251 protein-coding genes, 1 tRNA gene, 1 other RNA gene, 2 pseudogenes, 2 riboswitches and 2 other annotated features (1 of these 259 running past the window's edge) are annotated in these 230,686 nt (G+C 40.2%); of the genes and pseudogenes, 214 read left to right on the top strand and 41 right to left on the bottom strand.

Annotated elements, in window-relative coordinates; all coding sequences use genetic code 11:
* The 11 genes from minD to pheA all read left to right on the top strand — a co-directional run.
* Positions 1–566 carry the 3' portion of a septum site-determining protein MinD gene (minD, locus tag K8L98_RS18495; protein ID WP_223436976.1) on the top strand. 241 nt of this gene lie to the left of the window's left edge, so only the last 566 of its 807 coding nucleotides appear in the window; its start codon lies off the left edge, out of view; it ends in the stop codon at positions 564–566.
* 160 nt (positions 567–726) lie between these two features.
* On the top strand, positions 727–1,503 hold the full coding sequence (locus K8L98_RS18490) for a M23 family metallopeptidase (protein WP_223436974.1): 777 nt from the start codon (positions 727–729) through the stop codon (positions 1,501–1,503).
* Complete coding sequence (locus K8L98_RS18485; protein ID WP_223436973.1) at positions 1,496–2,362, top strand: M50 family metallopeptidase; 867 nt, start codon at positions 1,496–1,498, stop codon at positions 2,360–2,362. Before K8L98_RS18490 ends, K8L98_RS18485 begins: the two co-directional genes overlap by 8 nt.
* Before the next feature lie 60 nt (positions 2,363–2,422).
* Positions 2,423–3,856, top strand: a complete 1,434-nt coding sequence (locus tag K8L98_RS18480; RefSeq protein ID WP_223436971.1) for an Rne/Rng family ribonuclease — start codon at positions 2,423–2,425, stop codon at positions 3,854–3,856.
* A 52-nt stretch (positions 3,857–3,908) separates the two neighbouring features.
* Positions 3,909–3,993, top strand: a sequence feature (ribosomal protein L21 leader region).
* A gap of 15 nt (positions 3,994–4,008) precedes the next feature.
* Positions 4,009–4,317: a 50S ribosomal protein L21 gene (gene rplU, locus K8L98_RS18475; protein ID WP_070879462.1), complete on the top strand. Its 309-nt coding sequence runs from the start codon at positions 4,009–4,011 to the stop codon at positions 4,315–4,317.
* Between the two features lie 11 nt (positions 4,318–4,328).
* A complete protein-coding gene (locus K8L98_RS18470) occupies positions 4,329–4,682 on the top strand; it encodes a ribosomal-processing cysteine protease Prp (RefSeq protein WP_223436969.1) in 354 nt (117 codons plus the stop codon).
* A 1-nt stretch (position 4,683) separates the two neighbouring features.
* Positions 4,684–4,977, top strand: coding sequence for a 50S ribosomal protein L27 (gene rpmA / locus K8L98_RS18465; protein ID WP_223436968.1), 294 nt, complete (start codon positions 4,684–4,686; stop codon positions 4,975–4,977).
* Positions 4,978–5,288: 311 nt separating this feature from the next.
* A complete protein-coding gene (locus tag K8L98_RS18460; protein WP_223436966.1) occupies positions 5,289–5,837 on the top strand; it encodes a sporulation initiation phosphotransferase B in 549 nt (182 codons plus the stop codon).
* Positions 5,838–5,860: 23 nt separating this feature from the next.
* Complete coding sequence (gene obgE, locus K8L98_RS18455; protein ID WP_223436964.1) at positions 5,861–7,147, top strand: GTPase ObgE; 1,287 nt, start codon at positions 5,861–5,863, stop codon at positions 7,145–7,147.
* Between the two features lie 66 nt (positions 7,148–7,213).
* The gene (locus tag K8L98_RS18450; RefSeq protein WP_223436963.1) at positions 7,214–7,657 is read left to right on the top strand and encodes an ACT domain-containing protein; all 444 of its coding nucleotides are present in this window, start codon (positions 7,214–7,216) and stop codon (positions 7,655–7,657) included.
* Positions 7,658–7,672: 15 nt separating this feature from the next.
* Positions 7,673–8,530: a prephenate dehydratase gene (gene pheA / locus K8L98_RS18445; RefSeq protein WP_223436961.1), complete on the top strand. Its 858-nt coding sequence runs from the start codon at positions 7,673–7,675 to the stop codon at positions 8,528–8,530.
* Positions 8,531–8,570: 40 nt separating this feature from the next.
* Here pheA and K8L98_RS18440 read toward each other — a convergent pair whose 3' ends face one another.
* Positions 8,571–9,116, bottom strand: a complete 546-nt coding sequence (locus tag K8L98_RS18440; RefSeq protein ID WP_223436960.1) for a transcription repressor NadR — start codon at positions 9,114–9,116, stop codon at positions 8,571–8,573.
* Positions 9,103–10,269 carry an IscS subfamily cysteine desulfurase gene (locus tag K8L98_RS18435; RefSeq protein WP_223436958.1) on the bottom strand — a complete coding sequence of 389 codons (1,167 nt, stop codon included), beginning with the start codon at positions 10,267–10,269 and terminating at the stop codon, positions 9,103–9,105. Before K8L98_RS18435 ends, K8L98_RS18440 begins: the two co-directional genes overlap by 14 nt.
* 100 nt (positions 10,270–10,369) lie before the next feature.
* Between K8L98_RS18435 and nadB the strand changes: the two genes are divergently transcribed.
* The 14 genes and pseudogenes from nadB to yajC all read left to right on the top strand — a co-directional run bounded on the left by nadB (position 10,370) and on the right by yajC (position 23,495).
* The gene (gene nadB / locus K8L98_RS18430; RefSeq protein WP_223436956.1) at positions 10,370–11,953 is read left to right on the top strand and encodes an L-aspartate oxidase; all 1,584 of its coding nucleotides are present in this window, start codon (positions 10,370–10,372) and stop codon (positions 11,951–11,953) included.
* On the top strand, positions 11,940–12,770 hold the full coding sequence (nadC, locus tag K8L98_RS18425; protein WP_223436954.1) for a carboxylating nicotinate-nucleotide diphosphorylase: 831 nt from the start codon (positions 11,940–11,942) through the stop codon (positions 12,768–12,770). The genes nadB and nadC overlap by 14 nt, the downstream gene beginning before the upstream one ends.
* A gap of 13 nt (positions 12,771–12,783) precedes the next feature.
* Complete coding sequence (gene nadA, locus K8L98_RS18420; protein WP_223436953.1) at positions 12,784–13,893, top strand: quinolinate synthase NadA; 1,110 nt, start codon at positions 12,784–12,786, stop codon at positions 13,891–13,893.
* A gap of 186 nt (positions 13,894–14,079) precedes the next feature.
* Complete coding sequence (safA, locus tag K8L98_RS26715; protein WP_338036987.1) at positions 14,080–15,843, top strand: SafA/ExsA family spore coat assembly protein; 1,764 nt, start codon at positions 14,080–14,082, stop codon at positions 15,841–15,843.
* 156 nt (positions 15,844–15,999) lie between these two features.
* Positions 16,000–16,953: pseudogene (locus tag K8L98_RS18410) on the top strand (IS1595 family transposase).
* Between the two features lie 65 nt (positions 16,954–17,018).
* Positions 17,019–17,183, top strand: a complete 165-nt coding sequence (locus tag K8L98_RS18405; protein ID WP_223436951.1) for a hypothetical protein — start codon at positions 17,019–17,021, stop codon at positions 17,181–17,183.
* Between the two features lie 392 nt (positions 17,184–17,575).
* A complete protein-coding gene (locus K8L98_RS18400) occupies positions 17,576–18,304 on the top strand; it encodes a YhcN/YlaJ family sporulation lipoprotein (RefSeq protein ID WP_223436950.1) in 729 nt (242 codons plus the stop codon).
* A 167-nt stretch (positions 18,305–18,471) separates the two neighbouring features.
* Complete coding sequence (locus K8L98_RS18395) at positions 18,472–19,035, top strand: intercompartmental signaling factor BofC (protein ID WP_223436948.1); 564 nt, start codon at positions 18,472–18,474, stop codon at positions 19,033–19,035.
* A gap of 112 nt (positions 19,036–19,147) precedes the next feature.
* Positions 19,148–19,756 (top strand): Holliday junction branch migration protein RuvA, encoded by a 609-nt coding sequence (gene ruvA, locus K8L98_RS18390; protein WP_223436946.1) that lies wholly within the window; start codon positions 19,148–19,150, stop codon positions 19,754–19,756.
* 11 nt (positions 19,757–19,767) lie between these two features.
* On the top strand, positions 19,768–20,769 hold the full coding sequence (gene ruvB / locus K8L98_RS18385; protein WP_223436944.1) for a Holliday junction branch migration DNA helicase RuvB: 1,002 nt from the start codon (positions 19,768–19,770) through the stop codon (positions 20,767–20,769).
* The gene (locus K8L98_RS18380; protein ID WP_223436943.1) at positions 20,766–20,966 is read left to right on the top strand and encodes a DUF2905 domain-containing protein; all 201 of its coding nucleotides are present in this window, start codon (positions 20,766–20,768) and stop codon (positions 20,964–20,966) included. The genes ruvB and K8L98_RS18380 overlap by 4 nt, the downstream gene beginning before the upstream one ends.
* An 18-nt stretch (positions 20,967–20,984) precedes the next feature.
* On the top strand, positions 20,985–22,013 hold the full coding sequence (gene queA / locus K8L98_RS18375) for a tRNA preQ1(34) S-adenosylmethionine ribosyltransferase-isomerase QueA (RefSeq protein ID WP_223436941.1): 1,029 nt from the start codon (positions 20,985–20,987) through the stop codon (positions 22,011–22,013).
* A 30-nt stretch (positions 22,014–22,043) separates the two neighbouring features.
* Positions 22,044–23,189, top strand: a complete 1,146-nt coding sequence (gene tgt / locus K8L98_RS18370) for a tRNA guanosine(34) transglycosylase Tgt (RefSeq protein WP_223436939.1) — start codon at positions 22,044–22,046, stop codon at positions 23,187–23,189.
* Between the two features lie 21 nt (positions 23,190–23,210).
* Positions 23,211–23,495 carry a preprotein translocase subunit YajC gene (gene yajC, locus K8L98_RS18365; RefSeq protein WP_223436937.1) on the top strand — a complete coding sequence of 95 codons (285 nt, stop codon included), beginning with the start codon at positions 23,211–23,213 and terminating at the stop codon, positions 23,493–23,495.
* 83 nt (positions 23,496–23,578) lie between these two features.
* Here the strand turns inward: yajC and K8L98_RS18360 are convergent, their stop codons facing one another.
* The gene (locus K8L98_RS18360; RefSeq protein ID WP_223443580.1) at positions 23,579–23,959 is read right to left on the bottom strand and encodes a TIGR04086 family membrane protein; all 381 of its coding nucleotides are present in this window, start codon (positions 23,957–23,959) and stop codon (positions 23,579–23,581) included.
* A 151-nt stretch (positions 23,960–24,110) separates the two neighbouring features.
* Here K8L98_RS18360 and K8L98_RS18355 point away from each other — a divergent pair, with 151 nt between their 5' ends.
* Positions 24,111–24,767, top strand: a complete 657-nt coding sequence (locus K8L98_RS18355; protein ID WP_223436935.1) for a DUF421 domain-containing protein — start codon at positions 24,111–24,113, stop codon at positions 24,765–24,767.
* A 3-nt stretch (positions 24,768–24,770) separates the two neighbouring features.
* Here K8L98_RS18355 and spoVB read toward each other — a convergent pair whose 3' ends face one another.
* The gene (gene spoVB, locus K8L98_RS18350; protein WP_223436932.1) at positions 24,771–26,336 is read right to left on the bottom strand and encodes a stage V sporulation protein B; all 1,566 of its coding nucleotides are present in this window, start codon (positions 26,334–26,336) and stop codon (positions 24,771–24,773) included.
* Positions 26,337–26,482: 146 nt separating this feature from the next.
* Between spoVB and K8L98_RS18345 the strand changes: the two genes are divergently transcribed.
* From K8L98_RS18345 to K8L98_RS18310, 8 genes are all read left to right on the top strand, one after another.
* The gene (locus K8L98_RS18345) at positions 26,483–26,776 is read left to right on the top strand and encodes a post-transcriptional regulator (RefSeq protein ID WP_223436930.1); all 294 of its coding nucleotides are present in this window, start codon (positions 26,483–26,485) and stop codon (positions 26,774–26,776) included.
* A gap of 40 nt (positions 26,777–26,816) precedes the next feature.
* Positions 26,817–29,063, top strand: coding sequence for a protein translocase subunit SecDF (gene secDF / locus K8L98_RS18340; RefSeq protein ID WP_223443576.1), 2,247 nt, complete (start codon positions 26,817–26,819; stop codon positions 29,061–29,063).
* Between the two features lie 152 nt (positions 29,064–29,215).
* On the top strand, positions 29,216–29,560 hold the full coding sequence (locus tag K8L98_RS18335) for a LapA family protein (protein WP_223436929.1): 345 nt from the start codon (positions 29,216–29,218) through the stop codon (positions 29,558–29,560).
* Positions 29,561–29,620: 60 nt separating this feature from the next.
* Positions 29,621–31,969 (top strand): single-stranded-DNA-specific exonuclease RecJ, encoded by a 2,349-nt coding sequence (gene recJ / locus K8L98_RS18330; protein WP_223436927.1) that lies wholly within the window; start codon positions 29,621–29,623, stop codon positions 31,967–31,969.
* A 16-nt stretch (positions 31,970–31,985) separates the two neighbouring features.
* Positions 31,986–32,498, top strand: coding sequence for an adenine phosphoribosyltransferase (locus K8L98_RS18325; RefSeq protein WP_223436925.1), 513 nt, complete (start codon positions 31,986–31,988; stop codon positions 32,496–32,498).
* Between the two features lie 156 nt (positions 32,499–32,654).
* Positions 32,655–34,847 (top strand): RelA/SpoT family protein, encoded by a 2,193-nt coding sequence (locus tag K8L98_RS18320; protein ID WP_223436923.1) that lies wholly within the window; start codon positions 32,655–32,657, stop codon positions 34,845–34,847.
* A 16-nt stretch (positions 34,848–34,863) separates the two neighbouring features.
* The gene (gene dtd / locus K8L98_RS18315; protein WP_223436921.1) at positions 34,864–35,310 is read left to right on the top strand and encodes a D-aminoacyl-tRNA deacylase; all 447 of its coding nucleotides are present in this window, start codon (positions 34,864–34,866) and stop codon (positions 35,308–35,310) included.
* Positions 35,311–35,567: 257 nt separating this feature from the next.
* Positions 35,568–35,903, top strand: a complete 336-nt coding sequence (locus K8L98_RS18310) for a hypothetical protein (protein WP_223436919.1) — start codon at positions 35,568–35,570, stop codon at positions 35,901–35,903.
* Here K8L98_RS18310 and K8L98_RS18305 read toward each other — a convergent pair.
* Entirely contained in the window at positions 35,896–37,641 is a 1,746-nt protein-coding gene (locus tag K8L98_RS18305) for an N-acetylmuramoyl-L-alanine amidase family protein (RefSeq protein WP_223436917.1), read from the bottom strand. The genes K8L98_RS18310 and K8L98_RS18305 overlap by 8 nt on opposite strands.
* A 135-nt stretch (positions 37,642–37,776) precedes the next feature.
* On the opposite strand from K8L98_RS18305, the gene K8L98_RS18300 reads away from it, so the two are divergent.
* The 5 genes from K8L98_RS18300 (at position 37,777) to K8L98_RS18280 (ending at position 42,555) form a co-directional block, all read left to right on the top strand.
* On the top strand, positions 37,777–37,953 hold the full coding sequence (locus K8L98_RS18300) for a hypothetical protein (RefSeq protein WP_223436915.1): 177 nt from the start codon (positions 37,777–37,779) through the stop codon (positions 37,951–37,953).
* A 57-nt stretch (positions 37,954–38,010) separates the two neighbouring features.
* Positions 38,011–38,244: a binding site (T-box leader), on the top strand.
* Positions 38,245–38,316: 72 nt separating this feature from the next.
* Positions 38,317–39,579: a histidine--tRNA ligase gene (gene hisS / locus K8L98_RS18295; RefSeq protein WP_223436913.1), complete on the top strand. Its 1,263-nt coding sequence runs from the start codon at positions 38,317–38,319 to the stop codon at positions 39,577–39,579.
* A 20-nt stretch (positions 39,580–39,599) separates the two neighbouring features.
* The gene (gene aspS / locus K8L98_RS18290) at positions 39,600–41,378 is read left to right on the top strand and encodes an aspartate--tRNA ligase (RefSeq protein WP_223436911.1); all 1,779 of its coding nucleotides are present in this window, start codon (positions 39,600–39,602) and stop codon (positions 41,376–41,378) included.
* 62 nt (positions 41,379–41,440) lie between these two features.
* Positions 41,441–41,629: non-coding RNA, 6S RNA (gene ssrS / locus K8L98_RS18285), on the top strand.
* 164 nt (positions 41,630–41,793) lie between these two features.
* The gene (locus tag K8L98_RS18280; RefSeq protein WP_223436909.1) at positions 41,794–42,555 is read left to right on the top strand and encodes a tRNA threonylcarbamoyladenosine dehydratase; all 762 of its coding nucleotides are present in this window, start codon (positions 41,794–41,796) and stop codon (positions 42,553–42,555) included.
* A 407-nt stretch (positions 42,556–42,962) separates the two neighbouring features.
* Here K8L98_RS18280 and K8L98_RS18275 read toward each other — a convergent pair whose 3' ends face one another.
* The gene (locus tag K8L98_RS18275) at positions 42,963–44,228 is read right to left on the bottom strand and encodes a replication-associated recombination protein A (RefSeq protein WP_223436907.1); all 1,266 of its coding nucleotides are present in this window, start codon (positions 44,226–44,228) and stop codon (positions 42,963–42,965) included.
* A 235-nt stretch (positions 44,229–44,463) separates the two neighbouring features.
* On the opposite strand from K8L98_RS18275, the gene K8L98_RS18270 reads away from it, so the two are divergent.
* The 21 genes from K8L98_RS18270 to K8L98_RS18170 all read left to right on the top strand — a co-directional run bounded on the left by K8L98_RS18270 (position 44,464) and on the right by K8L98_RS18170 (position 65,846).
* On the top strand, positions 44,464–45,135 hold the full coding sequence (locus tag K8L98_RS18270) for a YczE/YyaS/YitT family protein (protein ID WP_223436905.1): 672 nt from the start codon (positions 44,464–44,466) through the stop codon (positions 45,133–45,135).
* Positions 45,136–45,153: 18 nt separating this feature from the next.
* A complete protein-coding gene (cymR, locus tag K8L98_RS18265; RefSeq protein ID WP_223436903.1) occupies positions 45,154–45,570 on the top strand; it encodes a cysteine metabolism transcriptional regulator CymR in 417 nt (138 codons plus the stop codon).
* Between the two features lie 15 nt (positions 45,571–45,585).
* Positions 45,586–46,728: a cysteine desulfurase family protein gene (locus K8L98_RS18260; protein WP_223436902.1), complete on the top strand. Its 1,143-nt coding sequence runs from the start codon at positions 45,586–45,588 to the stop codon at positions 46,726–46,728.
* 26 nt (positions 46,729–46,754) lie between these two features.
* Positions 46,755–47,870, top strand: coding sequence for a tRNA 2-thiouridine(34) synthase MnmA (mnmA, locus tag K8L98_RS18255; RefSeq protein ID WP_223436900.1), 1,116 nt, complete (start codon positions 46,755–46,757; stop codon positions 47,868–47,870).
* A gap of 78 nt (positions 47,871–47,948) precedes the next feature.
* Positions 47,949–48,602 (top strand): tetratricopeptide repeat protein, encoded by a 654-nt coding sequence (locus K8L98_RS18250; RefSeq protein WP_223436897.1) that lies wholly within the window; start codon positions 47,949–47,951, stop codon positions 48,600–48,602.
* Positions 48,603–48,631: 29 nt separating this feature from the next.
* The gene (recD2, locus tag K8L98_RS18245) at positions 48,632–51,007 is read left to right on the top strand and encodes an SF1B family DNA helicase RecD2 (RefSeq protein ID WP_223436895.1); all 2,376 of its coding nucleotides are present in this window, start codon (positions 48,632–48,634) and stop codon (positions 51,005–51,007) included.
* Between the two features lie 2 nt (positions 51,008–51,009).
* Positions 51,010–51,510 carry a PRC-barrel domain-containing protein gene (locus K8L98_RS18240; RefSeq protein WP_223436893.1) on the top strand — a complete coding sequence of 167 codons (501 nt, stop codon included), beginning with the start codon at positions 51,010–51,012 and terminating at the stop codon, positions 51,508–51,510.
* A 14-nt stretch (positions 51,511–51,524) separates the two neighbouring features.
* A complete protein-coding gene (locus K8L98_RS18235) occupies positions 51,525–51,716 on the top strand; it encodes a hypothetical protein (RefSeq protein WP_070879785.1) in 192 nt (63 codons plus the stop codon).
* A gap of 521 nt (positions 51,717–52,237) precedes the next feature.
* Complete coding sequence (locus K8L98_RS18230) at positions 52,238–53,299, top strand: AI-2E family transporter (RefSeq protein WP_223436891.1); 1,062 nt, start codon at positions 52,238–52,240, stop codon at positions 53,297–53,299.
* Between the two features lie 383 nt (positions 53,300–53,682).
* Positions 53,683–56,316, top strand: coding sequence for an alanine--tRNA ligase (gene alaS, locus K8L98_RS18225; protein WP_223436889.1), 2,634 nt, complete (start codon positions 53,683–53,685; stop codon positions 56,314–56,316).
* Between the two features lie 156 nt (positions 56,317–56,472).
* Positions 56,473–56,739: an IreB family regulatory phosphoprotein gene (locus K8L98_RS18220; protein WP_029279472.1), complete on the top strand. Its 267-nt coding sequence runs from the start codon at positions 56,473–56,475 to the stop codon at positions 56,737–56,739.
* A 1-nt stretch (position 56,740) separates the two neighbouring features.
* On the top strand, positions 56,741–57,157 hold the full coding sequence (gene ruvX, locus K8L98_RS18215) for a Holliday junction resolvase RuvX (protein WP_223436887.1): 417 nt from the start codon (positions 56,741–56,743) through the stop codon (positions 57,155–57,157).
* A gap of 32 nt (positions 57,158–57,189) precedes the next feature.
* On the top strand, positions 57,190–57,477 hold the full coding sequence (locus tag K8L98_RS18210) for a DUF1292 domain-containing protein (protein ID WP_223436885.1): 288 nt from the start codon (positions 57,190–57,192) through the stop codon (positions 57,475–57,477).
* A 212-nt stretch (positions 57,478–57,689) separates the two neighbouring features.
* A complete protein-coding gene (mltG, locus tag K8L98_RS18205; RefSeq protein WP_223436883.1) occupies positions 57,690–58,817 on the top strand; it encodes an endolytic transglycosylase MltG in 1,128 nt (375 codons plus the stop codon).
* 182 nt (positions 58,818–58,999) lie between these two features.
* Entirely contained in the window at positions 59,000–59,662 is a 663-nt protein-coding gene (locus K8L98_RS18200; RefSeq protein ID WP_223436881.1) for an O-methyltransferase, read from the top strand.
* Positions 59,655–60,584 (top strand): peptidase U32 family protein, encoded by a 930-nt coding sequence (locus tag K8L98_RS18195; RefSeq protein WP_223436879.1) that lies wholly within the window; start codon positions 59,655–59,657, stop codon positions 60,582–60,584. The genes K8L98_RS18200 and K8L98_RS18195 overlap by 8 nt, the downstream gene beginning before the upstream one ends.
* A 27-nt stretch (positions 60,585–60,611) precedes the next feature.
* Positions 60,612–61,880 (top strand): peptidase U32 family protein, encoded by a 1,269-nt coding sequence (locus K8L98_RS18190; protein ID WP_223436877.1) that lies wholly within the window; start codon positions 60,612–60,614, stop codon positions 61,878–61,880.
* Between the two features lie 2 nt (positions 61,881–61,882).
* The gene (gene udk, locus K8L98_RS18185) at positions 61,883–62,518 is read left to right on the top strand and encodes a uridine kinase (protein WP_223436875.1); all 636 of its coding nucleotides are present in this window, start codon (positions 61,883–61,885) and stop codon (positions 62,516–62,518) included.
* Between the two features lie 311 nt (positions 62,519–62,829).
* A complete protein-coding gene (gene greA / locus K8L98_RS18180; protein WP_070879795.1) occupies positions 62,830–63,303 on the top strand; it encodes a transcription elongation factor GreA in 474 nt (157 codons plus the stop codon).
* 57 nt (positions 63,304–63,360) lie between these two features.
* Positions 63,361–65,103 (top strand): peptidoglycan D,D-transpeptidase FtsI family protein, encoded by a 1,743-nt coding sequence (locus K8L98_RS18175; protein ID WP_223436873.1) that lies wholly within the window; start codon positions 63,361–63,363, stop codon positions 65,101–65,103.
* Positions 65,104–65,156: 53 nt separating this feature from the next.
* Entirely contained in the window at positions 65,157–65,846 is a 690-nt protein-coding gene (locus tag K8L98_RS18170) for a YrrS family protein (protein ID WP_223436871.1), read from the top strand.
* 176 nt (positions 65,847–66,022) lie between these two features.
* Here the strand turns inward: K8L98_RS18170 and K8L98_RS18165 are convergent, their stop codons facing one another.
* Entirely contained in the window at positions 66,023–66,223 is a 201-nt protein-coding gene (locus K8L98_RS18165; protein WP_223436869.1) for a DUF2536 family protein, read from the bottom strand.
* Between the two features lie 171 nt (positions 66,224–66,394).
* Between K8L98_RS18165 and K8L98_RS18160 the strand changes: the two genes are divergently transcribed.
* The 5 genes from K8L98_RS18160 to K8L98_RS18140 all read left to right on the top strand — a co-directional run bounded on the left by K8L98_RS18160 (position 66,395) and on the right by K8L98_RS18140 (position 70,199).
* Positions 66,395–67,036: a class I SAM-dependent methyltransferase gene (locus K8L98_RS18160; protein WP_223436866.1), complete on the top strand. Its 642-nt coding sequence runs from the start codon at positions 66,395–66,397 to the stop codon at positions 67,034–67,036.
* Positions 67,037–67,066: 30 nt separating this feature from the next.
* Entirely contained in the window at positions 67,067–67,765 is a 699-nt protein-coding gene (gene mtnN, locus K8L98_RS18155; protein WP_223443574.1) for a 5'-methylthioadenosine/S-adenosylhomocysteine nucleosidase, read from the top strand.
* Positions 67,766–67,808: 43 nt separating this feature from the next.
* Positions 67,809–68,732, top strand: coding sequence for a PLP-dependent cysteine synthase family protein (locus tag K8L98_RS18150; RefSeq protein WP_223436864.1), 924 nt, complete (start codon positions 67,809–67,811; stop codon positions 68,730–68,732).
* Position 68,733: 1 nt separating this feature from the next.
* Complete coding sequence (locus K8L98_RS18145; RefSeq protein WP_223436861.1) at positions 68,734–69,867, top strand: bifunctional cystathionine gamma-lyase/homocysteine desulfhydrase; 1,134 nt, start codon at positions 68,734–68,736, stop codon at positions 69,865–69,867.
* A gap of 92 nt (positions 69,868–69,959) precedes the next feature.
* Positions 69,960–70,199: a YrhC family protein gene (locus K8L98_RS18140; RefSeq protein ID WP_223436860.1), complete on the top strand. Its 240-nt coding sequence runs from the start codon at positions 69,960–69,962 to the stop codon at positions 70,197–70,199.
* 75 nt (positions 70,200–70,274) lie between these two features.
* Here the strand turns inward: K8L98_RS18140 and K8L98_RS18135 are convergent, their stop codons facing one another.
* Entirely contained in the window at positions 70,275–71,021 is a 747-nt protein-coding gene (locus tag K8L98_RS18135) for an SGNH/GDSL hydrolase family protein (RefSeq protein WP_223436858.1), read from the bottom strand.
* Positions 71,022–71,234: 213 nt separating this feature from the next.
* On the opposite strand from K8L98_RS18135, the gene sigK reads away from it, so the two are divergent.
* Positions 71,235–71,963, top strand: a complete 729-nt coding sequence (sigK, locus tag K8L98_RS18130) for an RNA polymerase sporulation sigma factor SigK (protein WP_070874405.1) — start codon at positions 71,235–71,237, stop codon at positions 71,961–71,963.
* 185 nt (positions 71,964–72,148) lie between these two features.
* On the opposite strand, the gene K8L98_RS18125 is transcribed toward sigK, so the two are convergent.
* Entirely contained in the window at positions 72,149–72,289 is a 141-nt protein-coding gene (locus tag K8L98_RS18125; RefSeq protein ID WP_223436856.1) for a YrzI family small protein, read from the bottom strand.
* Between the two features lie 418 nt (positions 72,290–72,707).
* On the opposite strand from K8L98_RS18125, the gene K8L98_RS18120 reads away from it, so the two are divergent.
* Positions 72,708–72,872: a hypothetical protein gene (locus K8L98_RS18120; RefSeq protein WP_223436854.1), complete on the top strand. Its 165-nt coding sequence runs from the start codon at positions 72,708–72,710 to the stop codon at positions 72,870–72,872.
* A 32-nt stretch (positions 72,873–72,904) separates the two neighbouring features.
* Here K8L98_RS18120 and pssA read toward each other — a convergent pair whose 3' ends face one another.
* The gene (gene pssA / locus K8L98_RS18115; RefSeq protein ID WP_223436852.1) at positions 72,905–73,444 is read right to left on the bottom strand and encodes a CDP-diacylglycerol--serine O-phosphatidyltransferase; all 540 of its coding nucleotides are present in this window, start codon (positions 73,442–73,444) and stop codon (positions 72,905–72,907) included.
* Between the two features lie 100 nt (positions 73,445–73,544).
* Between pssA and K8L98_RS18110 the strand changes: the two genes are divergently transcribed.
* Positions 73,545–74,327: a phosphatidylserine decarboxylase gene (locus K8L98_RS18110; RefSeq protein WP_223436850.1), complete on the top strand. Its 783-nt coding sequence runs from the start codon at positions 73,545–73,547 to the stop codon at positions 74,325–74,327.
* A 26-nt stretch (positions 74,328–74,353) separates the two neighbouring features.
* On the opposite strand, the gene sda is transcribed toward K8L98_RS18110, so the two are convergent.
* Positions 74,354–74,494: a sporulation histidine kinase inhibitor Sda gene (sda, locus tag K8L98_RS18105; RefSeq protein WP_223436849.1), complete on the bottom strand. Its 141-nt coding sequence runs from the start codon at positions 74,492–74,494 to the stop codon at positions 74,354–74,356.
* Positions 74,495–74,880: 386 nt separating this feature from the next.
* Here sda and K8L98_RS18100 point away from each other — a divergent pair, with 386 nt between their 5' ends.
* From K8L98_RS18100 to K8L98_RS18055, 10 genes are all read left to right on the top strand, one after another.
* On the top strand, positions 74,881–75,399 hold the full coding sequence (locus K8L98_RS18100; protein WP_223443571.1) for a YqeG family HAD IIIA-type phosphatase: 519 nt from the start codon (positions 74,881–74,883) through the stop codon (positions 75,397–75,399).
* Between the two features lie 7 nt (positions 75,400–75,406).
* Positions 75,407–76,510 (top strand): ribosome biogenesis GTPase YqeH, encoded by a 1,104-nt coding sequence (gene yqeH, locus K8L98_RS18095; RefSeq protein WP_420828880.1) that lies wholly within the window; start codon positions 75,407–75,409, stop codon positions 76,508–76,510.
* Positions 76,511–76,524: 14 nt separating this feature from the next.
* Positions 76,525–77,367 (top strand): shikimate dehydrogenase, encoded by an 843-nt coding sequence (gene aroE / locus K8L98_RS18090; protein WP_223436845.1) that lies wholly within the window; start codon positions 76,525–76,527, stop codon positions 77,365–77,367.
* On the top strand, positions 77,361–77,654 hold the full coding sequence (yhbY, locus tag K8L98_RS18085) for a ribosome assembly RNA-binding protein YhbY (RefSeq protein ID WP_223436843.1): 294 nt from the start codon (positions 77,361–77,363) through the stop codon (positions 77,652–77,654). Before aroE ends, yhbY begins: the two co-directional genes overlap by 7 nt.
* Positions 77,655–77,671: 17 nt before the next feature.
* Positions 77,672–78,241 (top strand): nicotinate-nucleotide adenylyltransferase, encoded by a 570-nt coding sequence (locus K8L98_RS18080; RefSeq protein ID WP_223436841.1) that lies wholly within the window; start codon positions 77,672–77,674, stop codon positions 78,239–78,241.
* The gene (gene yqeK, locus K8L98_RS18075) at positions 78,231–78,809 is read left to right on the top strand and encodes a bis(5'-nucleosyl)-tetraphosphatase (symmetrical) YqeK (RefSeq protein WP_223436839.1); all 579 of its coding nucleotides are present in this window, start codon (positions 78,231–78,233) and stop codon (positions 78,807–78,809) included. The genes K8L98_RS18080 and yqeK overlap by 11 nt, the downstream gene beginning before the upstream one ends.
* The gene (gene rsfS, locus K8L98_RS18070; protein WP_223436837.1) at positions 78,806–79,162 is read left to right on the top strand and encodes a ribosome silencing factor; all 357 of its coding nucleotides are present in this window, start codon (positions 78,806–78,808) and stop codon (positions 79,160–79,162) included. Before yqeK ends, rsfS begins: the two co-directional genes overlap by 4 nt.
* Positions 79,159–79,902, top strand: a complete 744-nt coding sequence (locus K8L98_RS18065) for a class I SAM-dependent DNA methyltransferase (RefSeq protein ID WP_223436836.1) — start codon at positions 79,159–79,161, stop codon at positions 79,900–79,902. The genes rsfS and K8L98_RS18065 overlap by 4 nt, the downstream gene beginning before the upstream one ends.
* A gap of 403 nt (positions 79,903–80,305) precedes the next feature.
* On the top strand, positions 80,306–80,788 hold the full coding sequence (locus K8L98_RS18060; RefSeq protein ID WP_223436834.1) for a DUF2975 domain-containing protein: 483 nt from the start codon (positions 80,306–80,308) through the stop codon (positions 80,786–80,788).
* A gap of 10 nt (positions 80,789–80,798) precedes the next feature.
* A complete protein-coding gene (locus tag K8L98_RS18055) occupies positions 80,799–81,023 on the top strand; it encodes a helix-turn-helix domain-containing protein (protein ID WP_223436832.1) in 225 nt (74 codons plus the stop codon).
* A gap of 220 nt (positions 81,024–81,243) precedes the next feature.
* Here the strand turns inward: K8L98_RS18055 and comER are convergent, their stop codons facing one another.
* Positions 81,244–82,068, bottom strand: a complete 825-nt coding sequence (gene comER / locus K8L98_RS18050; protein WP_223436830.1) for a late competence protein ComER — start codon at positions 82,066–82,068, stop codon at positions 81,244–81,246.
* Between the two features lie 84 nt (positions 82,069–82,152).
* Here comER and K8L98_RS18045 point away from each other — a divergent pair, with 84 nt between their 5' ends.
* The 3 genes from K8L98_RS18045 to K8L98_RS18035 all read left to right on the top strand — a co-directional run bounded on the left by K8L98_RS18045 (position 82,153) and on the right by K8L98_RS18035 (position 85,743).
* Positions 82,153–82,782 carry a helix-hairpin-helix domain-containing protein gene (locus K8L98_RS18045; protein ID WP_223436829.1) on the top strand — a complete coding sequence of 210 codons (630 nt, stop codon included), beginning with the start codon at positions 82,153–82,155 and terminating at the stop codon, positions 82,780–82,782.
* A 71-nt stretch (positions 82,783–82,853) separates the two neighbouring features.
* On the top strand, positions 82,854–83,402 hold the full coding sequence (locus K8L98_RS18040; protein WP_223436827.1) for a ComE operon protein 2: 549 nt from the start codon (positions 82,854–82,856) through the stop codon (positions 83,400–83,402).
* Between the two features lie 7 nt (positions 83,403–83,409).
* Positions 83,410–85,743: a DNA internalization-related competence protein ComEC/Rec2 gene (locus K8L98_RS18035; protein WP_223436825.1), complete on the top strand. Its 2,334-nt coding sequence runs from the start codon at positions 83,410–83,412 to the stop codon at positions 85,741–85,743.
* Between the two features lie 115 nt (positions 85,744–85,858).
* Here K8L98_RS18035 and K8L98_RS18030 read toward each other — a convergent pair whose 3' ends face one another.
* A complete protein-coding gene (locus tag K8L98_RS18030; protein WP_223436824.1) occupies positions 85,859–85,993 on the bottom strand; it encodes a YqzM family protein in 135 nt (44 codons plus the stop codon).
* 300 nt (positions 85,994–86,293) lie between these two features.
* On the opposite strand from K8L98_RS18030, the gene holA reads away from it, so the two are divergent.
* Positions 86,294–87,310, top strand: coding sequence for a DNA polymerase III subunit delta (holA, locus tag K8L98_RS18025; RefSeq protein ID WP_223436822.1), 1,017 nt, complete (start codon positions 86,294–86,296; stop codon positions 87,308–87,310).
* Positions 87,311–87,353: 43 nt separating this feature from the next.
* Here the strand turns inward: holA and rpsT are convergent, their stop codons facing one another.
* On the bottom strand, positions 87,354–87,620 hold the full coding sequence (gene rpsT, locus K8L98_RS18020; protein WP_070874389.1) for a 30S ribosomal protein S20: 267 nt from the start codon (positions 87,618–87,620) through the stop codon (positions 87,354–87,356).
* 209 nt (positions 87,621–87,829) lie between these two features.
* Here rpsT and gpr point away from each other — a divergent pair, with 209 nt between their 5' ends.
* The 3 genes from gpr (at position 87,830) to K8L98_RS18005 (ending at position 90,581) form a co-directional block, all read left to right on the top strand.
* Positions 87,830–88,948, top strand: coding sequence for a GPR endopeptidase (gene gpr, locus K8L98_RS18015; protein ID WP_223436820.1), 1,119 nt, complete (start codon positions 87,830–87,832; stop codon positions 88,946–88,948).
* Positions 88,949–89,014: 66 nt separating this feature from the next.
* Positions 89,015–90,214: a stage II sporulation protein P gene (spoIIP, locus tag K8L98_RS18010; RefSeq protein ID WP_223436819.1), complete on the top strand. Its 1,200-nt coding sequence runs from the start codon at positions 89,015–89,017 to the stop codon at positions 90,212–90,214.
* 25 nt (positions 90,215–90,239) lie between these two features.
* Complete coding sequence (locus tag K8L98_RS18005) at positions 90,240–90,581, top strand: YqxA family protein (protein ID WP_223436817.1); 342 nt, start codon at positions 90,240–90,242, stop codon at positions 90,579–90,581.
* A 151-nt stretch (positions 90,582–90,732) separates the two neighbouring features.
* On the opposite strand, the gene K8L98_RS18000 is transcribed toward K8L98_RS18005, so the two are convergent.
* Positions 90,733–90,921, bottom strand: a complete 189-nt coding sequence (locus tag K8L98_RS18000) for a hypothetical protein (RefSeq protein WP_243550977.1) — start codon at positions 90,919–90,921, stop codon at positions 90,733–90,735.
* 176 nt (positions 90,922–91,097) lie between these two features.
* On the opposite strand from K8L98_RS18000, the gene lepA reads away from it, so the two are divergent.
* From lepA to deoC, 10 genes are all read left to right on the top strand, one after another.
* Positions 91,098–92,924, top strand: coding sequence for a translation elongation factor 4 (lepA, locus tag K8L98_RS17995; RefSeq protein ID WP_223436815.1), 1,827 nt, complete (start codon positions 91,098–91,100; stop codon positions 92,922–92,924).
* A gap of 99 nt (positions 92,925–93,023) precedes the next feature.
* Positions 93,024–94,175, top strand: a complete 1,152-nt coding sequence (hemW, locus tag K8L98_RS17990) for a radical SAM family heme chaperone HemW (protein WP_223436814.1) — start codon at positions 93,024–93,026, stop codon at positions 94,173–94,175.
* A gap of 176 nt (positions 94,176–94,351) precedes the next feature.
* Positions 94,352–95,380 carry a heat-inducible transcriptional repressor HrcA gene (gene hrcA, locus K8L98_RS17985; protein ID WP_223436812.1) on the top strand — a complete coding sequence of 343 codons (1,029 nt, stop codon included), beginning with the start codon at positions 94,352–94,354 and terminating at the stop codon, positions 95,378–95,380.
* Positions 95,381–95,464: 84 nt separating this feature from the next.
* A complete protein-coding gene (gene grpE / locus K8L98_RS17980) occupies positions 95,465–96,058 on the top strand; it encodes a nucleotide exchange factor GrpE (RefSeq protein ID WP_223436810.1) in 594 nt (197 codons plus the stop codon).
* Between the two features lie 24 nt (positions 96,059–96,082).
* Positions 96,083–97,909, top strand: coding sequence for a molecular chaperone DnaK (gene dnaK, locus K8L98_RS17975; protein WP_223436809.1), 1,827 nt, complete (start codon positions 96,083–96,085; stop codon positions 97,907–97,909).
* 218 nt (positions 97,910–98,127) lie between these two features.
* Positions 98,128–99,240 carry a molecular chaperone DnaJ gene (gene dnaJ, locus K8L98_RS17970; RefSeq protein WP_223436807.1) on the top strand — a complete coding sequence of 371 codons (1,113 nt, stop codon included), beginning with the start codon at positions 98,128–98,130 and terminating at the stop codon, positions 99,238–99,240.
* A 20-nt stretch (positions 99,241–99,260) separates the two neighbouring features.
* Positions 99,261–100,199 carry a 50S ribosomal protein L11 methyltransferase gene (gene prmA, locus K8L98_RS17965; RefSeq protein WP_223436806.1) on the top strand — a complete coding sequence of 313 codons (939 nt, stop codon included), beginning with the start codon at positions 99,261–99,263 and terminating at the stop codon, positions 100,197–100,199.
* Positions 100,200–100,212: 13 nt separating this feature from the next.
* Positions 100,213–100,968, top strand: a complete 756-nt coding sequence (locus tag K8L98_RS17960) for a 16S rRNA (uracil(1498)-N(3))-methyltransferase (protein ID WP_223436804.1) — start codon at positions 100,213–100,215, stop codon at positions 100,966–100,968.
* A 5-nt stretch (positions 100,969–100,973) separates the two neighbouring features.
* Positions 100,974–102,332: a tRNA (N(6)-L-threonylcarbamoyladenosine(37)-C(2))-methylthiotransferase MtaB gene (gene mtaB, locus K8L98_RS17955; RefSeq protein WP_223436802.1), complete on the top strand. Its 1,359-nt coding sequence runs from the start codon at positions 100,974–100,976 to the stop codon at positions 102,330–102,332.
* Positions 102,333–102,514: 182 nt separating this feature from the next.
* On the top strand, positions 102,515–103,186 hold the full coding sequence (gene deoC, locus K8L98_RS17950; protein ID WP_223436800.1) for a deoxyribose-phosphate aldolase: 672 nt from the start codon (positions 102,515–102,517) through the stop codon (positions 103,184–103,186).
* Positions 103,187–103,231: 45 nt separating this feature from the next.
* Here deoC and K8L98_RS17945 read toward each other — a convergent pair whose 3' ends face one another.
* The gene (locus K8L98_RS17945; protein ID WP_223436798.1) at positions 103,232–104,176 is read right to left on the bottom strand and encodes a Na/Pi symporter; all 945 of its coding nucleotides are present in this window, start codon (positions 104,174–104,176) and stop codon (positions 103,232–103,234) included.
* Positions 104,177–104,384: 208 nt separating this feature from the next.
* Here K8L98_RS17945 and rpsU point away from each other — a divergent pair, with 208 nt between their 5' ends.
* Positions 104,385–104,558: a 30S ribosomal protein S21 gene (rpsU, locus tag K8L98_RS17940; protein ID WP_015595024.1), complete on the top strand. Its 174-nt coding sequence runs from the start codon at positions 104,385–104,387 to the stop codon at positions 104,556–104,558.
* A gap of 13 nt (positions 104,559–104,571) precedes the next feature.
* Positions 104,572–105,018: a GatB/YqeY domain-containing protein gene (locus tag K8L98_RS17935; protein ID WP_070875428.1), complete on the top strand. Its 447-nt coding sequence runs from the start codon at positions 104,572–104,574 to the stop codon at positions 105,016–105,018.
* Here the strand turns inward: K8L98_RS17935 and K8L98_RS17930 are convergent.
* Entirely contained in the window at positions 105,013–105,315 is a 303-nt protein-coding gene (locus tag K8L98_RS17930) for a hypothetical protein (RefSeq protein WP_223436796.1), read from the bottom strand. The genes K8L98_RS17935 and K8L98_RS17930 overlap by 6 nt on opposite strands.
* Before the next feature lie 166 nt (positions 105,316–105,481).
* Here K8L98_RS17930 and K8L98_RS17925 point away from each other — a divergent pair, with 166 nt between their 5' ends.
* The 24 genes from K8L98_RS17925 (at position 105,482) to K8L98_RS17810 (ending at position 129,244) form a co-directional block, all read left to right on the top strand.
* Complete coding sequence (locus K8L98_RS17925) at positions 105,482–106,780, top strand: NfeD family protein (RefSeq protein WP_420828879.1); 1,299 nt, start codon at positions 105,482–105,484, stop codon at positions 106,778–106,780.
* A gap of 16 nt (positions 106,781–106,796) precedes the next feature.
* The gene (gene floA, locus K8L98_RS17920) at positions 106,797–107,789 is read left to right on the top strand and encodes a flotillin-like protein FloA (RefSeq protein WP_223436794.1); all 993 of its coding nucleotides are present in this window, start codon (positions 106,797–106,799) and stop codon (positions 107,787–107,789) included.
* A gap of 29 nt (positions 107,790–107,818) precedes the next feature.
* Positions 107,819–108,271 carry a hypothetical protein gene (locus K8L98_RS17915; RefSeq protein ID WP_223436792.1) on the top strand — a complete coding sequence of 151 codons (453 nt, stop codon included), beginning with the start codon at positions 107,819–107,821 and terminating at the stop codon, positions 108,269–108,271.
* Positions 108,272–108,332: 61 nt separating this feature from the next.
* Complete coding sequence (gene yqfC / locus K8L98_RS17910; RefSeq protein WP_223436791.1) at positions 108,333–108,620, top strand: sporulation protein YqfC; 288 nt, start codon at positions 108,333–108,335, stop codon at positions 108,618–108,620.
* 16 nt (positions 108,621–108,636) lie between these two features.
* Positions 108,637–109,821: a sporulation protein YqfD gene (yqfD, locus tag K8L98_RS17905; protein WP_223436789.1), complete on the top strand. Its 1,185-nt coding sequence runs from the start codon at positions 108,637–108,639 to the stop codon at positions 109,819–109,821.
* Between the two features lie 3 nt (positions 109,822–109,824).
* Positions 109,825–110,784 carry a PhoH family protein gene (locus K8L98_RS17900; protein WP_223436786.1) on the top strand — a complete coding sequence of 320 codons (960 nt, stop codon included), beginning with the start codon at positions 109,825–109,827 and terminating at the stop codon, positions 110,782–110,784.
* A 62-nt stretch (positions 110,785–110,846) separates the two neighbouring features.
* The gene (locus K8L98_RS17895) at positions 110,847–113,024 is read left to right on the top strand and encodes an HD family phosphohydrolase (RefSeq protein WP_223436784.1); all 2,178 of its coding nucleotides are present in this window, start codon (positions 110,847–110,849) and stop codon (positions 113,022–113,024) included.
* Positions 113,025–113,083: 59 nt separating this feature from the next.
* Positions 113,084–113,500 carry an rRNA maturation RNase YbeY gene (gene ybeY / locus K8L98_RS17890; protein WP_420828878.1) on the top strand — a complete coding sequence of 139 codons (417 nt, stop codon included), beginning with the start codon at positions 113,084–113,086 and terminating at the stop codon, positions 113,498–113,500.
* Complete coding sequence (locus K8L98_RS17885) at positions 113,472–113,849, top strand: diacylglycerol kinase family protein (RefSeq protein ID WP_420828877.1); 378 nt, start codon at positions 113,472–113,474, stop codon at positions 113,847–113,849. Before ybeY ends, K8L98_RS17885 begins: the two co-directional genes overlap by 29 nt.
* A 115-nt stretch (positions 113,850–113,964) precedes the next feature.
* Positions 113,965–114,363, top strand: coding sequence for a cytidine deaminase (locus K8L98_RS17880; protein ID WP_223436782.1), 399 nt, complete (start codon positions 113,965–113,967; stop codon positions 114,361–114,363).
* On the top strand, positions 114,356–115,270 hold the full coding sequence (gene era, locus K8L98_RS17875) for a GTPase Era (protein ID WP_223436780.1): 915 nt from the start codon (positions 114,356–114,358) through the stop codon (positions 115,268–115,270). Before K8L98_RS17880 ends, era begins: the two co-directional genes overlap by 8 nt.
* Before the next feature lie 111 nt (positions 115,271–115,381).
* A complete protein-coding gene (locus K8L98_RS17870; RefSeq protein WP_070875439.1) occupies positions 115,382–115,525 on the top strand; it encodes a YqzL family protein in 144 nt (47 codons plus the stop codon).
* Positions 115,526–115,557: 32 nt separating this feature from the next.
* On the top strand, positions 115,558–116,313 hold the full coding sequence (recO, locus tag K8L98_RS17865; protein ID WP_223436778.1) for a DNA repair protein RecO: 756 nt from the start codon (positions 115,558–115,560) through the stop codon (positions 116,311–116,313).
* Positions 116,314–116,612: 299 nt separating this feature from the next.
* Complete coding sequence (gene glyQ / locus K8L98_RS17860) at positions 116,613–117,503, top strand: glycine--tRNA ligase subunit alpha (RefSeq protein WP_223436776.1); 891 nt, start codon at positions 116,613–116,615, stop codon at positions 117,501–117,503.
* Positions 117,496–119,559, top strand: a complete 2,064-nt coding sequence (glyS, locus tag K8L98_RS17855; protein ID WP_223436774.1) for a glycine--tRNA ligase subunit beta — start codon at positions 117,496–117,498, stop codon at positions 119,557–119,559. The genes glyQ and glyS overlap by 8 nt, the downstream gene beginning before the upstream one ends.
* Positions 119,560–119,914: 355 nt before the next feature.
* Positions 119,915–120,553, top strand: a complete 639-nt coding sequence (gene ccpN / locus K8L98_RS17850; protein WP_223436773.1) for a transcriptional regulator CcpN — start codon at positions 119,915–119,917, stop codon at positions 120,551–120,553.
* A gap of 18 nt (positions 120,554–120,571) precedes the next feature.
* Positions 120,572–121,384 (top strand): pyruvate, water dikinase regulatory protein, encoded by an 813-nt coding sequence (locus tag K8L98_RS17845; protein ID WP_223436771.1) that lies wholly within the window; start codon positions 120,572–120,574, stop codon positions 121,382–121,384.
* A gap of 316 nt (positions 121,385–121,700) precedes the next feature.
* On the top strand, positions 121,701–122,153 hold the full coding sequence (locus K8L98_RS17840) for a YaiI/YqxD family protein (protein WP_223443558.1): 453 nt from the start codon (positions 121,701–121,703) through the stop codon (positions 122,151–122,153).
* Positions 122,154–122,185: 32 nt separating this feature from the next.
* Entirely contained in the window at positions 122,186–123,991 is a 1,806-nt protein-coding gene (gene dnaG / locus K8L98_RS17835; protein ID WP_223436769.1) for a DNA primase, read from the top strand.
* A gap of 116 nt (positions 123,992–124,107) precedes the next feature.
* Positions 124,108–125,220: an RNA polymerase sigma factor RpoD gene (rpoD, locus tag K8L98_RS17830; RefSeq protein ID WP_070875446.1), complete on the top strand. Its 1,113-nt coding sequence runs from the start codon at positions 124,108–124,110 to the stop codon at positions 125,218–125,220.
* A 384-nt stretch (positions 125,221–125,604) separates the two neighbouring features.
* Positions 125,605–126,744, top strand: coding sequence for an acyl-CoA dehydrogenase family protein (locus K8L98_RS17825; RefSeq protein ID WP_223436767.1), 1,140 nt, complete (start codon positions 125,605–125,607; stop codon positions 126,742–126,744).
* Positions 126,745–126,918: 174 nt separating this feature from the next.
* A complete protein-coding gene (gene cccA, locus K8L98_RS17820; RefSeq protein WP_223436765.1) occupies positions 126,919–127,281 on the top strand; it encodes a cytochrome c550 in 363 nt (120 codons plus the stop codon).
* Positions 127,282–127,412: 131 nt separating this feature from the next.
* A complete protein-coding gene (locus K8L98_RS17815; protein ID WP_223436763.1) occupies positions 127,413–128,126 on the top strand; it encodes a tRNA (adenine(22)-N(1))-methyltransferase in 714 nt (237 codons plus the stop codon).
* Positions 128,123–129,244: a Nif3-like dinuclear metal center hexameric protein gene (locus K8L98_RS17810; RefSeq protein WP_223436762.1), complete on the top strand. Its 1,122-nt coding sequence runs from the start codon at positions 128,123–128,125 to the stop codon at positions 129,242–129,244. Before K8L98_RS17815 ends, K8L98_RS17810 begins: the two co-directional genes overlap by 4 nt.
* A 43-nt stretch (positions 129,245–129,287) precedes the next feature.
* Here the strand turns inward: K8L98_RS17810 and K8L98_RS17805 are convergent, their stop codons facing one another.
* Entirely contained in the window at positions 129,288–130,232 is a 945-nt protein-coding gene (locus K8L98_RS17805; protein WP_223436760.1) for a 4-hydroxy-3-methylbut-2-enyl diphosphate reductase, read from the bottom strand.
* Positions 130,233–130,353: 121 nt separating this feature from the next.
* On the bottom strand, positions 130,354–131,010 hold the full coding sequence (locus K8L98_RS17800; RefSeq protein WP_223436758.1) for a YqfQ family protein: 657 nt from the start codon (positions 131,008–131,010) through the stop codon (positions 130,354–130,356).
* Between the two features lie 310 nt (positions 131,011–131,320).
* On the opposite strand from K8L98_RS17800, the gene K8L98_RS17795 reads away from it, so the two are divergent.
* Entirely contained in the window at positions 131,321–132,637 is a 1,317-nt protein-coding gene (locus tag K8L98_RS17795) for a DEAD/DEAH box helicase (protein ID WP_223436755.1), read from the top strand.
* An 11-nt stretch (positions 132,638–132,648) separates the two neighbouring features.
* Entirely contained in the window at positions 132,649–133,545 is an 897-nt protein-coding gene (locus K8L98_RS17790; protein ID WP_223436753.1) for a deoxyribonuclease IV, read from the top strand.
* Positions 133,546–133,577: 32 nt separating this feature from the next.
* Here the strand turns inward: K8L98_RS17790 and K8L98_RS17785 are convergent, their stop codons facing one another.
* On the bottom strand, positions 133,578–133,838 hold the full coding sequence (locus tag K8L98_RS17785; protein WP_420828796.1) for a DUF2624 domain-containing protein: 261 nt from the start codon (positions 133,836–133,838) through the stop codon (positions 133,578–133,580).
* 269 nt (positions 133,839–134,107) lie between these two features.
* Here K8L98_RS17785 and K8L98_RS17780 point away from each other — a divergent pair, with 269 nt between their 5' ends.
* The 4 genes from K8L98_RS17780 (at position 134,108) to zur (ending at position 137,165) form a co-directional block, all read left to right on the top strand.
* Positions 134,108–134,989, top strand: coding sequence for a YitT family protein (locus K8L98_RS17780; protein ID WP_223436750.1), 882 nt, complete (start codon positions 134,108–134,110; stop codon positions 134,987–134,989).
* Between the two features lie 140 nt (positions 134,990–135,129).
* A complete protein-coding gene (locus K8L98_RS17775) occupies positions 135,130–135,903 on the top strand; it encodes a metal ABC transporter ATP-binding protein (protein ID WP_223436748.1) in 774 nt (257 codons plus the stop codon).
* Between the two features lies 1 nt (position 135,904).
* Complete coding sequence (locus tag K8L98_RS17770) at positions 135,905–136,741, top strand: metal ABC transporter permease (RefSeq protein WP_223436746.1); 837 nt, start codon at positions 135,905–135,907, stop codon at positions 136,739–136,741.
* 1 nt (position 136,742) lies between these two features.
* Complete coding sequence (gene zur / locus K8L98_RS17765; protein ID WP_223436744.1) at positions 136,743–137,165, top strand: zinc uptake transcriptional repressor Zur; 423 nt, start codon at positions 136,743–136,745, stop codon at positions 137,163–137,165.
* A 49-nt stretch (positions 137,166–137,214) separates the two neighbouring features.
* Here zur and K8L98_RS17760 read toward each other — a convergent pair whose 3' ends face one another.
* On the bottom strand, positions 137,215–137,790 hold the full coding sequence (locus K8L98_RS17760) for a hypothetical protein (RefSeq protein ID WP_223443554.1): 576 nt from the start codon (positions 137,788–137,790) through the stop codon (positions 137,215–137,217).
* Positions 137,791–137,939: 149 nt separating this feature from the next.
* On the opposite strand from K8L98_RS17760, the gene K8L98_RS17755 reads away from it, so the two are divergent.
* Positions 137,940–138,332, top strand: coding sequence for a DUF308 domain-containing protein (locus K8L98_RS17755; protein ID WP_223436742.1), 393 nt, complete (start codon positions 137,940–137,942; stop codon positions 138,330–138,332).
* Positions 138,333–138,374: 42 nt separating this feature from the next.
* Here the strand turns inward: K8L98_RS17755 and ispG are convergent, their stop codons facing one another.
* Both ispG and K8L98_RS17745 read right to left on the bottom strand, forming a co-directional pair.
* Complete coding sequence (ispG, locus tag K8L98_RS17750; RefSeq protein ID WP_223436741.1) at positions 138,375–139,520, bottom strand: flavodoxin-dependent (E)-4-hydroxy-3-methylbut-2-enyl-diphosphate synthase; 1,146 nt, start codon at positions 139,518–139,520, stop codon at positions 138,375–138,377.
* 98 nt (positions 139,521–139,618) lie between these two features.
* A complete protein-coding gene (locus K8L98_RS17745; protein ID WP_223436739.1) occupies positions 139,619–139,957 on the bottom strand; it encodes a hypothetical protein in 339 nt (112 codons plus the stop codon).
* Positions 139,958–140,160: 203 nt separating this feature from the next.
* Between K8L98_RS17745 and K8L98_RS17740 the strand changes: the two genes are divergently transcribed.
* Positions 140,161–141,867, top strand: a complete 1,707-nt coding sequence (locus tag K8L98_RS17740) for a methyl-accepting chemotaxis protein (protein WP_223436738.1) — start codon at positions 140,161–140,163, stop codon at positions 141,865–141,867.
* 42 nt (positions 141,868–141,909) lie between these two features.
* Here the strand turns inward: K8L98_RS17740 and K8L98_RS17735 are convergent, their stop codons facing one another.
* On the bottom strand, positions 141,910–142,680 hold the full coding sequence (locus K8L98_RS17735) for a DUF1189 domain-containing protein (RefSeq protein ID WP_223436736.1): 771 nt from the start codon (positions 142,678–142,680) through the stop codon (positions 141,910–141,912).
* A 241-nt stretch (positions 142,681–142,921) separates the two neighbouring features.
* On the opposite strand from K8L98_RS17735, the gene K8L98_RS17730 reads away from it, so the two are divergent.
* The 10 genes from K8L98_RS17730 (at position 142,922) to phoU (ending at position 154,273) form a co-directional block, all read left to right on the top strand.
* Positions 142,922–144,532: a Na/Pi cotransporter family protein gene (locus K8L98_RS17730; protein ID WP_420828876.1), complete on the top strand. Its 1,611-nt coding sequence runs from the start codon at positions 142,922–142,924 to the stop codon at positions 144,530–144,532.
* A 96-nt stretch (positions 144,533–144,628) separates the two neighbouring features.
* Positions 144,629–145,117 carry a DUF456 domain-containing protein gene (locus K8L98_RS17725; RefSeq protein WP_420828875.1) on the top strand — a complete coding sequence of 163 codons (489 nt, stop codon included), beginning with the start codon at positions 144,629–144,631 and terminating at the stop codon, positions 145,115–145,117.
* Positions 145,118–145,254: 137 nt separating this feature from the next.
* Positions 145,255–145,863, top strand: a complete 609-nt coding sequence (gene sodA, locus K8L98_RS17720) for a superoxide dismutase SodA (protein ID WP_223436732.1) — start codon at positions 145,255–145,257, stop codon at positions 145,861–145,863.
* 127 nt (positions 145,864–145,990) lie between these two features.
* Entirely contained in the window at positions 145,991–147,277 is a 1,287-nt protein-coding gene (locus tag K8L98_RS17715) for an MFS transporter (RefSeq protein ID WP_223436731.1), read from the top strand.
* A 131-nt stretch (positions 147,278–147,408) separates the two neighbouring features.
* Positions 147,409–149,577, top strand: a complete 2,169-nt coding sequence (locus tag K8L98_RS17710; protein WP_223436729.1) for a peptidoglycan D,D-transpeptidase FtsI family protein — start codon at positions 147,409–147,411, stop codon at positions 149,575–149,577.
* 197 nt (positions 149,578–149,774) lie between these two features.
* On the top strand, positions 149,775–150,749 hold the full coding sequence (locus K8L98_RS17705) for a PstS family phosphate ABC transporter substrate-binding protein (RefSeq protein WP_223436727.1): 975 nt from the start codon (positions 149,775–149,777) through the stop codon (positions 150,747–150,749).
* A gap of 72 nt (positions 150,750–150,821) precedes the next feature.
* Positions 150,822–151,763, top strand: a complete 942-nt coding sequence (pstC, locus tag K8L98_RS17700) for a phosphate ABC transporter permease subunit PstC (RefSeq protein ID WP_223436726.1) — start codon at positions 150,822–150,824, stop codon at positions 151,761–151,763.
* Between the two features lies 1 nt (position 151,764).
* On the top strand, positions 151,765–152,643 hold the full coding sequence (gene pstA / locus K8L98_RS17695; RefSeq protein WP_223436724.1) for a phosphate ABC transporter permease PstA: 879 nt from the start codon (positions 151,765–151,767) through the stop codon (positions 152,641–152,643).
* A 34-nt stretch (positions 152,644–152,677) separates the two neighbouring features.
* On the top strand, positions 152,678–153,505 hold the full coding sequence (gene pstB / locus K8L98_RS17690; protein ID WP_275976717.1) for a phosphate ABC transporter ATP-binding protein PstB: 828 nt from the start codon (positions 152,678–152,680) through the stop codon (positions 153,503–153,505).
* A gap of 108 nt (positions 153,506–153,613) precedes the next feature.
* Positions 153,614–154,273 carry a phosphate signaling complex protein PhoU gene (gene phoU, locus K8L98_RS17685; RefSeq protein WP_223436722.1) on the top strand — a complete coding sequence of 220 codons (660 nt, stop codon included), beginning with the start codon at positions 153,614–153,616 and terminating at the stop codon, positions 154,271–154,273.
* A gap of 79 nt (positions 154,274–154,352) precedes the next feature.
* Here the strand turns inward: phoU and K8L98_RS17680 are convergent, their stop codons facing one another.
* Together K8L98_RS17680 and K8L98_RS17675 are read right to left on the bottom strand one after the other, a co-directional pair.
* Entirely contained in the window at positions 154,353–154,829 is a 477-nt protein-coding gene (locus K8L98_RS17680) for an MltG/YceG/YrrL family protein (protein ID WP_223436720.1), read from the bottom strand.
* Positions 154,826–155,173, bottom strand: a complete 348-nt coding sequence (locus K8L98_RS17675; RefSeq protein WP_223436718.1) for a hypothetical protein — start codon at positions 155,171–155,173, stop codon at positions 154,826–154,828. The genes K8L98_RS17680 and K8L98_RS17675 overlap by 4 nt, the downstream gene beginning before the upstream one ends.
* Before the next feature lie 171 nt (positions 155,174–155,344).
* On the opposite strand from K8L98_RS17675, the gene K8L98_RS17670 reads away from it, so the two are divergent.
* From K8L98_RS17670 to K8L98_RS17605, 14 genes are all read left to right on the top strand, one after another.
* Positions 155,345–155,791, top strand: a complete 447-nt coding sequence (locus tag K8L98_RS17670; protein ID WP_223436717.1) for a DUF4912 domain-containing protein — start codon at positions 155,345–155,347, stop codon at positions 155,789–155,791.
* Between the two features lie 15 nt (positions 155,792–155,806).
* The gene (locus tag K8L98_RS17665; protein ID WP_223436715.1) at positions 155,807–158,449 is read left to right on the top strand and encodes a 1,4-alpha-glucan branching protein domain-containing protein; all 2,643 of its coding nucleotides are present in this window, start codon (positions 155,807–155,809) and stop codon (positions 158,447–158,449) included.
* A gap of 13 nt (positions 158,450–158,462) precedes the next feature.
* On the top strand, positions 158,463–159,512 hold the full coding sequence (locus K8L98_RS17660; RefSeq protein ID WP_223436714.1) for a nucleotidyltransferase family protein: 1,050 nt from the start codon (positions 158,463–158,465) through the stop codon (positions 159,510–159,512).
* Positions 159,513–159,630: 118 nt separating this feature from the next.
* Positions 159,631–159,780: a 50S ribosomal protein L33 gene (gene rpmG, locus K8L98_RS17655; RefSeq protein WP_070875478.1), complete on the top strand. Its 150-nt coding sequence runs from the start codon at positions 159,631–159,633 to the stop codon at positions 159,778–159,780.
* Between the two features lie 70 nt (positions 159,781–159,850).
* Positions 159,851–160,417: a 5-formyltetrahydrofolate cyclo-ligase gene (locus K8L98_RS17650; RefSeq protein ID WP_223436712.1), complete on the top strand. Its 567-nt coding sequence runs from the start codon at positions 159,851–159,853 to the stop codon at positions 160,415–160,417.
* The gene (locus tag K8L98_RS17645) at positions 160,410–161,180 is read left to right on the top strand and encodes a DUF92 domain-containing protein (RefSeq protein ID WP_223436710.1); all 771 of its coding nucleotides are present in this window, start codon (positions 160,410–160,412) and stop codon (positions 161,178–161,180) included. The genes K8L98_RS17650 and K8L98_RS17645 overlap by 8 nt, the downstream gene beginning before the upstream one ends.
* A gap of 58 nt (positions 161,181–161,238) precedes the next feature.
* Positions 161,239–161,415: a hypothetical protein gene (locus K8L98_RS17640; protein ID WP_223436708.1), complete on the top strand. Its 177-nt coding sequence runs from the start codon at positions 161,239–161,241 to the stop codon at positions 161,413–161,415.
* 107 nt (positions 161,416–161,522) lie between these two features.
* Positions 161,523–162,689: a rhomboid family intramembrane serine protease gene (locus tag K8L98_RS17635; RefSeq protein WP_223436706.1), complete on the top strand. Its 1,167-nt coding sequence runs from the start codon at positions 161,523–161,525 to the stop codon at positions 162,687–162,689.
* A gap of 167 nt (positions 162,690–162,856) precedes the next feature.
* Positions 162,857–163,057 (top strand): YqgQ family protein, encoded by a 201-nt coding sequence (locus K8L98_RS17630; protein WP_223436705.1) that lies wholly within the window; start codon positions 162,857–162,859, stop codon positions 163,055–163,057.
* Positions 163,058–163,124: 67 nt separating this feature from the next.
* Positions 163,125–164,093, top strand: coding sequence for an ROK family glucokinase (locus K8L98_RS17625; RefSeq protein ID WP_223436703.1), 969 nt, complete (start codon positions 163,125–163,127; stop codon positions 164,091–164,093).
* A gap of 332 nt (positions 164,094–164,425) precedes the next feature.
* On the top strand, positions 164,426–166,330 hold the full coding sequence (locus K8L98_RS17620; RefSeq protein ID WP_223436701.1) for an LTA synthase family protein: 1,905 nt from the start codon (positions 164,426–164,428) through the stop codon (positions 166,328–166,330).
* A 130-nt stretch (positions 166,331–166,460) separates the two neighbouring features.
* Positions 166,461–167,600, top strand: a complete 1,140-nt coding sequence (locus K8L98_RS17615) for a M14 family metallopeptidase (protein WP_223436699.1) — start codon at positions 166,461–166,463, stop codon at positions 167,598–167,600.
* A gap of 64 nt (positions 167,601–167,664) precedes the next feature.
* A complete protein-coding gene (locus tag K8L98_RS17610; RefSeq protein WP_338037047.1) occupies positions 167,665–168,771 on the top strand; it encodes a YqgU-like beta propeller domain-containing protein in 1,107 nt (368 codons plus the stop codon).
* 27 nt (positions 168,772–168,798) lie between these two features.
* Complete coding sequence (locus K8L98_RS17605) at positions 168,799–169,110, top strand: MTH1187 family thiamine-binding protein (RefSeq protein ID WP_223436695.1); 312 nt, start codon at positions 168,799–168,801, stop codon at positions 169,108–169,110.
* 232 nt (positions 169,111–169,342) lie between these two features.
* Here the strand turns inward: K8L98_RS17605 and K8L98_RS17600 are convergent, their stop codons facing one another.
* Together K8L98_RS17600 and K8L98_RS17595 are read right to left on the bottom strand one after the other, a co-directional pair.
* Positions 169,343–169,516 (bottom strand): DUF2759 domain-containing protein, encoded by a 174-nt coding sequence (locus K8L98_RS17600; protein ID WP_223436693.1) that lies wholly within the window; start codon positions 169,514–169,516, stop codon positions 169,343–169,345.
* An 84-nt stretch (positions 169,517–169,600) separates the two neighbouring features.
* Positions 169,601–170,065 (bottom strand): hypothetical protein, encoded by a 465-nt coding sequence (locus K8L98_RS17595; protein ID WP_223436691.1) that lies wholly within the window; start codon positions 170,063–170,065, stop codon positions 169,601–169,603.
* A gap of 83 nt (positions 170,066–170,148) precedes the next feature.
* Between K8L98_RS17595 and K8L98_RS17590 the strand changes: the two genes are divergently transcribed.
* Complete coding sequence (locus K8L98_RS17590) at positions 170,149–170,781, top strand: MBL fold metallo-hydrolase (protein ID WP_223436689.1); 633 nt, start codon at positions 170,149–170,151, stop codon at positions 170,779–170,781.
* A complete protein-coding gene (locus K8L98_RS17585) occupies positions 170,771–171,862 on the top strand; it encodes a class I SAM-dependent methyltransferase (protein ID WP_223436688.1) in 1,092 nt (363 codons plus the stop codon). The genes K8L98_RS17590 and K8L98_RS17585 overlap by 11 nt, the downstream gene beginning before the upstream one ends.
* 42 nt (positions 171,863–171,904) lie before the next feature.
* Here the strand turns inward: K8L98_RS17585 and K8L98_RS17580 are convergent, their stop codons facing one another.
* Positions 171,905–172,150 carry a DUF2626 domain-containing protein gene (locus tag K8L98_RS17580; protein WP_070876617.1) on the bottom strand — a complete coding sequence of 82 codons (246 nt, stop codon included), beginning with the start codon at positions 172,148–172,150 and terminating at the stop codon, positions 171,905–171,907.
* Between the two features lie 270 nt (positions 172,151–172,420).
* Here K8L98_RS17580 and K8L98_RS17575 point away from each other — a divergent pair, with 270 nt between their 5' ends.
* Together K8L98_RS17575 and K8L98_RS17570 are read left to right on the top strand one after the other, a co-directional pair.
* Positions 172,421–172,801: a Spx/MgsR family RNA polymerase-binding regulatory protein gene (locus K8L98_RS17575; protein ID WP_223436686.1), complete on the top strand. Its 381-nt coding sequence runs from the start codon at positions 172,421–172,423 to the stop codon at positions 172,799–172,801.
* 187 nt (positions 172,802–172,988) lie between these two features.
* Complete coding sequence (locus K8L98_RS17570; RefSeq protein WP_223436684.1) at positions 172,989–173,237, top strand: hypothetical protein; 249 nt, start codon at positions 172,989–172,991, stop codon at positions 173,235–173,237.
* A 42-nt stretch (positions 173,238–173,279) separates the two neighbouring features.
* Here the strand turns inward: K8L98_RS17570 and K8L98_RS17565 are convergent.
* Positions 173,280–173,351 (bottom strand) — tRNA-Gln (locus K8L98_RS17565).
* 197 nt (positions 173,352–173,548) lie between these two features.
* Here K8L98_RS17565 and comGA point away from each other — a divergent pair.
* From comGA to K8L98_RS17515, 10 genes and pseudogenes are all read left to right on the top strand, one after another.
* A complete protein-coding gene (gene comGA / locus K8L98_RS17560) occupies positions 173,549–174,616 on the top strand; it encodes a competence type IV pilus ATPase ComGA (RefSeq protein ID WP_223436682.1) in 1,068 nt (355 codons plus the stop codon).
* Positions 174,606–175,640 (top strand): competence type IV pilus assembly protein ComGB, encoded by a 1,035-nt coding sequence (gene comGB, locus K8L98_RS17555; RefSeq protein ID WP_223436680.1) that lies wholly within the window; start codon positions 174,606–174,608, stop codon positions 175,638–175,640. The genes comGA and comGB overlap by 11 nt, the downstream gene beginning before the upstream one ends.
* A 25-nt stretch (positions 175,641–175,665) precedes the next feature.
* Positions 175,666–175,974 (top strand): competence type IV pilus major pilin ComGC, encoded by a 309-nt coding sequence (gene comGC, locus K8L98_RS17550; protein ID WP_223436678.1) that lies wholly within the window; start codon positions 175,666–175,668, stop codon positions 175,972–175,974.
* Entirely contained in the window at positions 175,952–176,404 is a 453-nt protein-coding gene (gene comGD, locus K8L98_RS17545; protein ID WP_223436676.1) for a competence type IV pilus minor pilin ComGD, read from the top strand. The genes comGC and comGD overlap by 23 nt, the downstream gene beginning before the upstream one ends.
* Positions 176,391–176,720: a competence type IV pilus minor pilin ComGE gene (gene comGE / locus K8L98_RS17540; protein ID WP_223436674.1), complete on the top strand. Its 330-nt coding sequence runs from the start codon at positions 176,391–176,393 to the stop codon at positions 176,718–176,720. The genes comGD and comGE overlap by 14 nt, the downstream gene beginning before the upstream one ends.
* Positions 176,647–177,144 (top strand): competence type IV pilus minor pilin ComGF, encoded by a 498-nt coding sequence (gene comGF, locus K8L98_RS17535; protein ID WP_223436673.1) that lies wholly within the window; start codon positions 176,647–176,649, stop codon positions 177,142–177,144. The genes comGE and comGF overlap by 74 nt, the downstream gene beginning before the upstream one ends.
* The gene (comGG, locus tag K8L98_RS17530; protein ID WP_223436671.1) at positions 177,141–177,515 is read left to right on the top strand and encodes a competence type IV pilus minor pilin ComGG; all 375 of its coding nucleotides are present in this window, start codon (positions 177,141–177,143) and stop codon (positions 177,513–177,515) included. The genes comGF and comGG overlap by 4 nt, the downstream gene beginning before the upstream one ends.
* A gap of 75 nt (positions 177,516–177,590) precedes the next feature.
* Positions 177,591–178,109 carry a shikimate kinase gene (locus K8L98_RS17525; protein WP_223436670.1) on the top strand — a complete coding sequence of 173 codons (519 nt, stop codon included), beginning with the start codon at positions 177,591–177,593 and terminating at the stop codon, positions 178,107–178,109.
* Between the two features lie 24 nt (positions 178,110–178,133).
* Positions 178,134–178,313, top strand: coding sequence for a YqzE family protein (locus K8L98_RS17520; protein WP_223436668.1), 180 nt, complete (start codon positions 178,134–178,136; stop codon positions 178,311–178,313).
* 189 nt (positions 178,314–178,502) lie between these two features.
* Positions 178,503–178,811, top strand: a pseudogene (locus K8L98_RS17515) (tyrosine-protein phosphatase); the annotation flags it as partial.
* Positions 178,812–178,902: 91 nt separating this feature from the next.
* On the opposite strand, the gene K8L98_RS17510 reads toward K8L98_RS17515, so the two are convergent.
* Positions 178,903–179,169 (bottom strand): DUF3889 domain-containing protein, encoded by a 267-nt coding sequence (locus tag K8L98_RS17510; protein WP_420828874.1) that lies wholly within the window; start codon positions 179,167–179,169, stop codon positions 178,903–178,905.
* Positions 179,170–179,310: 141 nt separating this feature from the next.
* On the opposite strand from K8L98_RS17510, the gene K8L98_RS17505 reads away from it, so the two are divergent.
* From K8L98_RS17505 to K8L98_RS17495, 3 genes are all read left to right on the top strand, one after another.
* Positions 179,311–179,532: a hypothetical protein gene (locus K8L98_RS17505; RefSeq protein WP_223436664.1), complete on the top strand. Its 222-nt coding sequence runs from the start codon at positions 179,311–179,313 to the stop codon at positions 179,530–179,532.
* Between the two features lie 327 nt (positions 179,533–179,859).
* Positions 179,860–180,072 carry a DUF5658 family protein gene (locus K8L98_RS17500; protein WP_223436662.1) on the top strand — a complete coding sequence of 71 codons (213 nt, stop codon included), beginning with the start codon at positions 179,860–179,862 and terminating at the stop codon, positions 180,070–180,072.
* A 99-nt stretch (positions 180,073–180,171) separates the two neighbouring features.
* On the top strand, positions 180,172–180,372 hold the full coding sequence (locus K8L98_RS17495; protein WP_223436660.1) for a hypothetical protein: 201 nt from the start codon (positions 180,172–180,174) through the stop codon (positions 180,370–180,372).
* 99 nt (positions 180,373–180,471) lie between these two features.
* Here K8L98_RS17495 and K8L98_RS17490 read toward each other — a convergent pair whose 3' ends face one another.
* The 4 genes from K8L98_RS17490 to K8L98_RS17475 form a co-directional block, all read right to left on the bottom strand.
* Complete coding sequence (locus K8L98_RS17490) at positions 180,472–180,807, bottom strand: helix-turn-helix domain-containing protein (RefSeq protein ID WP_223436659.1); 336 nt, start codon at positions 180,805–180,807, stop codon at positions 180,472–180,474.
* 95 nt (positions 180,808–180,902) lie between these two features.
* Positions 180,903–181,034 (bottom strand): anti-repressor SinI family protein, encoded by a 132-nt coding sequence (locus K8L98_RS17485; RefSeq protein WP_223436657.1) that lies wholly within the window; start codon positions 181,032–181,034, stop codon positions 180,903–180,905.
* A 31-nt stretch (positions 181,035–181,065) separates the two neighbouring features.
* Positions 181,066–181,153: riboswitch (cyclic di-GMP riboswitch) on the bottom strand.
* Positions 181,154–181,449: 296 nt separating this feature from the next.
* Entirely contained in the window at positions 181,450–182,244 is a 795-nt protein-coding gene (locus K8L98_RS17480) for a YqhG family protein (RefSeq protein ID WP_223436655.1), read from the bottom strand.
* A gap of 25 nt (positions 182,245–182,269) precedes the next feature.
* A complete protein-coding gene (locus K8L98_RS17475; protein ID WP_223436654.1) occupies positions 182,270–183,952 on the bottom strand; it encodes a DEAD/DEAH box helicase in 1,683 nt (560 codons plus the stop codon).
* Between the two features lie 305 nt (positions 183,953–184,257).
* Positions 184,258–184,368, top strand: a riboswitch (glycine riboswitch).
* A gap of 163 nt (positions 184,369–184,531) precedes the next feature.
* Here K8L98_RS17475 and gcvT point away from each other — a divergent pair.
* From gcvT to gcvPB, 3 genes are read left to right on the top strand one after another with little or no spacing between them, the layout of a single operon-like run.
* Complete coding sequence (gcvT, locus tag K8L98_RS17470; RefSeq protein ID WP_223436651.1) at positions 184,532–185,635, top strand: glycine cleavage system aminomethyltransferase GcvT; 1,104 nt, start codon at positions 184,532–184,534, stop codon at positions 185,633–185,635.
* Between the two features lie 25 nt (positions 185,636–185,660).
* The gene (gene gcvPA, locus K8L98_RS17465; RefSeq protein WP_223436649.1) at positions 185,661–187,007 is read left to right on the top strand and encodes an aminomethyl-transferring glycine dehydrogenase subunit GcvPA; all 1,347 of its coding nucleotides are present in this window, start codon (positions 185,661–185,663) and stop codon (positions 187,005–187,007) included.
* The gene (gene gcvPB, locus K8L98_RS17460; protein ID WP_223436647.1) at positions 187,000–188,460 is read left to right on the top strand and encodes an aminomethyl-transferring glycine dehydrogenase subunit GcvPB; all 1,461 of its coding nucleotides are present in this window, start codon (positions 187,000–187,002) and stop codon (positions 188,458–188,460) included. Before gcvPA ends, gcvPB begins: the two co-directional genes overlap by 8 nt.
* 89 nt (positions 188,461–188,549) lie before the next feature.
* Here gcvPB and K8L98_RS17455 read toward each other — a convergent pair whose 3' ends face one another.
* Positions 188,550–188,921, bottom strand: a complete 372-nt coding sequence (locus K8L98_RS17455) for a rhodanese-like domain-containing protein (RefSeq protein WP_223443545.1) — start codon at positions 188,919–188,921, stop codon at positions 188,550–188,552.
* 220 nt (positions 188,922–189,141) lie between these two features.
* Here K8L98_RS17455 and K8L98_RS17450 point away from each other — a divergent pair, with 220 nt between their 5' ends.
* The 4 genes from K8L98_RS17450 to K8L98_RS17435 all read left to right on the top strand — a co-directional run bounded on the left by K8L98_RS17450 (position 189,142) and on the right by K8L98_RS17435 (position 194,487).
* The gene (locus K8L98_RS17450) at positions 189,142–189,978 is read left to right on the top strand and encodes a lipoate--protein ligase family protein (RefSeq protein WP_223436645.1); all 837 of its coding nucleotides are present in this window, start codon (positions 189,142–189,144) and stop codon (positions 189,976–189,978) included.
* Between the two features lie 325 nt (positions 189,979–190,303).
* Positions 190,304–192,862 (top strand): vitamin B12-dependent ribonucleotide reductase, encoded by a 2,559-nt coding sequence (locus K8L98_RS17445; RefSeq protein WP_223436643.1) that lies wholly within the window; start codon positions 190,304–190,306, stop codon positions 192,860–192,862.
* Positions 192,863–192,991: 129 nt separating this feature from the next.
* Positions 192,992–193,423 carry a transcriptional regulator MntR gene (gene mntR / locus K8L98_RS17440; protein WP_223436641.1) on the top strand — a complete coding sequence of 144 codons (432 nt, stop codon included), beginning with the start codon at positions 192,992–192,994 and terminating at the stop codon, positions 193,421–193,423.
* 179 nt (positions 193,424–193,602) lie between these two features.
* The gene (locus tag K8L98_RS17435) at positions 193,603–194,487 is read left to right on the top strand and encodes a patatin-like phospholipase family protein (protein ID WP_223436640.1); all 885 of its coding nucleotides are present in this window, start codon (positions 193,603–193,605) and stop codon (positions 194,485–194,487) included.
* A gap of 7 nt (positions 194,488–194,494) precedes the next feature.
* Here K8L98_RS17435 and K8L98_RS17430 read toward each other — a convergent pair whose 3' ends face one another.
* Both K8L98_RS17430 and K8L98_RS17425 read right to left on the bottom strand, forming a co-directional pair.
* Positions 194,495–194,872, bottom strand: a complete 378-nt coding sequence (locus K8L98_RS17430) for an SA1362 family protein (protein ID WP_223436638.1) — start codon at positions 194,870–194,872, stop codon at positions 194,495–194,497.
* 42 nt (positions 194,873–194,914) lie between these two features.
* Positions 194,915–195,862 carry a DUF1385 domain-containing protein gene (locus K8L98_RS17425; protein ID WP_223436636.1) on the bottom strand — a complete coding sequence of 316 codons (948 nt, stop codon included), beginning with the start codon at positions 195,860–195,862 and terminating at the stop codon, positions 194,915–194,917.
* Between the two features lie 298 nt (positions 195,863–196,160).
* Here K8L98_RS17425 and K8L98_RS17420 point away from each other — a divergent pair, with 298 nt between their 5' ends.
* The 4 genes from K8L98_RS17420 to efp all read left to right on the top strand — a co-directional run bounded on the left by K8L98_RS17420 (position 196,161) and on the right by efp (position 198,902).
* A complete protein-coding gene (locus tag K8L98_RS17420; RefSeq protein ID WP_223436634.1) occupies positions 196,161–196,706 on the top strand; it encodes a YqhR family membrane protein in 546 nt (181 codons plus the stop codon).
* 84 nt (positions 196,707–196,790) lie between these two features.
* The gene (gene aroQ, locus K8L98_RS17415; protein ID WP_223436632.1) at positions 196,791–197,243 is read left to right on the top strand and encodes a type II 3-dehydroquinate dehydratase; all 453 of its coding nucleotides are present in this window, start codon (positions 196,791–196,793) and stop codon (positions 197,241–197,243) included.
* Positions 197,233–198,294: a M24 family metallopeptidase gene (locus K8L98_RS17410; RefSeq protein ID WP_223436630.1), complete on the top strand. Its 1,062-nt coding sequence runs from the start codon at positions 197,233–197,235 to the stop codon at positions 198,292–198,294. Before aroQ ends, K8L98_RS17410 begins: the two co-directional genes overlap by 11 nt.
* A 50-nt stretch (positions 198,295–198,344) precedes the next feature.
* Positions 198,345–198,902, top strand: coding sequence for an elongation factor P (gene efp, locus K8L98_RS17405; RefSeq protein WP_223436628.1), 558 nt, complete (start codon positions 198,345–198,347; stop codon positions 198,900–198,902).
* Positions 198,903–198,922: 20 nt separating this feature from the next.
* Here efp and K8L98_RS17400 read toward each other — a convergent pair whose 3' ends face one another.
* Complete coding sequence (locus tag K8L98_RS17400) at positions 198,923–199,099, bottom strand: hypothetical protein (protein ID WP_223436626.1); 177 nt, start codon at positions 199,097–199,099, stop codon at positions 198,923–198,925.
* A gap of 116 nt (positions 199,100–199,215) precedes the next feature.
* Between K8L98_RS17400 and K8L98_RS17395 the strand changes: the two genes are divergently transcribed.
* The 26 genes from K8L98_RS17395 (at position 199,216) to K8L98_RS17275 (ending at position 220,825) form a co-directional block, all read left to right on the top strand.
* Positions 199,216–199,497: a YqhV family protein gene (locus tag K8L98_RS17395; RefSeq protein ID WP_223436624.1), complete on the top strand. Its 282-nt coding sequence runs from the start codon at positions 199,216–199,218 to the stop codon at positions 199,495–199,497.
* A gap of 72 nt (positions 199,498–199,569) precedes the next feature.
* Complete coding sequence (spoIIIAA, locus tag K8L98_RS17390) at positions 199,570–200,493, top strand: stage III sporulation protein AA (protein WP_223436622.1); 924 nt, start codon at positions 199,570–199,572, stop codon at positions 200,491–200,493.
* On the top strand, positions 200,486–201,001 hold the full coding sequence (spoIIIAB, locus tag K8L98_RS17385; protein ID WP_223436620.1) for a stage III sporulation protein SpoIIIAB: 516 nt from the start codon (positions 200,486–200,488) through the stop codon (positions 200,999–201,001). The genes spoIIIAA and spoIIIAB overlap by 8 nt, the downstream gene beginning before the upstream one ends.
* A gap of 21 nt (positions 201,002–201,022) precedes the next feature.
* A complete protein-coding gene (gene spoIIIAC, locus K8L98_RS17380; protein ID WP_029279768.1) occupies positions 201,023–201,229 on the top strand; it encodes a stage III sporulation protein AC in 207 nt (68 codons plus the stop codon).
* A 12-nt stretch (positions 201,230–201,241) separates the two neighbouring features.
* Positions 201,242–201,631: a stage III sporulation protein AD gene (spoIIIAD, locus tag K8L98_RS17375; RefSeq protein ID WP_223443542.1), complete on the top strand. Its 390-nt coding sequence runs from the start codon at positions 201,242–201,244 to the stop codon at positions 201,629–201,631.
* 26 nt (positions 201,632–201,657) lie between these two features.
* Positions 201,658–202,827 (top strand): stage III sporulation protein AE, encoded by a 1,170-nt coding sequence (gene spoIIIAE / locus K8L98_RS17370; RefSeq protein WP_223436618.1) that lies wholly within the window; start codon positions 201,658–201,660, stop codon positions 202,825–202,827.
* 12 nt (positions 202,828–202,839) lie between these two features.
* Positions 202,840–203,472, top strand: coding sequence for a stage III sporulation protein AF (gene spoIIIAF / locus K8L98_RS17365; protein ID WP_223436617.1), 633 nt, complete (start codon positions 202,840–202,842; stop codon positions 203,470–203,472).
* On the top strand, positions 203,465–204,118 hold the full coding sequence (gene spoIIIAG, locus K8L98_RS17360; RefSeq protein WP_223436615.1) for a stage III sporulation protein AG: 654 nt from the start codon (positions 203,465–203,467) through the stop codon (positions 204,116–204,118). The genes spoIIIAF and spoIIIAG overlap by 8 nt, the downstream gene beginning before the upstream one ends.
* 17 nt (positions 204,119–204,135) lie before the next feature.
* Entirely contained in the window at positions 204,136–204,720 is a 585-nt protein-coding gene (locus tag K8L98_RS17355; RefSeq protein ID WP_223443539.1) for a SpoIIIAH-like family protein, read from the top strand.
* A gap of 253 nt (positions 204,721–204,973) precedes the next feature.
* On the top strand, positions 204,974–205,471 hold the full coding sequence (accB, locus tag K8L98_RS17350) for an acetyl-CoA carboxylase biotin carboxyl carrier protein (protein ID WP_223436613.1): 498 nt from the start codon (positions 204,974–204,976) through the stop codon (positions 205,469–205,471).
* Between the two features lie 11 nt (positions 205,472–205,482).
* The gene (accC, locus tag K8L98_RS17345; RefSeq protein WP_223436611.1) at positions 205,483–206,835 is read left to right on the top strand and encodes an acetyl-CoA carboxylase biotin carboxylase subunit; all 1,353 of its coding nucleotides are present in this window, start codon (positions 205,483–205,485) and stop codon (positions 206,833–206,835) included.
* Positions 206,836–206,858: 23 nt separating this feature from the next.
* Complete coding sequence (locus K8L98_RS17340; protein WP_223436610.1) at positions 206,859–207,266, top strand: Asp23/Gls24 family envelope stress response protein; 408 nt, start codon at positions 206,859–206,861, stop codon at positions 207,264–207,266.
* 201 nt (positions 207,267–207,467) lie between these two features.
* Positions 207,468–207,860 carry a transcription antitermination factor NusB gene (nusB, locus tag K8L98_RS17335; protein ID WP_223436607.1) on the top strand — a complete coding sequence of 131 codons (393 nt, stop codon included), beginning with the start codon at positions 207,468–207,470 and terminating at the stop codon, positions 207,858–207,860.
* A 31-nt stretch (positions 207,861–207,891) separates the two neighbouring features.
* The gene (gene folD, locus K8L98_RS17330) at positions 207,892–208,767 is read left to right on the top strand and encodes a bifunctional methylenetetrahydrofolate dehydrogenase/methenyltetrahydrofolate cyclohydrolase FolD (protein WP_223436604.1); all 876 of its coding nucleotides are present in this window, start codon (positions 207,892–207,894) and stop codon (positions 208,765–208,767) included.
* Between the two features lie 14 nt (positions 208,768–208,781).
* The gene (gene xseA, locus K8L98_RS17325; protein ID WP_223436603.1) at positions 208,782–210,134 is read left to right on the top strand and encodes an exodeoxyribonuclease VII large subunit; all 1,353 of its coding nucleotides are present in this window, start codon (positions 208,782–208,784) and stop codon (positions 210,132–210,134) included.
* A complete protein-coding gene (locus tag K8L98_RS17320; protein WP_070876663.1) occupies positions 210,127–210,360 on the top strand; it encodes an exodeoxyribonuclease VII small subunit in 234 nt (77 codons plus the stop codon). Before xseA ends, K8L98_RS17320 begins: the two co-directional genes overlap by 8 nt.
* Positions 210,360–211,244, top strand: a complete 885-nt coding sequence (locus K8L98_RS17315) for a polyprenyl synthetase family protein (RefSeq protein WP_223436601.1) — start codon at positions 210,360–210,362, stop codon at positions 211,242–211,244. The genes K8L98_RS17320 and K8L98_RS17315 overlap by 1 nt, the downstream gene beginning before the upstream one ends.
* A 305-nt stretch (positions 211,245–211,549) precedes the next feature.
* Positions 211,550–213,442, top strand: coding sequence for a 1-deoxy-D-xylulose-5-phosphate synthase (gene dxs / locus K8L98_RS17310; RefSeq protein WP_223436599.1), 1,893 nt, complete (start codon positions 211,550–211,552; stop codon positions 213,440–213,442).
* A gap of 3 nt (positions 213,443–213,445) precedes the next feature.
* A complete protein-coding gene (locus tag K8L98_RS17305; protein WP_223436597.1) occupies positions 213,446–214,288 on the top strand; it encodes a TlyA family RNA methyltransferase in 843 nt (280 codons plus the stop codon).
* A 127-nt stretch (positions 214,289–214,415) separates the two neighbouring features.
* Complete coding sequence (gene ahrC, locus K8L98_RS17300; protein ID WP_223436595.1) at positions 214,416–214,865, top strand: transcriptional regulator AhrC/ArgR; 450 nt, start codon at positions 214,416–214,418, stop codon at positions 214,863–214,865.
* A gap of 31 nt (positions 214,866–214,896) precedes the next feature.
* Entirely contained in the window at positions 214,897–216,621 is a 1,725-nt protein-coding gene (recN, locus tag K8L98_RS17295; RefSeq protein ID WP_223436593.1) for a DNA repair protein RecN, read from the top strand.
* 225 nt (positions 216,622–216,846) lie between these two features.
* Positions 216,847–218,136 (top strand): SpoIVB peptidase, encoded by a 1,290-nt coding sequence (spoIVB, locus tag K8L98_RS17290; protein ID WP_223436591.1) that lies wholly within the window; start codon positions 216,847–216,849, stop codon positions 218,134–218,136.
* 302 nt (positions 218,137–218,438) lie between these two features.
* The gene (spo0A, locus tag K8L98_RS17285; RefSeq protein ID WP_223436589.1) at positions 218,439–219,230 is read left to right on the top strand and encodes a sporulation transcription factor Spo0A; all 792 of its coding nucleotides are present in this window, start codon (positions 218,439–218,441) and stop codon (positions 219,228–219,230) included.
* A gap of 103 nt (positions 219,231–219,333) precedes the next feature.
* Positions 219,334–219,453, top strand: coding sequence for a multicopper oxidase domain-containing protein (locus K8L98_RS26915; protein WP_223436587.1), 120 nt, complete (start codon positions 219,334–219,336; stop codon positions 219,451–219,453).
* Between the two features lie 303 nt (positions 219,454–219,756).
* Entirely contained in the window at positions 219,757–219,915 is a 159-nt protein-coding gene (locus tag K8L98_RS17280) for a YjcZ family sporulation protein (RefSeq protein WP_223436586.1), read from the top strand.
* Positions 219,916–220,384: 469 nt separating this feature from the next.
* Positions 220,385–220,825, top strand: coding sequence for a cell wall hydrolase (locus K8L98_RS17275; RefSeq protein ID WP_223436584.1), 441 nt, complete (start codon positions 220,385–220,387; stop codon positions 220,823–220,825).
* Between the two features lie 600 nt (positions 220,826–221,425).
* Here K8L98_RS17275 and K8L98_RS17270 read toward each other — a convergent pair.
* Positions 221,426–221,572, bottom strand: a complete 147-nt coding sequence (locus tag K8L98_RS17270) for a YycC family protein (RefSeq protein WP_223436582.1) — start codon at positions 221,570–221,572, stop codon at positions 221,426–221,428.
* 46 nt (positions 221,573–221,618) lie between these two features.
* On the opposite strand from K8L98_RS17270, the gene K8L98_RS17265 reads away from it, so the two are divergent.
* The gene (locus tag K8L98_RS17265) at positions 221,619–222,341 is read left to right on the top strand and encodes a glycerophosphodiester phosphodiesterase (RefSeq protein ID WP_223436580.1); all 723 of its coding nucleotides are present in this window, start codon (positions 221,619–221,621) and stop codon (positions 222,339–222,341) included.
* Positions 222,342–222,357: 16 nt separating this feature from the next.
* Here the strand turns inward: K8L98_RS17265 and K8L98_RS17260 are convergent, their stop codons facing one another.
* A complete protein-coding gene (locus tag K8L98_RS17260) occupies positions 222,358–222,612 on the bottom strand; it encodes a DUF2627 domain-containing protein (protein ID WP_223436578.1) in 255 nt (84 codons plus the stop codon).
* A 151-nt stretch (positions 222,613–222,763) separates the two neighbouring features.
* On the opposite strand from K8L98_RS17260, the gene K8L98_RS17255 reads away from it, so the two are divergent.
* The 6 genes from K8L98_RS17255 (at position 222,764) to K8L98_RS17230 (ending at position 230,681) form a co-directional block, all read left to right on the top strand.
* Complete coding sequence (locus K8L98_RS17255) at positions 222,764–224,824, top strand: sigma 54-interacting transcriptional regulator (RefSeq protein WP_223436576.1); 2,061 nt, start codon at positions 222,764–222,766, stop codon at positions 224,822–224,824.
* A 146-nt stretch (positions 224,825–224,970) separates the two neighbouring features.
* Positions 224,971–225,861, top strand: a complete 891-nt coding sequence (gene yqiS / locus K8L98_RS17250; protein WP_223436574.1) for a phosphate butyryltransferase — start codon at positions 224,971–224,973, stop codon at positions 225,859–225,861.
* A 51-nt stretch (positions 225,862–225,912) separates the two neighbouring features.
* Positions 225,913–227,007 carry a branched-chain amino acid dehydrogenase gene (bcd, locus tag K8L98_RS17245; protein WP_223436572.1) on the top strand — a complete coding sequence of 365 codons (1,095 nt, stop codon included), beginning with the start codon at positions 225,913–225,915 and terminating at the stop codon, positions 227,005–227,007.
* An 81-nt stretch (positions 227,008–227,088) separates the two neighbouring features.
* A complete protein-coding gene (gene buk / locus K8L98_RS17240) occupies positions 227,089–228,204 on the top strand; it encodes a butyrate kinase (RefSeq protein ID WP_223436570.1) in 1,116 nt (371 codons plus the stop codon).
* 17 nt (positions 228,205–228,221) lie between these two features.
* Positions 228,222–229,643 (top strand): dihydrolipoyl dehydrogenase, encoded by a 1,422-nt coding sequence (gene lpdA, locus K8L98_RS17235; RefSeq protein WP_223436568.1) that lies wholly within the window; start codon positions 228,222–228,224, stop codon positions 229,641–229,643.
* Between the two features lie 45 nt (positions 229,644–229,688).
* The gene (locus K8L98_RS17230) at positions 229,689–230,681 is read left to right on the top strand and encodes a thiamine pyrophosphate-dependent dehydrogenase E1 component subunit alpha (RefSeq protein WP_223436567.1); all 993 of its coding nucleotides are present in this window, start codon (positions 229,689–229,691) and stop codon (positions 230,679–230,681) included.
* The last annotated feature ends 5 nt before the right edge of the window (positions 230,682–230,686 follow it).

Genomic DNA, 230,686 nt, shown 5'->3' with positions numbered 1-230,686 from the left:
AAGACAGGCTTTATTTGCTCCCTGCTGCGCAGACGAGCGATAAATCAGCTGTTAATCCTGAGCAGATGAAAAAGCTGGTGGAGGAGCTGAAACAGGACTATGACTATATTGTAATTGATTGTCCTGCCGGCATCGAGCAAGGCTTTAAAAACGCTATTGCAGGAGCTGACAAGGCCATCGTCGTGACGACTCCTGAAATATCAGCCGTACGCGATGCAGACCGCATTATCGGCCTGCTTGAAAAAGAAGAGGCCATTGAGCCTCCGAAGCTAGTTATCAATCGAATCCGCAATCATTTAGTGAAAAATGGGGATATGCTGGATGTGGATGAAATTGTTACGCACCTATCAATTGATTTAATCGGAATTGTAGCAGATGATGACGATGTCATTAAAGCTTCAAATAACGGTGAGCCGATCGCCATGGATTCAAACAACCGCGCATCCATTGCATACCGGAACATTGCCCGCCGCATCCTTGGCGAATCGATTCCTCTGCAATCATTAGAAGATGCTAATCCAGGTGTTATTACAAAAATTAAACGCTTTTTCGGCGTTAGAGTATAAGTATTAAAGCAGCCTTTGAATATTCAGAGGCTGTTTTTTTGTTTTGAGATTTTTCTGCTGCTCATTTAAACGCAATGATCCTGTTCTTTTAGGCTTGTCATATTCCTTGAGGACAAGGCATAAAATTGAGTAAATGTGATCCGAGGGGATGGGTGTGGCAATGGGGAATCGAGCGGATGATTTGCGCAGGAGAATGGCAAAAAGAAAACGGGACCGCAGTTTAGGAGCTGAGAGGATGGAACCTCAAAAACAGCTGCCCAATCTGTCATTCACAGATGATGAAGAAAAATATGGAGGCTCCGCTTATCACACATATGATCCGGGGGGAGAAGGAGGCGGCTCCCATCCATTATTTAAACCGGATGTGTTTATGTTTAAACTGCTGATTGGAGCATGTTTAGTTCTCGCGGCCGCGATTGTTTTTAAGAATGATTCGCCGCCTTTTGAAAAGGTTCAGAGTGTGGTCACTAGCACATTTGAAGAGGATTTTCAGTTTGCGATGATTTCAAAGTGGTACGGAGATCAGTTTGGAGACCCGCTGGCCCTGATAAAAACTTCCGATCAGGCTCCTAAGCCTGAAGATACCGAATTTACGGCTCCGGCTTCAGGAAAAGTGCTTGAGACGTTTAAAGATAATGGCCAGGGTGTAATGGTTGAGACGAGCAGCAATCTTGTTGAAGCAATGAATGAAGGAATTGTGGTTGAGATTGGGAAGAAAGAGGGATCTGGCTTGACGGTGGTTGTACAGCACGATGATTCAACTGAGAGCTGGTACGGCAACCTTGAAGAAGTGAAGGTGTCACTTTATGATTTTGTAGAAAGCGGAAAAGAAATCGGCAAAATCAAAGCGGCAGAAGATCAAAAAGGGACGTATTATTTCGCTATTAAAAAGGGTGATCAATTTATCGACCCAATTCAGGTGATATCCTTTGACTAAATATTTATCTGTTTTACTGCACATTCATATTCACCCTATTCTGTGGTTAATCATGGGGATTTCGATTATGACGGCTCATTTTCAGTCACTGCTGATCCTGCTGTCGATTATTCTCATTCATGAACTGGGCCATGCCATGACAGCCAGACATTTCAACTGGCGCCTGAAATCCATTGTTCTCCTGCCTTTTGGGGGTGTGGCTGAAGTGGAGGAGCACGGCAATAGACCATTGAAGGAAGAGCTGCTGACGATTGCTGCCGGTCCCCTGCAGCATATTCCTCTTCAGGGAGCAGCTTATCTTTTACAGGCTTCAGGATTATTTAGTTATGAGACGTATCAGCTCTTCACCTTTTATAATGTCATGATTCTCTTGTTCAATCTGTTGCCTATCTGGCCGCTTGACGGAGGGAAATTGCTGTTTTTGCTTGTGTCCATGAAACGGTCTTATCAGGATGCACACCAGACAATGCTTTTGGTTTCTGCTATGTGCTTAGGTCTGTATCTGCTCATTTTTCTTGTTTTTTACCCGCAGCAGCTTAACGTGTGGGTAATCGGGGGTTTCCTTATTTATTCCATATATATGGAATATAAACACCGCAGTTTTGTGAGCATGAGGTTTTTGCTCGAGAGGTATTATGGAAACCAGCAGGATCCAGGGACCTTAAAGCCGATTATTGTAGATGAAGGAGAGTCCATCTATCAAACGCTGCTGAAATTCAGAAGAGGGTGCAAGCACCCTATTATTGTTGAACGAAATGGAAAAAAGCTGTTTGAGCTGGATGAAAATGAGCTTCTTCATGCCTTTTTTGCTGATAAGCGAACACAGTCGACTGTCGGCGAGCTGAATTATGATTATTGACGGGGGTCTGATAAAATGAGTAAATATGAGAAAGCACATCTATAGAAAAGAGGATGATCATTGCGTACGTTAGTTTTAAATGCAAAAGGCAGTCAAAATCGCTGCGTGCTGCTTGAAGGAAATCTTGTTCAAGAAATTCACATCCACCATATAAATGAAACGGCCGGCAGCATTTATGCGGGCCGTGTTTTGAATGTTCTTCAGGGAATGCAGGCTGCATTCATCGATATCGGGGAGGAAAAGAACGGATATCTTTCAGTAAATGATCTCCCTCCTGAATTAAAGTCAGCCAAGCTTAGAGAAGGACAGCAGATTTTGGTTCAGGTTGCAAAAGAAGCAACTGAACATAAGGGGCCAAAACTGACAGCAAACCTTGAATTTGGCGGACAATATCTCGTATATATGCCGACTTCCGGCTATACCGCTGTTTCAAAAAAAATAGAGGATCCATCTGAAAGGGAGCGGCTCCAATTCATTGGATCTCATTTTTGCGAAGAAAATGAAGGACTTGTTTTCAGGACTGCTGCAAGCGGACAGACAGAAGAAACCCTGCATAAAGAATTTTGTTATTTGAAGAAAAAATATGCGGCTTTGCTTCATGCAAATACGAAGGCTCCTGCTCTTTTAACAGAAGGCACGCCTTTCTTTGACCGGATAATACGGGAAATCAATCCTGATACGCTTCATCAGATCGTTTGTGATGACAGCGATCTTGCGCGGGATTTGAAAAGCAGGTATGAGACCCTGGAAGTGCTTTTTCATCAATCAAAACAGCCTGTTTTTGATGCGTACAAAATTGAACAGGAAATAGAAAAAGCGCTGAAACGGATTGTCTGGCTGAAAAATGGCGCCTACTTGGTTATTGATCAGACAGAAGCATTAACAGCTATTGATGTGAATACAGGAAAATTTTCTGGGAAGTCCTCCCTGCAGGATACGGTGATAAAGACGAATTTAGAAGCGGCTAGAGAAGCAGCAAGACAGATCAGACTGCGCAATTTGAGCGGAATGATTATCATTGATTTCATTGATATGCCCCGGCAGGAGGACAGGCAGGCCATCTTGCATGAAATGCTCAGGGAATCAAAGAGTGACAGAGTTCAAACTAGAATGCTCGGTTTTTCCCAAATGAACATTTTTCAAATGACCCGAAAACGCGTGCGTCCCGATTTGGCATCGCTTATCACGTGTCATTGTCCGTTCTGCAGCGGGACAGGACACGTGCTGTCGCCTGAAACAATCGCTTTTAAAATTGAACGGGAGTTATGGGAACTGCAGTACATGGAGCAAGAGGCTGCTTTAATAGAACTTCCTTCTGATGCTGCAGTAGCATTCAGAGGCAAAAATGATGAGCATCTTAAACGGTTAGAAAAGGCCCTGCACTTTGAGATCTTTTTGACAGAGAAGACAGAATGGAGCGATCAATATCAAATTGTGCAGCTTGGAGACCGCGAAATGATTCAACGCCTAATAAAAAATAAAGATAAAATATAATTGACATTCATAACCCTATTTTGATAGTATTGTTATGTTATTGATTGTAGCACCCGTGCTACAACCGCACAGATGCAGGTATAAAGTTTTTCGGATTGCTCCGGATCACCTGTTTGCTGGCGAGTCTGAGTCTAATTAGGAGGTGCATAGGAATGTACGCAATTATTGAAACTGGTGGAAAACAAATCAAAGTAGAAGCTGGTCAAGCGATCTACGTTGAAAAGCTTGCTGGTGAACAAGGCGACACTGTTACTTTTGACAGAGTTTTATTCATTGGCGGAGATGACGTGAAAGTTGGTAGCCCGATCGTTGATGGTGCGACTGTTACAGCGAAAGTTGAAAAACAAGGCCGCGCTAAAAAGATCACTGTATTCAAATACAAAGCTAAGAAAAACTACCGCAAAAAACAAGGTCATCGTCAACCATACACGAAACTTGTTATTGACGCAATCAACGCTTAAGGCCTTTTAAGATGATAAAAGCAGTCATTAACCGCAACAGCAGCGGTTTAATTGAATCCTTTACATTATCTGGACATGCCGATTTCGATGTACATGGAAAGGATATTGTCTGTGCCGGAGCATCTGCTGTCACATTTGGCGCTGTTAATGCGATACATAAGTTAACAGGAATAACGCCGATTATCGAGCAGGGAGGAGACGGAGGATTTCTTTCGTTTCAGCTGCCTCATGAACCCGGGCATAAAGCGGGCGAACAGGCTCAGCTGCTGCTTGAAGGCATGCTCGTATCGCTGCAGTCAATTGAATTGAACTATGGACATTTCATAAAAATAACGATAAATAACAATCAGCAGGAGGTGGACTAGAATGTTTTTAAATTTAGATCTTCAGTTCTTCGCTTCTAAAAAAGGAGTAGGTTCTACCAAGAACGGTCGTGATTCAATCTCAAAGCGCCTTGGTGCTAAAAGTGCGGATGGCGAATTCGTAAGCGGTGGTTCTATCCTTTTCCGTCAACGCGGAACGAAAATTTACCCAGGTGAAAACGTTGGCCGCGGCGGTGACGACACTCTTTTCGCGAAAGTGGACGGAGTTGTACGTTTCGAGCGTTTCGGACGTGACCGTAAAAAAGTTAGCGTATATCCTGTAGCACAAGAAGCATAATTTCTTTTAGGAAAACTCTAGCCTCTGGTTAGAGTTTTTCTTTATTTTAGAACGCTGTTTTTAGCCCCCTTTTTTTAAGCGGGGATGATAACGAAATAATGCGGACTGATTCACATACGCAAAGCGGCAACCCTAGTGAAAACAGTCATTATTATCAGGAAAACCTCCCCATATCATTGATTTCCTCTTGCTTTTTTCAAATTGCACTTATTTTCCCCCGGATAGTTTGTTATAATTTAGTACGACATTCAGTTTCCAAGTCTTGAAGCTCCTAGAGAAAAGAATAGAGAAAAGGGAGTAGGAGTGCCGACATGAAAAAAACAAATGAAGAGTGGAATATTGTCGATGTGTTAAGTCATTCACGTCACGATTGGATGAATAAACTGCAATTAATCAAAGGAAACTTATCATTAAATAGACACGATCGCGTACAGCAGATTATTGAAGAAATCGTCATCGAAACACAAAGCGAATCGAAGCTTTGCAATTTAAAAATGCTGTCATTTGCAAGCCTCTTAATGACGTTCAACTGGAAAAGGCATCACTATTCTCTGGAGTATGAAGTCCTTGGGGCCATTAGTGACTTGTCGGAATACGATCTGAAGGTTACCGAGTGGTGTAAGCAGTTCTTTCAGATTCTTGATGATTCCGTTGACAGGTGTACAGAGAATCATTTGAGCATCACAATAGAAACAGAAGCCAATCAGGGACAAGTTCGATTCTTTTTTGATTTTAATGGCATAATAACAGAGAAAGCTTTGTTATTAAATTGGTTAAAATCAAATGAAAAAAATCAAGTGTCAGTAATGCATTATGAACTTTCCCCGGATGAACTGACCGTTGCGGTCGGTGTCGCATAATTGGCTTGGAGCGGAGGATTACCATGTTTATAGATCAGGTGAAAATATATGTAAAAGGCGGCGACGGAGGAAACGGGCTTGTTGCGTTCCGCCGCGAGAAATATGTACCAAAGGGCGGTCCTGCAGGAGGCGATGGCGGTAAAGGCGCTGACGTTATTTTTGAAGTTGAAGAAGGCCTGCGCACATTAATGGATTTCCGCTATCAGCGTCATTTCAAAGCAGACCGCGGACAGCACGGCATGTCGAAAAATCAGCATGGCAGAAATGCAACGCCGATGGTTGTTAAAGTTCCGCCGGGCACAGTGGTTATGGAAGAAGAAACAAGAACGGTTATTGCTGACCTGACTGAGCATGGACAGCAGGCTGTTATTGCAAAAGGCGGACGCGGAGGACGCGGAAACAGCCGTTTTGCAACACCTTCAAACCCTGCTCCTGAGCTTTCTGAGAATGGAGAACCGGGACAGGAACGAAACATTATCATGGAGCTTAAGCTTCTTGCAGATGTTGGCTTAGTCGGATTCCCCAGTGTTGGAAAATCAACGCTGCTGTCTGTAGTAAGCTCGGCAAAACCGAAAATTGCCGAATACCATTTTACAACGCTTGTACCGAACCTTGGTGTTGTTGAAACCGGAGATGGCCGCAGCTTCGTTATGGCGGATCTGCCTGGATTAATTGAAGGTGCACATGAAGGAGTGGGTCTTGGTCATCAATTCCTGCGCCATATTGAAAGAACACGCGTCATCGTTCATGTGATTGATATGTCAAGCGGCGAGGGCCGTGATCCTTATGAAGATTATCTGACTATCAATGCTGAGCTTAAAGAATACAATCTCCGTCTCACAGAAAGACCGCAAATCATTGTTGCAAATAAAATGGACATGCCGGAATCAGAAGAAAACCTTGCAGCTTTTAAAGAAAAGCTTGAAGATGATCTTCCAATTTTCCCTGTCTCTGCTATTACCCGTGAGGGCGTTCGCGAACTTTTATTTGAAATCATGAACACAATTGAAAAGACACCTGAATTCCCGCTTTATGAGGAAGAGGATCTTTCCGATCACCGTGTTCTTTATAAATTCGATAAAGAAGCAGCAGAATTTGAAATTACCCGTGACAGTGACGGAACATTTGTCGTATCAGGAGAGAAAGTGGAGTATCTCTTTAAGATGACAAACTTCCTGCGCGAAGAGTCAATCAGACGCTTCTCAAGACAGCTGCGCGGAATGGGTGTCGACGAAGCGCTTCGTCAAAGAGGAGCAAAAGACGGCGATATTGTACGATTGCTTGAATTCGAATTTGAATTTGTTGAGTAGCCAAAAGAAGAAGAGCCTTAATCCGCTCTTCTTTTTTCACAGGCAGATGGAGAAAAGGAGAAGGTCATGAAGGAAGAAACCTTTTTTTTAGTGCGGGAAGACGTTCTGCCTGAGGCAATGAGAAAAACGCTTGAGGTTAAAAAACTGATTGAACGGAAAAAAGCAGATTCTGTTGCTGATGCTGTTCAGCGGGTAGATATGAGCAGAAGCGCTTATTATAAATACCGTGATGCCGTTTTTCCATTTCACACAATGGTAAACGAACGCATTATCACGCTCTTTTTTCACCTTGAAGACAGATCAGGCACATTATCACAGCTGCTTGCTGTTGTTGCAACAGCTGGCTGCAATGTACTGACCATTCATCAGACGATTCCGCTGCAGGGTCGGGCAAATGTAACGCTTTCATTAAATACTAATGGAATGAAAGAAGATATTAACAGCGTCATGGCCAAGCTGAAACGACTTGAATTTGTAGAGAAAGTAGAGATATTAGGATCTGGAGCTTAGGGGAGAGGATTTCTTATGACATATAAAATTGGTTATTTAGGTCCAGCAGCAACATTTACACATCTTGCTGTTACAAAGTTTTTCGAAGATCATGCTGAGCATGTTCCATTTCTGAACATCCCGCAGTGCATGGATGCAGTAGCTGAGGGAAAAATTGACGTAGCTGTTGTCCCGCTCGAAAATGCGTTAGAGGGATCTGTTAACTTAACCATTGATTACCTCGTTCATGAACAGCCGCTTTCCATCATTGGGGAAATTGTGGCGCCTATTCAGCAGCACTTGATGGTTCATCCATCCAGGGAAGACTCGTGGGGAGATGCAGAGAGGGTCTACTCTCATTCCCATGCGATTGCACAATGTCATAAATTTCTTCATCATCATCTGCCTAAAGCAAAGTACGAGTACGCGACATCTACAGGTGCAGCTGCAAAATACATCCAGGAGCATCCAGAGGAAAATATGGCGGCTGTTGCAAATGAATTAGCAGCACAAGAATATAATCTCAAAATTGTCCGCAAAAATATTCATGATTATACCCATAATCATACACGGTTTGCGGTGCTGCATCCGAACCAGCATACATATATCAAGACCAAAACAAATAAGATAACTGACAGGACAACTCTGATGATTACACTGCCTTCAGATCGGTCTGGGGCTCTTCACCAGGTTCTATCTGCTTTTTCGTGGAGAAAACTGAATTTATCAAAAATTGAATCAAGACCAATGAAAACGGGTCTTGGAAACTACTTTTTCATCATTGACATTGATATGAAAATGGATGATGTCCTTATTCCCGGGGCAATGGCAGAGCTTGAAGCTTTGGGCTGCGGTGTTCGGACTCTCGGAACGTACAGCGCATATTTGATCTGAAAAATAACCGGCTCGCAAATGCGAGCCGGTTTTAATCTTTTTAATCTTCTTCACTAACAAGATATCCTGCTGCTTTTAAAGCAGTACACACTTCTGCTAATTTTTCCTCACGGTCCGCTACTAATGTATGCAAGTGCAAACCTTCTGTAAGCTGTGATAAATAGGCTGCCTTTGTTTCCTCAATTTTTTCGATAAAATCCCGCACTTCCTTGCGATTGCTCACCATGATGGATGCTGTCAATTCCCCGTAGACAGGATGTTCAATAATGACATCTTTGACGGTTACCCCGTAATCGACAATGATATTCAGTTCTTCAGCCGTTGCTTCCGGGTTATGGCTGCTGGCGATGATGCGCTTAAATGCAGGCATTTCATCATTTTCCTGTTTCATATACACATAGCCCTGGCTTGTTGCAAGAATCGGTTCGTTTTGTGCTTTTAACAAAGAAATATCCTGAACAATCACTTGCCTGCTGACATTTGTTTTTTTTGCCATTTCGCTCCCTTTCATAGGCGCGTTCGTTTCTTTCAGCCAATTCAGGATTAATTCTCTTCTTTTCGTTCCAGGAATTTTACCTTCGTTCATAATGACCCTCCGTCATGTCCCTATATTTCTCGCTGATTGCTTTTCCAATGATGCCAGCCATTTTATCAAGATCTTCTGCTTTTGTATGTTTTCCGGTTGAAATGCGGATGTACTGCAGGGCTTCATCATTAGTCAGCCCAACAGCAGTCAGTGCCTTTGAGGGAATCTGCATGCCAATTTGACAGGCTGTACCTGTGGAAATGGCTACACCTCTGCGATTACTCTCCAGCAGCATATATTGCCCCTCAATTCCCCTAATAATAAGGCCGATAATGGTCGGAAGCTGATCATCTAAATCTTTATTAATAATGTGAACATGATCACTGTAGTGGGTGAGCATTGCAAAAAAACTTTTTTTCAATGATTCAAGTCTATTGAATTCAGTGTTCATGACAGAACATGCTGCTGCGGCGGCAGATGTAAATGCGGCAATTCCCGGCACATTCACCGTTCCTGCTCTATAGCCGTTTTCATGTGTGCCTCCGGGTATAACAGGATTAAAATGTTCGCGCGGATTCAAATAGAGACAGCCGACACCTTTTGGTCCATACACCTTATGGCTGGAAAGTGAAATGGCATCCGCTTTCCATTCATCCGCTTTGATGGGGATCTTTCCAAACGACTGAACACAGTCGCTGTGAAAATAAACCAGCTTATCATGTAAAAAATGACCGATTTTCTCTAAATTTTGAATGCAGCCTATTTCAGAATTTGCGTGTTGAATGGAAACAAGCGCGGTTTTATCTCTGACGGCATCTCTTATTTCTTCTACATGTAGTTTACCATGTTTGTCCGGCAATAAAAATGTTACCTCAAATCCTGTTTGCTCAAGGGTTTTTAAATAATTATAGATAGAAGAATGCTCTAGTGCAGAGGCAATAATATGATTTTTATGTTTTCCTGCATTTTTAAGGAGTGTTTCAATGGCAAGCACATTGGATTCACTGCCTCCACTTGTAAAGCAAATCCCTGAAGCAGTACCGCCAATCAGCAATGCAATCTTCCTGCGGCAAGCTTCTAAGATCGTTCTGGCGGCATCCCCTTCATCATGCAGGCTATTGCTGTTTGCGAACGCTTTTCTTGAAGCCTCGGCGAATACAAGAAGTGCTTCATCGCTTATAGGTGCTGTAGCTGCATAATCTAAATAGATCAAAATTCAGGTCTCCTCTCTGGGTAAAAAAATCTCTTGTCATTATTTTAGTTTTGTGTAAATATAAGTGTCAAGACACTTGTAAAGAATAGGGGGTTATTTTGTGCCTCAAACGGATGTATTAATTATTGGAAGCGGAATTGCAGCGCTGTCTGCAGCCTTTCAGCTTCAATCTTCTAAAAAAGTAACCATTCTGACAAAATCAACTAAATACGAGAGCAATTCTATGCTGGCCCAAGGAGGAATCGCAGCAGCTGTGGATAAATATGACAGCTGGCAGGGTCATTTCGAAGATACAATGACGGCGGGATCCCATCATAATGATCCTCTTGCTGCTGAACTGCTTGTTAGACAAGGGACGAAGGAAGTCCTCACCCTTATAAATGATGGATTTCAATTTGACAAGGATTCAAACGGGAAATTATTGCTTGGCCAGGAGGGTGCACACAGATTCAGCAGAATCCTCCATGCAGGCGGAGATGCCACAGGAAAAGCAGTTGTACATTTTTTATTATCACAGCTTGGTAAAAACATAGAAATTATAGAAGATGAAATGGCGCTTGATCTTATCATCAGCAGGGGAGTTTGCAGGGGGGTATTTACTCGGAATGCAAAAGGCGACATTCAGCAGCATTTTGCCGGACATACCATTCTCGCTACCGGCGGCTGCGGCAGCCTCTACAAACATACTTCCAATTCAAGCGTTATAACAGGTGACGGACTTGCAATGGCATTTCGGGCAGGTGCTGTCCTCACCGATATGGAATTTACTCAATTTCATCCGACGATGCTACTGATTAATGGTCAATGTGTAGGGCTTATATCTGAAGCAGTAAGAGGAGAGGGAGCCTTTCTTCAAAATGAGAATGGAATCCGGTTCATGGAAGGTGTTCATGCATTTGGAGATCTTGCTCCAAGAGATATCGTGGCAAGAACTATTTTTTCACAGATAAAAAAAGGACATCGCATTTTCCTTAACATCTCGTCCATTACAGCCTTTGAAAGCCGCTTTCCAACGATTTCAGCTATGTGCAAAAAATATGGTGTCAGTATAGATGAAGGCTTAATCCCTGTAGCCCCGGGAATGCATTTTCTAATGGGCGGCATAAAAACTGATGTAGATGGAAAAACCTCGGTCAGCCAGTTATATGCTGTAGGAGAGGCTGCTTGTACAGGAGTTCACGGTGCAAACAGGCTGGCGAGCAATTCGCTTCTTGAAGGCCTTGTGTTTGGCAGCCGTTTAGGTGTGCATATCTTGAATTTTTCTCAAAATGCAATTGAAAAAACTGAAAAAGTGAAAATCAGGACCAGCAGGAAAAGGGATGTTATGTTACCTTCCAAAGAGGAAATAAAATGGATGATGACAAACCATGCTGCCATTGAGCGTTCTGAAGAAGGACTTTTAATTGCGAAATGCTGGTTTGAAAAATTCTTATGGCCAATCTCTTTTTGGGATATCAATGTGAATAACTTCACAAATAATGAATATGAAAAAATGAATATGCTGACAGCCGGCTGGCTTATAGTGACTTCCGCCCTGCAGAGAACAGAAAGCAGGGGAGGTCACTTTAGAACAGATCATCCCTATAAAGATGACCGATTATGGCTAAAAAAACAAATTCTACTTTCTAAATATGATACAGAATTAAAGAATGATTCAGAGGTGATGGAAATTGAATTTACTTAAACTGAAAAAACAATTAGATGCTTTCTTTATTGAAGATATTGGTGATCATGACGCTACGAGCTCGTATATTTTTACAAAAGCTCAGCGGGGAAAAGCCACTATTACAGCTAAGGAAAATGGAATTTTTGCGGGTGCCGATGTAATCAAAACCGGATATGAAATTTTGGATCAAAGCGTAGCAGTTAAATTGCTGAAACGTGATGGCGAACAGATAAATAAAGGCGAACATGCAGCTGTTATTGAAGGTCCAATCGCTTCCCTGCTTACTGGAGAAAGAGTCATTTTAAACTTGCTTCAGAGAATGAGCGGAATAGCTACATTGACAAATCAGGCAGTAAAAGGCCTGAATTCTGCTCATACAAAGATTTGTGATACAAGGAAAACGACACCTGGTTTGAGAATGATCGAAAAATATGCCGTCCGGTGCGGCGGCGGATATAATCACAGATTTGGCTTGTATGATGGAATCATGCTTAAAGATAACCATATTGCAAGCACCGGTTCTATTTTTGAAGCTGTAAAAAAGGTCAGGGCTCATGCAGGGCACATGATTAAAGTTGAAGTTGAAATTGAATCTGAAGAGCAGCTGCTGGAGGCAATAGAAGCAAAGGCGGACATCATCATGTTTGATAACAGGACCCCTGAAGAAGTTAAAGCTTTTGCAAGTCTTACACCGCCGTCAATTATTACAGAAGCTTCGGGAGGAATTACCCTTCAAAATCTGGCTGAATACGGTGACACCGGAGTGGACTTTATTTCACTTGGAATGCTTACTCATTCCGCCAAATCTCTTGATCTCAGCATGAATGCAGAATAAGGAGGAAATTACAATGAACGTATTGGATATGCTTCAATTTGAAACAAATGAAAAAATGCCGCCTCATTATAAAGAACTTTCAGAAGAGGAAATGATTGAAAGGGTAATACGGATTAAAGAAAAGCTCGGCCGCCGTTTGCTGATACCAGGCCATCATTATCAAAAAGATGAGGTTATTCAGTTTGCTGATATAACTGGGGATTCCCTGCAGCTTGCACAGGCAGCTGCTGAAAATAACGAGGCAGAATACATTGTTTTTTGCGGAGTGCATTTTATGGCCGAAACTGCAGACATGCTCACGAGTGAAGGTCAAAATGTGCTGCTGCCGGATATGAGAGCAGGGTGCTCAATGGCTGATATGGCGGATATCGAGCAGACTGAACGGGCTTGGACAAAGCTTCAGGCAATGTATGGAGATACAATTCTGCCTTTGACTTATGTAAATTCTACAGCGGCCATTAAAGCATTTGTCGGGAAAAATGGGGGTGCAACCGTCACTTCCTCAAATGCAGAGAAAATGCTGCGCTGGTCCTTTGAACAGAAACAGCGAATCTTATTTTTGCCTGATCAGCATTTAGGCAGAAATACGGCTTTTAACTTAGGTGTTCCGCTTGATAAAATGGCGATTTGGAATCCAATGACAAACGAGATTGAATATGATGGAAATCCAGAGGATGTAATTGTGATCTTATGGAAAGGCCATTGTTCTGTTCATGAAAAATTCACAGTGAAAAATATAGATGATTTACGCGATGCCAAGCCTGATATGAAAATCATCGTCCATCCGGAATGCAGCAGAGAAGTTGTAGCTGCAAGTGATCTGGCAGGATCTACGAAATATATTATCGATACGATTGAATCCGCTCCTGCAGGAAGCAAATGGGCCATCGGAACAGAAATGAACCTTGTAAAACGGATCATTGACCAGCATCCGGACAAAGAAATTGTATCGCTAAATCCATTTATGTGTCCATGTTTAACGATGAACAGAATTGATCTCCCGCATTTATTATGGTCACTCGAAGGACTTGAAGAAGGAAAGATTATCAATCAAATAAAAGTTGACCCAAAAACAACAGAGCATGCTGTCCTCGCTTTAGAGCGCATGCTTGCACACGTATAAATTTGAACTGACAAAATAAGATGTAATAAGTGCAGTCTCAAGCTGCCTTCATCTTAAGTTTGTCAGTTTTTTTATTGTGCGTGAAACATATATTTGTCTTCTAAAGCATAAGTTGTGATGAAGAAGAATGGCATAATTGCCTGCTGATCATATGCGATAAAGTTTCAAGCATAGGAGGGGGAAAGGTTGAAAATCCACATTGTTCAAAAAGGCGATACGCTTTGGAAAATTGCCAAAAAATATGGGGTAGATTTTGAAGAATTGAAAAAAATGAACTCTCAGCTAAGCAACCCTGACTTAATCATGCCTGGTATGAAAATAAAAGTTCCAAGCAGCGGAGTTCCTGTTAAAAATGAAACAAAGGTTAGCTTTTCAGGGAAAAAGGAAATGCCGAAATCTGAGCATCCTTTTGCAAAAGAAAAACCTAAACAAGTGATGGATGTAACAGATACCAAACCGAAGGAAGTGCCGAAAGAAAAGCCATCGGTGCCATATGTTCCGCCTGTGCCTGACATTAAACAGCCAGCATATCCAGAACTTGATATTAATAACTACTATATGCTGAATATGGCGATGATGCCTCAGGCTCCACAGCCGCAGCTTCCGCCAAAGCCATCTAATGTTCTGCCGGAGATGATGAAGCCGGCTGAAAAGCCAGCTCAAAAACCGGCTGAAAAGCCAAAATCAGTTTCACCTGCTAAGAAAGAGGAGGCTACAAAGGATATGGAAAACAAGCCGAGCATGCCGCAGCAAGGGGTGATGGGGGCTTATGAAGGCGGTCCCGGACCACAAGGTTTTCCAGGTGGCCAGGGCGGGGCTCCTTATCAGAACCAGGGTGCTGTAGCCGGAGCGCAGGATCAGGCACCTGAAGGTTTCGGTCTCGGTCCTGTCGGAGATGATTGTTACCCTGTTTCACCAGTCATGCCAGGTGCTGGATTCGGACCAGGGTTCGGAGGCCCGGGATTTGGGGGTCCAGGATTCGGAGGCCCGCAAATGCAGCCATATGGCATGCCGTATCAGCAGGCTCCATTTGGAGGAATGCCGCAGCAGCCTAATCAGCAAATGCCTTTTGATTATGACGATGACGACGACGACGACGACGTAATGGGAGCATATATGCCTCAACAGCAAATGCATATGCCATATGGGCAGCAAGGATATGGCGGTCCAGGATATGGCGGTCCAGGATTTGGCAGCCCAGGATTTTGGGGTCCAGGGTTTGGAGGCCCAGGAGGATATCCGCCGGGCTGTTACCCAGTGTCTCCGCCGATGCCGGGTTACGGCTTTCCTCCGATGCCGGGTTATGGCTTTCCGCCGCAAGTGCAGGGAGCATTTAGCGGAGGCCCAAACATGCCGCATGGTGTAGCTGGTGCATGGGATCAGGGAATGAATAATCAGCCGCCGGCAATCAGCCCGGCTATGGATAAAGAAGATTGCGGATGCGGAGGTCCAGCCAAAGGACTCGGCGGACACCAAGGCTATGGAGGAATGCCTGGTCAGTTTGGTCAGGGAGGCCAATTTGGAGGAATGCCTGGTCAGTTTGGTCAGGGAGGCCAATTTGGAGGAATGCCTGGTCAGTTTGGTCAGGGAGGCCAATTTGGAGGAATGCCTGGTCAGTTTGGTCAGGGAGGCCAATTTGGAGGAATGCCTGGTCAGTTTGATCAGGGAGGCCAATTTGGAGGAATGCCTGGTCAGTTTGGTCAGGGAGGCCAATTTGGAGGAATGCCTGGTCAGTTTGATCAGGGAGGCCAATTTGGAGGAATGCCTGGTCAGTTTGATCAGGGAGGCCAATTTGGAGGAATGCCTGGACAGTCTGGTCAGGGAGGCCAGTTTGGGGGAATGCCTGAACAGTCTGGCCAGGGCGGCCAGTTCGGAGGAATGCCTGGTCAATATGGTCAGGACAGCCAATTTGGGATGCCGAGATTTGATGATGAAGACGACGACGATTAATATAGATGTAAGAGACGAGACATATAGTTCGTCTCTTTTTTTAGTTTAGGCTATGTTATTTCCTGATATTGATAATTGAATATTCTGAACAATTAAGTGCGCAATAGAAGATATAATGATGTGATTCGGAGATGATTTAACGTCTAGTTAAAGGAAATAAAGAAGCTCGCTGACGCATTAGATGAAGGTGGTAAACAGGAACTTGTATATTTCTTACAGTCTCGAATGAAACCCCTGTCGGCTCCTATTCGTGCAATTGATGAAATCCAAGAACAAAAGCATATAGGTGGTCTTGTCTTGTCCACTTCCGAAAGTCATTCTGTTGTACGATTTGGAAAATACGTTATTAAGACGCGTGCTGGAGAGGTGAAACGGCAGCGTTACCGCTGTAAATTCTGCCGTCAAACTTTTAACGACCTCACAAACACGCCGCTTCAGCGCACCAGAAGACCTCATCTTTGGGTTCGATTCATCGAATGCATGATTGAAGGTTTTTCGCTGAGAAAATGTGCCGAGAAATTGGGTGAAGAAGTGACATATGTAACCTTGTTTTACTGGCGGCATAAAATTCTTTCCGCTCTGAAGCAAATCCCAACCGAAGCGTTCCAAGGCATCGTCGAAATGGACGAGACCTATTTCTTGTACTCTGAGAAAGGCAAAAGAAACATTTCTGAACGCAAATCCCGTAAACGCGGCGGCAAAGCTAAATTTCGTGGTATCAGCAACGACCAAATATGCGTATTAGTTGCTCGACCGTCAGAAAATGACTTTCTCTGGCGTTCTTGGTCGTGGGCGTATTCGGACAACGAAATTGGGTGAAGCGATTGGCGGTCAGTTATCCGATTCAAACGTGCTTTGTACCGTTTCATGGCAGGCATTCAGTTCCTATGTCAATTCAAAAGGTTTAGACCATAGCCGACTCAAACGCTGGATTGACCGCTTCAACGGTGTAGCAACCAAGTATCTTCAAAATTACTTGGCTTGGTTTCGCTGCTTAGACAGCAAGGAATATGAGAACACAACGTCGAATAAGAAAAATATGATGGTCGCCTCTTGTCTGTTTACATAAATGAAACAAACAGTAAACTTCAACGAACGGCTTCTTATTGATGGACTAATCGGTAAAATTATGAAATTTTATATATGATGTAATGAGTTCTGGAGGGAGGTGTATCATGCAAAAGGCAATCGTAGTTTATTATCTAACCGATAAGAAGAATAACTTAAGTGATTTAAATCAACTTTTGCAAGAGGGATGGAAGGTTGTCTCTCAGAGTGCTATGTCAGGTGCAGGTGGTGGTGGAGCAGTTTATTCACTTGTTACATTAGAGAAAAATTAGGAAACAATGCTTCGGGATTCATTGCCGCTAACGGGAAACGATAGTTTAATTAACCGCCTTTTCAAAGGGCGGTTTTCTTTTGGGGTAAAACAACATTAAGATTTAACATAGCCTTAGTTTAAAAAAGGAATAATAATTTACCCATTGATGTAAGGGATGCGCCAAAATCCTCTTTGGCCAGCTGTTAAAAAGTGGACTTTAAAATCCCTGATTTATTTTGCCCCGATATAGAAGGAATTAAATGAACGATTAAAACGAGTCAGCTCAAATACAAAACCTCCTCCATTATTTTAAGAACTTACCGTTAACTAACAGATTAATGCTTCTTTGAACGAGCAACCTATACAAGAGCGGGATTTGCTCGCGATAGAAAAATCAGGGGGGTTTTAATATTGAGGCATAAAGTTACTGCAATTGCTGCAATTGCTATAGCTGCAACTGGACTTGCAGGGTGCAACAATAATGAAGGCGCACTTGACACAAGATATGATGATTCCACAAGACCGATCGGTTATTATTCAGATGAGCACCGAAACGATAATAATGATGTGGATAACGTGGATAACGATGGACCATTGACAGAAATGATGGAAGGCGACATGAATGATAATTACTTCACAAAAGTAAATAATCGCGATGATGCTTTTCATAATGGAAGAATGGATAATCCAACAGCCCCGCTATCTAATGAAGACGGCACGCTTGAAAAAGATAACCGTTTCAGCAGAACAGATGAGAACTACCATGGCCAAGTGAAGCAAGTAAATTATTACAGCGATAAAGAAGAAGCCATTGCTAAAAATGTTTCTGAAAAAGCTTCAGATGTCAAAGAAGTGGATGATGTCCGCACTGTTGTAAATGGAGATCAGGTGCTTGTGGCGATTGACACAGATGATAAAAACGACAAAAATGTTAAAGATGCTGTTTTAAATGCTGTGCGTCCAGCTGCAAAGGGTAAAGAAGTTCAGGTTGTCACAGATGAAGGAACCTTTTCTCGCGTGAGAACAATTAATGACAATATTGAGAACGGACAGCCGAAAAAAACAATTGATACCGATATCAGAGACCTTTTCGATGATATGGGCAATGTGATGAGAGAACCATTTCAACAGGCCAGATAAATAATGAAGGGGGTTATCTGTAAAGATGCCCCTTTTTATGTTTTTCCCAATTACTGCATAATCAAAAGAAAAAAATCATCAAAGGTTAAAATTTCTATTTTTGGTCAAACTAGAAATGACGAATAATTACCTATATGGTAAATAGCTCATGATATGGGGTGTATGTGATGATGTCGTCTCATCGTTTACTGATTGGTGCCTTTGCCTGCGTCATAGTCACATTGTTTTTCATCATTCCTTCTTTCCATAAGGATGAATCCAGTGCATCGGAGAATGCGGCGGAAAAGAAAAATGAAGTCTATGAGGTAAGCGGTCCGCTGACCGTTACAGTGGTGCTCGAACGAATCTATTTGGATGGGGAAATCAGTGAAGAAGTGAAAACAGAAACCATCTTGGCAATGGAAGATTTCTGGGCAAAATATGAAGGTTGGCAATTAATTGATCAGGACGATAATCAGATTATTTTTCAAAAAGAAATGGATGATATCTCCCCTTTACTAAAAGCAAACGGGTATTTCGGCATATCATCGGAAGGTGTCTTTTCTATTTTTAATGGAAGGCCGGACGATGCTTCGGAAATTATTCAGTCATTCTTTCAGATTGATGTCAGAAAACTTGAAACACGAAAGCATGATGAATTAAGGCAAGGAATCCGCATACAATCAAAAGATCAATACTTAGAGGTCATTCAGTCATATAAAGCATATTCTTCACCCGCAGATGTGAAATAAAGAAAGCTAGTGCAAAAGCGCTGGCTTTTTCTGTTTTTTAATGATTATTACTACAGGCAAAAGAAAAAATTATGATACAATGAGATACAGTTATAAAGAGGTGAATATCGTTTTGATTGAATTTATTAAAGGCTATATTGATTTTGTTACCCCAGAATATATTGTCATTGACCATGGTGGAATCGGTTATCAGGTGCACACTCCAAATCCATTCAGCTATCAGCGCAATCGCTCTTCAGAAGTGACGATTTTTACATATCAGCATGTCAGAGAAGATATCCTCGCCTTATATGGTTTTCATACAAGAGAAGAAAAAGCTTTATTTATGAAGCTCCTGAACGTTACAGGAATCGGGCCAAAAGGAGCTCTCGCCATACTTGCTTCAGGAAACCCTTCGCAAGTAGTCGGTGCGATTGAAAATGAGGACGAGAAGTTCCTTATTAAGTTTCCCGGTGTAGGAAAGAAGACTGCCAGACAGATAATTCTTGATTTAAAAGGGAAACTTGCCGATGTAGCAGGGGAGCTTGCTCCGGACTTGTTTACCCATGAAGAGCACGAACAAAAAGAAACAGCCTCAAAAGCGCTGAACGAAGCGCTTGAAGCTCTGAAGGTGCTCGGCTATGCTGAACGAGAAATAAATAAGGTCGTTCCATCCCTGATGGAAGAAGATTTATCGACAGATCAGTATGTGAAAAAAGCTTTGCAAAAGCTATTAAAGTAAGGTGAAAAGACATGGATGAACGTCTTGTATCAAGTGAAGCGGACTTAGATGAAGGTGCAATCGAGCTAAGCTTAAGACCTCAGACTTTATCTCAATATATCGGCCAGGATAAAGTAAAAGAAAACCTGAAAGTCTTTATTGAAGCGGCAAAACTTAGAAGCGAAACACTGGATCACGTCCTTTTATATGGTCCTCCGGGCCTTGGGAAAACAACGCTTGCAACAATTATTGCAAATGAAATGGGCGTAAATATCCGCACAACATCTGGACCAGCTATTGAAAGGCCGGGTGACCTCGCTGCGATTTTAACAGCGCTTGAGCCTGGTGATGTGTTATTTATTGATGAGATACATCGTCTTCAGCGCTCTATTGAAGAAGTGCTGTATCCTGCAATGGAAGATTTTTGTCTTGATATTGTGATTGGAAAGGGTCCATCGGCCCGGTCTGTCCGTCTGGATTTGCCCCCGTTTACACTTATTGGAGCCACAACTCGTGTCGGCTTGCTCACGGCTCCGCTGAGAGATCGGTTTGGAGTTCTCAGCAGACTTGAATATTATAATGAACAGCAGCTGTCTCTTATTGTTGAACGGACCGGAGATATTTTAGGAATTGGCATGGAAAAAGAAGCTTCGCTCGAGCTTGCAAGAAGATCGAGGGGGACTCCGCGAATTGCCAACAGATTACTAAGACGGGTGAGGGACTTTGCCCAGGTGCTTGGAGAGTCAACTGTATCGGGAAAGCTTGCTAAGGATGCACTGGAAAAACTTCAGGTCGACAGACTGGGCCTCGATCATATTGATCATAAGTTTTTAATGGGAATAATTGAGAAATATAAGGGCGGACCAGTTGGAATTGATACGATTTCAGCTACAATTGGAGAAGAATCCCATACAATTGAAGACGTATATGAACCATATCTTTTACAAATCGGTTTTATACAACGCACTCCAAGGGGTAGAATGGTAACGGAAGCAGTTTACCATCACTTTCAAATGGAGGCCCCTGAAAAATGACCCAATTTCCTAAAATCCTGATGATGATAGGTGCCGTTCTTTTTTTCGCAGGATTATTTATGCAGCTCATTGGAAGGCTGCCTGGAGATTTTGTATTCAAAAAAGGAAATACGACTTTTTATTTTCCGATTGTTACATCAATTGTGATCAGTATCTTACTGACAATCTTGTTTAATGTTTTCGGACGGTTCAAATAATAGAAAAGGTGAAAAACAATGAAAGTAGATTTATTTGATTTTAACTTGCCTGAGGAACTAATTGCACAAGTGCCGCTTATTGAACGCGATGCTTCTAAACTCATGGTCCTTGATAAAGAAACAGGTTCGATTCACCATGAACAATTCAGAACAATCATTGATTATTTCCATAAGGGAGACTGTCTTGTTCTTAATAATACCCGCGTGCTGCCTGCCCGTTTAATTGGGGAGAAAAAAGATACGGGGGCAAAAATTGAACTGCTTTTGCTGAAGCAAGAGCAAGGAGATGTCTGGGAAGTTCTGGCGAAGCCGGCAAAACGTGTGAAAATTGGCACGGAACTAGTATTTGGAGACGGCGTTCTGCATGCAGTATGCACTGGCGAGTCTGAACACGGCGGGAGATTGCTTGAGTTCAAATATGATGGGATTTTTTATGAGGCTTTAGATGCTTTGGGTAAAATGCCGCTGCCTCCGTATATCAAAGAACAGCTGGATGACCAGGAGCGGTACCAGACAGTTTTCTCAAGAGAGAGAGGATCAGCTGCAGCCCCAACGGCAGGACTTCATTTTACGGAGCAGATCTTAGATCAATTGAAAGATAAAGGGGTTCATATTGCGTTTATCACTCTTCACGTTGGTTTGGGAACATTCCGGCCTGTAAACGCTGAAGTAGTAGAAGAACATGAAATGCATGCTGAATTTTATCAAATGAGTGCAGGAACAGCTCAGCTGCTCAATCAAGTGCGCTCTGAAGGCGGACGGATTATCTCGGTTGGGACAACTTCAACACGCACTCTTGAGACAATAGCTTCGAAAAATGAAGGAAAATTCATTGAAGACAGCGGATGGACAAATATTTTTATCTATCCCGGCTATGAATTCCGTGCTATTGACGGTATGGTTACAAACTTCCACTTGCCAAAATCATCTTTGATTATGCTTGTAAGTGCGTTAGCAACAAGAGAGCATGTAATGAATGCCTATGAAACGGCAGTCAAGGAAAAATACCGATTTTTCAGCTTTGGCGATGCCATGCTTATCATCTAAAGAAAAAACAGCCTTGAAGGAGGAAAAAAGGTGTCATCATCACCAATACGTTATGAATTGATTAAAACTTGTAAACAAACCGGTGCAAGACTCGGCATTGTTCATACCCCTCACGGGTCGTTTGAAACGCCAGTATTTATGCCGGTTGGAACACTTGCTACTGTAAAGACAATGTCGCCGGAAGAGCTAGTGCAGATGGGTGCTGGAATCATCTTGAGCAATACGTATCATTTATGGCTGCGCCCTGGCCATGAAATTGTAAAGGAAGCTGGCGGTCTTCATAAATTTATGAACTGGGACCGTGCCATTTTAACGGATTCCGGCGGCTTCCAGGTCTTCAGTTTAAGTGAATTCCGGAAAATAGAAGAAGAAGGCGTTCATTTCAGAAATCATCTGAACGGCGACAAACTGTTTCTTTCGCCGGAAAAGGCGATGCAAATTCAAAATGCGCTCGGTTCTGATATTATGATGGCATTTGATGAATGCCCTCCGTTCCCGGCTGAATATGACTACATGAAAAAATCTGTAGAGCGGACAAGCAGATGGGCAGAGCGCTGCTTGAATGCGCATGAGCGTCCGCACGATCAGGGATTATTCGGGATTGTACAGGGCGGAGAATATGAGGAATTAAGAAAGCAAAGTGCAAGAGATTTAGTTTCACTCGATTTCCCGGGCTATGCTGTCGGGGGCCTTTCCGTTGGAGAACCAAAAGACATAATGAACCGTGTGCTTGAATCGACAACGCCTTTGCTTCCGGCCGATAAACCCCGGTACCTGATGGGTGTTGGCTCTCCTGATTCATTGATTGACGGGGCGGTTAGAGGAATTGATATGTTTGACTGCGTCCTCCCAACGAGAATTGCGAGAAATGGCACATTAATGACAAGCAGCGGCCGTTTAGTAGTGAAAAATGCTAAATATGCCCGTGACTTCGGTCCGATTGATGAAAATTGCGACTGCTACACTTGCCGCAATTACAGCCGCGCTTATATCCGTCATTTAATGAAGTGTGACGAGACATTCGGCATTCGATTAACTTCTTACCATAACCTTCATTTTCTGTTAAAATTAATGGAGCAAGTAAGACAGGCAATCCGTGAAGACCGATTAGGCGATTTCAGAGATGAATTCTTTGAACAATATGGTTTTAACAAGCCGAATGCTAAAAACTTTTAAGATTTGAAAGGGGTGAAAAAAATGGAATTATTGACTACGGTTGGACCGTTAATCTTAATGTTTGCGATCTTTTACTTTTTATTGATCCGTCCTCAGCAGAAACAGCAGAAGAAAGTGCGTGAAATGCAGGAGAGTCTGTCAAAAGGCGACAAAGTCGTAACGATTGGCGGTATGCATGGCATCGTTGATTCAATCGATGAAGAAAAAGTAATCATCAAAGCTGGTGATGGCTCGCGCCTGACATTTGACCGCCGCGCTGTTCGCGACGTTGTTGAGCAAAAAGGCATCACAATGGAAAAGGCCTAAATACATAGGGCATAACCAAAAAGAAGCGCTATTTAATGCGCTTCTTTTTAGTTTCCATTTATAGAACGAACGCATCAAGATGTCTATTTAGACGAGCCGGACAAGTTTACTCCCATTACCCCGCCCAGCATAGCAATCGCAAGGAAGCCCCCATGATACATGGTCTGCTCCATTGTAAATGTTTTCCCGTAGCCTAAAAATTGAAATAAAAAAATAATTAATGTATAGAGGATTGCGGTTGTGCCTCCGATCAGCCATCCGCGCTCTTTTCCTTTTCCTCCGGCAATAAATCCGCCAATGAAAACGGCTAAAAATGAGAGTCCCAGTATAAACCATTTAATAGAATCTTCCGTCAAAGCCGTAAATTTAAGCAGCAATGAAAAAAGTAAGCTTGTTGCAAGTGCTGCCATTAAAATACTGGATAATCCGTAAAGAATGGCTTTACTCCATCTTCGCGTTTCGATTGCAATCTCCCCCTTAGTCCAGTCAGCTTGTTTTTGCTCGTCTTATTACCATCCTATTCACATCAAATGAAAATAGAATCAATTTGCTTTACATGAAAATGATTTATCCGCTCAAAATAAACGTAACTGTGTAAGCAAAGGGGGCAATTTGGTGGAAGAGGCTATAATCATAATGGCACGGACGATTTTTTTATATGTAATGATCGTTATTATCTTCAGACTGATGGGAAAACGGGAAATTGGCGAATTAAGCATTCTGGATCTTGTTGTCTTTTTAATGATCGCAGAAATGGGAGTTATGGCCATCGAAAATACGGAGGATCCATTGATACATACCGTCATTCCCATGTTTCTGCTGCTTGGCATCCAGATTGGCCTTGCCTATCTGTCGCTAAAAAATCAGAAAGTAAGAAAACTGCTGGACGGAAAGCCGACAATCATCATAGATAGAGGCAAAATCAATGAACATGCCATGAAAACGCAGCGCTATAATTTTGATGATCTCCTCATCCAGCTCAGGGAGAAGGAGATTAACGATATCAGCGAAGTGGATTTTGCCATCCTTGAACCATCAGGAAAGCTATCTGTTATAAAAAAAGAACATGAACATGAACATGAACATCAGGAACTGCAGCTGCCATTGATTATTGACGGATTGATTCAAGAAGAAAATTTATTCAGGATCGGCAAGACTAACTTGTGGCTAAGGCAGCAGCTTAGAGATCTTGGCTACATCGATTTAAAGAATATTTCCTTGTGTACACATAATAAGGGGGCTTTTTTTATCGACCTGACAGATGAAAAATAAATATTAACGCCGCGGTACCAGCTTAGAAAGTGTGTTTCCTACATATGGAATTCTTTGCAATTCTTCCTTAAGAACTAAGCGTAATGCGATCAGAAGGATGCAATAAATCGTGAAAGTAAAGGTGACAGAAATGATTAAATTAATACTCATGCTTAGTGAGAGCATTTGATAGAAATAATAACCCGCTATTCCTGAGAGAATCATGGTCAAAAAGCACTTGGCATATTCCCCAATCCGAATGGTCAGGGAGACCACCTTCAGGACTGTTGCTAAATGAAGCAGCGTGACAAGCATGATTCCTGCTACAATGGCAAGGGCAGCTCCCATAATACCGAGTGATGGGCGGGTTGCTAATAGGAAAATCAAGGCTGTTTTAATGGCTGAACCGACAAAACTGTTGATCATTGCCGCTTTTGCCAGGTTAAGCGCCTGCAGAACTGCCTGAAGAGGACCCTGGAAATAGTAAAAGATGAAAAAGGGAGCCATGACCTGAACAAAGATCGCAGCGTGGCTGCTTCCGTACATGACCGTCATCATTGGATTAGCATAGATATATAAAATAACGACGGCGAAACCGCCTGTCACTAAAGATAGTCTGAATGCCTGCTGAAGTCTGTGCTGAACAAGGTGCAGCTTTTTTTGAGCCATGGCTTCGCTGATTGCCGGGACAAGTGCGGTAGATAAGGAGTATGTAATAAATGACGGCAGCATAAGGAGCGGAAGGGCGTACCCTGTCAATTCACCGTACTGTTTTGTTGCCATGGCTGCTGTAAATCCTGCAATGGCCAAGCTTTGTGCAACAACAATCGGTTCAAAAAACCAGGCAATGGAACCGATCATGCGGCTTCCTGTTGTTGGGAGTGCAATGCTCATTAAGTTTTGAAACGTATCCTTACCGTCCTGCAATGATTTGAAGAACTTTCTTCTGATTTTGAATTTCTTTTTCATCTTAAACATCGAGAATAAGTAAAGCAGAGAAATCAGTTCTCCGATGACGGCTGACGCCATGGCCCCTGCTGCAGCATATTCAATCCCGTACGGAAGGAACGTTTTTGTAAAAACAGCAATTAAAGATATCCGGACAATTTGTTCAAGCACCTGTGATAACGCAGCTGGCCTCATGTTTTGCTTTCCTTGAAAATAACCCCTGAGAACAGATGAAATCGCAATAATGGGAACGACTGGAGTAATCGCAAGCAGCGGATACAGCGTTCTTGGGTCTGTCAGCAATGAGTTTGACAAGTAGGGAGCAAGAAGAATGATGGCCGGAGTGAATAAAAGACTAAGTGACCCTGTAATCGCAAGAGAGACGATCAGGATTTTTTTGATTTTCCGCTGATTTCCTTCGGCTTCAGCTTCTGCAACTAATTTTGATATTGCAACAGGCAGCCCGAACTGGGTAATCGTAATAATTAGGACAAGCGTGGGCATCGCCATCATGTATAATCCAACGCCTTCTTCCCCTATAAAGCGCGCCACAACAATTCGGTTTATAAACCCCAGAACCCTGGTAATCAGACCGGCAGCTATCAATATTAATGTTCCCTGTAAAAATGTTTGCTTGGACATTGGCTTTCCCTGCCTTCTCAAATAGCTTGTAATCATATACAATTACTATATGCGCTATGATTGGCCAAGCATGACAAGTATGTTCAAGCAAAGGCTTATTCAAGATAAATTATCCCGCAAATGATCAGGTGAAGGAGCGTGTCATGATGGAAAAAGACGAAATTGAAAAATATCGCCATCACGTAAAGCCGGCGCTAGTCAGCAAAGCAGAGGAATTTAAAATCCTCGATTATGGCGAGGTCACAGAAGCAGAGCTTTGGAATTTCCTAAGAAATAAAAAATGGAAGAAAAAAAATGAGCTCATGGTGTATGAAATGGTAGCTGATATTATGGCCATCAAACCAAATGAATTCATGACATTCGCAACGATTGAATCTTATAAGGCGGGCAGCTGGTTTGAAAGTGAAGAAGGCAAAAAACTCGGCATCAATGAAAGTTAATACATATTGAATGGTTTTTTTCTAAGGAGGAAACAACATGGTGAAAAAAGGACGCATTATCGGTTTTTTCTTACTCGTCCTTTGCGTAGGCAGTTTGATTGGAGTTTTTGGAAACAAAGCTGCAGATAATATCTTGCTTGGACTTGATCTTCAGGGCGGCTTTGAAATCCTATATGATGTAGAGCCTGCAAATAAAGGCGATAAGATCGACCGCAATGCACTGGTAAGTACAGTGAATGCTCTTCAAAAGAGAGCGAATGTGCTTGGTGTCAGTGAACCTAACATCCAAATCGAAGGAGAAAACAGAATCAGAGTTCAGCTTGCAGGAGTAAAGGACCAAAGCCAGGCAAGGGAAATTCTCTCCACTCAGGCAGAGCTCACATTTCGGGATGTAAATGATAAAGTCATGATGAATGGCTCGGATCTTGTGGAAGGCGCATCAAAACAGACCTTTGATCCAGATACACAAGAACCGATCGTGGCAGTTAAACTTAAGGATGCCGCGAAGTTTAAAAACGTAACAGAGCAAATCGTGGCGATGCAGCCTGAAAATCAGCTTGTTATTTGGCTTGATTACGAAGAAGGCGACTCATATAAAGAAGAAGTCACAAAAGAATCACCGAAATTTTTATCAAATCCAAACGTCGGAGAAGTTTTTAATACAACCGATGTGACGATTACAGGCCAGTTCACAGTTGAAGAAGCTAAAGATCTTGCCAATCTTCTAAATGCTGGATCACTTCCTGTTAAACTCGATGAAACCTATTCTACTTCAGTAGGAGCGCAGTTTGGTGAAGAAGCGCTGCAGAAAACGGTTCTAGCGGGAGTTATCGGGATCAGCTTTATTTTCTTATTTATGCTCTACTTCTATCGATTGCCGGGGATCATTGCAATCGTAACTATAAGTGCATACCTTTATCTTGTCCTTCAAGTTTTTGATTGGATGAATGCTGTTTTAACACTCCCGGGTATAGCAGCCCTGATTTTGGGAGTCGGGATGGCAGTTGATGCCAATATCATTACATACGAGAGAATTAAAGAGGAAATCAAGCTTGGCAAGTCCATAAGATCAGCGTACAGAGCTGGAAACCGCCGTTCCTTTGCCACTATTTTCGATGCGAATATCACAACGATGCTTGCAGGCGGAGTTCTGTTTTTCTTCGGGACCAGTGCGGTCAAAGGATTTGCAACGAGTCTTGTATTAAGTATACTTGTGAGCTTTTTAACATCTGTTTTCTTAAGCAGAATCCTGCTTGGATTATTGGTGGAAAGCAAGTGGCTTGATAAAAAGCCAGGGTATTTTGGAGTGAATAAGAAAGACATTATAGATTTGAGCAAATCAACAGAAGATGTTGATGCTCCTACAAAGTTTGATAAGGTAGACTTTGTTAAGCACCGGAAAAAATTCTTTGCCGCATCAGGAATATTGCTTGCTGCCGGAGTGATTCTCATTCTTGTGTTCAGATTGAATCTTGGGATTGATTTTTCAAGCGGAACCCGGATAGAGATTGGAGCGGAAAAGACCTTAACAGCTGAAGAAGTTGAAGATGAGCTTGCGAATCTTGACCTTGAGGCGAAGGATATCGTTTTATCCGGCAACCAAAATCAAACCGCGGTAGCCAGATTTATCGGAGTACTTGATAAAGATGAGATCGCTGAAGTAAAAGAGTATTTCAATGAAAAATATGGAAAGGAACCAAGTGTCAGCACGGTTTCGCCTACAGTTGGGAAAGAGTTGGCGAGAAATGCGATGTATGGTGTTTTAATCGCTTCACTTGGGATCATCATCTATGTTTCCTTGCGATTTGAATATAAAATGGCAATCGCTTCTGTTATTGCCCTGCTCTATGACGCATTTTTCATTATCGCCGTTTTCAGTATTACCCGCCTGGAAGTGGATGTTACGTTCATAGCAGCGGTTCTGACTATCGTGGGCTATTCTATTAATGACACGATCGTAACCTTTGACAGGATTCGGGAGCTATATAAAAAGACAAAAGTCAAAACGTATGATGATCTAAAAAGTATTGTAAACAGAAGCTTGCAGCAGACATTCACACGATCAGTAAATACGGTATTGACAGTCGTATTCTGTGTTATTGCTTTGTTGATATTAGGAAGCGAATCGATTCGGAATTTCTCAATAGCCCTGCTTATCGGATTAATTTCCGGCACTTACTCCTCATTATTTATAGCAGCACAGCTATGGATGATCTGGAAATGGAAAGAGATTAAGAAAAAAAGCACGATAAAAAAAGTTCAGGAAAATGACGAACCAGTCATTTAAAAAGAGAAACCGCGAGCAACCGCGGTTTTTTAATTTTAACTGTATCTGGATAAGATATTATTAGGCCAAAGAACATCCCTTTACTCGTAATTGTTTGAATGAATTTAAGAAAAGGGTATAAAGAAGAGAGATTTTCAGAAGGGGGAAAGAAAATGAAGAGACAATGGAGTTTTATTTTTGCGATTCTTTTTGCACTTATTGTTGCGGTTTTTGCTGTCATAAATGTGGATCCTGTTGAAGTTGACTATTTATTCGGTCAAGCAAAATGGCCGCTTATTCTGATTGTTCTGGGTTCCGTTCTGCTTGGAGGGCTTATGATTGCTTCTGCAGGACTGACAAGAATTTACGCTCTTCAGCGCAAAGTGAAAGTTCTGGAAAAGGAAAAGGCAGAGCTTATAAATGAAAACGAAGCGCTTAAAAAAGATCCGTTTGTTCATGAAACAACAAGCAGTGCGCACGGAGCTAAGCAAATCGGCCAGACATCAGACGAATTATAATTTCCAGTTTGTCACCCCTTACCCACTCTAGTATAATAGTGAGGTTAAGGGGTGATTTTTTTGCTGAAAGCGAAGACTAGATGGGATGTTTCTAACCACCATCCGGATAAGGCTGATGAATTGATAAATACGATGAAAGTTACGCCTCTGGTAGCTTCCCTGTTAATAAATCGCGGAATTGAAACTGCTGAGCAGGCCGACCAATTCCTGAATATTGAAAAGCATGGTTTTTTGGATCCATTCATGCTCCTTGGAATGGACAAAACTGTTAAGCGTATTAACGATGCGATTACTAATCAAGAAAAGATTTTGATTTTTGGAGATTATGATGCAGATGGAGTGAGCTCTACGACTGTTTTGCTCGAAACGCTTACCTCACTCGGAGCTAATGCTGATTTTTATATACCTAATCGTTTTACTGAAGGATATGGTCCAAATGAGATGGCTTTCCGCCATGCTCATGATGAAGGTTTTTCTTTAATCATTACGGTTGATACAGGGATCTCGGCTGTGAATGAAGCAGCTCTTGCAAAAGAGCTGGGCGTTGATCTGATCATAACCGATCATCATGAACCAGGACCGGTTCTTCCTGATGCTTATGCGATTATCCATCCAAAGCAGCCTGATTGCCAATATCCTTTCAAAGAGTTAGCCGGTGTGGGCGTAGCTTTTAAGCTTGCCCATGCACTGCTTGGCAAAGCACCAGAGCATTTGCTTGAAATTGCCGCAATAGGAACCATCGCGGACCTTGTTCCGCTTCACGGCGAGAATCGGCTGATTGCACGCCTTGGCATTCAGCAATTAAAACGTACAGAACGAAAAGGGTTAAAAGCGCTGCTTAAAGCAGCAGGAGCTGATGGAAAAGATGTAAATGAAGAGACGATTGGATTTGCCATCGGTCCGCGGATCAATGCCGTAGGGAGGCTGGAATCTGCTGATCCGGCCGTTCATCTCCTTATGTCAGAAGATGATGATGAGGCACAAAGTCTTGCAAAAGACATTGACTTGCTCAATAAAGAAAGACAGAAAATCGTCTCGCAAATTACGGAAGAGGCAATCGAACAAGTAGAATCCATGTATCCGATTGAAGAAAATCCGGTTCTTGTTCTAGCAAAAGAAGATTGGAACCCCGGCGTTGTCGGAATTGTAGCTTCGAGAATGGTAGAGAAATATTATAGACCTACGATTATCTTAAGCATTGACCACGGCAAGAAAATGGCTAAAGGATCTGCAAGAAGCATTGCGGGTTTTGATTTATTTGCTAATTTGTCAACATGCCGGGACATTCTGCCGCATTTCGGAGGACATCCAATGGCAGCTGGAATGACACTTGATATTGATGATGTTGACCAATTGAGACAGCGATTGAATGCCCTTGCGGCTGAGAGGCTGACTGACAAAGATTTCATACCCATCAAAACGATTGATGCGGAATGTACTCTTGCTGAAATCACTACGGACTCCATCGAAGAAATTGGGCTGCTCGCTCCGTTTGGCATGAGCAACCCGAAGCCTCTCTTCCTGCTTGACTCCGTTCAATTAGGGTCAATGAGGAAGATAGGGTCAGATCAAACACATTTGAAACTGGCGGTTGAACAAAATCATCAGCAGCTCGATTGTATCGGATTCGGATTTGGGCATCTTCATGATCATATGGCTCCTCTTGCAAAAGTGTCAATGGTTGGTGAATTATCTATTAATGAATGGAATAACTTCCGGAAGCCGCAATTCATGATCCAGGATCTCGCTGTCAATGAGTGGCAGCTGTTTGATGCAAGAGGAACCCGCAATCTTCAAAAAGCGATTGAAAAAATAAATGATGAAAAAAATGTCCATATCGTTTTCCAAAAAGAAACGCTCTCTATGCTTGAAGGCTCGGATCTCAATATTCTATTTTTGGAAAGCGGCCATGCTTCGGGCGACTTGGATTTAAAAGATAAATATGTCACATTCATTGACACGCCATCTTCTATAGAACATCTGAATGCCCTTTTTGCAGGAGCGCGCCCGGACCGGATCTATGCAATTTTTCATCAGCATACGGAACATTTTTTTGCCACAATACCAACGAGGGAACACTTCAAATGGTATTATGGATTTTTGAAACAAAAAGGGTCATTTGACTTAAAAAAACATGCAGAAGCGCTTGCCCGGCATAAAGGCTGGTCAAAAGAAACAATAGATTTCATGTCACAGGTGTTTTTTGACCTGGAATTTGCTACAATAGAGAATGGCATTATTTCTGTCAATCATCATCCGCCAAAAAGAGATCTAGCCGAATCTACTGCGTATGCTTCTAAGCTTCAGCAATTAGAGCTTGAAAATACGCTACTATATTCGTCATACCAGGATTTAAAAATATGGTTTGATGAAAGAATGAAAATATCGTCAACGCTTGTCAATGCATGAGGAGGACAAACTTAATATGGATTTAAAGAAGTATGTAACAGTGGTTCCAGATTATCCGAAGCCGGGTATTCAGTTTAAAGATATTACAACACTAATGGACAACGGTGAAGCTTACCGCTATGCAACAGATCAAATTGTTGAATATGCGCGTAAACAAAACGTTGATATAATTGTAGGACCGGAAGCCCGCGGATTTATCATCGGCTGTCCTGTAGCTTATTCACTTGGAGTAGGCTTTGCGCCAGTCCGCAAAGAAGGCAAGCTTCCTCGCGAGGTTGTACGCGTAGAGTATGGACTTGAGTATGGCAAAGATGTGCTAACAATGCATAAAGATGCCATCAAACCAGGTCAGCGCGTGTTAATCACAGATGATTTGCTTGCTACAGGCGGAACGATTGAAGCATCAATCAAATTGGTAGAAGAGCTTGGCGGAGTTGTAGCCGGCATCGCTTTCTTAATCGAATTAAGCTACCTTGACGGCCGCAGCAAATTGGATGATTACGATATTTTGACACTGATGAAGTTTTAATCACATAGCGAAAAGCACTCGGGAATGGGTGCTTTTTCTATATTAAGGCAGGTACCAGCCATTAATTGGACATAGAAAAGACTGTATATCTCTTTACATCTTCTGTGTTTTTAATGATAATAGGTACAATAAAGTTTTCATTGTAAAGGTGATTCCATGGCTAATGAACAAGTACTGACTGCTGAGCAGGTCATAGAGAAGGCAAAACAATATTTAACGGATGAAGACTTGCTTTTCATTCAGAAAGCCTATGATTTTGCAGAAGAGGCGCATCGTGAACAATACCGAAAATCGGGTGAACCATATATTATTCATCCTATACAGGTCGCAGGGATTTTAGTTGATTTGGACATGGATCCGTCGACTATCGCGGGTGGATTTTTACATGACGTCGTAGAAGATACGGACGTGACACTTGATGACTTGAAACAAACATTTAATGATGAAGTCGCCATGCTAGTGGACGGAGTTACAAAGCTAGGAAAAATTAAATATAAATCTCACGAAGAACAACAGGCTGAAAATCATCGTAAAATGTTTGTCGCAATGGCACAGGACATTCGTGTGATATTAATTAAACTTGCTGACCGTCTTCACAATATGCGCACACTTAAGCACTTGCCGCAAGAAAAGCAGCGGAGAATCTCTAATGAAACCCTTGAAATTTTTGCGCCGCTTGCACACCGGTTGGGGATTTCAAAGATAAAGTGGGAGCTTGAAGACACAGCTCTGCGCTATTTGAATCCGCAGCAGTATTACCGCATTGTAAATTTAATGAAGAAAAAGCGTGCAGAACGCGAGCTTTATTTAGAAGAAGTCATTGATGAAGTGAAAAACCGTGTTCATGAAGTAAATATAAAAGCCGATTTCTCAGGCCGCCCAAAACATATTTACAGCATCTACCGGAAAATGGCACTTCAGAACAAGCAGTTTAATGAAATCTATGATTTATTGGCCGTTCGGATTATCGTAAACAGCATTAAAGACTGCTATGCCGTTCTCGGCATTATTCACACATGCTGGAAGCCGATGCCGGGAAGATTCAAAGATTATATAGCCATGCCAAAACCTAATATGTATCAATCCCTGCATACAACAGTGATCGGCCCAAAAGGCGATCCTCTGGAAGTTCAGATCCGCACAAATGACATGCACACGATTGCAGAATACGGGATTGCTGCTCACTGGGCATACAAAGAAGGCAAAGAGGCCGAAGAGCAATCAACTCTTGAACAAAAATTAACATGGTTCCGGGAAATTCTGGAGTTCCAGAATGATACAACCAATGCAGAAGAGTTTATGGAATCATTAAAAATCGACCTATTTTCAGATATGGTATTTATTTTCACGCCTAAAGGCGATGTGATCGAAATGCCTTCAGGCTCTGTTCCGATTGACTTTGCATACCGCATCCATTCAGAGATCGGCAACAAGACGATCGGTGCAAAAGTAAACGGCAAAATCGTCACCCTGGACTATAAATTAAAAACAGGCGACATCATTGAAATCATGACTTCCAAACATTCCTATGGACCTAGTCAGGATTGGCTAAAGCTTGCCCAAACGTCTCAGGCGAAAAATAAAATCCGCCAATTCTTCAAAAAGCAGCGCCGTGAGGAAAATGTTGACAAAGGCAAAGAAATGGTTGAGAAAGAAATTAAAAATCTCGACTTTGAATTAAAAGAGGTCTTAACGAGCGATAATTTAAAGCGTGTCTCTGAAAAATTCAATTTCTCAAACGATGAGGACATGTATGCTGCTGTAGGTTATAACGGCATCACAGCAGCCCAGGTTGCAAATCGGTTAACTGAAAAATGGCGCAAAAAACGTGATATGGAACAAGAGAAAGATATTTCAGAAGTGATTTCTGAGGTTCGTCCTTATTCCTCAAAAAAACGTGACAGCGGGGTCCGTGTTAAAGGAATTGACAATCTGCTGATCCGTTTATCAAAATGCTGCAATCCTGTACCAGGTGATGAAATTGTCGGTTTTATCACAAAAGGACGCGGGGTTTCTGTTCATCGGGACGATTGCCCTAATGTGCATACCGACGAGGCACAGGCCCGTCTTATACCTGTTGAATGGGAAACACAGCTTGATGGCCGCAAAGAGTACAACGTTGAAATCGAGATTCTCGGCTATGACCGCAGAGGGCTCCTTAACGAAGTCCTTCAGGCTGTCAACGAAACAAAGACAAACATTTCATCTGTTGCAGGCAAATCTGACCGGAACAAAGTAGCTACGATAAACATGGCGATTGCTATTTCCAACATAAGTCATCTTCACAAAGTAGTGGAGCGGATTAAGCAAATTTCTGATATTTATTCTGTAAGAAGAATCATGAATTAGAAAGGGTTTTTCTGTCTTGAAAATAGTTGTACAGCGTGCCAGACATGCAGAAGTAAAAGTAAATAACGAAACTGTCGGCAAAATTTCTGAAGGATTCATGCTTTTAGTGGGGGTCACCCATGAGGATTCTGAACAGGATGCTGATTATCTTGCAGATAAAATTGCCAATCTGAGAGTTTTTGAAGACGAAGAGCAAAAAATGAACCTTTCCCTGATGGATGTGGGGGGACAAGTCTTATCTATTTCGCAGTTTACTCTCTACGGAGATTGCAGAAAAGGAAGAAGACCAAATTTTATGGCAGCTGCTAAACCTGATCAAGCACAGCCTTTATATGATTACTTCAATGCAAAGCTTCGTGAAAAAGGAATTACAGTACAAACAGGTGAGTTTGGCGCAATGATGGATGTATCGTTCACAAATGTCGGTCCTGTTACCCTGATTCTCGAATCACAAGCGAATTAAGAAGACCGCCGGGCACTGTGCCTGGCGGTTTTTCTTTTTGTTTGGGAAAATATAAAATAATTGTTTTGTGGAAAAATATGGATGTAAAAAAGCGGTATTAGAAATTAATTACTTAAAGACCATATCGATAGGTATTGGGTGTTCCACTGATTAAGTTGATATTATTCAATCGCTATGCCCGGATAAAGTGCGTCAAAGCGAGTATATGAAACAGAAAAAACATCTCCATCCAGAAAAAAGTGCGTCAAAGCGAGTGTATGGAGCAGAAAAAACGCCTCCATCCAGAAAAAAGTGCGTCAAAGCGGGTATATGAAACAGAAAAAACATCTCCATCCAGAAAAAAGTGCGTCAAAGCGGGTATATGGAACAGAAAAAACATCTCCATCCAGAAAAAAGTGCGTCAAGGCGGGTATATGAAACAGAAAAAACATCTCCATCCAGAAGAAAGTGCGTCAAAGCGAGTGTATGGAACAGAAAAACATCCCCATCCAGAAAAAAGTGCGTCAACATCCTTACCGTATAAGATCACAACCAAACCCGCATTAAAAAAAACACTCAGGCCAGAGCCCGAGTGTTTTCGCATACTTATTTAAAATACTGTGCCAGTCCATAATAAACCCCTTGTGCAACTCTTTCCTGATAAGTGCTTGAACGGACAGTCAATTCTTCGGTGCTGTTGCTGACATACCCCAGTTCCAGGAGAATGGCAGGCTGATTATTTTCACGGATAACATGATAATCTCCAAATTTCGTTCCGCGGTCTTTTAACTTTGTTTGTCTCATTAATTCAGAATGTACAGGTGATGCCAGCGGCTTATCTTTAGATCCGCTGTAATAATAAGTCGTCATTCCATTGACGCTCCTATTATCAATGCTGTCAAAATGGAAACTTATAAAAGCATCTGCATTTCTGTAGTGGGATGTGCTTACCCGTGAGCTTAAGCTGATGTAGCTGTCAGAGCTGCGCGTCAAATGCACGTCTGCCCCAGAAGCTTTCAGTTTATCAAAGACGAGTTTGGCAGTAGACATCGTCAGGTTCTTCTCAAGGGTTCCTCGGGTGCCGATTGCTCCGCCATCACGTCCGCCATGGCCAGGATCTAAAACAACGGTTTTATTTTTTAAGTATGAGGTAACATCTCCGCCAGGCCTTGTAACAGAACTTCCTTCACCTGATTGTGATACCACCCATCCTGCCACATATCCGGAGGTATTGCCGGAGAGCTGGATTTTAAACCAATCTCCTTCTTTGCTGATAACAGAAAATTGCTCACCTGCATTAGCACGTCTCAGAATACTTTGATTTGTAGCTGGACCTTTTCGAATATTAGTGCCATCTTGCAAAATACTGACTTTAGATTGACTTGGTTTTTCATTGCCAGTATTTCCTTGCCCGTTAACAATTGAAATAAAGGAACTGGAAACCCAGCCTTTTTTATTTCCAGAGTATTGAATATGATGCCAGCTGTTTTTAGATTCAAGAATCATGACTTCTGCATTTTTTAAGATGGAACCGACTACAGAGCCGTTTAAGCTGCCGACGCTGCGGACGTTAAGTGAGCTTGCTGTTACTTTTCCTTTTTTGGAGCTTCCCACAGGCGATTGAACGGAACCAGTGGAAATAAAATCACTATGTACCCAGCCCTTTTGGCCTTTAAATTGAATTTCGTGCCATTTATCCTGTGTCTTTGTGATTGAAACAGAAGCATTCTTTTTCAAGCTTCCAATGGTGTCGGCTGATGTTGAAGGCTTGTTGCGTACATTCAGTGAAGTGGCAATAACCTTGCCGCTCGTTGCACCGGATGAAGCAGGTGCTTTGGATTGTTCCTTCTTTAGAAAAATAACAAACTGACTGGAAACCCAGCCCCTTTTTCCTTTATAAGAGATCTCAACCCAATTTGAGTTTTGCTGGACAAATGATGCCGTTTGTCCCTTGTCAAATGTGCCTGTTACCTGAAAGCTTGTTCCAGGACCGCTGCGTATTCTCAAGTCTTCAGCAGTTGATTTGACCTTGTCCGAAGTGCTGCCTGAGCTTGTTTTGGGGGCTTCGGAAGATTGCTGAAGGGTTACTAGCCATGAGGCTACCCAGCCCTTGTTATTACCAGATAATTGAATTTGATACCAATCATTTTTCTGGTCTGTGATGCTGTATACAGCCCCTTTTTTTACACTGGCGATGACGGAATAGCTTAATCCAGGGCCGCTTCTGATGTTTAATCCGTCCGCTGCGATAACTGCTTTTTTTGTTTCAGCTGATGCAGGCTTTGGCATCATTTGAAGCTGGCTTATTATAAGCAGTGTGCAAATGATGGAAAAGAGTAATTTTCGAAACAATGACCGATCCTCCTTTTTCATAGATAACTTATAGTACATTCGCTTTTTATATCGGCTATCCCTTGTGACATTTGATATATTTTTTCAGGAAAAAGGAAATGCTAAAGGATAGACAGCTAAAAAGGAGCAATGACGATGAGGCACAGTGATAAAGGCGAGACAACTCATTATAACAATAATGATGTATTTGGAGTTAATTTTCATGAATTTGCGGAAAAAGAACAGAATTCTAATTTGTTTGAGCTTGCAAGTGAATATGGTTTAAGTTTGAGAGAAGTGAAGAAATTAAAAAAACAATTAAATCGCTCTTGACACAAAGCCTGAATCATTCGTATGATAGTATATAAATCTTAGCAAGAACTACATAATTTTGAACCATTGATGGAGAAGAGTAGTCAAGATGACACATGATAAGAGAGGAAAAGCCGTGGCTGAAAGCTTTTCGCATGATGACTTGATGAAGAGAACACTCCTTAGGTTTCCCTCTGAACGATACTGGCTGTATTTAATAGGAGGAGGACGTGACAGGCGTTAACTGTCTGAGTGGGAGCATTTTTTGCTTCAACTAGGGTGGCACCACGGGATCTAACTCTCGTCCCTACATTTTTATGTAGGGACGGGAGTTTTTTTATTTTCAAAAATTATGATGGTTAATGTAAATTGGAGGAGTAAAATATGTCATTTCAAATTCCGAGAGGCACACAGGATATCCTTCCTGGAGATGTTGAACGCTGGCAATATATTGAAAACACAGCACGTGAAATCTGCAGATTATATCAATATAAAGAAATCCGCACACCAATCTTTGAACACACTGAGCTTTTTCAAAGAGGAGTAGGTGAATCAACAGATATCGTTCAAAAAGAAATGTATACCTTCCAGGACCGCAAAGGAAGAAGCTTGACCCTTCGCCCTGAAGGAACGGCTTCAACGGTTCGTGCATTTGTTGAAAAGAAATTGTACGCTCAGCCGGCACAGCCGACAAAGCTTTACTATATCGGACCAATGTTCCGTTATGAGCGTCCGCAGACGGGACGCTTCCGCCAATTCGTTCAGTTTGGGGTTGAGGCGCTTGGAAGCAACAGTCCTGCAATCGATGCAGAAGTCATATCTCTTGCAATGGAACTTTATAGCGCTGTTGGATTGAAGAAGCTGAAGCTGATTATCAATAGTCTTGGCGATGCAGACAGCAGGAAAGCTCACAGGGAAGCATTAATTGCTCATTTTGAACCAAGAATCGGTGAATTTTGTTCGGATTGCCAGAAACGATTACAGCAAAATCCGCTTCGAATCCTGGATTGCAAAGTAGACCGGAATCATGAGCTTATGGGAACAGCCCCTTCGATCATGGATTACCTAAACGACGAGTCAAAAGCTTATTTCAATAAAGTTCAGCAATACTTAACGGATTTGAATATTGAGTTTACTGTAGATCCTAATCTAGTACGAGGATTAGATTACTACAATCACACGGCATTTGAGATCATGAGCGACGCAGAAGGATTTGGAGCGATCACAACACTTTGCGGCGGCGGAAGATACAACGGCCTTGTGGAAGACGTTGGCGGCCCTGAAACACCAGGGATCGGATTTGGTCTCAGCATCGAACGATTTCTTGCTGCCCTCGATGCAGAAAACGTGGAGCTTCCAATTGAACAATCGATCGATTGCTTCGTCGTAGCGCTTGGGGATAAAGCGAAAGACCGCTCTGTATCACTCGTATATGAACTCAGAAAAGCAGGATTGACTGCAGAAAAAGATTATGAGGACAAAAAAATGAAAGCTCAATTTAAGGCAGCGGATCGCTTTAAGGCTAAATTTGTTGCTGTATTGGGTGACGATGAGATTGAAAAGAACATCATATCTGTAAAAAACATGGAAACAGGCAGCCAAGTAGAAGTGGCATTAGATGAACTTACAGCCTATATAAAAGGATAGTCAAAAGGAGAGAGACAAACATGTTTGGACGAACATATTATTGCGGTGAAGTCACAGAAGCAGCAATTGGAGAAAAAGTAGTATTAAAAGGGTGGGTGCAAAAACGCCGCGATCTTGGCGGGCTCATTTTCATCGATCTAAGAGACAGAACAGGAATTGTTCAAGTTGTGATCAATCCTGAGGTTTCTGAGGATGCGCTCAAAATTGCAGAAAAAATCCGCAGCGAATATGTATTGGATATTGAAGGCACAGTAGTCGGACGTACAGAAGGAACAGTAAACCCTATTCTTGCGACTGGGAAAATCGAAGTGAAGGCAGAAAATGTAACAATTATCAATGCTGCCAAGAATCCGCCTTTCCTGATTGAAGATCGATCTGAAGAAGTTTCAGAAGATGTGCGTTTAAAATACCGTTATTTAGACTTAAGAAGACCCGCTTTGCTTGAAACATTCAAAATGCGGCACAATGTTTCAAAATCCATCCGCAATTTCCTTGATGAAAAAGGATTTTTAGATGTAGAAACACCTATTTTAACGAAAAGCACTCCGGAGGGAGCACGTGACTATTTGGTGCCGAGCCGTGTGCATGAAGGTGAATTCTATGCGCTTCCTCAATCTCCGCAAATTTTCAAACAGCTGCTTATGGTATCGGGTTTTGACCGTTATTACCAAATTGCACGCTGCTTTAGAGACGAGGATCTGCGTGCTGATCGTCAGCCTGAATTTACCCAGGTGGATATTGAAATGTCATTTATGAGCCAAGATGAGATCATGTCATTAATGGAAGAAATGATGACGCGCATTATGAAAGAAACAAAAGGTGTGGATTTAACTCTTCCTCTTCCACGCATGACCTTTGACGAAGCAATGAGCCGCTATGGTTCTGATAAGCCTGATACACGATTCGGACTAGAGCTCATCAATGTTTCCGAACTCGTGAAAGTCAGCGGCTTTAAAGTGTTCAGCGGTGCTGTGCAAAACGGCGGAGAAGTAAAAGTGATTAACGTTAAAGGAGCAGCTGCTTCTTATTCAAGAAAAGATATTGATGCATTAACCGAGTTTGTTTCTCAATATGGAGCAAAAGGTCTTGCATGGCTGAAAGTAGAGGAGCAGGAGCTTAAAGGCCCTATTTCTAAGTTTTTCCCTTCTGAAGAACAGTCAAGCTTAAAAACAGTGACTGAAGCAGAACCAGGCGACTTATTACTGTTTGTTGCAGACAAAAAGCAAGTAGTGGCGGATGCACTTGGTGCTTTACGTCTAAAACTTGGAAAAGAATTAGGGTTAATTGACGAAAGCAAATTCAATTTCCTTTGGGTAGTTGACTGGCCTCTAGTTGAATATGACGAAGAAGCGGGACGCTACTTTGCAGCGCATCATCCATTTACAATGCCTGCACGCGAGGATCTTGAGCTGTTTGAAACAAACCCAGGCGGAATGAAAGCTCAGGCCTATGACCTTGTTTTAAATGGATACGAGCTTGGCGGGGGATCCATTCGTATTTTCGAAAAAGAGATACAGCATAAAATGTTTAAGCTGCTTGGTTTCTCTGAGGAAGAAGCGGTGGAACAGTTTGGCTTCCTGTTAGAAGCTTTCGAATACGGCACCCCTCCACATGGCGGAATTGCTCTTGGACTTGACCGTTTAGTCATGCTTTTGGCAGGAAGAACGAACTTGCGGGATACGATTGCATTCCCTAAAACGGCGAGTGCAAGCGACCTTCTGACACATGCTCCAAGTGAGGTCAGCACAGCACAATTAACGGATCTTCATCTTGCATTAAACCTGAAAAAGAGTGAATAATACCCAGTATGATTTACTTGAAAACCGCACCTTGTTGTGGTAATCTTTTTACAAGATAAAAAGAAGTCCTGATGTGTACGTCGTACACTTAGTTTTGATCCAACATTACTTGATCCGGGAGTTCACGTTTTCATCGTTATGTAAATGCCTCATCATACGATCAGAGGACTTGTCATACATGAAACAGGACACCCACCTGCTGTGAGCGGGTTCAAAACCAAGATAGCAGCGACGGCACAATTGGGACTACTTGACGAACGAGAATTCAGCCTGCATAAGCTTTCTGCTTATGCAGGTTTTTATATGAATGAAATTCTGATTAAATAGGGAGCAGCACTTGTTTTTCATGAAAAGTATGATATATTCATTTTCAGGTAAAATACAGACATGAATTAACTAAATGGAGTTGAGAGTTTTGCTGAATCAATTTTCCCGCAATGAACTTGCGATAGGCAAAGAAGGCATTGAAATTTTGAAAAACAGCACAGTTGCAGTCCTTGGAATTGGCGGAGTAGGTTCTTTCTCTGCGGAAGCACTTGCTCGTTCAGGTGTAGGACGAATTTTGCTTGTAGATAAAGATGATGTGGATATCACAAATGTAAACCGCCAAATTCATGCACTCGTATCAACTGTAGGCAAGCCAAAAGCTGATTTGATGAGAGACCGCATTAAAGAGATTAACCCGGATTGCGATGTCATTGCACTGAAAATGTTTTACACGGAAGAAACATATGAGGAATTTTTCAGCTACGGCCTTGATTATGTTATTGATGCATCTGATACGATCTCATATAAAATCCATCTTATGAAAGAATGCTTAAATAGAGGCATTCCGATTATTTCAAGCATGGGTGCAGCGAATAAGACAGATCCGACAAGATTTCAAATTGCGGATATTTCCAAAACACATACAGATCCGATTGCCAAAGTGGTCAGGACCCGTCTTCGCAAAGAAGGAATCAGAAAAGGCATTCAGGTTGTTTTCTCTGATGAAAGCCCGATTGTCATTCGCGAAGATGTACGTATGAAGGTAGGCAATGATGCTGCGCAGATCCGCAAAGCGAAAATGCCGCCATCATCTAATGCGTGGGTACCTTCTGTAGCAGGTTTGATTATGGGCGGACATGTTATTATGGAGCTTTTAAAAGATATTAAAATTACACGTGTAAACGACTGAATAATAAGAAAAGCGGCATGATTTCACATCATGCCGCTTTTCTTATTGTCAGCTCAACAATTCTAGTCACTTTGCCTGAACAAATTCCAGCATAAAGTTGAACCCGGACTTTTTGCTGGAATTTTCATCTGTCTGCCGGGTTGAACAGGTATTTCTTCTTAACACATTGTCCAGCTCCATCACCCAGCTCCTCGGCCAGAACGTCTCAGCCTGAAAAGTCAAAACCGGACTTTCCAGTCTGAGCCTTATCTGTCTGTCGGAGCTAAACGGGTGATTCCGCATTTCGATTGTCCAGCTCCATCACCCAGCTCCTCGGCCAGAACGGATCCGTCAATAAAGGCAAAAAGCGCCTTTTCTGCCGGATCCTTATCTGTCTGTCAGAGCTAAACGGGTGATTCCGCTTTTCGTTATTGCTGCTTCATCAGCTTTTCATAAATTTGTGAAAGGGAAAGTTCGAATTTCCCTGTTTGTTTAGGGTCATAGTACTTTTTCTTTTTTAGTGAATTCGGCAAATATTGCTGCTTTACCCAGCCATTCTCGAAGTCATGGGGATATTGATAGTCAATGCCTCTCCCGAGCTTTTCTGCTCCCTTGTAATGTGCATCTTTCAGGTGTGCAGGAATTTCACCGCTTTTCCCGGAACGAATATCTGCTATCGCAGCATCCAGTGCTTTGTATGCGCTATTGGATTTTGGTGATAAACAAAGCTCAATAACTGCATTTGCAAGCGGGATTCGCGCTTCCGGCAATCCTAGTCTTTCGGTCGCTTCAATGGCGGCCAATGTTCTTGCTCCAGCCTGAGGACTTGCAAGACCTATGTCTTCATATGCGATAACTAACAGCCTGCGGTTGATGCTTATTAGATCTCCAGCTTCTATCAATCTGCCAAGATAATGAAGAGCTGCATTCACGTCAGAACCCCGTATTGATTTTTGAAACGCAGAAAGGACGTCATAGTGGGCATCGCCGTCTTTATCATGGACAAAGCTCTTTTTTTGCAGACATTCTTCTGCTGTATCAAGTGTTACGTGTATTTCGCCATTTTCACCCGGATCTGTTGAGATGACCGCAAGCTCCAGAGCATTCAGAGCAGACCGGACGTCACCTGCACAGCTTGAAGCAAAGTGCATGAGAGCTTCCTTGGAAATTACGGTCCGGTATTTGCCAAGTCCTTTCTTTTCATCCTTTAAAGCTCTTTCAAGTGCTGTTTTTATATCATCAGCTTCAAGCGGCTTTAATTCAAAAATCTGGCATCTGCTTCTGATTGCAGGATTGATGGCATGATAGGGGTTGCTTGTTGTTGCTCCTATTAAAATGATTTTTCCATCCTCCAAATAAGGAAGAAGAAAATCCTGTTTTGCTTTATCCAGACGATGGACTTCATCAAGAATTAAAATGACCTTGCCGGACATTTTCGCTTCTTCTGCAACAATCTCCATATCTTTTTTATTATTCACAACCGCATTAAGCTTTCGGAAAGCTGTTTTTGTGCTTCCTGCAATCGCTGTTGCGATGGATGTTTTTCCTATTCCGGGAGGGCCGTACAAAATCATGGAGCTCAAATGTTTTGCTTTTACCATACGCTCAATCATTTTTCCTTTGCCGACTAAATGTTCCTGCCCGATGATTTCATCAATATTTTCTGGTCTCATTCGAAATGCCAGAGGTTTCATGTTCTCCCTCCTTAGGGCAAAGCACTAATCTTATTTTAACTAAGCTTATCATGACTTTCCCGCTTAGTCATAAGAATTGATATATACCTTATAGGAAAACGATAAGTCAATTTGAATGCTCTGATGCAGGATAATATGCTATAATGGCATAGGTTCATTTATGAAATAGCAATTATTAACAGCGAAACAATAATTGTTTCAGATTTTTAAACGATGAAAGGCGGAGTGAAGAAAGATGGGCGCTTTCCGCAGTAAAAAGAATCAAGAGCTAGGTATTAGGTGGAGCATTTATTTCATAGGCCTGCTCATCATGTCTTTAGGCATCGTCCTTACAATAAAAGCAGAACTTGGCACATCTCCGTGGGATGTGCTTCATATAGGTTTATATTACCAGTTTGGTTTAACGATTGGATCTTGGGCAATTATTGTAGGAGGAACTATTCTTCTTTTGTCATCAATTTTCACAAAAAAGCTGCCTCAGGCAGGTGCGTTTGTCAATATGCTGACTGTAGGTTTGTTTATAGATTTATACTTGCTTTTGCCTTTTATACAGACCCCATCCGGCTATGCCGGAAAAGCACTGATGCTTTTGCTTGGAATTATTGTGATGGGATATGGAATTGGCTTGTATATTTCTGCAGGATGCGGTGCTGGTCCCCGGGATACTTTAATGCTAGCTTTGGTTGAAAAGACCGGCATAAAGGTGTCAAGGATACGCGGAGCCATTGAATTGATTGTTCTTTTTTTCGGATGGATCCTTGGCGGCCCGGTCTTTATCGGAACAATCGTCTGCACACTATCTATTGGGTACATCATTGGATTTACCCTTCCTCAATGTCAGAAGACAACGAATGCAATGCTTGAAAAGACAGTCAGAAAAGAACCGCATGTTCACCAAGTTAGCTAGAATTATAGGGGTGTTAATATGAAAATTTCAACTAAAGGCCGTTATGGTCTTACAATTATGATAGAGCTTGCAAAGAAACACGGGGAAGGGCCAACCTCCTTAAAAAGCATCGCTCAGACGCATGATTTATCTGAACACTATTTAGAGCAATTAATTGCACCGCTCCGTAATGCCGGTTTAGTCAAGAGTATTCGCGGAGCATACGGGGGATATGTTCTCGGAAATGAACCTGATGCCATTACTGCAGGTGATATTATCAGAGTTCTTGAAGGACCGATCAGCCCTGTAGAAGTACTTGAAGATGAAGAGCCTGCTAAGCGCCATTTATGGATTCGCATACGCGATGCAGTGAAAGATGTACTGGATAATACAACTCTTGAAGATTTAGCGAACTACACAGATGGCGAGCAGGAATCTTATATGTTTTATATTTAAAAAGGAGGGTGTAAAATGGAGCGAATTTATTTGGACCATGCCGCTACATCCCCCATGCATCCGGAAGTGATTAACCAAATGCTTCCTCACATGCAGGATGTATTCGGAAATCCCTCAAGCATTCATTCGTTCGGAAGAGAAAGCAGAAGACTGCTGGATGAGGCGAGAGCGGTTATTTCCAGGAGTCTTCATGCAAAACCGAAGGAAATTATTTTTACGAGCGGAGGAACAGAGGCTGATAATTTAGCCATAATCGGCTCTGCACATGCAAATCAGCATAAAGGCAGGCATATCATTACGACGCAGATTGAGCATCATGCTGTTTTAAATACATGCAAGCATCTGGAGAAACAGGGATTTCAGGTCACCTATTTGCCGGTTGATCAAAATGGAACTGTTTCAATTAAAGATCTGAAAAGAGAATTAACGTCTGAAACAATATTGGTCACAATCATGTACGGGAACAATGAAACTGGTTCGATTCAGCCGATTAAGGAGATCGGCAAGGCTCTGAAGGATCATCAGGCTCTCTTCCATACAGATGCTGTACAGGCTTTCGGAATACTTGATTTGAATGTTAAAGAGAGCTATATAGATATGCTCTCTGCTTCTGGCCACAAGATTAATGGACCAAAAGGAACCGGTTTTCTATATGTTAAAGAAGGAATCTCGCTTAAACAGCATTCTCACGGCGGAGAACAAGAGCTGAAACGGCGTGCAGGAACGGAAAATGTACCCGGCATTGCCGGGCTGAAATCCGCAGTCCAGCTTGCACTTGAAACCAGAGAGCAAAAAACTGTACTTTACAAAGGGTTTAAAGATAAAATAATTGATATTTTAAAGACTGAAGATGTTTCCTTTGAAATTAATGGAGAAATGGAAAGCAGCCTTCCGCATGTTTTGAATCTTTATTTTCCTGGTACAAATGTGGAGTCAATGCTTGTGAACATGGATATAGCAGGGATTGCTGTATCGAGCGGATCAGCATGCACGGCAGGGTCAATTGAGCCTTCACATGTTCTGACTGCCATGTACGGAAAGGGTGCTGAACGGACAAAAGCTTCCATTCGCTTTAGTTTTGGTCTTGGAAATACGATGGATCAAGTTGAGAAAACGGCTTTGGAAACCGCACGAATTGTAAAACGTTTAACAGCTTAGATAGATGGACACTGGAGGTGGAAAAGATGCAAAAAGCACCTAAAGACACACGCGTTGTTGTTGGAATGTCAGGAGGGGTAGATTCCTCTGTTGCGGCACTACTTTTAAAACAGCAGGGCTATGATGTGATCGGCATCTTTATGAAAAACTGGGATGATACGGATGAGAACGGAGTCTGTACAGCTACTGAAGACTATGATGATGTGATTCAGGTCTGCAATCAAATCGGAATCCCCTATTATGCAGTAAACTTTGAAAAACAATATTGGGACAAAGTGTTCACTTATTTTTTAGATGAATATAAAGCAGGGAGAACCCCGAATCCTGATGTAATGTGCAATAAAGAAATTAAATTTAAAGCATTTTTAGAGCATGCAATATCTCTTGGCGCAGATTACCTGGCTACAGGGCACTATGCACAAGTTGAGTACCGTGACGGAGAATACAAAATGCTCAGAGGCGCTGATGAAAATAAAGATCAAACGTATTTCCTAAATCAGCTGACCCAAGAACAATTATCAAAAGTCATGTTCCCAATCGGAAATATTCCGAAGTCAAAAGTACGCGAGATTGCAAAAGAAGCAAATCTTGCGACCGCAGCGAAAAAAGACAGTACAGGCATATGCTTTATAGGAGAACGGAATTTCAAAGAATTTTTAAGCGGCTACCTTCCTGCACAGCCTGGTATAATGCAGACTCTATCAGGAGAAGTAAAAGGCAAGCACGACGGCCTGATGTATTACACCATCGGACAGCGTCATGGACTGGGGATTGGCGGCAGCGGCGATCCTTGGTTTGTGGTAGGGAAGGACCTTGAAAAGAATGTGTTATACGTGGATCAGGGCTTTGACAATGATCTGCTCTATTCGGATTCGATTACAGCTACAAACATCAGCTGGGTTTCGGACAAACTCCCTGAAGGAGAAGTTGTCTGCACGGCAAAATTCAGATATCGTCAGGAAGATCATGCAATCACAGTGAAAATGGTGGATGAAACGACTGCCCAAGTGATTTTTGACAAACCGATCCGCGCCATTACACCTGGACAGGCTGTTGTTTTCTACAAAGATGACGAATGTCTTGGCGGCGGAACTATCGATGAAGTATTTAAAAAGAACGATAAAATCTGGTATGTTGGTTAATGATGCAGCCTTTGTTAAAACCTCAACGTCGGTTGAGGTTTTTTCTTTAAATATATGTTACCGGGAGTGTTACTGATTATGAGTGATAAAAGTACATTAGGAATAGAAGCCATGCAAAAAGGCGATTTTGAAAAAGCGGCAGGATATTTTTCAGAGGCTATTGAAGAAAATCCAAAGGATGCTGTTTGCTATGTGAATTTCGGAAATTTACTGGCAGCAGTAGGAGAATTTGAAAAAGCCATTACGTTTTTTGAAAAAGCGCTGGAACTTGATGCTAACACGACAACTGCCTACTACGGAGCAGGAAATGTGTATTACAATAGCGAGCAATTTCAATCAGCCCAAAAAATGTTTTTAAAAGCGATTCAAAAAGGGATGGATCATTCAGATGTCTTTTTCATGCTTGGAATGAGCTATGTTCAAATGGAACAGCCGCTGCCTGCCCTTCCATATCTTCAAAGAGCTGTAGAATTAAATGAAGAGGACACGGAAGCGCGCTTTCAATATGGATTATGTTTAGCTCAGCAGGAATCGCTGAATGAAGCCATTCGCCAATTTCAAATTGTAGTGGAGCAGGACCCAAATCATGCGGACGCATACTATAATTTAGGTGTAGGCTACGCATTTAAAGAGGATGCAAAAAAAGCGATGGACATGCTGGATCAAGCTTTGAGCATTCAGCCGGACCATGATATGGCGGCTAATTTGAAGCAGCTGATGCAAACGCTGTAAGAATCAGGCAATAAAGGGGAGGAGATCTTGTGCAGCAAAAGGCGGACCTGTTTCAAGAGCAGGAACGGTTTTTAAAAGGAAAGATCATCACGGTTATTTATCAGAATGACCAAAACCATTATACCGTCTTAAAGACGGAGGTTCTTGAAACGAGCGAAAATTATGATCAAAAAGAAATAACCGTGACAGGCTATTTTCCTCTTCTGCATGAAGATGAAACATATACATTCTTTGGGATGCTGACACAGCATCCCAAATTTGGCCAGCAATTTCAGGCTGAGCATTACCGGAAAGAAATTCCCAAAACGCGCGACGGTGTAATACAATACCTTTCAAGCGACCTGTTTAAAGGGATAGGCAGGAAAACAGCTGAAGCGATAGTGGATGTACTTGGAGAAGGCGCAATTTCGAAAATGATGGAAGATCCTTCTGTGCTTGATAAAGTGCCGAAGCTCGGCAAAGACAAAGCAAAACAGCTGCTTGATCAGCTGAAGGAGCATCAGGGTCTAGAGCAGGCCATGATTAGTTTAAATCAGCTTGGCTTCGGCCCTCAGCTTTCTATGAAAATTTACCAGGCCTATCAGGAAAGAACGATCCAAGTGATTCAGGAAAATCCTTTTCAGCTAGTTAAAGATATCGAGGGAATTGGCTTCGTGCGCGCTGATGAGCTTGGAGGACAAATGGGCCTCGGCGGAAACCATCCTGAGAGGATTAAAGCGGCTTGCTTTTATACAATTGAACATCTTTGCCTGCAAGAAGGCCATACATATGTTTCACTGGAGCAGTTAATTATAAAATCAATGGAATTGCTGAATTCATCGAAGAGTTCAGGAATCATTGAAACAGATATCTCAGAGCAAGTGATCAAACTTGCAGAAGATAAAGGAATTATTATTGAAGAAGACAGAGCTTATCTGCCGTCTCTGTTTTTTGCTGAACAGGGACTTGTGAAAAGTATCCAGCGTGTCCTTTTGCAGACAGAATATGAGAGCATTTTTCCTGAATCAGAGTTTTTGCTTTCACTCGGGAAACTGGAAGAGAGAATGAAAGTGCAGTACGCCCCGACTCAAAAAGAAGCCATCCAAACGGCTCTGATGTCTCCTATGCTTCTGCTTACGGGAGGACCTGGTACAGGCAAGACGACCGTTATAAAAGGGATTGTTGAGCTTTACGCAGATTTGCATGGCTGTTCTCTTGAGCAAAAAGACTATAAAAAAGAAGAGCCTTTTCCAATCTCATTAGTTGCTCCGACAGGACGGGCAGCAAAAAGAATGACAGAAGCAACAGGCCTGCCGGCTGTAACGATTCACCGGCTGTTAAAGTGGAACGGTGCAGAAGGATTTGACCACGGTGAGGATAACCCGATCGGTGCAAAACTGCTGATTGTTGATGAAATGTCGATGGTGGACACTTGGATTGCAAATCAGCTGTTTAAAGCTCTGCCTGAACATATTCAGGTCATAATGGTTGGAGATGAAGATCAGCTGCCCTCTGTAGGACCTGGTCAAGTACTGCGTGATTTGCTTGAGTCTGAGGCAGTTCCCGTCGTAAGACTTACGGATATTTATAGACAGGCAGAGGGTTCATCCATAATAGAGCTTGCACATGATATTAAAAAAGGAAGGCTGCCTGATAATCTGGCTGCACCTACTAAAGACAGATCCTTTATCCGGTGCAGCGGTGCACAAGTAAAAGAAGTGGTTGAGAAAGTCATATCAAACGCCATCAAAAAAGGATATACAGCCCGAGATGTTCAGGTGCTTGCTCCCATGTACCGCGGGCCTGCTGGCATAGATCAGCTTAATATTATGCTGCAGCAGCTGTTTAATCCTAAAGCTGAAAACAAAAGGGAAATGAAGTTCGGCGAGACTGTATACAGATCGGGTGACAAAGTTCTTCAGCTCGTTAATCAGCCTGAGAGCAATGTTTATAATGGCGATATTGGCGAGATTGTGTCCATTTTTTATGCAAAGGAAAACACTGAAAAAGAAGATATGATTGTCATCTCTTTTGATGGCAATGAGGTCACATATACAAAATCAGATTTCAATCAATTTACGCATGCTTTTTGCTGCTCGATCCACAAATCTCAGGGCAGCGAATTTCCGATTGTTGTTGTGCCTGTCGTCAAAAGCTATTACAGAATGCTTAGAAGAAACTTAATTTATACGGCCATTACAAGAAGCAAGCAGTTTTTAATCCTTTGCGGGGAACAAGATGCCCTTTTGCGGGGTATTGAAAACAGAGATCATTTAAGCCGGCAGACCTCTTTAAAAATGAAGCTTTCAGAAAAACAGCATATGATTGAAGAGCTTACAGAGGAGCTTCCTTTTGATCTTGCTGATGCCATGATCGGAATGGAAGGCATTACCCCGTATGACTTTATGGAAGACAACAAAATCTAAGAATGTTCGGAAAGGGGGAGTTTCTCCTGCGGACATTTACAGAGCTCAGAGGAATGCCGGTAGTAGATGTTGAAGACGGATCAATTGCTGGGTTTGTATCTGATGCTTGTTTTGATGCAAATGGCTCTTTTATAGGGCTGTTAATAAATGAAAAAGGGATATTCAGAAAAGGGCGCATCGTTCCGGCAGAGACGATTTGTACAATTGGCAAGGACGGGATTATGGTTAACGGCAGAAGCAGCCTGAAATCGATGTCTGAATTTAGAAAGGCTTATTTCCTGCAATCACACCGGAGGATCCAGTACAAAGCGGTCTATTCTACAGAAGGCGAGAAGCTTGGGCTTCTTGCTGATGTATACTTTTCTGAACAAGTGGGCACCATTGTAGCATATGAACTGACGGACGGATTCTTTGCAGATATGATGGAGGGAAAACGAAAGCTTGATCCTCCTGGGTCTTTAACCATTAGCAAAGATGCAATCGTCATGGATTTTATTCATTAGCGAGGTGCACCGCATTGTTAAAATGCCCGAATTGTAAAAGTAAGGATATTGGGAAGATTGGCGTGAATCAGTATTATTGCTGGGGCTGCTTTATTGAGCTGTCCATATCAAAGGGCCAAATCTTTACCCATCAAGTGGAAGAGGACGGTTCTTTAAGTTCTCTAGATGATCTTTTTACAGATGATGATCGGACAATCAGCATGTAGACATAATGAAGGAGGAACCAGCGATGAACCGCAAAATGTCCTCAATGCTTTCAGATCTGATTGGACGCATTCCGATGTCCAAACGTTCCATGAAAAAAATGCGAAAACGAATGATGAAAAGGTTTTAATGCCGTATCCCCTGCTGTGAATAAAGCAGGGGATTTTTCATTGTTTAAAAATAAAAATAAGCGTTTAGCGGCCCTTATCAATTCGCATTGTCCTGGAAAAAGCGCGTACAAGGCAGGTGAATGCAGCAAAAAAATCGTCTTCATCCATGAAAAAAGTGCATGATTGAATATCAACATAACTAGTAAATTCTCCATCCCCTACATTAAGGAATTTTTTGAATAGGTCTTTTATTTTTCATCTTGCCACACGAACCGACGCCGAAAAAGTCAAACCTGGACTTTTCCGCCGGTTTCTTATCTTCCTCAGGAGCAGAACTAGGCGATTTCGATATTAAAATTTCAATGCATATTTCGCCCTCTCCTCCCCAAACTAAAGATGAGGAGTGATGCATTTTGAAGGAACGCTATTTTAAATGGCTGATGCGAATCGGTATTTTTCTTTTATGTTTGTTATCTGTTTATCTATTTTTGAAGCTCCGTGTCCTTTGGGATCCTTTTTTTATTATCATCAAAGCTATCCTTCTTCCATTTTTGATCGCCGGGTTTATTACCTATTTGCTGCACCCGGTTATTGAGAAACTGCATTCCACCGGAGTTCCGCGCACACTCTCGATCTTAATTATCTACACTCTTTTCTTTGGCGGGATCGGATATGGCTTTTACAAGGGGATTCCAGTCATGATTGAACAGCTTAAGGATCTTTCTGAAAGCTTTCCGGTATTTGAGAAAAAATATCAGGGATGGCTGTCCACGATCCATAATCAGACTGACCGGTTTCCTGAAGAGGTTCACGCTAGAATTGAATCTGCTTTTCAAAATATAGAAGCCTGGTTTTCCTATTGGATTGACAGAATCTTAAATAGCATAGGAAGGGTTTTCGATTACGTATTAATTATCGCTCTCATTCCTTTTCTGGTATTCTATATGCTGAAGGATTATGAGCAAATTAAAAAAGCAGCCTGGTATTTAACTCCCAAGCGATGGAGACCTGAGGCAGTCATTTTTGTCCGGGATGTCGATCAGTCATTGGGAAGTTACATAAGAGGGCAGCTTCTTGTTTGTTTCATAATTGGTTTTCTGGCATTTATATCACTTTGGTTTTTCGATATTAAATATCCTTTAGTCATTGGCATTTTAATTGGAGTAACGAATGTCATTCCATACTTCGGACCGATTATTGGAGCCGTTCCGGCTGTCATTATAGCAGCATCCATGTCTCTTGATACTGTCCTGATTGTGATCATTATTATCTTTTCCCTGCAATTTATCGAGGGGAATATCCTTGGTCCTTTAATCGTTGGAAGAAGTCTTCACATGCATCCCATTGTCATTATGCTGGCCCTTCTGGCAGGAGGAGAAATTGCAGGGATTATCGGGATGATTTTAGCAGTTCCTGTATTAGCTGTTTTAAAAGTGACTTTGATGCATCTCGTACAATTGAGAAGACAGCATTGACATCGTCATATCCTATGAACTATAATTCTGCGTATACACTGCATATATTTTATAAAATCGATGAAGGAACGAGTACGTTTCAGACCATCTGAAAAGAGAGGAATTTCCAAGGCTGAGAGGAATTCCGGGATGAAGGGAAACAGAAGGCTATTCCAGAGTGCAGGCAAACCCTGCCGTCTTAACCCCGTTACGGTTGAATGAAGCTGATGGACATTAAGTCCATAATCAGGGTGGTACCGCGAGCAATCTCTCGTCCCTGTGAAAATCTCAATGATTTTCACAGGGACGGGAGTTTTTTATTTTGTTAAAAGGCTTTTTTAAGAAAGGTGTATGCAAGATACAGCTATCTTTATGTAAACAGCCGCAATAAAGGAGGAAAAAAGATGAAAAACCTAACTTCAGCACAAGTTCGTCAAATGTTTTTAGATTTCTTCAAGGAAAAAGGCCATGCAGTGGAACCAAGTGCTTCTCTGGTTCCTCATGAAGATCCGTCCCTGCTTTGGATCAACAGCGGCGTTGCGACATTGAAAAAATATTTCGATGGCCGTGTCATCCCGGCAAATCCAAGAATTTGCAATGCACAAAAATCAATCCGGACAAATGATATTGAAAATGTCGGCAAAACAGCCCGTCATCATACATTTTTTGAGATGCTTGGAAACTTTTCAATCGGTGATTATTTTAAAGTAGAAGCAATCGATTGGGCATGGGAATTCTTAACGAGTAAAGAGTGGATTGGCTTTGATCCAGAAAAACTGTCCGTTACCATTCATCCGGAAGATGATGAAGCTTTCTTAATCTGGAAAGATAAAATTGGTGTGCCTGAAGAGCGGATTATCCGTCTGGAAGGAAACTTCTGGGATATCGGCGAGGGACCAAGCGGACCGAATACAGAAATTTTCTATGACCGCGGCGAAGTTTATGGAAACGACCCTAAAGACCCTGAGTTATACCCAGGCGGAGAAAATGAGCGATACCTGGAAGTATGGAACCTCGTCTTCTCAGAGTTCAATCATAATTCAGACGGTACATATACCCCGCTGCCAAAGAAAAACATTGATACAGGAATGGGACTTGAGCGGATGGTATCTGTCATTCAGGATGTTCCGACCAACTTCGATACAGATTTGTTTATGCCGATCATCGAATCAACTGAAACGATTTCAGGCGAGAAATACGGCACTGATCATGAAAAAGATGAAGCCTTCAAGGTTGTAGCTGATCATATTCGCACGGTTACATTTGCTGTTGGAGATGGTGCCCTTCCATCAAACGAAGGACGCGGATACGTGTTGCGCCGTCTATTGCGCAGAGCAGTAAGATATGCAAAGAAACTCAATATCAACCGCCCGTTTATGTATGAGCTTGTACCGGTTGTAGGGGAAATTATGGTTGACTTCTACCCTGAGGTAAAAGCAAAAACAGAGTTTATTCAAAAAGTCATAAAAAATGAAGAAGAGCGCTTCCACGAAACCTTAAATGACGGATTGTCCATTTTGGCTGAAGTTGTAAACATGCAAAAAGCTAAAGGAAGCAGCATCATTCCTGGAACGGACGTTTTCCGTCTTTATGATACATACGGATTCCCTGTTGAACTTACAGAAGAGTATGCACAGGAAGAGCAAATGGAAATCGACCATGAAGGCTTCAAAAAAGAGATGGAAGGCCAGCGGGAGCGTGCACGTGCTGCTAGGCAGGATGTTGATTCTATGCAGGTGCAGGGCGGAGTACTTGGCGAAATTAAAGCCGACAGCACGTTCGTCGGATACACTCAGCTTACAGCGAAAGCTTCAGTGTCTGTTCTTCTGAAAGACGGGGAGCTGACAGACAATGCAATTGCTGGAGATGAAGTGCAGCTTATTTTAAATGAAACTCCTTTTTATGCTGAGAGCGGCGGTCAAATTGCGGATGAAGGCACAATTGAAAATGATGCAGTGAAATTGCAAGTAAAGCATGTACAAAAGGCTCCAAATGGACAAAACCTTCACACTGCAGTTGTGATCAGCGGCACAGTAAAAACAAATGATGAAGTAACTGCAGCTGTTAATGAAACAACTAGAAGTGCGGTCATTAAAAACCATACTGCGACACATCTCTTGCATCAGGCTCTTAAAGATGTTCTTGGTGGACATGTCAATCAGGCAGGGTCACTTGTAACATCTGAAAGACTCCGATTTGACTTTTCACATTTTGGTCAAGTGCAGCCAGAAGAGCTTGAACAGATTGAGCAAATTGTAAACGAGCAAATCTGGAAGAGCATCGGAGTCAATATCGAGCTTAAACCAATTGCTGAAGCGAAGGAAATGGGAGCTATGGCTCTTTTCGGCGAAAAATACGGAGATATTGTCAGAGTTGTTCAAGTAGGAGATTACAGCCTTGAACTGTGCGGAGGCTGCCATGTTGACAATACCGCTTCAATCGGCCTGTTTAAGATTGTAGCTGAAACAGGAATCGGTGCAGGCACACGCAGAATTGAAGCAGTTACCGGACAAGGCGCTTATCAGCTGATAAAAGACCAGCTATCCATTCTATCTGAGGTTTCATCAAAACTGAAATCAAATCCTAAAGATGCAGCAAGCCGTGTAGAAGCGCTACTCAGTGATGTTCGCTCTCTTCAAAGGGAAAATGAATCATTAACAGCTAAATTGGGTAATGTAGAAGCTGGAAGCTTATTGGGCAGCGCTGTACAAATTGATGGTGTAACCCTTCTTTCAAGCAAAGTAAATGCAAAAGACATGAATAGTCTGAGAACAATGGTCGATGAATTAAAGCAAAAATTAGGATCAGCCATTGTCATTCTTGGAGCAGCTCATGACGAAAAAGTAAGTCTTGCAGCAGGAATTACAAGCGATTTAGTCGAAAAGGGTTATCACTCAGGGAAATTAATTAAAGAGGTAGCTGTAAGATGCGGAGGAAGCGGAGGCGGCCGTCCTGATATGGCACAGGCTGGCGGCAAGGATCCTGAAAAACTTGAAGAAGCTTTGAAGTATGCATTAGAATGGGTTAAAACTATCTAATATAAGGATCAATGAATTTGTTGCTTTCTGGCGGAATTTCTCTAAAGATTTCACCAGAAAGTGAAATCCGTTTTATAATTTCAATAGTTAGTGTAGAATGGTAGTATGAATGGACAAGCAGATTCCACAGGTGAATCTGGGAAAGAGGTGCGAGTGATGAGTTCCTTTGATAAAACGATGAAGTTTAACTTTTCTGAGGAAGCAGTGGAAACAAATGTGAATGAAGTTCTGTTCACTGTATACGATGCTTTGAAAGAAAAAGGCTATAATCCGATTAACCAAATCGTTGGATACCTGCTCTCTGGAGATCCTGCATATATCCCCCGTCATCGCGATGCAAGAAATTTAATCCGCAAGCTTGAACGGGATGAACTCATTGAGGAATTGGTAAAATCGTACTTACACCATCATAGAGAGGATTAATATGCGAATTATTGGTTTGGATTTTGGCTCCAAAACCCTTGGAGTTGCTGTCAGCGATGAATTTGGCTGGACAGCACAGGGGCTTGAGACGATTAAAATTGATGAAGCCGGCGGTAACTTCGGGCTGGTGCGTCTCACGCAGATTGTGAATGAGCATCAAGCAGAAAAAATCGTTCTCGGATTCCCAAAGAACATGAATGGAACGGTTGGACCAAGAGGTGAAGCAAGCCAGTCATTTGCTTTAAAGCTTGAGAAAAAATTTGGGATTCCGGTTATACTATGGGATGAAAGATTGTCTACCATGGCGGCTGAACGAGTATTGATTTCAGCAGATGTCAGCAGAAAGAAAAGAAAAAAAGTAATTGATAAAATGGCTGCAGTGATGATTTTGCAAGGATACCTGGATAGCCTGAATTAAACTGACAGCAAACTATAGATGAGGTGACTGCAATGGAACACGGAGAAAAACAAATTACAGTAGTAGACGAAAATGGAAATGAACAGCTTTGTGAAATTCTTTTCACATTTGCATCTGAAGAATTTGGAAAATCATATGTGCTTTACTACCCTCTTGGCGAGCAGGATGATGAAGAGGAAATTGAAATTCATGCATCAAGCTTCGAACCGACAGCAGACGGGATAGACGGAGAATTAGCACCGATTGAAACAGAAGAAGAGTGGGATCTTGTAGAAGAGATGCTGAATACATTCCTTGATAACGAAGAGGAAGAAAAGTAAGAAACCGTCTTATGACGGTTTTTTTTTTTGCCTGAATAAGAAAATGTCAATCATCCGGAGATAATAGTTCTATGGTAGGATTGCCAAACATAGATCGATAATGTGAATTTTCTTTCTTAAAGTGACCTTTCCTTAAAAATATGCTGGAATTTGGCGAAAAAACAATGATTATGTAGTATAATCATTTTGATGAAAGGGGGACACATTTTATAATGTCAGAAGCTGATTCGAACAAACATTCCATCCAAAATAAACTCCTTGAAAAACAGCAGGAAGCTAAAGTCATCCGAAAAATCGTCCTTGTGATTTTTGTTGTTATAGTCATTTTAATGACAGGATTAATCGGTGGCGGCTATTTATATATAAAGTCTGCGCTGCAGCCTGTAGATGAAAAGGACAAAAATGCAATTAATGTAAACATTCCAATAGGATCATCCGTTTCCACAATTGCAGCAATTTTAGAAGAAAAGAAAATCATTAAGGATAAAAGAGTATTTAAATACTATGTGAAATTTAAAAATGAGTCAGGTTTTCAGGCGGGAAACTACAAATTAACACCCTCAATGGAAATCGAAGATATTGTGGCAAGTCTTAAATCCGGTAAAGTGATTACGGATGTTGTATTCCAAATTTCAGTTCCCGAGGGAATCCAAATAAGGGACATTGCTAAATCGATAGCCAAACATTCAGGGTTTACCGAAAAAGAAGTTCTCAGCAGGATGAATAATAAAGAGTTCATAGCTATGATGCAAAAGAAATATCCGGAAACCATAACGAAAGATATATATGGACAGCATATTAAATATCCTCTTGAAGGCTATTTTTATCCTGCGACATATCCTTTTTATGAAAAAAAGCCTTCCCTTGATTTTATTTTAGAAGAGATGATTAAAAAGACGCATACTGTTGTATTCCCTTATCTTCCTCAGCTTGAAGAGAAGAAATTATCGGTCCATCAATTTCTTACAATGGCATCTCTGATTGAAGAAGAAGCTACAAAATCAGTTGACCGGAATAAAATATCAAGTGTATTTTACAACCGGATTGAAAAGGAAATGCCCCTTCAGACAGATCCTACTGTGCTGTATGCACTTGGGGAACATAAGGACAGAGTGTATTATAAAGATCTTGAAGTGAAATCACCCTATAATACGTATAAGGTGAAAGGACTGCCTCCCGGACCAATTGCAAATCCCGGAGATCAATCCATGAAAGCGGCATTGGAGCCTGAAAAAACAGATTTTCTTTATTTCCTGGCAACAAAAAAAGGTGAAGTCATTTTCACAAAAACACTTGAAGAGCACAACAAAGCTAAAGCAGAGCATATTACCAATAAATAAAGAACAGAGGGGAACGTGAAAATATTCGCATTCCCTTTTCTGTTGTGGTAAAATATATCGAGTTGTGTAGAGAAAGATAAACAAAATAACAAATAATGACAAGAGTTCTCCGAAAGAACTCTTATTTTCATGACTTAAGACACACTTTAACGGTGAATACGCACCGTTTGAAGGAGAAGACAATGGAAAATGACACGATTTTATCATATATAGAGAGCCTTCTTCCTGATCAAGACGAAGCAGTCAGACAGATGGAGCAATACGCGCTTGAACACGCCGTTCCCATTATGGAAAAGACAGGAATAGAAGTTCTCATTAGTCTGCTTGTGCTGAAACAGCCAAAAAAGATTTTAGAAATCGGCACCGCAATCGGCTATTCTGCGATACGGATGTGCAAAGCGCTCCCTGAAACAGAAATCGTAACGGCTGAAAGAAATGCAGAGCGATTTAAGCAAGCAGCCATAAATATTGAAGCAAATGCGTTAGCAGACCGAATTACGGTTCTGCAGGGAGATGCATTGGAGCTTAAAGAACAAATAGAAGAAAAAGGTCCTTATGACGTGATTTTTATTGATGCAGCAAAGGGTCAGTATATGCGGTTCTTTGAAATGTACGAACCAATGCTTTCAGATAACGGCTGCATAATTACAGACAACGTTTTATTCAAAGGATTAGTTGCATCTGAAGAAGAAGATATGTCCTTTCATCGGAGACGGCGCGCGCTTTTAAGAAAAATAAGGACATACAATGAATGGCTGATGTCAAACAAAGCCTATCACACAGCGATTTTCCCGGTTGGTGATGGAATGGCTGTAAGTATAAAACGAGGTGAAAAAGATGAATAAACCAGAATTAATTGTTACACCGACAAAAGTTGAAGATATTCTCCCTCTTGCTGAAGCAGGAGCTACTGCGGTAGTTATTGGAGAACAGCATTACGGCCTGCGTCTTGCAGGAGAATTTAACCGAGATCAAATGAAAGAAGCTACAGCTCTTGCTCATACAAAAAACATTAAAGTATATGCTGCAATGAATGCTATTTTTCATAATGAGAAAATTGAAGAATTGTATGATTACCTTCGGTTCTTAAGCGAGATTAAAGTCGATGCGGTCGTCTTTGGTGATCCGGCTGTTTTAATGGCTGCAAGAGAAGCAGCTCCTGAAATGAAGCTTCATTGGAATACAGAAACGACAGCAACCAACTGGTATACGTGCAATTACTGGGGCAGAAAAGGCGCTAAACGCGCTGTTTTAGCACGGGAATTAAGCATGGAATCGATTATTGAAACAAAAGAAAATGCAGAAGTGGAGATTGAAGTGCAGGTTCATGGCATGACATGCATGTTCCAATCAAAACGCTCCCTGATCGGAAACTACTATGAATACCAAGGAAAAGCTATGAAAATTGAGAGCATCCAAGATGAAAAAACGATGTTCCTCCATGATAAAGAGCGCAGCAATAAGTACCCGATTTATGAAGATGCAAACGGCACCCACATCATGAGTCCAAACGATATGTGCATTATTGATGAGCTTTCAGATATGATTGATGGCGGAATTGACTCGTTTAAAATCGATGGTGTCCTGCAGACATCTGAGTATTTGATTGAGGTTACAAAAAAATACCGCCAAGCTATTGATTTATGTATTGAGGACCGTGAACAGTATGAAGATGTAAAAGATCAGCTGCTTGCGGACATAGAAGAAATTCAGCCTGAAAACCGGCCTTTAGATACAGGGTTTTTCTTTAAGGAAACAGTTTACTGAAAAATATGAAATGAAGGAGGAAATAGGATGGTAACTGTTAAAGATAACATCTCACAAATTATTGACGGCAAACGCGTCATTACGAAAAAACCTGAATTGCTGGCCCCAGCCGGAAATTTAGAAAAGCTTAAAATTGCCGTTCATTACGGGGCTGACGCTGTTTTTATCGGCGGAAAAGAATTTGGCCTGCGCTCAAATGCAGACAACTTTTCACAAGAAGAAATGGCTGAAGGTGTTCAATTTGCAAACAAGTATGGCGCAAGAATTTATGTAACGACAAACATTTTTGCACATAATGAAAACATGGACGGTCTTGAAGAATATTTAATGGGTCTGCAGGATGCAGGAGTAGCAGGCATCATTGTAGCCGATCCGATGATTATTGAGACATGCCGCAAAGTAGCGCCAAAGCTTGAGGTTCACCTAAGCACCCAGCAATCTCTTTCAAACTGGAAAGCTGTTCAGTTCTGGAAAGAGGAAGGTCTCGAGCGCGTGGTGCTTGCCCGCGAAACGAGCGCTGAAGAAATTAAAGAAATGAAAGAAAAAGTGGATATCGAAATTGAAACGTTCATCCATGGTGCAATGTGCATTGCCTATTCCGGACGCTGTGTACTCAGCAACCATATGACTGCAAGGGATTCAAACCGCGGAGGCTGCTGTCAGTCATGCCGCTGGGATTATGATCTTTATAAACTTGCTGATAACGGTGAAGAAGCTTTGTTTGGCGCGGATGATGCGGCATTTGCGATGAGCCCGAAAGATTTAAATTTAATTCAATCCATTCCAAAAATGATTGAGCTTGGCATCGACAGCCTGAAAATTGAAGGGCGCATGAAATCCATTCACTACGTAGCAACAGTTGTCAGTGTGTATCGCAAGGTCATTGACGCATACTGTGCGGATCCTGAGAACTTCGTCATTCAAAAAGAGTGGCTTGAAGAGCTTGATAAATGTGCCAATCGTGACACTGCGCCAGCATTCTTTGAAGGTGTTCCAGGTACGGAGGAGCAAATGTTTGGAGTTCATGGAAAGAAAACGACTTTTGACTTTGCAGGACTTGTCCTTGATTACAACGAGGAAACAGGTATGGTTACCCTTCAGCAGCGCAATTTCTTCAAACCAGGGGATGAAGTCGAATTCTTTGGTCCTGAAATTTCGAACTTTACGCAAACCATTGATAAACTATGGGACGAAGAAGGCAATGAGCTTGATGCAGCCCGTCATCCACTGCAAATTGTGAAGTTTAAAGCGAATCAAAAAGTCTTCCCAAATAACATGATGCGAAAGGGGAAGTGATTATGGGGGAAAAGCCCATAGTAATCGGAGTTGCCGGCGGCTCCGGCTCAGGTAAAACAAGCGTTACAAAATCCATTTACGAGCATTTCAAAGGACATTCCATTCTGATGCTTGAACAGGATTTCTATTATAAGGATCAAAGTCACTTACCCTACGAAGAGAGACTGAATACAAATTATGATCATCCGCTTGCTTTTGATAACACGCTTTTAATTGAGCACATTAAACAGCTTCTGAATTACGAAGCTATTGAGAAGCCTGTATATGATTATAAGCTTCATACTCGTTCAGAGGATGTTATCTTAGTAGAACCTAAAGATGTGATTATTCTTGAAGGCATCTTGGTCCTAGAAGACGAGAGACTCCGCAACTTGATGGATATGAAGCTTTATGTAGATACAGATGCAGACATCCGCATTATCAGAAGAATGCTCCGTGATATTAAAGAACGCGGAAGAACAATTGATTCAGTGATTGAGCAGTATGTTTCGGTTGTAAGGCCGATGCACAATCAGTTCATTGAGCCTACTAAGCGTTATGCGGATATCATCATACCAGAAGGCGGTCAAAATCACGTAGCGATTGACCTTATGGTTACAAAAATTCAAACAATTCTTGAACTAAATGCAATTTTGTAATAACATAGCATAGATAAAGATTACTGTGACCATATTATGTATAGGCTGTTAAAGTTTCTCAGGGTTCATCATTGACTGAGTAAAAATTCTCATTTAAAGTAAACTTGAGCATTGTATGCTCTATGAGGAAAGCAAGCCGCAGGCTTGCTTTTAAGCTACATTAAAGGCTATTCCTCACAAGATCACCTGAAAAGTTCAGCATATGCATATTGCAGTGTGAGGGCATAAAGTTTTGCCCTCCCCATTATCACAGTGCATTTTTTACATACCTAATTTTTTTGGGGGACAGTTATACTAGAAGGAGTGAGATCATGGCACAAGAAAAAGTATTTCCTATGACAACTGAAGGTAAAGAAAAGCTTGAGCAGGAATTGGAATATTTAAAATCCGTTAAGCGTAAAGAAGTAGTTGAAAGAATCAAGATTGCCCGCAGCTTTGGGGATCTTTCAGAAAACTCCGAATATGATTCAGCGAAAGAAGAGCAGGCTTTTGTTGAAGGACGAGTGACTACGCTTGAGAACATGATCCGCAATGCGAAGATCATTGTAGAAGATGCCGATACAAATGTTGTAACACTTGGAAAAACCATTTCATTTGTTGAACTTCCAAATGGCGATGAAGAAACATATACAATCGTAGGAAGCGCTGAAGCAGATCCATTTGAAGGAAAAATCTCAAATGATTCTCCGATTGCAAAGAGCCTGATGGGCCGTCAAGTTGGAGATGAAGTCAATGTGCAGACTCCTGGCGGAGAAATGCATGTGAAAATTACAAACGTTAAATAATATAGGTTTAATAAAAAAACACCTCGTCGACACTAATTACAGACGAGGTGTTTTTCTATGAAAACAAGAAAAAGAATGAAAATAATTGCGATTTGCATTTTTTTATCTATGCTTGCTTTAATTTTGAGACTTGCAGATATCCAGATGATTCACACAGAATCTTTTACAGACAGAAACATAAATTTGATTGAGGAAAGCGTCGGTCAGCGGACACAGGAAGTCATGATTGATGATGGACGAGGTCGTTTTGCAGATAGAAATGGAAGCCCTCTTGGACACGAACAGGAGGCCAAGCTTGTATTGTTTCCGTTTCTGAATAAGATTGACTGGCCAATCAGTAAACTATCAGCAATTGTCAATGTTCCAGGTTTCAAAGTGGAGAGATTATTAGAAGAAGCGGATAAACCGCTGCTCTTAGGATCAAAAGAAGGGTTCGAGCTGAATGAATCCGCCATAAAAGAAATCAATGATTTGGAGATCCCAGGTGTATTTGCCATTTATCAGCAAACAAAAAAGAAAGGGCAGGCAGCAGATCATTATATCGGTATAACTGGGGAAAATGCTGAAGTGCTTAGAGAAAAATATCCCGAAAAGAAAAATTTATCTTCGAAAACTCAGATTGGGATTACAGGACTCGAAAAAGCATTTGATGAATTTCTGCTTCCAGACGCCGAAACGAAACTAATGTACCACGTTGACGGGGACGGAAATCCGCTGTTTGGCATTAATGTTAAATATATTGCTGATGCTAATCCCTTTTATCCTGTAAGTGTTAAAACAACGATAGACAGTTCTATGCAGGATATGACGAATCATGTTATGAACCGGTATAACGTGAAAAAAGGGGGAATCGTGCTGCTGGATGCAGAGACAAGCGAAGTACTTGCCATGGTCAGCAAACCTGAAATGAACCGATCTGAGCATGAAACCTATGCGAATCTGATGCTCACTCCAATTGCACCCGGTTCAGTGTTTAAAACAGTCATTGCTGCAGCTGGGATTGAAAACGGAATTGATAAGAACAGAATATATGACTGCAGTCTGAATATGTACGGTGAACCTGATGAAGAAAACGATAAAGGCAATTTAAATTTAGAAAGAAGTTTTGCTCAAAGCTGCAACTATACATTTACATCAATAGCTAACGAGTTAATGGAAAAAGACCCAGATACAATAGATGAATATGCCGGAAAACTGGGATTAACCGAAAAAGCAGGCTGGAGCGGCCCGGTTTATCATTATGAAGATTTTAAGCAATTTCCTGAAGAGAAAAGTCCGCATTTATGGGGAGATAAGACGGACAAAACTGCAGAACGGGCAATTGCTCAAACAGCAATCGGACAAAAAAATGTCCGGGTCACACCGCTGTCAGTGGCTAACATGATGGCTGCAATTGCTCGGGGCGGCGAAAAAAAACAGGTGAAAATTGCAGATAGTATCTTATATAAAAATGGCACTACCATGTTTAAGTTTCCGGATAAAGAACCGGAAAGCGACAATATTTCACCCTATACAGCTGCAAAGCTTCAGCACCTGCTTCGATTAGTCGTAACTGATCAAGAAGGGACCGGCAGAAGGTTTCAAAGCTTGCCATTTGAGGTATCAGGTAAATCCGGGACTGCAGAAACAGGAAAGGGTACAGTACATAAATGGTTCGCAGGATTTTTCCCTTCACATCAGCCTAAATATGCCTTGGTTGTAGTAGAACTTGATACACATAGTGCCCAATCTTCAGCAAATAGTATTTTTTATGACATGGCAAATGAATTGGCCCGGCTAGAAAATGCTGCTACTAGATAGAAATTCATTCTAATGATAGAATAAAACAGAATGTAAAGGGATAAAGGAGTGTAATGCACTTGAGCAAACTAAGTAAAGGATCACGTTTTGAAAATCGTGATAAGCGCCGAAAAGCAAATGTTGTCCTGAACATTTTAATTGGCATCGTCGTCATCCTTATTCTTGTTATTGGATCGCAGCTGATGCTTGGCGGAGATGACAGTGAACAGGCGTCAAAAGATACGGAAGAAGAAACGGGTTCAAATCAAATCGAAAACGAAAAAAATAAAGAAGAAAAAGATAAAGAACAAACAGCGAAAGAAGACGCTGAAGCAGATCAAGACGGCAGCGAAGAAGAGGATGCCGCAAAAGAAGAAGAGAATGCTGAAGAACAGCCTGAAGAATCAGAAGCCGGGGAAGAAGTGGTCACAGAAGGAGATCCAAACTCCAATGTTGATCAGATTATAGAAAATCCGGGCTGGAAACCAGTAGGCACTTCACAATCTGGAACTCATACTGCTCAGTATGACAAGAATTCACAGGACTGGGCTGAAATGATTAAAGCGATGAGCTATGCTACCGGCTTAAGTGAATCAGATATGACAATCTGGTTTATCGGCAATAACGGAAGTCCAAATGATGCCAAAGGAACCATTTCATCCAAGGATAAAACACAGAACTACAAAGTAGAAATTACCTGGGTGGAAAATGAGGGCTGGAAGCCAGTTAAAGTGGAAAAATTAAAGCAAACAGAAACAAGGTAATGTAAAAAGGTGATACCCGGTTTATACGGATATCACCTTTTTTTGCGTTTTAATGTCTAGCTCCATAGCCCAGCTCCCCAGCCAGATCAAATCGGGCAAAAAAGACAAACCCGGACTTTTCTGCGGGATCATTATCTTCCCTGCCTGAGCTATACAGGCGCTTGCACTTGTCTCATTTATTTAGCTTTAAAATGCACAGCAGCACTATAGAACCTTCTGCCTTCCTCTGTCACATGCATTTGATGCGCAACAGAATGAAGCTCAAGCAAAATAGCTTTATTAACCTCAATTTGCTCATTGATCTTTCTTTCTAAATCTGTAATTTTCTCTGCCTCAAAAAATTCTACTTTATCTTTTATAAACTCCAATTTAAACATTAGGCAATCCTCCATTCTTATGCCCTATTATTTTACCAAAGTAACCGATGGAAAGTCTTTTCATTGCTTTAATGAAAAGGATTATGGTAAATTAAGAACAGTTCAATTTTTAATTCATAGTATACAGATAGGAATTATTAAATTTACAGCATATAATGGAGTGTGGCATAAATGGGCAGAGAATTTGTAGAGTTATTTGAGGATTGGGCACATTCGTATGATTCAACTGTCGGTGGACATGATGAAGAATATAAAGAAGTTTTTGCAGGCTATGATCAAATTCTAAAAGCTGTCACACAGCTATCTGGAAAAACGATTCTTGAATTTGGTGTAGGTACCGGTAATTTAACGAATGAGCTTTTGAATACAGGGAAAATAGTATATGGAATTGAACCATCGAAAACAATGCGTGAAAAGGCTGCAGAAAAGCTTGGCAGCGCAGTGCAAATCAGCGACGGAGATTTTTTGACATTTCCGGTTCCTGAGAAACAGATTGAAACGATTGTGAGCACATATGCTTTTCATCATTTAACAGATGAAGAAAAGGAGAAAGCTGTCCGAATCTATGGCAGTCTTCTTGGAAAAGGTGGTAAAATAGTTTTTGCTGACACTGTTTTTACCGATCAGAAGGCGCATCAAGCCATGATCGAAAAATCGAAAAAGCAGCATTTCTTAAACTTGGCAAAGGACCTTGAAACAGAATATTACCCAACACATTCTGTCATGCGCCGTATTTTTGAAAGCAACTCTTTTGAAGTTACCTTTACACAAATGAATGAATTTGTCTGGTTAATGGAAGCAGTGAAACAATAATTCGCCTTTTGGAAAGGATTTGACTAAATGATGAAAGCAGCAATTATCGGAGCAATGGAAGAGGAAGTATCTATATTAAGAGAACAGCTTGAAAATCCTTCTTCAGAAACAATTGCAGGCAGTGAATTTACAACAGGAACATACAAAGGAATTGATGTGATTTTATTAAAATCAGGGATCGGAAAGGTAAACGCGGCAGTGAGCACAACCCTTTTACTTGACCGATATAAGCCTGATTATGTAATCAATACAGGATCAGCAGGAGGTTTTCATCAATCATTGAATGTAGGGGATGTAGTCATTTCTTCTGAAGTGAGACACCATGATGTTGATGTTACAGCATTCAATTACGAATACGGGCAGGTGCCGGGAATGCCGCCAGCCTTTTTGCCGGATCCAAGGCTGGTTGAAATTGCAGCCCAACAGGCAGAAGGGCAAACAGGCATTCAAGTTGTAAAAGGACTGATTGCAACGGGTGACTCATTTATGAATGATCCGGAAAAAGTGGCATATATCCGCACTAAATTTGACAGCCTTTATGCAGTAGAAATGGAAGCAGCAGCTATTGCTCAAGTATCGCATCAATTTGGTGTACCTTTTGTCATTATTAGATCATTATCCGATATTGCCGGCAAAGAATCGGATGTTTCATTTGAGCAGTATCTTGATACAGCTGCAAAGAACTCTGCACAGCTGGTTTTAAGTATTGTGAGTGCTTTAAAAAGCTAATAGACGGGGTGATCCCTCTTTTTAATTCTTGGGAGTGAATAAAATGAAAGTTGTAAAGGGCATTGAAGAACTTATTGGGCATACACCGCTGATGGAGATTACACAATTTGAACTGCCTGCAGGAGTGCGCCTTTTTGCAAAACTTGAGTTTTTTAACCCTGGCGGCAGCATTAAAGACCGTCTTGGAGTTGAATTGATAGATGAAGCGATTAAAACCGGCAAAATAAGAGAGGGCGGAACCATTATCGAGCCTACAGCAGGCAATACCGGAATCGGTCTTGCCCTTGCTGCGATTCACCGCAAAGTCAATGTGGTCGTGTGCGTTCCTGAGAAATTCAGCATGGAAAAGCAGGATATTATGCGGGCACTTGGAGCAAAGGTGGTCAATACTCCAACCGGTGAAGGAATTAAGGGAGCTATTAAAAAAGCACAGGAACTTCTTGAAGAGATCCCTGGTTCTTATTGTCCGCAGCAATTTGCCAATCCTGTGAATCCCCTTACTTATTACAAAACGCTCGGTCCCGAGCTTTGGGAGCAGCTGGGCGGCCGCATTGATATTTTTGTGGCCGGTGCGGGCACAGGCGGTACCTTCATGGGCACAGCCCAATATTTAAAAGAAAAGAACGAAAATATCAGGACTGCCATCGTTGAGCCAGAAGGCTCCATCTTAAATGGCGGTGAACCCGGCCCGCATAAAACAGAAGGAATAGGCATGGAATTTCTGCCTGGTTATATGGACGAGTCATATTTTAATAGCATTCATACCGTTTTAGATATAGATGCGTTTAACCGTGTAAAGGAGCTTGCTATAAAAGAAGGTCTTTTAGTCGGGAGCTCATCAGGAGCAGCCCTTCACGCAGCACTGATAGAGGCAGAAAAAGCTAAACCGGGAACAAACATTGTAACCATTTTCGCTGACAGCAGTGAACGTTACTTAAGCAAAAAAATTTATGAAGGAGGAATATAGGATGAAACGCAAAACAAAGATGATTCATGGTGGTATTGTCGGAGATCCTCATACAGGAGCCGTATCAACGCCAATCTATCAAGTCAGCACATACAAACAGGATGGAGTCGGCAATCATAAAGGATTTGAGTACTCACGTACCGGTAATCCAACAAGACACGCATTGGAAGAGCTGATTAAGGATCTTGAAGAAGGACACGCCGGCTTTGCTTTTGGTTCAGGTATGGCTGCGATAACAGGAGTTATGATGCTTTTTAACAGCGGAGATCATGTTATTTTAACAGATGACGTTTACGGCGGAACATACCGCGTTATGACTAAAGTGTTAAACCGTCTTGGCATTGATTCTACATTTGTTGATACAAGCGATCTATCAAACATTGAAGGGGCGGTTAAAGAAAATACAAGAGCGCTATTTATCGAAACACCTACAAATCCGCTGCTTAAAATTACAGATGTAGAAGCCGCAGCCTCTCTTGCTAAAAAACATGGGCTGCTTACGATTGTAGATAATACATTCAGCACACCGTACTGGCAGACTCCTCTTTTAATGGGAGCAGATATTGTCCTTCATAGTGCAACAAAATACATCGGCGGCCACAGTGACGTTGTAGGAGGGCTTGTTGTCGTTAACTCTGAGGAGCTGGCTGAACAGCTTCACTTTGTCCAAAACTCCACTGGAGGAGTTCTGGGGCCTCAAGATTCATGGCTGCTCATTCGCGGCATTAAGACTCTTGCGCTGCGTATGGAGGCACATGAAAGAAATACTGCTGCAATCGTCCAGTTTCTTGATCATCATCCAGCTGTTAACAAGGTGTTTTATCCAGGTCTTGCTGATCATCCAAACCATGAAATTGCCAAAAAACAGGCATCAGGCTTCGGCGGAATGGTTTCATTTGATGTAGGAAGCGAAAAGAAAGCAGAAGAAGTCTTGTCAAAAGTTAAGTATTTTACATTGGCTGAAAGCTTAGGTGCTGTTGAGAGCTTAATTTCCATGCCTGCTAAAATGACGCATGCTTCGATTCCTGCAGAACGCCGCATGGAGCTTGGCATAACAGATGGTTTACTAAGAATTTCTGTAGGTATAGAAGATTCAGAGGATTTAATTGAAGACTTAAAAAATGCTTTAAAGTAAATTCCTCTTTTGCCGGAATTTACATGCATAAATCACCGCTGTTATATGTTATCGTTTTATTAGAGACACATTTATGGCAGGTGAAAAGGAAAATGAATAAAAAACATGTTCAGCACCTAATGACTGATTACAAGAGATACGCATTTGTGCTGCTTGCAGTCAGTGTCTTTTTATATATAGGCATGCTGATTCCCGCACAGGGCCAAGAACCCAGCGCAATAAAAGAATATGTGATGATGGGGACGACTTCAGTCTTCTTGGCAGCAGCCTTTTTCTGTTTTAAACGTTCCATCACATATAAGAAGCGTTTAGATGAGCAGGAAGATGCTTAAAGAAGGAACATGCAGGCTTTCTGCCTGTAATTTTCATATAAAAAAGAACCCATTCCAGTCTGAGAATGGGTTCTTTTATTTAGAATTGAGCACTTTGCTCTCAAGGATGGATAAATAAATCAGTTCTGCTCCCTGTGGCGTCATATGATTGCCTGATGGATCGATGATACCTGAATTTAATAAAGCTTCATCCGAATCTCCGCCGGCAAACTTCACCATATTTGTCCAGTTATCTATCAGAGTGACATCATTTTTATATGCGACTTCGCGGGTAATATCGTTGTATGAGTTATGCCAGTTCCTGGCTCCATCAGTATGAGCATAAAGCTTCTTCGGATAGCGGGTGTAGTATAGTTTGTCATTGCCGTTTCCTTCTACAATCGGCAAACAGGTCATAAGGACGGGGGTGCCGCCGGCATGCCTTACTTCTCGCACGTAATAGAGAAGATTTTCTTTAAAACGTGCACGGTCTACTTTTGGTTTCCCATTCGGCAAAATGACTGCATCATTTGTTCCAAACATGATGAAAACCAAATCCGGATCCATTTTCAGCACATCACGCTTAAAGCGTTTCCTTGCATCCTCAGTGGTTTCACCGCCAACCCCGGCATTATGGATCAAAGCCTGCCCGTTATTCACAGGCAAAGTGGATTTCATTAAATTTACCCATTTATCTGTATCCTGATAATTGCGGATGGTCCAGTTGGCGCCGCGTGTATTGCTGTCGCCAAAGGCCACAATCGTATATCTTTCTGAGCGGTTTCCGCAGCTCATTAATAGTAAAATCACAAGAAAAGCGGCAAGAGACAAATACTTTTTCAAAAAAGCACCTCCAAATCACTAAAATCCATTATTGATCAAATAAATGGAAGAATCAATAGGGTTCTCAAAAGTGTCACAATGTATGCGCTTTAATTCTAAATAAATACAGGATAATTCCGTACAATCTTTCTTAGTACAGACACAAACAGGCCCCGCTTTACATACAAATGTTTTATAGGCTAAAGCCTACATTCTGTACGTGGAGGTGGGTCAATGTCAGGGGTTTTAGCAGCTTTAGGATACTTATTAAAGGAATTAGTCTTTCTAGTATCATATGTCAAAAACAATGCCTTCCCTCAGCCTTTGTCAGCAAATGATGAAAAGAAGTATCTCAGGCTTATGGCGACTGGGGATGAACATGCCCGCAACATGCTGATTGAACATAATCTGCGGCTTGTAGCACATATTGTCAAGAAATTTGAAAACACCGGCGAGGACTCAGAGGATCTTATTTCTATCGGGACAATCGGCCTGATAAAAGCCATTGAAAGCTACTCAGAAGGAAAAGGAACAAAACTTGCCACCTATGCTGCAAGGTGTATTGAAAATGAAATCCTCATGCACCTGAGAGCACTTAAGAAAACAAAGAAAGATGTTTCCCTGCATGATCCTATCGGACAGGATAAAGAAGGAAACGAGATAAGCCTGATAGATGTCTTAAAGTCAGAATCAGAGGATGTCATTGATACCATTCAGCTGAATATGGAGCTTGAAAAAGTGAAAGAATTCATTGATATTCTGGATGAACGGGAGAAAGAAGTAATTGTCGGAAGGTTCGGGCTAGATCTTCAGAAGGAAAAAACACAGCGGGAAATTGCGAAGGAGCTTGGGATCTCAAGGAGTTATGTTTCAAGAATCGAGAAAAGGGCCTTAATGAAGATGTTTCATGAATTTTACCGGGCAGAAAAAGAAAAGAAAAACCAGCAAAAAAGCAAAGGATAAAAAAGCGAAGAACCTGTGAGGTTTCTTCGCTTTTTTTTGATAATAAATGAAATGATGGATGCAGCGGATGTATGGATGGTACGCCTATGCAGTATCCTTCTCCACATTGAGGTGCATTCTTAAAACCATTTGAATCATCATTTTAACTCTCTCCTTTCTATTTATGGTTGTGGTGAAAATATAGATTAGTTGCCGTTGTACATTTGAAAGCATTTGTTCATCATTGCTTCATATGACTTGAAAACTTGTTCTTCATGCTGCACTTGATCAATTGATTTATGCTTTCGTTTAATTGTTAAAGTAACAAATAATAAGTGGATGGTCATACCTATCACCTCCTTTAAATATTTTCCTTAAAATGTAAAACGCCACAGGACATACCTGTGGCGTGATACGTTTATATGAAAATAAGCATAAAAACGCCACAGGCAGATACTACTCAACCTGTGGCGGTAAGGACAATACTAAATTAGGATTATGCACCAGTTCGGTCGAATAGAGAGATATTTAATTGGTTCATTTCTAATTGACTGATCAACATTGGATTCGACCTCCCTTTTCATAAATTTGATTACATTGGTAATTATATCCACGATAGAAGATATTGTAAACCCTTTTTTCACAAAATAGGCACAATTTTTTTGAAAACCAGGTGAAAACGCTGTAATGGATGGCAGCTGCCTATACAAAGCAGATGCATGTCACATATTTTATCAGTAAAGTCAGATAAAGGAGGTCATTCTAATGCGCTCGTGTTCACCCTTTTATGGACCGCCAGCTTTATATCCGTACCCATATCCTTATGCACCATACACCGGTTTTGGCTACTGGTATGCCTTTATTGTGGTTCTGCTGATTCTCCTCCTTGTTCTTGGAGGAGGCTATTACTACAATAACTACTGCAAATAGCCAAAAAAAACACCTCATCGAATGAGGTGTTTCTACATTTTTTTGACTTTGAATGAAGCAATCATACAAAATGATAAAATCATAAGCAAAAAGATGTAATTGGAAGCCGGCATGAAATCCTTCCATAGATAGCTTAACGTCAGTATACACCCTGCTGCTGTAATTGGAAGCCCATTGAAGAAGCCGCAGTTGTCTGATATGTTAAACCTTGCCAGTCTGAAAGCGCCGCATCCAATGTATAAGACGATAAAAAATGCGCCTGGTGCACCCAACTCAAAAAGAATTCCTTTATAAAGAAGTAGTGCGGGGGCTACACCAAATGATATAATATCACTCATTGAATCCAATTGCTTACCGAGTTCGGATTCAATATTAAACTTTCTGGCAACCATCCCATCAAACCGGTCTGCAAGTGCTGCGAGAAAAATAAGCAATAGACTTAAGTTTAAGACATCATTTATTGTATACAGAATCGCAAAACCGCCAAGGCCGAGATTTACGAGGGTAAGCAGATTAGCAGTATTTGCTTTTATTTTTTTTACTGTTGCGTCTACATAACTTATAAAAAACATAATTGCACTTCCTTATAATTGCATAAATGACCAATAAATCCTACTTTTATTCTATGCATCAAAATCAATGTAGTAAAGTAATTTTTTTTGGAGGACTAAATTGAAAAGAAAACTGTACCAATATCTAATTGAATTAACAAACTCTCTTCCGGTTTCAAAGTTTATCATGAAATTTGCTGAATCATCCCGCAGCCGTTTTATTATTCCGTCTTATGCAAAGATTTATCAAGTCAACGTAAATGAAGCTAAAAAGCAGATGGATGCCTATCCGTCTCTGCATGATTTTTTTATTCGGGAATTAAAAGAAAATGCAAGAACATTTGATAATAACCAAAATCATATCATAAGTCCTGTTGATGCCGTCATTGAACAATTTGGCACTATTTCTTCACATGATGCCATTATTGTCAAAGATCAGCCTTATTCTATTCATGATATGCTTGAAGATCCTGCTTTAGCAGAAAAATATATAAATGGTTCGTTTATTGTTCTGTATTTGAGTCCGAGCCATTATCACCGCATACATAGTCCGGCTTCGGGAACGGTTGTTAAACAGTATGAGCTGGGGAATAAATCTTATCCCGTTAACAGCTGGGGTTTAATGTACGGAAAATCACCACTGTCAAAGAATTTCCGGACTATAACAGAAATTAAAGAAGAAGATCATAATCATCTTGCGGTTGTAAAAGTAGGTGCGATGTTTATAAATACGATTCAATTAACTCATGCTAATGAAAAGGTGCAAAAAGGAGAAGAACTGGCTTATTTTTCTTTTGGATCTACAGTTGTTCTGCTGTTTGAAAAACACAAAACTGATTTTGCAGATTCAGTTGCACTGAAGAAGGAAGTAAAAGCAGGAGAGGTATTGGCTGTGAAAAAATGAAAAGAGGGGACTTCACGCTTTAAAAGCTAGCTGGACGCTTTTAAAACGTGAGTCAGAGAGCGGCGTTTAATTTCAATTTTAATCAATTCAATAAAATCTTCGCTTAAATTCATCTCTGTTGCTTTAAAATACGATTCAATCAATAGTTCATCAGATAGTTTACGCATCACTTTTCGCCGAATTTCCGGCTTGCACCTCCAATTATGGATAAGGTAAGGGTTCTATATATCAACACCATGCATATACTAATATGTTATTTTCTGCTAGTAAATTAAATCTAACATGAATTAAAAAATAGAACAATCGTTCTCTTATCCACAGAAGATGGTGGATAAGCTGTTAATATCTTGTTTATAATTTCTTAAGTAGAGGATTTTATATGAGTGTATAATGTGCATAATCTTATCCACAGGTGTTGATTTTTTACAAATTTTGTCGAAAAATTTATTGAATACTACCAATTGATTTCCTCGGATGTCAAGTTTCTTTTGAAAGAACGTGTAAAATCAGATATGATGTAATTTGGCCAAAAAATGTTCGATGAGGTGTTTATATAATGTTAAAACTATTCCTGCCCGGTGAATATGTAAAAAATATCTTTGAAATATCGCCAACTGCTCTAAAAGAGCGCGGAGTGAAAGGGATTATTACAGACTTGGATAATACCCTTGTGGAGTGGGACCGTCCTAGCGCTACACCAAAGCTGATTGAATGGTTTAAAGATGTGAAAGATCATGGAATCGCTGTAACCATTGTCTCTAATAATGTAGAAAAACGGGTGAAATCATTTTCAGACCCGCTAAACATTCCATTTATATATAAAGCGAGAAAGCCTATGGGCAAAGCATTCAGACGAGCTGTGAAGAATATGAATTTGGAAAAAAAAGATGTGGTTGTCATTGGTGACCAGCTTTTAACAGACGTTCTCGGAGGAAACCGCAATGGTTTTCATACCATTTTAGTTGTGCCAGTTGCTTCTACGGATGGTCTTGTAACAAGGTTTAACCGTAAAATTGAACGCAGAATTTTAGCTGCTCTTAAAAGAAAAGGCTTAATTCAATGGGAGGATTAAACTAGTGATAGAAGAACAATTTGTTTGCATTGGCTGCGGTGTAAAGATTCAAACGGGAAATCAAGACGAGCTTGGATATGCGCCTGAGAGTGCCCTGCAAAAGGAAGTTATTATTTGCCAAAGATGCTTTCGTCTGAAAAATTACAATGAAATACAAGATGTTTCATTAACTGATGAAGATTTCCTGAAGATTCTGCACGGTATAGGAGATACAAATGCTCTTGTCGTGAAAATCGTGGATATTTTTGATTTCAACGGAAGCTGGCTGAATGGTCTTCAGCGTTTCGTTGGAGGAAATCCAATTTTGCTTGTTGGAAATAAAGCGGATATCTTGCCAAAATCCGTTAAGAAGCAAAAATTAATCAGCTGGATGAAGCGTGAAGCGAAGGAATTTGGATTAAATCCTGTTGATGTTTTTCTGATCAGTTCTGCGAGAGGACAGGGCATTCCGGAAGTAACCGATGCGATTGAGCAATACCGCGAAGGTCAGGATGTATATGTAGTGGGCTGTACGAATGTTGGAAAATCTACTTTTATTAACCGGATTATTAAAGAGGTATCGGGAGAAAAAGACGTTATTACGACCTCTCACTTCCCAGGTACTACTCTCGATTTAATTGAGATTCCGCTTGATGACGGGTCATCATTATATGATACACCTGGAATCATTAATCATCATCAAATGGCTCATTTCGTGGATAAAAACGACCTCAGGCTTTTGTCTCCCAAGAAGGAAGTCAAGCCAAAGGTTTTTCAATTAAATGAAATGCAGACTTTATTCTTCGGCGGACTTGCACGCCTGGATTATATAAGCGGCGGAAGAACTTCTTTGACATGCTATGTCCCTTCCGAACTGAATATACATCGGACGAAACAGGAAAATGCAGATGATCTGTACAAAAGGCACGCAGGCGATATGCTTACGCCTCCAAGAATGGAGCAGCTGGAAGAATTCCCTGAACTTACTGCACATGAATTTACAATCAAGGAAGATAAAACAGATATTGTTTTCTCCGGACTTGGCTGGGTGACGGTAAACGAAGGGAACAAGAAAGTAACGGCGTATGCCCCTAAAGGTGTAAATGTTACATTAAGACCATCATTAATCTGATTGGGTGTGACTTTATGAATAGAGTATATGGACTGATTGGATGTCCTGTCGGGCATTCCATGTCACCGCTTATACACAATGATGCTTTTTTGCAAAAAAAGATAAAAGCTTCCTATCATGCTTTTCATGTTGAGAAAGATGATTTACAGGCTGCGATAGCAGGAATGAAGGCTTTAGGAATAGCAGGTTTTAATGTGACAATTCCGCATAAGGTTTCTATTATCCCATTTTTAGATAAGCTTGATAAGAGTGCTGAACTCCTCGGAGCGGTTAATACCGTTCTGAATAAAGATGGCTGTTTAGTTGGGTATAATACAGATGGTCAGGGATATTTACAGTCTTTAAAACCTCTTATGAACAAACCTCTGCACGAGCAGAGGTATTTAATTATTGGCGCAGGCGGAGCGGCAAGAGCGATTTACTTCACTCTGGCTGCTGAGGGCTGCGGGAACATTGATCTTGCCAACAGAACCCTTACAAAAGCAGAGCAGCTTATGGAGGAGTGTCCTGCTGGAAGTGCCGGAAGTGTTCTTTCGCTCAGCGAGTCAGAGAAAAGACTTTCAAACTTTGATGTCATCATTCAGACAACTTCGATCGGGATGCACCCGAATACTTCGCAGAAGCCGTTTGAGGTGACAAACCTTAAAAAAGGTTCTATTGTGAGTGACATCGTCTATAATCCTGTGAAGACAGCCCTTTTAAAGGAAGCAGAAGTGGCCGGAGCAAAAACATTGAATGGAGTCGGGATGTTTGTTCATCAGGCGGCTCTTTCATTTGAAATATGGACCGGTGAAAAGCCGGATACAGCAAGAATGAGTGAATTAGTTTACGAACAATTAGGAGGATTTACATGTTAACTGGTAAACAGAAACGTTTTTTACGTGCAGAAGCACATCATTTAAACCCGATTTTCCAAGTGGGCAAGGGCGGGGTTAATGAAAATATGATCCAGCAGATCGCCGATGTGCTTGAAGTCAGAGAATTGATTAAGGTCAGTATTCTTCAGAACTGTGAAGAGGATCGCGATTCAGTAGCAGAAGCGCTGTCAAAAGGGGCAAAAGCTGAGCTTGTTCAAGTGATCGGCAATACAATTGTTTTATATAAAGAATCAAAAGAAAATAAACAACTTAAGCTGCCTAGATAAATAGAGAGGTGGAGATGATGAGGAAAATCGGAATATTTGGAGGTACATTTGATCCTCCCCATTTTGGGCACTTATTAATGGCAAGTGAAGTATTGCATTCTCTTCATCTTCATGAAATTTGGTTTATGCCAAACCAAAATCCGCCCCACAAGGACAGTGAAGTCACAACTGACAGCATACATAGGCTGCACATGCTTCAGTTGTGTACAGAAAAGCGGCCAGGATTTAAGGTGCAGAGCATTGAATTTGAGAGAAATGGCCCGTCGTACACATACGATACAATTATATTGCTGAAAAACCAATATCCAGACTGCTCGTTTTACTTTATTATTGGAGCAGACATGATAGAGTTTCTGCCCAAATGGCATAAAATTGATCAGCTGATTGAACTTGTTCAATTTGTTGGCGTTAAACGTGCAGGCTTTGAATCAGATACAGAATATCCAGTCATTGAAGTCGATGCGCCAATCTTTGAAGTATCTTCTACTATGCTTAGAGAGCGGATAAGACACGGACATACGACAGATTATTTACTGCCGGATGAAGTGAGAGGCTATATTGAGGAGAATCACTTATATGGAACGTGAAAAAGCATTAGCACTAGTGAAGGAACATTTAACAGATCACAGATATGAGCATACAATCGGGGTAATGGAAACGGCAATTGTACTCGCAAGGCTATATGGAGCGGATGTGAAAAAAGCCGAGACAGCTGCCATTTTTCATGACTATGCAAAGTTTCGCAGTAAAGATGAGATGAAACAAATCATTATCGAGCAGAATATGACTAAGGAATTGTTGATTCACAGTCCGGAACTTTGGCATGCTCCTGTTGGTGCTTATCTTGCAGAAAAAGAAGCAGGAATTAAGGATAAAGAAATTCTGGATGCAATCAGGTATCATACATCAGGAAGAGAAAATATGACATTGCTTGATAAAGTTATATACGTAGCAGATTATATTGAACCGGGCAGAATCTTTCCCGGTGCAGATGAAGTAAGAGAACTTGCAAAGAACGATTTAAACAAAGCGCTGATAGTGTCGATGAAAAATACGATTTTATTTTTGCTGAAAAAAAATCAGCCAATCTATCCGCAGACTCTGCAATCTTATAATTTTTTGGTTTTTGAAGAAAAAGGAGGAACATTATATTGACTGGTAAAGAAACGTTGGAAATTGTAGCAAAAGCAGCAGATGACAAAAGAGGAGAAGATATCGTAGCTCTGAAAATGGAAGGAATCTCATTAATTGCTGATTACTTCTTAATTTGTCACGGAAATTCAGACAAACAAGTGCAGGCAATTGCACGAGAGATGAAGGATCAGGCGGGAAAAAACGGCATTGAAGTGAAACGTCTGGAAGGGTTTGATGAAGCACGATGGGTGCTGATTGACATGGGTGATGTAGTTGCACACGTCTTCCATAAAGACGAGCGCAACTATTACAAGCTTGAAAAGCTTTGGGGAGATGCACCTTCTGAAAATCTGGAGAGTGTCCTTTCACAATGATTTATAAAGGGTTTGCCGAGATTTATGATGAACTGATGAAAGAGGCTCCTTATACGCGTTGGACAGAATTTCTTCATGAAAGGATGTCCAAGTTCGGAAATGGCGGCACCAATGTGCTTGATTTAGGCTGCGGAACTGGAGAAATTTCCATCAGGCTGAAACAAAAAGGTTACCATGTTACAGGTATGGATATCAGTGAAGAAATGCTTTCGATTGCCTTTCAGAAAACGGCTGAATTGGGATTAAGCATTCCTTATTTTCAGCATGATATGAGATTCCCGGGTGAACTTGGACAATTATTTGACGGCATCTTCATATGCTGTGATTCACTTAATTACCTTCAGTCGGAAGAAGATGTTCATGCTGCATTGCATGCTGTATTTGATCAGCTTGCTCCAGACGGGATTCTTGTTTTTGATGTGCATTCATTATACAAAATACATGAAATATTTAATGAAGCAACATTTGCTGATAATAACGATGAAGTCAGCTATATATGGAACAGCTTTATTGGAGATGCGCCGGACAGCATTGAACATGATTTGTCCTTTTTTGTAAGAAGGGGCTCAATGTATGAACGATTCGATGAATATCATACTCAAAGAACTTATTCTGTTAAGCAATATGAAGAAATGCTTGTTCAAGCTGGATTTACTTTGCTTGAGGTCAGTGCAGATTTTAAAAATCAGCCTCCTGAACAACAATCTGAGAGAATCTTTTTTGTTGCTGCAAAGAAATAAAAATCATCGGATTTTTTTAGGGGTTTACCTTCAGAGGTGCAAACATTAAATAACAAAGGAAAACGCACGGAATTTCGCATTGAAATTCACCGTGCGTTTTTTGTTGAGTTAAAAGTATTCTTTCATAAAATATGCATATTTTCACACATGAATTTGTACAAGATTTATCGTATATAGTAACAATTATTGGAGTTTATGTGAATTTAATTTTGAACAAGTTTTAAATTGGATAGGTTTATGTTATTGAGCATTTCTGTGAAATGAGGAAAGCTTTTTATTATTGTCTAAAATTAAAAGTGTTTTTATAGCAATAAAAATATACTGAAAATGAATAATGTTTTATTGTAAAACGATAAAATATGTGTTAGTGTCAAATTGACAATAAATAAGTGAGGTGCTTTTTATGAAACGAGTGTCAACACTCTTTTTAAAGATAGCTGTTATTCTTATTGGAGTTCCGATTCTTGCTTTGTGCATCTTTGTGGTGCCTGAGATAGCGAAGTTTGCAGAAGAATTGTTTCCAAATATTTCTTATATGAAATATCTCGTTTTAATCTATTTGTATGTAACGGCGATACCTTTTTACTTTGCTCTATTTCAAGCTTTTAAACTTTTAAGCTATATTGACAAGAACAAAGCTTTCTCGGAATTATCTGTAGGAGCTTTAAAAAATATAAAATACTGTGCAATCACAATCAGTATCTTGTATGTGGCAGGCATGCCGCTCTTTTATCTCATGGCGGAGATAGACGACGCCCCAGGTATCATATTAATCGGATTGGTCGTTATTTTTGCTTCAATGGTGATTGCAGTCTTTGCTGCTGTTCTTCAAAGCCTATTAAAAAATGCTATAGATATAAAATCAGAAAATGATTTAACGGTCTGAGGTGAATGACATGGCAATTATAATCAATATTGATGTGATGCTGGCTAAAAGGAAAATGAGCGTTACAGAACTATCGGAGAGGGTTGGAATAACGATGGCGAATCTTTCTATATTGAAAAATGGAAAGGCAAAAGCGATTCGGTTATCAACTTTAGAGGCAGTTTGTAAGGCTTTAGAATGTCAGCCAGGAGATCTTTTAGAATACAAAAGTGACGAAGATATTAAAGGGAAATAAAGTTACTTAAATAAAAAAAAGATAGCAAGAAATGAAAAAGAGCTTGGTAAAATATCCAAGCTCTTTTTTGTGAATTGTATTGTGAATTTACTCTTGTATTATCTGCGATTTGTGCTGAATAAAATAATATTATTATACAAGTCAACACGTTAAGATTTTTCCGATGGTTTTTTTATTGGCAGGAAGGAAAATATAATTTGAATGGAGAATTCCTTAGGTATCACTCATACCTTTCGAATTGTTCTTTTACCTCTCTTAAGTCTTCATTGTATTTCCTGTGGGTTCTCTGAAATAAGTGTTCAAACACCTCACCAATCTCTGCTTCCATTACACTGATGCCTTCGCCTGTTACTCCTCCTTTTACACATACCTTCTCCTGTAATGTTGGAAGTGTATACAGTTCGCTCTCTAAAAGCTTTCCAAGCCCTATTACCATTTCACTCGTTAATTGGACAGCCTGATGTTTTGTAATTTCCGTTTCTCTGACTGCCGCATCAATAAATCTTTGGAGAAGATAGCTGAAAAAGGCCGGACCGCAGCTGACAATATCGGATGAAACTCTTGTTATGTGATCTTCAATTGTAAAAGGGTTTGAAATGGCCTGAAATAATTCTTCGATTGACCTCCGCATAGATGGACTGCAGTTTCCATAAGTAAGTAAAGAAACACCTGATAGAGCCCGGTTTGTAATGCTTGGTATGGCACGGGCGACCTGACAATTAACAATAGACTGAAGCTGCTCAACATTAATGGGACTGGTTATCGAGATAATGCACTGATCTTTTCGTAAGTAGGGTGATAATTTAACTAAAAGGGGGTGAATGTCAAGCGGCTTTACGCATATAAAAATAAGCTCAGATTGCCGAGCGATTTCTTCAGGTGTTAAATATAAGTTAATTCTTGGATACTGTTTTTTCAGGTTTGCAGCTTTCTCAAACGTACGATTCGTAATATGAATGGCTGAGGGCTTAAGTGCATTCGATTCAATAAACGCTTCAATTAATATTTTCCCCATATTCCCTGTTCCAATAAAGCCTGCGTTCAATGTTTCATCCCCTCCTTTAACATACTTTCTCCTACACTTTATGAAATAAGTTGAACAAATATGAATCACATGAAGGAGTAATGAATGGAAATTCTAAAAAAATATAAATACTTGCTTGGTTTAATAGGAATTGCTGCAGCGCTGTTTCTGTATCAAACGCAGCAAAACTCAATTCCTGCCGTACAAAGCTCTCAAATGGACGAAGATGAAGCTGCTTTATTAACCGGAGAACAGGTTTTAGAAGACGAGCCTGATTCAGATGCTGCCAATGAAGAGCAGACAGTCATTGTTGATGTAAAAGGGGAAGTTCAAAAGCCTGGTGTATATGAAATGAAGAATGGAGAAAGGTTTCATCATGTTATTGAAAAAGCTGGCGGCTTAACGAAAGCTGCGGATGCCGTCCAAATCAATCTTGCAGCGATGCTTGAAGACGGAATGGTTGTCTATATCCCAAAACGCGGAGAGACAGCAGAAGATAACGTTCTGCTGCCTGCAGCAGCTGGAGTTGACGCGGGAGAACAGAAGGTCAATCTAAATAAAGCAACAGCAGAAGAGCTCCAAACGCTTACAGGAATTGGCCCGGCAAAGGCGGAAGCCATTCTTTCTTACCGGGAAGAAGCGGGGGGATTTAAAACGATTGAGGATCTCAAGAACGTTACAGGAATAGGAGAAAAATCATTCGAAAAATTAAAAGACAGTATTACTGTAAAATGAATTGACGGGCTTTTCCTTCTATCGATACACTAAAGGAAGAGCAATAGCTACTACTATAAATGGGGGATAACATGAACAGAATTTCCTGGAATCAGTATTTTATGGCGCAAAGTCATCTGCTTGCCCTAAGAAGCACATGTACACGCCTTGCAGTAGGAGCAACAATCGTCAGGGACAAGCGCATTATTGCCGGAGGATATAACGGTTCGATTGCAGGAGGTGTCCATTGCATTGATGAGGGATGCTATGTCATCGATAATCACTGTGTGAGAACCATTCATGCAGAAATGAATGCTTTACTGCAATGTGCTAAATTTGGCGTGCCGACCGAAGGAGCAGAAATATATGTGACACATTTTCCTTGTCTGCAATGCTGCAAAGCCCTTATTCAAAGCGGCATCAAAAAGGTCTATTTTGCTGAAAGCTACAAAAATCACCCGTATGCAGCCGAGCTGTTTGAACATGCAGGTGTTCATGTAGAGCAGGTTGAGGCGAATTCGGACCCTTTAGCTTCTGAACAGAGAAAATTTATTGATGAATTGCTTGGAAAATTAAATGATGACGCTGACCGGAATACGCTTTTAGAAAAAGCAAAAAAGCTGTTCAAAAGCAACGTATAATTTCGGCATGACTAAAATAAGCTATCAAGGAAAGCTCATCTATTTTGCGGCAGCAGCCGGTTTAGCCGTTGCTGCTGCAAAATTTCCATTCCACCCGATTTCCCTCTTCATTATTCTTCTCTTTTATGCACATCTTCTTTTACGCAAAAAAATGACTTTGCTGATTGGCTGTATGGCCATTTTCACTCTCTTCATTCTTCATTTTTCCGCAGTAGAAAAAGGCAATGTTTCAGGATTCGCTGAGGGCAGAATTACCGTTCAAGGCAAATTCGCTGAATTTCCGGAAATAGACGGGAATCAATTGAAAGGGGTTATAAATGTAAACAAAGAAAGGATAATTGCCGTATACTATTTCAGATCAGAGGAAGAGAAAAACAGGTTCAAGCTATTGGAAATCAGTACATCCTGTACATTTAAGGGGGAATTAAAGCCCCCTAAACATGCAACGAACCCGAATGCTTTTGATTATTCAGATTATCTAAAATACAATCGAATCCATTGGGTGCTGACTGCCGATTCTATTCATCTATGCAGGAATCCAGAAAAAACATTATTAGAAAAATTGAAAGAATACAGACAAGATGGTATTCAATTTATTTCTGATGTTTTTCCGGAGGAATCCAAAGGGATTGTACAAGCTCTTTTGTACGGGGAACGTTCTCAAATTTCCGAGGATATAAACAAGGCATATCAGGAGCTGGGCATCGTCCATTTGCTTGCAATCTCCGGTCTCCATGTCGGAATTTTAGTTTCCGGGCTCTACTATATCTTGATCAGAACAGGAATGACGCATGAAAAAACGAAACTTCTTTTAATCCTGTCGCTGCCGGTTTACTGCATAATCGCTGGAGGAGCGCCCTCTGTTCTCAGGGCTGCAGGGATGAGCATGCTTTATCTTGCATCAAAACAAATGAGGCTGCAGCTTTCCACGATTGATGTTATTTCTGTTACGTTTCTTGTTCTGCTAGCTGCTGATCCATATTATTTATTTAATGTTGGATTTCAATTGTCCTTTTCTGTAAGTATTGCTCTTATCCTGTCAGCAAAGACTTTATCAAAAATCACAATCCGCTTTTATCAGCTGCTGGCAGTTTCTTCAGTAGCCCTGTTCGCATCCCTTCCAATTATTTTGTACAGTTTTTATCAAATTTCCCTTTTAAGCCTGCCAATGAATATTCTATTTGTGCCGTTTTACTCTGTCGTCATTCTCCCTTTATCACTGGCCTCAGTGTTTGGGATGCATATTTTTTCTCCATTAGGCTCATTCCTCATCGCCGTAACGGATTTTTTGCTGAAAATAAGCAATAACATAGTTCTGTTTATCAACAGCTTGCCTTCCTTCATGCTTCTGTTTGGCAAGCCATCTTTTCCGTTTCTTTTTCTTTTCATCGTTTTCCTATGCCTGGCTTTTATCGTTTACGAGAAGTCAAATCGATTGAAAGAAATGCGGCTATTCGTTTTATTCATTGTTCTTCTCCTTTTTTATCAGCACGAATCGGAGTATTTCGTAAGGACAGGCGAGATCGTGATGCTTGATGTCGGTCAGGGTGATTCCATTTATCTCTCAGCACCGCATAATCAGGGGACATACTTAATTGATACGGGCGGAATCCTCTCATTTAATCAGGAAAAATGGAAAGAAAAAAGCAATCCATATTCGATTTCTGAAGATACCCTTATTCCTTTCCTGAAATCAAAAGGCAAAAGAACACTTGATAAATTGATTTTGACTCATGGAGATGCAGATCATGCGGGAGAGGTTACCAAACTTCTTGATGAAATTCGTGTCATAGAGTTGATTGTGCCATTAGGTTTTTTAAGAGGAGAATTTGAGCAGAAAATCATTGATAAAGCGAAAAGTACAGGAACGGAGGTATCCGTATTGAAAAGCGGGGACGCTGTATCTGACTCATTTTTCAAATTGAACATCTTATCTCCAATCAATTTGTCAGAGAGTGAAAATAACGATTCACTCGTTATATTTGCTAAGATTGGGGGCTTAAAGTGGCTGTTTACGGGTGATCTTGAGCACGAAGGAGAAAAGCGTATTTTAGAAAAATATAAAGGATTAAAAACCGATGTATTAAAGATTGGACATCATGGAAGCAAGGGGTCTACTTCAGATTTGTTTTTAAAGCAGCTTCAGCCTAGGATTGCTTTGATTTCAGCAGGGGAGAACAACCGGTATAATCATCCTCATAATGAAGTGATCGGGCTGCTTCAGAAATACGGGATGGAAATTCTTCAAACGAAGGATCATGGTTCGATTACTTTTAAATTTAATGGAGATAGTGGAACGTTTTCCGTTCAGCCTCCATACGATAGCGTATCAGATAAATGATTTTTGCAATAAAAAAACGGCAGCTATGTGAGGCAGATCCGTTCTGAAAGAGAAGTCAGGTGCTAGAGCTAGACAATGAAAAAGAGACTGCTCTGCAGTCTCTATGTAAGGGTTGTCATGAACCGATTAACTTAATAACTGTCGCTAATACGAAAATAGTGGCAAAAAAGCCAAAAGAAACGACAAATCCTACTCCTGAGTCTACTGCATCGTTGCGTTTGCTTTGAACATTCTTTTCAAATTCATTCACAATTTACCCCTCCTATATGCCTTATAGTATAAGCCAAATCATTTAAAAAATCTATCATTTTCCAATCAGGTTTTGACAACACTTTACACATATATTAACCGATCAGAGTGAGAAAAATATATACAACATATTGATCGCTTACCTGCACATGTATCCTGGGGCATATGCGGTGGCGTTTATATATATGGGAACCGGCTGAGCCTGTTCCCTATTCATTTTGCCCATTTATATAATCCGCACTTGCTAAACAGGCAGGGTACCGATACGATTAGAAAAGAATGATTGAAACTGGGTGATAAAATGATATCAAATGTCTGGAAAGATATAAAAAATAAACAGCTGAAGCCGGCATACCTGCTTCTTGGAAAGGAATCTTACCTTATTCAGGAAACCGTTCAGCTTATTATTGAAGCTGCACTGGATCCTTCAGAGATTGATTTTAATCTTGCGCAGTATGACCTGTCAGAGGTCCCATTGGAGTCCGCCATTGAGGATGCAGAAACACTTCCTTTTCTAGGTGAAAAAAGAGTGGTTATTCTTAAGAATCCTCAATTTTTAACGAGTGAAAAGAAGAAAGAAAAAATAGAACACCGCATTGATAAATTAGAGGAATATTTAAAAAGTCCTGCTCCATATACCATTTTGGTTATTGTGGCCCCATTTGAAAAGCTTGATGAACGAAAAAAAATTACAAAAGCTGTCAAAAAAATGACAGAAGCTGTAGAGATGAATGGATTTTCTGAGCATGAAACAAAGAAATGGATGAATGAACTGGCAGATGCAAATGCCATTGCACTTGAAAATTCAGCAAGAGATCAGCTTTATATGCTGACAGCCGGAAACTTAATGGCCATCTCACAAGAAATGAAAAAGTTGAGTACATATACGGGTGAAGGCGGAATAATAAGGGAGGACATTGTTTCTGCACTTGTTTCAAGAACACTTGAGCAGAATATTTTTGAATTGATTGAGAAGGTTATCCGCAAAGACAGAACTCGTGCCATGCAGATTTTTTATGATTTGCTGAAAGCAAACGAGGAACCGATAAAAATATTATCTTTGCTGATTAATCAATTCAGACTGATTCTTCAAGTGAAAGAACTGTCTGTTCTGGGATATGGACAGCAGCAAATTGCGGGAAACCTCAAGGTGCACCCATTCCGTGTGAAACTAGCCATGCAGCAGGCGCAGCTTTTTCAAACCTCAGAACTGACATCGATCATGAAACAGCTTGGTGAGGCAGACTATGAAATGAAAACCGGAAAAATGGACAAAAGACTTGCTGTTGAATTATTTTTACTCCGCTTATTCAAATAAAGTCCATAAAAAAAATCCTCTTCTCGGGAAGAGGATTTTTTTATTATGCTGAAAGACCGTTTACAGATTTCGTTAAACGAGATTTGTAACGAGCAGCAGCGTTTTTGTGGATTAGACCACTTTGAGCAGCTTTGTCAATTCTTTTAGAAGCTACAGCTAGTGCAGCTTTTGCATTGTCAGCATCATTGTTAACAACTAGAGCTTCTACTCTTTTAATAGCAGTACGCATTGCAGATTTGATTGTAACATTGTGTGCATTGCGCTCAGCGTTAGTTTTTGTGCGTTTGATTGCAGATTTGATGTTTGGCATTCGTTTCACCTCCTAAAAAGCATTCGAGATCTATTATACTCGACATTTTCATCAATAATAAGAACAAGTGATATTTTATCAAACGGACATATAGATTGCAATATAATTGTAAAGGAAATTATCACGGCTTATATCTGTCAAGAATGAAACCTGCAAATTAAGGCAAAAATACAGAATAAGAAAGACTATGCAGCCAGGAGGTTATGATAGTGAAAGAACCTTTAGATTTGAGTATGTATTCAGTCAGAACAGATTTGGCCATTGAAGCACGTGATATGGCATCTGAATCTAAAACATCTGAGCCCGAAAAGAAATCACCCGAGATTGAAGGCGTTATTGTCAAAGAGCGGGACGATAATGGAGTTAAAATAACATCTCTTCAAATTACAGAAAAGGGTGCAGAGCTTACGGGAAAGAAGCCGGGAAATTACTTGACACTTGAAGTGCAGGGGATTCGCCAAAAAGATACAGCATTGCAAAATCAGGTTGTCGACATATTTGCAAAAGAATTCAGCAGTTTTATGGATGGTCTGAAGATTCCAAAGGATGCAAGCTGTTTAGTTGTGGGACTCGGCAACTGGAATGTAACACCAGATTCGCTTGGTCCCCGTGTTGTCGAAAACCTTCTTGTTACACGTCATTTATTTCAGCTTCAGCCTGAAAATGTGCAGGAAGGCTTCAGGCCGGTAAGCGCTATTTCACCTGGAGTAATGGGAATTACCGGGATTGAAACAAGTGATATTATTACCGGCATTATTGAAAAAAGCAAACCGGATTTTGTCATTGCCATTGATGCGCTGGCTGCAAGATCGATAGAGCGTGTAAATACAACTATTCAAATTTCAGACACCGGCATTCATCCCGGATCTGGCGTTGGAAACAAACGGAAAGAGTTGAGCATGGACACTTTGGGCATACCTGTTATTGCGCTTGGTATTCCGACGGTTGTAGATGCGGTATCAATCACAAGTGATACGATTGACTTTATCTTAAAGCACTTCGGAAGAGAGATGAAGGAAGGAGACCGCCCTTCTAAGTCGCTCACTCCCGCCGGGATGTCATTTGGAGAAAAGAGGGTGCTTTCTGATGAAGATCTTCCTTCTGATGAACATAGACAGCAGTTCCTTGGGATTATTGGAACTCTTGAAGATGAAGAAAAAAGAAGACTGATTCATGAAGTTCTATCTCCGCTTGGACATAATTTAATGGTGACTCCAAAAGAAGTGGATACATTTATTGAAGACATGGCAACTGTAGTTGCAAATGGACTGAATGAGGCACTTCATCAGCAGGTGGACAGCAGCAACGCGAGGTCATATACCCATTAAAATATAGTCTACTTTCTCCGGCTCCTGCATATAGTTAAGCAGGCAAGCTTTGAAGGAGGAAAGAAGATGAAGCATTCTCGGAATAATCGCGGAATAATAGTGACTCTGAATGGGACAAGCTTGAAAAAAGGATTTGCACTCAGCTTTATCGGGTTTATGCTCGTATTTTTGCTTTCAGGCGCGCTTACTTCCCTAAAACCTGAATATAGGATCACATCTAAATCAATTAATGAATTAACAAATAATATTACAGGTGATTCTTTTATTCATCTGCTTGGTTTTGAAAATCGCTATTTTGTTCAGGATTTGCCTAAAGAGGCTAAACCTCCAAGTTTTTCTTCGTTATTTTTTAAAGCGGCTACAAGCATTAATCCAGAGGATCCGCGGAGTCTCCTTGGAAGGGAACTCCCCGGATTCACCCTGTTTGACAGCGAAATCGTAGTTGCAGGAGAAGGTACGGATTATACAACGATGCCTATTGAATCACCGCCGCCGACAGAGGTGCTGTTAGAGGAGCGGGAAGCATCAATCGCTGACTTAAAAGGGGCAGACGATCAGCCCGATCAGTCCAAAACACCGCCAATAGCGACAACAGGCGAACGCAAAGTTGTTTATATTTACCATACACATACAACAGAATCCTATTTGCCTATGTTAAAAGATGTGAAAAATGCAAACAGTGCTTATCATTCTGAAGCAAATGTAACTCTCGTTGGAGACAGGCTCGGAAAATCGCTTGAAGATCAGGGAATAGGAACAAACGTTGATAAAACCAATTTCATGAAGAAGCTGAATGAAAAAGGCTGGTCTTTTACAAAAGCCTACTCTATGTCCAGGCCGACGGTCGAAACGGCGATGGCAGGGAATAAAGAGCTGGAGTATGTAATCGATATCCACCGTGATTCTCAGCGGTATAAAGTTACAACAGCTGATATTAACGGGAAAAAATATGCCAAGGTGGCATTTGTCATCGGAGGAAAGAATCCGCTGCATGACAAAAACAAACAGCTGGCATCAGAGCTTCATAATAGAATAGAAGCGAAATACCCAGGACTCAGCAGAGGAGTTTTTCTTAAGGATTCACCAGGATCAAACAGCCTGTATAATCAGGACCTGACTCAAAACGCCATGTTAATTGAATTCGGCGGAATTGATAATAACCTTGATGAATTGAATCGAACAGCAGACGCAGTAGCGGATATTTTCAGCGAATATTACTGGCAGGCTGAAAAAGCGAATGCAGATTCAGCTGCTGAAAAAAAATAAGGTAAATAGATTAGAGGGAAGTATGATGATGAAATTCATGCTAAAGTGCTTTGTCCTAAGCTCAATATTGCTGCTTGGTGTTCTGTTTGGAATGCAGCAGGCCAATCAAGGTCTTGTAAAAATGAAGGGGTATGAAGACCCGAATTTGAGCAGCGCTTTTGAAGTGAAAAATGATTCATCAGGAGAATTGGAAGCTTCCGTATTAGGCGTCAGCCATAATCTCGAAGAAAAACAGGAAAAACTTGAAGAAATGGAAGCATTCAATTTCTTTTCCCAGCTGGGCAAAAAATTTGCTGCTCTTGCAAATGCAGTCATAACTGGCTTTATCACATTTTTAGCGGGTTTGGTTGAAAGCCTGTTTCAATAATGGATCCATTGAATATACTTAAGGGAAGTCCGTTTTAGGGCTTCCCATATTTGTTTAGCGGATAAACCTGCTTCGGTTAAATAACTCCTGGCCCCTCATGCCAGAACAAATTTCCTCAGGATAGTCAAACCAGGATTTTTCGGGTGAATTCTTATCTGTCTGCCCGAGTCTGAACAGTCGGTTCCGTTTTTCTCATTGTCCAGCTCCACCGCCCAACTCGCTCGGCCAGAACGGCTCCGCCAGTAAAGGCAAAAAGCGCCTTTTCTGTCGGATCCTTATCTGTCATGCCTGAGCTAAACGGGCGGTTCCGCTTTTCCCATTGTCGAGCTCCACCGCCCAACTCCTCGGCCAGAACGGCTCCGCCAGTAAAGGCAAAAAGCGCCTTTTCTGTCGGATCCTTATCTGTCTGTCGGAGCTAAACGGGCCGTTCCGCTTTTCCCTGTTGAATGTTACTTCCCCTATTGATATAATTAAATTTAGTGCATTGGCCAGTTTAGTAGGAGTGATAGAACGATTATGAAGAATAAAGAAGATAAATTAAATAGACAATCCAAAATACGAAATTTCTCGATTATTGCCCATATTGACCACGGCAAATCAACGCTTGCGGATCGGATCCTTGAAAAAACGTCCGCGTTGACTCAAAGGGAAATGAAAAATCAGCTTCTTGACTCAATGGATCTTGAGAGAGAACGCGGAATAACAATTAAATTAAATGCCGTTCAATTAAGATATAAAGCAAAAGATGGAGAAGAATATATTTTCCATTTGATTGATACACCGGGACATGTCGATTTTACATACGAGGTTTCCCGCAGTCTGGCTGCATGTGAAGGGGCTGTATTGGTAGTTGATGCTGCTCAGGGAATTGAGGCGCAAACCCTTGCGAATGTTTATTTGGCTCTTGATAATGATCTGGAAATACTGCCAATTATCAACAAAATCGACCTTCCAAGTGCTGATCCTGAACGTGTTCGCCAGGAAATTGAAGATGTAATCGGTCTTGATGCTTCAGAAGCTGTTCTCGCTTCTGCTAAAGCTGGCATCGGAATTGAAGAAATTTTGGAACAGGTTGTTGAAAAGGTGCCTGCTCCTCAAGGTGATCCTGATGCGCCGCTTAAAGCGCTTATCTTCGACTCCTTATATGACGCATACCGCGGTGTAGTAGCATATATTCGAGTGGTAGAGGGCTCAGTTAAAGTCGGACAGAAAATCAAGATGATGGCAACCGGCAAGGAATTTGAAGTAACAGAGGTGGGTGTTTTTACACCTAAAGCTCTTTTGCTTGATGAATTAAATGTAGGTGATGTTGGATTTTTAACAGCTGCCATTAAAAATGTCGGCGATACAAGAGTCGGGGACACGATTACGGATGCGAAAAATGGTGCAACAGAGGCGCTTCCAGGCTACCGTAAATTAAACCCAATGGTGTATTGCGGTCTATATCCAATTGATACTGCAAGATACAACGATCTTCGCGAGGCATTAGAAAGATTGGAGCTGAATGATTCTGCGCTTCAATATGAACCGGAAACATCTCAGGCTCTTGGTTTTGGCTTCCGCTGCGGATTCCTTGGTCTCCTGCACATGGAAATTATCCAGGAACGGATTGAACGTGAATTTAAAATCGATTTAATTACAACGGCCCCAAGTGTTATTTACAATGTCTTTTTAACAGATGGAAGCGAAGTCCGCATTGATAATCCATCAAATCTTCCTGATCCGCAAAAGATTGACCGGATTGAAGAGCCATACGTGAAAGCCACGGTTATGGTACCAAACGATTATGTAGGTGCAGTGATGGAGCTTTGCCAAAATAAACGAGGCAACTTTATCGACATGCAATATTTGGATGAAAACAGAGTAAGCATCGTTTATGAACTTCCATTATCTGAAATTGTATATGATTTCTTTGACCAATTAAAATCAAACACAAAAGGGTATGCATCATTTGATTATGAGCTGATTGGATATAAAACATCCCAGCTTGTGAAAATGGATATCCTGCTCAACAATGAGAAAATTGATGCCTTGTCATTTATTGTTCACAGAGATTCAGCCTATGACCGCGGTAAAATCATTGTAGAGAAGTTAAAAGAATTGATTCCCCGCCAGCAATTTGAGGTTCCTATTCAGGCTGCAATCGGCCAAAAAGTTGTTGCTCGATCTACGATCAAAGCTATGCGCAAAAACGTTCTTGCCAAATGCTACGGAGGAGATATTTCCCGTAAACGCAAACTTCTTGAGAAACAAAAAGAAGGAAAGAAACGAATGAAAACAGTTGGTTCTGTAGAAGTTCCTCAGGAAGCCTTCATGGCTGTTCTGAAAATGGATGACAATTAATTCAGGATCGTTTACATTCAAACTTAAACTATGATAACGTAAGAAAAAACATTTGCCGCAGTCAACGCACTGCGGCTTCTTTATTAGAAGGTGAGAAAAATGGTCAAAGCTGCATATCTTCACATTCCTTTTTGTGAACAAATCTGTCATTATTGCGACTTTAACAAGGTCTTTTTGAAAAATCAGCCTGTTGATGAGTACCTTGACAGCATGCAAATGGAAATGAGAAACACTCTTTTAAAATACCCGGCGGAATCCCTTGAAACGATTTTTATTGGGGGAGGAACGCCTACTGCTTTAAACGAAAAACAAATGGAAAAGCTCCTGAAAGCTATAAATGAAGAATTTAAGCCACTCCCTTCTTTACATGAATTTGCAGTAGAAGCTAATCCGGGCGACCTTTCATATGAAAAGCTTAAAGTGATGAGAGACCTTGGAGTAAACCGCCTGAGCTTCGGCGTGCAGACATTTAACGATGGGCTGCTTGAAAAAATTGGCCGCACACACCGTTCGGCTGATGTTATGAAAAGTATTGAGCTTGCAAAAAAAGCAGGCTTTGACAATATAAGCATTGACCTGATGTACGGGCTGCCGGGGCAGACAATCAGCGACTTCAAAGATTCGCTTAAGATCGGATTTGGTCTGGATGTCCAGCATTATTCTTCGTATTCTCTTATTGTTGAGCCCAAAACGGTCTTTTATAATTTAATGTCTAAAGGAAGACTGACTCTTCCTCCTCAGGAAGAAGAAGCCATCATGTATGAATATCTAATGGAAGTTATGGAGCAGCACGGTTTCCATCAATATGAAATCAGCAATTTTGCGCTTCCCGGTTATGAAAGCAGACATAATCTTACTTATTGGAATAATGATGAGTACTACGGAATCGGAGCGGGAGCGCACAGTTACACAGGCAATATCCGGCGTGCAAATGCAGGTCCTTTAAAAAAATATATGCAGCTGATTGAAGATACAGGTTTTCCTTATCAGAATGAGCATCAAGTAACTGAAGCTGAAAAGATGGAGGAAGAACTTTTTCTTGGCTTGCGTAAATCTGCTGGAGTGAGCAAAAAGAAATTTGACGATAAGTTTGGCATGCCTTTATCAAAAGTGTTTGGTTTGCAGATCAAGGAACAAACAGAAAAAGGCCTATTAAATGATCATCAAGATTCAATTTCCCTTACACATAAAGGGAAATTGCTTGGAAATGAAGTTTTTCAGGCATTTTTAGGTGTTGTACCTTCTGAATAGGGTAAATAGAAAAGACGGCGTTTTTGCGTGTGTCTTTTTGTTTGACTTTCTTTAGTTGATTAAACATAAACTATAGGGGAATTTAATCTAAATAATTGACAATTATCGTTTGATTTGATACTTTTTATTATAGATTTAGCACTCGCGCATACAGAGTGCTAACAGAGGTGATGATAATGTTAACAGATCGTCAGCTTTTAATCCTTCAGGTCATTGTTGATGATTTTATTCAATCTGCTCAGCCGGTAGGGTCAAGAACATTGTCTAAGAAGGAATCGATCACATTCAGTTCTGCAACAATCCGAAATGAAATGGCAGATCTTGAAGAAATGGGCTTCATTGAAAAGACTCACAGTTCATCAGGCAGAGTTCCTTCGGAGAAAGGATACCGCTATTATGTGGATCACTTGCTTGCTCCGCAGAAACTGACGAATATGGATGTTGTTACAATTAAATCTGTCTTTACAGAACGTATATTTGAACTTGAAAAAGTAGTGCAGAAGTCCGCTCAGATTCTTTCGGATTTAACGAATTATACGTCCATTATTCTTGGTCCTAAAGTAAACGAAAATCGGCTGAAACGAATTCAGATCGTTCCAATCAGTGAAGATACAGCTGTTGCAATTATTGTGACAAATACGGGCCATGTTGAAAATAGAACTATTTCTTTTCCAGGTACAATTGATCCGCAGGATATTGAAAAAATGGTTAACATATTAAATGAGCGATTATTTAATGTTCCGATTGTCGAATTGCATGACAAAATATACAAAGAAATTGTAAACTTGCTTAGGAACCATATTCAAAACTATGATTCCATCATGAAAGTTCTATCCGGAACATTTACGATGAACGCAAATGAAAAAATATATTTCGGCGGGAAAACAAATATGTTAAGCCAGCCGGAATTCAATGATATCTCACGTGTCAGAACGCTTTTGACAATGATTGAAGAAGAGCAGGAATTATATAATATTCTGCAGGCCTATGATTCAGGGATTACAATTAAGATTGGCAAAGAAAATCAGAACATTGCCATGGAAAATTGCAGTCTGATCACTGCAACCTATTCAGTTGATAATAAACAAATAGGGCGGATTGCGGTTCTTGGTCCGACAAGAATGGAGTACTCCCGTGTTATCAGTCTGCTCCAGAGAGTCACAAAAGATATGTCCAAAGCCTTAACTAATCTGTATCACTCATAAAAACATTGTCCATATTGTAAGAGAGCGGAAAATTGCTTTCCGCTCCCTTTCCATGGCTTTGCACTTTAAGGGAGGTGAAAGAAATTGACTAACGACGCAAAAGAAACCTTAAAAGAAAATGGAACAGCTTCTGAACAAGAAGAAACATTGGTAAACCAAGAAGGCGAATCAATGGATTCTGAAACACAAGCTGAACAAGCGCAGGAATCTGATGAGTTATCTGCAGCCAAAGCTAAGATTGAAGAGCTTGAAGCAAAGCTTAGTGAAACTGAAAATCGCATGTACCGCGTACAGGCAGATCTAGATAACTTCAGAAGAAGAGCAAGGCTTGATCTTGAGGCTGCTCAAAAATATCGTTCTCAAAATCTGATTACCGAAATACTGCCAGCTCTTGATAATTTTGAAAGAGCGTTAAAAATAGATACGGATGACGAAAAAACACAATCCTTATTACAGGGGATGGATATGGTTTATCGCCAGCTGGTGCAGGCTCTGCAAAATGAAGGAATTGAAGCCATTCAAGCAGAAGGCCAGCCGTTTGACCCGCATCTTCATCAGGCAGTCATGCAGGTAGAAGATGATCAATATGAATCCAATGTTGTCATTGAAGAATTCCAAAAAGGCTACAAATTAAAAGACCGCATTATCAGACCAGCTATGGTTAAAGTAAATCAATAACTTACATATTAGGAGGTTTCTACGATGGGGAAAATTATCGGCATTGATTTAGGTACAACAAACTCATGTGTTGCAGTATTAGAAGGCGGAGAACCTAAGGTTATCCCAAATGCAGAAGGCAACCGCACAACTCCTTCTGTAGTAGCATTTAAAAATGGCGAGCGCCAGGTTGGTGAAGTTGCAAAACGCCAGGCTATTACAAATCCAAACACAATTATGTCCATCAAGCGACATATGGGAACGGACTATAAAGTAGAGGTAGAAGGCAAGGAGAATACTCCTCAGCAAATCTCTGCAATCATCCTTCAGCACTTAAAAGCATATGCAGAAGACTATTTAGGCGAGCCTGTTACAAAAGCTGTTATCACAGTTCCAGCATACTTCAATGATGCTGAGCGTCAGGCAACTAAAGATGCAGGTAAAATTGCAGGACTTGAAGTTGAGCGTATTATCAACGAACCAACTGCAGCAGCACTTGCTTACGGTTTAGATAAAACAGATCAAGATCAAACAATTCTTGTTTACGATTTAGGCGGCGGCACATTTGACGTATCCGTTTTAGAACTTGGAGACGGAGTATTCGAAGTTCGTTCAACTGCTGGAGACAACCGTCTTGGCGGAGATGATTTTGACCAAGTAATCATTGATTATCTTGTTTCAGAATTCAAAAAAGATAACGGCATCGACCTTTCAAAAGACAAAATGGCTCTTCAGCGCTTGAAAGATGCTGCTGAAAAAGCTAAGAAAGATCTTTCAGGTGTATCTTCAACACAGATTTCATTGCCGTTCATTACAGCTGGAGAAGCTGGACCTCTTCACTTGGAAGTGACATTGTCACGTGCTAAATTTGAAGAGCTTTCATCTAATTTAGTTGAAAGAACAATGGGTCCTGTTCGCCAGGCACTTAAAGATGCAGGTCTTTCTAAAAATGAAATTGATAAAGTAATCCTTGTTGGCGGATCTACTCGTATCCCTGCTGTTGTAGAAACAATCAAAAAAGAGCTTGGCCAAGAGCCATCAAAAGGTGTTAACCCGGACGAAGTTGTAGCACTTGGAGCAGCAATTCAAGGCGGCGTTATCACAGGTGACGTCAAAGACGTTGTTTTACTTGACGTAACACCACTTTCACTTGGAATTGAAACAATGGGCGGCGTGTTCACGAAGTTAATTGAGCGCAACACAACGATTCCAACAAGCAAATCACAAGTGTTCTCAACGGCTGCTGACAGCCAAACAGCTGTAGACATCCATGTTCTTCAAGGTGAGCGTCCAATGTCTGCAGATAATAAAACATTAGGCCGTTTCCAATTAACGGATATTCCTCCGGCTCCGCGTGGAGTTCCGCAAATTGAGGTATCATTCGATATTGATAAAAACGGTATCGTAAATGTTCGTGCAAAAGATTTAGGCACAAACAAAGAACAAACAATCACAATTAAATCTTCAACAGGTTTAAGTGATGAAGAAATCGAACGCATGGTAAAAGAAGCAGAAGAAAATGCAGATGCAGATAAAGCGCGCAAAGAAGAAGTTGAACTTCGCAATGAAGCAGATCAGCTAGTGTTCACAACTGAAAAGACTCTTAAAGATCTTGAAGGTAAAGTAGACGAAGCTGACGTTGCAAAAGCGAACGAAGCGAAAGATGCATTAAAAGCTGCTATTGAGAAAAATGAGCTTGAAGAAATCAGAACGAAAAAAGATGAGCTTCAAGAAATCGTTCAGCAATTATCTATGAAATTGTATGAAGAAGCTGCAAAACAGCAACAAGGTGCTGAAGGTGCAGCAGGCGCTAAACAAGATGACAATGTAGTTGATGCTGAATATGAAGAAGTAAACGACGATAAAAAATAATACTGAGCGGAAATGAGTGACTTCATCCCGCAAAAGGAAAGTCAAAGTCAGGCTTGTCTTGACTTTGACTTTTTTTCATGAGTAAAGAAATGACCTATCAGAAAAGATTGAATAGATTACGGGTATGGAAACACCTTCTATACTTAAACAATATGTTGCAATCAGGCTAAATCGAGTGATACAATTTACTTTATGTGAGAATTCGGGAGTGAGAAATTATGAGCAAGCGTGATTACTATGAAGTGCTTGGAGTAAGTAAGAGCGCAACAAAGGATGAAATGAAAAAAGCGTACCGCAAGCTTTCTAAACAATATCATCCTGATATCAACAAGGATGCGGATGCAACCGATAAATTTAAAGAAATTTCAGAGGCTTACGAGGTCCTGACCGATGATCAGAAGCGTGCACAGTATGATCAATTTGGACATACTGATCCAAATCAGGGATTTGGGGGATCTGATTTTGGCGGAGGATTCGGTTTTGACGATATTTTCAGTTCGATCTTTGGAGGCGGCAGAAGACGAGATCCAAATGCGCCAAGACAAGGTGCAGACCTTCAATATACGATGACTTTGTCTTTTGAAGATGCAGTATTCGGCAAGGATACAACAATTGAAATTCCGCGTGAGGAAACATGTGATACATGTGACGGCTCTGGAGCAAAGCCTGGAACTAAGCCTGAAACATGTAAACATTGTAACGGATCCGGACAGCTGAATGTTGAACAAAACACGCCATTCGGCAGAATTGTTAACCGCCGCGTTTGTCATCATTGCAGCGGAACGGGCAAAATGATTAAACATAAATGTTCAACGTGCGGAGGAGCCGGCAAAGTTCAAAAGCGTAAAAAGATTTCTGTTAAAATTCCAGCAGGAGTCGATGATGGCCAGCAGCTAAGAGTTTCCGGACAAGGTGAACCCGGATTTAACGGAGGGCCAAGCGGTGATTTATATGTTGTATTCCAAGTGAGATCTCATGAGTTCTTTGAGAGAGACGGGGACGATATCTATTGTGAAATGCCGCTTACATTTGCGCAGGCAGCTTTAGGTGATGAAATTGAAGTGCCTACTCTGCACGGTAAAGTGAAGCTGAAGGTTCCGGCCGGAACGCAAACGGGCACTAAATTCCGCATGAAGGGAAAAGGTGTCGCCAATGTGAGAGGCTACGGACAGGGTGATCAGCACATTATCGTTCGTGTATTAACGCCTACAAATATTACAGAAAAACAAAAAGAGCTCCTTCGCGATTTTGCTGAAATGAGCGGGGGAAGACCAGATGAGCACGAAGAAAGCTTTTTTGATAAAGTGAAGCGTGCATTCAAGGGTGAATAAACAGAAGTGGAGCTGGTAGAATGAAATGGTCCGAATTAAGTATTCATACAACACAAGAAGCGGTAGAACCAATTTCGAATATTTTGCATGAGGCCGGAGCAAGCGGTGTCGTCATTGAAGATCAAATGGATCTATTAAAAGAGCGCGAAAGTGTGTATGGAGAAATCTACCACCTCAATTCTGATGATTATCCTGATGAAGGTGTTATTATTAAAGCATACCTGCCGGTAAACAGTTTCCTTGGTGAAACAGTTGAAGAGATTAAAGAAGCTGTAAATAACCTGCTTATTCATGATATCGATTTAGGGAAGAATGATATCTCAATCAGTGAAGTTAATGATGAAGAGTGGGCGACTGCGTGGAAGAAGTATTATCATCCCGTAAAGATTTCGGAGCGATTTACGATCGTTCCGACATGGGAAACTTATACACCTGTCCATTCTGATGAACTGATTATTGAGCTTGATCCGGGTATGGCTTTTGGCACAGGGACTCATCCTACAACTGTTCTTTGTATTCAGGCGCTAGAACGCTCTGTAAAAGAACACGATTTAGTAGTAGATGTCGGCACAGGATCAGGAGTATTAAGCATTGCCTCTGCAATGCTTGGAGCAAAGCAGGTTCAGGCACTGGATTTAGATCCTGTTGCTGTAGAAAGCGCACGTTTAAATACAAAATTAAATAAAGTGCACCAGGCAGTCACAGTATCTCAAAATAATTTGCTGAACGGAATTCAAGGTCCTGTAGACGTAGTCGTTGCTAATATTTTGGCTGAAGTCATTCTGCGATTTGTCCACGATGCAAATCAGATTCTGAAACAAGGCGGTTTATTCATCACATCTGGAATCATTCTCAATAAAAAGGCAGAGGTTAAAAACGGTTTAATCGAGGCTGGATTTGAGATTGAAGAAACAGTTGTTATGGAAGACTGGGTGGCCTTTATCGCAAGAAAGAAATAAGAGGTGCTCATCTGTGCAGCGTTATTTTATAAGTGAGGAAAAAGAAAATTTAACATCCAGAATGACAATCACGGGAGACGATGTTCATCACATCTCCCGTGTTATGCGTATGAAGCCCGGCAGCAAACTGATTTGCTGTACTTCAGATGGACAGGCAGCGCTTTGTGAAATAGAAGAAGTAAATGATGATGCAGCAGTATGCAGGATTATTGAATGGCAGACTGCTGATCATGAACTTCCAGTATCAGTCACGATTGCGAGCGGGCTGCCTAAAGGGGATAAGCTGGAATGGATACTTCAAAAGGGCACAGAACTTGGTGCTGCTTCGTTTATCCCTTTTAATGCTGCTCGTTCCGTTGTAAAGCTTGATGCAAAGAAAGCAGTTAAAAAAGTGGAGCGCTGGAGAAAGATTGTGAAAGAGGCTTCTGAACAATCCTACCGCAACTTAATCCCGGACGTCTTTGAGCCATGCAGCTGGAAGGAACTTATTCATCGTTCTGCTTCATATGATCTGAAAATCGTGGCATATGAAGAATCAGCTAAAAGCGGGGAACTTTCCAATCTTGCGAAAGCATTAAATGAAAGTAATCCAGGTCAATCCATTCTGGTAGTATTCGGACCAGAAGGCGGATTAACGGAAGAAGAAATAGAACAGCTGACAAATGCAGGTTTTAAAGCCTGCGGACTCGGGCCGAGAATCTTACGGACGGAAACGGCTCCGCTATATGTTTTATCTGCCGTTTCTTATTATTTTGAATTATCGAGGTGATTACCATGCCAACCGTAGCATTTCATACACTTGGCTGTAAAGTAAACCATTATGAAACAGAAGCTATCTGGCAGTTATTCAAGGACGCAGGCTATGATCGTTCTGAATATGAAAGTAAAGCTGATGTTTATGTCATAAATACATGTACAGTAACGAATACAGGCGATAAAAAAAGCCGTCAGGTCATTCGCCGTGCAATTAGAAAAAATCCGGACGGGGTTATTTGTGTAACAGGCTGTTACGCTCAAACGTCTCCTGCTGAAATTATGGCGATTCCGGGTGTTGATATAGTAGTAGGTACGTCTGACCGTGTTAAAATGCTTGACTATATTGAGCAATTTAAGAACGAAAGACAGCCCATCAATGGCGTCAGCAATATTATGAAGGCCAGAGTTTATGAAGAACTTGATGTACCGGCATTTACAGACCGTACTCGTGCATCATTGAAGATCCAGGAAGGCTGCAACAACTTCTGCACGTTCTGCATCATTCCGTGGGCACGCGGCTTAATGCGCTCCCGTGACCCCAAAGAAGTCATTAAACAGGCTCAGCAGCTTGTTGATGCAGGCTACAAAGAAATTGTATTAACAGGAATTCATACAGGAGGATACGGCGAAGACATGAAGGATTACAACTTCGCTATGCTGCTTCGTGATCTGGACACTCAGGTTCATGGTTTAAAGCGCATCAGAATCTCGTCCATTGAGGCAAGTCAAATTACAGACGAAGTCATTGAAGTGCTTGATCAGTCAGATAAGATTGTCCGCCATTTGCATATCCCGATTCAATCAGCTTCAAATACTGTATTGAAAAGAATGCGACGTAAATACACAATGGAATTCTTTGCTGAGCGTTTAGCACGCCTGAAACAAGCTTTGCCAGGGCTTGCTGTAACTTCTGACGTTATCGTTGGTTTCCCTGGTGAAACGGATGAAGAATTCATGGAAACATATAACTTTATTAAAGAACACAAATTCTCAGAGCTTCATGTTTTCCCTTACTCCAAACGGACAGGCACACCTGCTGCAAGAATGGATGACCAAGTGGATGAGGAAATTAAAAATGAACGTGTTCATCAGCTGATTGCCCTATCCGATCAGCTTGCCAAAGAATACGCATCTGTTTATGAAGACGAAGTTCTTGAGGTTATCCCTGAGGAACTATATAAAGAAGATCCTGAAAGCGGTCTTTATGTCGGATATACGGATAATTATTTGAAAGTTGTTTTCCCTGCAACAGAAGAAATGGTCGGGAAAATTGTGAAGGTGAAAATGACTAAAGCTGGCTATCCGTACTCGGAAGGACAGTTTGTACGTGTCATGGAAGATGAACCGGCAGCTGAAAGTATGCGAAATATCTCTTAACCTGGTCGATAAAGACCGGGTTTTTTATTTTTATATTTAAACAGAGGGAATGCACTTTTCTTTTAAAACAGGTTTAGAATTATTTTACTGGTGTAAATTAAGTTTGTACTCGTATTTTTTTGGGGGAAATGTTAAGATGTAAGAGGTCAGACGACTAATTAAATGGAAAAGGGGTACTACATATGTCAGTAAATATTGGCAGTATGATTGACCATACAGCGTTAAAGCCAGAAACAACAAAGGCTCAAATTGAAACATTATGCGCAGAAGCAAAGGAATATAAATTCGCATCTGTCTGTGTAAATCCAACTTGGATTGAAACAGCGGCTGCTCTGCTAAAAGGAACAGACGTAAAAGTTTGTACTGTAATCGGTTTCCCTCTCGGAGCGACTACAGTTGAAACAAAAGCATTTGAAACAAAAGATGCAATTGCAAAAGGTGCTACAGAAGTTGATATGGTAATCAACATCGGCGCATTAAAAGATAAAAATGATGAGCTTGTTGAGCGCGATATCCGTGCTGTTGTAGAAGCAGCTAAAGGAAAAGCGCTTACTAAAGTAATTATTGAATCATGTCTTTTAACAGATGAAGAAAAAGTAAGAGCCTGCGAATTATCAGTTAAAGCCGGAGCGGATTTTGTTAAAACTTCTACTGGTTTTTCAACTGGCGGAGCAACTGTCGAGGATATCGCTCTTATGCGCAAAACAGTTGGACCTGATGTTGGAGTGAAAGCTTCAGGCGGCGTTCGTGACCGCGCAGGAGCGCTCGCAATGGTGGAAGCTGGCGCAACTCGCATCGGTGCTAGTGCTGGAATTTCAATTGTTAAAGGTGAAGTTTCAAACTCTGATTATTAATTCCTGACTATAAAAGACTGCTGAATTTTTTTCGGCAGTCTTTATTTATTTCTCTCTAAAAAAAGTTGAAAATGAAACAACGAAACTGCCGAATGCATTTGCAAAAGGCAGCAATGCAAGTGAACTGATGACATTAAAAATCAGACTGAAGTGTGCCAGCTGCATATCAGGCTGTGAAGATAAAGTTTGAACAGCCGCACTGCAATGTGAAATGAAAGGATAAAATGCGGCTACACCGATTACATTTACCCATACATGTGCATAGGCGGTCAGCTTTGCTTCTTGATTGGCTCCGGCTGCTGCCATCATGCCTGTAATACAAGTGCCGATATTAGCTCCAAGAACATAAGCAATGCCTGCACTGAGCGTAAGAATATCGGCATTTAAAAAACTCATAATAATGCCCACAGTGGCTGCACTTGAATGAATAATTGCTGTTAAAACCGTCCCGCTTAGAACTCCTGCAAAAGAGTGTTCATTTGTGTACAGCAATAACTCTTTAACTAGATTCAGCTCGGATAGCGGATAAGCAAGCCGGCCAAACCCTGCCATCGCTGAAAAAAGTGCGCCTAGCCCCATAAAAACAGCACAAATTCGCATCAGCGCTTCTTTTTTAAAGACAGCTCCCAGTAAAAGACATAGAAATCCTATAATGAAAAGGGGAAGAATCAAAGATCCAATATCCAAAGCGATTAATTGTGTAGTGAAAGTAGAGCCGATATTTGTTCCAAGAATAATTCCAATCGTCTGTTTAAACGAGATGACTCCAGCTGAAACAAGGCCTATAACAATTACCATCACAGCTGAACTGCTTTGCAGAATGCCCGTGAATATGATTCCAGCTATAAAAGCTTTGACAGGATGATTAATACAAGTATATATCCAGTTTCTCATTGCATGTCCGGATAGAATGGACAGACCTTTTTTCAGCAAATGCATACCTGCTAAAAAAACAATTAAGTAAAGCAAGAAAAAGCCTGCAGCCCCCATCAAATCACCTCTTATTAAAAAATATATGGACAAGCGCCCTGCTGCATGACTGAAATTTAGGGGGGGAATGCACGAAGTTAAGAACTTTTTTTTATATAAGTTGACCTCGGCGAAACGTTATATTATAATTGCAAAGTACATGTTTTCTTTAAACATGTTTATTAAACAGATGATGTCGATTGGTTGTATTCGGAGGGAGGGAATAAGAATGTCAAAAACGGTCGTTCGTAAAAACGAGTCGCTTGAGGACGCTCTTCGTCGCTTCAAACGTACAGTATCAAAAAGCGGTACTATACAAGAAGCAAGAAAGCGCGAATTCTATGAAAAACCTAGCGTAAAACGTAAGAAAAAGTCTGAAGCTGCTAGAAAACGCAAATTCTAAAGAGGGTGGATTTATGAGTCTTCTTGAGCGTTTGAATCAAGATATGAAACAAGCGATGAAGAACAAAGAGAAGGACAAACTGGCTGTTATCCGCATGGTGAAAGCCTCATTACAAAATGAAGGCATCAAGCTGGGTAAACAGGAGTTGTCTGCTGAAGAGGAACTGACTGTGTTTTCTCGCGAATTAAAGCAACGTAAAGACTCCCTCCAGGAATTCAGTAAAGCTGATCGCTTAGATTTAGTTGAAAAGACACAGGCTGAACTTGATATTTTAACTGTATACATGCCAAAACAGCTTTCGGAAGAAGAGCTTCAAGCTATTGTGAAAGAAACAATTGCAGAAGTAAATGCAACTTCTAAAGCAGACATGGGTAAAGTTATGGCTGCGATCATGCCTAAGGTAAAAGGTAAGGCAGATGGCGCGCTTGTCAATAAAACTGTAGCTGGACAGCTATCATAAAAAGACGGAAAGCACCTTGTTCATTTGAACAAGGTGTTTTTTATGGTTTAAATGAAAAAAACAGATCGTATCAAATTTAGCTGAAAAAAGATCATTTAAGCCAAATGCAAAAAAAGTGGATAAATAAGAAAAGCAGCTAAACGGGGCGCTTCCGCTTTTCCCATTGTCCAGCTCCACCGCCCAATTCCTCGGCCAGAACGTCTCAGCCTGAAAAGTCAAACCCGGACTTTCCACTGAGCCTCTTCTGACTGTCGGAGCTAAACGGGCGCTTCCGCTTTCTGTATTGTCCAGTTCCACCTCCTTGCCCCTCGGCCAGGCTCTGAATAGTCGGTTCCACATTTCTAATGAGAATTTTTCATAAAAACGAAACCTATACTTAAGATGAAACGTATTACAAATACACCTTACGATTGAAAGGGGGCTTTCGATTCAATTGATAAGCAATCATAACCGTTTGTTTCATATATTATTTGGATTTGTTTTGTTTCTTTCCCTGTTTGGCAGTTCGTATATGCCCGCTGCAGATAATGCTTCTGAAAAAGTAGCGGTCATACCAATTGAAGAAACCGTTGAAAAAGGCTTATCACAATTTATTAAAAGATCTTTTAAGGAAGCAAGAGCAGAAAATGCCGACCACATTATTCTCGATATAAATACTCCGGGCGGAGCGGTTGATGCTGCACTTGAAATTGCGGACACAATTAGAGCATCAGATATTCCTGTAACCGCTTTTATTGATAAAAGGGCATTGTCTGCCGGAGCTTACATCGCTTTGAATGCTGATCAAATTTACATGGTTCCGGGAGCTAAGATGGGCTCTGCTGCTATTATTGATTTAGAAGGCAATACGGCTGATAAGAAAGCAGAATCCCTCTGGCTGGCTGAAATGAAAGAATCAGCAGAACAAAATAACAGAGATTCAAAATACGCACTTGCTATGGCTGATCCTGATGTGGACCTTCCTGAGTATGGAGCAGGCAAGGGTGATCTATTGACTCTGACCGCAGAGCAGGCGGTAGAGGTAAATTATGCAGAAGGCATTGCTGAAAACCTGGACAGTTTGTTAAATGCACTACACTTAGGTTCTGCCGAAGTGATTGGAATGGAGGTTAGCTTTGCTGAGAAAGTTGCAAGATTTGTGACCAATCCAATTGTGATACCAATCCTGCTTTCAATTGGAAGTCTTGGACTTATCGTTGAATTATACAGTCCTGGTTTTGGTCTTCCGGGCTTTATGGGCTTATCATCCCTCTTTCTTTTCTTTTACGGGCATTATATAGCAGGGCTTGCCGGACTCGAAACCGTAATTTTGTTTATCGTTGGCTTAATTCTTGTGGCCGCTGAGTTTTTTGTTCCCGGCGGCATTATAGGCTTTATTGGATTTGGAGCCATCCTATTGAGCTTTTTTATAGCAACTGATGATATTGCATATATGGCATTTTCATTAGTTGTGGCATTACTCGTTGCCGTAACGGCAGCCATCATATTTGTAAAGGTGTTTGGAAAACGTATGAATATATTTAAGAAACTAATCTTGCGTGATTCTACAAATACTGAAAGCGGGTATGTTTCAAATCGGAATCGTTTGGAGCTGATCGGGAAAACTGGTATAGCTCTCACATCCATGAGACCATCAGGAACAGCCCTCATAGATGATGAACGAATCGATGTTGTTACAGAAGGAATGTATATAGCAAAAGATCAAAAGATTAAGATTGTTAAAGTTGAAGGGTCACGTGTTGTCGTGAGAGAAATCCTTTAATACAAGGAGGAGTATAATGGATCCGTCATTGCTTTTAACGTTAGGGTTAATTGTTATTGGAGTTATATTAATAGGTGTTTTATTTACTTTTGTACCGATTACTCTGTGGATTTCAGCACTTGCTGCGGGAGTTCGAATCAGCATCTTTACTCTTATTGGAATGAGGCTTCGCCGTGTAAGCCCAAATCGAATTATCAATCCGTTAATTAAAGCTCATAAAGCTGGACTTGGTGTGACGATTAATCAGCTTGAGAGTCATTATTTAGCGGGCGGTAATGTAGACCGGGTAGTTAATGCCTTAATTGCCGCAGAGCGTGCGAATATTGAGCTTTCTTTTGAGCGCTGCGCAGCGATTGACCTTGCAGGGCGTGATGTATTAGAAGCCGTTCAGATGAGTGTAAATCCTAAGGTTATTGAAACGCCGTTTATCGCCGGTGTAGCAATGGATGGAATTGAAGTAAAGGCCAAAGCACGTATTACGGTCCGTGCAAATATTGAGCGGTTAGTCGGGGGAGCCGGCGAAGAAACGATTATTGCCCGTGTAGGTGAAGGCATTGTAAGTACAATCGGTTCTTCAAGCAATCATAAAAAAGTCCTTGAAAATCCTGATATGATTTCTCAGACAGTGTTGAATAAAGGCTTAGATTCCGGAACTGCTTTTGAAATTCTTTCGATTGATATTGCAGATGTTGATATCGGCAAAAATATCGGAGCTATCCTTCAAACAGATCAAGCTGAGGCTGATAAGAAAATTGCCCAGGCAAAAGCTGAAGAACGCCGTGCTATGGCAGTAGCCCTAGAGCAGGAAATGAATGCAAAAACACAGGAAATGAGAGCGAAAGTAGTGGAAGCGGAAGCGACAGTCCCGCTTGCAATGGCTGAAGCTTTGCGAAATGGGAAAATTGGCGTCATGGACTATATGAATTTTGAAAACATCAATGCAGATACAGATATGAGAGATTCAATCGGAAAGTTATCAAAAGATCAGCCGGATCATGATAATAAATAGGGAAAGCTCGATAAAGGAGGTGCTGACGAATGGACTTAGTTGAATTTATTCTTAGCAATCCATTAGTTATTGCAGGCCTTATCTTTGTTTTATCATCCTTATTCGGCAAAAAAAAGAAGGGAAAACAACAGCGAAGGCAAAAGGAAAACCCAGCAACTGCCGCATCTGTCCCTGTACCGTCAATTGAACAGACCGAAACTAAGCCGGAAGCTAAAGAACGAATGAAAGAAGCGATTGATACAATAGAAACAAGATATCACTCAGTAAAAAGTGAAATGAGCGAACTTGGAAATGAAATTGGCTCAGCGGCAGATGAAATTCAAGCGGAAATTCAGACTGACTCGAAAAACAGTCAGAATGAGCGCACGAAAGCAAACCCTGTCATAAATAAGGATAACGTTGTGCAAGGAATTATTTGGAGCGAAATTCTCGGTTCACCAAGGTCTAAAAAGCCGCACGCCTCTGCCAAACGCCGAGTTTAAAAAAGAAGTGTTAGAACCCCCTTTCAACTCATACATATGAGATGAGAGGGGGTTCTTTTTTATGGCGAAAAGATGGCGACAGCATGTAGCGAAATGGATCTCACGAACAGTAGAAATACCCCAGGATGTCATGATGGATCTTCCCCGCATCACGATGATCGGCCAAATACATATTTATATTGAAAATCATAGAGGGCTGCTCACTTTTACAGATAATGAACTTCGGCTTTTACTCAAACAGGGACAGCTTCAGATTAAGGGTGAAGCTTTTGTTATAAAAACGATTTTGCCGGAAGAAATCCTTCTGCAGGGAAAAATCGACCAAGTTAATTATTTAGAACAATCTTGAATATAGGAGGATAACAATGAAAAACCAATGGACCCATTTCTTTTACGGCGTCATTAAAGTGACAATCACAGGCAGAGGCACTGAAAGATTTATTAACGACTGCATCAGGAAGGACGTACCTGTATGGAATGTAAGAAGAGAAGAGGGGGCGGTCTCTTTTTTTATTCGTCTGAAAGATGTACATGCCATTCGGGCTGCGGCGCGCAAAAATGAATGCAAATGTTCATTGAAGAAAGTGTCCGGCTTGCCTTTTCTAATTCAGAAATCCTTGAAAAACAGTGGTTTTGTCATTGGATTCGCACTATTTTTTACCGTTATTCTTCTTTTATCCAACATGATCTGGGGAATTGATATAAAAGGAGCAAAGCCCAGCACTGAACATCTTATAAAAAAAGAGCTTGATGCAATGGGTGTGAAGGTTGGGAAACTGCAGTTCTTTACTCTTGATCCTGATTCCATACAAAAAAACCTGACAAACAATATCAAAGAGCTTACATGGGTTGGAGTTGAACTGAAGGGCACAAATTATCATTTTGAGGTTGTCGAGAAAAATGAACCGGAAAAAATCATGTATTCAAGTCCACAGAATATCGTTGCAAGAAAAAAAGCGGTTATAACTAAAATGTACGTTGAAAAAGGACAGCCTGCGGTATCTATTAATGAGCATGTGAAGAAAGGGCAGCTGCTTGTTTCGGGAATAATAGGCAATGATAATAATAAGCAGAAAGTGGCAGCGAAAGCAGAGATACTGGGAGAGACATGGTACCGCTCTGAAGTGGCAGTGCCTATTCATACTACATTTAATGTTTTTTCTGGAGATGACAAACGCAAGTATTACTTAGAACTTGGGTCATGGGAGCTTCAGGTTTGGGGATTTAAGCAGGACATGTTTAAAGAATTTGAAGTGGAGAAAGACATAAGATCTGTTAAATTTCTGAATTGGAACTTGCCGATTGGATACGGTAAAAAAATCTACCGCGAAAAAGAAGTTGTTAAACGCAGTTACACAAGTGAGGAAGCACGGACAGCTGCCCTTGAACTCGGCAAAAAAGAATTATTAAATGAATTGGGAGAAGAAGCGGAAATAAAGGGTCAAAAAGTTTTGCACCAGACGAACGAGAATGGTAAAGTAAAACTAACAGTGCTCTACCAAGTTATAGAAAATATCGTAAAAACTACACCAATTGTTCAGGGAGATTAAATAATGCCAGAAGAACTAGTTACGATAAATCAGCAAGTAGAAAACCCAAATGAAGCGGTTGCTCTGTTTGGAAATAATGATGCACATTTAAAGCGTATGGAAGATGAACTGAACGTCTCCATTGTAACGAGAGGCGAAGCAGTTTACGTATCCGGGGACCCTGACAGTGTTCAGACTGTTACTGATGTATTGAAGTCGCTGTTAGTCCTGATCCGCAAAGGAATCACGATCAGTGAACGGGACGTTTTATACGGAATTGAAATGGCAAAACGCTTAAAACTTGATGAATTTGAAGCATTATATGTAGATGAGATCAGCAAAGACGCCCGCGGGAAATCAATCAGAGTTAAAACTCTTGGACAAAGACATTATATCTCTTCTATCAGGAATAAAGATCTCGTCTTTGGAATTGGCCCTGCAGGTACAGGAAAAACATATTTAGCCGTTGTCATGGCAGTGAGTGCCTTAAAGAATAACAGCGTTAAAAAAATTATTTTAACCAGACCTGCGGTAGAAGCAGGAGAAAGCCTTGGATTCCTTCCAGGGGATCTTAAAGAAAAAGTTGATCCTTATTTGCGTCCTCTTTACGATGCTTTGCATGATGTGCTTGGAATGGAGCACACGCAAAGATTAATTGAAAGAGGAACAATAGAAATTGCTCCTCTAGCCTACATGAGAGGCAGAACGCTTGATGATGCTTTTGTTATTTTAGATGAGGCACAGAATACGACACCTGCGCAAATGAAAATGTTTTTGACGAGGCTTGGGTTTGGTTCAAAAATGGTCATTACAGGAGACATTACTCAGGTTGACTTGCCAAAAGGCGTTAAATCAGGACTTGCTGCCGCAAAAGAAACATTAAGTTCTGTCAGCGGCATTGCTTTTAACGAACTGCAGCAATCAGATGTTGTTCGCCACCCGCTGGTTGCGAAAATCATCGAAGCATATGATCAGACGAAGTGACCCGACAGCCCGATTTCGGGTCACTTTTTTCATGATTGCAGAGGGGAGCAGGGGGTGAGGTTATGAAAACGAAGCAAAAGCCTAAATTTAGTCAGTTAATCGAAAAAGTAAAGAATTATAAATTTATACATATATCGATGTATGTCATGCTTGCCGCTGTTATTTTTGTCTCGCTTTACAGCAATGTAAAGCCGGAAACGATTGATGTAGAACTGTTCACTTATTCCGATCAGACGATCATTGCCCCTACACAGGCAGATGATACCTATGAAACGGACAACAAGCGCCAGGAAGCCTATGACGCAGTTGAAGATGAATATGTTTTAAGAAAAGACTATGTCGTAAATAGAGTAGAAGTCATAACATCCATTTTTGATTTTGTAAAAGAAACGAATAAAGAGGCAGCAGATGAAATAAAACTACAGAATGAAAATGTCACAGAGGGTGAAGAAGCCTATTCTATTTCTGCAGATGAAAAACTTAAACGTTTAAAGGACAAGCTTACTTCCGATATTAGAGAAAAAATTCCTGATGATGCCTTCAGAGCGCTGCTGGACTCTTCAGACAATGAATTGGCTATTGCAAAAGATTCAATCATTACGGCCGTTAATCGCGTAATGAGCGATGAAATTCCTCTTCAGAAACAGGATGAAGCAAAGGATCTTGTCGAAGAAGATCTTAAGTCTTCTACACTGAGGGCTGACTTATCAAATGCAGCTGTTCAGCTTGGAAGATATGCGGTGATTGCAAACTATGTATTTGATCTTGATGCAACGGAAGAAAAAAAGCAGCAGGCATATGATGATGTGAAAGAAGTGCAGATTAAACAAGGCCAGATTCTCGTTGAAGAAGGCGGTTACATCAGCAGAGACATCTACCGCAAGCTTGATCTAGTCGGGCTTCTCGATAATCAGCTGGCACTAAAGCCGTTTGCAGGACTAATGCTGATTATTCTTTTAATTATTGCGACGCTCATTTATTATTTTGAAGCACCTGATAAGCCTTCAGAGAGAAAGAATCACTCTCTTATTCTTTACGTTTTAATTTTCAGCATTACGATCCTGCTCATTAAAATCATCAGTTTCTTTCAGGAAATTGATTATTCGAATGTAGGATATCTGGTTCCGGTTGCAATGGGCGCTATGCTTATTAAGCTTCTTCTTCACGAGAGGCTTGCCATTTTAACGAGTATAATTTTTGCCGTCTGCGGCAGTATTATCTTTAATGAAGGCGTTACGGGTACCTTCAATTTTACCATCGGCGTGTATTTCCTGTTTGGAAGTATAGCGGGAGTCTTATTTCTGAATGAGCAAAATGTCCGTTCCAGAATTCTTCAGACTGGATTATTTGTAGCCTTGATTAATATCCTTATCATCACTTCTATCCTATTAATGCAAAATGGAAGCTATTCAAACATTGAGCTCGGTTCATACTTTATCATGGCCCTTGCGTCTGGACTTGTTTCTTCTGTTTTGACTATCGGATTTATGCCGTTTTTTGAAACGGGGTTTGGAATACTGTCTACTATGAAATTAATTGAATTATCGAATCCAAATCATCCGCTTCTCCGCAAAATATTAACTGAAACACCGGGCACATATCATCATAGTGTCATGGTTGCCAACTTGTCTGAGGCAGCTTGTGAAGCAATTGGTGCGAATGGCCTTCTTGCTCGTGTGGGAGCGTATTACCATGATATTGGAAAAACAAAACGGCCTCAGTATTTTATCGAAAATCAGATGAATATTGAAAATCCGCATGATAAATTGTCACCGCAGTTAAGCAAGAATGTTATTATTTCTCATGTGTCAGATGGTGCAGAGCTACTCCGCAGGCATAAAATGCCAAAGGAGTTTGTTGATATAGCCGAACAGCATCACGGAACAACGTTATTGAAGTTTTTCTATCATAAGGCAAAACAAAATCATCCTGATATTTATGAAGAAGAGTTTCGTTACCCGGGACCTAAACCACAGACCAAAGAGATTGCGATTATCTCAATAGCTGACAGTGTTGAAGCTGCAGTGAGATCCATGTCGAGTCCAACTCCTGATAAAATTGAAAAGCTTATTCGCGGTATTATTACAGACAGACTTCAGGATCATCAGCTAAACGAATGTGATTTAACGCTCAGAGAGCTGGATATTATTGCAAAATCATTCAGTGAAACATTAAAAGGTATTTTTCATTCCAGAATCGAATATCCGGAAATTTCAAAACAGAAGGTGAAACAAGCATGACTAGAATGATTATTGATATGATTGATGAAACAGAATTGCTGACAGAAGAACAGCTTGAAATGGTTGAAACACTGCTTCAGCACGCAGCTGAAGCTGAACGCGTTGCACAGGACGCTGAGCTGTCTGTTACATTTGTCGATAATGAAAAAATTAAAGAAATCAATCGGGTTTATCGCAGCAAAGATCAGGTTACAGATGTCATTTCTTTCGCCATGGAAGAACAGGGGAAAGGTGAAGTTTCAATTGTAGGGGTGGACATGCCTCCAGTTTTAGGAGATATTATTATATCTGTCCCCCGTGCATCTGAACAGGCTGAGGAATATGGTCATTCCTTTACAAGAGAGCTTGGCTTCCTGGCTGTTCACGGTCTGCTTCATTTGCTTGGCTATGATCATATGACAGAGGAAGATGAGAAAAAAATGTTTGGAAAACAAAAAGAAATCCTGGATGCATATGGGCTCAAAAGGGAGATCTGAGCGGGAACGTTTCATTAGAAGCTTTTCCTATGCGTGGGATGGGATAAAGAGCACATTTAGATCTGAACGTAATTTTCAAATACATACCGTCATTTGTATTCTTGTTGCCGCTGCAGCTTTCTTTTATCATATCACGCTCACTGAATGGCTTATCATCCTTTTTTTAATAGGGGGAATGCTGTCGCTTGAGCTGATGAACACGGCCGTAGAACGGCTTGTGGACCTTGTCACGGCAGAATATCATCCGCTTGCAAAAGCAGCTAAAGATGCTGCAGCAGGTGCTGTTTTGATTTATGCAGTGCTAGCAGTTATTATAGGGTTAATCATCTTTATCCCTAAAATTTTATAAGTTATGAGAAAATTCTTACAATTAAATTACATTTGCGGCATCTGCGTGAAATTTCACCTCATTTTAGGTAAAATAGAAATACATGGTGTCGCCAAAACAGAAAGGGAGTAGAGCTTTGAACTCTGAACAACTCATCAAAGAAGCAAAAGCAGCACGCGAAATGGCATATGTTCCTTATTCCAAATTCCAAGTTGGGGCTGCTCTATTAACGAAAGACGGAAAAGTATACAGAGGCTGCAACATTGAAAACGCCTCATACGGCATGACAAATTGTGCTGAACGGACAGCGTTGTTTAAAGCTGTTTCAGAAGGCGACAAAGAGTTTGCAGCCATCGCAATTGTTGCTGATACAGAAGGTCCTGTTTCACCGTGCGGAGCCTGCAGACAGGTGATTTCTGAACTTTGTCCAAAGGACATGAAGGTCATCCTGACAAATCTGAATGGTGATGTAAAAGAATGGACAGTGGCAGATTTATTGCCCGGGGCATTTTCAGCGGAGGATCTTCATGAATAGAAATGAACCTGAATACAAATCCGGCTTTGTTTCCATCATTGGAAGACCAAATGTAGGGAAATCAACGTTCCTTAATCGGGTGATTGGCCAAAAGATTGCGATTATGAGTGACAAACCTCAGACTACACGCAATAAAATACAAGGCGTATACACAACAAATGAATCTCAAATTGTTTTCATAGATACACCAGGAATACACAAACCAAAGCACAAGCTCGGTGACTTCATGATGAAAGTAGCGCAAAACACGTTAAAAGAAGTAGATGTTGTTTTGTTCATGATTAATGCTGAAGAAGGATACGGCCGCGGTGATGAATTTATTATTGAAAAACTGCAGCACACAAAAACACCTGTATTTTTGATTATCAATAAAATCGATCAGATCCATCCTGATCAATTGCTTCCATTAATTGATCAATATCGAGCTTATTATCCATTTAAAGAAATCATTCCAATCTCTGCGCTGCAGGGGAACAATGTCGATACGCTGCTTGAACAGATTGAATCCTATTTGCCTGCAGGTCCTCAATACTATCCTGCAGATCAAGTAACAGATCATCCTGAGAGATTTATTATTTCTGAATTGATCCGCGAGAAGGTGCTGCATTTAACCCGGGAAGAAATTCCTCATTCAGTTGCCGTTGTTATTGATGCTATTGAGAGACGGGACAATAACCAGTCTATTTATGTCAGCGCAACGGTAATTGTTGAACGTGATTCACAAAAAGGTATTGTCATCGGCAAGCAGGGGAAAATGCTGAAAGAAGTGGGACAGAGAGCCCGTGTCGACATTGAGGCGCTGCTTGGCACTAAAGTCTTTCTCGAGCTGTGGGTAAAAGTTCAAAAGGATTGGCGCAATAAAATGACCCAGCTTCGGGATTTCGGATTTAGAGAAGATGAATATTAAGCTTTTTAACAAAATTTGTTTAACATGAAACGAAGGATCTCAGGTCAAGATAACGATATAGAAATTGGATTATAGCTTGCTTGTCTTAACGACAGAAAGGTGGGGGTTTACATGTTGGATTTTACCTGGAAAGTCTTTATTCAAACAGGTAATATTGATACCTATCTTCTTTTTAAGGAACTGGAAAAAGATACTGGTGACGGACCCGATTCACAAGATCATGAGCTGGCGGAAGCTGACTTTCCAATTTCGTGATCTGACCAAATCCTTCTGGATGGTGAGAAAGATTGCTTCAAAAGTGTGAAGGCATTGTCATTAGAACAAATGATTACGGTGAAACAAATAAAATTGTGACAATCTATACCCGTGAACTTGGGAAGGTGGGGGTAATGGCCAGAGGGGCAAAAAAGCCTAATAGCCGGTTAACCTCTTCCACTCAGTTATTCACATACGGGTATTTCTTATTTCAGAAGTCTTCCGGACTAGGAGGGCTGCAGCAGGGCGAGACCATTTCTTCTATGAGGGGGATTAGGGAAGATATCTTTCTGACGGCATATGCTTCATATACAGCAGAATTGCTTGATAAAAGCACAGAGCAAAATGAGCCTAATCCCTTTCTTTTTGAATTATTCAATCAGACCCTTCAGCTCCTGAACGAAGGCGTTGATCCTGATGTCCTGCTTTATATTTTTGAGATGAAAATCGTGAATGTTCTTGGGTTATATCCGCAGCTTGATTCATGCGTAAACTGCAGCAGCAAGGATGGAACCTTTCATTTCTCAATAAGAGAAAACGGTTTTATCTGTCACAGATGCTTCGAGGTCGATCCGTACAGACTGCCGATTTCCCAGGCTACCGCTAAATTATTGCGTTTATTTTATTATTTTGATTTAGAAAGGCTGGGGAAAGTAACTGTAAAGCCGGAAACAAAAGCTGAACTTAAATTGGTGATTGATTCCTATTACAGTGAATACTCAGGAATATTTCTAAAGTCAAAAAAATTTTTAGATCAGATGGAATCATTAAAAGGGAAACTGACTTAATTTATACATATTGACTTTATCTTCTGTTTCTATTATGATGCTTGTAAATTAATATGTTGCTGTGAAGGAAAAAGAGTATTTGCATGACGTTATGAAAAGCGACCTTAGGATAGTGCGAGCTAAGGGATAACCGGCAAAGAAAGGCGTTTCTTGAGCGACTTTACCGGAAAGAGGCTGATGCATAATATGCATTGGCAATTAGGGTGGAACCGCGGGTTAACTCTCGTCCCTATGCTGCTATCAGACAGCATAGAGACGGGAGTTTTTTGTTTTATTTAAGATATTTGGAGGTGCTTGGTTTGAATATTCAAGACATGATAGTAACATTGCAAAAGCATTGGTCAGATCACGGCTGTATTTTAATGCAGGCCTATGATACTGAAAAAGGAGCAGGGACGATGAGTCCATACACGTTCCTGAAGGCGATAGGTCCTGAACCGTGGAGAGTGGCTTATGTAGAGCCATCCCGCCGTCCTGCTGATGGCCGCTACGGGGAAAACCCAAACCGCCTTTATCAGCATCATCAATTCCAGGTTATCATAAAGCCGTCTCCTGACAATATTCAGGAATTGTATTTGGATTCATTAAAAGCTTTGGGAATTGATCCGCTGAAACATGATATCCGTTTCGTTGAAGATAACTGGGAGAACCCTTCACTTGGCTGTGCTGGACTTGGCTGGGAGGTCTGGCTTGATGGAATGGAAATTACTCAGTTTACCTATTTCCAGCAAGTGGGCGGAATTGAGTGCAAACCCGTATCTGTTGAGATCACATATGGCATTGAACGCCTTGCTTCCTATATCCAGGATAAAGAAAATGTATTTGACTTAGAATGGACAGATGGATTTACCGTTCGCGATATTTTCTTGATGCCTGAATATGAGCATTCAAAATATACATTTGAAACGTCAGACGCTGATATGCTGTTTAATCTATTTTCGATCTATGAAAAAGAAGCGCATCGGCAAATGGACGAAGGACTCGTACATCCCGCTTATGACTATGTTTTGAAATGCTCCCATACATTCAACCTCCTTGATGCAAGAGGAGCCATTTCTGTAACAGAGAGAACGGGATACATTGGACGTGTAAGAAACTTAGCAAGAAAAGTGGCAAAAACGTTTTATGAGGAAAGAGAAAAACTAGGATTTCCAATGCTGAAAAAAGAGGAGGCTAAAACAGATGAGTAAACATGATTTGCTGCTTGAACTCGGACTTGAGGAATTGCCTGCAAGATTTGTAACGGATGCAATGAATCAGCTTTCTCTAAAAGTAACGAACTGGCTGAAAGAGAAAAATATCACTTTTGGTGAAGTAAATGTTTTTTCAACACCAAGAAGACTTGCGGTGCAAATCGAGGGTGTTGCTGCTAAACAGGATGATATCGAGGAAGAAGCTAAGGGACCTGCCAAGAAAATTGCGCTTGATGGAGACGGAAACTGGTCAAAAGCTGCTGTCGGATTTTCTAGAGGACAGGGAGCAAGTGTTGAAGATATTTTCTTTAAAGAAATTGGCGGCATTGAATATGCTCATGTCCATAAGTTCATAAAAGGAAAAGAAACGAATGAGCTCTTAGCAGATATAAAAGAGATCATTACCGGCCTTACGTTTCCTAAAAATATGCGCTGGGGATCTCAGGACCTGAGATTTGCAAGACCGATAAAATGGATGATCGCTCTGTACGGCCAGGAAGTGATTCCTTTTAACATTACTGGCGTGCAAACAGGAAAAGAAACAAGAGGACACCGTTTTTTAGGCTCAGATCAAATCATTGATCATCCATCTGAGTATGAAAAGGCTCTTCTTTCACAGTTTGTCATTGCTTCTCCTGTAAAAAGAAAAGAAGCTATTCTAACTCAGCTGCATCATATTGAAGAAGAAAATAAGTGGAACATTCCAATCGACAAAGATTTATTAGAAGAAGTGACAAATCTGGTTGAGTATCCTACTGCTTTATTTGGAAAATTTGAAGAAGAATACCTGTCTCTTCCGGAAGAAGTGCTTGTGACAACGATGAAAGAACATCAGCGTTATTTTCCTGTAAAAAATGCGGAAGGACAATTGCTTCCTTATTTTGTAACAGTAAGAAATGGTGACCACAATCATATTGAAAATGTGGCAAGAGGAAATGAAAAAGTCTTGCGCGCACGTTTGTCAGACGCAGCATTCTTTTACAATGAAGACCAAAAGCTTGTGATTTCGGATAATGTGAAAAAACTTGATAAAATTGTTTTCCATGAAGAGCTTGGATCTACTGGAGATAAAGTCAGAAGAATGACTGCCCTGTCAAAAACTCTAGCTGAGCGATTTAATGTTTCCTCCGAAGAAAAAATACATGCCTTGCGGGCAGCTGAGATTTGCAAATTTGACCTTGTTACTCACATGGTTTATGAATTTCCTGAATTGCAGGGGATAATTGGTGAAAAGTACGCCAAGGCATTTGGTGAAGCAGAAGAAGTTGCTGCGGCTGTGAATGAGCATTACATGCCGCGGCATGCTGAAGATTCAGCACCTGCAACAACTGCAGGTGCGATCGTGGCATTAGCAGATAAACTTGATACGATTGCAGGTTTCTTCTCTATCGGCGTCATTCCGACTGGTTCACAGGATCCCTACGCCCTTAGACGCCAGGCAAGCGGTATTGTTCAAATCCTTTTAGCGAAAAAGTGGACTATTTCTTTAGAAGAATTATTTGACATTGCTCTTGCGCCTTTTAATGAAATTGATCAAAATAAAGTAAAAAATGAACTCCTCGCATTTTTCAAAATGAGAGTAAAGCATGTTCTTGATGAGAAGAAAATCAGATATGATATTATTGATGCAGTGCTTGGCGCAGGCCAAATGGAACTGACAGCCATCATGAACAAAGCAGCAGTTTTAGAAAATGCAGCTAAAGATGAAAGCTTTAAGGGTATTATGGAAGCTTTTGCGAGAGTTCAAAATATCTCGAAAAAAGCAATCGGGGAAGCTGTTAATCCAGAGCTCTTTAAAAATAAAGAGGAGCAGGAGCTATATGATCAATATTTGCAGGTGAAAGAGGAGTATGAAACACATTCAGCCGTCGGTGAGTACAATTCTGCATTTGCATCCCTCCGTACATTGCAGCCATTTATCGAATCATATTTTAACGAAACAATGGTTATGGCTGAAGACGATGCTTTGAAAAATAATCGTCTTGCACAAATGAAAAATCTTGCTGTATTGATTGAATCCTTTGCTAATATGGATGCTGTCATTGTAAAGTGATAAAGTCAGACGGTTGCCTGAAAGAGGGCAATCGTCTGCTTCATTTTATAAAGATTGAATTTTAATAAGTAAAAATGATAGGCATTCTCTTGCGTCTTAGCGGTCGGTTCCGCATTTCTTGTTGTCCAGCTTCACCTCCCAGCCCCTCGGCCAGAACGGCTCCGCCAGTAAAGGCAAAAAGCGCCTTTTCTGTCGGATCCTTATCTGTCTGCCGGGTCTAAACGGTCGGTTCCGCATTTCTTTTTCCAAAGGTTCTTTTCAATCCGTCCAAATAGTATATAATATTTTTATATAGTATAACCTATTTAACCATCGGGAATTAGAACGCGGATACATGTATTGGAACCTTAAGGCGGTGAGTACAATCGAACTTAATAAAAGACAGGAACACATTCTGCAAATTGTAAAAGACAATGGACCGATTACTGGTGAACATATTGCCGATCAGCTGAATTTAACAAGAGCGACTCTTCGGCCTGATCTCGCTATACTGACTATGGCGGGGTATCTTGAAGCGAGGCCGAGAGTTGGGTATTTTTATACAGGCAAAACAGGAGCCGGACTTCTGTCAGATAAACTGAAAAAACTGCAGGTTAAAGATTTTCAATCAATCCCTGTCGTAGTAAATGAAAATGTATCGGTTTATGATGCAATCGTTACGATGTTCCTGGAGGATGTCGGAACTTTATTTGTAGTGGATCAGGGGTCTATTCTCGTTGGAGTATTGTCCAGAAAAGATTTGCTCAGAGCAAGCATCGGAAAGCAGGAACTTGCATCCATACCTGTGAATATTATTATGACAAGAATGCCGAACATTACAATGTGCAGGCGCGAGGATTACATCATGGATGTCGCGAAGTTTTTAATAAACAAGCAAATAGATGCCATTCCAGTCATTAAAGAGACGGAAAAAGGATTTGAAGTAACGGGCAGAATTACAAAAACAAATATGACGAAGATATTGGTCGGACTAGCTGAGAATGAAATCATCTAACTGGGGGAGGGGAATGGTATGAACAATCGTTATGTCTATGTTGTATCAGATTCTGTAGGCGAAACTGCTGAACTGGTTATAAAAGCAGCTATCAGCCAATTTAACGGCTATGCAGCTGACACAAAAATTAAACGAATTCCTTACGTTGAAGATTTAGGCACAATTAAAGAAGTGGTGGCACTGGCCAAATTGGAGCAGGCAATTGTGTGCTTTACACTTGTCGTTCCTGAGCTCAGGCAGGGACTGATTGAAGAAGCAAATTCACAAGGTGTTGTCTACTATGATATCATCGGCCCATTAATAGACAAAATGGAATCTGCTTATGGGATTAATGCAAAATATGAACCGGGAAGAGTCCGTAAACTTGATGAAGATTACTTCAAAAAGGTAGAGGCCATTGAGTTTGCTGTAAAATATGATGACGGCCGTGATCCGCGAGGCATCATGAAAGCAGACATTATTCTTGTGGGAGTATCCAGAACATCTAAAACACCGCTGTCTCAGTATTTGGCTCATAAGCGCTTTAAGGTTGCGAATGTGCCGATTGTTCCTGAAGTCGAACCTCCAGAGGAACTATTTAAAGTTTCTCCAAAAAAATGCATCGGACTTAAAATCAGCCCTGATAAATTAAATGACATTAGAAAAGAAAGATTAATTTCACTTGGACTTAATGATAAAGCTATTTATGCTAATATCGACAGAATCAAAGTGGAGCTTGAATACTTTGAAAAGGTTATTGATAAAATTGGCTGTCAGGTAATTGATGTATCTAATAAAGCAGTTGAGGAAACGGCAAACATGATCCAAAATATCATGAATGGATATAACTGAAGATCAGTGCACTAATAATGAACTCAGAGAAACAAAAGCTCTGAGTTTTATATATGTCCTGAAATTAACAAATTAAGTTCATGAAAAAGAATGGAAAAATGAAAGACTTTGTATTATAATAAAAAATTGTGATAAAATTACTTATTTTAGGTTTAGACTTGACTAAGAACGAATAAACTATTTATTGTGATCTGTCAAGTGAAGAAGTGAAAAATAATTCGACAAATTCAGTCTTGTTTTCCTCACGATCTTTTCTAAAAGGTTAAGAAGGAATCTATCGGAGTGATGTAGAATAGTGAAAGATGACGAAAAAAAGATGCAGATAATTGTCGATGCAGATGCCTGTCCTGTTAAACAGGAAATTGCTGATCTAGCTGCCCATTATCAAATCAACGTCCTGTTTGTTGCGTCTTATAACCATAAAACATCAAATACATACGGATATGATTGGGTTTATGTGGACACCGGCAAGGAATCTGCTGATTTATACATCGTTAATCATTCTTATCGTCATGATCTGGTTGTGACGCAGGATATTGGTCTTGCAGGTCTGCTTCTGAAAAAAGGGGTTATAGTCATGACACCTCGGGGTAAACAGTATACAGAAGAAAATATTGAGATGGCGCTTGAGTTCAGGTATCTTTCTGCGAAAGAACGCCGAGGCGGAAAGCATACAAAAGGCCCCAAAAAGTTTACCCAATCAGACAGAGACAGTTTTATTTTCACACTGGAAAAGATTTTGTCGAAAGATGCAGGAATTAGTGGTTAAATCGCGAATATTTGTATCACGGAGTTGTTGGTATGGGAAATCGAATTCCCGATGAAATAATCGATAAAATTCAGCAATCGGCAGACATCGTTGATGTTGTCAGTGAATATGTTCAATTAAAGAAGCAGGGAAGAAATCATTTTGGGCTTTGCCCATTTCATGGCGAAAAATCACCATCGTTCTCCGTTTCACATGATAAGCAGATCTACCATTGCTTTGGATGTGGCTCCGGCGGGAACGTCTTTTCATTCTTGATGCAAATTGAAGGCTATTCATTTGTTGAAGCAGCTTCGGCACTCGCTGATAAACTGCATATTGATCTTCCGGATCAGCTTAACGCAGTTCAGCCAAAAGATGCAAACAGCGATGATGAAAAAATGATCGAAGCACATGAACTGCTGAAGAAGTTTTATCATCATTTACTAGTAAACACAAAAGAAGGGCAAGCTGCCTTCGATTATTTAACAGCAAGAGGGTTTACCAAAGAAACAATTGAACAGTTTGAAATTGGCTATGCTCTTGATTCCTGGGATTTCGTCGCCAAGTTTTTGACTAAACGGGGTTACAATCCTGAGATGATGGAAAAAGCAGGGCTGCTTGTTAAGAAAAACTCCTCTGATGGATATCTGGACCGTTTTCGCAATCGGATTATGTTTCCTATTCTGGATCATATCGGCCGGACCATTGCATTTTCAGGGAGGGTGCTTGGAAAAGAACAGCCTAAATTCCTTAATAGTCCCGAAACACCTATTTTTAACAAAAGCAAAGTTCTTTATAATTTTCATCAAGCTAGAGTACATATACGAAAAAATCAGCAAGTTGTCTTATTTGAAGGTTTTGCAGATGTTATTTCTGCTGTACGTTCAGATGTGCAGCATTCGATTGCAACGATGGGAACATCACTGACAGAAGCTCAGGCAAAAATCATCAAAAGAAACGCCGGAGATGTTATAATCTGTTATGATTCTGATTCTGCAGGACTTGAAGCAACATTAAGAGCTTCTAAAACACTTGCTGCTGCCGGCTGCAAAATGAGAGTTGCCGCGCTGCCTGATGGAACTGACCCTGATGACTACATCCGTACATTCGGTGCAGAAAAGTTCAAAAAAGATGTAATAGGGGCAAGCATTACGTTAATGGCTTTTAAAATGCAGGTTTTCCGCAAAGGAAAAAATCTTCAAGATGAAGGACAAAGACTGCAGTATATAGAAGACATACTGAAAGAACTCAGCCTCCTTGAAAATCCAGTGGAAATCGAACTGTATTTAAAACAGCTGTCCGGAGAATTTTCATTATCGATGGATGTTCTGAAGAGTCAAATCCAGGATAAAAGAACAGGCCAAAAGCCTGAGCGAAAAAAGGAGCAGCAGAGCGCTCCTGTCCAGCATGTGATGAAACCTGCGCAAAGAAGGCTTCTGCCGGCATTTCATAATGCTGAAAGACTTCTTATAGCGCATATGCTGCGCAATAGGGACATTGCACAAAAAGTGCTTGACCGTATAGGACTTCAATTCAATATAGAAGAGCACAGAGCGATCATTACGTACTTATATGCTTATTACGAAGATGGAAATGAAGCAAATGTCAGCTCGTTTCTTAGAAAACTGCCTGACAATCAGCTTCATCAGTTTGTTTCAGATATAGCTATGCTCTCGGTAAATGAAGAAATATCTGAACGGGAGCTGTCAGATTATATTAAACAGGTGTTGAATCACCAAAATTGGTTAATGATAAAAGAAAAAGAAGCTGAAAAGCATGAAGCAGAGCGCCAAAAGGATTTCGTCAAAGCTGCCAATATCGCCATGGAAGTCATAAGGCTTAAGCGCGATCTTAAATGAGGGCTGACGAATGACTGCGCAACACGTAGAGATTCATTGAGGCTAATCGGTTTCATAAATCATTTAGCACATTCACATAAATCATTAATTGCAAGAGTTTGGAAGGAGGGGATCCAATGGCTGATAAACAAACCCATGATTCTGAATTGACATTGGAACAAGCAAAAGACCAATTAACTGAAATCGGAAAAAAACGTGGAGTTTTAACATACGAAGAGATTGCTGAGCGCATGTCTGGCTTCGAAATTGAATCAGACCAAATGGATGAGTATTATGAATACCTTGGCGAGCAGGGCGTTGAATTAGTTGGTGATAATGAATCGACTGATGATCCTAATATACAGCAGCTGGCGAAGGAAGAAGAATTTGATCTAAATGATTTAAGCGTGCCTCCAGGTGTTAAGATTAATGATCCTGTCCGTATGTATCTGAAAGAAATTGGCCGGGTAGATCTTTTAACCGCAGATGAGGAAATTAAGCTTGCAAACCGCATTGAAGAAGGCGATGAAGAAGCGAAGAGAAGACTCGCAGAAGCAAACCTTCGTCTTGTTGTAAGTATCGCTAAAAGATATGTCGGCCGTGGTATGCTGTTTTTGGATCTTATCCAAGAAGGCAATATGGGCTTAATGAAAGCTGTAGAGAAGTTCGATTACCGCAAAGGATTTAAATTCAGTACCTATGCTACTTGGTGGATTCGCCAGGCTATAACAAGAGCCATAGCTGATCAGGCAAGAACCATTCGTATTCCGGTTCACATGGTTGAGACAATTAATAAATTAATTCGTGTTCAGCGTCAGCTTCTTCAGGATTTAGGACGTGAACCATCTCCGGAAGAAATTGCAGAAGATATGGATTTAACTCCTGATAAAGTAAGAGAAATTCTAAAAATTGCTCAAGAACCGGTATCTCTTGAAACACCAATTGGTGAAGAAGATGATTCACATCTTGGAGATTTTATTGAGGATCAAGATGCAACTTCTCCTTCCGAACATGCTGCTTACGAGCTGTTAAAAGAACAGCTTGAAGATGTACTGGATACATTGACTGACCGTGAAGAAAACGTTCTGCGTCTTCGTTTCGGACTGGATGACGGCCGTACAAGAACACTTGAAGAAGTAGGGAAAGTATTTGGCGTTACTAGAGAACGTATCCGTCAAATTGAAGCAAAGGCACTTCGTAAGCTGCGCCACCCAAGCAGAAGCAAACGATTAAAAGATTTCTTAGAATAGAAAGCGGACTTTTAGTTCGCTTTTTTTGTTTATTTATTTTTGACAGCGTTAACAACAAATTTCATATTACATCATCTTTTCATTTATTTTACTTAATTGTTATTTAATTTGCAAATCACCCTCATAAAATTTTACGCCTAACTTTGCACCATTTCCGTCATTTTATCTTCAGAATTTTATGCATAATTCCTTTCTTTTTCTTAGAAAAAACCTTGAAATTACTGACAAATACATAAGAATGTATTCAAAATAAGGGGAAGCTTTTTACAAAACAAAGTAGAACAAAAATATTTTTTCATTAAATAAAAAATTTAAAAAGTTGTGAAAATAGACCATTTCACTTTATAATTTAATATGTAAGCGTATTCAAAACGGAGGGATAAAATGAATTTTGAACTATCACAAGAACAGCGCATGATTCAGAAAACCATTAAAGAATTTGCAGAAGAAGTAGTTGAACCAGGAGCTTATGAAAGAGATAAAACAAAGCAATTTCCAGCAGAAATTTTTCAGCAGCTTGGTGAAATGGGAATGCTTGGTCTGCCATTTTCGGAAGAATACGGCGGAAGCGGCGCAGATACGATCAGTTTCGCGATTGTAACGGAAGAACTAAGCAAAGCATGCGGTTCAACCGGCATTACATATTCAGCACACATTTCATTAGGCGGATCTCCGATTAATATGTTTGGTACAGAAGAGCAAAAAAGAAAGTATCTTTCAAAAATCTGCTCGGGAGAATCAATGGGCGCTTTTGGTCTGACTGAGCCAAATGCAGGGTCGGATGCAGGGGGCACACTGACAGAAGCTGTTGAGAGGGATGGGCAGTTTACTATAAATGGTAACAAGTGTTACATTACGAATGCATCTTACGCAAAATTTCTGGCTCTGACGGCTATCACGGATCGCGCAGAAGGTAAAAAGGAGATAAGCGCCATTATTGTCCCAACTGATGCACCGGGGTTCAAAGTAATAGATAATTATGAAAAGATGGGACTTAATGCATCTAATACAACTGAATTGATATTAGAAGATGTTGTCGTTCCAGCAGAGAATCTTCTTGGTAAAAAGGGGAATGGCTTCAGGCAGTTCCTCATGACATTAGATGGAGGAAGAATAGGAATTGGTGCTATGGCAGTCGGAATAGCACAGGCAGCTTTTGAAAAAGCATTAGCTTACTCAAAAGAAAGAAAACAATTCGGAAAAACACTAAGTGAGTTCCAGGCCATTCAATTCAAGCTTGCAGATATGGCAATGAAAATCGATTTGGCACGTACAATGGTTTATAAAGCCGCCTGGTTAAAGGATCAGGGAAAGCCATTTACGAAAGAAGCCTCTTTTTGCAAGCTGTTTGCATCCGAGATGTGTACAGAAGTGACAAATCAGGCCATTCAAATTCACGGCGGCTATGGCTATATGAAAGAATATCATGTTGAACGATATTTGCGTGATGCTAAATTGCTTGAAATCGGCGAAGGCACTAGTGAAGTTCAGCGGATGGTTATTGCAAGACAGATTGGCTGCTGACGATTAAAAAAGGAACTTCATCTTTATTGATGAGGTTTTTTTGACTAATTTTTGAAAAATAGTCCAACTTATACAATAAGTCTTTTACTTCCTCAAATTTTGAAGTAAAATAGAGATTGTTTAAATCTATCGTTTACCTGCATTTCAAGATTTTTACATAAGGGAGGTTACATAATGAATCGCAATCCACTTATTCCATTTGCTTTAGTTGCCGTAATCGGAATCGGCCTTATGTTTTTCTTATCTATTAAAGGGCTCGGCGATATGAAAGAAATGGCTGGAGAAGGTAAAGAGGAAGATAAATCGGAAGAAGTTGCAAACGCTTCACCAGAGGAAATCTACCAGCAAAGCTGTATTTCTTGTCATGGCGAGAATTACGAAGGCGGTGCTGGTCCAGCTCTTAAAGGAGCTGGGGACAGGCTCGGCGTTGACGGAATTAAAGAAACGATTAAAAATGGCCGGGGAAACATGCCTGCCGGTTTAGTTCCTGATGAAAAACTGGACGAAATGGCAGAATGGGTTTCTAAAGTCAAATAGTTCTTAAACAAAAGAGTTAAAATGATCCGTTCCTTTTGAACGAAAAAGAAAAGTCCTTTGCATCTGCGGAGGACTTTTCTTATTATATAGAGAGATCTAATTAAAAGTACATAAGAATGTGGTGGTTTAAAATGAATGATGTTAATTTATCAAAAAGGCTGAAAACAGTAGCTGATTATATACCTAAAAACGCTGTGCTGGCAGACATCGGCTCAGATCATGCTTACTTGCCCTGCTATGCGATCTTAAACGGACTGGCAGCTTCTGCTGTTGCAGGTGAAGTAGTCCAGGGACCGTTTCAGTCTGCAAAGAAGCAAGTCCAAAAAAGCGGACTGGAGGACGTCATATCCGTGCGGTTAGGAAGCGGGCTCGATGTCATTGATCCTAATGAAGCAACGTGCATAACGATTGCAGGAATGGGCGGGGCATTAATTGAAAAGATTCTTGAAGCCGGAAAGGAAAAATTAGCAGGAGTCAAGCGTCTGATTCTCCAGCCTAATATTCATGCACATCATGTAAGAAGATGGCTGCTTGAAAACGGATGGGAACTGGTAAATGAAGAAATATTAGAGGAAGACGGCAAGATCTATGAGGTTCTTATTGCTGAAAAGGGTGAGCCGAAAGCTCCTTACCAGCATACTTCACTGCAAAAAGGTTTACTTGTGGGTCCTTTTTTGATGAAAGATAAAACAAAACCGTTTATAAAAAAATGGACCCAGGAGATCGAACATTTCAAAAGGATATTAACAAGTATAGAAAGTGCGGCAGTGAGCCCCGGGAATGAAGGGAAGAAAAGAGAGCTTCACGATTTGATTGCAATGCTTGAGGAGGTTACCAGAAAATGAGTAAAATACCTAACGGATACGAAATCATCCAACTGTTTGAATCGTTTTCAAAAAAAGAATATGCCATGGAAGGCGATAAGATCGGCCTGCAAATTGGAACGCTGAATAAACCGGTTCACGGTGTATTAGTCGCCCTCGATGTTCTCGATGAAGTAGTGGATGAAGCAATAGAAAAAAATGCGAATTTAATTATCGCCCATCATCCGCCAATATTCCGTCCTCTTAAAAATTTAGCAACGGATCAGCCAGGCGGAGCACTGCTTGAAAAATGCATTAAACATAATATTGCTGTATATGCGGCACATACCAACTTAGATGTTGCAGCCGGAGGAGTCAATGATTTACTTGCAGAGGCACTTCAATTAACGGACACAGAGGTTCTCGCTGACACCTATCTGGAGGAAATGAAGAAGCTGGTCGTCTATGTACCTAAAGACCATGCGGACGAAATAAGGGCTGTTCTGGGACAATCAGGTGCAGGCCATATTGGTATGTACAGTCATTGCACATTTTCATCAAATGGAACAGGAAGCTTTCTGCCTCTTGAGGGAACAGATCCTTATATAGGACAATCAGGAAAAATTGAGTTTGTGGAAGAAGAAAGAATTGAAACGATCATTCCGGGAAGTAAGCAGCGAAAGATTGTTTCTGCTATGCTAAAAGCTCATCCATATGAGGAACCTGCATTTGATATTTATCCAGTTGAAGGGCAGGGCAAAGCTTTAGGATTGGGACGCATAGGCATACTTGGGCATGACATGACATTGTCTGAATTTGCCCGGCATGTGAAAGAAGCGCTCGATGTTCCTTGTGTAAGAATGGTAGGAAATAAGGATGCAAAGATACGGAAAGTTGCTGTGCTCGGGGGTGATGGAAATAAATACATCCATCAGGCAAAGCGTAAGGGGGCTGATGTCTATGTTACCGGGGATCTTTATTATCACGTAGCGCACGATGCCATGATGATGGGCTTAAATGTGATTGATCCAGGACACAATGTAGAGAAAGTCATGAAAAAAGGGGTAACAGATTTGCTTCTTTCTATGTGTGAGGAAAAGAAATTTGAAGTAAGTATTTTCCCTTCAGAGATTCATACAGATCCATTTACATTTGTTTAATTAATAAACCGCTGGTGTTGATCCCCAGCGGTTTTGTTTTTCTTTATTTGACTGCTTTTACTTTAGGCAGGATTTTTTGAAGAGGAACATTATGTTCAATGTTCCATGTCAGACTATTTTCCGGATCGTACTTTTCAAGGAATTGAATGACTTCTTTTGTAATTGGTGTAGGAGTTGAGGCTCCTGCAGTAATCGCGACTTTTTTAACACCTTCAAACCATGTTAGTTTTATTTCGCTTATATCTGATACTCTGTATGCTTTTGTTCCGGCAATTTCTTCAGAAACCTGTGCAAGACGGTTTGAATTGTTGCTCTTCGGATCTCCAACGACAATTGTCAGGTCAGCATCTTTTGCCTGCTCTGCAACAGCCTCCTGCCTTACTTGAGTAGCCAGGCAGATTTCCTGATGATATTCTACATGAGGATACTTTTCTTTCACACGCTCCATAATGTCATATACATCCCATTGACTCATTGTTGTCTGGTTTGTGACGACAATTTTATCATTTTGGAAAGTAAGAGCATCAACATCTTCTTCTGTTTCTACTAAATGGACAATATCAGGTGCTACACCGACAGCTCCTTCAGGTTCTGGATGCGACTTTTTCCCAATGTAGATCACATGATAGCCCAAAGCTTTCTTTTCCCGGATTAAATCATGGGTCTTTGTAACATCAGGGCATGTTGCATCAAGAGTGACAAGGCCTTTTTCAGAAGCGATCTTCCTCACTTCTGGAGAAACGCCGTGAGCTGTAAAAATAACGGTGCCGTTTTCAACTTTTTCCAATATTTCCATACGGTTGCTGCCATCCAAAGTAATAATGCCTTCTTCTTCAAAAGCGTCTGTTACGTGTTTATTGTGAACAATCATGCCTAATATATAGATAGGCCTTGGCAAAGTTTTATCTAAAGCGGCATTCTTTGCAATAACCATGGCATCAACGACACCATAGCAATATCCCCGCGGTGCAATCTTAATAACTTCCATTGAAGGGTCCTCCTAGAGAGAAGTTCGAGAGAGAATATAAAAAAGCCAAAGAAAAAGGCTTTTGGCTCTCGTAATCTCTTATTATTATAGCGGAGACTGCAGTAGAATACAAAGAAGAATGTCAAATATACAGCTTTGGAGCAGATACGCCTTTTACAGGAGCTGCTTTCTCCATTCCTTCTTTTACTGTCTTCTTAGGTGATTCAATAACAGCTGTGTCTGCATCAGACTGTGCTGAAGCGGAAACGTCGGACGCGGTATTTGATTCATCAGATCCATCTGATCCTGTGCTTTCTTCAACGCTTGACCCTCCGCCTTTTAATTCACTGTAAATTTTAATCATGGCAGGCAGATTTCTGACAAGCGGGCCATATTGCTGAACCATAGGGGTGACCTGCTGAGCCATGCCGAGAACTTTCTGTACGTTTCCAAGCATGCTTGATAAATTGGCGGGATTGGTTATTCCCTGCAGACCCTGAGCTGCATTTGCAGCACCTTGGCCGCCTCCAGGCAAAAATCTTGAGAGAATGCCTTTGATGCCGCCGCCTCTTCCCATTGCCTGCTGTCCAAATTGCTGACCGCCAAATCCAGGCGGTCCAAACTGTGATGAAAAAGGTCCCATTTGCTGCCCAAACGGCTGGAAAGAACGAGTTGGTCCAAATCCCCTTGCTTGCTGATTTCCAAAAGGCTGGTTTGAAAACGGCTGACCGCCCATTTGCATTCTTCGAGGCTGGAATCCTCTAGAAGGCATTGGAGGCATAGGTCTTTGCTGAAACATGATGATCCTCCTTTAAACTAACGTGTATACTACCTACACAATATGCAGAATCTGCTTAAAGGTTTGCATGGTTTTAAGAATAGGCGGAATCGATTGGAGTTTTTCTCTCAAATCGTATATAATGTTTTGATGGACAACCGTGTCTTATTTTTTGGCTGTTATCGCAAGAATTGCTGCTCTTCATAAAAAGATGAATTTGAACATCCTTTATTAGGAAATCGTGCTCTTTTCTAATAAGGTGTATAAATGAAAACAGCAACAACTTAAAATGAAGCCTTTTATTAACTTACTCATCAAGGAGATGATGAACATGGAACAAACAAAGTTCAATCAGTTTCCATTTAAGCCTTTTATTATAGATGCTGTCAAAGCGCTGGGTTTTTATGAACCGACTGAAATACAAGCTCGCTTATTCCCTTCACTTTTAAAAGGGGAAACAGCTATAGGACAATCACAGACAGGCACAGGAAAAACGCATGCTTATTTATTGCCTCTTATTCAAAGGATTGATCCCTCAAATGAAAACGTACAAGTTGTTATTACTGCCCCTACAAGAGAACTAGCCAATCAAATCTACCAGGATGCTCTGCATGTTCTTAAATTTGCACCGGAAAATGAAACGATTTCTGCTAAATGTTTTATTGGCGGTACAGACAAGCAGCGGACAATTGATAAACTGAAAAGCCAGCCTCAGCTTGTCATCGGAACACCGGGCAGAATTAAGGATTTAATTGCCGAAAAAGCTCTTTTCGTTCATCAGGCAAAAGCATTAGTTGTTGATGAAGCGGATCTCATGCTTGATATGGGATTCATTGAAGATGTTGATAAAATTGGCGGCAATATGCCTGAAAAACTGCAAATTCTTGTTTTTTCTGCAACGATTCCCGAGAAATTAAAACCTTTCCTGAAAAAATATATGGAAAACCCTAAATTTACTCACGTTGCACCAAAGCAGGCAACTGCCAAGAAAATTAAACACGTGCTGGTGCCGCTGCGCCACCGTAATAAAACAAATCTTTTATTTGAAATGCTGAAAAACTACAATCCTTATTTAGCTATTGTCTTTACAAACACAAAGAAAAAAGCGGATGAGGTAGCGGACGGACTGATTGCAAAAGGCCTCAAAGTTGGACGCATTCACGGCGATTTATCACCAAGAGACCGCAAAAAAATGATGAAGCAAATCAATGATCTTGATTATCAGTATGTCGTAGCGACAGATTTGGCTTCAAGAGGCATTGATATTGACGGAGTAAGCCATGTCATCAATTTTGAGCTTCCAAGTGATCTCGACTTTTACATTCACCGTGTTGGACGTACGGGACGTGCAGACTATTCAGGTATTGCAGCGACGATCTATGAGCCGGAAAATGAAGATGCGTTAATAACCCTCGAAAAATTAGGGATAGAATTTGAAAATCAGGATCTCGTTGACGGCGAGTGGAAAAAAGTTGAGGACCGCAAACGAAGACAAAAACGCGTAAGGCCATCAGATGGCGTTGACCAAATGGCGAAAAGCAAGGTTAAAAAGCCAAAAGGTGTAAAACCTGGATACAAAAAGAAAATGACGAGAGAAATGGATGAAATTAAAAAACGTCAAAGAAGATTAAATCAAAAGCGCAAGTAGGAGGAGAATAGATGCTGAAAATAGGATCACATGTATCAATGAGCGGAAAGAAAATGCTGCTTGCTGCAAGTGAGGAAGCAGTATCTTACGGTGCGAATACGTTCATGATCTATACAGGAGCACCTCAGAATACTAGACGTAAAAAGATTGAGGAACTGAATATTGAAGCCGGACAGGCTCATATGAGGGAAAATGGGATAATTGATATAGTTGTTCATGCACCTTATATCATCAATATCGGCAATACAACAAATCCGGCAACATTTGAACTAGGCGTGCAATTTTTGCGATCTGAAATTGACCGGTCTCACGCACTTGGAGCAAAACAAATTGTGCTTCATCCAGGTGCTCATGTTGGAGCTGGATCAGAAGCAGGCATAAAAAAAATCATCGAAGGTCTCAATGAAGTTCTTGATAGAGAAGAAAATGTTCAAATCGCTCTTGAGACAATGGCCGGAAAAGGCTCTGAGTGCGGCCGTTCATTTGAAGAACTCGCACAGATCATTGAGGGTGTCACTCATAATGAGCATCTTTCAGTATGCTTTGATACGTGCCATACACATGATGCAGGATATGATATCATCAATGATTTTGATGGAGTCCTGCAGCAATTTGATTCCATTATCGGCCTGGATCGATTGAAGGTGCTTCATATTAATGACAGCAAAAATATTTCTGGAGCCCGGAAGGACCGTCATGAGAATATCGGATTTGGCCATATCGGATTTAAGGCATTGAATGAAATCGTTCATCATCCGCAGCTTGCAGATGTGCCTAAAATTCTTGAAACTCCTTATGTAGGTGAAGAAAAGAAAGATAAAAAACCGCCATACCGTTTTGAAATTGAAATGCTGCGGGGGAAAGAATTCAATTCTGATCTGCTGGAACGAATCCGAAATCAGGCATAAAAAAGAAAGCTGTCGGAGTAATCGACAGCTTTTTAGCCTATAAACTGCTGAAACAATTGGTTCACTTGCTGTGCAGTGGCAGGCGAAGTAATCGCAGCCACCTTTTTTAATAGGCTGATGCGCTCTGCATCATTAAAGATATTAATGTTTTTGCCGCGGATGATTTTCACGATTTCCTGAGCCTGTGCTCTTTTGATTGAAAGGCTGTTCTGTTTGGCAAGCTGAAGCAATCCATCTGTATCCAATGAATTGAGTTTCTGGTTAACGATCTTTTGAAATAAAATCACGTACATACCTCCTTCACCATTCAATGTATGGTGAAGATTTAGGAAAAGTGCCTATTTTTTTAGTAATTGAATAGGATAAAATTTTTTAGCTTTAATGGCAAGGGGAAGCACAAGACACTTCTGTATGATCCTTATCATCTTAAATGATAAAATAGTATAAAATTTCGCGCATTGATGTTCAGCTCCTGCGCCTAAACTCCTCGGTCAGAACGGTTCAGCTATTCGGAGCTGAACAAGGCGCCTGCGCTTTTCTTTATGAGAGGGGAATCATTCAAATGACAAAAAAGCAGCATAAAAAAGAAAGTACAGGACGATTATTAACAAGACTGATTTTGATTATTATCGGTGCAGCGCTTTCAGCTGTTTCAATTGAACTCTTCCTTATTCCGAATCAGATTATTGATGGAGGGATAATCGGCATATCGCTGATTGTCGACCACATCACACCTGACAGTCTTTCGTTCATCAATTTTGGAACACTGGTCGTCATTTTAAATTTGCCGTTTATGTATTATGGTTATAAACAGATAGGAAAAACATTTATGTTATCATCGATTTTTGGTATAGTCTTTCTGGCAATCATAGAAAGCATGCTGCACCATGTTGAAGCGTTCACGGCAGAGCCGATTTTAGCTACTGTTTTTGGAGGGCTGATCCTTGGTGTGGGTGTAGGGCTGGTCATACGAAACGGCGGATCAATGGACGGAACAGAAATTTTAGGCATATTGCTTACAAAAAAACTGCCGTTTTCAGTAGGGGAATTTGTCATGTTTATTAATATTTTCATCTTTGCCTGGGCAGCATTTGTATTTGGAGCAGAGCAAGCTATGTATTCGGTGATGGCCTACTATATTGCTTTTAAAACGATTGATACTGTCATTCAGGGATTAGACGAAACAAAGGCAGTGATCATTGTTTCTGATTATTACGAAGATGTATCTGATGCTATCCTTCAAAGACTTGGTCGCGGAACTACAAAATTAAAAGGCAAAGGCGGCTATACAGATGACGAAAAGGAAGTCATCTATGTAGTTGTAACAAGACTCGAAGTGACAAAACTAAAATCAATTGTTCATGAAATCGATACAAATGCATTTATTACAATAATGAATACACAAGAAACAAAAGGGACAAATTTCAAGTCAGCAATTCATTAAACTTTTTTAGACTTTAAACATGTTTCTTGCTCTTTTCTATACAATCTTGTATAATCTCTATGTTAAAGATCAGACATTGGTTTCTGATCTTTTTTTACGAATTTAAATCGGAACGATTCTTAAACTAGAAGGTGAAACGAATGAATCAGCCTATTATTGATATCCGTCATTTATCATTCACATATGACCGTACTAAAGTGCTTGAAGATATACATTTTAAAGTAAGAGAGGGCGACTTTCTGGGATTAGTCGGACCAAACGGATCAGGGAAGACAACACTGCTGAAATGTCTTCTCGGTCTATTAAAACCTGATGAGGGAGAAATTTTGCTTTTCGGTGAAGACATCCGCAAATTTAAAGAGTGGTATAAAATCGGCTTTGTTTCACAAAAAGCTAATAGCTTTAATACAGGCTTTCCGGCATCTGTGTACGAAGTAGTTGCAAGCGGTCTGACATCTAAATTGGGTTTATTTAAAATGCTGAAACCGGCGCATCATCAAAAAGTAAAAGCTGCTATTAAGGCTGTTGGCTTAGATCAGCTGGCAAAACGAAATATCGGTGAACTATCAGGAGGTCAGCAGCAGCGGACATTTATTGCAAGGGCGCTTGTAAGTGATCCGAAATTGCTTATACTTGATGAGCCGACAGTAGGAGTTGATGCTCAAACAGTTCAGAGCTTCTACGAAATGCTGAAAAATTTAAACACTGAAATGGGGATTACTTTAATTCTTGTCACACATGATGTAGGGACAATTACAGATAAAGTAACACACGTAGCCTGTTTAAATAAACATTTGCATTTCCACGGAAATACACAGGAATTTGAAAGCCTGCAAAACTCTGATATGTCTGACTTTTATGGTCATTCTGTTCATGTATTAACTCACGATCACCATGGTCATGGGGGAAGGTAAAATGATAAATAGTATTCTTAATTATGAATTTTTACAAAATGCATTCATGGCAGGAATTCTCATCGGCCTGATTGCTCCGCTTCTTGGAGTTTTTGTAGTCGTTAGAAGACTTTCTTTAATAGCTGATGCCCTGAGTCATGTGACTTTGGCAGGAATCGCAGCAAGCTTGCTGCTTGAGAAAAAAGTACTTGGCATGTCGGGGCTGAATCCGATTTATTTAGGAATGGGATTTTCTGTGGCAGGGTCGTTATTTATAGAAAAGCTGAGAGCTGTCTATAAGCATTTTCAGGAGCTCGCAATACCGATAATTCTTTCGGCAGGAGTAGGGCTGAGCGTTATTTTTATTTCTCTTGCTGATGGATTTAATACGGATTTATTTAATTATCTTTTTGGAAGTGTCAGTGCGGTAACGAGAACAGATCTATGGGTGATTGCTGCCATTTCAGTTTTTGTCCTGATAGTTATTTTTGCCTTATTTAAGGAACTTTTTTTGCTGTCCTTTGATGAAGAACATGCAGCGGCATCAGGCATTCATTCTAAGTGGATTCACTTTATTTTCATTTTAACGGTTGCACTTGTGATAGCTGCTTCCATGAGAATCGTCGGCATTTTATTAGTATCTTCTCTGATGACGCTGCCGGTTGCAGCAAGTATCCGGATTGCCAAAGGGTTTAAGCAGGCAATATTCTTTTCTGTACTCTTTGGAGAAATCTCTGTTATTATTGGATTAGTGCTGGCCTATCAATTAGATCTAGCACCAGGAGGCACGATCGTTATGCTTTCAGTCGTCATCCTGATACTGTCGATACTATGGACCAAAATAAAAAGGGGTCAGTAAGATGAATGTTCAAGAAGCTCTTCTCCTTATGAAGGAAAAAGGATATAAGTACACAAGTAAACGTGAGGAAATGCTCGAATTATTTGCTCAATCAAATAAATATTTAACAGCAAGAGATGTTTTGGACAAAATGAAGGCTGACTATCCGGGATTAAGCTTTGATACCATTTACCGCAATCTTTCTTTGTTTGCTGAAATGGGTATTCTCGAAACAACAGAGCTGTCAGGGGAAAAGCATTTTCGATTTACATGTTCGACGAAACATCATCATCATCACTTTATTTGCCTGAATTGCGGCAAGACGAAAGAAATTGCCTCGTGCCCAATGGAAAAATTAAAAGAAAATTTAAGCGGATATGAAATCAGCGGACATAAATTTGAGATTTATGGCACTTGTCCTGAGTGCCATGTACAGATTGTTTAAGCTGTATAAAAAAAGCTTGCGAACGTGTTTCGCAAGCTTTTTTATTCTATTACCGGAGTACTGTACGTTTCTGGTAGGCATTGACCCAATCCCTTGCTTCAAGCCAATTTTTCACACGGATAACTCCTTTTGGGATAGGATCCTGATTATATGGGGTATTAAATAAAATAACGGGTATGTTAAATTCCTCGCTGATCATGCAGGCATTATCATGCTTGTCCTCAAAAAAAACATCAATATTGTTTTTTCTGACAGCGCCAAGTTTATCATGAGTGCCAATCAATTCAATCTGATGATAAAATAATTCATTGCGCTTAAACCAGTCAAATGTCACATCCTGCAAATGGCTTCTCCGTGCACTTATAAATAAAAGTTTATGGGTTTTCTTCCATTCATCCAGCACTAATTTTGCATCTGGCGCCATAGGTGCTTCTTGATAAATCAGCGGTTCTTGCTCATCCATCCATTTCCAAAAGTCCTCTTCAGAAATGTTAAGTAATTTAGTTAAATCATATTCCTTCATATCATCAAGCGTAATGTTTATGCCGAATGATTTGTTTAAATATGGAACGAATGTTTCAGGCGAAGTGACGGTTCCATCGATATCAATCCCTAATTGCAGCATCATGTACTCTCTCCCTTGCTGTCTGAACTATACTAGTTAGTGTATCATAATCCGTGCTTACAATCACAGTAATCTTTGACAGTTATACTCAAGGGATGTGCGGCTCATACTATAAATGTTCCTTTACTATATGAATGGAGGGATCACGCATGGCAGATGAGAAAAATTATGATTATCACGGAAATATTAAAGAATATGACCTCCGTGAAGATGAAGTTGGCTACAACAGACCAGATATGCGCGATGATTACAAAGAAGAAACAGCGGCTGAAATTGCAGCACCTGCAACATTGAGAAGAGATGCAGACCATGATCGTCGCGATGAAAAGGACGGGACAGTTGATGACGGACGAAGAATGGGCTATTTGGCCATCGTCCTCTCAGTCATTTCATTATTTATTTTCCCTGTTATTTTAGGAGCAGCAGGGATTATTGTAGGATTTATTGCACGCCGCAGAGGAGCAGAAGGGTTAGGCGGATGGGCGATTGGTATTGGTATCGTCGCATTAATTCTTGGAATATTTATTCTGCCCTTCTTTTAAGGAAATAATAAAACAAGCTTGGCATAAAATGCCAAGCTTGTTTTATTGAATTTCTGCAGCTGCTTTTTCAGCTTCCTGTTTTGCATAATATTCTGCCGCGATTTTATCAATTTCTTTTTTCAATTCTTCAACCATTGTTTCTTCAGGCACTTTTCGGACAATTTGCCCTTTCATAAAAAGTAGCCCTTCTTTCCTTGCACCCGCAATTCCAATGTCGGCTTCCCGTGCTTCTCCAGGTCCATTAACCGCACAGCCTAAAACCGCAACTTTGATTGGGGCCTTAATCGTTGAAATATACTCTTCAACTTCATTTGCAATGCTGATTAAATCAATTTCAATCCGTCCGCAGGTAGGACATGAAATAAGTGTTGCTGCGTTCGAGGACAGTCCAAAGGATTTTAATAACTCTCTTGCAACTTTTACCTCTTCTACAGGATCAGCGCTAAGCGAGATGCGCAGAGTATTTCCGATGCCTTTGCTTAGGATGGCGCCAAGGCCTGCAGCACTCTTTACAGTGCCTGAAAAAAGGGTGCCCGACTCTGTAATGCCTAAGTGAAGCGGATAATCGAAAGCTTTTGCAGCTTTTTCATATGCTTCAATCGCAAGGTTCACATCAGATGCTTTCATCGATACGATAATATCGTGAAAATCCAAATCTTCAAGAATTTTAATATGATGAAGGGCACTTTCAACCATGCCGTCTGCTGTCGGATAACCGTATTTCTCAATAATACGCTTTTCTAATGAACCGGCATTAACCCCAATGCGGATTGGAATACCTTTTTCTTTTGCAGCTTTTACAACGGCTTCTACTTTTTCGCGTCTGCCGATGTTGCCTGGGTTGATTCTGATTTTATCTGCTCCGCCCTCAATTGCTTTAAGCGCAAGCTTATAATCAAAATGAATATCTACAACAAGTGGAATGTTAATGCGTTTCTTTATTTCTGCTATAGCATCAGCTGCACGTTCATCCGGACAGGCGACACGAACAATTTGACAGCCTGCTTCTTCTAATCGCAGGATTTCAGCGACCGTAGCTTCCACATCGTGTGTTTTCGTTGTTGTCATACTTTGGATGACTAATTCATTGTTTCCGCCAATTGTTAAATTCCCAACTTTAACAGGACGGGTTTTGGTACGATGTATGATTTCACTCACGTGTAAATCGCTCCTTAAATTAATAATCATGGTTCTATATTATCATGTTAACCATTTTTATCGATCAATGCGAGAAATTGTGCTTTCCCTCACATATTGTAACAGTGGATGCTTAATATTGACAAGAATTATGAAGCAACTTCTTTTTCATAAAGTGGAAATTTATATGTTTTTCCTACTTGAATCGTGTCAGCTTTTACACTTGGATTAAGCTTTTCAAAATCTTTCCTGATTTGATCAATGGGGACTGGAAATTGCTTATGAAGCTGTTCGACAATTGTAAGAACGGTTTCTCCCTGACTGATCTTTTTTTCGGTGTATGGCTTGGAACCTGAGGATTTTGTTTCTGCAGCAGGAGCTTCTATTGCCGCAAGAGGAGAGTTTATGGCAATCGTACCGCTGTTCATATCATAGTAGACGATATAGATCAGAAATATAAATAAAATGAAGATCATAAGACGCTTCAACAAAATCATCTCCCAGTAAATTCACGATAGTTATTTTTATGCTTGTCCCATTCAAATATGTCCTTTTTTTAGTGGAAAGAGGTAAAAAGTCCCCAGTTCCTTCTATAATATAGGTATTTTTTCATTAAATTAATGGCAGCTTTACATTTGCTTAATACTTATTTGGGATAATTTTCATAGATCTATGGGAAGGATGAAACAAATTGAAATTATCATTTATAAAATTAAAAGTTACTGAACCTCTTTTTTCTAAAATCAGTCTGCAGACGAGACTGCTGATACTTGTCCTGTCCTTATTGATTGCCTCTGTTGTGGCAGTGGGCTACACATCTTACGTAAAATCAGAAGCTGCGACTATGAATATTATTGAAGACCGCCTGCACCGGGAGGTAAAGACAACTGGTGAAATTGCAGGTAATTTAATGTTTGCCTATCTTGGGGAAGATGAAGAATTTTTAGAGAGATTTAACAAAGTTGTGCTTACGAATCAATCTTCAGAGCTCATTCAGGATGGACTGAGTGCTGACTTTTTTTTAGTTAAAGAAAATGAGGCAGCCCCATTTTCAGTTAGTGAAAATTCAAAAGTTGCTTTTTCTGATCAGCTGATCAGCGACATTATGGAAAAAGATAATGGGATTTTTCACAAAGTGATAAACGGAATAGACTATACATTGTCATTTAAACAAGTTCAAGAATTAAAAGGACAGTTTTTAATAGCGGTTCCTACACAAACATATATGAAAACAACAAGAGAACTTGCCGCTTTTACTGCTTGGACAGTTCTTTTAAGTGCAGTTATTACAACTGCCGTGCTTATTTTCGCGATTCGCAGTTTGACTAAACCCTTAGCAATGTTAAGAAAAACGATCAGGGAAGTAAGAGAGGGAGATTTAACAAAACATATCCATGTAGAAACATCGATTCCTGAAATAAATTCACTTATGAAAAGCTTTAACCAAATGATGACGCAAATGCAGAAGATGGTAGGAAACATAAATAATACTACAGGGGATTTGTCAGTAACGGGGGAGCAGCTCAGAGAAGCCACTGATGATGTGATCGTACATAATAGTCAGCTTGTTGAGGCGATAAAGATAGTAAGAGCTGGAGCTGTGCAGACAGCATCAAGCTCAGATCACAGCATTCATGCATTTGGCCAAATGAGAGACGAGCTAAAGGTTGTTTTTCAGGGTATGGAATTTTTATTCAGCAGCGCCGCTGACATGAACCAGTCAGCATATCGCGGTGAAAAAAATATATCTCATATGATTCAGACAATGAATTCATTCGAACAGGAATTTGAAAAGATGACAAATACAATCAGGGGGGTAAAGGAGCACTCTTTATCTATTGCAAATGTAGTAATTATTATTCAAACCATTGCTGAACAGACTAAGCTTCTTGCTTTAAATGCAACGATTGAAGCAGCTCGGGCTGGCGAAGCTGGAAATGGATTCGCCGTGGTCGCAGGTGAAGTTAAAAAACTTGCTGAACAGTCATCAAAGGCGACAGAAGACATTACTAAATCGATCTTATCAATGGAGAATATATCTTCAAAAGCATCAAAGGAATTTGAACATATGCTCTCTAACATTCATTCCCATCTTGATGTGGCCGCCCAATCCAGAATATCATTTGATGAATTAATGATGGAGATTGATATCGTGAACAGCAGGCTGTCCGGCATGAAAAAGCATATTCAGCATCTAAACGGTTCTCTTCCTTTAATGGAAAAATCGGCAGAAAGCTTTGCATCTGTTTCTCAGGAAACCCTTGCGAGTGCTGAACAGATGCTCGCAGCTTCAGAAGAGCAAATTGCTCAGATGAACAGGACTCATCAAATAGGGCAAAAATTAACGGATTTATCCAGAAATCTTTCAAGTACCACAAAAGAATACAAAGTGAGTTAAAAAGCGAACCCCTTTGATAAAGGGGTTCGCTTTTTAAGTGTTTCATTTTTTTCTGGCTGCAGGAATTTCTTTTAAAGCAAGATACAGCATGATCAGGTTAACAAACCAGTTAACGAAAATTCCGCTCGGCACGGAAACTTGAAGAAACTCCATGATAAAAAAGAAAACAGTGGCAAGAGTAACAGCATATGCCGACATGACCCAAAGTTGTTTAAAATTAACGTTTCGCTTCAAACTATTTTTAAAAAGAATGCTGACTATAGCTAAAAAAGTAATTTCAATAAATTTAGAAGCTGCTGTAAATAGGAACAGCATGACAATGACAACACTCAAAACAATTGGAAGTACATTTTCAAATTGAGAGGAGTACTGGGATAAGTCTTCTTTTGTTAAAGTCATAGTATTCAGCATGGAATAATCATAGCTTTGAGCTTGGCCCGCAACTGCATAAACAAATTCATTTTTTAGAAGGCCAATTCCGTTTTGCTTATTTTCAATCTCGCTTGCTGTAAAGGCCCCAGTTGGATCGAAAACAATAAATAAATCATCTTTTTTAAATTCAAGCGGTTCTGCTGTTTCTGCAATTAGGGTGCCTTCCTCTATTTTAAAGTCAGGAAGGTCTTCCTGCAGGGTAGAATCCAATCCTTTCAACAGCCCTGAAATGCCGGTAGACATGTAGACCGCCATGGGGAGAGTCGCAAGAAGGGTTAGTAAAAACACATAAAGAATGGTTTTGCCTATTCCTTGAAATCTAAACATGGAAATCGACTTTGGAGAGTATAAACTTTTAGCAAACTGTTTAAAAATGTTCATTTATTACACTTCCTTCATTATAATCCAGCTTTCATTTTATACATCCCAGCAGAAAGAAACAAGGCTAAAGGTACAGTGTCTAAATTAATATTAAGAAATTGTAAATATTTAAGAAAATATGGCTAAAAACCTTTACATGTAATCCACAATTCGATAATAATTGGGGAGGTTCTAGAAATGGATTATGTTGTCGATTAAAGATGCTGGGGGTTGAAATAGGTTGGATTTAGATATACAGAAAATGATATTTGAATTTGTTGGCGGTCTGGGAATTTTCTTATTTGGTATTAAATTCATGGGAGACGGCCTGCAAAAATCAGCAGGTGACCAACTTCGGGATGTTCTAGATAAATTTACAACAAATCCAATTATGGGTGTTCTTGCAGGTATATTTGTTACCATCCTCATTCAGTCAAGCAGCGGAACGACTGTTATTACAATAGGTCTCGTCAGTGCAGGCTTTATGAGTTTAAGACAGGCAATCGGTGTGATAATGGGAGCAAACATTGGTACTACAGTCACGGCATTTATTATCGGTATTAAAATTTCTGAGTACGCGCTTCCTGTCCTATTTACAGGGGCTGTATTACTTTTCTTTTTTAAAAATAAAAAAATTCACAATATTGGTCAAATTATATTTGGTTTTGGAGCTCTTTTCTTTGGATTGGAACTTATGGGAGACGGCATGAAGCCTTTGCGTTATTTAGAAGCATTTCAAGAATTGACAGTAAGCATGAGCGATAATCCGCTTCTTGGTGTAGTAATCGGAACTGTATTATCAGTAATCGTCCAAAGTTCCAGTGCAACCATTGGAATTCTGCAGGAATTGTATAGCTTGGGGCTGATTGATATTAACGCTGCGCTGCCTGTGCTGTTTGGAGATAATATCGGTACAACTATAACTGCAGTTCTTGCTTCAATTGGTGCTACAGTAGCTGCAAGACGGGCTGCGTTAACACATGTACTTTTCAACATAATAGGTACGGCAATCTTTTTAGTGATCTTGCCTTCTTTTACAACTTTTATAGGAATGCTGAAAATGAATTTAGGATTGAATCCAGAAATGACCATTGCATTTGCCCATGGAACTTTCAATATTACAAATACTATAATCCAGCTGCCGTTTATCGGTGGGCTTGTATACATAGTTACAAAGCTGATTCCCGGAGAAGATCCAATGATGGAATACAAAGCAAAGCATCTAGATCCTCTTTTTATTGAACAATCTTCATCAATAGCACTCGGACAGGCTAAAGAGGAAATTCTGCGAATGGGTCAGTTCGCAGCTTTAGGACTTGAAGAAGCAAATCAATATCTAAAAACCCAACAGCAAAAACATTCAGATACTGCTTATCAAATCGAGGATGCAATCAATAATCTTGACCGCAAAATTACAGATTATCTTGTACTCATTTCAAGAGCAGAAATGTCAGCATATGAATCTGAAGAACACTCTGCATTAATGGATGCTGTAAGAGATATTGAGCGCGTGGGTGATCATTTCGAAAATATCGTTGAGCTTGTTGATTATCAATTAACAAATAAAGTGAAACTGACAGATTCTGCATATGCAGATCTGGAGGAAATGTTTGCATTAACCATTCAAACAATAAAAGATGCCATATCGGCATTAGATGACAAAGACACATCTTTAGCAGCAAAGGTTATGAAGTCTGAAGAACAAATTGATAAAATGGAGCGCATGCTCCGCAAAAAACACATACTCCGCATTAATGAAGGAAGCTGTACTGGTCAAGCAGGCATTGTGTTTGTAGATATTATCAGCAATCTTGAAAGAATCGGTGATCATTCTGTAAACATTGCAGAGGCAGTTTTAGGCTATCGTAAATAATGTTTAAAAAAGAATGATTCAGTTATAATGAAAGCAAGGGCTTTTGCTCTTGCTTTTTTTACATCAGTTTTATAAGAGATCATGGAATGGTGGTGGATGGCAGTGGAGATTATTTACTGGGCACTGATTATTTTAATGTTTATCATTGCATTTGCCGGATTGATCTATCCAATTATACCCAGCGTCATTTTTATAGTTGGAGGATTTCTTCTCTATGGTGCATTTTTTGGCTTTCAGGAATACGGATACCAATTCTGGTTGATTGAAGGCGTGTTTGTTGCGGTTTTATTTGCGGCGGACTATGTGTCAAACTTAATGGGGATCAAACGAGTCGGCGGCAGCAAGGCTGCTATCTGGGGAAGTACAATAGGCTTATTGATAGGTCCGTTTCTTATTCCGGTTGCAGGAATTATTATTGGACCATTCATTGGTGCAGTTATTGCAGAGCTTCTTGTTCATAAAAAGGATATGAAAGAATCAGTTAAAATAGGTCTTGGATCACTGATCGGATTTATATCCGGTGTGTTTGCAAAAACAATCATTCAGCTGATTATGATTGGTTATTTTTTATTCGTGGTTCTATAAAGAAGATATAAAACGCAAACAAAACATATTTAATGCTTTTAAATTGAAACAATCGGACAATTTTGGTAATCTTAAAGTGAAAGGCTTATGAAAAAATAAGCTTCATCATTTACATACAATTTAAGGAGGAGATTTAAATGGCTTACGAACTACCGCAATTGCCTTATGCTTACGATGCATTAGAACCTCATATTGATAAGGAAACAATGAACATTCATCACACGAAACATCATAACACGTATATCACAAACGTAAACGCAGCATTAGAAGGCCAGGATGATCTTCTCAGCAAAAGCGTTGAAGAACTGGTATCAAACTTGGATGCAGTTCCTGAAGCAGCACGTACGGCAGTCCGCAACAATGGCGGCGGACATGCAAACCACAGCCTTTTCTGGACAATTCTTTCCCCAAATGGAGGAGGAGCTCCGTCTGGTGAGCTTGCCGATAAAATCAACAGCAAATTTGGAAGCTTTGAAACATTCAAAGAAGAATTTGCAAAAGCAGGAGCAACTCGCTTTGGATCTGGCTGGGCTTGGCTGGTTGTCAATAACGGCGAATTAGAAGTAACAAGCACTCCTAATCAGGATTCTCCTTTAATGGAAGGCAAAACGCCTATTCTTGGACTTGACGTTTGGGAGCATGCATACTACCTGAATTACCAAAACCGCCGACCTGATTACATTTCTTCATTCTGGAATGTAGTCAATTGGGAAGAAGTAACAAGACGCTACGAAGAAGCAAAGTAATTTTTTTTCGCAAATGAAAGCAGGGGATCTATTAAGATCTCCTGCTTTTTTCTGTTAAATTTAGGATACATAACTCCACCTCATAAAGACAGACTAATGGTTAGCTAATAAAGGGGAGTTTTAAAGTATGTCAAAGTTGCAAAAATTATTTGGAGATGTAGAAGTCAATAAGGAACTAATCCTTTTGCTGATTATTGGAGGATTATATTCTTTGGGAATCGCCCTTTCTAACGCTTTTGTCAATGTATATCTTTGGAAACAGTCAGGCAGTTTTCTGGATTTGGGTATTTATAATTTGTCCATTGCAATTATGCAGCCAGTCACGTTTGTTATTGCAGGAAGATGGGCAAAAAAAATTGATCGTGTAATAGTTTTCAGGCTTGGTGTTGCTTTTTTAGCTGTATTTTATTTATCGGTCCTTTTAATAGGGAATGATGCAGCGGATAATATCATCTTGCTTGGAGGGCTGCTTGGGATTGGATCGGGGTTTTACTGGCTGTCTTTTAATGTGCTTACATTTGAAATTACAGAACCTGAGACAAGAGATTTTTTTAACGGATTTTTAGGAATCATGTCATCCTCTGCTGGAATGATCGGTCCTATTGTCGCAGGTTTTGTGATCTCAAGATTTGCAGGTGATATTGGGTATAAGTCAATCTTTTCTATTTCACTCGGATTATTTTTTTGTGCCGTTATATTAAGCCTTTTTTTAAAGAGAAGACATGCACACGGCAGGTATTTGCTGCTTGAAGTATTGAAGGAAAGAAAACGGAATGTCAATTGGAGAATGATTACAAACGCCCACTTTTTTCAGGGTATTAGGGAAGGAACATTCATTTTCGTCATTGGCGTCCTTGTATTTATTACTACCGGAAGCGAGTTTGCTCTTGGTAAATATGGCCTGATTAACTCTGCTGTAGCCTTTGTTTTTTACTATTTGGCAACACGGCTGATTACAAAGAAAATGAGAAAAAAATCTATTTTAATCGGGGGAATATTATTATACGCTTCCATCTTTTTGCTTTTGTTTGACCTTACATATCCAAAGCTGATTATGTATGCTATTTCAATTGCGATTGCATATCCCATGCTGCTGGTTCCTTATATCTCCCTGACTTACGATGTGATTGGACGGTCGTGGAATGCAGCTGAAGCGAGAATTGAATATATCGTCGTAAGAGAAATATTTTTAAACTTGGGCAGAATCTCATCCATTCTTTTATTCATTCTTGCCGTCACTCTCTTTGATGAAAAGCAGAGTATTCCCATTCTGCTTGCGGTTATTGGCTCTGGACACAGCTTTATTTATTTCTTTATCCGAAAAGTGACTTTATTGGAATCTAATGAGCCCATAAATGATAACGGTCAAAAAAATATGCCCGAACCGAATCTTGTAGATGGAGAAAGCAGTTAGCATCACATATGACAATCATGTTACAAGTGTCGAATTTGATAGAAATTCGTCGGTTTTTTTCATAAACTATAACAATAGACACCTTAAAATGGTGTCTATTGTGTTTTTTAATGAAAATAAGGCGGTGCTATATGTCAAAGAAAAAGAAAAGAACAGTTCCGCTTCGCCTTAACATTTTGTTTTTCCTAGTTTTTTTAGTTTTTTCAGGAATGATATTAAGGCTTGGAATTGTTCAAATTGTATACGGAGAGGATTACCGCAAGGAAGTTGAACGGAATGAGGAAGTGAATATCAGCACTTCAGTTCCGAGAGGGAAAATCTTTGACCGAAACTACAATACAATTGTCGATAATAAACCTATTAATGCCATTACATACACCAGGTCAAATACTACTTCACAAGAAGAACGTTTAGAAGTTGCAGCAAGACTTGCAAAGATTTTTGACCAGGACAGAACGGACTCTAAAGAAGATCAGGAGCTACTAAAACAAGAGTTAGAAAAAATCACTCTCAGAGATAAAAAAGATTATTGGATTTTAACACGTCCAAAAGAAGCAGAAAAGAAAATTACAAAAGCGGATAGACAAAAAGTGCTTGATGGAGCCATGAGCGATGATGACCTCTACGATCTTCAGCTCGAGCGGATAACAGAAAAAGATTTACAGGAGATATCGATCGATGAATTAAAAATACTTTCGATAAAAAGAGAAATGGACAGCGGGTATGCATTAGCGCCGCAAATTATTAAAAAAGACAATATTTCAGAACAGGAATTTGCCTATATAAGCGAGCATCTGGAAGATTTACCAGGAGTGGATATTACAACGGACTGGGAACGCCAATACGTTTTTGACAAAACTTTAAGAACGCTGATTGGGAGCATCTCCTCTTCAGAAGAAGGCATTCCAGAGGATCGTTTGGATTATTTTACATCCCGTGATTACAGCAGAAATGACCGGGTGGGGAAAAGCTACTTAGAATATCAATATGAAGATATTCTTCAAGGACAAAAAGCAAAAGCCCGTAATATTACTGATAAGTCCGGCAATATTCTTGAAACAGAGATTATATCTGAAGGAAAAAGCGGCAAGGACCTGATCATGACAATCGATGTACAGCTTCAGCAGGAGGTTGAGAAGATTATTGAGGAAGAACTGCTTGCTGCTAAGAAAAAATCAGGTACAGCTTTACTTGACCGCGCATTTGTCGTAATGATGGATCCCAGGAATGGCGAAATGCTGTCAATGGCTGGAAAGCAAATTAAAAAAGATGAAAACGGAAAAACGGTTCTTGAAGATTATGCATTAGGAGCAATGACCAGCTCATATACAATGGGATCTGCAGTTAAAGGAGCTACAGTACTTTCCGGCTTTGAGTCCGGTGCCATTAAACCCGGAACTGTCCAGCTTGATGAACCTTTATATATTAAAGGATCTCCTCCCAAAAAATCGTATCGCACTATGGGGAATATTGATGATCTTGAAGCTCTGCAGCGATCATCCAATGTGTATATGTTTAAAACTGCGATAGCAATGGCAAACGGGGAATACAGAAGAAACAAATCATTGCCCCTTGATACGTCTGCTTTCTCGGTGCTCCGTAATTATTATAGTCAGTTCGGATTAGGGGTAAAAACGGGTATAGACCTTCCTAATGAAGCAACCGGCTTTAAAGGCCAGGACCTGACGCCTGGATTATTGCTTGATTTGTCCATTGGACAATATGATACGTATACGCCGCTGCAAATGGCACAATACGTTTCAACAATAGCAAATGGCGGATACCGCATGAAACCTCAGCTTGTAAAAGAGATCAGGGAGCCGTCGCCTAAAGATAATCTTGGTTCTGTCATTCAATCAATAAACCCTGAAATTTTAAACCGGCTTGATATGAAGAGTGAGTACATTGAGAGGGTACAGGAAGGGTTCAGGCGTGTAACGCAGGAGAAAAATGGCACAGCCTACAGTTATTTTTCAGGGGCAGATTATTTTCCTGCAGGAAAAACAGGGACGGCACAGGCTTTTTATGATGGGCCCAATAAAGACAAATTTCTGTCTCCTACCTACAACTTAACACTTGTAGGATATGCCCCCCACAATAATCCGGAGGTTGCATTTGCTGTAGTAGTGCCATGGGCTTATGATTCAGCCAAAAATTCACATCCTATTAATAATCTGATCGGAAGAAGGGTTATGGATAAATACTATGAGCTGAAAAGCGAACAAAGCAAAGAAGGCATTCAGGAAGGTGTAGGACAGCCGGAGAATGCAAGGGTGATTGAAGAAGAAGAAAATGAATAGATAGCCATTCAAAGGAAAATAATAAAAGCACTCTTAATAGAGTGCTTTTTATTATGTATAAATCATTCTACAAAAGGCGACACAATTATTCATGCATTTACAAAACCTTAACATTCGATTAAAACCATGTTAACACTTTAGCGTTATTCTATTACTTGTAGGACAAAAACACCACTTTTTAGGGGGAATTAAGAAATATGAAAAGCTTCAAATTTTTAGCCATGACAATTATGATTTCATCATTGCTTGCATTCGCAGCAGCTTGTGGAAATGGTGAAAGTTCAGAAGGCAACGGTTCAGAAACTGGATCTTCTGAAGAAGCAGCTCAATTAGAAGGTGAAGTTGGAATTGACGGCTCATCAACTGTTGCTCCTATCGGTGAAGCAGTATCTGAAGAATTCGCTATGGAAAATAAAGATGTTAAAGCTCCAATCGGCGTATCAGGAACTGGCGGCGGCTTTGAAAAATTCGTAGCTGGTGAAACAGATATTTCTCAAGCATCACGTCCGATTAAAGATGAAGAAGCTAAAGCAGCGAAAGACGCTGGAATTGAATATACAGAATTACAAGTTGCATTTGACGGTTTATCAGTAGTAGTTAATAAAGAAAATGATTTCATTAAAGAATTAACTGTAGAAGACTTGAAAAAGATCTGGGTTGAAGACGGCAAAGAAAAAATGTGGTCTGACATTAACCCTGAATGGCCTAAAGAAAAAATTACATTATTCTCACCTGGTACAGATTCTGGGACATATGATTACTTCGATGAAGTAATTCTTAACGAAGAGCCTGTTGCCAAAGCAGCTACTCTTTCTGAAGATGACAATGTTTTAGTTAAAGGTGTACAAAGCAATAAAAATGCAATGGGTTACTTTGGTTATGCTTACTACCTAGAAAATAAAGATACATTGAAAGTAGTTCCTATCGTGAACGAAGAAGGCAAAGCTGTTGAACCAACAAACGAATCAGTTGAGTCTGGCGAGTACAACCCGCTTTCACGCCCGCTTTACATCTATGTAAATAACGCATCTATGAAAGAAAAGCCACAAGTTGCCGGGTTTGTTAAATTCTACTTGGAAAACGCTGGCGCATTAGCTGAGGAAGTTGGCTATGTAAGCCTTCCAGATGAAAAGTATACAGAACAGCTTAAAACAATCGAAGGTTTAAAATAATTTCAAAATCTAATAGATGAGAAGCATAACTGCTTCTCATCTTCCCATGTTTTGGAAAGGGGTTTTCACAATATGGCAACTGAAACTAGCCGCTCTGTCAGTGAACTGATCAGAGAAAAAAAAGAGAAAAAATCTTGGATAAGATATACAGAGAAAATGGTTCCTGCTTTTTTACTGCTGACAGCCATTATATCCATCCTTACTACGGTAGGAATCGTTTTTACACTGATCGTTGAAACATTTACCTTTTTTAGCCAGGTTCCGATTATTGACTTTATTACACAAAAAGATTGGTACCCATTCTTTGCAAGCGATCCGTCATATGGAATTATTGCTTTAATTTCAGGAACCCTTCTTGTAGCTGTAATAGCTATGGTAGTGGCTTTACCGATAGGATTAGCTTCTGCTATATATTTGAGTGAATATGCTTCAGATCGAGTAAGAAGAATTATTAAACCGATATTAGAAGTATTAGCTGGTATTCCGACGATTGTGTATGGCTTCTTCGCTCTTACATTTGTGACGCCATTGCTGCAGTCAATGATGCCAGACTTAGGTTTTTTCAATGCGCTTAGTCCGGGTATTGTTGTAGGAATCATGATTATTCCAATGATTGCATCTCTTTCTGAAGATGCAATGACTTCTGTCCCTAAATCAATGCGGGAAGGTGCCTTAGCACTGGGTTCTACTAAATTTGAGGTAGCGATAAAAGTTGTTCTTCCAGCTGCTGTATCAGGTGTTGTCGCATCATTTGTATTAGCTATTTCAAGAGCAATCGGTGAAACAATGATTGTTACTCTTGCAGGCGGAGCTACACCTAAGCTGACATTTGATCCGACAGAATCCATTCAGACGATGACTGCTTATATTGTTCAAGTAAGTTCAGGGGATGCAGGTTATGGCACAACTATCTACTATAGTATATACGCTGTCGGAATGACGCTGTTCCTCTTTACATTGCTGATGAATTTACTGGCGCAGTTCATTTCTCGCCGCTTTAGGGAGGAATATTAAAATGAACTACATCAATAAAGATACAGTCGCAAAGAAAATGAGGAGCAGATTGGCCGTTAATGGTATCTATAAAGGTATTTTCCTATTAGCGACAAGCTTTGCTCTAATTGTACTGGCGATTCTTTTATATCGGATATTCACTCAAGGATTTAGTTATTTAACTCCGGAATTCTTTCAAAACTTTGCTTCTAGAAGACCTAATGCATCTGGAATAAAAGCTGCATTAGCAGGGTCGTTATGGGTGATGGCTGTCGTCATTCCAACTGGATTAATATTGGGAGTAGGGACGGCACTATATATGGAAGAGTATGCAAAGAAAAATAAATTTACAAATTTCCTTCAAATTAACATTGCCAACCTTGCTGGTGTGCCTTCCATTGTTTTCGGATTATTGGGCCTAACGGTTTTTGTGCGTTTCTTTGACCTCGGAAGAAGCATTCTCGCAGGTGGATTCACCATGGCTCTGCTTGTTCTTCCAGTTATTGTTGTTGCATCACAAGAAGCCATCCGTGCTGTTCCAAAAGAGATGCGCGAAGCATCTTATGGAATGGGGGCTACTAAGTGGCAGACCATCCGTCAAGTTGTTTTGCCGGCTGCTATACCAGGTATATTAACAGGGAGTATTCTTGCTTTCTCAAGAGCAATTGGCGAAACTGCACCTCTGCTTGTGGTTGGGGCATTTGCATTTGTAAATTACCTTCCGGAAAGTTTCATGAGCACATTTACAGCCATACCAATTCAAATATTTAACTGGGCTTCAAGGCCTCAGGCTGACTTTCAGAATGTTGCTGCTGCAGGAATTATCGTATTGTTTATTTTCTTGATCGTTATGAACTCAATTGCCGTGTTAATACGCAACAAGTTCCAAAAACGCTACTAAGATTTTTTGAAATGGATGAAGGAGGTTTCACAAAATGGAAATGACAAAAAATGTTGTGAAAGAGCGAGAGGAAAACGAAGAATTTGAAACGAATGCAAAAAAAGATAAAAGCATCGTTTACAAAACAGATAATCTCAACCTTTGGTACGGAAACGATCAGGCATTAAAAAATATTGATCTGGATATCTATGAAAATGAAGTTACGGCGATTATAGGACCGTCTGGCTGCGGGAAGTCTACTTACATTAAAACGTTAAATCGCATGGTAGAGCTGATTCCTACGGTCCGTACATCTGGAAAAATCATTTACCGGGGCAAAAATATCTTTGATAAAGGCTATGGAGTGGAAGATTTGCGCACAAGAGTCGGCATGGTGTTCCAAAAACCAAATCCTTTTCCAAAATCCATTTATGACAATGTTGCATACGGTCCAAGAATCCATGGGATCCGCGATAAAAAGACTCTTGATGCAATCGTTGAAAAGAGTTTAAAAGGAGCTGCCATCTGGGACGAAGTAAAAGATCGCCTTAAAGAAAATGCTTTCGGTTTATCAGGCGGTCAGCAGCAGCGTCTATGCATCGCCCGCTGTCTTGCGATTGAGCCGGATGTTATTTTAATGGATGAACCTACATCTGCTCTTGATCCAATTTCAACATTAAAAGTAGAAGAGCTGGTTCAGGAATTGAAAAAACAGTACAGCATCGTGATCGTTACTCACAATATGCAGCAGGCTGCACGTATTTCTGATCGGACAGCGTTCTTCTTAAATGGTGAAGTTGTTGAGTATTCAGAAACAGACCGTTTATTCTCGAATCCTTCAGATAAACGAACAGAAGACTATATTACTGGACGTTTCGGATAATATTTAGAGGAATAAGTCGTGCAAATGAAAACTTGCACGACTTATTCCCATATAGTTAAGCAATCATATTTCATAAAAAAACAGACGGAAATTTGGAGGGAATTAAACATGGTGGTTAGAGAGAAATTTGAATACGATTTAAAATTACTGCGTGATAAATTAAATGAAATTGCACAACTCACTGAGCAGGCTTTAACAGAAGCTATCCAGGCCCTAGAAACAAAAAACGTAGAAGCAGCGCTCGAAATCATTGAAAACGATGAGCGCATTGATGATTTGGATGAGGAAATCAATGATTTGGCGATTCTTCTTATTGCAAAACAGCAGCCTGTTGCGATTGATTTAAGACGTATTATCGTTGCCATTAAAATTTCTAATGATATCGAAAGAATGGCTGACTTTGCTGTTAATATTGCTAAATCAACGATTCGAATCGGTGATGAACCTTTATTCAAACCTATTGAAACAATAAAAAAAATGCATGCGCTTGCTGTAGAAATGCTTTCTCTTTCTGTTAAGGCATACAACGATGAAGATGTCCTATTAGCTAAGAGAGTTGCTGATATGGACGATCAAGTAGATGATTATTATGGACAAACAATCAGAGAGCTTCTCGAAATCATGCCTGAGCGCAAAGAGCTTATGCAGCAGATTACTCAATTAATGTTTGTCTGCAGATATATTGAGCGTACGGCAGATCATGCAACCAATATTTCTGAAAGTGTATTATATCTAGTTAAAGGCAGAAGATATGATTTAAATGCATAAACGAAAAGAGCTTGTCACCCATGAGTGACAAGCTCTTTTCTAAGTTTTAAGACAGTATTAATTTTCTGCGCTTTTTTTATTATTTAACAAGTACATTGACAATTTCGCTGAAGCTCATGCCTTTAGTAAGTTCAAAAGTTCCCATGCGCACCTTTGTGTGATAATTCCCATTAATGACAAATTTGTTAAAATCCTTTGCAGAGGCAATGACGCCTTCTTGTTCAAGGATGTCAGAAACATCACCTGTATTCATGCCTTCTACAATTTTTAACGTGTACTTTTCATTTTGAGGCTTTTCTTCAATAGGGGCTTCGGCTTGCTTTTGTTTTTCAATAAGCGTTGTTTCTTTAAACGCAATAAGCTCGTCATACTCTTTTGTATCGATCGCTGTCTGTCCGCTTTTTATTAAAAATTCTTTAATATCATTCTCGGAAACTGCATTGTTTACAGGAGCAGCTGTTTTTTCATTGCTGTTACTTATGAAATATGTAGCTGCAAGAACAGAAGTAGACAAAATCATTCCGGCTGCGAATGATTGTAATCCTTTTTTGCTCATGTTAAGACCCTCTCATTCTTTCTAAGAATGGTTCCGATCTCTTCTTCGCTTAAGTATTCAGATCTTGCAATTGCTTCAGTGGATAAGCCTTGATTATGTTTCAAAATGATACGCTGAAGCGTCTGAGGGTCAATCGAATCATTATCAGTTAGCTCCAGATCATTTTGAAGAATTTCTTCTTCAAGCACTCTGACTTTTTTCTTCAGCTTGTATATTTCTTGCATAGAAGAAACCGACAGGTGTTCAACTTCCTGTTCAATATCTTTTAAGTGATCTCTCTGAAAGAAAGAGATGCCAATTAAAAGAATGCTGACTACAAACAGGGCAATGATCATAATCTCCATATTTATTCACCTTCTAATATTTTTTCCCTTTTTCTTTATATCATAGATTTGAAACATTCTAAAGGATAATATGTAAATTGTCGAAAAATGTCTTAATTTAAGCGATTTTCTCATAGATTATACTTATGTCATAATAATAACAGCAATGAACGATGAAAGGGATGAAGCCCCTTGATAAATCAGCCCTCAATGGATCAAATAAACCATCTGCATGGAGATGCAATGACTCTTATAATGAAAAATCCATCTGTTTTGTATTTACAGTGGAATGTAGGGTTTAAAACTGAAATTGCCCTCTCCATTTTATGCAGGGAGCCTTTTTCTTCTCTAAAAAAAACGTTAAGACTTTATCAAAAAAAGAATGGCACTCTTTTCTATAAAGATTTTGATATCACAGATGAACAAACTTATCTTTTTATTAAAGGCATAGGAGCAGCTGCCAGCTACTATACTGAATTAATTTTGCAAACATCTGAAAATGTTAAACTGACTGTTCTGAAGTCAAATGAATTGAAAATGACGGATACTGATGGCAGAGATGCTGACTGGACAGCCTATAAAGAGGAATCTGAATCCTGGGAAAAGCAATTCTCAGCTTATACGGTATATGACAAATAGAAGGAGTATCAGCACATGGTGAAAAACAGCATGATCATTCTTCATGCCCACTTGCCTTTCATAACTGACTATACAAATACAGAATATGAACAGCTCTGGCTTTTTGAAGCTCTGTCAGAATCCTATATTCCAATGCTTTGGAGTTTAAACGGTTTGGACAATCCGTCCATCACTATCTCTTTTTCCCCTACTCTTATGGAAATGCTGACCGATAAGAAGACCCAGGAAAAATACCGCTGTCACTTGGATAAAATGATTTTGTTAATCAGATCAGAATTCAGCAGGGCAACTAATGAGGAGCGATCAGTATTACACTTTTATCTATCTCATTACAATAAGATCATCCAAACCTTTGAAGAATTTAAGGGCAATATTTTAAAAGGATATATTGATCTATTTAAAAAAAGAAAAATTGAGGCTATCACTACATGTGCAACACATGCAATTCTCCCTTTTCATTGCACGGATGAAGGCATGAAAATGCAAGTGGAAACAGGAATGAAAGTGTTTGAACACCATTTCGGAACAGCTCCAAAAGGGTTTTGGCTGCCGGAGATGGCGATAAATGACCAGACCGTGCAGATTCTCACTCAACAAGGAATTACATACACGTTTGCCGATTCACCTGAAATAAATGGCCCTGCTTTGAACTATAAGGGCCTCACAATTTTTAAACGGAACAGAGAAAAAGCTAACGCTGTATGGGATAAGCATAGGGGATACCCTGCACATCATGTATATCGGGAATATTACCGGGATGTCGGGTTGACTAGGAATTGGGAAGATATTAAAGAGTTTGCATTTCTTAAAAAGACAAGAATCAATACCGGACTGAAACTTTGGAGTATAACTGGAAAGACAGAGGATAAAAAGATTTATAATGATGAAATGGCATTTGAACAAGCTGGAAATGATGCACATAATTTTTTGGAGAGGCTGCGTCCTGCAACAGAGCTTATTGTGCTTCCATTTGATTTTGAGTTATTCGGCCATTGGTGGTTTGAGGGTCCTGCCTTTCTTTCTGAGCTGTTAAAGAAGGAAAACCCGTTTGTTCTCCCTTCTGATTGGCTGGGAAACAAAAATAATGTCAGCGGCCACGACGGCTTAGCTTTTTCTACATGGGGAAGAAATGGGTACGGTGATATATGGCTGAATGAAAAAACAGCGGAATACTTTCAGCACTTTCATTTAATCGAGAAACAGTTATTCAACCCTTCTGTAAATTCCCGGGAAATGAATACAAGGAAAAAATGGTGCCTAATTAAGGAATGGATGCTTGCCGCAAGCAGTGACTGGACATTCATGATTGGAAACGGCACTTCTGCTGATTATGGACATTATCGTATTAAAAAGCACCTAAATAATTATTACGAACTGAGCGGACGATCGGATGAAGAATTAGAAACCTATAACCCGGAACCAGATTTATTTACATTTCTTCCATTGAAAAGAAACACATCTGAGTTACAAGCGTTTGCTGACAGGCCAAGAATACTGATGGTGTCTACAGAATATCCCCCAAATCTAGTCGGGGGGCTTGGAAGGCATGTAGATAAGCTGACAAATGCACTTGCTGGACAAAATTATGAAGTTGCGCTTCTTACAATAGCTTCTGATGAAGAACTCCCATTATATGAGAATCCAGTTCCCAACCTGCATATATACCGCATACAGTCTATTCAGCAAAAGCATCAGTCGCTCTCTGAGTGGGCAATAAATTACAATAGTGCATTTGTTCAATTTCTAATAAAGAATAGTCACATCAAATATGATTTAGTGCATGTTCATGATTGGCTGACAGCAGGGGCGGGAAGATCTATACAAAAGCTGTTTAAAGTGCCGCTGATTGCAACGATTCATGCGACAGAACTGGGAAGGAACGGCGAGATCGTGACCCCTCTGCAGAAGTATATACAAAGGGAAGAATGCCTGCTGGTGCAAGCTGCAGATCAGGTGATTGTGTGCAGTGACTATATGTTGAAAGAGGTCAAGGAGCAATTTCACATACCTTCTGAAAAACTAACTGTAATCCCTAATGGAATAAATCTTTTAAAAAATAATATGTATGTTAAAAATTCACAAAAGCGCAATGATCTATCATTGACTGGGCAGCCGTATCTTTTCTCGATGGGAAGACTTGTCGCAGAAAAAGGTTTTGATGTGCTGTTATCCGCCATACCGGGTATTTTGAAGCGTTTTCCTAAAATCCGCATTGTAATAGCAGGAGATGGACCGCATCGCAACGAATATGAGAAAAAAGCGAAAGAATTGAACGTTCATGAAAATGTAACATTCCTTGGTTTTATAGATGAAGACCTTATACATATACTCCTTACGCACTGTGAGATGAATATCATTCCGAGCTATTATGAACCATTTGGAATTGTTGCACTGGAGAGCATGGCAGCGAAAAAACTGACAATTGCTGCAAATACCGGCGGGTTAAAAGAGATTATCAAGCACAATGAAAATGGCCTCCTATTTGAGCGGGGAAATTCAAAAGCTTTGGCATCAGCTATCCTAGAGGCACTCCAACATAAAGAGCGGGCAGACCGTCTGGCTCAACAGGGATATAAAGAAATTTTGAGCCGATTTGCCTATGAACATATCGTGAAAAAAATTATTCAAGAGTATGAAGTGCTTTATCATAAAAGATAAGGAGCTGAAAAATGTGAAAGCTGTGATCCTCGCAGGCGGAGAAGGCTGCAGGCTTAGACCTCTTACAAATCATTGTCCAAAACCAATGGTCCCTATATTAAACAAGCCTGTCATGGAATATAGCATTGAGTTATTAAAAAGACATGGAATCACTGATATTATTATGACTGTGCATTATTTGTCATCTTCTATCCGGTCCCATTTTGGGGACGGTTCTAAATGGGGTGTCACCATTACTTACAGTGAAGACGGAATGCCTCTCGGTACAGCAGGAAGTGTAAAACTGGCAGAGCAAATGCTGACGGAATCATTTCTTGTTATAAGCGGAGATATTCTGACTGATTTTGATTTGAGTGCAGGAATACAGCATCATGAGGACCAGCTTGCAGCAGCGACAATCTTTACAAAACCGCTGGATTTGCCAATCGAATATGGAGTGCTTTTGTCCGCAGATAAAAAAATGGATAAGATGTTCGAAAAGCCAAACTGGAGCGACCTCACTAAACATTCTATTAATACGGGGATTTATATTCTTGACCCAAAGATATTTACCTATCTCGAAGATTTCACTCATTATGACTTCAGTAAAGATGTGTTTCCTGCAATCTTAAAGCATAATGAGAAAATCAGTATTTTTGAAGCTGAGGGATATTGGTCTGATATTGGGACACTAGCAACATATCGCGAGGCTCAGTTTGATATGCTCCATCATAAAGTCAATCTTCCTTCTAAGGGCAAAGAGATAGCTAAAGGCATCTGGATGGAGGATGGTGTGACCATTCATGATGATGTGACATTAAAAGGACCGATCTATATAAGCAGGAACACGATTATTCATGAAGGCGCTATAGTAGGTCCGCAGACGGTTCTCTCAGAGTCTGCTATTATCCATGAAAAATCGGAAATTACCCATTCGATTTTATGGGAAAATAGCTATGTGGGAAAGTCCTGCAGCTTAGGCGGGATGATTGGCCACTGTCAGATTCAGGATCATTCAGCGCTCGCAGATATGAATGATGAGACGGTTAATGCCTGGAGAGAATATACGAAAAGGGATTCTTAACTCTCTTCTTTTCATAGATTGAAGAAAAAAATAAAATAATGTGGAATTTCTTTTTTAAAAATGCTATTATAGTTAAGTCTGATTTAGTATAAGTTTTTTAGTTTGGAGGGAAATCAACATGCGCGTTAATCTTACATTAGCTTGCACAGAGTGCGGCGAACGTAATTACATTTCTAAAAAGAATAAACGTAATAACCCGGATCGTATGGAGCTTAAAAAATATTGCTCTAGAGAGAAAAAGGTTACATTACACCGCGAAACAAAGTAAGCAGCAGGAATTTATTTCCTTGCTGTTTTTTTTATACATACAAATATTGTTCAAGGAGAGAGTTATTGGCATGCTGAAAACAGAACTTAGAAATGACGTAAAACGCAAGCTCGAATCTTTAGACTTCGATACATACAAAAAGAATTGCGAACGTATAAATAAAAGACTTTTTAAGCAATCCTTCTGGCAGCAGAGCAAGACAATAGCCATTACCATTTCAAATGGAAAAGAAGTGGACACGAGCCTGATCATTCAAGAGGCCTTAAAGCAAAATAAGAGAGTGGCAATTCCTAAATGCTATCCAGGGCAAAAGAAAATGGAATTTCGGACGTTTCAATCAATCGAGCAGCTTGAAACTGTTTATTTTGGCTTAAAAGAGCCTGTTGTTTCAAAAACAGACCCAGTTTCCCCTGATGAAATCGATCTTCTTTTAGTTCCTGGGATATGCTATGACAAAAATGGCTATAGAATTGGCTATGGCGGGGGTTATTATGACAGGTACTTGACACAATACAGCGGTTTAACGGTTTCACTGGCTTTTGAAGCTCAATTGGTTTCATGTATTCCTGCTGAAGCACATGATGTGCCTGTCCATCAAATTTTGACGGAAAATGAGGTGATTATAACAAGTGAGTGATCATTTTCTTGCCATATCCTTTATTCTCCTGATTTCATTTGCAGGACTGAAGATGAAGTCTTTAACATTCAGCGGAGCTGTTGCTGCATGCTTTATTGGTATTTCTATTTTTGCAGGCTTCGGCTATCCTGGATTGATTTTACTCGGGATTTTCTTTGGAAGCTCAAGTTTTTGGAGCAAGTTTAAGCGTGATCAAAAAAAGAGTGTAGACGATTTACTTGTAAAAGGGGATCAGAGAGACGCCATCCAAGTGTTGGCAAATGGAGGTGTTTCTGCATTCATCAGCATAGTAAATGCTTTTATGCCATTTGACGGGAGTTTCACGGTTTACGGCGTTTCTATCGCTGCAGCAAACGCAGATACATGGGCATCTGAAATAGGAACGCTCAGCAAAAAAATGCCAAGAATGATTTTTACTTTGAAGCAGGTAAAGAAAGGAACATCAGGAGCAGTAAGTACTCTTGGAACTGCATCAGCACTCTCCGGTGCATGCCTGATAGGAGTTTCAGCTTATTTGGTTCTTTCAATTCAAGCTGTGGATTTACTGCTTATCATTTTGCTTGGATTCATGGGCAATTTGATAGATACGGTGCTTGGGGCTTCTATTCAGGTGCAATATCAATGTCCTGCCTGCGGGAAAAAAACAGAACGATACTCGCATTGTCAGCAACAGGGCAATAAAATAAAAGGATTATTAAACAATGATGCAGTTAATTTTTCAGCAATTCTTGCGGCTTCTTTGTTAGCGGTCCTTATATACTGAAAGAAAATACGGATAAAAAAAGGGATCCCGGCAAAAAGTATCACTAGGAGGGATGAAGATGCGAAAATTAAATTCTATACTTCTTATGGTGCTCGGAATGCTTGCTTTTTACCAGTATCGCTACCGTCTGATGAACGTTGTGCTCAGTCAGCCGAATATTCGCCACTTTTTTATTCAGCTGTCTATGAGAATTCCATTTATCAGGGAAAAATTTATGTTTCGTGCTTTTCGTTAACGCTCACCTGTTTGGTAAACAGGTGTTTTTTTATTTGAAAAGCACAATTCTTTAACAACATCCATTTTAGTTGATATACTATTGATAAAAAGTTCGGAGAGAAGAATATGGGAATTAAGCAGGATGAGCTTTTCTGGAAGTTAATCCATGATGTTGTCACGAAGCATGATTATCAGATGATCCGTTTATCAGATGATGAGCAGGAAGTCTTGCTTGGTCCATACAACAATAAAGAGTTTCAAATTGTTCGCTTTATTAGAAAGGACCTTGATTGGGGCAGTCAGCTGCAGCAGGATATTGAAAGAATAGCGATGCACATAGACCGCATCCGCAAACAGTCCTGGAAGCATCCCATACAATTATTAAATGTGTATATTTCTGCTTATCCTCCGGTAGATCATTGGGAGTTTCGAATTGAAAAACCTTATCATGAGGGACAAACCACTTTAAAATCAGTTGTCGTTCATAAAGATAATGAAGAGGAGATCCTCTTTTACCTTGAAAAGCTGCTTGGAGTAAGCCTATCTGTTAAAACATCAGATACAATTCACACTGCCATTTTAAAAAGTGAAGCCATTTCACACTCAAATCGCAGAATAAAGGAAGAAAAACAAATTTTCAATTTTGGAAAACCAATTTTCACCTACACGTTTACTGCGGTCCAAATCTTTATGTTTATGCTTTTAGAAGCAGCAGGCGGAAGTCAAAACACACAAACCTTAATTCAGTTTGGCGCTAAATACAACCCCTCTATTATTAGCGGTGAATGGTGGCGTTTCTTTACCCCAATTATTCTCCACATTGGCATGCTTCATCTCTTGATGAACACGCTGGCATTAATTTATATTGGCAGCGCAGTTGAGAAAATGTACGGTTCTGTTAAATTTTTAGTCATTTACTTATTTGCAGGTGCAGCAGGTACGCTTGCAAGCTTTGCTCTGAGTCCTTCCATATCTGCAGGAGCTTCAGGAGCCATCTTTGGATGTTTCGGTGCATTGCTTTATTTAGGAATTAGTAATCCAAAGCTGTTTTTCAGAACGATTGGCTCAAATTTAATTTTCATAATTGTGCTGAATCTTCTTTTTGGATTTGCTGTGCCGAATATTGATAATGCAGGTCATCTTGGAGGATTGTTTGGGGGCTTTTTAGCTGCGCTGATTGTTCAGCTGCCAAAACAGCACAAATGGGGACTGAGGCTGATTGGAGCCTTACTGTCCATTCTGTTTGTGGTTTTTGCCTACTTTTATGGATTCTATAATGGACAGGTATACTAAAAAACTTCAGGAGGGCAGGAAACTGCTCTTTTTCACATTAATAAACCTCCTAATTTTTTCTATCATTACGGATATTTCCTTTTTTACAGATAATTCTCTTGACGCACTACGACATTCCTTTATACTTTAATGTAGTTAGATTAAGTTTCAAATGAGTAGGTGGGAAAGTGAAAACAATCTATGATATTCAGCAGCTTTTAAAAAAGTACGGAACAATCATATACATTGGAGATCGTTCAGCTGATTTAGAACTTATGGAAATGGAAGTCAGACAGCTGTTTGACTCAAATCTTATCGAAGTTCAGGATTATCAGATGGCTGTGCTGCTTTTAAGACAAGAGGGCCAGCGCGTGAGGAAAAAAAGTTAAAGCAAACCGTTCAATGAATTGTGCAAGCGGTTTCTTAGAATAATATAAACAAAGGATGACAGAGACAATGACAGATAAATGGCTAGTAGGAATTGACTTAGGCGGCACAACAATTAAGATGGCGTTTATCAGCCATTATGGCGAAATGCTCGAAAAATGGGAAATACCGACAGATAAAAGCGGGAAAACGATAACAACAGATATTGCAAAAGCAATCGATGCTAAACTTGCCGAACTCGGACAAACGAAGTCAAAACTTGCCGGAATCGGCATGGGAGCCCCAGGTCCTGTGAATTTAGAAACAGGCCTTGTTTATGAAACAGTAAACTTAGGCTGGAAGAACTACCCGCTAAAGCATCATCTTGAAATCGAAACAGGTTTACAAGCGGTGATCGACAATGATGCAAATATTGCTGCTATCGGAGAAATGTGGAAAGGTGCCGGCGACGGAGCGAAAGATGTTATATGTGTAACTTTAGGTACAGGAGTAGGCGGAGGCATCATTTCAAATGGCATTGTCGTGCATGGTGTGAATGGAGCTGGCGGTGAGATCGGCCATATAACTTCTGTAGTAGAGGGAGGGGCCCCTTGTAATTGCGGCAAAGAAGGATGTCTTGAAACAATTGCTTCTGCAACCGGAATTGTAAGGCTTGCTGTAGAAAAGCTGAATGAGAGCGATTCACCTAGTACTCTTAGAAAATTATATGAGGAAAATGGAACTATTTCGTCAAGAGATGTTTTTGAAGCATCTGAACAAGGCGATTTAGTTGCTTCAGAGGTTGTTGAGTATATTACAAAACAACTGGGACTTGCTCTTGCCAATTTATCCAACGGTTTAAACCCGGAGAAGATTGTCATTGGCGGAGGTGTTTCAAAAGCGGGCGAACATTTAAGAAAAAGTACAGAAAAATATTTTAAGCGTTTTGCTTTTCCCCGCGTGGCAGAGGGAGCTTCCATTTCAATTGCTACTTTAGGCAATGATGCAGGAGTCATCGGCGGAGCTTGGCTTGTGAAAACAAAGCTTTCAACAGTGTGATGCACATATAAATAATATAATAAGTCATAATATAAAGGAGCTTTATCTTTGTGAGATAAGGCTCCTTTATTATTCCTGAATATTCTAAATAATTTTATTTCGGCAAATTTGAAACTTTTTTAGGTTTTATACGTCTAACTATAGGGTAAAAGGAATAAGCTGAACATTATTATTCTATCATCCTATTGTAAGGGCAATGTTAAAAACGATTGATTTTTTGTTAAAGAAGTATTAAGATATGATTTAGTTGTTTCATATCAGCCTAATTTATGGAAAATAAATAAATGGAATATAATCGTTACGCAGGTTCTAACGTATGAGGAGGTTATGAAATGCGTATTAAATCACTTTCTAAAATTTCATTTTTACTAATTGCGACATTGTTACTGTGGGTGAAAACATACATTGTCTACAAAACTAGCTTTGACATTAAAATTGAAAACTTCACACAGGAATTTATCCTCTTCATAAACCCATTAAGCTTTCTGCTGTTCATTTTTGGTTTTGGACTGTTTATGAAAGAGAAGAATCGAAACAGGTACATTTTGGGGGCAAGCATCATTGTTACGGCTGTCCTTATTGCCAATATTGTTTTCTACCGATTCTTTAATGATTTCTTAACAATTCCTGTATTATTTCAGACCAGCAATATGGGGGATCTTGGAAGCAGTATTTCTTCACTGTTTGAACCAATTGATTTATTGCTTTTAGTTGATATTGTCATTCTTTTTTGGCTTATGAAGCGTCCAAGATTCCAAACTCAGGCAGCTGTGACAAGAAAAGAAAAAACAGCTTTCTATCTACTAGTAGCTGGTGTCTTTTTCTTCAACCTTGGACTTGCTGAAACAGAGCGTCCGCAGCTATTAACACGATCTTTCGATAGAGAAATGCTTGTTAAAAATATCAGTGTTTATAACTTCCATATTTACGACGGGGTTCTGCAGTCGAAAACGTCTGCTCAGCGTGCACTCGCTGACAGCAACAGTCTTACTGAAATTGAAAACTATGTAAAAGCTAATAAAAAAGAGCCTAATGATGAAATGTTCGGCATTGCTGAAGGCCGAAATGTGATTATGGTTTCATTAGAATCTACACAGAGCTTTGTCATCAATGAAAAAATTAATGGAAAAGAGATTACACCATTCCTTAATGACTTTATTGGAGAAAGCTACAATTTTGATAATTTCTATCATCAGACTGGCCAGGGGAAAACATCGGATTCAGAGTTTATCGTGGATAACTCCCTTTACCCTCTTGGACGCGGTGCAGTTTTTTTCACAAACAGCAATAACGAATATGTAGCTACTCCGGAATTATTGAAAAATAAAGGCTACTACTCGGCTGTCTTCCATGCAAACAATAAAAGCTTCTGGAATCGTGATATCATGTATCAGGCTTTAGGATATGACAGATTCTTTGATGTGAATGATTACGAAGTAAACGCAGAAAATTCTGTCGGCTGGGGACTTAAAGACAAGGAATTCTTTGAACAATCTGTTGATCATATGAAAGAGTTGCCGCAGCCATTTTACAGCAAGCATATTACACTTACAAATCACTTCCCATTCGAACTGAATGAAGAAGACAAAATGGTAGATGAATTTAATTCAAATAGCAAAACATTGAATAACTACTTCCCGACTGTCCGTTATCAGGACGAAGCTTTGAAAAATTTCATTCAAAAGCTTAAAGATGAAGGGTTATATGAAAACTCTATCATTGTTTTATACGGTGATCACTATGGAATTTCAGAAAACCATAATGCTGCAATGGGTCAGTTTTTAGGAAAAGAAGTAACGCCTTTTGATGAAATCCAGCTGCAGAGAGTTCCGTTTGTTGTTCATATTCCAGGTGTAACAGATAAAAATCCTGAAACAATTTCAGATGTCTCAGGTCAAATAGACATTCGTCCAACACTTATGCATTTATTAGGAATTGAGACGAATGATGAAATTGAATTCGGCAAAGATTTATTCTCAAAAGACAAATTGCCTTTTACCGTACTGCGTGATGGAAGCTTCATTACAGACAAATTCGTATATACGAGCGGAACATGCTACGATAAATCAACCGGCGAACCGGCTGAAGATAATAAAGCATGTGAGCCGTATATGGAAAAAGCGAAGCAGGAATTAAATTACTCAGATAAAATCATCTATGGAGATTTATTGCGTTTCTATGATGAAATGAAAAATGGAAAAGATGAGAAAGAAACTCAGGAAGAAACAAATAAATAAATGATCAAAAGCTTTGGCCTTTAGGCCAAAGCTTTTTTTGTCAGTCTTTCTGACTGTTTTAATGCGTTTAACAAGAATAGGGAAGTTGAATCATATGCTAATAATAACCAAACATCAGGGAGGAATCAGGATGAAAGTCAGAGCAGAAAAAAACACAAATCTAAAAGAACTGTCAAATATATTGAACGTTCATGAGCAGCTGCTTTATGATTCAAATCCCCTTTTGAAATCAACGTTCATAAAGTCTGGTGAAACATTCAATATTCCTTATACTGAAAAATTGAAATGTCACATATCGTCCACTTCCAATAAGGCCCCGGTTAGGAATATAATAGACTTTTATGAGAGTAATGACTGTCTGCAAAAAACATCCGAGTTTATCCAAAAAAAACGGGCATATGATTACAATGTTCTTCTTGAAGATCTGGAAAAAGTAACGGAAGCTTTTCCGTTTATAGAGAAGCGGCCGATCGGACAAAGTGTACTCGGTCTTCCTATTTTTGAACTTCTGATTGGAACCGGCACAAAAAAGGTTCACATGAATGGATCATTTCATGCTAATGAATGGATTACAACATCCGTATTAATGTGCTGGCTTCATGAGTACCTGGAAGCAGTAGTAGATGGGGGTACATTTGAAGGGCATTCTGCGATGGATCTGTATCAAAATACGACTTTATCTTTTGTTCCAATGGTTAATCCTGATGGGGTCCAGCTGGTGATTAATGGACTGCCGCCAGAGCATTCCCATTACCAATCTGTTATGTTTATTAATAACAACAGTTTAGATTTTGAGCAATGGAAAGCCAATATTAATGGAGTAGATCTGAATAATCAGTATCCTGCATTCTGGGAAATAGAAAAGGAAAGAAAGATCCCTAAATTTCCTGCCTCGAGAGATTATCCTGGAGATGCTCCCCTTACCGAACCGGAATCTATTGCAATGGCTAAACTTGCTGATGCTGGAAAATTTGACCTCATAGTGGCTGTACATACCCAGGGTGAGGAGATCTATTGGGGGTACATGAACTGTGAACCGGAGGAAGCATTGTCCATTGTGACTGAATACAGCCGCCTCAGCGGATATAAAGCTATAAAGAATTTAGACAGTCATGCGGGTTTCCGGGATTGGTTTATTTATGAAAAGAAAAAATGCGGTTTCACCATAGAACTTGGCATTGGTGTCAATCCGCTGCCGCTAAATCAATTTGATGAGATATATGAAAAGAGCAGAGGGATTTTCTGGGCTTCATTATATTCTTTAAAATGATGAAACAATTTGATTGAATAAAACGTAATACAAGTTGTGAGACAGTAGAGGGGAGCATTCGTTGATGAGATTCAGAGTAACACTATTAGCAATCATAACGGCAATATTAATCACTGGCTGTTCGCAGCAATCTCATCAACCTCATGGTGTTTCTGAACTTGCAGAGTTAAGAAAGCCAGGAATAGAAGAACGGTATATCTCTGTTGATTTTCTTGAGGAAAAAAACCTTATTCCTTTATCGGATGAGGATTTCTTTTCAGTTGAAGGCTGGCTTGATAACCAGCATATACTTTACTTGAGCGAAAATGCGGAAAAATCAACGGCTTATAAATATAATCTCTTTACAGGTGAAAAAGAAATACTTTTTGAATCATCAGCTTCTATCGTGCAGCTCGAATTGAATCCTGAAAAAAATTTAATTCTTGTTCACGCCAGTCCATCAAGCTTTGAAGCAGAAATTACGATTATCGATCCAATGGGAAATGTGAAAACGAAACGGACAATTCCCTCTTCTGAGCTTACATTTTCATGGAGTCCGACAGGGGAACGATTATTTTTGACCTCTTTTGATGAAAACTGGACGTTTCAAACCTTCATATTGAATATGAGTGATTTTTCATTAGATAAAAATCCTGTGGAAATTCCATTTATACAGTGGCTGTCTGATGGGGAAGTAACGTATCTAAAATGGAATGAAGCCGAACCGCAATTAACAGCTCCTTTATATAAGCATTCATTAGTAAGTAAGAAGAAAGTTTTGATTGAAGAACATATTATTTCTCACGCGAATTTTAAAGATTATTCATTTGCTGTTCAGGTTGAGAATGAAGAAGAATCAATAGGTTCTTATACTTTTTATAATGGAAATTATGAGGATATTATTTATTCTTTTGATGTGGAGCTGCTGCCACTATACTCGGAATGGCTTGTACCTGAATTTGATTATTCCAGCAGAAGCGGTTTATTCTATACCTTTGTTCCTGGAACTGTGGAAAATAAATTCAATTTAACAGCTGTCGATCCTAAAAGCAAAAAAACGGAAGCCGTGTTAGAAAATATTGATAACAGCGAAATTAAAGTGTCTCCAAATGGGGAACTTGCCTTATATGGATCCTATTTAGAAAATGTGATTAACTTGAAAGACTACAAAATTAAAGGTATTGTAAAGTGAAAACATCTTAAAAGGCGGTAAGAATATATGGCAATTGCAGACGTAACCATTATCCCGATAGGCACCGAAACAGCAAGTGTAAGTGAATATGTAGCCGCAGTTCAATCAATTCTAAAAGAATATGAACGCGAGGGCAAAATTAAATTTCAGCTGACTCCAATGAATACAATAATTGAGGGTGAGTTATCAACCTTGCTTGACGTTATTAAAACCATTCATGAATCACCGTTTGAGAAGGGGATTAAGCGTGTGGCCACAAATATCCGCATCGATGACCGCAGAGATAAAACTTCAACGATGGAAAGCAAATTGAACAGTGTAAATCTTCACTCAAGGTAATAGTTAATTTCAAAAAAAGAAAAAGCGGCTGAATCTATTTCTGCTTACGCAGACAGACTCTCGCCGCTTTTTCCTATTTTAGGTTATAGGTGTATAAGATTTGGAGCAATCATTTCAAGCAATGCGCCAAACTCCAGGTCAGAAATGATCAGCCAAAAAAGTCAAACCAGGACCTTTCTGGCTGATTCTTATCTGCTTACGGAGCTGAACAAGGCCCCTTGAGCTTTTCTTATTAATGCGCAGTAGGAAATCCATGATGGATGATTGTCATAACGGTGAACCATCCAAATACTGCAAGAGTACCTCCGGCAAAGACAATGCCAAGTACGTTTTTGCCTTTAAACGAGCGGTAAAGTCCGTATACAGACAGTAATGTAACTAGAGCGAATATAATAACTAATCCCATTTTGAAGCCCCCTGACGTATGTAAGTCTTTTTTTAAGTCGAAATGTAAACTGAGAATGAAAAACAAAATATTCCTTTTAATATTTTAAACGTTTTCATTCTTTTTGTCGAGGTCGATTTCTGCCGTTACATCATATGATTCAGCAATTTTTCGAACAAGCTCGGAGTCGTTTCTGTCCGCATAAAATGTTTTATCACTGACAGCGATTAAATGTTCCTCAAGCTGCAGCATACACATCTTCATCTGCGTGAAGTCAGTTGACTTGAGGTGAAAATGACAAACCATATCCTTGAATAGGTAGTGATTCCCTGAATCTGCAATGATTCCGTAGTCTGTATAAGAGCCATATAACTCTGTGGGGTGCAAAAGAATTAATTGGTGCATGTCCTCAAAGATCTTTTTGGAGATAAAGTTATTTTTTAAGAGGCTTGCCTGCTTGAAACAATCTGTTATCAGTATACTGTTATCTTTATCACAGTATTCATAATCGGTAATGATGTCATTAACATCCGCGTCTGAGTGCCATTCGATTCCATAATACACCTTCAACCCACTTTTCACTCCCATATCATTTAGTTCATGATAAGTTTAGTGTAGAATAGAAAGAAAAAACATGCAATCGGGGTGTTCATATGAAATGGGAGCAGATGCCTTTAGGACCTCTCCAAACAAATTGTTATCTAATTGCGAATTCTATAAAAGAATGTCTTGTCATTGATCCTGGCAGTGAAGGCGGAAAGTTAATTCATCATATTAGAAAAAGAGGATTAAAGCCAATCGCTATTCTGCTGACACATGCACACTTTGATCATATCGGCGCAGTCGATGATGTACGCGATCAATTTAATATACCTGTATACATTCACCGTAAAGAAAAGAAATGGCTTGCAAATCCGGCGATGAACGGTTCGATAGCTTTTATGTCACAGTCCATTTCTGCACGTGATGCAGATCACTTAATTGACCAGGAAGACAGGCTCACGGTTGGCTCTTTTTCGTGTCAAATATACGAAACGCCTGGACATTCACCAGGCAGCATTTCTTATTATTTTAAGGAAAGCGGCTTTGTTGTCTCAGGGGATGCTTTATTCGCAGGCAGCATTGGCAGAACAGATTTGCCGCAGGGTGACCATGGGCAGTTAATAAAAAGCATTCATCAAAAGCTGCTTACTCTGCCGGAGGATACAATTGTTCTGCCTGGACATGGACAAGAAACGACAATAGAAACTGAAATGGAAAGCAATCCATATTTAAATGGTTTCTAATGTTATTGATTATATACATAAACAAGGCAGAGCCATTACCTACTCAGAATACATGAATCTTGTCCTTTATCATCCGGAGATCGGGTATTATTCAAAGCATGAACAGAAAATCGGCAAAGATGGGGACTTCTATACTTCAAGCAATGTTTCTGATGTCTTTGCAAAAGTATTTGCCAAACTGTTTTCACGGCTGGTTAAAAGCGGAGCTGCTGAGCCTGCCTTTTGTGAATTGGGTGGAGGAACTGGAAGATTTTTATCAGCCATGCTCCATGAATGGCAGGATTTATCTCCTGAAACATTTAAAATACTGAATGTCTATTCCGCTGAAAAAAGCGGATTTCACAGAGAACTTCAATTAAGCGGCATTAAGCTGCATCGCCATACATCTGTTTCGTCCATACACGAGCTTCCAAAGCCATACAGAGGCATTCTATTTTCAAATGAATTGTTCGATGCCTTTCCTGTGGAAGTCATTGAAAAAAGACATAACCAATTGTTTGAAGTGTATATTTCTGTTAATCAAGAAAGTGGACTTGTTGAAAAGCTTGAACCCTTAAAAAATGATAAAATAAGAAATTACTTAGATTGGCAGAATATCCAGCTCAGCGAAGGACAGCGCTTTGAGATTCCACTAGCGATGCTCGAATATTTAGATGAGATAAATGCTTTAGCTGAGCAGGCAGTCATTGTTACAATTGACTATGGATATTCTAATAAAGAATGGCAGCATCCTGCAAGATTTGAAGGAAGCCTGCGGGGGTACTTCCGGCATAAAATGATGACTCCGCTGGAACGCCCATTTGAAATGGACCTGACTGCGCACATCCATTTCGATGCACTGGAAAAAAAAGCAGAGGAGTTAGGCTGGACTTTGCTGAAGAGAGAGAGACAGGATCTTTTTTTAGTGAATGCAGGAATCCTTTCTTATCTAAAGGAAAATGGAGAACTCAATCCCTTTGGGGAAGCGGCGAAACAAAATAGAGCAATTCGAAGTTTAATTATGCCTGATGGGATGAGTTCTTCTTTTCAAGTATATATACATGAAAAGGGAACAAACCTTCATGGAAAAGATATCTATTAAAAAAGGGTGAGCTGCCACTGGCAGCTCACCCTTTTTTAATTATTAATGCCCGCCCTGTCCAGGCACCATCATAAACGTCGTCCAATATGTAAAGCCAACAAAGAAAACAGTTAAATATGCTCCAAAAATGTAAATATACATCCGTTCAGATAATTTTAAATAAGATAAAAGCACGAAAAATCCAGTCTGTCCGAAGAATAATAATGAAGTCGTTTTCATATCTCCCAAATAAAACATGACAGCAAAGATGCCAGTCCAAAAGCCTAATACTCGGAACATGCGATCCATATGTCAATCCCTCCTTTGTTTAGTCCCTAAGTCCATCACTTTTTTTATTATAATGTACGTCCAATACCATTGTAAATAGCGTTTACATTCTAGAAGTGCCATTTATGTAACAAAGTGTAAACTTTTTATAAAAAAATGATTGTTTTTAGAGTGGTTATTTCTGTACAAAAGTTAAACAAATGCTGTACAATAAAATTAAATATTAAGAATTGCTGGGATCTGAAAGTTATTTTTAAACAAACCTTATACAAAAATGGGAGATGAAGAACAATGAATGAGTTAATTTTTTATAGTTATCCAAGCTGTACATCATGCAGAAAAACGAAGCATTGGTTAAAAGCACATAACATCGATTTCAGTGAAAAGCATTTGTTTCGTGAAACTCCTTCTTATACAGAACTTCAGAAAATTCTCCAGCTTACAACAGATGGCATGGATGAGATCTTAGCTACCCGCAGCCAAACGTATAAAGACTTAAATTTAAATATTGATGATCTTCCGTTGTCAGATGTAATAAAATTAATCATTGAAGAACCGAAGCTTTTAAGAAGACCGATTATAACAGACGGAAAAAAGCTTGTTGTAGGTTATAATCCCCAGTCACTTACAAAACTTGCAAAGAAAAAGGAAATTCATAAATCCGTTTCATGATTTATTAAGAACGATTTGTTCTTTATAGGAAACGTAATTCTATGAAAAATAGAGTAATCTTCAGAAATACTAAGTAAAGGTGATATATATGAGAAAATCACCCATTTTTAGAAATTTTCTTTCCGCCATTTTATTTGTATAGTGAATAGAAATAATTCATTATAAAGAACGAAAAGGTGGAGCAAAAATGACAGAAATTCAATTCTTTTTAGAGGGCATTGGCAATCGAAACGTTGCAACAGATTATTCAAGTCCAAATTACATTTCCGGTGAGATGAGCATTGAGAAAGCATCAAAGGAATTCGCTAAAAAGAACAAATTGAAATACATTGATCATGAAATCTTAAACAGCGGTTACCGGGTATATTATATAAAACCTTCATTACTCAAATCCAAGCGTAAACCATATATTTATTACGCCAAAAGAGAAGCATAGAAAAAACCTGCGAAGTTTCGCAGGTTTTTTCTATTTAATGAACTGGGCTAGCTGGATTCGAACCAGCGCATGACGGAGTCAAAGTCCGTTGCCTTACCGCTTGGCTATAGCCCAATGAAAATCTCTATACATTATTGACAGAAGATGAAAAATTATGCAGTTCGGTCCGTAATTATTTATTTCCTATAAAAGATAATGAAATTTTCAGGCGGAAAAGCAGTTAAAATGGATGATAAAACTTCATTTTAAGGATGTGCGTTTTGAAAGAAATTCAAGTACGCTGTGTATAACTGATCAGAAAGGAGGATGTCATGAATTCAATCGAACTACTAAGTGAAAGAATTGTGGAAGAAGCGTGTTCATTAAATGCATCAGATATCCATTTTGTCCCGAGAGAACGGGATGCGGTCATTCAATATCGTATAGATGATGACCTCGTGGAAAATCGAACCATTAGAAAAGAAGTATGTGAACGGATCATCGCACATTTTAAATTTTTGGCATCAATGGATATCGGAGAAAGAAGGAGGCCGCAAAATGGAGCATTAGCCCTTTCAAATGAAACAATTGATGTTCAGCTTCGCTTGTCTACCCTGCCAACAATCTTTGAAGAAAGTCTTGTTATCCGCATACTTCCAAACGAAGTCATTCCGTCACTTGCGCACCTCTCCCTGTTTCCACAGTCAGCAAATAAGCTTCTCTCCTTTATCAACCACTCTCATGGTCTGATGGTATTTACCGGTCCGACCGGCTCAGGAAAAACGACCACCTTATATTCATTGATTCATTATGCGAAAAAAAATTTTAACCGCAGTATTATTACCCTTGAAGATCCTGTAGAAACGAAAAGCTCTGAAGTCCTGCAGGTACAGGTAAATGAAAAGGCTGGAATTACTTATGCAGTGGGGTTAAAAGCCATTCTAAGGCATGATCCGGACATTATAATGGTAGGTGAAATCAGGGACAGGGAAACTGCGCAAATTGCCATAAGAGCAGCTCTGACAGGACACTTGGTGTTATCAACTATGCATACAAGAGATGCAAAGGGAGCAATTTACAGAATGCTTGAATTTGATGTCAGTCTTTCTGAAATTGAACAAACATTTTTAGCTATTGTGGCACAAAGGCTTGTAGCAATGAAATGCCCTTATTGCTCAAATGAATGCTCTCCTCACTGCAAAAAGATGAGAAAGTCCAGACGTCTTGGAGTTTTCGAGATGCTTTATGGAAAAAATCTGACCCTTGCCTTAAAAGAAGCCCAGGGAGAGGAAGTGGATTGTGACTATATAACCTTAAAAGATGTTATTAAAAAAGGAATTGCTTTAGGCTATTTATCCAATCAGTCAATGCATAAATGGATTTATCAATATGAAGATTAAAAAAAAGTGGTTAATCAAAGATCAGGCAATGTTCTTAAACAGACTCAGCGATCTTTTGGAGAAAGGATATACGCTGAATGAAGCAATGAAGTTCACTTCAATTGATTTAAATGAGGAAAAGAAACAAGCTGTTTTCTTTTGCTTGAGGGAATTATCTAAAGGAGTACCTGTCCGCACAGCATTTGAAAAGCTGCGCTTCCATAATGAAGTGATAAGTTATTTGTACTTCGCAGAAAGGCATGGAGATCTTGAAATTGCTCTTAGAGAAGGGGGGGAAATGCTGAACCGGAAGCTTGTGCAGCACGAAAAAATGAAAAAAGTTCTGCAATATCCTCTTTTCCTCTTTTTCACGATTGGTATTCTTCTGTATATCTCTCAGTCAGTTATTGCTCCGCAGTTTCAGCAAATCTATTATTCAATGAATATTAAGCCAAGTATACTAACTGAAATTCTTTTTATGATCTTTCAGGGCACTAAGTTATTCCTCATTTTTATCCTCGTGCTTTTTGTTCTTGGCAGCATTTTTTACATGAGCTATTTTAAAAAGCTTCTGCCGCAGGAAAAAATGAGAATTGCAATAAAAATTCCGCTCTGGAAGAAATTTGTGATCCTCATTAACAGTTATTACTTTTCTTTGCAGTTAAGCAATTTACTGAAAGGCGGATTATCTATATATGAAAGCCTGACTGTCTTTGAAAATCAAAACTTGCTCCCATTCTACAGGGATGAAGCTTCCTGGTTTATTGATCATCTAAAGAAAGGAGAACGTTTTGAAGGTTTAGTTGCGCGAAACTTATTTTATGAGAAGGAGCTGACTCAGGTAATCGGTCATGGACAAGCAAATGGTCATTTAGCGAGGGAGTTATATACTTACAGTCAATTTGTTCTAGAACGGCTTGAAAACAAATTAATGAAATGCATTGTGCTGATACAGCCCGCAGCTTATTTTGCAGTCGGCATGACGGTCTTAATGATGTATTTATCAATGATTTTGCCAATGTATCATATGATGGAAGCTTTATAAAATCAGTCAAAAAGAGGGGACCGCCATGGTTAAAAATGAGAAAGGTTTTACTTTAATAGAAATGCTGATTGTATTGCTTGTGATTTCTGTCCTGCTTTTGATTACCATTCCAAACATTACGAAGCATCACTCGAATATTCAGGCAAAAGGATGCGAAGGGCTGAAAAATACAGTACAGGCCCAGTCAACTGCCTATCAAATTGAACAAAAAGCAGTACCCACTATAGAGGATCTTAAGACTGAGAAATATATTGAGGAATCCCCTGTTTGCCCGAATGGAACGGAGCTGATTATTGATGGTGATGGCAAGGTTGCTGAAAAGACAGAAGAATGAATCAGGCTATACATTGTTAGAAACGATTATGGTGATGAGCATTATGTCTGTTCTGATGGTGATAACGATGCTTTTTATTCAGCCCTTTCAAAGTCAAAAAAAAGCAGACTTGTTTTTTGAAGCGCTCGAAAGAGATGTCCTGTATGCTCAGCAGTATGCCATCTCAAATAAAATAGGTGTGATGATTCTATTTGACACGGCCAAAAATCAATACATCGGTGTAGAGGGAGGTATACCTGCGAAAAGGTTATTTACTGTTAAGTATGATTCGGGGATTCAAATGTCTCCCTTAACAATGGATGCCCGCGTCCAGTTTAATAGTGAAGGCGGAATATTATCAAGCGGATCGATGAGTGTGACCTTTCACAATAAGAAGTACAAGATGATCTTTTATATGGGAATGGGGAGAATGAAAATTGAAGGACAGTAAAGGCTTTACTATGGCTGAAACACTTATGGCCTTCAGCATTTGGTCGATGATTTCTCTTATATTGCTTCCTGCATCGGTCTATTTAAAAAAAGAGCGGGAAGAAAGCAAGGTTTACCATGAAGCCTTAGTTCTCCTGAAAGAGCACATTGAATTCTCAAATTTTGAAAATCTTGAAAAAGAGAACGTTAACCTTTTCATTAAAAATCAAGAGTTTAAGATAACATGGAGCAAGGAGGAAGAAATTGATCAAGCTTGCATCAAGTGGGAAAGCCATGAGGCTGCGAAGGAGGAATGCATGTATTCTTTTAGAGAATAAAGGATTTACATTTCTTAATATGATGTTCTCTTTAAGCATAGTCCTAATTATTGTTTCCTCTTCGGCCATCCTTATCCCTTACATTTATGGTATATCTGACAGGAAAAATGATTTGAATCTTCTTGAATGGGAAGTTTTTCTGCAGCAGACAGTTATTGAAATGCGGGAAGGAACGAATTTGAGTGTTGAGCCTCAAAGAATTTCTTTCACATCAAAATCAGGAAGAATCATTGAATATGAAAAATACGGCTATCTTATTCGCAGACAAGTGGATGGAACTGGCCATATCATCTGTCTCAGAAATGTCAAAAATATAAAATTTGAGCCAATTGCAGGCGGCGCATCCCTTACAGTTACCAGCATGACGGATAATGAATACCGCAGCAGCCTCAGAAGTTTTCATGAACTGAAGGTCATGAAATGAAAAACGAAAATGGATATATTCTGCCTTCCGTATCGATATTGGCTCTATTTTTCCTTATGGTTATCTTTCATCATACCGCTTTATATTTAACAGAAAAAAAGTTCTATCATGAAAGGAGCCAGACCGTTTTATTAGAAAATCTTATGCTGTATGGGGTTAAGCACTCCTTAAATCAGATTACTCAAGAAGATCATGCGGCACAGCAGCTCATTAAATTAAAAAACGGGACAATTGTTTATAATGTCTCGAAAAATGATTCAGAACATATTTATGTAGAACTATCCTGTGAAACAGAAAATAAGAACTTTACTTCAGCTAAATATAAATACAGTTTAATCCAAGAGGAAATTGTTTATTGGACTGTGTATTAAAGGATAGTTGAAAATCAGCTCCCATTATGAGCAAATCTGTGTTAAAGTTATGAAAAAAATGCGGAGTGAGTGTTTGTGAAAGCTATTTTTTTAACAGGCTTTATGGGAACTGGAAAAACCACAATCGGAAAAGCATTGGCTGAAAAACTGAAATTACCTGTTTATGATATTGATGAATTCATTGCAGAAAAGACTGGAAAACAAGTGAAGACAATCTTTAAAGAACAGGGAGAGGGAGTATTCAGAGATCTGGAAACAAAATACATTCAGTTGCTCCCTCTGAAGGATGTTGTTATTACAACTGGAGGCGGGCTTCCTGTCCGCACAGAAAACCGAAAGTATATGATGGAGAATGGAACTGTCGTTTTTTTGCATACTGATCTGGATGTCATTTTTGAACGGCTAAAGCAGGATGAAAATCGGCCGCTTGCTTTACATGCTTCAAAAGATGAGCTTACTGAATTATTTTTATCCCGCAAAACAGCTTATGAGGATTGTTCATTTATGATAAATACGACAGGAAAATCAATTAATGATATTACTGAAGAAATTATTGGGAGACTAGAAAGACAAGACACTGGCTATACTGAATAAAAAAGTGTACATGAGGTGTTTGTTTTGTCTACAAATGATTATGTGAAATATATGACTCAGCAATTAGTTCGTTACATGGATACACCAAAGGAAGAACGAAAAGCAAAAAAGTCAATCCGTAAAACAGAACGGAGCCCTTTGGCAAACAGATGGTTCGGAATTTTGCCATTTGCTGTCATGTTTTTCATGAGGAAGAAAAGGTAAAGTGCTTGCAGTACAGCACTTTTTTTTTGAATTCAATGTTTAGTAGGCGATACAAAAATGTTTGCTCAATCTTACAATACAAATATGAACATTAGAAGACGGACTATGTGATCCTGAAAATAGAGAGAAGGAAATGCGTGGAAGGTTTGACTTTACTCAGGAAATTCTTGCAGCACAAAAGACAGAACAGGTTTTGTTTTAGCTTTGATTCAGCTTCTGGCAGGTGCATCTATTAATGATGTAACCGATCAATTTCTTTTATCAAACGGGTTTATTGGGCCGCGCATGAAAAAGAGTGAGCGCTTTATTAGATACTTTAGCTTGTTCCGTGTGTCGTCTGAACAATTAAAGCCTGTATTAGAAGTGAGATGGGAATATTTACTTGAAGTGGATGAGGAAATCTTAAAAAAGTACGGAACAATTGAAAATTATGCTGGAATGGTTTGCGGGCTTAATCAGGATCATATAGAGAAGCTAAAACAAAATCTGCTTGATTAACCAGAAAAGGTACCCTTTGGGTACCTTTTCTGGTTTTTATCAGGATGTTCGTGTCATTTATTACTGTTCGGTCAAATCGTTCCTGTATGCTCTAATCTGCCTCTTCTAGCACTTGTATTTTTTTCACTTTTTCTGATTTGGCATCATAAGAGATCGTTACAAAAACACCAATGTCTTTCATTCCTTCACGTACAGTAACCTTATATTGTTTTACTGTTTGATTCTTTTTGGTATTATCCCAAATCTTCTGTGCAAATAGAACCTGTGACAAAGGATAACGCTTTTTCGTCTCTTTGACAGCAAAGTCTTTCCAATCTGTGTGCTGTGAGGCAGAAACAGTACTGGAAATTGAAACCATTGAGGGAGTAAATCCGTATATAAAGAGAAGAAGCAATAAAACAATCGATTTTTTCAAACGTATCACCTTCCTTTTTAGTTATTTTTACCAAAACAGGAGCAGGTATTCAAAAAGAGTTTATTATCTGAAGGGGGCAATAAAATGGTATTCGTGATTATTTTCTTTTTTATTTTATTTATTGCTGCAATTATTACAGACGGGTATAGAAGTAATAAAAGGCGCAGAGGCTCTGATTCCTCCGCTATATTTCCTTTTGCAGGATCAGATTCGGATGATCGTCATCACACGGACTCTAGCTTTTTTGACTGGGGAGGCGGAGGAGATTCAGGCGGCAGTGACGGCGGAGGAGGAGGGGGAGATTAACCGGAGTAAGGCCGTTACTGAGCGGCTTTATTCTTTTTTTTATTTGTACGAAAAAAGGAGATATCAGAAAAAACGTTCTTTATAAAGTAATGAAAAAGTAAGAAAAAGAGAGGGAATAGCAGATAATCCATGAAAAATGTTCTTTAAAACGAAAAAATGACGGTATTTGATAATATATTATTTGCCTTTAACGGCATATAATTTAATAGATCTATTTAAAAATACTTCTCGAAAGTAAATGATGCAATAGATTATTAGTAATCAATTACTGCCAAAATGTTCTTAATAAAGAATACTATTCAGTAAACCATAAAGGGGATGTCTCCCTTGAAACAGGCTTTCATATTTTTGGCTGTTGTCAATGCATTAGATGCAGTGCTTACTGTTATTGGCCTTCACTACAATTTAATAGCTGAAGCTAATCCATTTATGAAGTTGCTTTATGAGATACATCCCCTGCTATTTGCAGGCTTTAAACTATCTTTTTCCATTTTCCTGTATTTATTTATTACAGGTGCTTGCCGTCGTCATTGGCAGTAAAATTCATTGCTTATACGGCTTTTTTTGCTTATGGGATTATTTTAGCGATGCATGTTTATTGGATTCATTTAATTTTCATATAAAGCGGGGGACAGTTTTATGTATAAAAAACTTTGCAATCGCTGTTATCAGCCGTCATTCAGCAGCTGTCCGGCAGAACGATGGATTTGTCCAATCTGCACAAATGATCTAACAAAAATAAAAGCGAATCGAGCGTTGAATTTGCCGAGTCCTAAACCGGAAAAGTATTTATCAAAGAACGGAACAAAATTAGCCCCGCATTTTAATAAATACGCATAATTAAAACGCTCTGGGAATATGCCAGAACGCCTACTTAATGTATGGATTAGTTATCTTAATCTAAATAAAATTACAGAACGAAAAAAGTACACAAGCTTTCTATTTATCTTGGTTCATTTTCCACCGGTTAAATTCAAGAAATTCACGAAATTGATCCTTCGTTACACCAGAATCCATCGCTTCTTTAACAAGGTTTGCCCATTCATTATCAAGATTATCTTTTTTTGTCTCATAAATTGATTCGTCTAATATTAGGGTATTCATGGATACTCCCAGTACGGATGAGACTTTTTCAAGAAATTGAACAGAAGGATTAGACTGCAGATTCCGTTCAATTGAACTTAAATATGATTTAGCAACACCAGCGCGATCGGCAAGCTCTGATAGAGAAAGTCCTCGTTCTTTACGGTATTTACGGATGCGTTCACCAATCATATGATCACCTTCCCAGAGTCATTATAGCATATAACGAAGGAGGTGTTATATATATAGAACGATTTTTACAAAAAAATATGTACAATTTCTGTTTGTCAATTTTTAAGTGTTTGCGTTTTCAAAAATTCTCTTATTTCTTCTTTGCTGATTCCCATTTGCAAAGCTGACAGTATTAAATCTTTCCATTCTTGATCCATCTTTTCTACTTCCTTCATTAACATCTCCATTTTTTCTCCTCCTAAAATACGTCTCTGTATTTCAGGCAGTCCAGCCATCATAGTTAATTACGAACCTTAGATCTGTGACTTTGCGTCCTTGCTTTTCAGCAAGTTTGCCTTTGTCTGATTATGTGCAATAGTAGAGTCTGCAAAATCAAATATTTGTTTCTTTAGTCCTTAAGGTATATATATCTTATTTACTACTATTATAAAAAATGGTTTTTACTTTTTGTGCTGAAATGTGTCGATTGCAAAAAAAATTTCAATTATTAGAAAATATTAGAATTAATTGGGTGTAACTTCCTTTATTGTAGGCATTTTGATGGACTTTGATTTTATGATACGACAGAAAATTTTACGAAAAATAACAAACTGCAAAAACTTATTTTCTCTTTTGAAAATAAGTTTTTGCAGTTTTTCGACATTAATAGAACGCATTTTGCGACAAATAAAAAATTCCGCCATTTACAATCGAAACATTTATTTGCGGATCATATAATTCTTTTAATGCTGCTTTTTCTAATTGGTAGGATTCCGGTTTCTCATCAAGATCTTCATAAAAATGACTGAGCAGCATCATATCAGAGTTCCAGCGCTGTCTTGCATCGTCTGCCCATGAGTGGTCATCCTTCTCAATAATAGATTGGATATAGTTCTGAATGCGATTTAACCCGCTTTGTTCCTTAATCATTGGGGATGTTGTAAAGCAAAGATCAGGAATTCGCGGTGTTAAGGTCATTTTTTCTAAATGATCCTGAAAATTTTCCAGGATTGCTCCGCTGATCAAATGGAGACCGATTGAATATAAATGGTCCTTCTTTTTGTCGCTCTGATAAGATACCATGACATTTACTCCGAGCCATGGGTGCAGTGATTGCGAGCTTCCTTTATTCGGAGAGTTTTCATAAAGGCGGATGTGACTTCCAAGTTTTTTGCTCGTCTGGTAAATCTGATGGAGTCTTGGTGCTCCGAAATGCATAATTTCTCCTTTTAAATCTTCAGGAGCCTGTTTGGCATCTGTAAGAAATGTCACCTGCATAGGATTTGGAACACCGCCGGTTTTTTCAAGATAGGTCCAGTAAAAAGGACGGTTCATCAGCTCTTTATCCATTTCGATTGTTAACTGCACAGTCATATATCCTGGGTGTTTATCAGTGATTTGACACGAATTTGCTGTAAAAAAACTTTCTAAAAATTGACTGATCTCTTGCTGCAGCATTTCTCTGAAGCCTCCTTGCCTATCCTTATTTTCCATTCGCTGCTTTTTTTTCAGTGTGTTCGAGCTCGGCAGAATGAAGGATGGATGTTAAGTTTTCCATTTTGATTTTCATTTCGCCTTCACTTTTTGATTGAAAGAGAATATCCTGCAAATGATCTTCAAAATTTGAAATATCCAATCTGGTTAAAATTTCATCAAGCTCACCGATTACTTTTTCGAATAGATTAATTTTTTCATAAAGCAATTTTAATATATGCTCTTCAACCGTATTTTTTGTAGCCATATTGTAAATATAAACGTCTTTTTCCTGGCCGAGGCGATGAATCCGGCCGATTCTTTGTTCAAGCCGCATCGGGTTCCATGGCAGGTCATAATTGATGATGTGATTGCAAAATTGCAGGTTTATGCCTTCGCCCCCAGCTTCTGTTGCAATCAGTACTTGAACACGGTTTTTAAATAAATCTTTCATCCAATCTTTTTTCCCCCGTTTAAATCCTCCCCTGAAAGGGACAGAAGAAATACCGTGCTGCTGCAAAAACCATTGCAGATAAAATTGAGTGGCACGATATTCAGTAAAGATAATGACTTTATCATCAATTCTTTTAATAAGCTCCACTGCTTTTTGTGCTTTCGTGTTTCCGTCAACCTCATCAATGCACTGCATCAATTCCCTGATGATTGGTTCAGGCAGAGGGGAGGCCTCACCTGCAGGCCGATCGATCATTTTTTTTAGTGTCATATAAACGGCTTCCCTGCTTGAGCATGCTTCTCTTTGGAGTGTCATAATGGAAAACATGCTTGCAGCAACAGTTCCGAATGATTTAAGTCTTGATATAGCTGTGTACAGATTTCGTTCAGTTGGAGAGAGTTCAATCGGAACCGTTTCAACATGGCGTTTTGGCCAGTCAATTCCAGTATCGCCGCGGCGGTTTCGGATCATTACTTTGTTGACAAGCTCCTGCAGATGCTCATGATGTTCAAGAGACCGATTTTTAGCTGAGAAAACTTCTGAAAAATAAGCTTCGTTTCCAAGGTGACCGGGTTTGAGAAGAGAGACAAGATTGAAAATCTCTTCAACACGATTTTGGATCGGAGTTGCTGTCAGAAGAAGGCAGTATTTCTTTTTCAGGCTCTGAACAAATTCATAGTTTTTTGTTTTATTATTTTTAAGTTTATGAGCCTCATCGATAATGACTAAATCATATTGCTGGGCAAGGACTATTTCCCTGTGCGGGCTTCGTTTTGCAGTGTCGATAGATGAAACCACCACATCACATGCTTCCCAAACGTAGCTTTTCTTCTGCTCAACAGCAGGTATATAAAATTTTTCATGCAGTTCTCTTGCCCATTGTGAAACTAAAGAGGCCGGCACGAGAATTAAGATCTTTTTGGCAAGGCCGCGGATCATGTATTCTTTTATTATCAATCCGGCTTCAATCGTTTTTCCAAGGCCCACTTCATCTGCCAGTATCGCTTTGCCGTTCATATGCTCAACTACCTGTCTTGCAACCTCTAATTGGTGCGGCAGGGGAGTAAAGTCTGTCAGATGATTTGGAGCCTGCAAGCCTTCAAACGAAGGAACAATTAAATGTTTTTGTACTTCACAGGCGAGTTTGTAATTTTCCCAACTTGCCCAAGGCCCATCATTTTCTAATTTTTTAAAAAAAGTATCTTGCCAGGAGGAATCAAAGTTGATTTTCACATTCATAAATGACAGCCCTTTCAAGCAAAGGTATTGTTATAGTGAATCGTTCATTTTAAGGTGTGAATTGGTAGCATATTATGATAAAATACAAATAAATCAGCTTAAACACGAACATTAAACTAAAATATATGTTTAATATTTGTGTAAAAATAGATTGATGAATGCTGTTCATAATGGTAGGATGTTAATAAGTAAGAAAGTTGCTAACATACTTACTTTTCAGTTAGCATGCTTCTTTTGTCAAAAATGTCAAAATGTCAAAGAATATTATCTCTTAGTATGACCAGTTTTACAGAAAATATGAGCGAATGAGAGCAAGGGGAGAGACTGCCGGCGGCTCTATTAAATGAAACCGCAAAAGCAGCGCCGAAGGAGCAAACAACTGTGAATCTCTCAGGCAAAAGAACTCTTGTTTGACGCAACTCTGGAGAGAGTTTGTGAAAGCAGCAAACCACCAAAGGGGAAAGCTTTGCTTATTTTTGGCAAGGTAAACTTTCAGGTGCAGGGACAGAGACTTCCTTTTTTACATTAAAGGGGGGTCTCTGTCCTTTTTTTATACTTTTTTGGGGAGGCGATTTGATTATGGCAGATTTAAAGCGAACACCATTATTTGATGTTTATAAAGAACTTGGTGCAAAGACAATTGATTTTGGCGGTTGGGATCTTCCCGTTCAATTTTCTTCTATTAAAGAGGAACACGAGGCAGTTCGGGAAAGAGCTGGCTTATTCGATGTTTCGCATATGGGTGAAATTGAAGTAACAGGTACAGACAGTCTTGCATTCCTTCAAAAGACAATGACGAATGATGTTTCCCTTTTGAAAGACGGCGGAGCCCAGTACACGGCGATGTGCTATGAAGATGGGGGAACAGTAGACGATTTATTAATTTATAAAAAATCAGATACTCACTTTTTATTAGTCGTGAATGCTTCAAATATTGAAAAAGATTATGAGTGGCTCATCTCGCACAAATTCGGAGACACAAAGCTTCATAATATTTCATCAGATGTTGCCCAACTGGCCATTCAGGGGCCACAAGCTGAATCTATCCTTCAAAAATTAACAGAAACAGATTTAAGTGAAATCAAGTTTTTTAAATTTAAAGATGACGTTGTAATCGATGATGTAAAAGCTCTTGTCTCAAGAACAGGCTATACAGGCGAAGACGGCTTTGAAATCTATTGCCCATCTTCAGAAGCGTCTTCCCTTTGGAAAGCAATTTTAGAAGCAGGCAAAAATGAAGGAATTCTTCCGTGCGGATTAGGCGCACGCGACACATTGCGCTTTGAAGCAAATCTGCCTTTATATGGTCAGGAACTTACCAAAGAAATTACTCCGATTGAGGCGGGAATCGGTTTTGCTGTAAAACCGAATAAAGAGGCAGACTTCATCGGAAAAGATATTTTAAAAGAACAAAAAGAAAACGGAACAGCAAGAAAGCTTGTCGGTCTTGAGATGATTGACAAGGGAATACCCCGACATGGTTATGAAGTATACCATGGAGACGAACAAATCGGCGAAGTAACGACTGGCACACAATCTCCTACATTAAAGAAAAATATCGGCTGGGCTCTGCTGAAAAAGGAATTTGCAGAACCAGGCACTGAAGTGATTGTGCAAGTGCGCAAGAAACGCTTAAAAGCAGTTACAGTTTCAACACCTTTTTATAAACGACCAAAAAAATGAGCTAGTTTGAAAGGGGAACACATCCATGAAACATCGTTATTTGCCGATGACAGAACAAGATCAGCAGGAAATGCTTGATACTGTCGGAGTATCTCATATAGGTGAGCTTTTCTCAGACATTCCCGAGAGCGTGCGTTTTCAGGGGGAATATAAGATCAAGAAAGCAAAATCTGAAACAGAACTTGTTAAGGAGCTGAGTGAGCTAGCTTCTAAAAACAAGGATTTAAGAAGCAATGCTTCTTTCCTTGGTGCAGGTGTATACGATCATTACATGCCGATCATAGTAGATCATGTTATTTCACGCTCAGAATTTTATACAGCATACACTCCGTATCAGCCGGAAATTTCTCAGGGCGAGCTTCAGGCCATCTTTGAATTTCAAACAATGATCGCTGAGCTTACTGGAATGGACGTGGCGAACTCATCCATGTACGACGGCGGAACTTCTTTAGCTGAAGCAGCCATGCTTGCTGCAGGTCAAACAAAAAAGAAAAAAGTCATCGTTTCAAAAGCCGTTCACCCGGAAAGCAGAGATGTGCTGAAAACATATGCAAAAGGACAGTACATTGAAGTAGTAGAAGTCCCTGTGAAAAATGGCGTCACTGACCTTGAAGCTTTAAAGGCGGAAATGTCAGACGATGTTGCGGCTGTCGTTGTGCAATATCCAAACTTCTTCGGGCAAGTCGAGCCGCTTAAAGAGATTGAACCAATTGCTCATACAGGTAAGAGCATGTTTATCGTATCTTCCAATCCGCTTGCTCTTGGAGCTTTAACACCTCCTGGGAAATTCGGGGCAGACATAGTGGCAGGCGATGCTCAGCCATTTGGTATTCCGACTGCTTTTGGCGGTCCTCACTGCGGTTACTTTGCTGTAACTCAGAAATTGCTCCGCAAAGTACCGGGACGATTGGTCGGACAGACGACAGATGAACAGGGCAGACGCGGGTTTGTATTAACCCTGCAGGCGCGTGAGCAGCATATAAGACGTGATAAAGCGACTTCTAATATATGTTCAAATCAGGCGTTAAACGCTTTGGCAGCCTCAGTTGCCATGACGGCACTCGGGAAAAAAGGCGTAAAAGAAATGGCCTTTCAAAATATCCAAAAAGCAAACTACGCTAAAAAAGCATTTGCACAAAATGGGATTGAGGTTCCATTTGAAGGGGCTATTTTTAACGAATTCGTCATTAAATTAAACAAACCGATTAAAGAGATAAATGCAAAGCTTATTCAAAAGGGCATCATTGGCGGTTTTGATTTAGGCAGAGTATACCCGGAGCTTGAAAACCATATGCTTGTAGCTGTAACTGAATTGCGTACAAAAGAAGAAATTGACCTATTTGTAAATGAATTGGGGGATGGACATGAATAAGCAGGATCAGCCATTAATATTTGAACTGACAAAACCAGGACGAACAGGCTACAGTTTGCCTTCAATGGATATCCCTGAAATCGCTGCAGATGAATTAATTCCAAGTGAATATTTGCGTACAGATGAAGCTGAACTGCCGGAAGTCTCCGAACTTGATATTATGAGACATTATACAGCTCTTTCCAAAAGGAACCATGGAGTAGATTCCGGGTTTTATCCACTTGGATCCTGTACGATGAAATACAATCCTAAAATCAATGAAAATGTAGCGCGTATGGCAGGTTTAGCCCATATCCATCCTTTGCAGGATGAAAGCACAGTTCAGGGTGCCCTTGAGCTTATGTATGATCTTCAAGAGCATCTCATTGAAATTACCGGAATGGATGAGGTTACACTGCAGCCTGCAGCAGGCGCGCATGGCGAATGGACTGGCCTGATGATGATCCGTGCTTATCATGAAGCCAACAACGATTTTAACCGGACAAAAGTGATTGTTCCTGACTCAGCTCATGGCACAAATCCAGCGTCAGCTACTGTAGCGGGATTTGAAACAATTACGGTTAAATCAAACGAACAGGGCCTTGTAGATCTTGAAGATTTAAAACGTGTGGTAGGGGAAGATACAGCTGCTCTTATGCTGACGAATCCTAATACCCTAGGACTTTTTGAAGAAAATATTTTAGAAATGGCGAAAATCGTACATGATGCAGGAGGCAAGCTTTATTACGACGGTGCAAATTTAAATGCCGTATTAAGCAAGGCACGTCCAGGCGATATGGGATTTGATGTCGTTCATTTAAATCTTCATAAAACATTTACCGGTCCTCACGGAGGCGGAGGCCCTGGATCTGGCCCGGTTGGAGTAAAAGCTGATCTGATTCCGTACCTGCCAAAACCTGTATTAGTTAAAAGAGATAATAAATATACGTTTGATTATGATCGTCCGCAGTCCATCGGCCGGGTGAAGCCATTCTACGGAAACTTCGGAATTAACGTCCGTGCTTATACGTATATTCGGACAATGGGACCTGACGGGTTAAAAGCGGTGACAGAGTATGCCGTTTTAAATGCAAACTACATGATGAGAAGACTTTCAGAAGCCTATGATCTGCCATTTGACAGGCACTGCAAGCATGAATTTGTTCTTTCGGGCAAACGTCAGAAAAAATTAGGGGTGCGGACGCTTGACATCGCAAAAAGGCTGCTTGATTTCGGCTATCATCCGCCTACCATCTACTTCCCATTAAACGTGGAAGAATGCATCATGATTGAGCCGACTGAAACAGAATCAAAAGAAACGCTGGATTCATTTATTGACGCAATGCTCCAGATCGCAAAAGAAGCAGAAGAAAATCCTGAAATTGTACAGGAAGCACCGCATACGACAGTTGTCAGCCGCTTAGATGAGACTACAGCAGCAAGAAAACCGATCTTGCGTTATCAAAAGCAATAAAAGACAGACAAAAAGGATTCGCATTTCATGCGGATCCTTTTTTCTATTTATACATAAAAAAGTCTGCAGAACAGACTGCAGACTTTCTCTTATTTCTTTGCTTTTATTTTACCGCCCCAGCCCTTAAAGCCGCCTTTTAGGGTGTATAGATCGTTATAGCCTTTTCTTTTCAGCATTTGAGCTGTGCGTCCGCTTCTGACAGTGTTTTGACAGTAAATGTAGACAGGCTGATCTTTGCGGATTTCCTTATGTCTTTGTCTCATTTGGGATAAAGGAATATTTCTTGCTCCAAGAATATGTCCGCCGTCAAACTCATTTGGCTCACGAACATCAATTAACTGAGCTTTTCTGTATCCAGCACGGAATTCTTCTTCCGTTAATGTTTTCATGATTTTACGCTGATAAAAATAAGAGTAAATCGTGTAGGCTGCTAGTGCACCTAATAGAATCACTAAAAAAATCCATGTTGTCAAGCTGACCCGACTCCTTTATAAGCAACTTTTCTTAGACAAGTTCAAATGATCTTTAATAAATATTGGACAAATACTATTATATAAGAGCAGGATCAAATTGTCATCTATGAATAAGACATAATTATTTTCAACCTTGCCTTATTTTTGATAGACTATGAAAGGCACAGAAAATGAAATACATACTTATCATGGAAAATGGGGTATGAAGATGGCAAAGGAAACATGGAGATTTATTGATTCAGGGAATTGTTCCCCGTCCTATAATATGGCGTTAGATGAAGCGCTGCTAGACTGGAACAGTCAGGGGATCTTCCCGCCGGTGATTCGCTTTTACGGATGGGACCCGGCCACTCTTTCAGTAGGATACTTTCAGAAGGTCGAAAAAGAAATTGATCTTGATGCCGTTAAAAAGTATGGGCTGGGCTTTGTGCGCAGACCGACAGGAGGCAGAGGTGTTCTGCATGACAAGGAGCTGACATACAGCGTCATAGTGGCAGAAGAGCATCCTGAAATGCCGAAGACAGTAACAGAGGCATATCGAGTCATTTCAGAAGGTATTCTTCAGGGTTTCAGAGAGCTGGGACTTGATGCATATTTCGCCGTACCGAGAACGGAGGAAGAGAAACAGGGACTTAAGAATCCGCGGTCGGCCGTTTGTTTTGACGCACCATCATGGTATGAACTTGTGGTAGAAGGACGCAAGGTGGCCGGGAGCGCACAAACTCGCCAAAAAGGAGTCATTCTTCAGCACGGCTCCATTTTGCTCGATATAGATGAAGAAATGCTTTTTAATCTGTTTAAGTACCCAAGCGAGCGGGTAAAAGAACGAATGAAGAAAAATTTCAAAAGTAAGGCAGTTGCTGTCAATGCATTGCGTGAGACTCCTGTTACAGTGGAGGAAGCAAAGAATGCGTTTAAAAAGGGCTTTGAGATAGGTCTGAATATCTCACTCGAACCTTATACCTTGACAGCTGAAGAACATGCTTTTGTAGAGAAAATAGCAATGGAAAAATATAATACCGATGACTGGAATTATAAACGATAAGCGGCTTGAACATTAGTCGCTTTTGTTTATTTTTTCTGGAGATTTCTAATTATTTCAAATCATTCCTTATTTTTCTAACTTCGTGTTCTCTTCCGATTTTGCAAGCGACAAAATCCTTCAAAAAAAGTGATTATGAAGTTCCTATCTTCTTTTTTCTCATTATTTCTGCCTCGTTTATGCAGTTTTTAATTTGACAAAATAAATTAGGTTTGCCTGTTTATCCATATATAGTATTACTGAACAAAAATATAATACTATATATTGATAAAAAGGTGGCACTATGATAAATTAAATCAAGTACAAGATATATAGGGGAGTTGTTTGAATGACCGTTGCACTTAATGAAAATTTAAAACTTGATGTAGACAAGCTGAACCACGATATTTCCTTGTTTCCCCAAGTTCACCCAATAACTGATGATATGAAATTGACCCACAAAGGTGTATCCCGTTTAGTCATGCTTGACCGATATACATTTAAAGACACCGAAAAGCTGACTCTGTCTAAAGGGGACTTCGTTGTTCTGACAATTAAAGAAGATCCTAAATTCCCTGCAAGAGGACTGGGCTATATTTTAGAAATAGACTGGCAGAAGAAAATGGCAACTGTACAGGTCGAAGAAGAGTACCGCCATTCTCTTGAAAAGCCTGAAGAGGTTGAAACGGGTGTAATTTATCGCTCGCTAGATGTCATTGAAAAGCCGCTTGAAGTATATTATGAGCAAATCGCAAAACGAAATGCAACAGGACTTGCCTCTGTTGAAAAGACAGAAGAGAAGCGGAATGAATGGTTCCAGAAGTTCTACAAAGAATTAGTCGGATTGAACTTTGTGCCGGCAGGACGTGTATTGTACGGAGCTGGGGCAGGTACGGACGTTACTTACTTCAATTGCTACGTCATGCCATTTGTACAGGATTCCCGTGAAGGCATCTCCGAGCATCGGAAGCAGGTAATGGAAATAATGAGCAGAGGCGGCGGAGTTGGAACAAACGGTTCAACACTGCGCCCAAGAAATACACTAGCACGCGGTGTGAACGGCAAATCGTCAGGTTCTGTATCATGGCTTGATGATATCGCGAAGCTGACGCACTTAGTTGAGCAAGGCGGGTCGCGCAGGGGCGCTCAAATGATCATGCTTGCCGACTGGCATCCTGATATTATCGAATTTATCATTTCTAAAATGCAAAATCCCCGTATTTTACGGTACTTAATTGAAAATACGAATGACGAGACAATTAAGAAATATGCGCAGGAAAAACTAAAGTTCAAGCCTCTGACAGAGGATGAAAAAGCGATGTATCAGAGCATTGTGAACTATAAGCAAATTCCTGGCTTCGGCGGATTTAACGAAAAAATTATAAAAGATGCAGAACTGAAGCTGGTTACAGGTGGAACATACAGCGTTCATAATTCTGAATTCCTTACAGGCGCCAACATTTCAGTTACGTTAACGAAGGATTTCATGGATGCTGTTGAAAGTGATGCAGATTATGAGCTTCGCTTCCCTGATGTGGAAAGCTATAATGAAGAGCAAATGAAAGCCTATAACGAAGAGTGGCACAATCATGGCGATGTCCGCGAATGGGAAAAGCTTGGCTACAAAGTCCGCACATACCGCACAATTAAAGCTAAAGAACTATGGAACTTAATCAATATTTGTGCGACATATTCAGCAGAGCCTGGAATCTTCTTTATCGACAATGCAAACGATATGACGAATGCTAAAGCTTATGGACAAAAAGTAGTAGCAACAAATCCATGCGGCGAACAGCCTCTCGCACCTTATTCTGTCTGCAATCTTGCTGCAGTCAATCTTGCTGAAATGGCAGACAAAGAAAGCAAGACAGTCAACTTTGAAAAGCTGAAAACAACGGTTGAAGTCGGTGTCCGCATGCAGGATAACGTTATCGATGCAACACCTTATTTCTTAGAAGATAATAAGAAGCAGGCATTGGGCGAACGCCGTGTAGGTCTTGGCGTAATGGGTTTGCATGATCTGCTGATCTACTGTGAAACAGAGTATGGTTCAGAAGAAGGCAATCAGTTAATTGACCAAGTCTTTGAAACCATCGCAACAACTGCTTATAAAGCTTCTGTTGAGCTTGCAAAAGAAAAAGGAAGCTTCCCATTCTTGACTGGTGAAACAGAAAAAGAAACAAACCGTTTACGTGATGCATTCACAAAGACAGGTTTTATGAGCAAAATGCCGGCTGATCTTTTAGACGACATTAAAGAATACGGTATTCGAAACTCACATTTATTAACTGTAGCTCCAACAGGCAGCACAGGGACAATGGTTGGCGTCTCCACTGGTTTAGAGCCTTACTTCTCTTTCTCTTATTACAGAAGCGGAAGATTAGGTAAGTTCATTGAAGTTAAAGCGGATATCGTGCAGGAATATCTGGATCAGCATCCAGAAGCAGATCCAGCCAATCTGCCTAAATGGTTTATTTCAGCAATGGAGCTTAGCGCAGAAGCTCACGCGGATGCACAGTGTGTGATTCAGCGCTGGATTGACAGTTCAATCAGCAAAACTGTCAATGCACCAAGAGGATATACGGTTGATAAAGTTCAAAAAGTATATGAACGTTTATATAAAGGCGGAGCAAAAGGCGGCACGGTTTACGTTGACGGCAGCCGTGACACGCAGGTTCTGACGTTAAAAGCAGAAGAAAACACATTCTCTGAGAGTGAAGAAGCACCAGCAAAAGAAAAAGGAAAAGTTGTGCTTGTTGATACAATACAGGCTTTAAGATCTACAAATGTCACGATAGGCAATGAAGTAGGAAATACATGCCCGGTATGCCGCGAGGGTACGGTTGAAGACATAGGCGGCTGTAATACATGCACTAGCTGCGGAGCACAATTAAAGTGTGGTTTATAAGATAAAGAGCTGGATTTCCAGCTCTTTTCTTTTCGCGATAAGAATCAAAGCTTCCTTGTCATCACCCTTAAACTAGTGTACACTTGTAATGATTTCCTATGTTTTGAACGTTTTTTTGGAGGGGACCACATGCCAACACCAAGTATGGAAGATTATATTGAACAAATTTACTTATTAATAGAAGAAAAGGGATATGCCCGCGTTTCAGATATTGCGGAAGCACTATCCGTTCATCCCTCCTCAGTAACAAAAATGGTCCAAAAACTAGACAAAGATGAATATCTCATATATGAAAAATACCGTGGACTCATACTAACGCCAAAAGGCAAAAAAATTGGAAAGCGTCTTGTTTACCGTCATGAACTTCTGGAGCAGTTCATGAGGCTGATCGGCGTGGATGAAGAAAAAATTTACAATGATGTTGAAGGCATCGAGCATCATCTCAGCTGGAATGCAATTGACCGCATCGGCGATCTTGTCCAATTCTTTGAAGGTGATGAAGCTCGAGTAGAAACACTGCGTGCTATACAAAAACAGAACGAACAGGACAGCGACTCATAAAAAGACGGAAGCATTCGCTTCCGTCTTTTTATCTGCGTAAATTTGATATAAGGCTGCTGAATCATAAGCTGATGCGTAAAGGAATAAGGAAAGAGTGCTGCCATTAACATGTACAGAAGGTCTATTTCCCGCCACTGCAACTTACAATGTAAGAATGGGAGAAGGGGGGAGGAACTTCTGTGTATATTGATGGCGTCTTCTCTGGCGGGGGAATTAAAGGGTTTGCTCTGATTGGATCTTATCAGGCTATCGAGCAGAGGGGTCTGCAATTTGTAAGGGTAGCAGGAACCAGTGCAGGTTCCATTATTGCTTCTTTCATTGCTGCGGGATATCGGAGTGATGAAATTATTTCCATGATGGATGACATGGATCTTGGAAAGTTTTTAGAACGAAATCCATCCATCCTTCCATTTAAATTTATGAAATGGCTGAATATTTATTGGCGGCTTGGTCTTTATAAAGGCGGCAAGCTTGAAGAATGGATAGCGGGCAAGCTAAAGGAAAGAGGGGTATCAACCTTTGGTGATTTAAGGCACGGCTCCCTTAAAATCGTTGCTTCTGACCTGACCAATGGCAGAATTATTGTGCTGCCTGATGACCTCCCAAGGTATGGACTTGTACCAGAACGTTTTTCTGTTGCGAGAGCCGTTCTTATGAGCTGCAGCCTTCCGTATTTTTTTGAACCGGTCAAACTGACTTCTGCCGAAGGGACCAATATTGTTGTAGACGGTGGAGTTTTAAGCAACTTTCCAATTTGGCTATTTAAAGAAAAGAAGACCATACAAGCGCGACCGGTTCTTGGTATAAAATTGAGTCCAAGTGAAGAGGAGAGGCCTAGGAACAATATTCGTAATGCGATCGAAATGTATGGTGCTCTTTTTGAAACAATGAAAGATGCACATGATGCCAGACATATTTCCAGCAGGCATGAAAAGAATATTATTTTTCTGCCAGTTGAGAGTATCTTAAAGACTGAATTTAACTTAACTGAACAAAAAAAACTAGCTCTAATTGAGCTAGGAAGAAGCCGCACTGAACTATTTTTAAAAAAATGGACGTATTAACAGCAGGTTAAAAAAATGCCCTGCTTTTCTTTTTGCCTTTTTTGCCTTCAATCACTGTTAAGTGAGAGGCTTGCTTCTTTTTAAGGGCAGTAGATGTTTTGCTGTTCTTTTTCTGGGTTGAAACGCTTTTCAAATGGGAACTGCTTTGATTGCGATCGCTGAAACGTTTTTTAGATTGTTTAGCAGCTTTAGAGTAAGAAGAAGAGTCTTTTCCCATTCTTTGTTTGGTAAAGTAACGGACAACAAAATAGATGATGGCTAGAACAATAACGTAGATCAGCATTTCTCTTAAGAGGAATCCTGGTCTGGTTAATAGTGTAACCAGAAATCCGATGCCTCCAAGAGCTAACACAATCATCACAAATGGATTCACACGATTTTTCATGAGTCCACCTCCCAAGATGAAAATGAATTAATGAAGTTCAGCTTATACAATTTGTTCAGTTTTTATACCTTCTGCAGTTTCCTTTTCCATTCGCAGCAATTCATTAAAGCTTGCGATGGCAACTTCCACCTGTTCATTGTCAGGTTCTTTCGTTGTCAGCAGCTGAAGACTTAAGCCGGGATATCCGAGCCATTTTAAAACAGGTACGTCTCTAAGTTTATTTGTAAACTGAAGAACTTCAAAAGAAATGCCAATCACGACAGGAATTAATGCCAGTCTGTTTAGGACTCGCACATAAAGCGGTTCTGTTGGAACGAGCATATAGACAAATACTCCGACAATGACAGTAAATAACAGAAAACTGCTTCCGCATCGATAGTGAAGACGGCTTTGCTTCTGAACATTTTCTATCGTCAGCGGCAGAGCATTTTCATAGCAATTAATGACTTTATGCTCTGCCCCGTGATATTGAAAGACACGCTTGATCAGCGGAGTGAATGATATTGCATAGATATAGATTAAAAGAAGAATTAATTTGAAGAGTCCTTCAATTAAAATTTGTGCAAGATCTGATGGGAAAATGGGCCTTGTCAGCTCAGCCAAAAATAGAGGCACTAAAGTGAAAATGAATTTCCCGAAGAGAAAGGAAAGGACACCTATTGCTGCAACTCCGAGAATCATGGTCAATTTTGATTCTTTTTTAGGCTGATTGAGTTTTTCATCTTCCTCAGGATCCAGATCGTACCTGTCAGTTGAAAAATTCAGGTGCTTCGTTCCATTTGCGCTTGCTTCTATTATAGCTGCGATGCCGCGAATAAATGGAATCTTTTTAATGCTAGACATCATACTGCTTGATTTTCGCGGTAACCGGAAATAGTCGATTTCTTTGTTTTTGCGCCTGATGGCTGTCACATAATGATGCTTTCCGCCGAACATGACGCCCTCTACCACTGCTTGCCCGCCATATGCAGGCTTATTCTGCTTTGACATTTTTCACCAACCTACCTATCTATTCTCTTTTTGGACTGATTTTAAACAAAGCTGCAGAGAATGTTATGTTTATATTCTACATAAAAACAGGATAAACCTCTAGGCAGTTGTATTTAATTCTTTTTGATTTGACATATTTTCAGAAAAAGTTCAGAATACATCTTCCTGCAGGTGCTGAACAGGCGATTCAGCTTTCTTAGTAGTATAACCTCACATCCCTTTGCTAGACATCTGTTTGCATCCTTTTTGCATGATGCAGCAGAAATTCTGCACATACTAAGAAACAGGAGGTGTACATATGACAGATGATTTTCAATCAAATTCTGTTGGTGAACAAAGAAATGATCCTGATAAACCGGGTGAATCGATTCCTTTTATAGGAAGAGTTATGATTACAGGTTTTACAGGCGGAGTGTTTTGGAGTTTACTTGGTTATTTAGCATATGTTCTGAACTTAACAGAAATAAGTCCGAATTTATTGCTTCAGCCCTTTATTTTAGGGGAATGGAAAAATGGTGCAATGGGCAACTTTGTCGCTGTATTCTGTATAGGTTTTCTTTCCATTGGAACGGCTCTTCTGTATTACCTTGTTCTGAAAAGATTCTCATCTATGTTTGTTGGCCTTGCTTATGGTCTGGCCTTATGGGCGCTCGTGTTCTTCCTTTTAAATCCGATTTTTCCTAATTTAAAATCAGTATTTGAACTTGAAAGGCTGACTACCATTACGACGATATGTCTATATATTTTATATGGAGTATTTGTCGGCTATACCATTTCGTTTGAACATAATGAACTCTTAAGCAAAAAAAGCAAAAAAAATGCACAGGCGTCCCCTCAACATTAAGGAAACTAATCGGTGATTATGGTAGAATGTTCATAAATTGAACATTCTATTTTTTTAAGCTTATTTAAGCAAGGAGTTTTTATTATGAGACATTTCTTGATCATTAATGGTCCAAATCTCAACCGTCTTGGTTTGCGGGAGCCTGATGTGTACGGCAGCAAAACACTTACAGACCTGGAACGTGAATTAATGCTTTTTGCAGAGAAACAGGGATTCCAGATAACTTGCTTTCAATCAAATCATGAAGGAGACTTGATTGATGCGATTCATGAGGCAGACGAGCAGTATAATGGAGTTGTGCTTAATCCCGGTGCATTTACTCATTACAGTTACGCAATAAGAGATGCGATTGCAAGCGTTTCCCTTCCTGTCATCGAGGTTCATATATCCAATGTACATAGCCGCGAACCATTCAGACACCAGTCTGTAACGGCGCCAGTTACAGCAGGGCAAATAATCGGCCTTGGTTTTGAGGGGTATCAATATGCTTTACTCGCATTACATAAAAAGATGGGGGAGAAAAAAGATGAAGCTTGAGAAAATGAGAAACAGGTTAAAAGAACTGGATGTTGAAGCAATTCTTATTACGAGCAGCTACAACCGCCGTTATATGACTGGCTTTACTGGCTCGTCGGGTGTTGCGGTCATTACAGATTCACATGCTGTATTTATTACAGATTTCAGATACACAGAGCAGGCAGCAAAACAAATTGAGGGCTTTGAGATCGTTCAGCATAAAGGACCGATTCTAGAAGAGGTGGCAGCCCAAGCCGCTAAGCTATCGATTAAACGTCTAGGTTTTGAACAGGATGATTTATCCTTCGCAGCTTACTCTGCTTATAAGGCTGAATTAAAAGAGATTGAGTTTGTTCCTGTCTCGGAAGCGGTAGAAAAGTTACGCTTGATTAAGTCTGCAGCAGAGATTAAGATATTAAAGGAAGCTGCGGAGATTGCAGATGCTGCATTTAAGCACATTTTGACATTCATTCGTCCAGGAATGAAGGAAATTGAAGTCGCAAATGAACTTGAGTTTTTCATGCGGAAACAAGGCGCTGTTTCTTCTTCATTCGATATTATTGCTGCATCAGGATATCGCTCTGCACTGCCGCACGGTGTAGCTAGTGAAAAAGAAATTGAAAAAGGCGATTTTGTAACACTTGATTTTGGCGCATACTACAAAGGATATTGTTCAGATATTACAAGAACGATAGCAGTTGGAGATCCAAGTGATGAGCTGAAGAAGATTTATTCCATTGTACTCGAAGCACAGCTGCGGGGAATGAATGGGATAAAAGCCGGCATGACGGGAAAAGAAGCAGATGCTCTTACAAGAGACTACATTTCCGAAAATGGCTATGGTGAATATTTTGGCCATTCAACAGGTCATGGTCTAGGTATGGAAGTTCATGAGGGGCCGTCACTATCTGTCAAATCTGAAACGGTTCTTGAACCCGGCATGATCGTAACTGTCGAGCCTGGCATCTATATACCAAAGCTTGGCGGAGTGCGCATCGAGGATGACACAGTTGTTAAAGAGGGCGGTAATGAGTCGCTTACCCATTCCCCAAAAGAGCTTATTATTTTATAATAAAAGCTTCCAAACGTTAAAAAAGCAACATTTACATAGGAGGAACATAAATGATTTCAGTTAATGATTTTCGTACAGGCTTAACGATCGAAGTAGATAATGGCATATGGCGCGTAATGGATTTCCAGCACGTAAAGCCAGGTAAAGGAGCAGCATTTGTCCGCTCTAAACTTCGCAACCTGCGTACAGGAGCCGTACAGGAGAAAACATTCCGCGCTGGTGAAAAGGTTGCGAAAGCTCAAATTGAAAACCGAAAAATGCAATATTTGTATGCAAATGGTGATCAGCATGTTTTCATGGATAATGAATCATACGATCAAGTGGAACTTCCAGAAGCATCTATTGAATACGAATTGAAATTCTTAAAAGAAAACATGGAAGTTTCCATCATGATGTTTGGAAGCGAAACTCTGGGAGTTGAACTTCCAAACACAGTTGAGCTTGAAGTTGTTGAAACGGAGCCAGGCATCAAAGGAGATACTGCTTCAGGCGGAACGAAGCCTGCAAAAGTACAGACTGGCCTGATTGTCAACGTTCCTTTCTTCGTAAATGAAGGAGACGTTCTTATTATTAATACTACTGACAGCTCATACGTATCAAGAGCTTAGTCACAAAAAACTCCATCTTTTCAGATGGAGTTTTTTGTATCCTCTAAAATTGGCTGCGTCTGGAAGGCTTTTCCCTTATCCTCTTTCTTTTTACCCGCTCTGAAAAGAAGTGCTGCCGGTATGAAAATATAAATCATCATTCCAATGAACCATTGTAAATAATTATATAATTCATAAGCTTCCACTCCAAATTCCATGACACATCCCCCTTTATACCTATTATTATTAATTCTGAAAATTCTGTCAAGAATTCTTTTGTCTAAACATGCTTCATCTTTCATAGGTTTTAATAATAACCATGGAGGAGGACAAGATGAAACACTACCTCGCTAATTTAGATCCGGCAGTAAGATCAATGGCTCTCTTAAGATTTTTATCAGCAAGTATTGAAATGACGGCAGCTATATTGATGCTCGTTTTCAACGATGTGCGCAAAGCTGTATTAATTAATTCCCTACTGGCCATAGTCGGTCCGATTATTTTTATTTTAACCATGACAATAGGAATCTTTCAGATTGCAGAGCAGCTTTCTTATGCAAAACTGATATTTATCGCAATCGGAGTGTCTTTTATATTAATTGGAGTCTATAAGTAACATAGAAGTCATATTGTGTCCAAGCCTGCATAAACATGAGAGTATCAAGAGACTATGCAAGGAGGAAGCCAATTGAACGAGATTACAGAGATGCTTCCTGAAACAATAAGAAAACACGTGCTGAACCTGCCCCGGGAAGCGCTTGAAAAAATGGAAGAGATCCGCATTAGGATTTTGAAAAGAGTTGAAATTGTAGTAGCAGGCGACCCTTTGTTTTTGCCTTGCGAGGCTACATATCAAGACGGAATAACTCTATTGAATGAGCTGAGCCAATACTCCATCTATACACTTGAAGAGGAGCTGAAGCGGGGCTTTATTACCATTCAGGGCGGACACCGCGTGGGGCTGTCCGGACGTGTTATAACTGAAAATGGTGCTGTTAAAGCGATTCGTAACGTAACATCCTTTAATATTCGTGTAGCAAAACAGAAAAAGGGCATTGCTGAACCTTTTATATCCAGCATCTATCATAAAGCCTGGATGAATACAATGATTATCGGTCCTCCTCAAACAGGGAAAACAACACTGCTCCGTGATTTTGCAAGGGTTATGAGTACGGGAATAGGCAATATTCCTTCCGTAAAAGTAGGGATTGTGGATGAGCGGTCAGAAATTGCAGGCTGCATCAATGGAATTCCCCAGCATGAATTCGGCGAAAGAGTGGACGTGCTTGATGCATGTCCGAAAGCAGAGGGAATGATGATGATGATCAGGTCAATGAGCCCGGATGTGCTGGTTGTGGATGAGGCAGGCAGACTGGAAGATACCGAAGCTATATTAGAGGCCGTTCATGCAGGAGTCGGGCTTTTCATTTCTGTTCACGGCTATTCGCTTGACGACGTCATTTCACGCCCGTCGATCAGGCCTTTGGTTGAGCATGGCATTTTTAGAAGATATATAGAGCTCTCAAGAACAAGAGGTCCTGGTACGGTTCAAAAAATACTGGATGCTGATAGACGGCTGATTCGAAATGATCGGGTAGCCTGTCATGATTAAAATACTTGGAGCTGTATTTATTTTGCTTGCTACAACCTGGACAGGGTTTGAAGTGGCGAAGCATATCAGTGAGCGGCCGAGGCAGCTGAGGCAGCTTAAGGTTGCTCTGCAGGCCCTTGAGGCAGAAATTATGTATGCCCACACCCCCCTGAGGGAAGCGGCAGCTACTTTATCAAAGCAGATGCCTAAGCCTCTCTCATGGTTTTTTGAGGACTTCTCCAAACGGCTGTCCGCAGGGCATACGAGCGTCAAAGCAGCTTGGGAGAATAGCCTGCAGGAAGTTTGGCGGATGACGGCGCTAAAGCAGGGGGAATATGAAATTTTAAAGCAATTTGGCGAGACGCTCGGACAGCACGACATTATCTCGCAGCAAAAGCATATTCGTCTGACTTTAACCCATCTTGAAAGAGAGGAAGCCGACGCTCTCGATAAACAAAGCCGCTATGAAACAATGCTGAAAAGCTTAGGTTTTTTATCTGGATTATTGCTCGTTATTTTATTGATGTAGCAGTCAGGAGGATTATATGCAATGGGAGTAGATGTGAATATCATTTTTCAGATAGCGGGAATCGGAATTGTTGTAGCATTTCTTCATACGATACTTGATCAAATGGGAAAGAAAGAGTATGCACAATGGGTCACATTGCTTGGGTTTATCTACATTCTGTTTATGGTAGCTTCCATTGTTGAGGATCTGTTCCAAAAAATAAAATCAGTCTTCCTCTTTCAGGGATAGGGGGGCTCTGCGATTGAAATTATCCAGATTGTCGGACTTGGTTTAGTTGCAACCTTTCTCGCGTTAATCGTAAAAGAACAAAAGCCGACATATGCTTTTATGCTTGTCGTATTTGTCGGCTGCGTCATCTTTTTATTTCTGGTTGATCAGGTTTCCCAAATTATCACGATGATTGAAAAAATTGCGCTGAATGCAAATATAAACATGATGTACGTAGAAACCATTTTAAAAATAATCGGAATTGCATATATAGCAGAGTTTGGAGCCCAAATGACAAAAGATGCCGGACAAGGCGCCATTGCCTCAAAAATTGAGCTCGGCGGAAAAATCTTGATTCTGTCCATGGCTGTTCCTATTTTAACTGTCATTATTGAAACAATTATCGGATTAATACCGGCATAATAGCGAGGCTATAAGGGGTGAGTAAAATGAAAAAAGGAATCATCGCCATCTTCTTTTTATTCTTTTTTTCTTTTCCTGTCATTGTACAAGCTTCACCCCCTCCACCGCAGCAGGATTTAATTGATCAGCAAATAGACAAGCTCGGAATTCAGGAAATCAAAAAATTCTGGGATGACATTATGACAGAGTATGGAGGGTATCTTCCTGAGAGTCAAAAGGGAAGCTTGCTTCAATTTCTAAATGGAGAAAAGGAATTGTCCTTCCAGGAATGGTCAAAAGCGTTTTTGAAATACATTTTTCATGAAATTATTGCAAACGGCAAACTCCTCGGGACTCTTATTCTGCTGACGATTTTCAGCATGCTTCTTCAGCTGCTTCAGGAAGCATTCAGCCAAAGTACTGTAAGCAAAGTAGCATATGCGCTTGTATATATGGTGCTGATGATCATCGCTCTTAATAGTTTTCATATAGCGATCGAATACACAGTGGAAGCCATCCAAACAATGACAAGCTTTATCCTGGCGCTGATTCCGCTGCTTCTCGCGCTCATGGCGGCTTCTGGAGGACTTATCTCAGCAGCGTTTTTCCATCCAGTCATCCTTTTCCTTATGAACACAAGCGGGGTATTGATTGAAAAGATCGTCCTGCCGCTGTTATTCCTCTCAGCTCTGTTAAGCATCGTAAGCACATTGACAGATCAATATAAAGTGACCCAGCTTGCACAGCTGCTGCGCAATATCAGTATTGGGCTTCTCGGGACTTTTTTAACAGTCTTTCTCGGTGTCATCTCTGTTCAGGGGGCATCTGCAGCAGTATCTGACGGAATGGCAATTCGGACTGCTAAGTTTGTCACAGGCAACTTTATTCCGGTGCTTGGCAGAATGTTTACCGATGCAACGGATACAGTCATAAGTGCTTCAGTCCTTCTTAAAAATACGGTTGGAATTATCGGTGTTGCGATCCTGCTTTTTATCGCTGCATTTCCTGCAATAAAGGTACTGACACTTGCCTTTATCTATAAATTTACGGCTGCTCTGCTGCAGCCGCTTGGCGGAGGCCCGATAATTAAATGCCTCGATATCATCAGCAAAAGCGTGATTTATATTTTTGCAGCACTTGCCATTGTTTCATTAATGTTTTTCTTAAGTATTACGGTCATTATTGCAGCTGGAAATATTACCATGATGGTGCGATAGGAGGATGAAGGCATGTCTTTTTTAACAGAATGGATAGCGAATATCATTCTATTTATTATGCTTGCTGTCATCCTTGATCTGCTGCTGCCCAATTCAGCTATGCAAAAGTACGCAAAGATGGTCATCAGTCTTCTGCTTATCGTCATCATTCTCTCGCCGATCTTCAAATTATTGTCTGCAGACATCAATACGCTTGTAGCAGATGTACAAATGGAATCGCCTGCAAAAGAAGAAGAAATAAAAAAAATGATCGATTTGCAGAAAAAAGAAATACAAGCATCTAATGATGCATATATTTTAGAAAACATGGCTGTCCAATTAAAATCACAGGCAAAAGAGGAGCTGGTGCAAAGCTATGATGTAACGATTAAACAAATCTCTCTTTCTGTAGATGAACCGTTTGAAGAAATTCAAAAAAATCTGCAGGGCATAGAGGTAACACTCGAAGCAGAGGAAGCAGGATCCGAAGCAGTTGAAACCATTCAGCCAGTTGACCTGGGTGCAGCAGAAACAGCAGAGACTCAAAAAGAAAATCAAATCAGGCGGGCATCAGAGATTAAAGCATATCTTGCAAGTATCTGGGAAGTTGACCCTGAGAAGATTTCCTTGAAAATGGAAGGAGGGGAGGGCAGCACAGATGAGTAATCCAAAGAATTTGTTTGAGAAGTTAAAAAGCATGCTGAACACAGAAAACGGCAAAAAACCGACTAAATATCACTATGTATTAATCGTTTTGGCACTTGGCATAGGTTTTATGCTTGTCAGCAATCTTTTTACAAATGAGGCAAGTTTGCCGAAGGTGTCGCAAGTATCCGGTCTAACATCATCAACTGAAAAAGATGCCGATGTTTTTAAACCCTCTGATGAAAACGGGGGATCAGGGTCTATCGATAAATATGAACAGGAATATGAAAATCAATTAAAAGAAGCGCTCGATTCAATGATCGGAATTGAGAATGCACTTGTAGTCGTCAATGTAGATGCCACATCAGAGCAAATTCTTGAAAAAAACAGCGTGTCGCAAAGCCAGACGACAGAAGAGACGGATCCTCAAGGCGGAAAGAGGACGGTCGAAGATGGATCTACTGAAGAATCCGTTGTCATTATCCGAAAGGGAGAGCAGGAAACCCCAATCATCCTTCAGACTAAAAAACCGGAAATCAGGGGAGTGCTTGTTGTTGCTGCGGGTGCTGATAACATTCAAATAAAAAAATCAATTGTTGAAGCTGTAACAAGAGTGCTTGGGGTACCGAGCCACCGCGTTGCAGTTGCAGCTAAAAAAGGGAAATAGAGGAGGATTCATGAATGATGCTTAAAAAACAAACGGTTTGGTTATTAACAATGTTAAGTTTGGTTGTAGTTTTATCTGTCTACTATATTACAACTCCTGATGAAGTGAAAAACGATGTGGCATTGACTGGGGCAGAGGCTGAAAAAGATGAAAAAGCAGACGCTGATAAAGAAACAGAAAAAGAAAGCGATAAAGGGGAAGTAACAATCGAAGAAGCAGAAGATGGAACTGTTGTATCGGTCTCAAATGATGAGCTGTTTGCTACAATGCGCATGCAGCTGGAAGATACGAGAAGTGCAAGAAAAGAAAGCTTAGAGGATATCGTGGCAAGCAAAGATGTTTCAGCCGCTGAAAAAAGTGCTGCAAGAGATGAAATGAATGCGATCGATGAAGCGGTGGCAAATGAGGAGATTCTTGAGACATTCATCAAATCCAATGGCTATGACGATGCTCTAGTCCGCATCGAAGGAGAGAAAGTAAAAGTAACCGTGAAAGCGAAAGAGAGCTCAGCATCCGAAGCAAATAAAATTATTCAATTAGTAAGCAGTGAAATGAAAGGCATGGAAGATGTAGCGGTTACATTGGAGCCTTCTAATCAATAAATAGCGACTTCCCCGTGTGTCTGATACACGGGGATTTTCTATTTAATTGGTGTAATCGTTTCATATTTGTTAAATTTAACTTATAATTTAAAGTAGTCTTTCATTTTAAGATCCTCTTCCTAAGGAAAGAATTAATATTGAATTCCATGACTCACCTGTCGTAAGATATATAATAGGACTAAGTTTTAGTACTAGATTATAAAACGAAAAAGATGGTCTAAATCATCAAGAATTTGAATAGGGGTGCCAGCAGATGTTGAAGATACAAGAAATCAGAGAACTGATCAAACTCATTGACCAGTCTTCTATCGATGAATTTACGTATGAACATGAAGGGTCAAAAATCAAATTAAAAAAACATTTAGATGAATTAGAGAAACCTGCAAATCGCATTACATCAGTTGCAGCAGCAGAACAGAATCCAATCCCTGCTCCGCAAGCTGTGGCAGCACTGCAGGAAATAAAAGAGGAGCCTAAGAAAGAAGCCGAGGCCCCTGTTAAGGAAGAATCATTACATAAAATCACGTCTCCAATGGTAGGAACGTTTTATGCTGCATCTTCACCGGAAACAGACGACTATGTAAAAGTAGGATCTAAAATTACTTCTGATTCAGTTGTCTGTATCGTAGAAGCAATGAAATTGTTTAATGAAATTGAAGCAGAAGTAAAAGGGGAAATTGTTGAGATTTTAGCTGAAAATGGTCAGCTTGTTGAATACGGTCAGCCATTATTCCTTGTCAGACCAGAGTAAGGAGAGAAACTATGATTAAGAAATTGCTTATAGCAAACAGAGGAGAAATTGCGGTTCGGATTATTCGGGCATGCAAAGAACTTGGAATAGAGACGGTTGCAGTCTTCTCAGAAGCAGACAGAGATTCTTTACATGTCCAGCTGGCAGATGAAGCATTTTGCGTCGGACCGACAGCGTCAAAAGACAGCTATTTGAATTTCACGAACATTATTAGTGTTGCAACATTGACAGGCAGTGATGCAATCCACCCGGGCTACGGGTTTTTAGCTGAAAATGCTGACTTTGCAGAGCTATGCCAGGAATGCAACATAATCTTTGTAGGACCAAGCGCAGACGCGATTTCAAAAATGGGAACCAAGGATGTTGCAAGAGAAACGATGAGAAAAGCGGGAGTTCCAATTGTTCCAGGTTCACAGGGAATTATTAAAGATTCAGGCGACGCTGTTTCGCTTGCTAATGATATCGGATATCCTGTTATAATCAAAGCAACAGCAGGCGGCGGCGGAAAAGGCATCCGCGTTGCAAAAACGGAACAAGAGCTGATTAAAGGCATTCAAATTACTCAGCAGGAAGCAGCAACTGCTTTTGGCAATCCAGGCGTCTATATTGAAAAGTACATTGAGGATTTCAGACATGTGGAAATTCAGGTTATGGCGGATTCGCTTGGCAATGTCATTCATTTAGGTGAAAGAGATTGTACAATTCAGCGCAGGCTCCAAAAGTTGCTTGAAGAAACACCTTCTCCTGCATTGTCGGCGGAAATGCGCGAGATCATGGGGAGAGCTGCTGTTAAAGCAGCAGAGGCTGTAAATTACACAGGAGCGGGAACGGTAGAATTCATTTTTGATTATCTTGAAAATAAGTTTTATTTCATGGAAATGAATACACGTATTCAAGTAGAACATCCCGTGACTGAAATGGTAACCGGCATTGATTTGATCAAAGAACAGATTAAAGTAGCATCAGGATCTGCCCTTTCAGTTAAACAGGAAGATGTGGTCTTCAATGGCTGGTCCATCGAATGCCGTATCAACGCGGAGAATCCGGAGAAGAATTTTATGCCGTCACCTGGTAAAATAGAAATGTACTTGCCGCCCGGAGGACTGGGTGTTAGAGTAGATTCAGCTGTGTACCCGGGCTATTCAATTCCGCCATACTATGATTCGATGATTGCGAAACTGATTACGTATGGTGCAACGCGTGAGGAAGCAATCGCGAGAATGAAACGTGCCCTTGGTGAATTTGTGATTGAAGGGATTTCAACAACGATTCCCTTTCATCAAAAGCTGCTTGAACATGAAACGTTTGTTTCAGGAGAGTTTAATACGAAATTTTTAGAAATCCATAAAGTAATGGAAGCTTGAAAAATATATGGAGGTGCTGATTCTTGAAAGAAAACAAATTACTTGAAATGACTCATGAAGAAAATGGTCTTGGCAAAGTTGAAATTGCTCCTGAGGTCATTGAGGTTATTGCCGGGATTGCAGCTTCCGAAGTAGAAGGCGTTGCCCAAATGCGCGGCAACTTCGCATCTGGCGTAGTTGAGCGTTTAGGGAAAAAGAATCACGGTAAAGGTGTAAAAGTTGATCTTTCAGAAGATGGAATTACGATTGATGTATATTGTGTCATGATGTTCGGAGTTTCAATTCCTACAGTTGCTCAGCGCATTCAGGATAATACGCGACAAGCTTTATACAACATGACAGCACTTGAAATCAATGAAATCAACATCCATGTAGTTGGAATTCAGTTTGAAACAAAGTCTCAGGAAATTGAAATTGACCAGGAAATGTAAAGCCAGAGGAGATCTTCCTTTGGTTTTTTTTTTCTTAAATAGATTGAACATTTGATTAACTACGAATAATAAAATGTGTATGAAGTTTTTTATTCGGTATTTCAGCAGAAAACGTTTTTAACGATGTGCTTCTGTCAGTGAAATATGGTATTATCTTTTTATGACATTTCGACATTTTTGTACATAAAGGAGCAAGAACAAATGAAACGAAGATTAGCAAGGGAAAAAGCGCTGCAGGCACTCTTTCAAATAGATGTAAGTGATATTGAACCAAAAGAAGCGATGTCTCATGCGCTTGACGGGGAAGATCTGGATGAGTTTATGACTGCTCTTGTTCTAGGAACAATTGAGCATATGGCAGAGATCGATGAGCAAATTAAACCTCATTTAGTGAAATGGAAACTCGAAAGACTTGCAAATGTAGATCGATCTGTACTGCGTCTTGCGGTATACGAAATGATGTATATTGATGAAATTCCAGTTAATGTAACTCTCGACGAAGCAATTGAACTCGCAAAAACTTTTGGGGATGATCAATCACCTAAGTTTATTAATGGTGTCCTCTCAAACATTAAGCATACTATTGAAAAATAAGCAATCATAACATCCGAGGAGGAACAAAACAATGACAGCTTCAATAATCAGCGGAAAAGAATTAGCACAGGAAAAACGCAAACAGCTTGCACAAGAAGTGAAAGAATTAAAAGAGCAAGGTGTCGTACCGGGACTTGTCGTAATTTTAGTAGGCGATCATCCAGCATCTATTTCTTATATTAAAGGAAAACAGAAAGCGTCAGAAGAAATCGGGGTGGCATTCACGCTTGAACATTTTCCTGAAACAATGAAAGAAGAAGAGCTTTTGGATGTTATTGATAAATATAACCATGATGAAAGCTGCCACGGCATCCTAGTTCAGCTTCCATTACCGGACCATATTCAAGAAAAAGCAGTCATTGAAAAAATTTCTCCTGCAAAAGATGTAGATGGATTTCATCCTCTGAATATCGGACAAATGATGATCGGAGAAGATACGTTTTTGCCTTGTACACCTGCAGGAATCGTAGAAATGATAAAATCTGCAAACATTGAAATTGCCGGCAAACATGTTGTAGTGGTAGGACGCAGCAATATCGTAGGTAAGCCGGTCGGTATTTTGCTTTTGAATGAGCATGCTACCGTAACGTATTGTCATTCAAGAACTCCAGACTTAAAAGAAGTAACGAAGCAAGCCGATATTTTGGTTGTTGCTGTGGGCAGAGCTAATTTCATAACAGGCGAGCATATAAAACAGAATGCTGTAGTTATCGATGTTGGTGTGAACAGGCTTGAAACAGGGAAGCTGTGCGGAGATGTCGTTTTTGAAGATGCGAAGCAAATCGCCAGCCATATCACTCCTGTTCCGGGCGGAGTAGGTCCGATGACGATTACAATGCTTGCTCACAATGTAGTAAAATCAGCAAGAATTTCAGCTGTTAGACTGCAGGTAAGTAAAGAGCTTTAAAGGAGTCCTGCTCAATGAGTGAAATCAAGCATGTGACAGTTACGGCATTAACAAAGTATATTAAACGAAAATTTGATGTAGATCCCCACCTGAAGGATATTTGGGTGAAGGGGGAACTTTCGAATGTTAAAATGCACAGCCGCGGCCATATGTATTTCACATTAAAGGATGAAGGGGCGCGAATTGCAGCCGTTATGTTTGCAGGTCAAAATTCATCGCTTAAATTCAAGCCTGAAAATGGCATGAAAGTGCTGCTGCGCTGCGAAATTTCGGTGTATGAACCGAGCGGCACCTATCAAATATACGTGAAAGAAATGCAGCCTGACGGTATTGGAAGTCTGTACCTTGCGTATGAGGAACTAAAAAAGAAACTCGAACAAGAAGGGCTGTTTGATCAAAAGCACAAACAGCCGATTCCTAAATACCCTTCAACAATAGGCGTCATTACTTCGCCTACGGGAGCTGCAGTCCGGGATATTTTAATTACAATCAAGCGCCGTTATCCTTCTGCAAAAGTCATCATTCTCCCTGCACTTGTGCAGGGAATCCATGCTGGCCCATCAGTTGTCAAAGCGATTAAGCAGGCCAATGCATTAGGCTATCTGGACGTGCTTATTGTTGGCCGCGGCGGTGGATCCATTGAAGAATTATGGGCTTTTAACGAAGAAATGGTTGCAAGAGAAATTTTCAGTTCCAAAGTTCCGGTTATCTCGGCAGTGGGACATGAAACGGATTATACAATCGCAGATTTTGTTGCCGATTTAAGGGCGCCTACTCCAACGGGAGCTGCAGAGCTTGCAGTGCCGCATTTTGCAGAGCTGCTGGAGCGGACAACCAATAGGCAAACACGTTTGCTGCGTGCTATGCAGGAAAAGATTTCAGCGAAAAAAGAGCAATTGGCCTACTACCAAAAGTCGTATGCCTTCAAATATCCGAAGCAGCTGTATCAGCAAAAGGAACAGCAGCTCGATGATCTAGTAGAGTCACTGCAAAAAGAAAGCCTTAGGTCTATTCAGCTGAAAAAGGACAATTATGATCAATTAAAAAAACGGTTATACCGTCTGCATCCCCGTGAACAAATCCATCGTGAAAAAGAGAAGCATCAGCAATTGATAAAGAAAATGACTAGAGATATGTCCGTTCTGCTGCGTCAAAAACAGACTGAATTTCAGTCAATGGCTGCAAGCCTGAACGCACTGAGCCCGCTGAAAATAATGGAGCGCGGATACAGCATTGCTTATCAGGACGAAGATCTCGTGAAAAGCATCTCACAAGTCAAAACCGGTGATAAACTTCACATTCAAATGCAGGACGGGCATGTTAATTGCCAAGTTACAGGAGTGGAGGAACGAAAAGCTTATGAGTGAAAAAAAAGAAGCTACTTTTGAACAAGCAATGGAAGAGCTTGAACAAATAGTTGAAAAGCTTGAAGAGGGCGATGTGCCTTTAGAGAAAGCAATTGCTTATTTTCAAGACGGGATGAAGCTTTCAAAACTTTGCCATGATAAGCTGCAGACGGTTGAAAAGCAAATGGATCAGATTCTCCGCGAGGACGGAGAGCTTGCTCCTTTTGATCTGCAGGAGGAAGAGTAATGACGCTGTCTCTAGATAATTTTCTTTCTTCCAGAAAAGAATTAATTGAGGGGAAATTGCCTTTATACGTCAGCGGCCTTAAAGGTCCTGCTTCTATTAAGGAAGCGATGATTTATTCACTGAGCGCCGGAGGCAAAAGGATTCGTCCAGCACTGGTATTAGCTGTGCTGAATGCTTTTGGAAAGCGTGAAGAGATTGGTATTCCTGCTGCTTGTGCAGTGGAGATGATTCATACATATTCCCTCATTCATGATGACCTTCCCTCAATGGATGATGATGATTTGAGAAGGGGAAAACCAACAAATCATAAAGTATACGGAGAAGCGCTCGCTATTCTTTCAGGAGACGGTCTGTTGACCCACAGTTTTGGTCTTATAGCTGATCAGCAGGACATCTCTGCAGAGAAACGCCTTGCATTGATCAGCGAATTAGTAAAAGCTTCTGGCATTGAAGGAATGGTCGGCGGTCAGGTGGCAGACATGCAGGGGGAAGCAAAAAACCTGCAGCTTTCAGAATTAGAGTATATTCATGAACATAAAACGGCAAAACTATTGGCTTTCAGCATTATCGCAGGAGCAATCTTAGCTGAAGCATCCAATGATGAAATCGCAAAGCTGCGTGAGTTTGCCTATCACATTGGAATTGCTTTTCAAATTCAGGATGATATTTTAGACATTGAAGGCCAGCAATCTAAAATAGGAAAACCTGTCGGATCGGATGAAACAAATAAAAAAACAACCTATCCATCCCTGCTGACTTTACCAGGTGCAAAACAGAAACTTGAAGATCACATCAGCCATGCTAAAGCCATTTTGGCAAATATAAATATCCAATCGGGGTTACTTGAAGAATTATGCGATTTAATTGCTTCAAGAGATCATTAAATCAAAAACGTGACAGCTGATTGTCACGTTTTTGGTTATAAACGTTTTTCCCCCTCTATTCCGTTTCTCCAACTGCATGAAAACCTCTTCAATCTGTTATAGCACACCATCAAATTGAGGTTTTTATAACGGTATGTTATACTTACACCATATTTTATACATATCTCTTCCAAACAGCGCGGGATACCAGGATGAAAATAGAATTTCATGAAATGCTGCAAATGTCGCCGTTATCACAGCTGTGTTAGCGGCTATTTTATACTAAAAGAACCAGGTAGAAAATGAACTGAAAGTGAGTGATCCATTTGGATCTGTTATCCATTAAAGACCCTTCATTCCTTAAAAAGCTATCAAATAATGAACTTGAGCAATTGAGTGCTGAAATCCGTAAATTTTTAATTGAGAAGCTCTCTGTCAGCGGCGGACATATCGGTCCTAACCTCGGTGTTGTGGAACTGACAATTGCTTTGCATAAAATATTTGACAGCCCAAATGATAAATTCCTGTGGGATGTCGGGCATCAATCGTATGTTCATAAAATATTGACTGGACGAGCATGCGAATTCGATACAATCAGACAATATCAGGGTCTGTGCGGATTTCCTAAACGCAACGAAAGTGAACACGATGTTTGGGAAACAGGACACAGTTCCACTTCTTTATCTGCAGCAATGGGCATGGCCATTGCAAGAGATTTAAAGGGAACGAAAGATCATATCGTGCCGATTATCGGGGATGGCGCCCTGACTGGAGGTATGGCTCTTGAAGCACTTAATCATATCGGACATGAACAAAAAGATATGATCATCATTTTAAATGATAATGAGATGTCAATCGCACCAAATGTCGGTGCTCTTCATAATGTGCTTGGAAAATTAAGAACTGCCGGCAAATATCAATGGGTAAAAGATGAGCTTGAATATATTCTTAAAAAAATCCCTGCAGTTGGCGGAAAGCTTGCAGCTACTGCCGAACGAGTAAAAGACAGCTTAAAATATATGCTTGTATCAGGCATCTTTTTCGAGGAGCTTGGAATTACATATCTTGGTCCTGTGGATGGACATAATTATGATGATCTTTTTGAAAATCTGCAGTATGCAAAGAAAACAAAAGGACCTGTACTTTTGCATGTCATTACAAAAAAAGGCAAGGGTTATCAGCCTGCAGAAACAGATAAAATTGGAACATGGCATGGAACTGGCCCATATAAGATTGAAACGGGAGATTTTGTAAAAGGTGAAACAGCGGGCCCTGCATGGAGCAGTCTTGTCAGTGAGACAGTTAGAAGAATGGCGCGTGAAGACGATCGTATCGTTGCAATTACACCAGCTATGCCTGTCGGTTCAAAGCTTGAAGGCTTTGCAAGCGAGTTTCCTGACCGAATGTTTGATGTAGGAATAGCAGAACAGCATGCAACAACTGTAGCTGCAGGCCTTGCAACTCAAGATATGAAACCGTTTCTGGCCATTTATTCAACCTTCCTTCAGCGTGCTTATGATCAGGTTGTTCATGATATTTGCCGTCAAAACCTGAATGTGTTCATAGGAATTGACCGATCGGGATTAGTTGGTGCTGATGGAGAGACGCATCAGGGTGTCTTTGATATCGCGTTCATGAGACATTTGCCGAACATGGTAATCATGATGCCAAAAGATGAAAATGAAGGGCAGCATTTAGTCTATACTGCGCTCAAATACAATGAAGGACCAATAGCGCTTCGTTATCCAAGAGGGAATGGAATTGGCGTGAAAATGGATGATGAGTTAAAAGAAATTCCTATTGGAACCTGGGAAGTAATCAGAGAGGGGACAGATGCTGTTATTCTGACATTCGGCACCACGATTGAAATGGCTATGCAGGCTGCAGAAAGCCTGGCGGAAAAAGACATTTCGGTCCGTGTTGTCAATGCAAGATTTATCAAACCTCTTGATGATGCCATGCTTTCACAGATCTTTATTGAAAAATTACCGGTGCTGACAATCGAAGAGGCTGTTCTGCAAGGCGGATTTGGAAGTGCAGTGCTTGAGTTTGCTCAAGAGCAAGGCTATTCAGATGCTGTTATAGACCGAATGGGCATTCCTGACCGTTTCATTGAGCATGGCAGTGTAAGTAAACTGATGAATGAAATAGGTTTAACAGCTGCTCACGCAGAGGAACGGATATTAAGCATATCAAAAGCGAAAGAGAAAAGGGTTTAGTGAATGGGTTCGAAAAAAGAAAGAATTGATATTCTCCTCGTTGAAAGAGGGCTGATTGAAACGAGAGAGAAAGCTAAGCGCGCCATTATGGCGGGGCTTGTTTATGCAAATGAAGAAAGAGTTGAAAAGCCGGGCGAGAAAGTGGATCCGGCCATGAATCTTACCATTAAGGGCAATATACTGCCTTATGTAAGCCGGGGCGGATTGAAGCTTGAAAAAGCATTAAAGGAATTTGATCTTACCGTAGAAAATAAAATTCTCCTTGATATTGGTTCTTCAACTGGCGGATTTACTGATTGTGCCCTGCAAAATGGGGCCAAGCTGTCATATGCCCTTGATGTTGGCTATAATCAGCTTGCGTGGAAACTTCGTCAGGATGAACGGGTTGTTGTGATGGAACGGACAAATTTCAGATATTCCACTCCTGCTGATTTTACGGAAGGACTGCCTGAAATAGCTTCCATAGATGTTTCGTTTATCTCTCTGACATTAATTTTGCCTGCACTTAAAAAAATTCTTATTGCCGGCGGTGACTGCATCGCTCTTGTTAAACCTCAGTTTGAAGCCGGAAGGGAACTGGTGGGCAAGAAAGGGATTGTCAGAGAACCAAAAACGCATAGGATGGTTTTGGAATATATTACTGATTTCGCGTTAAAAGAAGGATATGACTGCTGTAATCTGTCTTTTTCTCCCATAACAGGAGGAGACGGCAACATTGAATTCCTGCTGCATCTGCGCTGGAATGGGTCAGACGAGTCTGGGACAATGAGGCTGCCAAATACAATCGACAGTGTTGTGGAAAATGCCCATGATGAACTAAAGAGCAAAAAATCGGAACAGGAATAATAGAGCAGCTATTATTCCTGTTTGTTTTGATTAAAATAAGAACACACACTTCGACAAAAACGTGTACTTTTTTGCAGATATCATATAACATATTCAGTATAAACATACAGTTAACAAGGGGTGCCTAATGAATAAAGGTCAAAGACACATAAAAATCCGCGAGCTGATTACTCATAATGAAGTTGAAACTCAGGATGAGTTAGTGGACATGCTTAAGGAAGCTGCCTTCAACGTGACACAGGCCACTGTTTCAAGGGATATAAAAGAGCTTCATCTCGTTAAAGTGCCTATGCTTGACGGCAGATACAAATACAGCCTTCCGGCAGATCAGCGTTTTAATCCGCTGCAAAAGCTGAAGCGGGCTTTAATGGACGCCTTCGTAAAAATTGATTCAGCAGGGCATAACATTGTCATGAAAACATTGCCGGGCAACGCAAATGCCATAGGGGCGTTAATTGATAATCTTGATTGGAATGAGATTTTGGGCACAATTTGCGGAGATGATACGATTCTCATCATTTGCCGGTCGCCAGAGGATACTGCGACCATTTCTAAGCGTTTTCTAGATATGCTGTAATAATGAAACATTTGAGGGGGGATCCGGCGCTGTGTTAGCGGAACTTTCAATAAAAAACTTTGCAATCATTGAATCATTGACTGTCTCCTTTGAGAAAGGGCTGACAGTACTAACTGGAGAAACCGGAGCAGGGAAATCCATTATCATTGATGCCGTCCATTTGCTTGTCGGCGGAAGAGGCTCATCTGAATTTGTTCGTTACGGGGAGAAACGTGCTGAATTAGAGGGTCTTTTTTTACTTGATGATGAAAAACATCCATGTATAGACAGATGCAATGAATTTGGAATCGACACGAGCGACGGCATGATTGTTTTAAGACGCGACATTTCATCCTCGGGAAAAAGCATTTGCCGTATTAACGGGAAGCTTGTAACCATTGGAATTCTCAGGGAAATCGGACAAATGATTATTGATATTCATGGACAGCATGACAATCAGGAGCTTATGAACGAAGAAAATCACTGGAAGCTTCTCGATCAGTTCGGTTCCGGAAAAATTAATCATGCTCTTGCTTCATACAGAGAAATTTACAATACATATGCTAAGCTCGTGAAAAAAATAAAACAGCTGTCTGAAAATGAACAGGAAATGGCCCACAGGCTTGACTTGATTCAATTTCAGCTTGAAGAAATAGAAAAGGCAGATTTGAAAATCAAGGAAGATGAGCGGCTTATGGAGGAAAAAAGCCAAATATCCAACTTTGAAAAAATATTTGAATCACTTCAAAACAGCTATAATGCCTTGCACGGCGAGCAAAGAGGGCTAGATTATATTGGACATTCCATGAGTCAATTAGAAGAGGTATCAGCTATTAATGACTCGCTGAAAGAAATGTCCGAAACCATTTCGAACTGCTATTACATGCTTGAGGATTTATCCTTTCAGATTCGAAATGAGCTCGATCAATTGGAATTTGATCCAGAGCGGTTGAATGAAATTGAAACAAGACTTGGCGAAATTACGCATCTCAAAAGAAAATACGGACAGGATGTAGAAGAAATCCTTGAATATGCAGCAGCAATTGAAGAGGAAATAGATACAATCCAAAACCGTGACAGTCATTTGTTCAAGCTGAAAAACGAGTTAGACAGCCTTGTGAAAGATCTTATCGTTGAAGCAAAGAACGTGACAGCCGTCCGGAAAAAAAGTGCTGCTGAGCTGACGAAGCAAATTCAGCGGGAGCTGAAAGAATTATATATGGAAAAAACAAAATTTGAAGTTGTTTTTAGTGTTAGGCAAGGCAGCAAGGATGCACCTCAAATTGATGGTGTCCCTGCGAAATTTGGTGAAAATGGTGTGGATGAAACGGAATTTTACATATCGACAAATCCTGGAGAACCATTAAAGCCGCTTTCTAAAATTGCTTCTGGCGGAGAGCTTTCAAGAATCATGCTTGCAATGAAAAGCATCTTTTCAAAGCATCAGGGTGTCACCTCAATTATTTTTGATGAAGTGGATACAGGTGTCAGCGGCCGTGTCGCCCAGGCGATTGCAGAAAAAATCTATAAAGTATCTGTCGGTTCGCAAGTGCTTTGTATTACACATCTTCCGCAAGTTGCGGCAATGGCCGATACACACCTTTTCATTTCAAAAGAAACAGTTAAAGGAAGAACCAAAACAAGCGTAAAACCTCTTTTAGAAGAGGAAAAAATAAAAGAAGTCGGCAGGATGATTGCCGGCGTTGAAGTAACGGATTTAACAAAACAGCATGCAAAAGAACTGCTGGCTCTTGCTGATACGGTCAAGAGCCTGTAAATACTGCCATCATCGGCAGTATTTTTTTTGTTTGCCGGCTATACAGACCGGAATATCCGGATGAGGGATTCAATCCCTTCCTTTTTTCTGTGCATTAAACACGTTATACATCAAATCAGCAACATTTTCTTTTTATATCAGTTATAAATGCGCCTTCAGAAGGCAAAATTAATGAATGTAGCCAATGTATTGGTGTGGTGTCAGGAGCGAGGAGAGTGTGTATATTTGAGCTTTGATAAAATTAGAAAAATAATTGGTTGTATTCTCCTTGTTTCTTTAATGAGTTTAGGATTTGTAAAACCTGTTAAAGAATACATTCAATTGCCAAATTCTTTAACCGTATTTGAAAATCAGCAATTATCAATGGAAACATCTCTGCAGGCTGGTGCAAACTCCGGCGATTCAGAACATGTTTTTTCTATTAAAACTGGCGCTGAATCCCTTCAGATTGAAGGCAAGCAAAGCGGAGTTGGCGAAATAGTATTTGATTTAGCCGGTATTCCAATTAAAAAAGTGAATGTAAAAGTGCTTGAAGATTTTAAAATCATACCAGGCGGCCAATCAATCGGTGTAAAACTGAATACGCTTGGTGTTCTGGTTGTAGGTCATCATCAAATTAAAACAGCCGAAGGTAAAAAATCACCTGGCGAAATTGCAGGTGTCCAAGTCGGTGATATTATAAAAAAGATAAATGGCTCTACAGTCGAAAACATGAGTGATGTAACACCTTTTATTCAGGATGCAGGAAAAACAGGCAAGCCTTTGGATTTAGTCATATCAAGAGAAAATAAAGAAATTGAAACGAAATTAGTTCCTCTTAAAGATGAGAATGAACGTGCCTACCGAATTGGTTTATATATACGTGACTCTGCAGCCGGAATTGGGACCATGACATTTTATGATCCTAATTCAAAAAAATATGGGGCCCTGGGCCATGTGATTTCAGATATGGATACGAAAAAGCCGATAGTCGTTCAGGATGGCCAAGTTGTCAGATCTACGGTGACATCGATTGAAAAAGGAAGCAACGGAAATCCTGGTGAAAAGCTGGCAAGGTTTTCAAGCGACCGTCAAGTGATCGGCAATATTACGCGCAACAGCCCATTCGGAATATTTGGCAAGCTGAATGAGGACATGTCAAATGGTCTTTATGATGAGCCGATGCCAATCGCGTTATCGAACGAAGTAAAGGAAGGTCCGGCTCACATATTGACGGTAGTCGATCAGGACAAAGTGGAAGAATTTGATGTGGAAATTGTCAGTTCAACTCCTCAAAAGTTTCCTGCTATTAAAGGGATGGTTATAAAGATTACCGACCCGGCGCTTTTAGCGAAATCAGGCGGAATTGTTCAAGGGATGAGCGGTAGCCCGATTATTCAAAATGGAAAAGTGATAGGAGCCGTCACACATGTATTTGTAAATGACCCAACTTCAGGTTATGGCGTTCATATCGAATGGATGCTGAGTGAAGCGGGCATTGATATTTATCATAAAGATGCAAAAAAAGCGAGCTGATAAATTAGCTGTTGAGACAAGTTTCTTAACAGCTATTTTTTTTGGCTTTATTTATCGTTCACAATTAGGTAAAATAAGTGAAAGAAGATTTTTCGACAAAACTGTTTAACCTTGGAAATGTTAAATAGTGTAAAACGTCGAAATCGTGAGGAAATTGAAGAATAATTTAGAAATTTCATTTTTTTGGTATTTTTTAAAAAAATAAGAGGAATTTATGTTGCATTGTCGAAATTCTCATTTAGAATGATGTATAGAGATACTATCGATTTAGGCGGGAAATGAAGACTGAGGAGGAAGCTTAATTGAAGAATATAAAAGTGTGTGTCGTTGACGATAATCGCGAGTTAGTGGGGCTTTTGGATGAATTTATTTCAAGTCAGGAAGACATGGAAGTGCTTGGCATTGCATATAACGGACAAGAGTGTCTGAATATGTTAAAGGATAAAGACCCTGATGTGCTTGTTTTGGATATTATCATGCCTCATCTGGACGGACTTGCTGTTTTAGAAAAAGTGAGGGAGATGGAAAAATCCAAACAGCCTAACGTCATCATGCTGACTGCCTTTGGACAGGAAGATGTTACAAAGAAAGCAGTTGACCTTGGTGCCTCATATTTCATTTTAAAACCTTTTGATATGGAAAACCTGGTCAATCATATTCGACAAGTCAGCGGTAAATCAGCAGCACCGATTCTTTCAAGATCGAACTCCTCTCTCAGATCCCAGTCAGAAAATAAAGGAAGAAACCTTGATGCAAACATTACAAGCATTATTCACGAAATAGGCGTTCCTGCTCACATTAAAGGCTATTTATATTTAAGAGAGGCCATTTCAATGGTTTATAATGATATCGAACTGCTCGGTTCTATAACGAAAGTACTATACCCTGATATCGCCAAAAAATATAATACGACAGCAAGCCGTGTCGAGCGTGCAATCCGTCATGCGATTGAAGTAGCATGGAGCCGGGGGAATATTGAATCCATTTCCTCTTTATTCGGATATACAGTAAGCATGTCTAAAGCTAAACCAACTAATTCTGAATTCATCGCAATGGTCGCTGACAAATTGCGTTTAGAGCATAAAGCTTCTTGAGAGAGATAGAATCTTAGAAGCTGGTGTCTTGTAAGCTGACGAATTTTTAGAATTTATACGAATGATCGATTTCAAAACCTATAAACTTTTTCTGGAATGACCAATGAACAAAAAAATTCGTTGGTCTTTTTATTTTGTCTTTACCTCCAGCCTTGGTCCTGGATATGTATGGCATTGCCATATACTTGAACATGCGGGTATTGAAATGATGAGATCCGTTTAAGTATTGCCTTAAAGATTCTAGTTATCAAAATCAATTATGTACAAGTTGAACTCGTAACATGAATTTTTCCGCTGAAGAGGCAGTTATATTTAATATCTCCAGTCTGAGTACCTCCAAAAATTTTGACATTAAAACCGCTGTAAGGCCATGCTGCAGGGGGAATTACAGTTTAATATATGTTTATTCACTTATTGCAACCCAATCATTATTACATGCTTTACATAGTATATTTAGGGATTATTATCATTGAAGTCACTTTTTCAGGATTAATCTCCAAATAAATGCTTAAAAGGAGTGATATGGATGTTTGGCTATGGTGGTTTTGGCGGCGGTTACGGCGGTCGTTGCTGTGGTGGTTACGGCGGTGGCTACGGCGGTGGCTACGGTGGTGGCTTCGCACTAATTGTTGTCCTGTTTATTTTACTAATCATTATTGGTGCTAGCTTTATTGGTCGATATTAAATCATATTTATTTTATAAGATGACTTCAGTATTGAACTGGTGTCATCTTATTTAAATCCGATTGTTAATGATCACAATTAATATTCAATTTCCACACTTTTTAATTAAAACCGGCTGAAGATTGGATTGAAAAGCAGCATATACTTGTTCAATTAACGGGTGCGTAAGTTATGAGTTGAGTGAGCAAACTTAGGACTGAGGCCATATTGTAGTTATTCCATTAAAGGAGGCAATTAAACCGCCTCTTATTGAATGCTATTCGAAATTAAAGGAGCAGTTTATGTAAAGGTTGCGATTGCAGCACAGTGTGATCGCGATTTCCTTATTATGGACTTGGGCAGTTTAGTTGAATAAAGGTGTAAAAAAGAATGCCATAGTTTTCATCTTACTTAAAAACTAAGCATTCTTATTTTATAAACAATGACATCAATGCAGGTTTTTTTTCATACTATATTTTTGGGGTGAAAAAATGCCAAGAGTAAGTTACCGAAATTCAGACGTTGATTTAATGGCAAGGATGATGAGAGCAGAAGCCGAAGGTGAAGGAAAACAAGGAATGTTATATGTAGGCAATGTAATTGTTAATCGTCTTAAAGCAAATTGTTTAGACTTTAAAAATTTAAGATCAATTCCACAAGTCATTTTTCATGTACAAGGAGGAAATTATTCTTTTGAAGCTGTTCAAAAAGGTAATGTATTTTATAATAGAGCGAGAACTGTTGAAAAAAGATTAGCAAAACAGAATTTGGATTATTGGAGACAGCACCCAGGGAAATATGCTCTTTGGTATTTTAATCCATATGCTCCATGCCCTCCAACATGGTACGATCAACCTTTTGCGGGTCAATTTAAACAACATTGTTATTATGAACCTAAACCTGGAACATGTGATACTGTTTATAGCGGTTAGGTGGAGTTTTACTGTAATTTGCCTTTTTGGTGCTACGAATACAAAATTTTTAGTCGCAGGTGCTTGTAGCCAACCATATTCATTCAATGCAACTCCTGTAGGTAATGTATCAGCTGTCGGCAGAAAAAAAGATTGAAACCCTTTAGTTGTACACTTTTTCAAAATCTTGCTTTCTTGGATAAAATACTATTTCTAAATATTTGATATATAAAAAAAGGGATCACCTGCTAACCAGGAAGTTCCCTTTTTATTTCGTAAGATATTTTTATGAGGAACACATTGCATATATTGAAGAAAAAATTACAGAGACTTTCAAAAAGTTCAACCAGTGAAAAGAAGTAAAGAAACAAGAGATCTTATTAAGAAAAAATCATGTTCATATAGTTGGTGTGGAAGAAGTTTGAAAACAGAGAAAGTAACAATGCCTAAGAAAAATTTTCCAATTTGGGGCTACCTCTTTACATATGAAGATGCTAAAATACAGTTAAGAAAAGGTTAAGGAAATTTTTCTAAAGCTGATAAAGCTTCTTGATAGGGATAGAATCTTAGAAGCTGGATGATAAAAAAGAACCCAATCAACTGAAATTGGGTTCTTAGCTTTTACTCTTTATTGTCTTTCTTATTCTGCATTTCAGCGAGCTTAGCAAGAAGGATATGCTGAGGCATATGCATGATTTGTTCAATCGGCACGTTTAGTTCCTCAGCAAGCTTTATCGCTGTTTCAGCTGATATTGGTAGTGGTCTCATAGGTCTTTCATGCTCCTTTCAAAAAATAATGAAACAGGTGATGTTTTTGACCAAAATATTTGGACACCGCGGTGCTGCAGGTACCTGTCCTGAGAATACGATGCCTTCTTTTAAGGCAGCGATTGAATCAGGTGCAGATGGAATTGAATTAGATGTTCACCTCTCGAAGGACGGAGTTCCAGTTGTCATTCATGATGAATCGGTTGACCGTACTACAAATGGCAAAGGTTTTGTAAAAGACTTAACCTTTTCGCAGCTTAAAAACCTGGATGCAAGCTATCTTTTTCCTGAGTACTCCGGAAAAGCATTTATCCCATCCCTTGAAGAAGTGCTGGCATGGAGCAGTTCTTCAGATTTTCTTCTGAATATTGAACTTAAAAATGACCGGATTCCATATCAGGAGCTTGAAGAAAAGGTGATACAGCAGATTTTCACTTACAAACTGCAAAATCGAGTCATTCTCTCATCTTTTAACCATGAAAGCCTGATGCTGTGTCATAGAATCTCAAGTGAACTGGAAACAGCAGCTCTTTTAAGCGAAAGGCTGTTTGAACCATGGAATTATGCTAAGACACTCTCAGCAAGAGCGATCCATCCTGTTCATTATGCCGCTGACCCGCATGTCATCTTCCATTCTCAGGCTAACGGTATTCAAGTTCGTCCTTTTACTGTCAACGATGAGCAGACAATGCAATTCCTTTTTAAAGCAGAGTGTGCAGGATTTTTCACGGATTATCCCGAAAAAGCTTTATCGTTAAAAAAGAAATAATTTGACCCCGTTTATCTCAAACTAACGGGGTTCTTTTGTTTTTCTGAAATTTTTTCTGCACTTTATTTCGTTTGCGGTCACGGTAAAAAATAAATCCTGCAACAAAACTTAATCCTCCTGCAAATAAAAGCAGCCCGGCAATAAATTGCAGCCATAGGTTTGGAAAAGGTGCCTGAAGAATACCGAAGAGCATGTCACGCATTAATTTAATGCCGTAGCCTGCCAAAACTCCAGGTATCACCATTATTAATAGAGCGAAAATTCGTATCATTTTTTGTAATCCTTTCCCCTTCGTCTTTTAAATTGTTCAACGAAAAAAACAATTTGTCAAGTGAACAAAAACTGATATGATGAAACTGTGCAAAATTTTGCAAAAATCATTTATAATTATATATTACATAAAACGGTAAGGGGTAATCATTATGCAAAAGGTCTTGTTGGTGGGGGCGGGACAAGGCGGGACAACACTGCTCAAAATGCTTATGGAAATAAAAGCTATGGAAATCATAGCGGTTGTGGATATTGAGCCGGATGCGCCAGGAATGCAGCTTGCAAAAAAGCTGGGAATCTTGACAAGTTCTGAATGGAAGCCGCTTTTATCCAATAAGATCAATATTGTCATAGAGGCAACTGGCAGCAATGAGGTCTTTGAGGACCTTCTTAAATGCAGAAGCAGGAATACGGTTATTATTCCGGGCACTGTCGCTCACATCATTTCCAATCTTATCAATCAGAAAGAAAATTTGATTACAGCTTTAAAGGATATAACACATAAACATGAAACTATTTTTGATTCAACGAATGATGGCATGATCGTCATTGATGATAAGGAACGGGTTATCCTATTTAATAAAACAGCAGAGCGGATGACAGGGCTAAAAAAGGGAGATGTAATTGGCCGTCTAATCGAAAAGATGATTCCTTCAAGCAAGCTTCCAAGGATTCTGAAAACAAAAGAAGTCGAAATGAATCAGGAACAGGTTCTTGAAAATGGTCTTAAAATCATTACGACGAGGATCCCGATCTTTGATGACACAGGAGCACTGCTCGGCGCCCTTTCTTTGTTTAAAGATATCACTGATATAGTGAACCTGGCAGAAGAGATGACGAACTTAAAGGAGATTCAAACGCTCCTTCAGGCCATCATTCAATCATCTGACGAGGCCATTTCTGTTGTAGATGAAGAAGGAAGAGGAATTCTAATCAATCCTGCCTATTCAAGGATGACTGGCCTGACAGAAGAACAAGTGCTGGGAAAGCCTGCAACGGCTGATATTTCTGAAGGTGAAAGCATGCATATGAAGGTTCTTGAAACGAGGAGACCTGTAAGAGGCGTGAGGATGAAGGTGGGTCCGGGCAAGAAAGATGTCATTGTAAATGTAGCTCCGATCATTGTGGATGGGATACTAAAAGGAAGTGTGGGCATTATTCATGATATGTCCGAGATCCAAACTTTAACAACAGAATTGAACAGGGCCAGACAAATTATCAGAACACTAGAAGCGAAGTATGCCTTTGAAGATATCATTGGAGCAAGCGAAGAAATCAAACTTGCGATTGAGCAGGCCAAGCTTGGAGCTAAAACACCTGCGACTGTTCTTCTCAGAGGGGAATCAGGGACAGGAAAAGAGCTATTTGCCCATGCGATACATAACGCAAGTGACAGAAAGTATAACAAGTTTATCCGTGTGAATTGTGCGGCTATTTCAGAAACACTGCTTGAAAGTGAACTGTTTGGCTATGAGGAAGGGGCATTCTCAGGAGCGAAACGGGGCGGAAAAAGAGGGTTTTTTGAAGAAGCCAATAAAGGGAGCATTTTTCTGGATGAAATTGGAGAACTTTCGGCAAATGTACAGGCCAAACTGCTTCGGGTGCTGCAGGAAAAAGAAATTGTCAGGGTCGGTTCGACAAAGTCCATTCCAATCAATGTGAGAGTCATTGCCGCAACAAATATTAATATAGAAAAAGCTATGGCAGACGGCACTTTCCGAGAAGATTTGTATTACAGATTAAATCGCTACCCAATTTCCATTCCACCGCTCAGGAACAGAAAAAGAGATATCCCAATGCTTGCTGAGCACCTAATCAGGAAACTAAATCAGGACTATGGCAGAAGTATTGAAGGAATTGAAGAATCAGCTTTGGACAGGCTTGTTGCGCACAGCTGGCCCGGGAATGTAAGAGAACTTGAGAATGTCATTGGAAGAGCCATGATTTTTATGAAATACAATGAAATGGAAATTGCCGCTACGCATTTGCCGGAACTTGCGCAGAATGATGAAAAAAAGTCAGGCGGAAAAGCCTATCCCATAGAAAGTGCAGGCAATCAAACTCTTGCAGAATCCATAGAGCAGCTTGAGGAAGTGCTCATAAGGGAAGCACTGAACAAGCATAACTTTAATCGGACAAAAACCGCCCTTTCATTAGGTATTTCGCTTAGAAACCTGTATTATAAAATAGAAAAATACAATCTTGCAAAGTAATGCATGCAATTAATTGCAAGGTATGAAAAAAAATGCATGTTTTCTGTATGAAAAGATGAAGCGTTTACATGTTTTTATGTTGGCACGCTTCTTGCATTATAAAATAACGGGTGCTGTGAATACATCTTGAAGGGATTGAAAACACGATGAACTTAGAAGACCTGCTAGAAAAAGCAGCCCGGCTTGAGAACAAAACGGTAGCAGTTGCATCTGCAGAAGATGCAGAAGTGCTTGAAGCAGTTATAGAGGCTTCAGAGCGGGGGCTTGCCAATTTTATTTTGTTCGGAAATAAAGAAGAAATCGAAATCATGCTTCAAGAAAGAAGTACGGATGTAAACAAGTTTTCAATTAGGCATGCAAGATCCGTTGACCAGGCTTCAGAATTTGCAGTTAAAGCTGTCTTTCAAAATGAAGCTGATGTTTTAATGAAAGGAAATGTTCCGACTGCCGTTATTTTAAAGGCTGTTTTAAACAAGGAATACGGACTTCGAACAGGCAAAATTCTTTCACATGTTGCTGTTTTTGAGGTGCCCGGCTACGACAGATATACAATTGTAACGGATGCAGCAATGAATCTTGCACCAGATCTAGACCAGAAAAAGCAAATTCTTGCAAATTCTGTCATGGTTGCAAGGAAGATTGGAATAGACATTCCAAAGGTGGCTCCGCTTGCAGCTGTTGAAGTTATAAATCCTTCCATGCAGGCAACGATTGATGCTGCTGCTCTAACGCAAATGAACAAAAGAGGCCAGATTAAAGATTGTATCGTTGATGGTCCTCTTGCACTTGATAATGCTGTTTCATTTGAAGCTGCAGAGCATAAAGGCATCAAAAGCGAAGTGGCAGGACAGTCTGATATCCTTTTAGTACCAACCATTGAAGTTGGAAATGTTTTATATAAATCGCTCATGTATTTTGCAAATGCAAAAGTAGGAGCCATTGTTGCAGGGGCAAAAGCGCCGATTGTTTTAACAAGCCGTGCTGATTCAGCCGAAAGCAAACTTTATTCGCTAGCTTTGGCGATTTGTTCAAGTTAAGGGAAAAAGCTAAACTTAAGAATATGAAAAGAACATTAGGAGGATTTACACATGGAAATTTTCAAATATATGGAACAATATGATTATGAGCAATTGGTTTTTTGCCAAGATAAACAATCAGGTTTAAAAGCTATTATCGCTATTCATGATACAACTTTAGGTCCTGCACTTGGCGGAACGCGCATGTGGACATACGCTTCAGAAGCCGATGCTATTGAAGATGCTCTTCGTTTGGCTAAAGGCATGACTTACAAAAATGCAGCCGCAGGGTTAAACCTTGGGGGAGGAAAAACAGTCATCATCGGGGATCCGCGCAAAGATAAAAATGAAGAAATGTTCCGCGCTTTCGGCCGTTACATTCAAGGACTAAATGGCCGTTATATTACGGCTGAAGATGTAGGCACTACTGTGGAAGATATGGACTTGATCCACGAAGAAACAGATTTTGTAACGGGTATTTCACCTGCTTTCGGATCTTCAGGAAACCCTTCACCTGTAACGGCATTCGGTGTATACCGCGGAATGAAAGCTGCTGCAAAAGCTGCGTTTGGAACAGATTCATTGGAAGGCAAGACTGTTGCAGTTCAAGGTGTCGGCAACGTTGCTTTCAACCTCTGCAGACATTTGCACGAAGAAGGCGCACAGCTGATTGTGACGGATATTAATAAAGAAGCAGTTCAAAGAGCTGTTGAAGCTTTCGGTGCCAAAGTAGTAAATCCTGATGAAATTTACGGAGTGGACTGCGATATTTATGCACCATGTGCGCTTGGAGCTACTATTAATGACGATACAATTCCTCAAATTAAAGCCAAGGTCATTGCAGGTGCTGCCAATAACCAGTTAAGAGAAACTCGTCATGGCGATACGATTCATGAAATGGGAATTGCATACGCACCAGACTATGTCATTAATGCAGGCGGCGTGATAAACGTAGCAGATGAGCTGCTTGGGTACAACAGCGAAAGAGCAATGAAAAAAGTAGAGGGCATTTATCAAAATATTGAACGAGTATTTGAAATTGCAAAACGAGACGGCATCCCGACATATGCGGCTGCTGATCGTCTGGCTGAAGAGCGCATCGAAAGAATGAGAAATTCACGCAGCCAGTTTCTGCAAAATGGCCAGCACATTTTAAGCCGACGCTAATAGGCAATTTTTTGAGATGAGATACGCAGACAGCGTGTAAGAACGCTGTCTGATCTTTCTCATATTTGGAGGTTTTAGAAGTTGCAAGAAAAAGAATATCGGATTCTCGTCATAAATCCCGGTTCAACCTCGACGAAAATTGGTGTATTTGATAATGAACGATCTATTTTTGAAAAAACAATCCGGCATGATGCGGATATAATAAATGCCTTTAACAGCATCATTGATCAATATGAATTCAGGAAACAGACTATACTTGAAACGCTGGATGAAGAAGGCATTAATATCTCTAAATTAAGCGCAGTATGCGGAAGAGGCGGACTGCTCCGCCCAATAGAGGGCGGAACTTATCATGTGAATGAACAAATGCTTCACGATCTTCGCATCGGTTTTGCAGGACAGCACGCTTCAAATTTGGGAGGCATCATAGCATTTGAAATAGCCGGCGGGTTAAATATTCCTTCTTTCATTGTGGATCCGGTCGTTGTTGATGAAATGGAAACGATCGCGAAAGTATCCGGAGTTCCATCTATTGAACGAAAGAGCATTTTTCATGCATTAAACCAAAAATCCGTTGCGAGAAAAGTTGCTCAGCAGTACGGAAAAAAATACAGCGAAATGAACTTGATTGTGGCTCATATGGGCGGCGGGATAACGGTCGGAGTTCACAAGCTCGGGAAAGTAATTGATGTCAACAATGGCCTGCATGGAGATGGACCATTCAGTCCTGAACGTGCAGGGACAGTTCCTGCTGGAGATCTGGTGAATCTATGCTATTCAGGTGACTACTATCGCGAGGAAGTTATGAAAATGCTTGTCGGCAATGGCGGGCTTGTTGGTTATCTTGGCACCAATGATGGCCAGAAGGTAGAACGCATGATTGCTGAAGGAAATCAAAAGGCTAAACTGATATTTGATGCAATGGCCTATCAAATCGGCAAAGAAATAGGTGCAGCAAGCTCCGTTTTAAAAGGGAGAGTTGATGCGATTATTCTAACAGGCGGTCTTGCCTACGGGAAAAAATTCGTTAAAGAAATCTCTTCCTACATAGACTGGATCGCAGATGTGAATGTATTTCCAGGTGAAAATGAACTTCAGGCATTAACGGAAGGAGCTCTTCGCGTTCTCAGAGGTGAAGAAGAGGCGAAAGAATATCCAAATAAAAAAGTGAACTCTAAGATCTACAACCAGATTTAATAGAGAGGAGCATCAGTATGGCAACAGATTATGATCTCGTCATTGTAGGCGGGGGAACAGGCGGATATGTAGCTGCAATTCGCGCAAGCCAGCTTGGCTTAAAAACAGCCATTGTTGAAAAAGGAAAACTTGGAGGCACTTGTCTTCATGCGGGATGTATTCCAAGCAAAGCATTGCTCAGAAGTGCAGAAGTATTTGCAACTGCAAAAAGAAGCGAAGAGTTTGGCGTTATTACTTCAGGAGTTGAGCTTGATTTCACGAAGGTTCAGGAACGGAAACAATCGATTATTGATACGCTTCATAAAGGCGTTCAGCATTTAATGAAGCAAGGGAAAATTGATGTTTATGAAGGAACTGGCCGTATTTTGGGTCCTTCTATTTTCTCTCCAATGCCCGGAACAATTTCTGTTGAGATGAATAACGGCGAGGAAAATGAAATGCTTATTCCTAAAAATGTGATTGTCTCTACAGGCTCAAGACCCCGCAGTCTGCCAGGTCTGGAAATTGACGGTGAGTCTGTTTTAACGTCTGATGAAGCTCTTGTGCTTGAATCGCTGCCTAAATCAATCATTATTGTAGGCGGAGGGGTAATCGGAATAGAGTGGGCTTCTATGCTGTCTGATTTTGGACTGGAAGTCACTGTACTTGAGTACGCAGATCGTATCCTGCCTACTGAAGATGCTGAAATATCGAAAGAAATGCAGCGCTTGCTTAAGAAAAAAGGAATTAACGTTGTAACAGGTGCTAAAGTGCTGTCTGAAACCCTTGAAAAAGGAAAAGCTGTTTCTATCAGTGCTGAACATAAAGGTGATGTAAAAACCTTCTCTGCTGAAAAAATTCTTGTTTCAGTCGGACGTCAGGCAAATGTTGAAGGCATCGGCATTGAAAACACAGATATTCAGCTTGAGAATGGCTTTATTAAAACGAATCAATTCATGCAGACTAAAGAATCACATATCTATGCGATTGGAGACGTTGTAGGCGGCCTTCAGCTTGCGCATGTTGCTTCACATGAGGGCATTACAGCTGTTGAGCATATTGCAGGACATACGCCTTCTGCAATTGATTATAAAAAAGTTTCCAGATGTGTATACAGTACACCTGAAATTGCAAGCGTCGGGTATACAGAAGATGAAGCGAAAAAAGCGGGTTTTGAAGTGAAAACAGGCAAATTTTCATTCCGTGCAATCGGCAAAGCGCTTGTTTTTGGGGAATCTGATGGGTTTGTCAAATTAATAGCTGATGCAAAAACAGATGATCTCCTTGGTGTTCATATGATTGGACCACATGTGACAGATATGATATCTGAAGCAGGGCTTGCTATGGTGCTTGATGCAACTCCTTGGGAAATTGGACAAACCATTCATCCTCATCCAACGCTATCTGAAGCAATAGGTGAAGCGGCACTTGCAGTTGATGGGAAAGCAATCCACTCTTAAAAGGGATCATGTCCCTTACATACTGATTTTTGAGGAGGCAAAATGATGGCTGAGAATCGTCATAAAACACTTGGTTTATCTGATCAAGATGTTCTTGAAATGTATGAAACAATGGTCATGGCGCGCAAAATCGATGAACGCATGTGGCTGTTGAACCGTTCAGGAAAAATTCCATTTGTTATTTCATGTCAGGGACAGGAAGCGGCTCAGGTTGGTGCTGCGTTTGCTCTTGACCGCAAAAAAGACTATGCACTACCTTACTACCGGGATATGGGTGTTGTTCTTGCGTTTGGCATGACTGCAAAGCAATTGATGCTTTCGGGTTTTGCAAAAGCAGAAGATCCAAACTCAGGCGGACGCCAAATGCCAGGTCACTTTGGACAAAAAGAAAACCGCATTGTTACAGGCTCATCACCGGTTACAACTCAAGTGCCTCATGCCGTTGGAATTGCTCTTGCCGGCAAAATGGAGAAGAAGGATCTTGTTACGTTTGTCACGTTCGGAGAAGGATCATCAAACCAGGGAGACTTCCATGAAGGAGCAAACTTTGCCGGAGTACATAAGCTTCCTGTCATTTTTATGTGTGAAAACAATAAATATGCAATCAGCGTTCCATACGAAAAGCAAGTTGCATGCGAGAAAATCTCAGACCGTGCGATTGGCTACGGAATGCCTGGCTATACAGTGGATGGAAATGACCCGCTTGAAGTGTACCAGGCTGTAAAAGAAGCTGCAGACAGAGGGCGCCGCGGAGAGGGCCCTACACTGATAGAAGCAATCTCATACCGTTTAACTCCTCACTCAAGTGATGACGATGACCGTTCATACCGCGGACAGGAAGAAGTCTCAGAAGCTAAGAAGAATGATCCGATCTTAAAATTTGCCGTTTATTTAAAAGAGACTGGCGTCATGACGGATGAGAAGGAAAAAGAAATTCATGACGAGATTATGAAGGTTGTAAACGAAGCAACAGATTACGCTGAAAGTGCTCCATATGCAGATGCAGAGTCTGCACTTAAATACGTATACGCAGAGTAAGGGGG

The organism is Metabacillus dongyingensis, assembly GCF_019933155.2.
GTDB lineage: Bacteria > Bacillota > Bacilli > Bacillales > Bacillaceae > Bacillus_P > Bacillus_P dongyingensis.
The sequence above is the reverse complement of the archived record's forward strand: the minus strand, read 5'-3'. Positions and strand labels throughout refer to the sequence as shown.

Coding starts and splice junctions, on each gene's coding strand:
- sda (WP_223436849.1), bottom strand. CDS start 74,494: ATGCGTAAACTATCTGATGAACTATTGATTGAATCGTATTTTAAAGCA.
- K8L98_RS18240 (WP_223436893.1), top strand. CDS start 51,010: ATGTTCGGAAAGGGGGAGTTTCTCCTGCGGACATTTACAGAGCTCAGA.
- hisS (WP_223436913.1), top strand. CDS start 38,317: ATGTCATTTCAAATTCCGAGAGGCACACAGGATATCCTTCCTGGAGAT.
- K8L98_RS18150 (WP_223436864.1), top strand. CDS start 67,809: ATGAAAGTTGTAAAGGGCATTGAAGAACTTATTGGGCATACACCGCTG.
- K8L98_RS18080 (WP_223436841.1), top strand. CDS start 77,672: ATGAGGAAAATCGGAATATTTGGAGGTACATTTGATCCTCCCCATTTT.
- K8L98_RS17400 (WP_223436626.1), bottom strand. CDS start 199,099: ATGGAATTTGGAGTGGAAGCTTATGAATTATATAATTATTTACAATGG.
- K8L98_RS26915 (WP_223436587.1), top strand. CDS start 219,334: ATGAACAAAAAAATTCGTTGGTCTTTTTATTTTGTCTTTACCTCCAGC.
- ruvX (WP_223436887.1), top strand. CDS start 56,741: ATGCGAATTATTGGTTTGGATTTTGGCTCCAAAACCCTTGGAGTTGCT.
- K8L98_RS18250 (WP_223436897.1), top strand. CDS start 47,949: ATGAGTGATAAAAGTACATTAGGAATAGAAGCCATGCAAAAAGGCGAT.
- hemW (WP_223436814.1), top strand. CDS start 93,024: ATGGTCAAAGCTGCATATCTTCACATTCCTTTTTGTGAACAAATCTGT.
- K8L98_RS17895 (WP_223436784.1), top strand. CDS start 110,847: ATGAAAACGAAGCAAAAGCCTAAATTTAGTCAGTTAATCGAAAAAGTA.
- K8L98_RS17715 (WP_223436731.1), top strand. CDS start 145,991: ATGTCAAAGTTGCAAAAATTATTTGGAGATGTAGAAGTCAATAAGGAA.
- K8L98_RS18040 (WP_223436827.1), top strand. CDS start 82,854: ATGAACAGAATTTCCTGGAATCAGTATTTTATGGCGCAAAGTCATCTG.
- comGA (WP_223436682.1), top strand. CDS start 173,549: ATGAATTCAATCGAACTACTAAGTGAAAGAATTGTGGAAGAAGCGTGT.
- comGC (WP_223436678.1), top strand. CDS start 175,666: ATGGTTAAAAATGAGAAAGGTTTTACTTTAATAGAAATGCTGATTGTA.
- K8L98_RS17430 (WP_223436638.1), bottom strand. CDS start 194,872: ATGAAAAATCGTGTGAATCCATTTGTGATGATTGTGTTAGCTCTTGGA.
- K8L98_RS18175 (WP_223436873.1), top strand. CDS start 63,361: ATGAAAACAAGAAAAAGAATGAAAATAATTGCGATTTGCATTTTTTTA.
- K8L98_RS17410 (WP_223436630.1), top strand. CDS start 197,233: ATGAAGCTTGAGAAAATGAGAAACAGGTTAAAAGAACTGGATGTTGAA.
- K8L98_RS18170 (WP_223436871.1), top strand. CDS start 65,157: ATGCACTTGAGCAAACTAAGTAAAGGATCACGTTTTGAAAATCGTGAT.
- gcvPA (WP_223436649.1), top strand. CDS start 185,661: ATGAAACATCGTTATTTGCCGATGACAGAACAAGATCAGCAGGAAATG.
- K8L98_RS17785 (WP_420828796.1), bottom strand. CDS start 133,838: ATGTACGTGATTTTATTTCAAAAGATCGTTAACCAGAAACTCAATTCA.
- K8L98_RS17915 (WP_223436792.1), top strand. CDS start 107,819: ATGGACTTAGTTGAATTTATTCTTAGCAATCCATTAGTTATTGCAGGC.
- K8L98_RS18275 (WP_223436907.1), bottom strand. CDS start 44,228: ATGAAACCTCTGGCATTTCGAATGAGACCAGAAAATATTGATGAAATC.
- K8L98_RS18055 (WP_223436832.1), top strand. CDS start 80,799: ATGGCAATTATAATCAATATTGATGTGATGCTGGCTAAAAGGAAAATG.
- K8L98_RS18380 (WP_223436943.1), top strand. CDS start 20,766: ATGACCCAATTTCCTAAAATCCTGATGATGATAGGTGCCGTTCTTTTT.
- K8L98_RS17490 (WP_223436659.1), bottom strand. CDS start 180,807: ATGATTGGTGAACGCATCCGTAAATACCGTAAAGAACGAGGACTTTCT.
- mnmA (WP_223436900.1), top strand. CDS start 46,755: ATGCAAAAAGCACCTAAAGACACACGCGTTGTTGTTGGAATGTCAGGA.
- K8L98_RS18490 (WP_223436974.1), top strand. CDS start 727: ATGGGGAATCGAGCGGATGATTTGCGCAGGAGAATGGCAAAAAGAAAA.
- K8L98_RS18440 (WP_223436960.1), bottom strand. CDS start 9,116: ATGAACGAAGGTAAAATTCCTGGAACGAAAAGAAGAGAATTAATCCTG.
- K8L98_RS17620 (WP_223436701.1), top strand. CDS start 164,426: ATGCGTATTAAATCACTTTCTAAAATTTCATTTTTACTAATTGCGACA.
- accC (WP_223436611.1), top strand. CDS start 205,483: ATGATTAAGAAATTGCTTATAGCAAACAGAGGAGAAATTGCGGTTCGG.
- ruvB (WP_223436944.1), top strand. CDS start 19,768: ATGGATGAACGTCTTGTATCAAGTGAAGCGGACTTAGATGAAGGTGCA.
- dnaG (WP_223436769.1), top strand. CDS start 122,186: ATGGGAAATCGAATTCCCGATGAAATAATCGATAAAATTCAGCAATCG.
- K8L98_RS17650 (WP_223436712.1), top strand. CDS start 159,851: ATGCTGAAAACAGAACTTAGAAATGACGTAAAACGCAAGCTCGAATCT.
- K8L98_RS17680 (WP_223436720.1), bottom strand. CDS start 154,829: ATGAGCAAAAAAGGATTACAATCATTCGCAGCCGGAATGATTTTGTCT.
- K8L98_RS18120 (WP_223436854.1), top strand. CDS start 72,708: ATGCGCTCGTGTTCACCCTTTTATGGACCGCCAGCTTTATATCCGTAC.
- K8L98_RS17805 (WP_223436760.1), bottom strand. CDS start 130,232: ATGGAAGTTATTAAGATTGCACCGCGGGGATATTGCTATGGTGTCGTT.
- K8L98_RS17625 (WP_223436703.1), top strand. CDS start 163,125: ATGACAGATAAATGGCTAGTAGGAATTGACTTAGGCGGCACAACAATT.
- K8L98_RS18165 (WP_223436869.1), bottom strand. CDS start 66,223: ATGTTTAAATTGGAGTTTATAAAAGATAAAGTAGAATTTTTTGAGGCA.
- K8L98_RS18145 (WP_223436861.1), top strand. CDS start 68,734: ATGAAACGCAAAACAAAGATGATTCATGGTGGTATTGTCGGAGATCCT.
- yqfD (WP_223436789.1), top strand. CDS start 108,637: ATGAAAAACCAATGGACCCATTTCTTTTACGGCGTCATTAAAGTGACA.
- K8L98_RS17810 (WP_223436762.1), top strand. CDS start 128,123: ATGAGTAAAATACCTAACGGATACGAAATCATCCAACTGTTTGAATCG.
- pstB (WP_275976717.1), top strand. CDS start 152,678: ATGGAAATGACAAAAAATGTTGTGAAAGAGCGAGAGGAAAACGAAGAA.
- pstA (WP_223436724.1), top strand. CDS start 151,765: ATGAACTACATCAATAAAGATACAGTCGCAAAGAAAATGAGGAGCAGA.
- K8L98_RS17270 (WP_223436582.1), bottom strand. CDS start 221,572: ATGAGACCACTACCAATATCAGCTGAAACAGCGATAAAGCTTGCTGAG.
- mntR (WP_223436641.1), top strand. CDS start 192,992: ATGCCAACACCAAGTATGGAAGATTATATTGAACAAATTTACTTATTA.
- dnaJ (WP_223436807.1), top strand. CDS start 98,128: ATGAGCAAGCGTGATTACTATGAAGTGCTTGGAGTAAGTAAGAGCGCA.
- K8L98_RS18460 (WP_223436966.1), top strand. CDS start 5,289: ATGAAAAAAACAAATGAAGAGTGGAATATTGTCGATGTGTTAAGTCAT.
- K8L98_RS18190 (WP_223436877.1), top strand. CDS start 60,612: ATGGTAACTGTTAAAGATAACATCTCACAAATTATTGACGGCAAACGC.
- K8L98_RS17665 (WP_223436715.1), top strand. CDS start 155,807: ATGGTGAAAAACAGCATGATCATTCTTCATGCCCACTTGCCTTTCATA.
- K8L98_RS17610 (WP_338037047.1), top strand. CDS start 167,665: ATGAGATTCAGAGTAACACTATTAGCAATCATAACGGCAATATTAATC.
- ybeY (WP_420828878.1), top strand. CDS start 113,084: ATGGTTGAAACACTGCTTCAGCACGCAGCTGAAGCTGAACGCGTTGCA.
- era (WP_223436780.1), top strand. CDS start 114,356: ATGAATAGAAATGAACCTGAATACAAATCCGGCTTTGTTTCCATCATT.
- K8L98_RS18220 (WP_029279472.1), top strand. CDS start 56,473: ATGAGTTCCTTTGATAAAACGATGAAGTTTAACTTTTCTGAGGAAGCA.
- sigK (WP_070874405.1), top strand. CDS start 71,235: ATGTCAGGGGTTTTAGCAGCTTTAGGATACTTATTAAAGGAATTAGTC.
- mtnN (WP_223443574.1), top strand. CDS start 67,067: ATGAAAGCAGCAATTATCGGAGCAATGGAAGAGGAAGTATCTATATTA.
- K8L98_RS17710 (WP_223436729.1), top strand. CDS start 147,409: ATGTCAAAGAAAAAGAAAAGAACAGTTCCGCTTCGCCTTAACATTTTG.
- spoIIIAC (WP_029279768.1), top strand. CDS start 201,023: ATGGGAGTAGATGTGAATATCATTTTTCAGATAGCGGGAATCGGAATT.
- K8L98_RS18405 (WP_223436951.1), top strand. CDS start 17,019: ATGCAAAAGGCAATCGTAGTTTATTATCTAACCGATAAGAAGAATAAC.
- K8L98_RS17395 (WP_223436624.1), top strand. CDS start 199,216: ATGAAACACTACCTCGCTAATTTAGATCCGGCAGTAAGATCAATGGCT.
- K8L98_RS18200 (WP_223436881.1), top strand. CDS start 59,000: ATGGAAAATGACACGATTTTATCATATATAGAGAGCCTTCTTCCTGAT.
- gcvPB (WP_223436647.1), top strand. CDS start 187,000: ATGAATAAGCAGGATCAGCCATTAATATTTGAACTGACAAAACCAGGA.
- K8L98_RS18210 (WP_223436885.1), top strand. CDS start 57,190: ATGGAACACGGAGAAAAACAAATTACAGTAGTAGACGAAAATGGAAAT.
- K8L98_RS17840 (WP_223443558.1), top strand. CDS start 121,701: ATGCAGATAATTGTCGATGCAGATGCCTGTCCTGTTAAACAGGAAATT.
- spoIIIAF (WP_223436617.1), top strand. CDS start 202,840: ATGTCTTTTTTAACAGAATGGATAGCGAATATCATTCTATTTATTATG.
- accB (WP_223436613.1), top strand. CDS start 204,974: ATGTTGAAGATACAAGAAATCAGAGAACTGATCAAACTCATTGACCAG.
- hrcA (WP_223436812.1), top strand. CDS start 94,352: ATGTTAACAGATCGTCAGCTTTTAATCCTTCAGGTCATTGTTGATGAT.
- K8L98_RS18300 (WP_223436915.1), top strand. CDS start 37,777: ATGAGGCACAGTGATAAAGGCGAGACAACTCATTATAACAATAATGAT.
- yqeK (WP_223436839.1), top strand. CDS start 78,231: ATGGAACGTGAAAAAGCATTAGCACTAGTGAAGGAACATTTAACAGAT.
- xseA (WP_223436603.1), top strand. CDS start 208,782: ATGAGTGAAATCAAGCATGTGACAGTTACGGCATTAACAAAGTATATT.
- spoIIIAG (WP_223436615.1), top strand. CDS start 203,465: ATGAGTAATCCAAAGAATTTGTTTGAGAAGTTAAAAAGCATGCTGAAC.
- K8L98_RS17315 (WP_223436601.1), top strand. CDS start 210,360: ATGACGCTGTCTCTAGATAATTTTCTTTCTTCCAGAAAAGAATTAATT.
- K8L98_RS17420 (WP_223436634.1), top strand. CDS start 196,161: ATGACAGATGATTTTCAATCAAATTCTGTTGGTGAACAAAGAAATGAT.
- K8L98_RS17790 (WP_223436753.1), top strand. CDS start 132,649: ATGCTGAAAATAGGATCACATGTATCAATGAGCGGAAAGAAAATGCTG.
- pssA (WP_223436852.1), bottom strand. CDS start 73,444: ATGTTTTTTATAAGTTATGTAGACGCAACAGTAAAAAAAATAAAAGCA.
- K8L98_RS17485 (WP_223436657.1), bottom strand. CDS start 181,034: ATGGAGATGTTAATGAAGGAAGTAGAAAAGATGGATCAAGAATGGAAA.
- K8L98_RS18065 (WP_223436836.1), top strand. CDS start 79,159: ATGATTTATAAAGGGTTTGCCGAGATTTATGATGAACTGATGAAAGAG.
- K8L98_RS17795 (WP_223436755.1), top strand. CDS start 131,321: ATGGAACAAACAAAGTTCAATCAGTTTCCATTTAAGCCTTTTATTATA.
- K8L98_RS17475 (WP_223436654.1), bottom strand. CDS start 183,952: ATGAATGTGAAAATCAACTTTGATTCCTCCTGGCAAGATACTTTTTTT.
- K8L98_RS18045 (WP_223436829.1), top strand. CDS start 82,153: ATGGAAATTCTAAAAAAATATAAATACTTGCTTGGTTTAATAGGAATT.
- sodA (WP_223436732.1), top strand. CDS start 145,255: ATGGCTTACGAACTACCGCAATTGCCTTATGCTTACGATGCATTAGAA.
- glyS (WP_223436774.1), top strand. CDS start 117,496: ATGAGTAAACATGATTTGCTGCTTGAACTCGGACTTGAGGAATTGCCT.
- K8L98_RS17725 (WP_420828875.1), top strand. CDS start 144,629: ATGGCAGTGGAGATTATTTACTGGGCACTGATTATTTTAATGTTTATC.
- K8L98_RS17675 (WP_223436718.1), bottom strand. CDS start 155,173: ATGGAGATTATGATCATTGCCCTGTTTGTAGTCAGCATTCTTTTAATT.
- mltG (WP_223436883.1), top strand. CDS start 57,690: ATGTCAGAAGCTGATTCGAACAAACATTCCATCCAAAATAAACTCCTT.
- K8L98_RS17735 (WP_223436736.1), bottom strand. CDS start 142,680: ATGAACATTTTTAAACAGTTTGCTAAAAGTTTATACTCTCCAAAGTCG.
- K8L98_RS17425 (WP_223436636.1), bottom strand. CDS start 195,862: ATGTCAAAGCAGAATAAGCCTGCATATGGCGGGCAAGCAGTGGTAGAG.
- zur (WP_223436744.1), top strand. CDS start 136,743: ATGAATGTTCAAGAAGCTCTTCTCCTTATGAAGGAAAAAGGATATAAG.
- K8L98_RS17275 (WP_223436584.1), top strand. CDS start 220,385: ATGCCAAGAGTAAGTTACCGAAATTCAGACGTTGATTTAATGGCAAGG.
- K8L98_RS18125 (WP_223436856.1), bottom strand. CDS start 72,289: ATGACCATCCACTTATTATTTGTTACTTTAACAATTAAACGAAAGCAT.
- K8L98_RS17800 (WP_223436758.1), bottom strand. CDS start 131,010: ATGTTTCAGCAAAGACCTATGCCTCCAATGCCTTCTAGAGGATTCCAG.
- K8L98_RS17255 (WP_223436576.1), top strand. CDS start 222,764: ATGCAAAAGGTCTTGTTGGTGGGGGCGGGACAAGGCGGGACAACACTG.
- K8L98_RS17590 (WP_223436689.1), top strand. CDS start 170,149: ATGAAATGGGAGCAGATGCCTTTAGGACCTCTCCAAACAAATTGTTAT.
- rpoD (WP_070875446.1), top strand. CDS start 124,108: ATGGCTGATAAACAAACCCATGATTCTGAATTGACATTGGAACAAGCA.
- K8L98_RS18320 (WP_223436923.1), top strand. CDS start 32,655: ATGGCTAATGAACAAGTACTGACTGCTGAGCAGGTCATAGAGAAGGCA.
- K8L98_RS17640 (WP_223436708.1), top strand. CDS start 161,239: ATGCGAAAATTAAATTCTATACTTCTTATGGTGCTCGGAATGCTTGCT.
- lpdA (WP_223436568.1), top strand. CDS start 228,222: ATGGCAACAGATTATGATCTCGTCATTGTAGGCGGGGGAACAGGCGGA.
- spoIIIAE (WP_223436618.1), top strand. CDS start 201,658: ATGAAAAAAGGAATCATCGCCATCTTCTTTTTATTCTTTTTTTCTTTT.
- K8L98_RS17870 (WP_070875439.1), top strand. CDS start 115,382: ATGTTGGATTTTACCTGGAAAGTCTTTATTCAAACAGGTAATATTGAT.
- yqiS (WP_223436574.1), top strand. CDS start 224,971: ATGAACTTAGAAGACCTGCTAGAAAAAGCAGCCCGGCTTGAGAACAAA.
- K8L98_RS18270 (WP_223436905.1), top strand. CDS start 44,464: ATGGGCGCTTTCCGCAGTAAAAAGAATCAAGAGCTAGGTATTAGGTGG.
- K8L98_RS17705 (WP_223436727.1), top strand. CDS start 149,775: ATGAAAAGCTTCAAATTTTTAGCCATGACAATTATGATTTCATCATTG.
- K8L98_RS17495 (WP_223436660.1), top strand. CDS start 180,172: ATGTATAAAAAACTTTGCAATCGCTGTTATCAGCCGTCATTCAGCAGC.
- nadA (WP_223436953.1), top strand. CDS start 12,784: ATGAACGTATTGGATATGCTTCAATTTGAAACAAATGAAAAAATGCCG.
- K8L98_RS17445 (WP_223436643.1), top strand. CDS start 190,304: ATGACCGTTGCACTTAATGAAAATTTAAAACTTGATGTAGACAAGCTG.
- pstC (WP_223436726.1), top strand. CDS start 150,822: ATGGCAACTGAAACTAGCCGCTCTGTCAGTGAACTGATCAGAGAAAAA.
- K8L98_RS18160 (WP_223436866.1), top strand. CDS start 66,395: ATGGGCAGAGAATTTGTAGAGTTATTTGAGGATTGGGCACATTCGTAT.
- cymR (WP_223436903.1), top strand. CDS start 45,154: ATGAAAATTTCAACTAAAGGCCGTTATGGTCTTACAATTATGATAGAG.
- K8L98_RS17280 (WP_223436586.1), top strand. CDS start 219,757: ATGTTTGGCTATGGTGGTTTTGGCGGCGGTTACGGCGGTCGTTGCTGT.
- K8L98_RS17900 (WP_223436786.1), top strand. CDS start 109,825: ATGCCAGAAGAACTAGTTACGATAAATCAGCAAGTAGAAAACCCAAAT.
- K8L98_RS18005 (WP_223436817.1), top strand. CDS start 90,240: ATGATGAAATTCATGCTAAAGTGCTTTGTCCTAAGCTCAATATTGCTG.
- ispG (WP_223436741.1), bottom strand. CDS start 139,520: ATGATTATTAATTTAAGGAGCGATTTACACGTGAGTGAAATCATACAT.
- aroQ (WP_223436632.1), top strand. CDS start 196,791: ATGAGACATTTCTTGATCATTAATGGTCCAAATCTCAACCGTCTTGGT.
- K8L98_RS18060 (WP_223436834.1), top strand. CDS start 80,306: ATGAAACGAGTGTCAACACTCTTTTTAAAGATAGCTGTTATTCTTATT.
- K8L98_RS17945 (WP_223436798.1), bottom strand. CDS start 104,176: ATGGGGGCTGCAGGCTTTTTCTTGCTTTACTTAATTGTTTTTTTAGCA.
- K8L98_RS17600 (WP_223436693.1), bottom strand. CDS start 169,516: ATGGGATTAGTTATTATATTCGCTCTAGTTACATTACTGTCTGTATAC.
- K8L98_RS18450 (WP_223436963.1), top strand. CDS start 7,214: ATGAAGGAAGAAACCTTTTTTTTAGTGCGGGAAGACGTTCTGCCTGAG.
- comGB (WP_223436680.1), top strand. CDS start 174,606: ATGAAGATTAAAAAAAAGTGGTTAATCAAAGATCAGGCAATGTTCTTA.
- K8L98_RS17825 (WP_223436767.1), top strand. CDS start 125,605: ATGAATTTTGAACTATCACAAGAACAGCGCATGATTCAGAAAACCATT.
- K8L98_RS17935 (WP_070875428.1), top strand. CDS start 104,572: ATGAGTCTTCTTGAGCGTTTGAATCAAGATATGAAACAAGCGATGAAG.
- K8L98_RS18260 (WP_223436902.1), top strand. CDS start 45,586: ATGGAGCGAATTTATTTGGACCATGCCGCTACATCCCCCATGCATCCG.
- K8L98_RS17585 (WP_223436688.1), top strand. CDS start 170,771: ATGGTTTCTAATGTTATTGATTATATACATAAACAAGGCAGAGCCATT.
- alaS (WP_223436889.1), top strand. CDS start 53,683: ATGAAAAACCTAACTTCAGCACAAGTTCGTCAAATGTTTTTAGATTTC.
- floA (WP_223436794.1), top strand. CDS start 106,797: ATGGATCCGTCATTGCTTTTAACGTTAGGGTTAATTGTTATTGGAGTT.
- K8L98_RS17770 (WP_223436746.1), top strand. CDS start 135,905: ATGATAAATAGTATTCTTAATTATGAATTTTTACAAAATGCATTCATG.
- K8L98_RS18395 (WP_223436948.1), top strand. CDS start 18,472: ATGATGTCGTCTCATCGTTTACTGATTGGTGCCTTTGCCTGCGTCATA.
- spoIIP (WP_223436819.1), top strand. CDS start 89,015: ATGAAGCATTCTCGGAATAATCGCGGAATAATAGTGACTCTGAATGGG.
- K8L98_RS17260 (WP_223436578.1), bottom strand. CDS start 222,612: ATGATACGAATTTTCGCTCTATTAATAATGGTGATACCTGGAGTTTTG.
- K8L98_RS17320 (WP_070876663.1), top strand. CDS start 210,127: ATGAGTGAAAAAAAAGAAGCTACTTTTGAACAAGCAATGGAAGAGCTT.
- spoVB (WP_223436932.1), bottom strand. CDS start 26,336: ATGTCCAAGCAAACATTTTTACAGGGAACATTAATATTGATAGCTGCC.
- K8L98_RS17505 (WP_223436664.1), top strand. CDS start 179,311: ATGGTATTCGTGATTATTTTCTTTTTTATTTTATTTATTGCTGCAATT.
- K8L98_RS17570 (WP_223436684.1), top strand. CDS start 172,989: ATGACAGAAATTCAATTCTTTTTAGAGGGCATTGGCAATCGAAACGTT.
- K8L98_RS17580 (WP_070876617.1), bottom strand. CDS start 172,150: ATGGATCGCATGTTCCGAGTATTAGGCTTTTGGACTGGCATCTTTGCT.
- ahrC (WP_223436595.1), top strand. CDS start 214,416: ATGAATAAAGGTCAAAGACACATAAAAATCCGCGAGCTGATTACTCAT.
- K8L98_RS18335 (WP_223436929.1), top strand. CDS start 29,216: ATGAAGAGACAATGGAGTTTTATTTTTGCGATTCTTTTTGCACTTATT.
- dnaK (WP_223436809.1), top strand. CDS start 96,083: ATGGGGAAAATTATCGGCATTGATTTAGGTACAACAAACTCATGTGTT.
- K8L98_RS17575 (WP_223436686.1), top strand. CDS start 172,421: ATGAATGAGTTAATTTTTTATAGTTATCCAAGCTGTACATCATGCAGA.
- rpmA (WP_223436968.1), top strand. CDS start 4,684: ATGTTTTTAAATTTAGATCTTCAGTTCTTCGCTTCTAAAAAAGGAGTA.
- K8L98_RS17755 (WP_223436742.1), top strand. CDS start 137,940: ATGGCAGATGAGAAAAATTATGATTATCACGGAAATATTAAAGAATAT.
- K8L98_RS17780 (WP_223436750.1), top strand. CDS start 134,108: ATGACAAAAAAGCAGCATAAAAAAGAAAGTACAGGACGATTATTAACA.
- bcd (WP_223436572.1), top strand. CDS start 225,913: ATGGAAATTTTCAAATATATGGAACAATATGATTATGAGCAATTGGTT.
- K8L98_RS18345 (WP_223436930.1), top strand. CDS start 26,483: ATGGAAAAAGACGAAATTGAAAAATATCGCCATCACGTAAAGCCGGCG.
- yajC (WP_223436937.1), top strand. CDS start 23,211: ATGGAATTATTGACTACGGTTGGACCGTTAATCTTAATGTTTGCGATC.
- K8L98_RS17885 (WP_420828877.1), top strand. CDS start 113,472: ATGCATATGGGCTCAAAAGGGAGATCTGAGCGGGAACGTTTCATTAGA.
- rpsT (WP_070874389.1), bottom strand. CDS start 87,620: ATGCCAAACATCAAATCTGCAATCAAACGCACAAAAACTAACGCTGAG.
- obgE (WP_223436964.1), top strand. CDS start 5,861: ATGTTTATAGATCAGGTGAAAATATATGTAAAAGGCGGCGACGGAGGA.
- prmA (WP_223436806.1), top strand. CDS start 99,261: ATGAAATGGTCCGAATTAAGTATTCATACAACACAAGAAGCGGTAGAA.
- deoC (WP_223436800.1), top strand. CDS start 102,515: ATGTCAGTAAATATTGGCAGTATGATTGACCATACAGCGTTAAAGCCA.
- K8L98_RS17230 (WP_223436567.1), top strand. CDS start 229,689: ATGGCTGAGAATCGTCATAAAACACTTGGTTTATCTGATCAAGATGTT.
- K8L98_RS17510 (WP_420828874.1), bottom strand. CDS start 179,169: ATGGTTTCAATTTCCAGTACTGTTTCTGCCTCACAGCACACAGATTGG.
- K8L98_RS17355 (WP_223443539.1), top strand. CDS start 204,136: ATGCTTAAAAAACAAACGGTTTGGTTATTAACAATGTTAAGTTTGGTT.
- gcvT (WP_223436651.1), top strand. CDS start 184,532: ATGGCAGATTTAAAGCGAACACCATTATTTGATGTTTATAAAGAACTT.
- efp (WP_223436628.1), top strand. CDS start 198,345: ATGATTTCAGTTAATGATTTTCGTACAGGCTTAACGATCGAAGTAGAT.
- K8L98_RS17845 (WP_223436771.1), top strand. CDS start 120,572: ATGAACAATCGTTATGTCTATGTTGTATCAGATTCTGTAGGCGAAACT.
- comGG (WP_223436671.1), top strand. CDS start 177,141: ATGAAAAACGAAAATGGATATATTCTGCCTTCCGTATCGATATTGGCT.
- K8L98_RS17775 (WP_223436748.1), top strand. CDS start 135,130: ATGAATCAGCCTATTATTGATATCCGTCATTTATCATTCACATATGAC.
- K8L98_RS18195 (WP_223436879.1), top strand. CDS start 59,655: ATGAATAAACCAGAATTAATTGTTACACCGACAAAAGTTGAAGATATT.
- folD (WP_223436604.1), top strand. CDS start 207,892: ATGACAGCTTCAATAATCAGCGGAAAAGAATTAGCACAGGAAAAACGC.
- K8L98_RS18140 (WP_223436860.1), top strand. CDS start 69,960: ATGAATAAAAAACATGTTCAGCACCTAATGACTGATTACAAGAGATAC.
- aroE (WP_223436845.1), top strand. CDS start 76,525: ATGAATAGAGTATATGGACTGATTGGATGTCCTGTCGGGCATTCCATG.
- K8L98_RS18470 (WP_223436969.1), top strand. CDS start 4,329: ATGATAAAAGCAGTCATTAACCGCAACAGCAGCGGTTTAATTGAATCC.
- K8L98_RS18325 (WP_223436925.1), top strand. CDS start 31,986: ATGGATTTAAAGAAGTATGTAACAGTGGTTCCAGATTATCCGAAGCCG.
- pheA (WP_223436961.1), top strand. CDS start 7,673: ATGACATATAAAATTGGTTATTTAGGTCCAGCAGCAACATTTACACAT.
- udk (WP_223436875.1), top strand. CDS start 61,883: ATGGGGGAAAAGCCCATAGTAATCGGAGTTGCCGGCGGCTCCGGCTCA.
- cccA (WP_223436765.1), top strand. CDS start 126,919: ATGAATCGCAATCCACTTATTCCATTTGCTTTAGTTGCCGTAATCGGA.
- yhbY (WP_223436843.1), top strand. CDS start 77,361: ATGTTAACTGGTAAACAGAAACGTTTTTTACGTGCAGAAGCACATCAT.
- K8L98_RS17615 (WP_223436699.1), top strand. CDS start 166,461: ATGAAAGTCAGAGCAGAAAAAAACACAAATCTAAAAGAACTGTCAAAT.
- nusB (WP_223436607.1), top strand. CDS start 207,468: ATGAAACGAAGATTAGCAAGGGAAAAAGCGCTGCAGGCACTCTTTCAA.
- K8L98_RS17305 (WP_223436597.1), top strand. CDS start 213,446: ATGGGTTCGAAAAAAGAAAGAATTGATATTCTCCTCGTTGAAAGAGGG.
- rpmG (WP_070875478.1), top strand. CDS start 159,631: ATGCGCGTTAATCTTACATTAGCTTGCACAGAGTGCGGCGAACGTAAT.
- greA (WP_070879795.1), top strand. CDS start 62,830: ATGGCACAAGAAAAAGTATTTCCTATGACAACTGAAGGTAAAGAAAAG.
- K8L98_RS17480 (WP_223436655.1), bottom strand. CDS start 182,244: ATGCTGCAGCAAGAGATCAGTCAATTTTTAGAAAGTTTTTTTACAGCA.
- yqfC (WP_223436791.1), top strand. CDS start 108,333: ATGGCGAAAAGATGGCGACAGCATGTAGCGAAATGGATCTCACGAACA.
- rpsU (WP_015595024.1), top strand. CDS start 104,385: ATGTCAAAAACGGTCGTTCGTAAAAACGAGTCGCTTGAGGACGCTCTT.
- K8L98_RS17635 (WP_223436706.1), top strand. CDS start 161,523: ATGGGAATTAAGCAGGATGAGCTTTTCTGGAAGTTAATCCATGATGTT.
- aspS (WP_223436911.1), top strand. CDS start 39,600: ATGTTTGGACGAACATATTATTGCGGTGAAGTCACAGAAGCAGCAATT.
- mtaB (WP_223436802.1), top strand. CDS start 100,974: ATGCCAACCGTAGCATTTCATACACTTGGCTGTAAAGTAAACCATTAT.
- K8L98_RS18035 (WP_223436825.1), top strand. CDS start 83,410: ATGACTAAAATAAGCTATCAAGGAAAGCTCATCTATTTTGCGGCAGCA.
- rplU (WP_070879462.1), top strand. CDS start 4,009: ATGTACGCAATTATTGAAACTGGTGGAAAACAAATCAAAGTAGAAGCT.
- K8L98_RS18310 (WP_223436919.1), top strand. CDS start 35,568: ATGGAGCAGAAAAAACGCCTCCATCCAGAAAAAAGTGCGTCAAAGCGG.
- K8L98_RS17760 (WP_223443554.1), bottom strand. CDS start 137,790: ATGCTGCAATTAGGGATTGATATCGATGGAACCGTCACTTCGCCTGAA.
- lepA (WP_223436815.1), top strand. CDS start 91,098: ATGAAGAATAAAGAAGATAAATTAAATAGACAATCCAAAATACGAAAT.
- K8L98_RS17815 (WP_223436763.1), top strand. CDS start 127,413: ATGAATGATGTTAATTTATCAAAAAGGCTGAAAACAGTAGCTGATTAT.
- K8L98_RS17605 (WP_223436695.1), top strand. CDS start 168,799: ATGGCAATTGCAGACGTAACCATTATCCCGATAGGCACCGAAACAGCA.
- holA (WP_223436822.1), top strand. CDS start 86,294: ATGATATCAAATGTCTGGAAAGATATAAAAAATAAACAGCTGAAGCCG.
- K8L98_RS17730 (WP_420828876.1), top strand. CDS start 142,922: ATGATATTTGAATTTGTTGGCGGTCTGGGAATTTTCTTATTTGGTATT.
- K8L98_RS17450 (WP_223436645.1), top strand. CDS start 189,142: ATGGCAAAGGAAACATGGAGATTTATTGATTCAGGGAATTGTTCCCCG.
- queA (WP_223436941.1), top strand. CDS start 20,985: ATGAAAGTAGATTTATTTGATTTTAACTTGCCTGAGGAACTAATTGCA.
- spoIIIAB (WP_223436620.1), top strand. CDS start 200,486: ATGATTAAAATACTTGGAGCTGTATTTATTTTGCTTGCTACAACCTGG.
- phoU (WP_223436722.1), top strand. CDS start 153,614: ATGGTGGTTAGAGAGAAATTTGAATACGATTTAAAATTACTGCGTGAT.